Annotated in this window: 189 protein-coding genes and 7 tRNA genes (2 of these 196 cut by a window edge); 89 read left to right on the plus strand and 107 right to left on the minus strand. The window is 61.2% G+C overall.

Features of this window, described 5'->3' with window-relative positions:
- Window positions 1–184, minus strand: partial view of an SsrA-binding protein SmpB gene (gene smpB / locus Q0974_RS12295; RefSeq protein WP_299327981.1) — the 5' portion only. 299 nt of this gene lie to the left of the window's left edge; the window shows 184 of its 483 coding nt (coding positions 1–184); its start codon is at window positions 182–184; its stop codon lies beyond the left edge, outside the window.
- A gap of 4 nt (window positions 185–188) precedes the next feature.
- Window positions 189–1,070: a 4-hydroxy-tetrahydrodipicolinate synthase gene (gene dapA / locus Q0974_RS12300; protein ID WP_299327983.1), complete on the minus strand. Its 882-nt coding sequence runs from the start codon at window positions 1,068–1,070 to the stop codon at window positions 189–191.
- Between the two features lie 101 nt (window positions 1,071–1,171).
- Between dapA and Q0974_RS12305 the strand changes: the two genes are divergently transcribed.
- On the plus strand, window positions 1,172–3,178 hold the full coding sequence (locus Q0974_RS12305) for a lytic transglycosylase domain-containing protein (RefSeq protein ID WP_299327985.1): 2,007 nt from the start codon (window positions 1,172–1,174) through the stop codon (window positions 3,176–3,178).
- Window positions 3,178–3,663, plus strand: coding sequence for a transcription elongation factor GreB (gene greB, locus Q0974_RS12310; protein ID WP_299327987.1), 486 nt, complete (start codon window positions 3,178–3,180; stop codon window positions 3,661–3,663). The genes Q0974_RS12305 and greB overlap by 1 nt, the downstream gene beginning before the upstream one ends.
- Here greB and Q0974_RS12315 read toward each other — a convergent pair.
- The 4 genes from Q0974_RS12315 to aspS all read right to left on the minus strand — a co-directional run bounded on the left by Q0974_RS12315 (window position 3,660) and on the right by aspS (window position 7,944).
- Window positions 3,660–4,076 (minus strand): hypothetical protein, encoded by a 417-nt coding sequence (locus Q0974_RS12315; RefSeq protein WP_299327989.1) that lies wholly within the window; start codon window positions 4,074–4,076, stop codon window positions 3,660–3,662. The two genes, greB and Q0974_RS12315, sit on opposite strands and share 4 nt — an antisense overlap.
- A 61-nt stretch (window positions 4,077–4,137) precedes the next feature.
- Window positions 4,138–4,923 (minus strand): polyphosphate kinase, encoded by a 786-nt coding sequence (locus tag Q0974_RS12320; RefSeq protein ID WP_299327991.1) that lies wholly within the window; start codon window positions 4,921–4,923, stop codon window positions 4,138–4,140.
- A 334-nt stretch (window positions 4,924–5,257) separates the two neighbouring features.
- Window positions 5,258–6,097 (minus strand): hypothetical protein, encoded by an 840-nt coding sequence (locus Q0974_RS12325; RefSeq protein WP_299327993.1) that lies wholly within the window; start codon window positions 6,095–6,097, stop codon window positions 5,258–5,260.
- A 59-nt stretch (window positions 6,098–6,156) separates the two neighbouring features.
- Entirely contained in the window at window positions 6,157–7,944 is a 1,788-nt protein-coding gene (gene aspS, locus Q0974_RS12330) for an aspartate--tRNA ligase (protein WP_299328532.1), read from the minus strand.
- Window positions 7,945–8,185: 241 nt separating this feature from the next.
- Between aspS and Q0974_RS12335 the strand changes: the two genes are divergently transcribed.
- From Q0974_RS12335 to Q0974_RS12345, 3 genes are all read left to right on the plus strand, one after another.
- A complete protein-coding gene (locus Q0974_RS12335) occupies window positions 8,186–8,683 on the plus strand; it encodes a hypothetical protein (RefSeq protein WP_299327995.1) in 498 nt (165 codons plus the stop codon).
- Between the two features lie 119 nt (window positions 8,684–8,802).
- Entirely contained in the window at window positions 8,803–9,990 is a 1,188-nt protein-coding gene (gene rnd, locus Q0974_RS12340; RefSeq protein ID WP_299327997.1) for a ribonuclease D, read from the plus strand.
- Window positions 9,983–10,273 (plus strand): I78 family peptidase inhibitor, encoded by a 291-nt coding sequence (locus Q0974_RS12345; protein ID WP_299327999.1) that lies wholly within the window; start codon window positions 9,983–9,985, stop codon window positions 10,271–10,273. The genes rnd and Q0974_RS12345 overlap by 8 nt, the downstream gene beginning before the upstream one ends.
- A 4-nt stretch (window positions 10,274–10,277) precedes the next feature.
- Here the strand turns inward: Q0974_RS12345 and Q0974_RS12350 are convergent, their stop codons facing one another.
- From Q0974_RS12350 to Q0974_RS12365, 4 genes are read right to left on the minus strand one after another with little or no spacing between them, the layout of a single operon-like run.
- A complete protein-coding gene (locus Q0974_RS12350) occupies window positions 10,278–11,786 on the minus strand; it encodes a Ppx/GppA family phosphatase (RefSeq protein WP_299328000.1) in 1,509 nt (502 codons plus the stop codon).
- 42 nt (window positions 11,787–11,828) lie between these two features.
- Window positions 11,829–14,000 (minus strand): RNA degradosome polyphosphate kinase, encoded by a 2,172-nt coding sequence (locus Q0974_RS12355; RefSeq protein WP_299328001.1) that lies wholly within the window; start codon window positions 13,998–14,000, stop codon window positions 11,829–11,831.
- 24 nt (window positions 14,001–14,024) lie between these two features.
- On the minus strand, window positions 14,025–14,630 hold the full coding sequence (locus Q0974_RS12360; protein ID WP_299328003.1) for a chromosomal replication initiator DnaA: 606 nt from the start codon (window positions 14,628–14,630) through the stop codon (window positions 14,025–14,027).
- The gene (locus Q0974_RS12365; RefSeq protein WP_299328005.1) at window positions 14,627–15,910 is read right to left on the minus strand and encodes a heavy-metal-associated domain-containing protein; all 1,284 of its coding nucleotides are present in this window, start codon (window positions 15,908–15,910) and stop codon (window positions 14,627–14,629) included. Before Q0974_RS12365 ends, Q0974_RS12360 begins: the two co-directional genes overlap by 4 nt.
- Before the next feature lie 62 nt (window positions 15,911–15,972).
- Here Q0974_RS12365 and purM point away from each other — a divergent pair, with 62 nt between their 5' ends.
- Genes purM through Q0974_RS12380 form a run of 3 tightly spaced genes read left to right on the plus strand, consistent with a single transcriptional unit; the run spans window position 15,973 to window position 18,375 of the window.
- Entirely contained in the window at window positions 15,973–17,061 is a 1,089-nt protein-coding gene (gene purM / locus Q0974_RS12370; RefSeq protein ID WP_299328007.1) for a phosphoribosylformylglycinamidine cyclo-ligase, read from the plus strand.
- Window positions 17,054–18,013: a phosphoribosylglycinamide formyltransferase gene (gene purN / locus Q0974_RS12375; protein ID WP_299328009.1), complete on the plus strand. Its 960-nt coding sequence runs from the start codon at window positions 17,054–17,056 to the stop codon at window positions 18,011–18,013. Before purM ends, purN begins: the two co-directional genes overlap by 8 nt.
- Before the next feature lie 5 nt (window positions 18,014–18,018).
- Window positions 18,019–18,375, plus strand: coding sequence for a hypothetical protein (locus Q0974_RS12380; protein WP_299328011.1), 357 nt, complete (start codon window positions 18,019–18,021; stop codon window positions 18,373–18,375).
- On the opposite strand, the gene ndk is transcribed toward Q0974_RS12380, so the two are convergent.
- From ndk to Q0974_RS12395, 3 genes are all read right to left on the minus strand, one after another.
- Entirely contained in the window at window positions 18,372–18,794 is a 423-nt protein-coding gene (ndk, locus tag Q0974_RS12385) for a nucleoside-diphosphate kinase (protein ID WP_299328013.1), read from the minus strand. The two genes, Q0974_RS12380 and ndk, sit on opposite strands and share 4 nt — an antisense overlap.
- Before the next feature lie 98 nt (window positions 18,795–18,892).
- A complete protein-coding gene (locus tag Q0974_RS12390; protein ID WP_299328015.1) occupies window positions 18,893–19,327 on the minus strand; it encodes a DNA polymerase III subunit chi in 435 nt (144 codons plus the stop codon).
- Between the two features lie 9 nt (window positions 19,328–19,336).
- A complete protein-coding gene (locus tag Q0974_RS12395) occupies window positions 19,337–20,803 on the minus strand; it encodes a leucyl aminopeptidase (protein ID WP_299328534.1) in 1,467 nt (488 codons plus the stop codon).
- Between the two features lie 150 nt (window positions 20,804–20,953).
- Here Q0974_RS12395 and lptD point away from each other — a divergent pair, with 150 nt between their 5' ends.
- The 4 genes from lptD to rsmA all read left to right on the plus strand — a co-directional run bounded on the left by lptD (window position 20,954) and on the right by rsmA (window position 26,526).
- On the plus strand, window positions 20,954–23,230 hold the full coding sequence (lptD, locus tag Q0974_RS12400; RefSeq protein WP_299328017.1) for an LPS assembly protein LptD: 2,277 nt from the start codon (window positions 20,954–20,956) through the stop codon (window positions 23,228–23,230).
- A gap of 110 nt (window positions 23,231–23,340) precedes the next feature.
- Complete coding sequence (locus tag Q0974_RS12405; RefSeq protein ID WP_299328019.1) at window positions 23,341–24,681, plus strand: peptidylprolyl isomerase; 1,341 nt, start codon at window positions 23,341–23,343, stop codon at window positions 24,679–24,681.
- Between the two features lie 13 nt (window positions 24,682–24,694).
- A complete protein-coding gene (pdxA, locus tag Q0974_RS12410) occupies window positions 24,695–25,699 on the plus strand; it encodes a 4-hydroxythreonine-4-phosphate dehydrogenase PdxA (RefSeq protein WP_299328021.1) in 1,005 nt (334 codons plus the stop codon).
- Window positions 25,696–26,526, plus strand: coding sequence for a 16S rRNA (adenine(1518)-N(6)/adenine(1519)-N(6))-dimethyltransferase RsmA (rsmA, locus tag Q0974_RS12415; protein ID WP_299328023.1), 831 nt, complete (start codon window positions 25,696–25,698; stop codon window positions 26,524–26,526). The genes pdxA and rsmA overlap by 4 nt, the downstream gene beginning before the upstream one ends.
- On the opposite strand, the gene Q0974_RS12420 is transcribed toward rsmA, so the two are convergent.
- The 4 genes from Q0974_RS12420 to Q0974_RS12435 all read right to left on the minus strand — a co-directional run bounded on the left by Q0974_RS12420 (window position 26,516) and on the right by Q0974_RS12435 (window position 31,170).
- The gene (locus Q0974_RS12420; RefSeq protein ID WP_299328025.1) at window positions 26,516–27,037 is read right to left on the minus strand and encodes a tetratricopeptide repeat protein; all 522 of its coding nucleotides are present in this window, start codon (window positions 27,035–27,037) and stop codon (window positions 26,516–26,518) included. The genes rsmA and Q0974_RS12420 overlap by 11 nt on opposite strands.
- 32 nt (window positions 27,038–27,069) lie before the next feature.
- Window positions 27,070–28,254 (minus strand): RsmB/NOP family class I SAM-dependent RNA methyltransferase, encoded by a 1,185-nt coding sequence (locus tag Q0974_RS12425; protein ID WP_299328027.1) that lies wholly within the window; start codon window positions 28,252–28,254, stop codon window positions 27,070–27,072.
- A gap of 3 nt (window positions 28,255–28,257) precedes the next feature.
- The gene (gene guaB, locus Q0974_RS12430; RefSeq protein ID WP_299328029.1) at window positions 28,258–29,712 is read right to left on the minus strand and encodes an IMP dehydrogenase; all 1,455 of its coding nucleotides are present in this window, start codon (window positions 29,710–29,712) and stop codon (window positions 28,258–28,260) included.
- A 63-nt stretch (window positions 29,713–29,775) separates the two neighbouring features.
- A complete protein-coding gene (locus Q0974_RS12435) occupies window positions 29,776–31,170 on the minus strand; it encodes a M28 family peptidase (RefSeq protein WP_299328031.1) in 1,395 nt (464 codons plus the stop codon).
- A 255-nt stretch (window positions 31,171–31,425) separates the two neighbouring features.
- Here Q0974_RS12435 and Q0974_RS12440 point away from each other — a divergent pair, with 255 nt between their 5' ends.
- The gene (locus tag Q0974_RS12440; protein ID WP_299328033.1) at window positions 31,426–32,388 is read left to right on the plus strand and encodes an SPFH domain-containing protein; all 963 of its coding nucleotides are present in this window, start codon (window positions 31,426–31,428) and stop codon (window positions 32,386–32,388) included.
- 18 nt (window positions 32,389–32,406) lie between these two features.
- The gene (locus tag Q0974_RS12445; RefSeq protein WP_299328035.1) at window positions 32,407–32,889 is read left to right on the plus strand and encodes an NfeD family protein; all 483 of its coding nucleotides are present in this window, start codon (window positions 32,407–32,409) and stop codon (window positions 32,887–32,889) included.
- 8 nt (window positions 32,890–32,897) lie between these two features.
- On the opposite strand, the gene Q0974_RS12450 is transcribed toward Q0974_RS12445, so the two are convergent.
- Both Q0974_RS12450 and Q0974_RS12455 read right to left on the minus strand, forming a co-directional pair.
- Complete coding sequence (locus Q0974_RS12450; protein ID WP_299328037.1) at window positions 32,898–33,218, minus strand: hypothetical protein; 321 nt, start codon at window positions 33,216–33,218, stop codon at window positions 32,898–32,900.
- Window positions 33,219–33,244: 26 nt separating this feature from the next.
- Window positions 33,245–34,846, minus strand: a complete 1,602-nt coding sequence (locus Q0974_RS12455; RefSeq protein ID WP_299328039.1) for a phosphoenolpyruvate carboxykinase — start codon at window positions 34,844–34,846, stop codon at window positions 33,245–33,247.
- Window positions 34,847–35,035: 189 nt separating this feature from the next.
- Between Q0974_RS12455 and Q0974_RS12460 the strand changes: the two genes are divergently transcribed.
- The 9 genes from Q0974_RS12460 to Q0974_RS12500 all read left to right on the plus strand — a co-directional run bounded on the left by Q0974_RS12460 (window position 35,036) and on the right by Q0974_RS12500 (window position 42,786).
- A complete protein-coding gene (locus Q0974_RS12460; RefSeq protein WP_299328041.1) occupies window positions 35,036–35,749 on the plus strand; it encodes a response regulator transcription factor in 714 nt (237 codons plus the stop codon).
- Window positions 35,749–37,299, plus strand: a complete 1,551-nt coding sequence (locus tag Q0974_RS12465; protein WP_299328043.1) for an ATP-binding protein — start codon at window positions 35,749–35,751, stop codon at window positions 37,297–37,299. The genes Q0974_RS12460 and Q0974_RS12465 overlap by 1 nt, the downstream gene beginning before the upstream one ends.
- The gene (gene rapZ, locus Q0974_RS12470) at window positions 37,296–38,240 is read left to right on the plus strand and encodes an RNase adapter RapZ (protein ID WP_299328045.1); all 945 of its coding nucleotides are present in this window, start codon (window positions 37,296–37,298) and stop codon (window positions 38,238–38,240) included. Before Q0974_RS12465 ends, rapZ begins: the two co-directional genes overlap by 4 nt.
- Window positions 38,241–38,645, plus strand: coding sequence for a PTS sugar transporter subunit IIA (locus Q0974_RS12475; protein ID WP_299328047.1), 405 nt, complete (start codon window positions 38,241–38,243; stop codon window positions 38,643–38,645).
- Window positions 38,642–38,914 (plus strand): HPr family phosphocarrier protein, encoded by a 273-nt coding sequence (locus Q0974_RS12480; RefSeq protein WP_299328048.1) that lies wholly within the window; start codon window positions 38,642–38,644, stop codon window positions 38,912–38,914. Before Q0974_RS12475 ends, Q0974_RS12480 begins: the two co-directional genes overlap by 4 nt.
- A 3-nt stretch (window positions 38,915–38,917) precedes the next feature.
- Window positions 38,918–39,718, plus strand: coding sequence for an RNA methyltransferase (locus tag Q0974_RS12485; RefSeq protein ID WP_299328537.1), 801 nt, complete (start codon window positions 38,918–38,920; stop codon window positions 39,716–39,718).
- A complete protein-coding gene (locus Q0974_RS12490; protein ID WP_299328050.1) occupies window positions 39,715–40,899 on the plus strand; it encodes a hypothetical protein in 1,185 nt (394 codons plus the stop codon). The genes Q0974_RS12485 and Q0974_RS12490 overlap by 4 nt, the downstream gene beginning before the upstream one ends.
- Window positions 40,896–42,278, plus strand: coding sequence for a cytochrome P450 (locus Q0974_RS12495; RefSeq protein ID WP_299328052.1), 1,383 nt, complete (start codon window positions 40,896–40,898; stop codon window positions 42,276–42,278). Before Q0974_RS12490 ends, Q0974_RS12495 begins: the two co-directional genes overlap by 4 nt.
- A gap of 97 nt (window positions 42,279–42,375) precedes the next feature.
- Window positions 42,376–42,786, plus strand: a complete 411-nt coding sequence (locus tag Q0974_RS12500; protein WP_299328054.1) for a hypothetical protein — start codon at window positions 42,376–42,378, stop codon at window positions 42,784–42,786.
- A gap of 3 nt (window positions 42,787–42,789) precedes the next feature.
- On the opposite strand, the gene rmuC is transcribed toward Q0974_RS12500, so the two are convergent.
- The 4 genes from rmuC to recR all read right to left on the minus strand — a co-directional run bounded on the left by rmuC (window position 42,790) and on the right by recR (window position 45,914).
- The gene (gene rmuC, locus Q0974_RS12505; RefSeq protein ID WP_299328056.1) at window positions 42,790–44,160 is read right to left on the minus strand and encodes a DNA recombination protein RmuC; all 1,371 of its coding nucleotides are present in this window, start codon (window positions 44,158–44,160) and stop codon (window positions 42,790–42,792) included.
- A 153-nt stretch (window positions 44,161–44,313) separates the two neighbouring features.
- Complete coding sequence (gene def, locus Q0974_RS12510) at window positions 44,314–44,844, minus strand: peptide deformylase (RefSeq protein WP_299328058.1); 531 nt, start codon at window positions 44,842–44,844, stop codon at window positions 44,314–44,316.
- 57 nt (window positions 44,845–44,901) lie between these two features.
- A complete protein-coding gene (locus Q0974_RS12515) occupies window positions 44,902–45,321 on the minus strand; it encodes a GNAT family N-acetyltransferase (RefSeq protein WP_299328060.1) in 420 nt (139 codons plus the stop codon).
- On the minus strand, window positions 45,318–45,914 hold the full coding sequence (recR, locus tag Q0974_RS12520) for a recombination mediator RecR (protein ID WP_299328062.1): 597 nt from the start codon (window positions 45,912–45,914) through the stop codon (window positions 45,318–45,320). The genes Q0974_RS12515 and recR overlap by 4 nt, the downstream gene beginning before the upstream one ends.
- 53 nt (window positions 45,915–45,967) lie before the next feature.
- Here recR and fmt point away from each other — a divergent pair, with 53 nt between their 5' ends.
- Together fmt and truA are read left to right on the plus strand one after the other, a co-directional pair.
- On the plus strand, window positions 45,968–46,873 hold the full coding sequence (gene fmt / locus Q0974_RS12525; protein WP_299328064.1) for a methionyl-tRNA formyltransferase: 906 nt from the start codon (window positions 45,968–45,970) through the stop codon (window positions 46,871–46,873).
- Entirely contained in the window at window positions 46,870–47,613 is a 744-nt protein-coding gene (gene truA / locus Q0974_RS12530; protein WP_299328066.1) for a tRNA pseudouridine(38-40) synthase TruA, read from the plus strand. The genes fmt and truA overlap by 4 nt, the downstream gene beginning before the upstream one ends.
- Before the next feature lie 154 nt (window positions 47,614–47,767).
- Here truA and Q0974_RS12535 read toward each other — a convergent pair whose 3' ends face one another.
- From Q0974_RS12535 to Q0974_RS12590, 12 genes are all read right to left on the minus strand, one after another.
- Window positions 47,768–49,666: an XrtA/PEP-CTERM system amidotransferase gene (locus Q0974_RS12535; RefSeq protein ID WP_299328068.1), complete on the minus strand. Its 1,899-nt coding sequence runs from the start codon at window positions 49,664–49,666 to the stop codon at window positions 47,768–47,770.
- Window positions 49,667–49,672: 6 nt separating this feature from the next.
- Complete coding sequence (xrtA, locus tag Q0974_RS12540) at window positions 49,673–51,190, minus strand: exosortase A (protein WP_299328070.1); 1,518 nt, start codon at window positions 51,188–51,190, stop codon at window positions 49,673–49,675.
- A 19-nt stretch (window positions 51,191–51,209) separates the two neighbouring features.
- Complete coding sequence (locus tag Q0974_RS12545) at window positions 51,210–52,451, minus strand: TIGR03087 family PEP-CTERM/XrtA system glycosyltransferase (protein WP_299328540.1); 1,242 nt, start codon at window positions 52,449–52,451, stop codon at window positions 51,210–51,212.
- A complete protein-coding gene (locus Q0974_RS12550) occupies window positions 52,448–53,503 on the minus strand; it encodes a FemAB family XrtA/PEP-CTERM system-associated protein (RefSeq protein WP_299328072.1) in 1,056 nt (351 codons plus the stop codon). Before Q0974_RS12550 ends, Q0974_RS12545 begins: the two co-directional genes overlap by 4 nt.
- A gap of 8 nt (window positions 53,504–53,511) precedes the next feature.
- Window positions 53,512–54,357 (minus strand): XrtA system polysaccharide deacetylase, encoded by an 846-nt coding sequence (locus Q0974_RS12555; RefSeq protein ID WP_299328073.1) that lies wholly within the window; start codon window positions 54,355–54,357, stop codon window positions 53,512–53,514.
- Window positions 54,358–54,383: 26 nt separating this feature from the next.
- A complete protein-coding gene (locus Q0974_RS12560; RefSeq protein WP_299328075.1) occupies window positions 54,384–55,598 on the minus strand; it encodes an XrtA/PEP-CTERM system-associated ATPase in 1,215 nt (404 codons plus the stop codon).
- 32 nt (window positions 55,599–55,630) lie between these two features.
- Window positions 55,631–57,262, minus strand: coding sequence for a hypothetical protein (locus Q0974_RS12565; protein WP_299328077.1), 1,632 nt, complete (start codon window positions 57,260–57,262; stop codon window positions 55,631–55,633).
- Window positions 57,263–57,264: 2 nt separating this feature from the next.
- Window positions 57,265–58,170, minus strand: a complete 906-nt coding sequence (locus tag Q0974_RS12570; RefSeq protein ID WP_299328079.1) for an exopolysaccharide biosynthesis protein — start codon at window positions 58,168–58,170, stop codon at window positions 57,265–57,267.
- Between the two features lie 11 nt (window positions 58,171–58,181).
- A complete protein-coding gene (locus Q0974_RS12575) occupies window positions 58,182–59,738 on the minus strand; it encodes an XrtA system polysaccharide chain length determinant (RefSeq protein WP_299328081.1) in 1,557 nt (518 codons plus the stop codon).
- A gap of 46 nt (window positions 59,739–59,784) precedes the next feature.
- On the minus strand, window positions 59,785–60,426 hold the full coding sequence (locus Q0974_RS12580) for an XrtA/PEP-CTERM system exopolysaccharide export protein (protein WP_299328083.1): 642 nt from the start codon (window positions 60,424–60,426) through the stop codon (window positions 59,785–59,787).
- A gap of 109 nt (window positions 60,427–60,535) precedes the next feature.
- On the minus strand, window positions 60,536–61,783 hold the full coding sequence (locus Q0974_RS12585) for a pyridoxal-dependent decarboxylase, exosortase A system-associated (RefSeq protein WP_299328543.1): 1,248 nt from the start codon (window positions 61,781–61,783) through the stop codon (window positions 60,536–60,538).
- Window positions 61,780–63,294, minus strand: a complete 1,515-nt coding sequence (locus Q0974_RS12590) for an acyl-CoA ligase (AMP-forming), exosortase A system-associated (protein ID WP_299328085.1) — start codon at window positions 63,292–63,294, stop codon at window positions 61,780–61,782. The genes Q0974_RS12585 and Q0974_RS12590 overlap by 4 nt, the downstream gene beginning before the upstream one ends.
- Before the next feature lie 59 nt (window positions 63,295–63,353).
- Between Q0974_RS12590 and Q0974_RS12595 the strand changes: the two genes are divergently transcribed.
- From Q0974_RS12595 to Q0974_RS12610, 4 genes are read left to right on the plus strand one after another with little or no spacing between them, the layout of a single operon-like run.
- Complete coding sequence (locus Q0974_RS12595; RefSeq protein WP_299328087.1) at window positions 63,354–64,358, plus strand: GNAT family N-acetyltransferase; 1,005 nt, start codon at window positions 63,354–63,356, stop codon at window positions 64,356–64,358.
- 32 nt (window positions 64,359–64,390) lie between these two features.
- Window positions 64,391–64,663 carry a phosphopantetheine-binding protein gene (locus tag Q0974_RS12600; RefSeq protein WP_299328089.1) on the plus strand — a complete coding sequence of 91 codons (273 nt, stop codon included), beginning with the start codon at window positions 64,391–64,393 and terminating at the stop codon, window positions 64,661–64,663.
- Complete coding sequence (locus Q0974_RS12605) at window positions 64,660–65,355, plus strand: hypothetical protein (protein ID WP_299328091.1); 696 nt, start codon at window positions 64,660–64,662, stop codon at window positions 65,353–65,355. Before Q0974_RS12600 ends, Q0974_RS12605 begins: the two co-directional genes overlap by 4 nt.
- A gap of 2 nt (window positions 65,356–65,357) precedes the next feature.
- A complete protein-coding gene (locus Q0974_RS12610) occupies window positions 65,358–66,173 on the plus strand; it encodes a hydrolase 1, exosortase A system-associated (protein WP_299328093.1) in 816 nt (271 codons plus the stop codon).
- Here the strand turns inward: Q0974_RS12610 and trxB are convergent.
- A complete protein-coding gene (trxB, locus tag Q0974_RS12615) occupies window positions 66,170–67,114 on the minus strand; it encodes a thioredoxin-disulfide reductase (RefSeq protein ID WP_299328095.1) in 945 nt (314 codons plus the stop codon). The genes Q0974_RS12610 and trxB overlap by 4 nt on opposite strands.
- A gap of 125 nt (window positions 67,115–67,239) precedes the next feature.
- Window positions 67,240–67,316, minus strand: a tRNA-Met gene (locus Q0974_RS12620).
- A gap of 147 nt (window positions 67,317–67,463) precedes the next feature.
- Here Q0974_RS12620 and Q0974_RS12625 point away from each other — a divergent pair.
- On the plus strand, window positions 67,464–67,877 hold the full coding sequence (locus Q0974_RS12625) for a DUF3775 domain-containing protein (RefSeq protein ID WP_299328097.1): 414 nt from the start codon (window positions 67,464–67,466) through the stop codon (window positions 67,875–67,877).
- A gap of 7 nt (window positions 67,878–67,884) precedes the next feature.
- On the opposite strand, the gene Q0974_RS12630 is transcribed toward Q0974_RS12625, so the two are convergent.
- The 3 genes from Q0974_RS12630 to Q0974_RS12640 are packed head-to-tail and all read right to left on the minus strand — an operon-like array spanning window position 67,885 to window position 70,893.
- Window positions 67,885–68,400 (minus strand): 2'-5' RNA ligase family protein, encoded by a 516-nt coding sequence (locus tag Q0974_RS12630; protein WP_299328099.1) that lies wholly within the window; start codon window positions 68,398–68,400, stop codon window positions 67,885–67,887.
- A 1-nt stretch (window position 68,401) separates the two neighbouring features.
- Window positions 68,402–68,977: an NTP transferase domain-containing protein gene (locus Q0974_RS12635; RefSeq protein ID WP_299328101.1), complete on the minus strand. Its 576-nt coding sequence runs from the start codon at window positions 68,975–68,977 to the stop codon at window positions 68,402–68,404.
- Between the two features lie 11 nt (window positions 68,978–68,988).
- The gene (locus Q0974_RS12640) at window positions 68,989–70,893 is read right to left on the minus strand and encodes a KUP/HAK/KT family potassium transporter (protein ID WP_299328103.1); all 1,905 of its coding nucleotides are present in this window, start codon (window positions 70,891–70,893) and stop codon (window positions 68,989–68,991) included.
- Between the two features lie 183 nt (window positions 70,894–71,076).
- Between Q0974_RS12640 and ald the strand changes: the two genes are divergently transcribed.
- The gene (ald, locus tag Q0974_RS12645; RefSeq protein WP_299328105.1) at window positions 71,077–72,171 is read left to right on the plus strand and encodes an alanine dehydrogenase; all 1,095 of its coding nucleotides are present in this window, start codon (window positions 71,077–71,079) and stop codon (window positions 72,169–72,171) included.
- On the opposite strand, the gene Q0974_RS12650 is transcribed toward ald, so the two are convergent.
- The 6 genes from Q0974_RS12650 to ccmC all read right to left on the minus strand — a co-directional run bounded on the left by Q0974_RS12650 (window position 72,168) and on the right by ccmC (window position 77,119).
- The gene (locus tag Q0974_RS12650; protein WP_299328107.1) at window positions 72,168–72,833 is read right to left on the minus strand and encodes a tetratricopeptide repeat protein; all 666 of its coding nucleotides are present in this window, start codon (window positions 72,831–72,833) and stop codon (window positions 72,168–72,170) included. The genes ald and Q0974_RS12650 overlap by 4 nt on opposite strands.
- The gene (locus Q0974_RS12655; RefSeq protein ID WP_299328109.1) at window positions 72,833–73,219 is read right to left on the minus strand and encodes a cytochrome c-type biogenesis protein; all 387 of its coding nucleotides are present in this window, start codon (window positions 73,217–73,219) and stop codon (window positions 72,833–72,835) included. The genes Q0974_RS12650 and Q0974_RS12655 overlap by 1 nt, the downstream gene beginning before the upstream one ends.
- A 113-nt stretch (window positions 73,220–73,332) precedes the next feature.
- Window positions 73,333–73,914 carry a DsbE family thiol:disulfide interchange protein gene (locus Q0974_RS12660; protein WP_299328111.1) on the minus strand — a complete coding sequence of 194 codons (582 nt, stop codon included), beginning with the start codon at window positions 73,912–73,914 and terminating at the stop codon, window positions 73,333–73,335.
- The gene (locus Q0974_RS12665) at window positions 73,911–75,836 is read right to left on the minus strand and encodes a heme lyase CcmF/NrfE family subunit (protein ID WP_299328113.1); all 1,926 of its coding nucleotides are present in this window, start codon (window positions 75,834–75,836) and stop codon (window positions 73,911–73,913) included. Before Q0974_RS12665 ends, Q0974_RS12660 begins: the two co-directional genes overlap by 4 nt.
- Window positions 75,833–76,264 (minus strand): cytochrome c maturation protein CcmE, encoded by a 432-nt coding sequence (gene ccmE / locus Q0974_RS12670; RefSeq protein ID WP_299328115.1) that lies wholly within the window; start codon window positions 76,262–76,264, stop codon window positions 75,833–75,835. The genes Q0974_RS12665 and ccmE overlap by 4 nt, the downstream gene beginning before the upstream one ends.
- A gap of 138 nt (window positions 76,265–76,402) precedes the next feature.
- Complete coding sequence (ccmC, locus tag Q0974_RS12675) at window positions 76,403–77,119, minus strand: heme ABC transporter permease CcmC (RefSeq protein ID WP_299328116.1); 717 nt, start codon at window positions 77,117–77,119, stop codon at window positions 76,403–76,405.
- A gap of 80 nt (window positions 77,120–77,199) precedes the next feature.
- Here ccmC and Q0974_RS12680 point away from each other — a divergent pair, with 80 nt between their 5' ends.
- Window positions 77,200–78,105: a DMT family transporter gene (locus tag Q0974_RS12680; RefSeq protein ID WP_299328118.1), complete on the plus strand. Its 906-nt coding sequence runs from the start codon at window positions 77,200–77,202 to the stop codon at window positions 78,103–78,105.
- On the opposite strand, the gene Q0974_RS12685 is transcribed toward Q0974_RS12680, so the two are convergent.
- From Q0974_RS12685 to Q0974_RS12730, 10 genes are all read right to left on the minus strand, one after another.
- Window positions 78,102–79,151: a Glu/Leu/Phe/Val dehydrogenase dimerization domain-containing protein gene (locus Q0974_RS12685; RefSeq protein ID WP_299328120.1), complete on the minus strand. Its 1,050-nt coding sequence runs from the start codon at window positions 79,149–79,151 to the stop codon at window positions 78,102–78,104. The genes Q0974_RS12680 and Q0974_RS12685 overlap by 4 nt on opposite strands.
- Window positions 79,152–79,183: 32 nt before the next feature.
- A tRNA-His gene (locus tag Q0974_RS12690) sits at window positions 79,184–79,260 on the minus strand.
- Window positions 79,261–79,463: 203 nt separating this feature from the next.
- Window positions 79,464–79,538 (minus strand) — tRNA-Val (locus tag Q0974_RS12695).
- A gap of 135 nt (window positions 79,539–79,673) precedes the next feature.
- Window positions 79,674–79,946: an HU family DNA-binding protein gene (locus Q0974_RS12700; protein WP_299328122.1), complete on the minus strand. Its 273-nt coding sequence runs from the start codon at window positions 79,944–79,946 to the stop codon at window positions 79,674–79,676.
- Window positions 79,947–80,105: 159 nt separating this feature from the next.
- A complete protein-coding gene (gene lon / locus Q0974_RS12705; protein ID WP_299328124.1) occupies window positions 80,106–82,514 on the minus strand; it encodes an endopeptidase La in 2,409 nt (802 codons plus the stop codon).
- Window positions 82,515–82,685: 171 nt separating this feature from the next.
- Window positions 82,686–83,957, minus strand: coding sequence for an ATP-dependent Clp protease ATP-binding subunit ClpX (clpX, locus tag Q0974_RS12710; RefSeq protein ID WP_299328126.1), 1,272 nt, complete (start codon window positions 83,955–83,957; stop codon window positions 82,686–82,688).
- Between the two features lie 108 nt (window positions 83,958–84,065).
- On the minus strand, window positions 84,066–84,692 hold the full coding sequence (locus Q0974_RS12715; RefSeq protein ID WP_299328128.1) for an ATP-dependent Clp protease proteolytic subunit: 627 nt from the start codon (window positions 84,690–84,692) through the stop codon (window positions 84,066–84,068).
- A 71-nt stretch (window positions 84,693–84,763) separates the two neighbouring features.
- Window positions 84,764–85,747, minus strand: a complete 984-nt coding sequence (locus Q0974_RS12720; protein ID WP_299328130.1) for a glycosyltransferase family 2 protein — start codon at window positions 85,745–85,747, stop codon at window positions 84,764–84,766.
- 90 nt (window positions 85,748–85,837) lie between these two features.
- Window positions 85,838–87,373, minus strand: a complete 1,536-nt coding sequence (gene tig, locus Q0974_RS12725; protein WP_299328132.1) for a trigger factor — start codon at window positions 87,371–87,373, stop codon at window positions 85,838–85,840.
- A 73-nt stretch (window positions 87,374–87,446) separates the two neighbouring features.
- Window positions 87,447–87,531, minus strand: a tRNA-Leu gene (locus Q0974_RS12730).
- A gap of 192 nt (window positions 87,532–87,723) precedes the next feature.
- Between Q0974_RS12730 and Q0974_RS12735 the strand changes: the two genes are divergently transcribed.
- The 8 genes from Q0974_RS12735 to Q0974_RS12770 all read left to right on the plus strand — a co-directional run bounded on the left by Q0974_RS12735 (window position 87,724) and on the right by Q0974_RS12770 (window position 94,134).
- A complete protein-coding gene (locus tag Q0974_RS12735) occupies window positions 87,724–88,101 on the plus strand; it encodes a hypothetical protein (protein ID WP_299328134.1) in 378 nt (125 codons plus the stop codon).
- Window positions 88,098–88,772, plus strand: coding sequence for an orotidine-5'-phosphate decarboxylase (gene pyrF, locus Q0974_RS12740; protein ID WP_299328135.1), 675 nt, complete (start codon window positions 88,098–88,100; stop codon window positions 88,770–88,772). Before Q0974_RS12735 ends, pyrF begins: the two co-directional genes overlap by 4 nt.
- A gap of 2 nt (window positions 88,773–88,774) precedes the next feature.
- A complete protein-coding gene (locus Q0974_RS12745) occupies window positions 88,775–89,419 on the plus strand; it encodes a phosphoribosylanthranilate isomerase (RefSeq protein WP_299328136.1) in 645 nt (214 codons plus the stop codon).
- Window positions 89,416–90,657, plus strand: a complete 1,242-nt coding sequence (gene trpB / locus Q0974_RS12750) for a tryptophan synthase subunit beta (protein ID WP_299328137.1) — start codon at window positions 89,416–89,418, stop codon at window positions 90,655–90,657. Before Q0974_RS12745 ends, trpB begins: the two co-directional genes overlap by 4 nt.
- Window positions 90,654–91,463, plus strand: a complete 810-nt coding sequence (trpA, locus tag Q0974_RS12755) for a tryptophan synthase subunit alpha (RefSeq protein ID WP_299328139.1) — start codon at window positions 90,654–90,656, stop codon at window positions 91,461–91,463. The genes trpB and trpA overlap by 4 nt, the downstream gene beginning before the upstream one ends.
- A gap of 10 nt (window positions 91,464–91,473) precedes the next feature.
- A complete protein-coding gene (gene accD / locus Q0974_RS12760) occupies window positions 91,474–92,328 on the plus strand; it encodes an acetyl-CoA carboxylase, carboxyltransferase subunit beta (protein WP_299328141.1) in 855 nt (284 codons plus the stop codon).
- Window positions 92,329–92,342: 14 nt separating this feature from the next.
- Complete coding sequence (locus tag Q0974_RS12765) at window positions 92,343–93,653, plus strand: folylpolyglutamate synthase/dihydrofolate synthase family protein (protein WP_299328143.1); 1,311 nt, start codon at window positions 92,343–92,345, stop codon at window positions 93,651–93,653.
- A gap of 64 nt (window positions 93,654–93,717) precedes the next feature.
- Window positions 93,718–94,134, plus strand: a complete 417-nt coding sequence (locus Q0974_RS12770) for a DUF6628 family protein (protein WP_299328145.1) — start codon at window positions 93,718–93,720, stop codon at window positions 94,132–94,134.
- On the opposite strand, the gene Q0974_RS12775 is transcribed toward Q0974_RS12770, so the two are convergent.
- Together Q0974_RS12775 and Q0974_RS12780 are read right to left on the minus strand one after the other, a co-directional pair.
- Window positions 94,127–95,482 (minus strand): MFS transporter, encoded by a 1,356-nt coding sequence (locus tag Q0974_RS12775; protein WP_299328147.1) that lies wholly within the window; start codon window positions 95,480–95,482, stop codon window positions 94,127–94,129. The two genes, Q0974_RS12770 and Q0974_RS12775, sit on opposite strands and share 8 nt — an antisense overlap.
- 97 nt (window positions 95,483–95,579) lie before the next feature.
- Window positions 95,580–96,353: a thioredoxin family protein gene (locus Q0974_RS12780; protein WP_299328150.1), complete on the minus strand. Its 774-nt coding sequence runs from the start codon at window positions 96,351–96,353 to the stop codon at window positions 95,580–95,582.
- An 80-nt stretch (window positions 96,354–96,433) separates the two neighbouring features.
- On the opposite strand from Q0974_RS12780, the gene Q0974_RS12785 reads away from it, so the two are divergent.
- The 3 genes from Q0974_RS12785 to Q0974_RS12795 all read left to right on the plus strand — a co-directional run bounded on the left by Q0974_RS12785 (window position 96,434) and on the right by Q0974_RS12795 (window position 97,989).
- A complete protein-coding gene (locus Q0974_RS12785; RefSeq protein ID WP_299328153.1) occupies window positions 96,434–97,174 on the plus strand; it encodes a pseudouridine synthase in 741 nt (246 codons plus the stop codon).
- Window positions 97,171–97,722, plus strand: coding sequence for a 16S rRNA (guanine(966)-N(2))-methyltransferase RsmD (gene rsmD, locus Q0974_RS12790; RefSeq protein WP_299328156.1), 552 nt, complete (start codon window positions 97,171–97,173; stop codon window positions 97,720–97,722). Before Q0974_RS12785 ends, rsmD begins: the two co-directional genes overlap by 4 nt.
- A 99-nt stretch (window positions 97,723–97,821) precedes the next feature.
- The gene (locus tag Q0974_RS12795; RefSeq protein ID WP_299328159.1) at window positions 97,822–97,989 is read left to right on the plus strand and encodes a hypothetical protein; all 168 of its coding nucleotides are present in this window, start codon (window positions 97,822–97,824) and stop codon (window positions 97,987–97,989) included.
- Window positions 97,990–98,001: 12 nt separating this feature from the next.
- Here Q0974_RS12795 and Q0974_RS12800 read toward each other — a convergent pair whose 3' ends face one another.
- Complete coding sequence (locus tag Q0974_RS12800; protein WP_299328161.1) at window positions 98,002–98,577, minus strand: hypothetical protein; 576 nt, start codon at window positions 98,575–98,577, stop codon at window positions 98,002–98,004.
- A gap of 112 nt (window positions 98,578–98,689) precedes the next feature.
- Here Q0974_RS12800 and Q0974_RS12805 point away from each other — a divergent pair, with 112 nt between their 5' ends.
- The 6 genes from Q0974_RS12805 (at window position 98,690) to Q0974_RS12830 (ending at window position 106,070) form a co-directional block, all read left to right on the plus strand.
- A complete protein-coding gene (locus Q0974_RS12805) occupies window positions 98,690–100,963 on the plus strand; it encodes an ATP-dependent helicase (RefSeq protein ID WP_299328164.1) in 2,274 nt (757 codons plus the stop codon).
- 95 nt (window positions 100,964–101,058) lie between these two features.
- A complete protein-coding gene (locus Q0974_RS12810) occupies window positions 101,059–102,177 on the plus strand; it encodes a hypothetical protein (RefSeq protein WP_299328166.1) in 1,119 nt (372 codons plus the stop codon).
- A 154-nt stretch (window positions 102,178–102,331) separates the two neighbouring features.
- Window positions 102,332–103,006, plus strand: a complete 675-nt coding sequence (locus Q0974_RS12815; RefSeq protein ID WP_299328169.1) for a L,D-transpeptidase family protein — start codon at window positions 102,332–102,334, stop codon at window positions 103,004–103,006.
- An 87-nt stretch (window positions 103,007–103,093) separates the two neighbouring features.
- The gene (locus tag Q0974_RS12820; RefSeq protein WP_299328172.1) at window positions 103,094–104,386 is read left to right on the plus strand and encodes an MFS transporter; all 1,293 of its coding nucleotides are present in this window, start codon (window positions 103,094–103,096) and stop codon (window positions 104,384–104,386) included.
- On the plus strand, window positions 104,383–105,303 hold the full coding sequence (gene cysK, locus Q0974_RS12825; protein WP_299328175.1) for a cysteine synthase A: 921 nt from the start codon (window positions 104,383–104,385) through the stop codon (window positions 105,301–105,303). Before Q0974_RS12820 ends, cysK begins: the two co-directional genes overlap by 4 nt.
- Before the next feature lie 17 nt (window positions 105,304–105,320).
- The gene (locus tag Q0974_RS12830) at window positions 105,321–106,070 is read left to right on the plus strand and encodes an NRDE family protein (protein WP_299328177.1); all 750 of its coding nucleotides are present in this window, start codon (window positions 105,321–105,323) and stop codon (window positions 106,068–106,070) included.
- A 1-nt stretch (window position 106,071) separates the two neighbouring features.
- On the opposite strand, the gene Q0974_RS12835 is transcribed toward Q0974_RS12830, so the two are convergent.
- The 4 genes from Q0974_RS12835 to hisI all read right to left on the minus strand — a co-directional run bounded on the left by Q0974_RS12835 (window position 106,072) and on the right by hisI (window position 109,609).
- Window positions 106,072–106,794 carry a hypothetical protein gene (locus tag Q0974_RS12835; RefSeq protein WP_299328179.1) on the minus strand — a complete coding sequence of 241 codons (723 nt, stop codon included), beginning with the start codon at window positions 106,792–106,794 and terminating at the stop codon, window positions 106,072–106,074.
- A 123-nt stretch (window positions 106,795–106,917) separates the two neighbouring features.
- Window positions 106,918–108,720, minus strand: coding sequence for an acyl-CoA dehydrogenase C-terminal domain-containing protein (locus Q0974_RS12840; protein WP_299328182.1), 1,803 nt, complete (start codon window positions 108,718–108,720; stop codon window positions 106,918–106,920).
- A 22-nt stretch (window positions 108,721–108,742) separates the two neighbouring features.
- Window positions 108,743–109,168 carry a MerR family DNA-binding transcriptional regulator gene (locus tag Q0974_RS12845; RefSeq protein WP_299328185.1) on the minus strand — a complete coding sequence of 142 codons (426 nt, stop codon included), beginning with the start codon at window positions 109,166–109,168 and terminating at the stop codon, window positions 108,743–108,745.
- Between the two features lie 84 nt (window positions 109,169–109,252).
- The gene (hisI, locus tag Q0974_RS12850) at window positions 109,253–109,609 is read right to left on the minus strand and encodes a phosphoribosyl-AMP cyclohydrolase (protein ID WP_299328188.1); all 357 of its coding nucleotides are present in this window, start codon (window positions 109,607–109,609) and stop codon (window positions 109,253–109,255) included.
- Between the two features lie 160 nt (window positions 109,610–109,769).
- Between hisI and purF the strand changes: the two genes are divergently transcribed.
- The 3 genes from purF to Q0974_RS12865 all read left to right on the plus strand — a co-directional run bounded on the left by purF (window position 109,770) and on the right by Q0974_RS12865 (window position 113,646).
- A complete protein-coding gene (gene purF / locus Q0974_RS12855; RefSeq protein ID WP_299328546.1) occupies window positions 109,770–111,233 on the plus strand; it encodes an amidophosphoribosyltransferase in 1,464 nt (487 codons plus the stop codon).
- A gap of 31 nt (window positions 111,234–111,264) precedes the next feature.
- Window positions 111,265–111,990 (plus strand): SDR family NAD(P)-dependent oxidoreductase, encoded by a 726-nt coding sequence (locus Q0974_RS12860; RefSeq protein ID WP_299328190.1) that lies wholly within the window; start codon window positions 111,265–111,267, stop codon window positions 111,988–111,990.
- A 66-nt stretch (window positions 111,991–112,056) separates the two neighbouring features.
- Window positions 112,057–113,646: an AbgT family transporter gene (locus tag Q0974_RS12865; RefSeq protein WP_299328193.1), complete on the plus strand. Its 1,590-nt coding sequence runs from the start codon at window positions 112,057–112,059 to the stop codon at window positions 113,644–113,646.
- Window positions 113,647–113,937: 291 nt separating this feature from the next.
- On the opposite strand, the gene Q0974_RS12870 is transcribed toward Q0974_RS12865, so the two are convergent.
- The gene (locus Q0974_RS12870; RefSeq protein WP_299328195.1) at window positions 113,938–114,705 is read right to left on the minus strand and encodes a hypothetical protein; all 768 of its coding nucleotides are present in this window, start codon (window positions 114,703–114,705) and stop codon (window positions 113,938–113,940) included.
- A gap of 189 nt (window positions 114,706–114,894) precedes the next feature.
- Here Q0974_RS12870 and Q0974_RS12875 point away from each other — a divergent pair, with 189 nt between their 5' ends.
- On the plus strand, window positions 114,895–115,536 hold the full coding sequence (locus Q0974_RS12875) for a hypothetical protein (protein ID WP_299328198.1): 642 nt from the start codon (window positions 114,895–114,897) through the stop codon (window positions 115,534–115,536).
- Window positions 115,537–115,574: 38 nt separating this feature from the next.
- Here the strand turns inward: Q0974_RS12875 and Q0974_RS12880 are convergent, their stop codons facing one another.
- The 7 genes from Q0974_RS12880 to Q0974_RS12910 form a co-directional block, all read right to left on the minus strand.
- Window positions 115,575–116,774 carry a serine hydrolase gene (locus tag Q0974_RS12880; RefSeq protein WP_299328201.1) on the minus strand — a complete coding sequence of 400 codons (1,200 nt, stop codon included), beginning with the start codon at window positions 116,772–116,774 and terminating at the stop codon, window positions 115,575–115,577.
- 1 nt (window position 116,775) lies between these two features.
- A complete protein-coding gene (locus Q0974_RS12885; RefSeq protein ID WP_299328204.1) occupies window positions 116,776–118,053 on the minus strand; it encodes a cyclopropane-fatty-acyl-phospholipid synthase family protein in 1,278 nt (425 codons plus the stop codon).
- A gap of 71 nt (window positions 118,054–118,124) precedes the next feature.
- Complete coding sequence (locus Q0974_RS12890; RefSeq protein ID WP_299328207.1) at window positions 118,125–119,516, minus strand: deoxyribodipyrimidine photo-lyase; 1,392 nt, start codon at window positions 119,514–119,516, stop codon at window positions 118,125–118,127.
- A complete protein-coding gene (locus Q0974_RS12895) occupies window positions 119,513–120,463 on the minus strand; it encodes a metal-dependent hydrolase (RefSeq protein ID WP_299328210.1) in 951 nt (316 codons plus the stop codon). Before Q0974_RS12895 ends, Q0974_RS12890 begins: the two co-directional genes overlap by 4 nt.
- 31 nt (window positions 120,464–120,494) lie before the next feature.
- Window positions 120,495–121,535 carry a 2-oxoacid:ferredoxin oxidoreductase subunit beta gene (locus Q0974_RS12900; protein ID WP_299328212.1) on the minus strand — a complete coding sequence of 347 codons (1,041 nt, stop codon included), beginning with the start codon at window positions 121,533–121,535 and terminating at the stop codon, window positions 120,495–120,497.
- 86 nt (window positions 121,536–121,621) lie between these two features.
- Entirely contained in the window at window positions 121,622–123,496 is a 1,875-nt protein-coding gene (locus Q0974_RS12905) for a 2-oxoacid:acceptor oxidoreductase subunit alpha (protein WP_299328215.1), read from the minus strand.
- A gap of 80 nt (window positions 123,497–123,576) precedes the next feature.
- Window positions 123,577–124,482, minus strand: a complete 906-nt coding sequence (locus tag Q0974_RS12910) for a histone deacetylase (RefSeq protein ID WP_299328219.1) — start codon at window positions 124,480–124,482, stop codon at window positions 123,577–123,579.
- Window positions 124,483–124,519: 37 nt separating this feature from the next.
- Between Q0974_RS12910 and Q0974_RS12915 the strand changes: the two genes are divergently transcribed.
- Genes Q0974_RS12915 through Q0974_RS12925 form a run of 3 tightly spaced genes read left to right on the plus strand, consistent with a single transcriptional unit; the run spans window position 124,520 to window position 127,359 of the window.
- Window positions 124,520–125,896, plus strand: coding sequence for an MATE family efflux transporter (locus Q0974_RS12915; protein WP_299328222.1), 1,377 nt, complete (start codon window positions 124,520–124,522; stop codon window positions 125,894–125,896).
- 3 nt (window positions 125,897–125,899) lie between these two features.
- Window positions 125,900–126,886: an alpha/beta hydrolase gene (locus Q0974_RS12920; RefSeq protein ID WP_299328225.1), complete on the plus strand. Its 987-nt coding sequence runs from the start codon at window positions 125,900–125,902 to the stop codon at window positions 126,884–126,886.
- Window positions 126,883–127,359, plus strand: a complete 477-nt coding sequence (locus Q0974_RS12925; RefSeq protein WP_299328228.1) for an RNA pyrophosphohydrolase — start codon at window positions 126,883–126,885, stop codon at window positions 127,357–127,359. The genes Q0974_RS12920 and Q0974_RS12925 overlap by 4 nt, the downstream gene beginning before the upstream one ends.
- Window positions 127,360–127,398: 39 nt before the next feature.
- Here Q0974_RS12925 and Q0974_RS12930 read toward each other — a convergent pair whose 3' ends face one another.
- Complete coding sequence (locus Q0974_RS12930; protein WP_299328232.1) at window positions 127,399–129,495, minus strand: malate synthase G; 2,097 nt, start codon at window positions 129,493–129,495, stop codon at window positions 127,399–127,401.
- Between the two features lie 71 nt (window positions 129,496–129,566).
- On the opposite strand from Q0974_RS12930, the gene Q0974_RS12935 reads away from it, so the two are divergent.
- The 4 genes from Q0974_RS12935 to Q0974_RS12950 all read left to right on the plus strand — a co-directional run bounded on the left by Q0974_RS12935 (window position 129,567) and on the right by Q0974_RS12950 (window position 132,384).
- Entirely contained in the window at window positions 129,567–129,725 is a 159-nt protein-coding gene (locus tag Q0974_RS12935; RefSeq protein ID WP_299328235.1) for a hypothetical protein, read from the plus strand.
- Window positions 129,722–130,738, plus strand: coding sequence for an arginine N-succinyltransferase (locus Q0974_RS12940; RefSeq protein WP_299328238.1), 1,017 nt, complete (start codon window positions 129,722–129,724; stop codon window positions 130,736–130,738). Before Q0974_RS12935 ends, Q0974_RS12940 begins: the two co-directional genes overlap by 4 nt.
- Before the next feature lie 14 nt (window positions 130,739–130,752).
- Entirely contained in the window at window positions 130,753–132,030 is a 1,278-nt protein-coding gene (locus Q0974_RS12945; RefSeq protein ID WP_299328240.1) for an N-succinylarginine dihydrolase, read from the plus strand.
- Between the two features lie 93 nt (window positions 132,031–132,123).
- Window positions 132,124–132,384: a hypothetical protein gene (locus Q0974_RS12950; RefSeq protein WP_299328243.1), complete on the plus strand. Its 261-nt coding sequence runs from the start codon at window positions 132,124–132,126 to the stop codon at window positions 132,382–132,384.
- Between the two features lie 133 nt (window positions 132,385–132,517).
- Here the strand turns inward: Q0974_RS12950 and Q0974_RS12955 are convergent.
- Window positions 132,518–132,594 (minus strand) — tRNA-Arg (locus Q0974_RS12955).
- An 81-nt stretch (window positions 132,595–132,675) separates the two neighbouring features.
- Here Q0974_RS12955 and Q0974_RS12960 point away from each other — a divergent pair.
- The gene (locus Q0974_RS12960; RefSeq protein WP_299328246.1) at window positions 132,676–133,179 is read left to right on the plus strand and encodes a hypothetical protein; all 504 of its coding nucleotides are present in this window, start codon (window positions 132,676–132,678) and stop codon (window positions 133,177–133,179) included.
- Window position 133,180: 1 nt separating this feature from the next.
- On the opposite strand, the gene Q0974_RS12965 is transcribed toward Q0974_RS12960, so the two are convergent.
- From Q0974_RS12965 to Q0974_RS13025, 13 genes are all read right to left on the minus strand, one after another.
- Entirely contained in the window at window positions 133,181–133,732 is a 552-nt protein-coding gene (locus Q0974_RS12965) for a gamma carbonic anhydrase family protein (RefSeq protein WP_299328248.1), read from the minus strand.
- Window positions 133,729–134,304 (minus strand): GNAT family N-acetyltransferase, encoded by a 576-nt coding sequence (locus Q0974_RS12970; RefSeq protein ID WP_299328251.1) that lies wholly within the window; start codon window positions 134,302–134,304, stop codon window positions 133,729–133,731. The genes Q0974_RS12965 and Q0974_RS12970 overlap by 4 nt, the downstream gene beginning before the upstream one ends.
- A complete protein-coding gene (locus Q0974_RS12975; RefSeq protein ID WP_299328254.1) occupies window positions 134,301–134,846 on the minus strand; it encodes a GNAT family N-acetyltransferase in 546 nt (181 codons plus the stop codon). The genes Q0974_RS12970 and Q0974_RS12975 overlap by 4 nt, the downstream gene beginning before the upstream one ends.
- Window positions 134,843–135,838 carry a porphobilinogen synthase gene (hemB, locus tag Q0974_RS12980; protein WP_299328256.1) on the minus strand — a complete coding sequence of 332 codons (996 nt, stop codon included), beginning with the start codon at window positions 135,836–135,838 and terminating at the stop codon, window positions 134,843–134,845. Before hemB ends, Q0974_RS12975 begins: the two co-directional genes overlap by 4 nt.
- Window positions 135,839–136,096: 258 nt before the next feature.
- The gene (locus tag Q0974_RS12985; RefSeq protein WP_299328258.1) at window positions 136,097–136,456 is read right to left on the minus strand and encodes a VOC family protein; all 360 of its coding nucleotides are present in this window, start codon (window positions 136,454–136,456) and stop codon (window positions 136,097–136,099) included.
- Between the two features lie 8 nt (window positions 136,457–136,464).
- Entirely contained in the window at window positions 136,465–139,125 is a 2,661-nt protein-coding gene (locus tag Q0974_RS12990; protein WP_299328260.1) for a valine--tRNA ligase, read from the minus strand.
- Window positions 139,126–139,190: 65 nt separating this feature from the next.
- Complete coding sequence (locus tag Q0974_RS12995) at window positions 139,191–139,613, minus strand: response regulator (protein ID WP_299328262.1); 423 nt, start codon at window positions 139,611–139,613, stop codon at window positions 139,191–139,193.
- A gap of 215 nt (window positions 139,614–139,828) precedes the next feature.
- Window positions 139,829–140,218: a response regulator gene (locus Q0974_RS13000; RefSeq protein WP_299328265.1), complete on the minus strand. Its 390-nt coding sequence runs from the start codon at window positions 140,216–140,218 to the stop codon at window positions 139,829–139,831.
- A gap of 40 nt (window positions 140,219–140,258) precedes the next feature.
- Window positions 140,259–140,942, minus strand: coding sequence for an enoyl-CoA hydratase/isomerase family protein (locus Q0974_RS13005; protein WP_299328268.1), 684 nt, complete (start codon window positions 140,940–140,942; stop codon window positions 140,259–140,261).
- Window positions 140,939–143,005, minus strand: coding sequence for a S9 family peptidase (locus tag Q0974_RS13010; protein ID WP_299328270.1), 2,067 nt, complete (start codon window positions 143,003–143,005; stop codon window positions 140,939–140,941). Before Q0974_RS13010 ends, Q0974_RS13005 begins: the two co-directional genes overlap by 4 nt.
- A 70-nt stretch (window positions 143,006–143,075) precedes the next feature.
- Window positions 143,076–143,537 (minus strand): DUF2497 domain-containing protein, encoded by a 462-nt coding sequence (locus Q0974_RS13015; protein ID WP_299328273.1) that lies wholly within the window; start codon window positions 143,535–143,537, stop codon window positions 143,076–143,078.
- A gap of 14 nt (window positions 143,538–143,551) precedes the next feature.
- Window positions 143,552–145,024, minus strand: coding sequence for a TolC family outer membrane protein (locus Q0974_RS13020; protein ID WP_366943603.1), 1,473 nt, complete (start codon window positions 145,022–145,024; stop codon window positions 143,552–143,554).
- A gap of 1 nt (window position 145,025) precedes the next feature.
- Window positions 145,026–145,676: a protein-L-isoaspartate O-methyltransferase gene (locus tag Q0974_RS13025; RefSeq protein ID WP_299328276.1), complete on the minus strand. Its 651-nt coding sequence runs from the start codon at window positions 145,674–145,676 to the stop codon at window positions 145,026–145,028.
- Between the two features lie 197 nt (window positions 145,677–145,873).
- On the opposite strand from Q0974_RS13025, the gene Q0974_RS13030 reads away from it, so the two are divergent.
- Window positions 145,874–145,947 (plus strand) — tRNA-Cys (locus tag Q0974_RS13030).
- Window positions 145,948–145,973: 26 nt separating this feature from the next.
- On the opposite strand, the gene Q0974_RS13035 is transcribed toward Q0974_RS13030, so the two are convergent.
- Window positions 145,974–146,756, minus strand: a complete 783-nt coding sequence (locus Q0974_RS13035; protein ID WP_299328279.1) for a DUF1295 domain-containing protein — start codon at window positions 146,754–146,756, stop codon at window positions 145,974–145,976.
- A gap of 134 nt (window positions 146,757–146,890) precedes the next feature.
- Between Q0974_RS13035 and Q0974_RS13040 the strand changes: the two genes are divergently transcribed.
- The 3 genes from Q0974_RS13040 to Q0974_RS13050 are packed head-to-tail and all read left to right on the plus strand — an operon-like array spanning window position 146,891 to window position 151,523.
- Window positions 146,891–148,345 (plus strand): carotenoid oxygenase family protein, encoded by a 1,455-nt coding sequence (locus Q0974_RS13040; RefSeq protein ID WP_299328282.1) that lies wholly within the window; start codon window positions 146,891–146,893, stop codon window positions 148,343–148,345.
- 10 nt (window positions 148,346–148,355) lie between these two features.
- The gene (locus Q0974_RS13045) at window positions 148,356–149,597 is read left to right on the plus strand and encodes an acetyl-CoA acetyltransferase (RefSeq protein WP_299328285.1); all 1,242 of its coding nucleotides are present in this window, start codon (window positions 148,356–148,358) and stop codon (window positions 149,595–149,597) included.
- A gap of 45 nt (window positions 149,598–149,642) precedes the next feature.
- Window positions 149,643–151,523: an ABC-F family ATP-binding cassette domain-containing protein gene (locus tag Q0974_RS13050; protein ID WP_299328288.1), complete on the plus strand. Its 1,881-nt coding sequence runs from the start codon at window positions 149,643–149,645 to the stop codon at window positions 151,521–151,523.
- On the opposite strand, the gene Q0974_RS13055 is transcribed toward Q0974_RS13050, so the two are convergent.
- The 10 genes from Q0974_RS13055 to Q0974_RS13100 form a co-directional block, all read right to left on the minus strand.
- Window positions 151,520–152,524, minus strand: a complete 1,005-nt coding sequence (locus tag Q0974_RS13055; protein ID WP_299328291.1) for a histone deacetylase family protein — start codon at window positions 152,522–152,524, stop codon at window positions 151,520–151,522. The two genes, Q0974_RS13050 and Q0974_RS13055, sit on opposite strands and share 4 nt — an antisense overlap.
- Window positions 152,521–153,525 (minus strand): DUF2891 domain-containing protein, encoded by a 1,005-nt coding sequence (locus Q0974_RS13060; protein ID WP_299328294.1) that lies wholly within the window; start codon window positions 153,523–153,525, stop codon window positions 152,521–152,523. Before Q0974_RS13060 ends, Q0974_RS13055 begins: the two co-directional genes overlap by 4 nt.
- Complete coding sequence (locus Q0974_RS13065; protein WP_299328552.1) at window positions 153,516–154,478, minus strand: DUF979 domain-containing protein; 963 nt, start codon at window positions 154,476–154,478, stop codon at window positions 153,516–153,518. Before Q0974_RS13065 ends, Q0974_RS13060 begins: the two co-directional genes overlap by 10 nt.
- Window positions 154,475–155,161, minus strand: a complete 687-nt coding sequence (locus Q0974_RS13070; RefSeq protein WP_299328297.1) for a DUF969 domain-containing protein — start codon at window positions 155,159–155,161, stop codon at window positions 154,475–154,477. The genes Q0974_RS13065 and Q0974_RS13070 overlap by 4 nt, the downstream gene beginning before the upstream one ends.
- A 96-nt stretch (window positions 155,162–155,257) precedes the next feature.
- Window positions 155,258–158,815: a hydantoinase B/oxoprolinase family protein gene (locus Q0974_RS13075; protein ID WP_299328300.1), complete on the minus strand. Its 3,558-nt coding sequence runs from the start codon at window positions 158,813–158,815 to the stop codon at window positions 155,258–155,260.
- The gene (locus Q0974_RS13080) at window positions 158,808–159,515 is read right to left on the minus strand and encodes a hypothetical protein (protein ID WP_299328303.1); all 708 of its coding nucleotides are present in this window, start codon (window positions 159,513–159,515) and stop codon (window positions 158,808–158,810) included. The genes Q0974_RS13075 and Q0974_RS13080 overlap by 8 nt, the downstream gene beginning before the upstream one ends.
- A gap of 53 nt (window positions 159,516–159,568) precedes the next feature.
- A complete protein-coding gene (locus Q0974_RS13085; protein ID WP_299328305.1) occupies window positions 159,569–161,758 on the minus strand; it encodes a glycosyltransferase in 2,190 nt (729 codons plus the stop codon).
- Window positions 161,710–162,528 (minus strand): hypothetical protein, encoded by an 819-nt coding sequence (locus tag Q0974_RS13090; protein WP_299328307.1) that lies wholly within the window; start codon window positions 162,526–162,528, stop codon window positions 161,710–161,712. Before Q0974_RS13090 ends, Q0974_RS13085 begins: the two co-directional genes overlap by 49 nt.
- Window positions 162,525–163,664 carry a glycosyltransferase gene (locus Q0974_RS13095; protein ID WP_299328310.1) on the minus strand — a complete coding sequence of 380 codons (1,140 nt, stop codon included), beginning with the start codon at window positions 163,662–163,664 and terminating at the stop codon, window positions 162,525–162,527. Before Q0974_RS13095 ends, Q0974_RS13090 begins: the two co-directional genes overlap by 4 nt.
- Before the next feature lie 39 nt (window positions 163,665–163,703).
- Entirely contained in the window at window positions 163,704–164,642 is a 939-nt protein-coding gene (locus tag Q0974_RS13100) for an NAD-dependent epimerase/dehydratase family protein (RefSeq protein WP_299328312.1), read from the minus strand.
- A 220-nt stretch (window positions 164,643–164,862) separates the two neighbouring features.
- On the opposite strand from Q0974_RS13100, the gene Q0974_RS13105 reads away from it, so the two are divergent.
- The 17 genes from Q0974_RS13105 (at window position 164,863) to Q0974_RS13185 (ending at window position 202,533) form a co-directional block, all read left to right on the plus strand.
- Window positions 164,863–165,828, plus strand: coding sequence for a methyltransferase domain-containing protein (locus Q0974_RS13105; protein ID WP_299328315.1), 966 nt, complete (start codon window positions 164,863–164,865; stop codon window positions 165,826–165,828).
- Window positions 165,829–165,872: 44 nt separating this feature from the next.
- On the plus strand, window positions 165,873–168,458 hold the full coding sequence (locus Q0974_RS13110) for a glycosyltransferase family 4 protein (RefSeq protein ID WP_299328318.1): 2,586 nt from the start codon (window positions 165,873–165,875) through the stop codon (window positions 168,456–168,458).
- A 132-nt stretch (window positions 168,459–168,590) separates the two neighbouring features.
- Window positions 168,591–171,668, plus strand: a complete 3,078-nt coding sequence (locus Q0974_RS13115; RefSeq protein ID WP_299328321.1) for a CHAT domain-containing protein — start codon at window positions 168,591–168,593, stop codon at window positions 171,666–171,668.
- A 26-nt stretch (window positions 171,669–171,694) separates the two neighbouring features.
- Window positions 171,695–173,731 carry a CHASE2 domain-containing protein gene (locus Q0974_RS13120; RefSeq protein ID WP_299328323.1) on the plus strand — a complete coding sequence of 679 codons (2,037 nt, stop codon included), beginning with the start codon at window positions 171,695–171,697 and terminating at the stop codon, window positions 173,729–173,731.
- A complete protein-coding gene (locus tag Q0974_RS13125; RefSeq protein WP_299328326.1) occupies window positions 173,712–174,440 on the plus strand; it encodes a hypothetical protein in 729 nt (242 codons plus the stop codon). The genes Q0974_RS13120 and Q0974_RS13125 overlap by 20 nt, the downstream gene beginning before the upstream one ends.
- A 67-nt stretch (window positions 174,441–174,507) precedes the next feature.
- Window positions 174,508–176,259, plus strand: coding sequence for a ShlB/FhaC/HecB family hemolysin secretion/activation protein (locus tag Q0974_RS13130; RefSeq protein ID WP_299328329.1), 1,752 nt, complete (start codon window positions 174,508–174,510; stop codon window positions 176,257–176,259).
- 54 nt (window positions 176,260–176,313) lie between these two features.
- Window positions 176,314–186,429 carry a hypothetical protein gene (locus Q0974_RS13135; RefSeq protein ID WP_299328332.1) on the plus strand — a complete coding sequence of 3,372 codons (10,116 nt, stop codon included), beginning with the start codon at window positions 176,314–176,316 and terminating at the stop codon, window positions 186,427–186,429.
- Window positions 186,430–186,757: 328 nt separating this feature from the next.
- Window positions 186,758–188,224: a cysteine--tRNA ligase gene (gene cysS / locus Q0974_RS13140; RefSeq protein ID WP_299328335.1), complete on the plus strand. Its 1,467-nt coding sequence runs from the start codon at window positions 186,758–186,760 to the stop codon at window positions 188,222–188,224.
- Window positions 188,221–189,162: a D-2-hydroxyacid dehydrogenase gene (locus Q0974_RS13145; protein ID WP_299328338.1), complete on the plus strand. Its 942-nt coding sequence runs from the start codon at window positions 188,221–188,223 to the stop codon at window positions 189,160–189,162. The genes cysS and Q0974_RS13145 overlap by 4 nt, the downstream gene beginning before the upstream one ends.
- A gap of 164 nt (window positions 189,163–189,326) precedes the next feature.
- Window positions 189,327–190,976, plus strand: coding sequence for an acetolactate synthase large subunit (locus Q0974_RS13150; RefSeq protein ID WP_299328341.1), 1,650 nt, complete (start codon window positions 189,327–189,329; stop codon window positions 190,974–190,976).
- Window positions 190,977–191,069: 93 nt separating this feature from the next.
- Window positions 191,070–191,426, plus strand: a complete 357-nt coding sequence (locus Q0974_RS13155) for a hypothetical protein (protein WP_299328344.1) — start codon at window positions 191,070–191,072, stop codon at window positions 191,424–191,426.
- Complete coding sequence (locus Q0974_RS13160; RefSeq protein WP_299328347.1) at window positions 191,405–192,241, plus strand: hypothetical protein; 837 nt, start codon at window positions 191,405–191,407, stop codon at window positions 192,239–192,241. Before Q0974_RS13155 ends, Q0974_RS13160 begins: the two co-directional genes overlap by 22 nt.
- A gap of 16 nt (window positions 192,242–192,257) precedes the next feature.
- Complete coding sequence (locus Q0974_RS13165; protein ID WP_299328350.1) at window positions 192,258–192,479, plus strand: hypothetical protein; 222 nt, start codon at window positions 192,258–192,260, stop codon at window positions 192,477–192,479.
- 327 nt (window positions 192,480–192,806) lie between these two features.
- A complete protein-coding gene (locus Q0974_RS13170; RefSeq protein ID WP_299328353.1) occupies window positions 192,807–194,195 on the plus strand; it encodes a multiheme c-type cytochrome in 1,389 nt (462 codons plus the stop codon).
- A gap of 17 nt (window positions 194,196–194,212) precedes the next feature.
- A complete protein-coding gene (locus Q0974_RS13175; protein WP_299328555.1) occupies window positions 194,213–196,189 on the plus strand; it encodes a heme-binding protein in 1,977 nt (658 codons plus the stop codon).
- 240 nt (window positions 196,190–196,429) lie between these two features.
- Window positions 196,430–198,238, plus strand: coding sequence for a hypothetical protein (locus tag Q0974_RS13180; protein ID WP_299328356.1), 1,809 nt, complete (start codon window positions 196,430–196,432; stop codon window positions 198,236–198,238).
- The gene (locus tag Q0974_RS13185) at window positions 198,238–202,533 is read left to right on the plus strand and encodes a hypothetical protein (protein WP_299328358.1); all 4,296 of its coding nucleotides are present in this window, start codon (window positions 198,238–198,240) and stop codon (window positions 202,531–202,533) included. The genes Q0974_RS13180 and Q0974_RS13185 overlap by 1 nt, the downstream gene beginning before the upstream one ends.
- Window positions 202,534–202,663: 130 nt before the next feature.
- Here the strand turns inward: Q0974_RS13185 and Q0974_RS13190 are convergent, their stop codons facing one another.
- The 4 genes from Q0974_RS13190 to Q0974_RS13205 are packed head-to-tail and all read right to left on the minus strand — an operon-like array spanning window position 202,664 to window position 208,772.
- On the minus strand, window positions 202,664–203,527 hold the full coding sequence (locus Q0974_RS13190) for a phosphodiesterase (RefSeq protein ID WP_299328360.1): 864 nt from the start codon (window positions 203,525–203,527) through the stop codon (window positions 202,664–202,666).
- A 58-nt stretch (window positions 203,528–203,585) separates the two neighbouring features.
- The gene (locus tag Q0974_RS13195; protein WP_299328362.1) at window positions 203,586–205,421 is read right to left on the minus strand and encodes a cytochrome c3 family protein; all 1,836 of its coding nucleotides are present in this window, start codon (window positions 205,419–205,421) and stop codon (window positions 203,586–203,588) included.
- Window positions 205,422–205,428: 7 nt separating this feature from the next.
- Complete coding sequence (locus tag Q0974_RS13200; RefSeq protein ID WP_299328365.1) at window positions 205,429–206,325, minus strand: hypothetical protein; 897 nt, start codon at window positions 206,323–206,325, stop codon at window positions 205,429–205,431.
- Between the two features lie 2 nt (window positions 206,326–206,327).
- Window positions 206,328–208,772 (minus strand): cyclic nucleotide-binding domain-containing protein, encoded by a 2,445-nt coding sequence (locus tag Q0974_RS13205; RefSeq protein WP_299328367.1) that lies wholly within the window; start codon window positions 208,770–208,772, stop codon window positions 206,328–206,330.
- Between the two features lie 144 nt (window positions 208,773–208,916).
- On the opposite strand from Q0974_RS13205, the gene Q0974_RS13210 reads away from it, so the two are divergent.
- Window positions 208,917–209,888, plus strand: a complete 972-nt coding sequence (locus Q0974_RS13210) for a tetratricopeptide repeat protein (protein ID WP_299328370.1) — start codon at window positions 208,917–208,919, stop codon at window positions 209,886–209,888.
- Here Q0974_RS13210 and Q0974_RS13215 read toward each other — a convergent pair.
- Window positions 209,885–210,490: a TetR/AcrR family transcriptional regulator gene (locus Q0974_RS13215; RefSeq protein ID WP_299328373.1), complete on the minus strand. Its 606-nt coding sequence runs from the start codon at window positions 210,488–210,490 to the stop codon at window positions 209,885–209,887. The two genes, Q0974_RS13210 and Q0974_RS13215, sit on opposite strands and share 4 nt — an antisense overlap.
- A gap of 72 nt (window positions 210,491–210,562) precedes the next feature.
- Here Q0974_RS13215 and Q0974_RS13220 point away from each other — a divergent pair, with 72 nt between their 5' ends.
- The 3 genes from Q0974_RS13220 (at window position 210,563) to Q0974_RS13230 (ending at window position 214,106) form a co-directional block, all read left to right on the plus strand.
- A complete protein-coding gene (locus Q0974_RS13220; protein WP_299328376.1) occupies window positions 210,563–211,999 on the plus strand; it encodes a carotenoid oxygenase family protein in 1,437 nt (478 codons plus the stop codon).
- Between the two features lie 30 nt (window positions 212,000–212,029).
- A complete protein-coding gene (locus Q0974_RS13225) occupies window positions 212,030–212,476 on the plus strand; it encodes a hypothetical protein (RefSeq protein ID WP_299328379.1) in 447 nt (148 codons plus the stop codon).
- 250 nt (window positions 212,477–212,726) lie between these two features.
- A complete protein-coding gene (locus tag Q0974_RS13230) occupies window positions 212,727–214,106 on the plus strand; it encodes a class II 3-deoxy-7-phosphoheptulonate synthase (protein ID WP_299328382.1) in 1,380 nt (459 codons plus the stop codon).
- A 1-nt stretch (window position 214,107) separates the two neighbouring features.
- Here the strand turns inward: Q0974_RS13230 and Q0974_RS13235 are convergent, their stop codons facing one another.
- Window positions 214,108–214,977 (minus strand): restriction endonuclease, encoded by an 870-nt coding sequence (locus tag Q0974_RS13235; protein WP_299328385.1) that lies wholly within the window; start codon window positions 214,975–214,977, stop codon window positions 214,108–214,110.
- A gap of 817 nt (window positions 214,978–215,794) precedes the next feature.
- On the opposite strand from Q0974_RS13235, the gene Q0974_RS13240 reads away from it, so the two are divergent.
- Entirely contained in the window at window positions 215,795–216,049 is a 255-nt protein-coding gene (locus Q0974_RS13240) for a hypothetical protein (RefSeq protein WP_299328388.1), read from the plus strand.
- 180 nt (window positions 216,050–216,229) lie between these two features.
- Here the strand turns inward: Q0974_RS13240 and Q0974_RS13245 are convergent, their stop codons facing one another.
- Window positions 216,230–218,032, minus strand: a complete 1,803-nt coding sequence (locus tag Q0974_RS13245; RefSeq protein WP_299328390.1) for an NAD(P)/FAD-dependent oxidoreductase — start codon at window positions 218,030–218,032, stop codon at window positions 216,230–216,232.
- A 153-nt stretch (window positions 218,033–218,185) separates the two neighbouring features.
- Here Q0974_RS13245 and Q0974_RS13250 point away from each other — a divergent pair, with 153 nt between their 5' ends.
- Complete coding sequence (locus Q0974_RS13250; RefSeq protein WP_299328392.1) at window positions 218,186–219,802, plus strand: AMP-binding protein; 1,617 nt, start codon at window positions 218,186–218,188, stop codon at window positions 219,800–219,802.
- Between the two features lie 13 nt (window positions 219,803–219,815).
- Here Q0974_RS13250 and Q0974_RS13255 read toward each other — a convergent pair whose 3' ends face one another.
- Window positions 219,816–220,493 carry a DsbA family oxidoreductase gene (locus Q0974_RS13255; protein ID WP_299328395.1) on the minus strand — a complete coding sequence of 226 codons (678 nt, stop codon included), beginning with the start codon at window positions 220,491–220,493 and terminating at the stop codon, window positions 219,816–219,818.
- A 124-nt stretch (window positions 220,494–220,617) separates the two neighbouring features.
- On the opposite strand from Q0974_RS13255, the gene Q0974_RS13260 reads away from it, so the two are divergent.
- Window positions 220,618–220,692, plus strand: a tRNA-Glu gene (locus Q0974_RS13260).
- A 281-nt stretch (window positions 220,693–220,973) separates the two neighbouring features.
- Here the strand turns inward: Q0974_RS13260 and Q0974_RS13265 are convergent.
- Both Q0974_RS13265 and Q0974_RS13270 read right to left on the minus strand, forming a co-directional pair.
- Window positions 220,974–230,561 (minus strand): calcium-binding protein, encoded by a 9,588-nt coding sequence (locus tag Q0974_RS13265; protein ID WP_299328397.1) that lies wholly within the window; start codon window positions 230,559–230,561, stop codon window positions 220,974–220,976.
- 3 nt (window positions 230,562–230,564) lie between these two features.
- Window positions 230,565–230,686, minus strand: partial view of a hypothetical protein gene (locus tag Q0974_RS13270; RefSeq protein WP_299328400.1) — the 3' end only. The gene runs 523 nt beyond the window's last position; the window shows 122 of its 645 coding nt (coding positions 524–645); its start codon lies beyond the right edge, outside the window; its stop codon occupies window positions 230,565–230,567.

The following is a 230,686-nucleotide window of genomic DNA, read 5'->3' on the forward strand; positions in this document are numbered from 1 at the left end:
CGTCCTGAACATCCGCATAGCTTTCGGCGATGGTGCCCTCGCCGAACCGCAGCGATTTCACCTCTGTTCCGGTAAGTGCGATTCCCGCCTCAAACTTCTCGTCGATCGCATAGTCGTACCGCGCGCGCCGGTTCTCGGCGACGGTCTTCACTTTGTCGAAGGTGGCGGTTTGCGGGCGGGCCATGGAATCAGTCTTCTACCACTCCGGCATGACGGAGGGCTGAATCGACGGCCGCTTGCGCGGCTTCGGACGGCCATGTCATCGGCAGCCGCAGTTCGCCGGGAAATCCGGATCGCACTTTGGTCAGGGCGTACTTGGCCGGACCGGGCGATGCGTCGGCGAACATGGCGTCGTGCAGCGGATAGAGCCGGTCATTGAGCGCCAGCGCCTCTTTGGCATCGCGGCGGGCCCAGGCGGCCTGGAACTCCGCGCAAAGCCGCGGCGCGACATTGGCTGTCACCGAAATGCATCCCACGCCGCCCATCGCCAGATAGCCGAGCGTCAGATAGTCGTTGCCCGAAAGCTGGCAGAAATCTTCGCCGCACGCCGCACGCTGTGCGCTGACTCGATCCATATCGGCGGTCGCGTCCTTAACGCCGATTATCGATGGGAACTTGCGCAGCCGCTGCATCGTGTCGACGGCGATGTCCGAAACGGTGCGGCCCGGCACGTTATACAGCACGATCGGTAGATCGCAGGCCGAGACGATCGCCTCGAAATGCCGGTAGATGCCTTCCTGGTTGGGCTTATTGTAATAGGGCGGCACCACGAGACCGGCCGTGGCGCCCAGTTCCTGGGCCTTCGTGATATTCTTGATCGCCGATTGCGTGTCGTTCGATCCGCAGCCAGCGATGACCGGCACGCGTCCGGCCGCCTGATCGACGCACACGCGCACGACTTCGAAATGTTCGTCGAACGCCAGAGTGGCCGCTTCGCCGGTCGTTCCGCAGGGAACCAGTGCGCTGCTGCCTTCTTCGATCTGCCAGTCTATGAAACTTCTATAAGCCGTTTCGTCGAACGATCCGTCGCGAAACGGTGTCACCAGAGCCGGAATCGACCCGCTGAACATATATTTCTCCTTCACCTCCACATGTTTGCACGGCATATCGGCTGCAAATCACCGGGGTTCATTCACCGCCAGATAAGGATTGTGCGCGCACGATGTCCAGCATGATAAAAAAGACCGTTGCAATCATGGCGCTAGGCGCCGCTTCGCTGATCGGCGCTGCCACCGCATCCGCGCAATCGCTGACCTCCGAACAACGCGCCTGGTATGCGAGCCGGCTCGGAGTCTCGGGCGCCGGGTCCGTCGGATCGGTACCGCAAGCCCATCCGATCGGTGAGGCGATCCTGCGCTGGAACCGGCTGCAGCAGAGCGACGCCCTGCCCTTCAACGATTATGCGAGCTTCCTCGTATCCTATCCGGGCTGGCCGAGCGAGATGCGTATGCGGCGCATTGCCGAGAACCAGATCCCGGCGACAGGCACCTCGCCCCGCTCTCTCGTCGCCTTTTTCGAACGGTTCGAGCCGGTGACCGCCTCGGGCGCGCTGCGCTACGCCGAGGCCTTGGCATCGCTGGGTCGCAATGATGAAGCGACGCGTTATGCGCGGGAAGCCTGGCTGCTCGGTTCGTTCAACCGAGCCTCTGCAGCTGCCGATGAGGGCGTCGTCCTGTCGCGCTTCGCTGGCGCGCTTTCGGCCGAAGATCACGATCAGCGTTTCGATTATCTGCTGTGGCAGGACGATGTTTCGGCGGCGGGGCGTGTGCTATCGCTGACCTCGGCTTCGCGGCGTGACGCGCATTCGGCGCGTTTGCGGCTGGCGACGGGCGCGGGTGCGGAGGCTGGGCAATCGGCGCTCGGCGATGCGGGCTATGTCGCCGAACGCGCGATGTGGCTGCGCAACAATGGCCGGTCGCTCGAAGCGCGCCGCCTGCTCGCCAACCGGCCGACCCTGCAATACCGGCCGACCGATGCCGAAGAATGGTATGAAGTGTTGCTCCTCAACGCCCGGGCAGCGGCGAACGACCGGCAATGGTCGACGGCCTATGCCATTGCGAGCAAGGTCGACGATGCATTTGCGCCGGGCACCGATATCAGCGGCGAATCGCTGGGTGTCCGCGACGACTATACGAGCCTGACATGGCTCGCGGGCACGACCGCGCTGTGGCAGCAGAACCGGCCGGCCGAAGCGATCGGTATGTTCGAACGCTATGGCCGCGCCGCGCGGACGCCGCAGACACGCACCAAGGGGCTCTATTGGGCCGGTCGGGCCGCCGAAGCAGCGGGTCAGCGCGATCGCGCAACGTCGCTCTATGAGGAAGCCGCCGTCTATTACGATTATTTCTACGGACAGCTCGCGACCGAGCGGCTGGGCCGCGAATTGCGGATACCCGTCTCGGCGCAGGACTATGCCGCATTGGCACGCCAGAGCCGTTTCGCCGACAGCCAGCTTGTCGCTGCGATCCGGATGCTCGGCGAACTCGGCGCCTGGAATACGCAAAGCCGGTTCTTGCGGGAGCTCGCGCAGCAGGTCGAATCCGATGCCGATCATCATTTCGCCGCGCAACTGTCGAACCAGATCGGCCGCCAGGACCTGGCCGTGATGACGCATCGCAGCGCCCGGGTGAACGGTTTCGATGCGAGCGCCTATGGCTATCCAACCGTGCCGATGCCGGCGAGCGCCCGGCGCTTCTTTACGCCCGTCCATGCGATCGCGCGGCAGGAAAGCCAGTTCGATCCGCGCGCGGTCAGCCATGCGGGCGCGCGGGGCCTGATGCAGTTCATGCCGGGCACGGCACGCGAAGTGTCGCGCTGGATCGGGCGCAGCTACAACCGCTCGGCGCTGACGCGCGATACCCAATATTCGATCCTGCTCGGCCGGGCCTATTATGAGCATCTGCTCGAGCGTTGGGGCAATCATGTGCTGGCCGCGGCGAGCTATAATGCGGGGCCCGGCAACGCCAATCGCTGGATCCGCGCCAATGGCGATCCGCGTCTTTCGAGCGTCGATATCGTGCGCTGGATCGAGGAAATCCCGATCTTTGAGACGAAGAATTATGTCCAGCGTGTCCTCGAAAACGCCGTGATGTACGATCTGCTGCACCCGGACCGCGCCTTCATGCCGCGCACCAATATGCCGCTCTCGCGCTATCTGGGTAAATCGACGCCGGGCTGATGGCCGATCGGGTCAACTACATCACCCCGGATGGATATGCGGCTCTGAAGGCGGAATATGAGACGCTGTTCCGCGAGGAACGCCCAGCCCTGGTCGAGACGATCAGCTGGGCGGCGGGCAATGGCGATCGCAGCGAGAATGGCGATTACATCTACGGCCGCAAGAAACTGCGCGAGATTGACCGGCGGCTGAACTTTCTGTCGCGTCGGATGAAGGCGGCACAGATCGTCGATCCGGCCGAGCAGCCCGATAAGGATCGCATCTATTTCGGCGCTACAGTGACCATGGTGGACGAAGAGGATCGTGAGCGCATCGTCACGCTCGTCGGTGAAGACGAGGCCGAAGCGTCGGCCGGGCGCATCAGCTGGATTTCGCCGCTCGCCAATGCGCTCAAGCGCGCGGCCGTCGGGGATTGCCGGACCGTCCGCTTACCGGCCGGCCCCAAAGACTATGAGATCGTCGATATCCGCTATCCGGAGGCCTAGTAGCGCCGCGTTCCGTAGCGATTGCGCGTATGAACGAGCGCGGTGCGGATTTCCGCGTCGGTCAGGCGATAGTTACGGTCCGTATCGGCCCAGCGCCGGAAGAAGATATTGGCGCTTTCCGCCTCCGCATTGCCGATCTCGCCATTCGGACCCAGCGCATAATGATCGATCACGAATTGCTGCCCTTCGCGCGTGCCGGAGAGCCAGGGATCGAGATTATCCGCGCCGCTCCCGCGAAACGGATTGGGCAGCCGCTCGGCATAGCGATGCTGGCCGTGATAGCCGTTTCCGCCCCGATAATCGTTGGCATAATAGCCCGAGCCATAGCCGCGGTCATAATAGCCGTCATGGGCGCAACCCGCCGTCAGGGCTGCCGTTCCGGCCGTCACCGCCAATATCCGCAAGAGCTTCATCGCCTATTCTCCTCTGCTCCGATATCGCACAGGAAAAGCGGGCTTCGCAAATTTCGTTAATCTAGTCTTTGGGCGCTGTCCCCAAATGGGACGCCGCAAGGTCGGCGATCTTCGGATCGGCCTCGGGCGGCTCCATCGAGACCTGTTCTTCCAGCCGGTCCGCGATATGGCGCATCGCCGCGATGCGGGCGGATTTCTTGTTGTTGCCGTCGATGACGGTCCAGGGCGCCCAGCGCGTATCGGTGCGCGCGAACATGTCATCGATAGCGGCCAGATATTCGTTGCGCATCGCACGGTTCCGGAAATCGTCTTCGGTCAGCTTCCAGCGCTTCCAGGGGTTATTGAGCCGTTTTCGGAAACGTTCGTCCTGTTCTTCCTGCGTCACATGCATGAAGAGCTTGATGATCGGCGTGCCGCTGTCCTTTTGCTGCGCTTCGAACTCGTTGATTTCGTCATAGCCGCGCCGCCATTCGGTTTCCGAACAATAGCCCTCGACGCGCTCCACGAGCACGCGGCCATACCAGGTGCGGTCAAAAATATTGATCTCGCGGTTGCCCGGCAGCTTGTTCCAGAAACGCCAGAGAAAGTGCCGCGCCTTGGCTTCGGGAGTCGGCGCACCGATCGGCCAAACCTCGAAAAAGCGCGGGTCCCACCGGCCCGTAAGCCGCCGGATCGTACCGCCCTTGCCGGACGCGTCCCAGCCTTCGATGGCGATAACAGCGCGCTTGCCATTGGCGATATAGGCGGCCTGGATTTGGGCGAGCTCTTCCTGCAGCTTCGCCAGCGTCTCGTCATAGTCGCCGTCGAATTTGGCGCCTTTTTCGTACTCGGAAAGATCAATGCTCATGACGGCTCCCTCAGGCCGTAACCCCAGCCTTCGCTGGAATGACGGTTTCTTTCAGCGTGCCATTTGATTGCCCGCAATAAAAGCTACAATTCGTTCCGGATTCTGCATTGGCATAAAATGGGTCAAGTTCGGGTAAATAGGCGTCGCGGGCATTGGCGAGACAGGTGGCTATGGCGTGAAATCGGCCCTGCTTCGCCTGCTATTCTGCGATGCGAGCAAGATCGCTACTGACTGCGCGATGCGTTCGACGCACAGATAGGGGTCGCCCCGATTCAACAGGCAAAGACGCCAAACTCTGGCTTCGGTTCAAAAACCGCGTTCCAGCCGAGAGCCTCTAGGCACAAAAGAAAATCGAAACAGATCTAGGCGATCTCGATCGATTTCTTTGAATCGTCACAGGAATCTGACTGCTTCTGAAACGGGTTGCGATCAGTGCGGCAAACTCATTTTCATTCGCGTCACCTCTATCCGACCGAATTGCATCGTAAGGACGCGATATATTTGTGCCAGAAAGCCGCCGTTCAGTTTGCGCGTCGATTGATCTAATAGAAAAACTGCCGACGCGATAGGCTCCGACGATCTCATCATTCAGCGACTGCAGTATTCGACCAGCATTTTCGGCGACCCTTCTATTTCTATCAGAATTATCGCCTGTGCACCAAAAAATCTGAAAAGATTTTGCAGGGGTCGAAAGCCTTCGAGCGAGTTCTTCTTGCATAACTTCAATAGCTGCGCGTTCCGCGATATTGTTCGCTTCAGATTCAACATCTGGATCGTCAGTTTCTTCTTCGATCATTGACGAAAGCGCACGTTTTATTTTGGGATCTTGGATACTGGAGATGAGTGGCAACAGAGTCCGTTGCTGTCGAGTATCCTCGTCGACGATGCTCTCGAAGACTAACTTGGTGATCTCGACTCCATAGTCTTGTTGTAGTCGCTCACGATCCAAGTTCAATCGCGCGCTCTCGGCGGCCTGCTGCGCCGCTGCGGATGCCTGTTCGGCTTCTTGGCGAGCTCGCTCTGCTGTTTGATTTCCTAGAAATGCAAAGATGGCCGCAAGTCCGGACACAATAATCGACGCGGGCATGAACCAGCGATCTGTAAAGCGCTGCAAGAATGATTTCTTCTCTGCCGACTTAAATTTGCAAAATGCTTCCTCGTTTTCTTCACTCATAATTGCGCCCCACCAATCAAAGTGACAACGTCGTATAAGAGCGGAGGAAAGTCTACAGCCTATTCCTTCGGCGGCTCTACAATCCTGATGTTAAGCTCGCGTAGTTGGCGCTGGTTAACGTCAGACGGCGCGCCCATCATCAAATCTTCGGCCTTCTGGTTCATCGGGAACAGCACTACCTCCCGCAGATTGGGCTCGCCGGCGAGCAGCATCACGATGCGGTCGATGCCTGGCGCAGACCCGCCATGCGGCGGCGCGCCATATTTGAAGGCGTTGATCATACCCGAGAAATTCTCGTCGACATCGGCCTTTGTGTAGCCCGCGATCTCGAACGCCTTATACATGATGTCCGGCCGGTGGTTCCGGATCGCGCCGGAGCTCAGCTCTACGCCGTTGCAGACGATGTCATATTGCCAGGCCAGGATATCCAGCGGGTCCTGCGTTTCCAGCGCCTCCATCTCGCCTTGCGGCATCGAGAACGGATTGTGGCTGAAATCGATCTTCTGCTGTTCCTCGTCAAACTCGTACATCGGGAAATCGACGATCCAGCAGAATTTGAAGACGCTTTCGTCGATCAGGCCGAGTTCTTCGCCGAGCTTGGTTCGCGCCCCGCCGGCTAACCTGACGGCATCCGCTTCCTTGCCGGCTGCGAAGAAGACGCTATCCGCGTCGCCAAGACGCAGCTCTTCGAGCAGCTTGGCGGTTTTCTCTTCGCCATGATTGTTGGCGATCGGGCCCGACGGCGCGCCTTCCTTGCGGTTGATATAGCCGAGTCCTGCGAAACCTTCGCTGCGCGCCCATTCGTTCATACTGTCGAACCAGCGCCGGCCCTTGTCGCCGGTGTTCGGCGCCGGGATCGCCCGGACCACGCCGCCCGAGCCGACGATATTGGCGAACAGGCCGAAATCGGAGCCTTCGAAATGCGAGGACACATCGCAGATTTCGAGTGTGTTTCTGAGGTCCGGCTTGTCCGAGCCATATTTGAGCATCGCTTCGGCATAGGGAATGCGCACGAAATCCGGATCGACGGTCCGCCCCTTCCCGTCCCAATCGGCGAATTCCTCAAACACGCCGCGCAGTACCGGTTCGATGGCCTGAAACACATCTTCCTGCGTGACGAAGCTCATCTCGAAATCGAGCTGGTAGAATTCGCCCGGCGACCGGTCGGCACGCGCGTCCTCGTCGCGGAAACAGGGTGCGATCTGGAAATAGCGGTCGAAACCGGCGACCATGATCAGCTGTTTGAACATCTGCGGCGCCTGGGGCAGCGCGTAGAATTTGCCCGGATGAATGCGGCTCGGCACCAGATAGTCGCGCGCGCCCTCAGGCGAAGACGCGGTGAGGATCGGCGTCTGGAACTCGGTGAAACCCTGCTCGATCATGCGTTTTCTGATGGACGCGATCACGTCGGAGCGCAGCAGGATATTCTTGTGCATGCTCTCCCGACGCAGGTCGAGATAGCGATATGTGAGGCGGATATCCTCGGGATAATCGGCTTCGCCCGCCACCGGCATCGGCAGTTCCTCGGCCGCTGATTGCACGTCCACCGCCTGTGCGCGGACCTCGATCTCGCCCGTATCGAGCTTCGGATTGATCAGATCGGCCGAACGCGCGACAACCTTGCCGGTCACGGTGATCACCGATTCCGAGCGCAGGCTTTCAAGCGTTGCAAAGGCCGGGCCATCGACTTCGGTGACGATCTGGGTGATCCCGAAATTGTCGCGCAGATCGACGAAAACGAGATCGCCATGATCGCGCTTGCGATGGACCCAGCCGGACAGGCGAACCTCTTCGCCGACATTGTGGCTGCGCAGTTCGGAACAATTATGGGTGCGGTAGCTGTGCATAGTCATGCGCGGCTCCATAGCGGAATAGGCTAGGCGGGCAAGCCGCGATATGCGTGTACCGGCCCTGCTTTCGCAGGCAACAGGCTTGTCGGCGTATCGGGCAAGAAAATTTCCTCCGGGCCGGATTTCCCCTTATATTCTGCTGACTGGCCCTCGCTCCGGATGGACGAAGACCATCAAGCTGTGCGATACAATCTTCCGGGCGGCCGTTCCGGCCAATTTTCCAAATGGGAGGCAATTGATGAAGAAACTGACGATCGCACTTGTATCCGGCGCCGCGCTGGCGCTCGCGGCATGCGCGGGCGGCGAAGAGGCGGCCACTGACGATACCGAAGCGACCGAAGAAACCGAAGAGGCTGGCGAAGAGGAAGAGGCCACGGCCGCTGGAGCCTATGATCCGGCCAGCGCCGAGGGCATGGCCTATCGCGCGGCTGTCGAATGCAGTGCGACGATGATGGCATCGTCCGACCTGGTGGGTTCGCAGGGCATTTTTGCCGATACCGATGAGGAACGCGCCGAGATTCGCGCCGACGAAGACGATCGGGAGGCCCGGGCCGGCGTGATTATGGCGAGTGCGGTCGAAATGGGCGAAGCTCTGGGCCTGAGTGCGGCCGATGTCGAAGCCGAAATCACCGAACATCAGGGCACGTTCGTACAAGGCCGCGAAGATGGCTCGATGGAGGAATTCACCGCACGTGTCGCTAGCGATGCGGATGCATGCGAAGCCGAACTCGGCTAAGGCGGACCGAAAGCTCTCGCGACAGATACAAAGCCTGAACAGCGGCGGGCCGGCAATTTCCACATAATAGTCGGCTCGCCGCTAGGTTCATGCGCGCTCGCCGCCTATAGTCCGCCGCCATGCATATCCATCCGCTGATCGACGACAGCGATACTCTTTCCGAATTTTGCGACCGGCTCGCCCAGTCCGACTTCGTCGCTGTCGATACCGAATTCATGCGGGAAAACACCTATTGGCCGGACCTATGCCTTGTGCAGATCGGCAACGGGGACGAGGCCGCCGCGATCGATCCGAAGGCGGACGGGGTTAACCTTGCCCCCCTTCTCGATCTGCTCGTCGATAATGAGGATGTGCTCAAAGTCTTTCATGCGGGCGGGCAGGATGTGGAAATCGTATACAATCTGACGGGCAAGACGCCGCATCCGATCTTCGATACGCAGATCGCAGCGATGGCGCTCGGGCTCGGCGAACAAATCGGTTATGCCAATCTCGTCGATGCGATGCTCGGCAAGTCGCTCGACAAGGGCGCGCGCTTTACCGATTGGGCCCGCCGCCCGCTCGACAAGCGCCAGCTCGACTATGCGGTCGGCGATGTCACCCATCTCGCCGAGATTTTTCCCAAGATGCTCGACCGGTTGCGTAAGACGGGGCGCGGCGCTTGGATCAACGCCGAGATGGAGAAGCTCGCCGATCCCGCCAATTACGCTAATCTACCCGAAGAAAGCTGGAAACGGGTGCGCATCCAGAGCCGCAAGGCCGAAGTGCTGGGACGGCTGAAGGCGATCGCCGCCTGGCGCGAAATCGAGGCGCAGGACAAGGATCTGCCGCGCGGCCGCCTGTTGCGCGACGAAACGCTGGCCGATATCGCGCTCCATCCGCCGAAGAGTCAGAAGGCGCTGGCGAAAATTCGCGGCCTGCCGTCGAGCTGGGCCGGCAACGATATTGGCGGGCGGCTCATGGATGTCGTCGCCAATGCCGGGCCGCTGCCGGACGACGAGATGCCGCCGCGTCGGAACCGCAAGCCAGGGCTCGGCAAAGAAGGCGCGCTCGTCGCCGATCTGCTCAAATTACTGCTGAAAATCCGGTCGCGTGAGATTGGTGTCGCGGCGCGGCTCGTCGCCAAGGCGGACGAGCTGGAGCAACTGGCCGCGGGTGAACGTGAAGACCTGCCGATCCTGACGGGCTGGCGCTATGAGGAATTTGGCCGCGATGCGCTCGATCTCGTCGAGGGCCGGGTGGCGTTCGCCGTGCGCGACGGCAGACTCAAGGTGACGCACACGAAAGAAGAGGAGACGGCCGATGCATAAGGCGATTGCGAGTGTGGCTGCGCTTGGCCTGACGGCGGCATGCGCGACAACGTCTGACACGCCGCCCATGGCGGGCGGTGGCGACTGCAATGCCGCTCCGGCGCAGGCACTGATCGGCGAGACAGTTACGCAGGCGCTTGGCGCCAATGCGATGCAAGTCACCGGAGCCGAACTCCTGCGCTGGATACCGCCGAACAGCGCGGTGACGATGGATTACCGGCCGAACCGCCTGAATATTTCCTATGACGAGAATTCGGTCATTACGGATATCAACTGCGGCTAAGCCGCTAGATTAGCCGCATCTCCGGCTCTTTCCCGAACGCGTCGGCCAGTTGCCGGTGGCGCTTGGCGACCGGTTGGCTGTAAAGCTCCGCATCGCGCTTATCGAGTGCCAGGATCAGCCGGTTTGCTTCGACTCCGACATTGCTGAGCTCCAACGGCTCCGCGACGCCACCGCTCAAACGCTGTCCGAAGCGCATGGCGAGACCCCAGCGCGCGGCTTGTTCGAGCTCTTTAGTGCTGCACAGATTGACCAGCTCCTCAACCACGCCGACGCCGCCACCGAAATTGGTGAACAGCGCTTGCGCCATCTTGCCGCGGCCATTGCTCTCGATGCCGACCCAATTACCGTGCAGCGCCATTTCGAGGCCGCGTTCGGCGCGGAATTCGGGATGCGCGCGCCACCCGGTATCGGCGAGCAGACAGGCCGCCAGTCTGATCCGCTTGTCGGTATCCGATTCGTCGGTGAAGAGCGGCGCGATCCAGCGGTTGAGCAGATCGCCATGCTCGGGAAAGCGGCCCTGGCGTTCGCCCTCTTCGCGCGTCGCGGCGATCAGCGGGTCGATGGCACGGGTTTCCGCATCGAGCCGTTCGTAGAGCAGGCCCTCGCGCAGGCCATAGGCCGACACGACCAGCTCGCCGAGACCGATCTGCTTCACGAGTTGTGACAGGATCGCTGCGCCATCGGGCAGATGCGGAATGCGCTGCGAGGCCATGGACGGCACGCAGTTGAGCTTCGATTTGTCGATCCGCGCAAGCAGGCGGACGAGCTTCGCCGCGCGTTCGGGTCGCATCGTATAATGATGTACGATGGGCAGCGGAAACTTGGTCCGCTGCATATCCACCCGCGCGAGCGCCCGCCACGAGCCGCCGACCAGGTAGAGCGGCTGACCTTCGCATTTCGCGGTCCAGTCCGCCGATTTCAGCGCCTTGGCGATCGCGCGTTTGAGTGCGCCTTTCTTGCCCGAACTCCGCAACTCGGCGATGCGCAGCACGCCGAGCGGAAAGGATGCGCATTCCTTCACCGCGCCGTCCGCGACACGCGCCAGCTCCAGGCTGCCGCCACCGAGATCACCAACCAGCCCTTCTGCGCCCGGAATCGCCGACAAAACGCCCATCGCCGCAAGCTTTGCCTCGTCCTCGCCCGAGAGCAGGCGCACCTGAATACCGATATCACCGAGCTGCGCGATCAACTCACCGCCATTGCTCGCCTCGCGTACTGCGGCTGTCGCGACCGCGCGCATATCGGTGACGTTCATGGCGGTAGCCAGCGAACGGAAGCGCCGCAAAATGTCCATCGCATCGCCGATCGCGTCCGGCTGCAGCGCGCCATTCTCGTCCCGGCGCGCGCCCAGCCCGACCATCACCTTTTCGTTGAACAGGAAGGCGGGAAGCCGGCCCTGCCCATCGAACACGACGAGGCGGATCGAGTTCGAGCCGATATCGATGACCGCCGTGCGGCCGTCTTTCTCGACGGTCGGCTCTTCCTCCGTTCGGAACATGGACAGCACGGACATCGGCCGGAACCTTAGGCGCGCGCCTTGGCGCTGAAAACTGCGTTATCCACGCCGTTTGACGTGGAGCTTTTTCGGCATGGAACCCTGTTCGCTCAGCGCCGCGCCGCGGCCCGACAGCGACGGGTTGGTCATGAAATAGCGATGCAGGTTGAACGGCCGTCCTTCGGGTTTGATCCGGTCATAGGTGCCGTCGGCGTTGAGCTGCCAGCTTTGTTCATTGTCGATGAGATTGGCGACCATCACCTGATCGAGAATCTGCGCGTGCACGGTCGGGTTTTCGATGGGCATCATATATTCGACGCGGCGGTCGAAATTGCGCGGCATCCAGTCCGCAGAGCTGATCAGCACATGCGCGTTCTTGTTCGGTAGCGCCGCGCCATTGCCGAAACAGGCGATACGGCTATGCTCGAGAAACCGACCGATGACAGAGCGCACGCGGATATTGTCCGACATGCCCGGCACCCCGGGCTTCAGACAGCATATACCGCGTATGATCAGGTCGATTTCGACCCCGGCATTGCTCGCCTCGTAGAGTTTTTCGATGATCGCCGGGTCGACGAGTGAATTCATTTTTGCCCAGACCGCGCCTTCCTTGCCAGCGCGTTCGTTTGCGATTTCCGCGTCGATCAGCTTCATCAGGTCGTTCCGCATATCGCGCGGCGACATGGAAATCAGTTCGAGCCCCTCGGGTTGCACATAGCCGGTGATATAATTGAACAACTGCGCGGCATCGCGCCCGGCGCGCGGATCGGCGGTGAAGAAGCTGAGATCGGTGTAAATCTTGGCCGTAACCGGGTGATAATTGCCCGTGCCGAAATGACAGTAGGTGCGATAGCCATCCTCTTCCTTGCGCACGACCATCGTGACCTTGGCGTGCGTCTTCCACTCGATGAAACCGTAGACGACCTGCACGCCAGCGCGTTCGAGTGCGTTGGCCCAAAGAAGATTCTGCTCTTCGTCGAACCGCGCCTTGAGTTCGACAACAGCGGTCACGGATTTACCGGCTTCGGCGGCATCGATCAGCGCGCGGATGACGGCGGACTGTTTGCCGGCGCGATAGAGCGTCTGCTTGATCGCGACGACATCCGGGTCCTCGGCCGCCTGTTTAAGCAGCGCGACGACGACATCGAACGTCTCATAGGGGTGGTGGACGACGATATCCTTGGTCTTGATCGCCGCAAAACAGTCGCCGCCATGTTCGCGAATCCGCTCGGGAAAGCGTGGGCTGAACGGCGGGAATTTGAGGTCCGGTCGATCTTCCTCGACCAGCTGTTCGAGATCGGAGACGCCGAGAAAGCCGCTCGATTCCACCACCATGGCGTCGTCGCCACCCATCTCGCGGCGGATCAATTCCTCCATATCGTCGGGTATGTCTGCTTCGAGCTTGAGGCGGATCACCCTGCCCCGCCGCCGTCGTTTGATTGCGCTGCGGAAATAGCGGACGAGATCTTCGGCCTCTTCCTCGACCTCGATATCGCTGTCGCGGATTATACGGAAAGCGCCCTGCCCGACCAGATCATATCCGGGAAAGAGGAGATCGATGAAGCGCCGGATGATCGTTTCCATGGCGATGTAGCGCGCCATCTCGCCGGGCAGGCGCACGAAACGCGGCAGCGTCGTCGGCACCATCACCAGTTCGCGGATCGGCGCGCCGTCGCTCTTGCGCTGTAAATCGAAGACGAGGCTGAACCCCTTGTTCGGAATGAAGGGAAAGGGATGGGCCGGATCGAGCGCCTGAGGGGTCAAAACGGGGAAGATATGGTTCTGGAAATGCTCCGACAGCCAGTCCCCGACTTCGCCCGATATTTCATCGTCCGACAGCACGAAAATCTCAGCATCGGCGAGCGCGGCGCGCAATTCGGTCCAGACGGCCTGTTGTTCGTCCATCAGGGCATTGGCGCGCTCGGCGACGGCCGCAAGCTGCTGGCTCGGCGTCATGCCGTCGTCCGAGCGCATTTCGACGCCCTGCAGCTGCTGGCCCTTCAGACCGGCCACGCGAACCATGAAGAATTCGTCGAGATTATTACCCGAGATCGACAGGAACCGTAGGCGTTCCAGCAAGGGATGCGCCGCATTGCGGGCCTCTTCGAGCACGCGCTCGTTAAAGCCCAGCCAGCTCAGTTCGCGGTTGAAATAGCGGTCTTCCGTCCCCGGTTCGGCTTCGGTTTCGCGCGAGAAATCCTCGGTGATATGATCGGGATTATAATCGTCCATGACACGCTTTTAGCGGGTTTAGTGTTACGCGTCGATGAAACCCAATTCCTGCATGGCGGCGCGCGCTATATCCCGCGTGATGCGCCCGCGCCGCTCGAACACCATCCGGTCGAGCGTTTCGATGATCTGGAACAGCGCATAATGGCTGCGATCCATGCGTTTGAGCAGATAGTCGATCGCGGTATCCGGCATGGCAAGGCCGCGCTCGCCAAAATGCTGATGCAGGCGATTGGCGATCAGCGCATCGCTCGGTTCGGCGATCCGCACCTTGGGACTGGCGGCGATGCGCGTTCTGAGGTCAGGCAGCGCGATTTCCCAGCGCGGGGGCGGCTCGTCCGCGATAATTAGCAAGGGCCGGTGCTCGGCTTGCGCCGCATTCCAGGCGTGGAACAGCGCTTCTTCTTCGGAGAGATCGGCATCGTCGATTACGCTGCCGCCGCTTTTGCGCGCGAAAATCCGGCCCAGCGTCGAACGCCCGGATTTGCGCGGGCCGGTCAGCAGACTCGTCTGGACCGGCCAGAGCGACCAATTGTCGAGGTGCTTGACTGCCTCGGTGTTGCTCTCGTCAACGATGAACGCGTCATCCCGGCCTGACTCGGGCCAGTCGAGCGGCAGCGCAATCTGGCTCATTCGCCGTCGGGCGGCGTCGCACCATTGGAGCCGCCGCCCCTGCTGATGCGCAGCGTTCCCGCGCCGCGCTGAACCTGGAAACCGCGCGCCGACAGCGCCGAGGCAAGCGTATCGAGATCGCCGATATAATCGACTTCCATCAGCGATACCCCACCGATGGCGAGGCTCGAAGTCGTCGCACCGCGTACACCCGGCGTGCCACGCACCGCGGATTCGCTGGAGCGAACCGCATTGGCGTCGGGCGTCACGACCTGGATCGTATAGCGGCCCGTGGCGGTCGCCTGTTCGGTATTCACTTCGGGTGCGGACGGACGGGTTTGGGCTGCAGCGACGCTACCTTCCAGTTCGTCGAGCGCCTCTTCCAGCGCCTCTTCGTCGAGACCGAATTCGAAGTTCAGCGACGGATCAGGCCGCAAACGGCCGTCTTCGAGCGCCCGCGTATAGGCGGCATCGATCCGGCGGACGCCTTCGTCGAGCAGCTGTTCAAGGCTGCGCGCGCTGGTGACGCGCAACGAGAATTCGGCGAGCTTGCGCCGGTCCGGCCCGTGATAGGCGACGAAACGCCCGACGACAGGGCCGCCCGGATAGGCATAATGGAGATGCACGACGGGCACGACGACATCGGCCGCTCCATAGGAATCGAGCAGGAACCGCCACCAGCCGCGTCCCGGCCGTCCGGTCTGGCCAACGGTCAGCAGCAAGGGCGTCGGGCCGGTGCCGCTCGCCCGCACATAATCGATCGGGCTGTCGCCGGACCGGAAACGCAGCCAGGCCCGCTGCCACGGCGTGCGTTCCTCGAAACTCATCGGCGTGTTGCCGACCCATTGCACGGGCAGCACCAGCATCGGCGGCGAGCGCCGGATGACGCCGGAGACGCCGAGATAGCGGCTGACACGCGCGCGATCGAACATGACGCCGACCCGGCCGACATAGCGGGTCGGGCCGATCTGCTCTTCCTCGACGATAATGCCGGTCACGACCGCGCTGAGAGACGAATCGCTGAGATTGGGTGCCTGCGCCGCAGAACCGCCATTGACCCGCGCATAGAGCATCCGCCAGCCCTCGCGCTGGGCCTGTTCCCAGGCATTGCGGCGCGCATCCTCCGCATTTTCGCCGGTGGCGTTTACGAAGATGCCGGTGACCTCATAGTTCGCGGCGCTGTCCAGGCCGAAATCGCGTGAATTCTGCTGTTCCTGCTGCGCGAGTACGATCCCCGTCGCGCCCGCGCTCACGAAGAGCAGAGCCAGAAGCGCTTTGAAGTGACGGGTTACGAACTGCATTGTGGGCCTTTTGGCGACTTGGCCGTGGAAATCCAAGAGCGATGTGGCTAGTCGCTATAAAGATGGACGCCAAGCAAAAATCGACCGAATCTTACAGCTATGAAAAGGCGGGAGTCTCGATCGCCGCCGGCAACGCGCTCGTAAAGGCGATTGCCCCGCTCGCACGGGCGACGGCACGGCCGGGCGCGGAGGCCGATCTGGGCGGTTTTGGCGGATTTTTCGATCCGAAGGCGGCCGGCTATTCCGATCCGCTGCTGGTGGCTGCCAATGACGGCGTCGGCACCAAGGTGAAACTCGCCATCGATTATGATCGGCACGACAGGATCGGGATCGATCTCGTTGCGATGTGCGTCAACGATCTGATCGTCCAAGGCGCCGAGCCGCTCTTTTTCTTGGACTATTTCGCCACCGGGAAGCTCGACAATGGCGTTGCCGAGCGCGTTGTCGCGGGCATCGCCGAGGGCTGTAAACACGCCGGCTGCGCACTGATCGGCGGAGAGACGGCGGAAATGCCGGGCATGTATGCCGATGGCGATTACGATCTGGCAGGTTTTTGCGTCGGCGCGGTTGAGCGCGGCGAGGCGCTGACGGGCGATGGGATCGCAGCAGGCGATGCGATTCTCGGCCTTGCTTCGTCCGGCGTACATTCAAACGGGTTTTCGCTCGTGCGCAGGCTGGCGGCGGACAAGAGCTGGGCGATGGAGGCCCCTGCCCCGTTCGACTCCGACCGGCTGCTCGTCGATACGCTGATCGAACCTACACGCATTTATGTGAAAGCGCTGCTGCCGCTCGTGCGATCCGGCGCGATTAAGGCGATGGCGCACATTACCGGCGGCGGACTGCTCGAAAATATCCCGCGCGTGCTGAGTGAAGGACAGCATGCGCAGGTGGATGCAGGCAGTTGGGAGCGGCCCGGGCTGATGGCCTTCCTTCAGAGCGAGGGCAATATCGAACCCGACGAGATGGCCCGCACCTTCAATTGCGGGATCGGCATGGCGCTGATCGTCGAGGATTTGCGCGCCGATGATGTCTCTGCGGCGCTGGCCGAGGCTGGCGAAAAGGTACATCGCATCGGCCATATCGAGGCTGGCGTGCGCGGCTGCACCGTATCCGGGCTGGACGGCAGCTGGAGCGCCACGCATAATGGCTGATCGGGCGCGCGTCGCCGTCCTGATTTCGGGACGCGGGACGAACATGGCGGCGCTGCTCTACGCCGCGAAACAGGACGATTGTCCCTATGAGATCGTGCTCGCCGCCGCCAACGATCCTGAAGCGCGTGGGCTCGCGCTTGCATCTGCGGAGGGCATTCCGACATTCGCGCAGAGCCATAAAGGCATGGACCGTTCGGAATTTGATGCGATTCTGGACCGCGAAATCCGCGCGGCGGGCGCCGACTATATCGTCCTTGCCGGCTATATGCGGATCCTCTCCGAGGCGTTCGTCAACAATTGGCAGGGACGAATGCTCAATGTTCATCCGTCGCTCCTTCCCAAATATCCGGGCCTCGACACGCATGAGCGGGCCATCGCAGCGGGCGATACGGTATCGGGCTGTACCGTCCACCTTGTGACGCCGGTCCTCGACGATGGGCCGATCCTCGGCCAGACCGAAGTCGCAATCCTGCCCGGCGATACGCCGGAGAAACTGGCGACGCGTATCCGCCTTGCCGAGCATCAACTCTATCCGAAGGTGCTTGCGGAGCTGGTCAGCCGCGAGCGCGATCCGGACTGGATCGTCGCCAAGGTCGGCGAACTCGCGATGGCATTGCCCGAAGTCGCCGCGAAAACATCGCATGGCGCGCCGGGCTGGCGGGTCGCCACGACGAAATCGGGCAAATTCTTCGCCTATGTCTCGATCCGCCATCATGGCGAAGATGCGATATCACTGCTGGTGAAGACGAGCGGCCCCGATGAACAGGCGGCTTTGATCGAGGCCGAGCCGGATATATACTATAAACCTGCCTATTACGGCCCGTCAGGCTGGATCGCGATCCGCCTCGACCGCCCCGACGTCGAGTGGGATCATATCGCGGACTGGCTGCGCAAAAGCTGGAGCTTCGTCGCGCCGAAGAAGCTTCAGGGGATGGCGGAGTTTCTAGTGTGAGCAGAGTGCAAGCGCTTTTCGGGCTGACCGCCGCAGCTCTTCTGCTCTCGATGTCTGCCTGTGCACAGGATCGCATGAGCCTGATTGATCAGATCGAGCGAAAGATAGTGCTACCCGAAACAGGCATGGCACTAGCAGATTTCAATCGCACCTATGGCTTCCAACTAGAAGCGTCGACAGATGCGAACCCTGATCGTGTGTATGGATATTTCGTTGCCACTAGACCAGGACGCGGCACCGCCTCGTGGTCAGATGAGCCTGTCAGCCAATACATAATGGATGGCGGTTGTAGCGTGATTCACGTCGAGTACCGGATTTCGCAGCAAGAAGTAACTCGCGTCTGGTGTAACGGCGTAGCCTAACCGACTATCTCGTCATCGCTGAAGAAAAACGCGATTTCGATAGCCGCGTTTTCATCGCTGTCCGAGCCGTGGACGCTGTTCGCTTCGATCGACTCGGCGAAGGTCTTGCGGATCGTGCCCTCATCGGCATCGGCCGGATTGGTCGCGCCCATGATCTTGCGGTTGCGTACAACCGCGTCTTCGCCCTCGAGCACCTGAACGACGACCGGGCCGGACGTCATGAACTCGACGAGCTCGCCGAAAAAGGGGCGTTCCTTATGCACCGCATAAAAACCTTCGGCCTGTTCGCGGGACATGTGGATGCGCTTCGAGGCGACGACGCGCAGTCCGGTCTCTTCGAGCATCTTGGTGACCGCGCCAGTCAGATTGCGGCGCGTGGCGTCGGGTTTGATGATGGAAAAGGTGCGTGTAACGGCCATGACGGCTGAACTCCGATAGATATGGGGAAATTTGCGGTTCGCTTAGTGCGATGTGCGGCAGTGCGCAAGAGGCAGGCGCCTTGCCCTGCTGCCGAGTTTCAAGGCCCCTGCCGCCACCGCCCGCCATCCTGTTTCCAGTAGCGCGGTTCGACATCGTCCCGGGCGGACAGGTTACGCCATGCCGTTCGCGCATCGTTGAGCCGATCCGCATCGAACAGGTAGAAGACGCGCTCTGCTTCCAGCGCCGCATCGCGCCATATGCCATCGGCGAGCATTGTGAAGCGTGCGCCGTTCTTCGGTTCAACATCCTCGGTCAGCAGGATCGGTTGTATCTCTGGCCGGTCGTCCGGGCCGCCATGCGCGAGAAAGGATGCCGGATCGCGCGTCCACAGGGCCTCGTCGAGCACATCGCGTATCTGCGCGTCTTCCGCGACAATCAGCAAGCGCTCACCGCTTTCGAGCACTTTCGCCGCGAGCTGTGGAGCGACCGTATCGATCGGCGTGCCGGCCAATTGGTAGAAATCGACCTGCACGCCGGACGCTTATCCTTCGTGATTGTCGGCGATGAAGCGGTCGAGCAGGCGCACGCCATAGCCGGTCGCGCCCTTGTCCCACAGCTTGGATGCAGACTTGATCCAGACCGTACCGGCAATGTCGAGATGCGCCCATTTGACGCCATCCTGTACGAACCGGTGGAGGAACTGCGCGGCCGTAATCGATCCGGCTTCGCGGGGCCCGACATTCTTGATGTCGGCAATCGGCGAATCGATCAGCTTGTCATAGGCCTTGCCGATCGGCATCCGCCACACAGCGTCACCGCTCGTCTTGCCTGCCGCGAGCAACTGGTCGGCCAGCCCGTCATCGTTGGAGAAGCAGCCGGCATGTTCATGGCCGAGCGCGATGATCATCGCGCCGGTCAATGTCGCGAGGTCTACCAGCACCTCAGGCGCATATTTTTGTTGCACCCAGTGCATGGCGTCGCACAGCACCAGCCGCCCTTCGGCGTCGGTATTGAGCACTTCGACCGTCTGACCGTCCATCGTCGTGACGATATCGCTCGGCCGCTGCGCGTTGCTGCCCGGCATATTCTCGACGAGCCCGCACACGCCGACGACATGCGCCTTGGCCTTGCGCCCCGCAAGCGCGCGCATCGCGCCGGCAACCGCCGCCGCGCCGCCCATGTCGAACTTCATATCCTCCATGCCGGGGCCAGGCTTCAGCGAGATGCCACCGGTGTCGAAAGTGACGCCCTTGCCAACGAACGCGACGGGCTTTTCCTGCGCGCCATCCGTGCCGTCCCAGCGCATCACGAGTAATTTGGGTTCGGCCGCCGAGCCCTGCGCAACCCCCAGCAACGCGCCCATGCCGAGCTCGGTCATCTCGTCCTTGTCGAGAACTTCGATCTCGACGCCGAGTTCGGCTAGCGGGCGGCAGCGTTCCACGAAGCCTTGCGGATGGATCACATTGGGCGGTTCGGTGACGAGTTCTCGGGCTAGCGCGATGCCGGCATAGATCGCTTGGAAACGCTCCCAGCCCGCAGCCTCGTCCTCGGCGATGACGGTAATGTCCGTGACGCTCGGTTTGTTCTTTTCCGGCGTCTTGGTGTGATAGCTGTCGAGCCGCCAGCTGCGCTGCAGCGCGCCGAAGGCCATGTTCGAGCCGGCATCGTCGACATCCGATCCGCTGGCATCGAAGATGAGCGTCGTTTCGCCGGAGGTCAGCAGTTTCGCGACAGCCGCGCCGCCAGCCTTTTGCAGCGATTCGGCATCCGGCTGCTTGCCGATGCCGACCAGAAGGATGCGGCGCGTGCCCGCATGCGTATCCGCAAAAATCTCGACGATCGCGCCGAGGTCTCCTTCGAAACGACTCGCTTCCGCCGCGCGCTTGAGAGCGGCGGCCGCGTCTTCGGGCAGCGCCTTGGTGACTGCATCGGGCGAATCGCCCTTGCGTATCGGCAAGATCAAGGCGGATGTGTCGTCTGGAACGGACGCAGCGAATGAAACGGGAATGGAAATGGCTATTCTCCTGCCGCAGGGAACGGTGTGATGATCATGTCTCCCGATAGACGAGCCGTCCGGCTCTGGCAAAGGCGATTGCAGCATCGGGCGCGGGGTGCGATAGGCGCGTCCGAAGTGCCGTTATTGTGCCGGTGATAGATTTTGACGCGTAGCTCCTTTCTCAGTCTGACCGCGATGCCGGCATTCGCGATTCTGGCTGTCTATCCCGCACAGGCGCAGACCGGGACCGACGATCCGTTCCGGAACGTGATACCGAGCGTGGAATTCACCGATACAGAGCTGCCGCCCCTCGCCTCGCCGCAAAATCCCGAAGAGATCGCGTTCAGCGCCCAGACGGTCGAATATGACGGTGAGAATGATATCGTCATCGCGACGGGCGATGTGCGGATGGTGCGGGCCGGGGCGCGGCTGCGCGCCGATCGCGTATCGTGGAACCGGCGCACCGGCGCCGTCGAAGCCAGCGGCAATGTCGCCATTCGCACGCCGCAGGCTGATACCGCCTATGCGGACGCCGCGACGCTGACGGATACGTTGCGGGATGGCATGGTCGAGAATCTGCTTATCGTACTGGAAAATGGCGGGCGATTGGCGGCGCGGAGCGGATCGCGGGCGGATAATGTATCGACCCTCGAAGGCGCGGCGTACACGCCCTATCCGGCGATCGACTATGACGGAAATCCGCGCGATCCAAGCTGGCGGATTACTGCGGCGCGGATTGTCCACGATCCCGAAACCAATCGCATCCGCTACAGCAATGCGCGGTTCGAGCTGTTTGGTGTGACGGTGATGGCGCTGCCAGCCTTTTCGCATCCCGACGGCTCATCCGGTGGCACGAGCGGCTTTCTTGTCCCGGACCTGCGGCTGAGCCGGGTTAACGGGCTCGAGATCGGAATCCCCTATTATCTGCAGATCGCACCCAATCGAGACCTCACGATCACCCCGCGCATTTATAGCGAAGTCCTGCCCTCTATTTCCGCCAACTATCGGAACCTCGCGGCCGAGGGGGCATTTCAGATCGGCGGCATGATCACCTATGGCACGCGCCGGGATATCAATCCGAATGGCGGTCTCACTCCGGTCGGCGATGAGGATGTGCGCGGTTATATCGAGGCGAATGGCCGGTTTCAGTTTACGCCCTATTGGAGCGTCAGCGGTTCGGGGCGACTGACAACCGACGACACATTTCTGCGCCGCTACGACATTTCGCGGGACGACCGGTTGCGGTCGACCATTTCGGCCGAGCGTGTCGGGATGGACAGCTATTTCTCGATAACGGGCTGGGCCGTGCAAGATTTGCGCGTGACCTCGGACGCAGGCCAGCAGCCATTTGTGATCCCCGTGATCGATTATCGGCTGCGGATGAACGAAGACGTACTCGGCGGCACGATCAAGCTGCAAGCCAACACACTCGGCATAGTCCGCACAGACGGACAGGACACCCAGCGTGCCTTTGCCAGCGCCGAGTGGAATCTGAGTCGAATCACGACGATGGGCCAGCAGGTGACGCTGACCGCTCTGGTGCGCGGTGATGTCTATCATTCCGATGAGAATGCCGACACGATCACGGGCCTCTATCGCGGCGAAGAAGGCTGGCAGTTCCGCGGAATCAGTGCGCTGGCCGCCGATATTGCATGGCCGTTTGTTGGCGAGGTTTTTGGCGGCGTGCAGCGGATCACGCCACGAATCCAGTTCGTAGTGACACCACCGTTGTCCAATCTCGAAGTACCAAACGAGGATTCCCGGTCGATCGAACTTGAAGTGGCGAATGTGTTCTCGCTCAATCGTTTTCCCGGCTACGACCGGTTCGAGGATGGCGCGCGCGTCACCTATGGCGGCGAATATGCGCTCGATCTGCCGCGATTCGCGCTCCGGACGAGCCTCGCGCAAAGCTATCGGCTCAATCGCGAGACGACGCTCTTTCCGAACGGAACGGGCCTTGCAGAACGCTTCTCGGACATCGTCGGCCGGACGGAAGTTCGCTATGGGCGCTTTCTCGCCCTCACTCACCGCTTCCGGCTCGACAAGGACAATCTCGAGCTGCGCCGCAACGAGATCGATTTTACCATCGGTTCACGCACGACTTATGCGCAGGTCGGCTATCTGAGGCTCAACCGCGATATCACCTTCAACGTGGAGGATTTGCGCGACCGGGAGGAATTGCGGACGTCCGCGCGCATCGCGATCGGCAACTACTGGTCCATATTTGGGTCGGCGGTGGTCGATCTGACGAGCCGCGAGGAAGACCCGATATCGCAATCGGACGGTTTCGAGCCAGTGCGCACGCGGCTCGGCTTCGGTTATGAAGATGAAGGCCTTGAGTTCGGCTTTACATGGCGGCGCGATTATGACGATACGGGCGATGCAAGGCGCGGCAATACATTCCTGGTGCGCTTTGCGTTAACGAATTTGGGCCGCTAAGCTGTCGTTCAGGAAGCATCATACTACATAGGCGGGAAAATCACGCTGGTCGTGTACCGTGACACAGATGGGATTCTTTATCAGTCATGTTTGAAAAGAGTGTAAGGCGCATGCGCCGGACAATCGGGATATTGGCAGCCGTCGGATTGGCGTCCGTCTCCGCGTGGCCGGCTATGGCGCAATCCAACAATCCGCTGACCAACACGGCCGAGCAACTCGGCCTGCCGGAGAGCTTTACCGTATTCGGCGAACGCGATCCTAACGTCCGGACGCCGACCGCCATCGTTAATGGCGAGATCGTTACGCGAACGGACGTCGATCACCGCGTCAATCTGTTCATCGCGGCGAACAGTTCGGTGCAGATCAGCGATGAAGAACGAATGCAGTTGCGGATGCAGATCGTCCGCAATCTGATTGATGAGACGCTGCAGATTCAAGAAGCGCGCGCCAATGATATTCTCGTTCCGTCCAGCGATATCGACGCGACCTTCGCGCAGGTCGCCCAGCGCTCTGGTGCGAGTCCGGAAGAGTTTTCGGAGTTTTTGCGGTCGCAAGGCAGTTCGGCGCGAACGATGAAGCGGCAGATTCAGGGAGAACTGGCGTGGCAACGCGTGCTCCGGCGATATGTTAATCCGTTCGTGGCGGTCAGCGACGCGGAGGTCGAAGCGATAATCGATACTCTGGAGCAAAATCGCGGTCAGACCGAATATCGCGTCGCCGAAATCTACCTCCCGGCCCGACCGGATAATCAGGCGGAAATTCTCTCTGGTGCGCAGCGTATCCTCCAACAGATCAGCGCTGGCGGTTCGTTCCAGGCCTATGCGCGGCAATTCTCGCAGGCGTCCACCGCGGCGGTCGGCGGCGATCTTGGCTGGGTCCGGCCGGCGCAGCTTCCGGCGGAACTTGCCGCGGTCGTGACGCAGATGCCGGTCGGTGGCATCAGCCAGCCGATTCCGTTGCCCGGCGGGTTTTCGATTGTCGCGCTGATCGATCAACGCCAGGTTCTTGTGAGCAATCCGCGCGATGCGATGCTCAGCCTTTCGCAGATCACGCTCACCTTCCCGCCCGGAACGATGCGCGACGTTGCTGAACCGCAGGTCGAGGCGCTGGCAAGCGCGACTCAGGCGGGCGGCGGCTGCGGTGTTGCAGGCGACATCGCCCAGCGCCTGGGCGGTGAGCTTGTACAGAATGACGGTGTGCGTCTCGGCGATCTGCCCGACGTTCTGCAGCAGAGCATGGCCAATCTTCAGGTCGGCCAGGCGACCAGCCCCTTCGGTTCGCTGCAGGAAGGCGTGCGCGTTCTCATCCTGTGCGGCCGCGACGATCCGCCCGCTGTGGCGGAACCGGACGCGGACATGCTCATGGCGCGCCTCGAGGAGGAGCGCGGCAATCGGCAGGCCCGGCGCTATTTGCGCGACCTTCGGCGCGACGCGGTCATCGAATATCGCTGAGCCGTCCCCTGACATGAGACCGATTGCTGTATCCCTCGGCGATCCGGCCGGCATCGGACCCGAAATCACGGGCAAGGCATGGGACGAGCGCAAAAGGCACGACCTCGCGCCCTTCTTCGCGGTGGGCGATCCCAATGCGCTGGCTGCTGTCTGGAACGGGCCGGTCAAACGGATCGAATCGCCGGACGAAGCGCGCCCCGTATTCGACAGTGCGCTGCCTCTCCTGACGGTGGACAATGGCGAGCGGACGCGACCCGGCCATCCGACTGCCGAGAGCGCCCGCTGCGCGCTGGACTCGCTGGAAACGGCTGTGGGACTGGCCCGCTCGGGCGCGGCGCGGGCCGTCGTGACCGGGCCGGTTTCGAAGAACCAGCTCTACGAGATCGGATTTTCGCATGCCGGGCAGACGGAGTTTGTCGCCGAGCGCTGCGGGGTCTCGCGTGAGAATGCGGCGATGATGCTGGCCGGCCCGAGTCTCAAAGTCGTGCCGATAACAACCCATATTCCGTTGCGCGACGTGCCCGGGATCGTCTCGGTCGAGCTGATCGTCACCAAGGCACGGGCCGCAGCGCGCGGCATGGTGCGCAATTTCGGCATCGAGAAGCCACGCCTCGCCTTTGCGGGACTCAATCCGCATGCAGGGGAGTTTGGCGCCTTGGGCCGCGAGGAAATCGACGTGATGGAACCCGCTCTGGCGCAGTTGCGCGAAGAGGGTTTCGACGTACAAGGTCCGCTGGCCGCTGATACGATGTTCCACGCGGCTGCGCGCGAGAAATATGATGTCGCCCTATGCCTCTATCATGATCAGGCGCTGATTCCGCTGAAAACGCTGCATTTCGACGAAGGTGTCAATCTCACGCTGGGTCTTCCCATCGTGCGCACATCGCCCGATCACGGGACGGCATTCGAGATTGCCGGGCAAAACAAGGCCAATCCCGGGGCGACGATTGCCGCAATCGGCCTCGCCGCTTTCTGCGCGGAGCAGCGCATCCGCTATGAAGGCAGCATCGCTGCGTGACCGCGCTCCCGCCGCTGCGCGATGTGATCGCCCGGCATGGATTGCGCGCGAACAAGGCTCTGGGACAGAATTTCCTGCTCGATACGCAATTGCTGGCGCGCATCGCCGCAATACCGGGCGATGTTGACGGTCAGCGCGTTTACGAAGTCGGCCCCGGCCCCGGCGGACTGACGCGCGCGCTGCTCGAAGCCGGCGCGGAGGTCGTGGCCATCGAACGCGATGATCGTTGCCTCACGGCGCTTGACGAGCTCTCGTCGAGTTTTCCGGGCTGCCTGACCGTGGTTTCGGATGACGCGATGGCGGTCAAAGAAGCGGACATCGGCGTCAAGGATGCGCATATTGTCGCCAATCTGCCGTATAATATCGGCACGGCGCTGCTTGTGCGCTGGCTCACGCTCGACTCATGGCCGCCATGGTGGCGGTCGCTGACGCTGATGTTCCAGGAAGAGGTGGCGCGCCGGATCGTCGCCAAGCCGGGCGAAAGCGCCTATGGCCGCCTATCGGTGCTGGCGCAGTGGCGCTCGACCGCCAAAATCGCCCTGAAAGTGCATCGGTCCGCTTTCGTGCCGCCACCCAAGGTCATGTCGGCCGTCGTCCATATTCGACCGGATGATGCACCGGAGGGCGTCAGTGCCGACACGATTGGCGCGCTGACGCAAGCCGCCTTCGGCCAGCGGCGCAAGATGTTGCGGCAAAGCCTGAAGAGCTCGCCAAATGCGGTTCAGGCGCTCGAAGATCTCGGAATCGATGGAACGCGACGGGCCGAAACGCTCTCCGTCGAAGACTATATCGGCCTGGCTCGTGCGCTAGACGTCACTAGGGCCTGACTTCTTCCTCTGTCTCAGGAACCGGAACGCTGTTTTCCTGCGCCGCCATTTGGGCGGCAGGCGGGCCCGCTTCGATAGCGGCCGCTAGAGTCGTCGCCTCAGCGCATTCCGTCTGGCAGAGCGCCTCGATGCGGGTTAGATTGCGCTGAGCGCGTTCCACCGCGCCGCGGCGGACCAGCACCTGGCCCTGCCCTTCCAGCGCAGCAAGATCGTTCGGATCAATCGTCAGCGCTTCGCGATAATAGCGAATAGCCAAGCCCGGTAGCTCCCTGGCCTCGGCGATTTCGGCGAGTGCGATAAAGCCGTCCCGGTTGCGCGGATCGACGGCCAGTGCGGTCTCAACGAGATCCGCCGCGCGCTCGTTGTCGCCCTCGGCAAGCGCCGCCCGCCCCGCTTCCACCAGTGCAACAGACTGCGGATCGATATCATCGTCGCTGCGTTGCCCATGCACTGTGCTTGAAACCGTGGCGAGCGTCAGCGACAGGGCAATGGCGAGCGGGGAAAAGCGCATGATAAGCTCCGTAACAGTTTCCTTGCGATCTTCTAGCATGACCGTTGCAGTCTTGCGAAGAAAAACCCGTCCGTTCCGTGGCGGGCCGGTGTCAGTACGAGGCCAGCTTGCGATTCGGCGCCTTTGCGACTAGCAGGCGGCACCTTGCTGAAATCCGAACGGGATTGCAGAAAATGCGCGATTTGCCCGTCTCCCTCTTCGGCCAGCAACGAACAGACCGCATAAACCAGAAAACCGCCGGGTTTTACAAGGGGCGCGGCCGTTTCGAGCAAATGGCGCTGCGTGTCGGCGAACCGCTGAATGGCGGCTTCGGTCAATCGCCAGCGCGCTTCCGGATTGCGCCGCCACGTACCGGTGCCGCTGCACGGCGCATCGACCAGCACGATATCGGCCTGATCCGCGAGATCGGCCAGCGCCTCACTCTCCCGACCGGGATTGAGGAAGCGCGTCTCGATCGTGCCTATGCCGGACCGTTGCGCGCGCGGCTCGAGGCGTGAGAGCCGCTTGCGGTCTGTGTCGCAGGCTATCAATCGCCCCTTGCCCGCCATGCGATCGTAAAGTGCAAGCGTTTTGCCGCCCGCGCCGGCGCACAGATCGACCACGGTCATGCCCGGCCGGGCATCGCAGCAATCGACGATATACTGGCTGCCTTCGTCCTGGATATCGACAAGGCCGTCGCGCCACAGCGCATGCTGTTCGACCGGAAAGCCTTGCGGCAGCCGTACGGCGGTATCGCTCAAGCTGCCCGCTTCGGCATCGTCGAGGGCGGCCATAACGGTATCGCGGTCGATCTTTTCCAGGTTGACCCGAATATCGAGCGGCGCACGGCCCGACAGGCTTGCGATATCCGCATCGTCGATAGCATCCGCAAATCGTGCGCGTAGCCACTCGGGAAGTCCGGATTGCAAAGCACCAACCTCGTTTTCGGCGATGGGCGGCGGTCCGTAGCGCGATCCATCGAAGGCGTCCTGCAACTCCGGTCGATCCTGCGTCAGCCCGACCATAGCGGCACGGCCATCATGCGGCGGCGTTCCGTAGCGCCGGATAGCGGCATATACCAATTCACGCACCGCGCGCCGGTCCTTCGATCCGGCATAGCGCCGTTCGGCGAAATAGCGCTTGATCAGCGTATCGGCTGCCGGTCCGCTGGATTGTGCGGCCGCGATGATTTCGTCGAGCAGTTCGATGGCCGCCTGAACGCGCGCGGCGGGCGTCATGGCCTAGCGCGTCGGATAGTTGGGCGCTTCGCGCGTAATCGACACGTCATGGACATGGCTTTCGCGCAGGCCCGCATTGGTAATCCGGATGAAGGATGCGCGCTGCAACGCCTCGATCGTCGGCGATCCGGTATAGCCCATTGCCGCCTTAACTCCGCCGACAAGCTGGTGGATCACATCCTTGGCCGGACCCTTGAACGGCACCTGCCCCTCGATGCCCTCAGGTACAAGCTTGAGCTGCTCAGTGACGTCCTGCTGAAAATAGCGGTCGGCCGATCCGCGCGCCATCGCGCCGACCGATCCCATGCCGCGATAGCTTTTGTAGGAGCGCCCTTGGTAGAGGAACGTCTCGCCCGGTGCTTCCGCTGTTCCGGCCAGTAGCGATCCGACCATCACCGTTGAGGCCCCAGCCGCCAGCGCCTTGGCGACGTCGCCGGATGTGCGCAGGCCGCCATCGGCGATAACCGGGACGTTGGACTTGGCCGCTTCCGCCGAGGATTCCATCACGGCCGTCAGCTGCGGCACGCCGACACCGGCGACGACCCGCGTTGTGCAGATCGAGCCCGGGCCGATACCTACCTTGATGCCGTCCGCGCCCGCATCGATCAGCGCGCGCGCCCCTTCGGCCGTCGCGACATTTCCCGCGACCACCTGCACGGAATTTGAAAGCTTTTTCACCCGCTCGACCGCCTCGCCGACCGAGCGGTTATGGCCGTGGGCGGTATCGATGATGATGAGATCGCATTCCGCATCGATCAGCGCCTCGGTGCGCTCGAAACCGGCATCGCCGACCGTGGTTGCGCCCGCGACCCGCAACCGACCCGACGCGTCCTTTGTGGCATGCGGATAGGTGACCGCCTTTTCGATATCCTTGACGGTGATCAGTCCGACGCAGCGATAATCGTCATCGACGACGATCAGTTTCTCGATACGCCGCTTGTGAAGCAGTCGGCGCGCCTCGTCCTGGGTAACCCCCTGCCCAACCGTCGCCAGATTGTCTTTCGTCATCAGTTCCGAAACCGGCTGATCGGGATTCTCGGCGAAGCGCACGTCACGGTTGGTGAGAATGCCGACCAGCTTTCCGCTGCTCTCGGTGATCGGAATGCCGGAAATCCGGTTGCGCTCCATCAGTTCCAGCGCTTCGGCGAGGGTCTGGTCCGGCGCCATGGTGATCGGATTGACGACCATGCCGCTCTCGAAGCGCTTGACCGCGCGGACCGCGCCCGCCTGTTCTTCAATCGAAAGATTGCGGTGCAGCACTCCGATGCCGCCAAGCTGCGCCATTACGATCGCCATATCGGCTTCAGTGACGGTATCCATGGCAGCGGAGAGGATCGGAATATTGAGGTTTATTTCGCGGGTCAGGCGGGTCCGTGTGTCGGCGGCGCTGGGCAATATTTCGGATTCTGCCGGGCGCAAAAGGACATCGTCAAATGTGAGTCCTTCGTTGATTTCCATGACCGCGTTCACCTTGCTCGAGATTCGCTGTCGCGCGTCTATAGGCAGGAAGTGCGCAAGACGCTAGCGCTGAGGCGTCGGATAACGCGCCGGATCGGCAAACGCCCGGCCGAGCGCGATATGCAGCAGCAGATCGTCCAAGGCCCCGCCAAGTTCCATGCCCTCGATCTCGTCGTCCGGGCTATGGTACACGCCACGCAGGAAGCCGTTCAGCAGTTCGGGGTCGGCGAAAGAACCGCCTACGGCAAGCGCCGGAACGCCATTGGCAAGAAAGGCCCAGCTGTCGAGACGACGCACATAAGCGTCCAACTCTGCGCCGGTATAGTTATCACGTCCTTGTTCCCGTGCGATGCCGTCGATCAATGCGTCGAGCGGGGTCAGTCCGCGGCCGATAATGCCGACGGGCATTCCGCGTGGAGCGATTGCAATCGAATCGAGATTGAACAGCGCGATAATCTGTTCAAGCGGCCGCGGCGGCGCTTCGACAAAAGCAAAGGCCCCCAGCAGACCGCTTTCCTCCGCCGTCGTGGTGACGAACATGATGTCGCGTTCGGGGCGCGGTCCGGCTGCGAGTGCGCGGGCCGTTTCGATCAAAGCGGCTATTCCACTCGCATTATCGATTGCGCCATTACAGATTCGGTCCTCCGCACCTTCCGGGCGGCAAATACCGAAATGATCGTGATGCGCGGTGAACATCACTGTGTCGTCGGTATCACCCGTACCCGGGAGCAGCGCGACGACATTGATACCATCATAGCGATCGAAGAGTGTTTCGGTCCGAACGTTGAGCTCGACCGGCAAAGCCATGGGCTGAAAATCGTCAGCTGCAGCCATCTCGAAGAGTCGTTCAACCGGATAGCCGGCTTCGCCAAATAGCAGATCGGTGGTTTCAGCCGACACGATTCCCTCGACATCGGCCCGGTGCGATTGCGCGCGATAGGTTTGGCGGAATCGCATGCTTGCGAGCGACGCGTCCCAGGGTGTGCCGCGCTCGGCGATCCCGATGATCGCCGCTGCGCCGCGATCGCGGAAAAATGCCAGGCTTCTACGGAAAGATGGAGCGGTTTCACCTGTTCCACGATCGCCGCGCAACAGCAAAACCGCCTGCCCGTCAAACCGACTATCGGCGAACGCATCGCCATCATCAGCCAAAATGCCGAGCGCGTGACCCACGAAAATCACCGGAAGCGTGTTTAGGTCCACCGTTTCGCGACTGCCGAAGGCAATTACTTCCGCGCTGGCACTGCGTTCACCGCCGGCATGGGTGACTCGCAATTCCGAGCGACCATCGAAGCGCGATACGAGGGCGACGGGCTGGAAATAATGGCCATTGTAACCGGGCATCAACCCGGCGGCCGACAATTCAGTGGCGATATAGCTCACGGCGAGCGCTTCGCCCGCTGTTCCAGGCTCGCGGCCCTCGAATTCGTCGCTCGCGAGGATCTCGATATGCCGCATCAAATCCGCTTCGGTGAGCGTTTGTGCTGTGGCTGGGCTAAGGAAAAAGAAGGCTGCGAAAACAGCCAGAAAGCGGACTAACATACTCGACCCATGGCAGCTGCCCGGGTCATGGACAAGGCCTTGCCAGCCTGCGTTCGATAAACGGCTATACCGCTCCATCAACGGCAGATGTTTCTTCGATTATAGCTTGGCAGTGCGTCCGATTGCGCCCAATATGCGCGCAACAGGCAAATATTTGGCAGGAGCGGCGGCATGGAAGGCTTTTTCGGTGTAGTGATGGTCCTCACCTTGCTCGTGATCGTGTTCGTGATCATGGGCATCAAGATCGTCCGGCAGGGCTATAATTATACGATTGAATATTTCGGACGGTTTACGACCGTCGCGACCCCCGGTTTCAACTTTTTCACGCCGTTTCTCTATCGTGTGGGCCGCAAGGTGAACATGATGGAGCAGGTACTCGACATTCCGGGCCAAGAGATCATCACCAAGGATAATGCGATGATCTCGACCGACGGAGTCGTGTTTTTCCAGGTGCTCGATGCCGCAAAAGCGGCTTATGAAGTGTCGGACCTCTACAATGCGATCCTGAATCTCGTAACGACGAACCTGCGCACCGTTATGGGGTCAATGGATCTCGACGAAACCCTGTCGAAGCGCGACGAGATCAACGCGCGGCTACTCTCGGTCGTCGACGATGCGACGACGCCTTGGGGTGTGAAAATCACCCGCGTCGAGGTCAAGGATATCCGACCGCCGCACGATATCGTCGACGCGATGGCGCGGCAGATGAAAGCGGAACGCGAAAAGCGCGCGACGATCCTCGAAGCCGAAGGCGAGAAAACCGCGGAAATCCTACGCTCCGAAGGCGAAAAGCAGGCGAATATCCTCGAGGCTGAGGGCCGTCGCGAGGCTGCGTTCCGGGATGCTGAGGCGCGCGAACGCGAAGCCGAAGCAGAGGCCAAGGCGACCGAGATGGTGTCGAATGCGATCGCGGGCGGCAATGCCCAGGCGATCAACTATTTCATCGCGCAGGATTATGTGAAAACGGTCGAGGCGTTCGCCAAATCGCCCAACGCCAAGACAATCCTCTTCCCGGTTGAGGCGACGCAGCTCATCGGCACGCTGGGCGGTATCGGCGAGCTCGCCAAGGAAGCGCTCGGCGATAGTGAATCGACGACCGTTGTTCCCGGGCGCCCGCCGCGGACCGGCCGATAGGATCAGGAGACGCGCACGATGAATATCGGCGGTACCGAGATCAGCGGGGATATGCTGTGGGTCATCCTGGGGGTGATTCTGTTGATATCCGAGATGATCGCGCCCGGCGTTTATCTGATGTTTCTCGGTGGAGCGGCCATTCTCACCGGCCTGCTGAGCTTTGCCCTGCCCCTGCCTTTCGTCGTGCAATTGCTGATTTTCGCACTGAGCTCGGTCGCGTCCGTCTATGTCGCGAAGCGCTGGTTCGACGTATATCCGATCCTGTCGAGCGCCCCGCTCCTTAACGCCCGCATCGCGCAGATGATCGGGCAAACGGTAGAGGTTATCGAGCCGATCGAAGGTGGGTCGGGCCGGGTCAAGGTTGGCGACAGCGTGTGGTCCGCAACCGGTCCCGATGCCGAGATCGGTGCGCGGATGAAGATTGTCGGCGCTGAGGGTAACCGCTTGGCTGTCGAGCCTCTCGACGCGCTTCCGGCGAGCGATGACGCATCGGCGGCTTAGCGCTGAAATCAACTCCGGTTAAACAGCCCCTTGGCGATGTCGGTGATATCATTGAGCGGATTGCCGTCACCGTCCCGGTCGATCATCCCTGAGAAACTGGACAGCGAGCCTTCACCGCCGATTTGCTCGACAATCTGACTGAGCACATTGCTATCCATGCCGGTCTGTTCGGCCGCAAGCTCGACCGTATCGCCGTCTTGCTCATGCGTGATGCCTAGCGCAGCGATTGCGCGCTCGGCCATAGCGGGGTCGATGCCGACCCGTTCGGCGAGGTTGCCGATATCGTCCGGTGCGCCGCCGATACTCTGCAGGATGGAATTGATATTCATCGCTTTTCTCCTCTTGGCCCTGGGGGTCAGGCCGCTGTTGGCGCCGCCTCGCGCACGCCTTTGTCCACATGCTCTTCGAACTGGCTGAAATTGTCGATGAAAAGGCCGACCAGCTTGGCCGCCATGTCGTCATAAGCCTCGGTGTCGCTCCAGGTTGCGCGCGGATCGAGGATCGCATCGTCGACACCGGGCACCGAAATCGGCACGTCGAAACCGAAATTCGGGTCAGCACGGAATTCCACACTGTTGAGGCTGCCATCGAGCGCCGCGTTCAAGAGCGCCCGGGTTGCTTTGATCGGCATACGGTGGCCGACGCCATATTTGCCGCCGGTCCAACCCGTGTTCACGAGCCAGCATTTTACGCCGCCTTTGGCGATCCGTTCTTTCAGCAAATTGCCATAGACGCTCGGGTGGCGCGGCATGAAGGGTGCGCCGAAACATGTCGAGAATGTCGCTTCCGGCTCGGTCACGCCGATTTCGGTGCCGGCGACCTTGGCCGTGTAGCCGGACAGGAAGTGATACATGGCCTGATCGGGCGTGAGGCGCGCGATCGGCGGAAGTACGCCAAACGCGTCCGCCGTCAGCATGATGACATTTTTGGGTACCGGGCCGAGATTTTCTTCCGAGCTGTTCGGGATGAAATCGATCGGATAGGCGCCGCGGCTATTCTCGGCGAGGTTGTTATCGTCGAAATCGAGCTCGCGCGTTTCCGGGTCCATCACGACATTTTCGAGAACCGTGCCGAAGCGGCGCGTCGTCGCGTATATCTCAGGCTCGGCCTCTTCGGAAAGCCGGATCATCTTGGCGTAGCAGCCGCCCTCGAAGTTGAAGACCGCCGTATCGGACCAGCCATGCTCGTCATCGCCGATCAGCGTGCGGCTCGCATCAGCTGAGAGCGTGGTCTTGCCGGTACCAGATAGACCGAAGAAAATCGCCGTATCGCCCTCGGGGCCGATATTGGCCGAACAGTGCATCGGCATGACACCGTCGACGGGCAGACGGTAATTCAGGATACCGAACACAGACTTCTTCATTTCGCCCGCATATTTCGTGCCGCCAATCAGGATCAGCTTTTCCGACAGATTGACCGCAACGACCGTTTCGGAGCGCGTGCCGTGCCGCTCGGGATCGGCCTGGAAGTTCGGCAAATCGATGATCGTATATTCGGGTTTGAAGCCCGGCAGTTCCTCCGCTTCGGGACGGCAGAGCAGAGTCCGGATGAAGAGATTATGCCATGCCAGCTCGTTGATCACGCGGACGCGTACACGATGATCGGGCTGCGATCCGCCATAAAGATCCTGCACGAACAGCGTGTCTTTTTTCGCAACTTCGGCGAGGAAATCCTCTTTCAGCGCGGCAAAGTGCTCGGGCGCCATTGGCACATTCACTTTGCCCCACCAGACCGTGTCCTCAGTCTCATCGTCCCGCACGATGAACTTGTCATTGGCCGAACGGCCGGTGTGCTTGCCCGTTTCGACCACCAGCGGGCCATGTTTTGCGAGCCGGCCTTCGCCGCGCCGAACCGAAGTTTCGATCAGCGGCGACGTCGTCAGGTTCCAATGCAGTTCGGCGCTGCCGGTATCGATTCCCTGCTGGGACAAATCGAAAGCGGGGGTACGAGCGGACAAGTCATATCTCCTAAGAAAACGGGGAGGACGCCGCAGCCTCTGGATGCGCCTTCGTCTCTCGCCACAGCCCTAAGCAGTTGATGACAGAAAAATCAACGCGGCAGCGCGCATTATCGGGTAAAACCGCCCATTGCCGCGACGTTCGGACATGGCTAGTCAGGCGCGTAACCCTTAGGAACCGGTGAGTGAATGACTGCCACAATCGCGCTTGTTGACGATGACAAGAATATTTTGACGTCGGTATCGATTGCCCTGCAGTCGGAGGGCTTCACCACCCGCATCTATTCAGACGGAGAAACGGCGCTCAAGGCGTTGATCGAAAATCCGCCCGATCTTGCTGTTCTCGATATCAAAATGCCGCAGATGGACGGTATGGAGCTGTTGCGCCGGCTGCGCGAGAAAAGCGCGATTCCGGTTATCTTCCTGACGTCAAAGGACGATGAGCTCGACGAGGCGCTGGGCCTCGCCATGGGCGCGGACGATTATATCTCCAAGCCCTTCTCCCAGCGGCTGCTGATCGCACGCATTCGCGCTATCTTGCGGCGCAGCGAGTTATCGTCCCGGACCGCTGAGGAGGATGGCGAGAATGAAGCGATGCCGGAGCGGATCGTGCGCGGACGGCTCGAAATGGATCCGGCGCGCCACCGGGTGACCTGGGCCGGCGAGAATGTGACCTTGACCGTGACCGAGTTCATGATCCTCGAATCGCTGGCCCAACGCCCGGGCATCGTGAAATCGCGCGACCAGCTAATGGACGCCGCCTATACTGACGATGTCTATGTCGACGATCGGACGATTGACAGCCATATCAAACGCTTGCGGCGGAAATTCCGGCAGGTCGATGGCGCGTTCGACGCGATCGAGACACTATATGGGGTCGGCTATCGCTTCGCCGAGGAATAGTGGCAGCCAACACCGATCTTGATCTGAAATGGTCCGCCCGCTGGTCGTTGACCAGCCGGATATTGGCCGTCAACATCTTCGCAATCGCGCTTCTCGCCGGCAGCTTTTTCTGGCTGGACAATTACCGGGTACGGTTGCTCGACGAACGGACCCGGCAAACCGAAACCCAGGCTGAGCTCATCGCCAATGTCATCGACCGGGAAGGCCCGGAGGATCGTGCGGACGTAATCGCGGATATTGGCGCGAGCAGCGGACATCGCATCCGCATCTACGATGCCGGAGGCGCGCTTGCGCTGGATAGCTGGGCCGTATCCGAACCCACCTATGTCAATCGCGATCCGGCCACTGAATCCTGGCGGCGGAACGTCGCGCGCTGGATGGATCAGGGGATCGAGACGGTGGTGAACGCCGACCCCCTCCCCGACTTTGCCGAACCCGAAATCGATCGATTGTCGGCATGGTCTTTCGCCAGCGGGATCGCCGATGCCGAAGGGCCGGTGACGCAACTCGCACTGGCACCGGACCGCACGCCCATGGTTTCGGTTGCGGTACCGCTCAACGGCGAGGAGGGCGTGGTCCTCGTAACGGCCAACGCCCGGGATATCCGCAGCGATGTGCGCGCCGAACGGTTGCGTCTCGGCATCATCTTCCTGGCGGTCGCGCTGGTGTCCGTTCTCCTCTCGCTGTTCCTCGCCCGGACTATCGTTCGGCCCCTGCGGCGGCTGTCCATGGCCGCGCGGCGGGTGCGCCTCGGCCGCGCGCGCGAGGTCGTTCTCCCCAGATTGCCGGCCCGGCGCGACGAGATCGGCCTTTTGGCGCGCACGCTTTCCGATATGAGCCAGGCTCTGCGTCAGCGCATCGATGCGACAGAAGCGCTCGCGGCAGATGTCGCACACGAGCTCAAAAACCCACTCGCGTCTTTAGGATCCGCGGTTGATAGCCTCAGAAAGGTCGAGGATCCGGAACTGCAGCGGCAATTGCTCGATGTGGTGCAAGACGATGTCCGCCGGCTCGATCGGCTTGTGACAGACATATCGCAGGCATCGCGTATCGACGCCGAACTCTCCCGGGCGAGTTTCGAGAAGGTCGACATCGGCGATCTTGTGGGCTCCATCGTGGCATCGCGCGATGAGCGCGGATCGAATGATGGTGTGCGCATCGCGTTTGGGCGGCCCCGCAGCGGCAGCGCTATCGTCATGGGAGATGGACCTCAACTCGCGAGAGTGATGGAAAATCTGCTCGACAATGCCGTGTCCTTCTCGCCGGAAAACGGGACGGTCCGCATCGCCGCGACAACCGATGGCGAGAGGGTTTTTATCAATGTGGAGGACGAAGGTCCGGGAATTCCGGAAGATCAGCATGAGGAGATATTCCGCCGATTCCACAGTGTGCGCCCCGCTCAGGAAGAATTCGGCAAACATTCGGGTCTCGGGCTCGCTATCGCACGCGCGATCGTGGAGGGGCATGACGGGCTTATTCAGGCGCAAAATCGCGACGATTCGGCAAGCGGTGCGCGCTTTACTATAATGCTGCCCATGGCGCAGGCATGAGCGAAACAGTATCTCCAGAGCGGCGGATTCTGCTGGTGACCGGCATGTCCGGTGCAGGCAAATCGACGGCGCTGCGCACATTGGAGGATATGGGCTGGGAAACGGTCGACAATCTCCCGCTCAGCCTGTTCGAGAAGCTGTTCGAGCCGGCCGGGCCGCTCGATCCGGCGAAAGCAGACCGGTCGATCGCGATCGGCATCGACAGCCGGACGCGCGGGTTCGACGCGAATGCGATCGTCGAACGGATCAAACATCTGAAGGAAGAGCGCTCCCTCGATATCGAAACCCTGTTCCTCGATTGCACCGATAGCGAGCTCGAGCGGCGCTTCTCGGAGACCCGCCGGCGCCATCCATTGGCCCTGGACCGCCCGGCCGCCCATGGTATCGCGCTCGAACGGGATTTGATGACGCCGCTGCGCCGCTGGGCAGCGCATCTCGTCGATACGACCGATAGCGCGGTCAATGAACTCCAGAAAGATATCCGCAGCCGGTTCGGCTCGGCCGAAAACGACGAACTTGTCATAACGGTGGTGTCTTTTGGCTTCGCCCGTGGAATTCTCCGCAATGCCGACCTGCTGTTCGACATGCGCTTTCTGCGCAATCCGCACTGGGACGATACTCTGCGCGCGCAAACGGGTCTCGATGCAGCCGTTGGCGACTATATCGCGAAGGACGAGGCCTATGACGAAGCGCTGCACCGGATAGAGGAACTCGCCATTCTGCTTTTGCCCAGATATCAGGCCGAGGGGAAATCCTATGTCACGATCGGATTTGGCTGTACCGGCGGCCGGCACCGGTCGGTCCATGTCGCCGAACGGGTCGGGGAACGGTTGCGCGAGGCGGGATTTTCCCCCACGGTCTCCCACCGCGATTTGGCCTTCCCCTCGCTCGATTCCGTCGAACGGGTGGCCGCCGGTGAAAATGGCACTGTAGGTGAGTGAATGATCGGGCTCGTTCTAGTTACGCATGGTAATCTTGCGCGCGAATTCGTGGTCGCGATGGAGCATGTGGTGGGCACGCAGGAACTGATCGAAGCGATTTGCATCGGTCCCGATGACGATATGGAGGAGCGCCGCGCCGATATCGCCGAGGCGGTCGGCAAGGTGGATGGCGGCAACGGCGTGATTGTCCTCACCGATCTGTTCGGCGGCACGCCCTCTAACCTCTCCATATCGCTGATGCGGCCTGAAGAGGTGGAAGTGATCGCCGGGATGAACCTTCCGATGCTGATACGCCTCGCCAGCGCGCGCCAGTCGATGAGCGTTACCGATGCCATCGCTGCAGCCCGCGAGGCAGGTAAGAAATATATTTCCGTCGCGTCCGAAATATTGGGGCAAGCCGCTTGAGCCGGGTCGAACGGACGGTCACGATTGCCAATCAGCGCGGCCTGCACGCCCGGGCGAGCAGCAAATTTGTGACGCTGGTGAGCGAACTCGACACCGATGTTCAGGTCTCGCGCGATGGCCAGACAGTGGCCGGTTCCTCGATCCTCGATCTGATGATGCTCGGTGCGGCGATGGGCGATAGAATTACGATCGCGGCGGAGGGAGACGGCGCGGAAATCGCGGTCGATCAGTTGGCGGCGCTTGTCGAGTCCAAGTTCGGGGAGGACTGATCCCTGCCACGCGAGATTACCGCATTTTCCAATCCGCTGATCAAGCGGGCGCGGTCGTTGCGCGACAAGAAGCACCGGCGTAGCGAAGGCCTTTTTCTGGCCGAAGGGCTGCGGATTTTGAGCGAGGCTGAGGAAAGCGGCCGGTTGCCAGTCCAGATATTTTTCGCTGAAGAGTCGCGTGCGCATCCGCGCGTGCAGGCGCTTATGAGTGCGACCGAGAGCGCTGGCGGAGAGGCAATTGTGACGACGCGTGCGATCCTGTCCAAGCTCTCCGGCAAGGATAATCCGCAGTCCGTCGTCGGGGTCTATCGCGAACTCGCAACGGACTTGTCCGCAATTGATCGCACGATCGCGCCAATCTGGCTTGTCGCCCAGGCGCTGCGGGACCCGGGCAATCTGGGAACAATGCTGCGAACCGGCGATGCCGTCGGCGCGGGCGGGCTGATCCTGATCGACGAGTGCGCCGATCCGTTTTCGGTTGAGGCCGTGCGCGCCTCGATGGGCGCGCTGTTCACCCAGAAAATAGCGACGGCGCGCTGGGATGAGTTTATCGCTTGGTTGCGCGGTGGAGACGGGATGCTCGTCGGCACGAGCCTCGATACCGAGCTCGACTATCAGACGCCGGACTATGTGCCACCGACCTTCATCCTCACGGGCAATGAGTCGGCGGGATTGCCGGCAGATTATGCGGCCGCCTGCGATCTGCTCGTGAAGATGCCGATGCGGGGCAAGTCGGACAGTCTCAATGCGGCGGTCGCCACGGCCGTGATGGCCTATGAAGTCCTGAACCAGTTTCGCCGATGAACGAGGTTCGCCGCCGTCTTGTCCTGTATCTCAGCGGTTTCGACCCGCGCGGCGTGCGCTACTATCACCAGCTCTATCGCGCCGAGGCTGAGAAGCAGGCTGCCGTGTCTGGCTATAACATCGAGGTCGGCAAGAGAAAGCGGATCGCCGACCATCTGATCCGTTGGGATGTGCAGTCAAAGATCGGCGGACACAGGACAGACACCGAATATCTCTACTGCGAATGGGACGATATCGTTCGACAGTTCTGGGTCAAAGAACCCGCAAAGCTCGCATGGGTGACGCTCACCGCATCATGGCGGGCCTTGCGGTCGGGCGTTTTCGCGAAGACCTTTCAGTGGAGCTGGCCGGCCGGCGTTACAGCGACGATGCCCGCGCTTGCCATCCTGCTTCTCCTGCTGTTCGGTCTCGGACTGAGCGTTGCGGGCTATTTCGCAATTGGGATTGTCGGCCTGATCGGCGGGCTGGCCATCGGGTTCGGATTGCTCTGGCTCGCTTACCGCCTCGAACAGAAGTTCAACCTGACTTGGGTTGGCCGGATACTGAGCTTCCATGAGCGAGAAGAGCAGAGCCGAACGCATGCGCTCGACCGCCGCCGTGACGAATTTGGCGCGCTACTCCAAGAGCGGCTCCAGCAGGGCGGTGTCGATGAGATTCTCGTGGTCGGCCACAGCTACGGTGCGGCGCTAGCGATCGCCATCGTCGCGCGCGCGCTCCACGATATGCCGGAAGAAACCCCGAACCTGTCCCTGCTGACGCTCGGCCAGACCATTATGTGGTTGGCGTGGCTCCCCGAAGCGCAGGTGATGCGGGACGAAATCGCGGCCGTGGCGGAAAGCGATTCCGTGGACTGGCTCGATATCTCCGCGCCGCCCGACGGCGCCTGCTTCGCGCTCGTTGATCCCCATACGGCCATCGGCGACCGCAATACCGAGCGCGCCAATCCCAAGCTGCTTAACGCGAAATTTCACGAAATCATGCCTGCGGCCGAGTTCGACAAAAGTTCGCGTAACTGGATGCGGCTCCATTTCCAATACATCATGGCGGCCGCGAAGCCCGCCGACTACGACTATTTCGCGATCACCGCGGGCCCGCAAACGCTCGCCGAACGCTTCGCGCATCGGCCCTCGGTGCGAGACTTCACACGGCTGCGGCGCGGGCGCATGAAGGCGGTCCGATGAGCGCATTCGTCCCGCCCAAACCTGCCGGCAACCCGAAAAAACTCGGGCCGATTACGCGTTTTATCAAGAGCTTCCACTCCTCGACCGCGCCGCTCTACGCGAACAGCTATTCGATGAAGCTCGGCGAGGTGCGCCTGCCGCGCCGAACCATGTATTTCGTCAATCAGCCCGATCTCGTGCAGAATATCCTGCTCGGCGATGTCGACCGCTACCCCAAGTCCGACCTGATGGCGACGATGCTCGAACTGCTGCTTGGCGAAAGTATATTCGTGTCGAATGGCGATCTTTGGAAACAGCAGCGCCGTATGATGGACCCGGCCTTCGAAGCGACACGGATCAAGGCGATCTTTCCGCTGATGCGCGAAGCGGTCGACGCGATGGCCGAGCGCTTCACAGCCGGTGTGGCTGGCCCGGACACGCAGATAGACCTCGAGATGACGCATGTCACCGCCGACGTCATCTTCCGCACCATCTATTCGCGACCCTTCACGCGCGAAGAGGCAGAGATCATCTTCGAGAATTTCGAGCGGTTCCAGCATCTCGCTTGGCAACATGGCGTCTGGACGCTGGCCGGGGTGCCGCAATGGCTGTCGCTCGGAAAACTGCGCGCACGGCGTTCGGCAGCCACCATCCGCGAGCTGCTGCACGCGCCTGTCCGTAAGCGTCTTGCAGCGATCGAACGCGGCGAGGACGTTCCGGATCGCGATATGCTGGCGAGCTTCATCCGCGCCGAAGACCCCGAAACCGGCAAGCGCTTCGACGAGCGCGAACTGGTCGATCAGATCGGCATCATGTTCCTCGCGGGGCACGAAACCTCCGCCTCGGGGCTGGCCTGGGCGCTCTATCTGATTGCGCAATGCCCTGACGTGCAGGAACGGTTGCAGGCAGAGGCCGACGCAGTGTTTGCCGACGGCCCGCTGGAATTCGAAAAGATGCGCCGCCTGCCCTTCACGCGCGACGTGTTTCGCGAAACGCTGCGCCTCTATCCGCCGGTCGCCTTCATCCCGCGCGATGCGACCGAAGAGCAGGAGATGCGCGGCAAGCACATACTGCCCGGCGCAATCCTGTTCGTGTCGCCGCTGCTCGAACATCGCCATACCGAACATTGGGACGATCCCGATACTTTCGATCCCGATCGGTTCAGCCGCGCGGAAACACGGGAATCTGAGCAAAAGGCCTATTTTCCGTTCTCGAAGGGGCCGCGCGTGTGCCTCGGCGCTGCCTTTGCGCTGCAGGAGGCGGTGATCGTGCTGGCAACGATCATGCGGGACTGGACGGTGACGCCGGTGGATGGCCATGTGCCGAAGCCCATTGCGCGGCTGACCCTGCGCTCGGAAAATGGTATCAGGCTCAATCTCGAACGACGGAGAAAGGATTAGCGATGCGCATTTTCGCATTGGCGCTGCTGCTGTCGCTGGCGGCTTGCGCGACGACCTATGCAGGCGGCGAGCCCGTCTATGAAGACACGGTATATTGATGGCCTGGCGCGCACTGATACCCGCCATCGCGCTCGTAGCGATCCCGCTTTCCGCCTGCGAAGAGCCCGCCGAAACCGGCGCTGCGGAAACGCCGGAGATCGCCGCTGAAGAGGCGAGGTCAGAAGCGGAGCCGATCTTCACCGGCGTCGGGCAGGAGCCGGGCTGGTTCCTGCGCATCTATGACGACGTCATCGTCTATGAAGCCGACTATGGCGAACGGCGCGTGACGGCCCGGACGCCGGAGATGGAGGAATTCGACGGCGGGCGGCGTTACGAGAATGATTCCATCCTTGTCGAAATACTCGATGAGCCCTGCACGGACGCGATGAGCGGCGCCCCCTACCCCGCCATCGTCACGATCACCGAGCGCGGCAGCCCGCCCGTCCAGGGCTGCGGCGGGGATACCTGAGGTTTATTCGGCCGCGTCAGGGGTGTCCTCACCAAGATCGTCCTTCAGTTTTGTCAAAGGCCTAATCTGAGTCTCTACATGCGACGGCGGCTCAATTGACTTTCCACCTGTATCGACCTGAAGATCCTCAAAGCGCTTTGCTTGAGTGAGCACTTGGCTCTCCAAGCTGCCAACCATATCGTTGTACGCGCTACTCGCGAGATTTATGTTTCGGCCAAGTTTTGTAACGTGTCCACCCATCGTCCTTAGGCGCCGATAAAGCTCCTTGCCTACTTCGCCAATTTCCTCGGCACGCTCTGCTAAGGCTTCCTGCCGCCACATGCCGGCCATCACCTTAGCTAACGCCAACATATTGATCGTCGATGCAATTATCACCCCGTTTTCAAAGGCGTTTCTAATCAACTCTGGCGCCCTTTCAGCCGCAGCTGATAGGAAATGCTCCCCCGGGACAAACATGATAACAAACTCGGGTGAAAGCTTGAACTGACGCCAATACCCCTTGCGTCCCAGATCATTGGCGTAGGCCTTCATTGCATCGGCATGTTGCTGTAGAAGCTTTGCGCGACGGCTTTCGTCTTCTTCATCGTAGGCTTGTTCGAACGCGACAAGAGGACATTTTACGTCGACAATAATGCATCGGTCACCGGGAAGGTTTATGATGCAATCTGGTCGAAGTTGTTTCTCCCCATCTTTGACGGTTGTTTGCAGTTCAAAGTCGATATTTTCCGCGAGGCCAGCCGACATCAAAATGGTTCTAAGCTGTTCCTCGCCCCAACGACCTCTAGCTTTGGGGCTCGAACCCATCACGTTTGCGAGACGCTGCGTTTCGCGTCGAACGATCTCATTACCTTGAGTGAGATCAGACACAGCTTTGCTCAGCTCTCGATAACTGCCTTCCCTTTCTTTCTCGATCCGGGAAAGATTCTCCTCATAGCGCTTTAAGGTTGTTTCGACGGGTTTCAGCAAAGATTCGATCTTCTTTTTGTTGTCGTCCCCAACTCTCACAAGGTGTTCATTTGCTCCCGAAAGGAACTTCTTTTGAGCATGATCTAGAAGCTCGCTACCAATTTTGCTGAATTGTGCAGAAAGAAGCTCCTTTGTTTCTAGAAGCGATTTTTTTTGTTGCTCAAAATTCGCATCTCGTTCTTGCCGTGCGGCGTTCAACGCGGCCAACTCCTGCCGAGCTTCGCTTAGATCGAGGGTCAGTTCTTCGACTTTTCTTTGACCTTCTTGATCGGTCCGTTCGGCAACGCTGCGTAAATGTTCATTTTCTTCGCGTAGAGGCACCGCCGCTCGTGCATTAGCAAGCCAACCGAGCACTGCACCGACGACTAGGGCTATGAGCACGAAGGCGATAACAGAAGTCGGTTCCATGGCTTTCCACTATGTAGAACGAAGCATGAATCTAGCCGTCCAACGCATAGCGCACAAGCGCAAGTCGAACTCGGTACAGGAATTGACGCGGTAAGCCCTAGCTATGATCAGGTTCGACTTTTCCCAACTCCGCCGACAGATTTCACGGCGAAGTCAAGCCGCTTTCAGCCGCCGTGCCTTTTCCAGCTTTTTGAGCACCATGTTGCGCTTCATGCGGGAGAGATGGTCAATAAAAACGATACCTTCGAGATGGTCCATCTCATGCTGGAGGCAGGTCGCGAGCAGCCCGTCGAGCCGTTCTTCATGCTGTTCGCCATTTTCGTCGAGCCAGCGGGCGGTCACGCTGTCCGGCCGCTCGATATCGGCGAACTGGTCGGGCACCGACAGGCAGCCTTCCTCATAGGTCCGCAGTTCCTCGGACGGGTCGATCAGTTCGGGATTGATGAAAACGCGCGGGTCCTTGATCGGATTACCCTCTTCGTCTTCCTCTTCCTGCAGATCGATAACGAGAATGCGCTTGGGCACGCCGACCTGGATCGCCGCGAGGCCGATGCCCGGCGCGTCGTACATGGTTTCGAACATGTCCGCGATCAGCTTTCGCGTCTCGTCCGTCACCGCGTCCACGGGTGTGGAAACGGTTTTCAGACGCGGGTCCGGAACTTCGACGATCGGTAGAATAGCCATGGGGAGGAAATAAAACCCAAAGCCCGCGCTTTCAAGGGACCCGGCTTCGCCGGCTCTTCACGGTTTCCAGCGATAATAAGCGCGGCCGCTCTCTATCCGGTCAAGAGACCAGCCCTCGCGCTCGTAGAAGCGGCGCGCGCCGCGATTGTCCACATTGGTTCGCAGTGCCATGCCGGATGGAAGGCGCGTCTTGGCGAATTCGAGCAGCGAAACGCCGATACCTGCGCCTTGGTGACTGGGTAGTACGAAGATTTGAGACAATATGGCCGATTCAATATCTAGCGCGAGAAACGCGACGATCGTCGACTCTTCCCTAACGATGAAGATCTCCCAGCCTTCATCCACGAGCCGTTCGGAAAGGTGCGAAACGGTTACGCCTTCGCCATGCTCTGCACCGGTCGAAAGCCAGCTGTCGTACCAGAGCTGCGCGACTTCGCGAAAATCGGCGGGCGCAATCGGTTCGGGGTTGACCGTCAAGCGACGGGCCGCCGCGCCCTGAGCGCCTGCGCCAGCGTTCCCTCGTCCAGATAATCCAGTTCGCCACCGACCGGCAGGCCATGGGCGAGTTGAGTGATGCGGACCGGGTGAGATTCGAGGCGCTCGGCGAGGTAGTGCGCCGTCGTCTGGCCTTCGAGCGTCGCGTTCATTGCCAGTACGACCTCGTCGATCTCGCCACCGGAGACGCGCGCGATCAGTTTGTCGATATGCAGGTCTTCGGGCCGCACGCCGTCCAGCGCGGAAAGCCGTCCGCCCAGCACATGGAACCGCCCCGGAAATAGGCGAGAGCGATCGAGCGCCCAGAGGTCCGCGACTTCCTCGACCACGCAGAGCGAGCGTGTATCGCGCTTCGTGTCCGTGCAGATGCCGCACGGGTCGCTGGTATCGACATTGCCGCAGATGCTGCACGTGGCGAGCTTGTCCGCGACCGTCTCCAGCGCGCGCAGCAAGGGCGTCAGCGAGGCCTCGCGTTTCTTGAGCAAATGAAGCACCGCGCGGCGCGCAGAGCGTGGCCCCAGCCCGGGAAGCCGGGCGAGCGCATTGGTCAGCTGTTCGATCTCCGCGGATGCCATGCGATGCAGTTAGGGGGTTGCACTCCCCTTTGCCAAGCGGTTGAAGCATCGGCATGCGGATCATTTTCATGGGCACACCGGATTTCGCGGTGTCGGCATTGCGCGCGCTGGCGAAAGCTGGGCACGATATCGTTGCGGTATACAGCCAGCCCCCGCGCCCGGCGGGACGGGGCAAGAAGCCGCGCAAATCTGCGGTACATCAGGCGGCAGAGGAACTGGGCCTTGAGGTACGGACGCCCGCCAGCCTTAGGCCCGACGAGGAAAAGGCGGTCTTTGCTGCGCTCAACGCTGATGTCGCGGTCGTTGCCGCTTATGGCCTGATCCTCAACCAGACGATTTTGGACGCGCCGAAACATGGCTGTCTTAATATCCACGCATCGCTCCTGCCCCGCTGGCGGGGTGCGGCGCCGGTGCAGCGTGCGATCCTCGCCGGCGATCCGGCGACCGGGATAACGATTATGCAGATGGAGCGCGGCCTCGATACCGGGCCGATGCTGACGCACACGGCGACGCTTATCAAAGGCAAGACGGCCGGTGAATTGACGGCGGAACTGGCAGACATCGGCGCGTCGCTGATCTGCGATACGCTGGATGCGCTCGATAGGGTGGAGCCGGAAGCGCAGGACGATAGCGAAGCCACCTATGCGGAGAAGGTCAGCAAGGCCGAGGCACGGCTAGACTTTTCGCAGCCTGCCGAGCAGGTCGAACGCGCGATCCGGGCCTTCAATCCGATGCCCGGCGCATTTTTCGAGCATGACGGCGAGCGCTTCAAGGTTCTGTCCGCGGATATCGTCGAGGGATCCGGCAATCCTGGAATGGTGCTCGATAACGCGCTCACCATCGCCTGCGCCACCGCGGCGATCCGCCCGACCCGTATCCAGCGGGCTGGCAAAGGCGCGATGGATGCCGCCGACCTACTGCGCGGCTATCCGATCCCGGCCGGTACGACACTCACATGACCCGGTTTCGGCTCACGATCGAATATGACGGCACGCCCTATATGGGCTGGCAGAGGCAGCCGCATGGGCCGAGCGTCCAACAGGCGATCGAGGAAGCCTGTCAGGCGATTACCGGCGAGGACGTACTCGTCTATGGCGCCGGTCGGACGGACTCCGGCGTGCATGCGCTGGCCATGGCCGCTCATGTCGATATCGAAAAGGATATCGATGCGTTTCGACTTGGCGAGGCGATCAACGCGAAACTGCGTGGCGAAGCGATTGCGATCCTCGATTGCTTGGAAGTCGGCGACGAATGGCATGCGCGGTTCGATTGTATCGGCCGCCGCTACCTGTACCGCATCGTTAATCGCCGCGCACCGCTAGCGCTGGAACAGGGCCGCGCGTGGCGTATTCCGCAGCCGCTGGACGCAGCGCAGATGGATACCGCAGCGCAGCTGCTAGTCGGCAAGCATGATTTCACGACATTTCGCTCAGCCCATTGTCAGTCGGAGAGCCCGGTTAAGACGCTGTCCGCGCTCAATGTCGAACGCGATGGCGAGATCGTGACCGTCATCGCTGCGGCCCGCTCCTTTTTGCACCATCAGGTCCGTTCCATGGTCGGCTGCCTGGCGCTGGTCGGTATGGGGCGCTGGTCGGCCGACGATCTGAAAGATGCGCTGGAGGCGGCGGACCGCAACCGGCTCGGCCTCAACGCGCCGCCGGACGGGCTATACTTCGTCGGCGCCGATTACGCCGACTAAATGATAACTGTTTCTTACCGGAGCGCTATCGTCATTGCGAGGAGGCGAAGTCGACGAAGCAATCCAGAGCCGCTGGCGCTATCGCTTGCCGCTCTGGATTGCCGCGCTCCCTATGGTCGCTCGCAATGACGTTTCGGTGCTAGTCGGATGCGCTTTACCGCCCGATCCCGAACACGCGGCGCAGCGACCGATCGAGCATCATCAGCTGCCAGATCGTCCGGCCATGTTCCTCCTTGCTGCTGCGATGCGCGGTCACGATCCGTTTGATCGCCTGCCGGTCAAACCATTCGGTTTCTGCCAGCGTCGTGCTGCTGATCAGAGCATCCGCCTCGTTCGCCAGTGCGCCACGGAACCAGGCACTGATCGGCGTCACAAAGCCCATTTTCTGGCGGTAGAGAATATCCTCGGGCAGATAGCGCCGCATCGCCTGTTTGAGCAGCCATTTGCCGGTGCCGCCGCGCACGCGCTGTTTAAGCGGCAGCGTCGCTGCAAACTCGACAAGGCGGTGATCGAGCAGCGGTTCGCGCGCCTCTAGGCTGACGGCCATGCTCATCCGGTCTACTTTTGTGAGAATATCGCCCGGCAGCCAGATTTTGAGGTCGGCATATTGTGCCGCCGCCAGCCCGTCTTCGGCGGGTGCGTTCTCTATGGTGCGCACATAGCGGTCTTCCGCGCGGTGACCTTGAAGCGCTGAACGCAGCTTTTCGCTGTAGAGCGCCCAGCGCAGCGCCGGGCCGGTAACACCGACAGAGGCCGCATAGGCTTCGCCGCTCGACATGCCGAGCCCCTGAAAAGTCGATTTGGCGCGCAGGAAACGCGGCGCCCAGTCGAGCTTGGGATAGGCGGAACCCAACCCACCGAATATGGGCCGCCGGATGGCGTGCGGCAGGAGTTTCCGGGCCCGCTCTTCCCCTGCGTGAAAGACATGACGGCGATAACCGGCGAAAATCTCGTCCGCCCCGTCGCCGGATAGCGCGACCGTCACCTTCTCCCGGGCAAGCTCGCAGACCCGATAGGTGGGGATCGCGCTCGCATCGGCAAACGGTTCGTCGAACGCGTGGACGAGCGCATCGATCAGCGCGAAATCGTCCGCGGCTACTGTGCGCTTGCGGTGATTCATCGCAAAGCGCGCGGCGACCCGGTCCGCATAATCGGTTTCGTCGTAGTCCGCTTCATCGAAACCTATCGAACAGGTTTCGACAGCCGCTCGGCTCTGCTCCGCCATCAGTGCGACGACGGACGAGCTATCGACTCCGCCCGAGAGAAATGCGCCGAGCGGCACATCGGCTATCAACCGGCTGCCGACCGCTTCTGTCATATGCGCGACGAGCTCGTCTTGGGCCGCTTCCGCCTTCCGACGTTGCGGTGCGAACTCGACATCCCAATAGCGGCGTGGCTCCGCGAGCGGCAGCCCGCGCCGCGTCATCAGATAATGGCCGGCGGCGAGCTTTTTGACGCCGGCGACCATGCAGGTATCGTCGGGGACATAGCCCAGCGCCATGAAATCCTCGACGGCCGTCTCGCTCGGACGCTTGCGGAGCAGCGGATGCGCCAAGAGCCCTTTCAGCTCGGATGCGAAGATCAGGCTGCCGTCCGATACTTCGGCATAGTAGAGCGGCTTGATGCCCAGCCTGTCGCGGCCGAGAAACAGCGTCTTCGCTTCCTCATCATAGAGCGCAAAGGCGAACATGCCCTGGAACCGCTCGATGCAGAGCGGACCCCATCGCCGCCAGGCATGCAGGATGACTTCGGTATCGCAATTGGTCCGGAATTCATGGCCCAGCGCCAGCAGATCGGCGCGCAGCTCGCGATAATTGTATATCATCCCGTTGAAGACGGTGACGAGTTTATTGTCAGGCGTCGCCATGGGCTGCGCGCCGTCTTCAAGGTCGATGACCGCTAGACGTCGATGCCCGAAACCAACGCCCTGTGCCGTCCAGACGCCAGCATCGTCCGGCCCGCGATGCGCCATGCTGTCGGCCATCGCCCGCACGCGCGCTTCATCGACCGGCTTGGCCGTCTCCAGGTGAAAAATGCCTGCAATCCCGCACATGGCGGCTCAGTCGGCCAAGCGAACCGCCCGGTCAACCAGGCTTTCCACCCCGCCCGCATCGGCGAGGAATGCGTGCATGACGGCACGCGCGTCATCGCCCTCTGCCGAAACGGTGACGCCGATGGCGCGCTGGTCGCCGCCGAATAGCCGCGCCCGCATCGTCTCAAGCTTGGCCTGCCGGGTTCCCGATATCCACTCGCCGCCTATCCAGCTATACTCGAATATGATCCGCGAGACGGGCCCCGGCGCAACGATCCGATAGGCGCTGGCCGATTCCGGGGCCGGCAGGTCCTCGATCCGCGACCATTCGCTCTCGGGCGGCAACCCGCCCTGGCCGCGTCCGACAACATCGCGACCGCCGCTCTGGTTCGCGAAATAGCCGATGGCGATATCGACGATCTGGCCCTCAGCGTTCCGGTACCGGCCTTCGACTATCCGGTCAGCGCCCAAATAAGTGGCTTGCCATGGATAGCGCATGGCCGCGTCCGTACGTTCCCACCCTTCGACTGCGGGCAAGCGCATGGCTGGCGCATCGGTGCCGGTAGCGGCGGTTGCGGTGAGCCAGAGCATCGGCGCCGCCGCAATGCCCAGCACAAGAGCAGCAATGCCCGCAATTGTGGCATTGCTCTTTACCGGTGCACTGTCGGTTCCAATGTCAGCGGGATCGAAGGCTGGATCGTCCAGCTCCCGATCGAAGAATTTCCAGCCAATCGCGAATACGACCGCGATCACGAATGCAAAAAAGAACCAGCCATAAACGACATGGTCGGCGCTCTCGGCGAACTCGATGCCATAGATTCGCGCAAGATAGATGGTCCCGAACGCCCGGATACCGTTGGCAACGATCGGCACGGCAAGGCAGAGCGCCATGAACGCCACCCGCTTCTGCCATGTGCGGAAACAGAGATTGGCCGCCAGCGCACCGAGTGCCGCCATCGCTATCAGAAATTTCACGCCCGAACAGGCTTCGGCCACTTCGAAATAGCCGAAGGGCGTGGTGATAAAGACGCCCTCGATATGGGCGGGAATGCCGAAAAGGCCGAGCAGCATCATGCTCAGATCGGCGGTAATTGCCTGTAGTGCCGGTACGAATTCCTGTCCGAACGGTACGAGAAACAGCGCATAACCGAGCGGAAACAGCAGGCCCCTCGTCACGGCCCGTCCGAGGATGGCAATCACGCTGCCCTGGAGCATAACGACGACACCAAGATGGCGGCCGACGCCGATGCTGCCCGCCTCGGCCACCAGCCATCCCGCCGCGCCGATTGCGACGACGGCTAGGCCGGGCGTCCAAATAGATGGCTGGAGCTGCGCCAGTTCCGCGCGGCGCTGCCAGACCAGCCAACCAATGATCGGCAGGATCAGAAAACAGTGGTTGAAGGTTTCGCTGGTCCACCAGATCGTTGCCATGCTGGCGATATCGGCGCGGAACAGGATGCCGAGCGCCGCAAACACGGCGGCGAGCACGGCAAGGTGCACGCGCCATGCGCCGGCGACAGCCTTCGGCATAGCAGGGGTGGTCATGGCTTGGCTTGCAGTCATCTCAGCTCACCATCACCGGCGCCGGGCGATCTTGCGGCGTATGCTCCATGCCAATCAACGGCCCGATCGGTGCGAGCGTTTCCTTCCAGACATAGCGATCCAGCATATGGCTGCGTGCCGAATCACCGACGCGATCGGCGCGTACCGGATCGTTCAGCAGTTCCAGCACCAGACCCGCTTCCTCAGCCTGGCTTTCCGCGACTATAAGATGTTCGCCGGGTTTTGCGTCGATACCCTCGAATGCCGCGGGTGAGGCAACGACTGGCCGCGCCATCGCCATGGCTTCAAGCACCTTGTTCTGGATCCCACGTGCGATCCGGAGCGGCGCGCCGATGACATCCGCGGCGGCGAGCCAGCTGCGGATATCGGGAACACCGCCTGTCACGATAATGCCATCGCGCTGGGCAAGGCGCGTCACTTCCGGCGTCGGATTGCGGCCGACAATCGCGAAATGCGCGTTCGGTCTCTCCTCGCGGATCAACGGGAAGGCGTCATCGGCAAAACTCTGCACAGCCTCGATATTCGGGCGATAGTCCATCTGTCCCGTAAAGACGATCAGGCTTCCGGAAGGCGTTTCGACGGGCTCGAAATCGGCCGCCGGATCGAAAAATGCGCAATCGATCCCGTTTTCGAGCGGCAGAACGCGATTATCGGCGAGCCCAACGCCGTCCTGAAACAAGGCAGCCTCGGTTGCGCTGACGAACAGACTATGATCAGCGCGCTGGGCGATAGAGTGTTCGAATGCCGAAAGCAGCCGTGCCTCGCGGGCATGCATCATGCGCATCACGCCGGTCGAATTTTCGGCATAGGCGGCGAATTTCGCTGAATCGACATCGCAGAAGTCGACGACGAACCGGGTATCCGCCGGAAGCTCCGGCACGAACTGCGCCATCTGCCCGGAAAATACGAAGACGGCGTCGATCGATTGCGTTGCCAGTGTATCGCTCACGAAGTGGCGAATGCCCGCGCTATCGAACATGGTCAGCGAGACCGGCTTGCCCGTCATCAACGCCTGCGCCGCGCCCACGGGTGTCGAAACGGTGCGCTTTTCGATGTGCAGCGAACCAAGCATCGGTCGCAATGCTTCCGCATGGCCCATATCTTCGTCATCATCGGCGAATGTGGCGAGATGTACGGTCCCCAGCGTGCAGAGATGCTTCAGGATGTTGAAGGACCGGATCTTGTCGCCGCGGTTCGGGGGATAGGGAATGCGGTGGGCGAGGAACAGAATGTCGCCCATCAGCCCAGCCCCCTGGCGATCCACGGGCCGATCCGGTTGGCGATCGGCAGCGGCAGCTTCTGCCAGAGCGAGACCTGCAGACGATATTTCGGGCTGTTAGGATTCATCTCGCGCGCTTCGGCGCCGTCGGCCACCCGGCCGGCATATGTCAGCGGTTCGGGCGTGAAACCCCAATTTTTCTTGTGGTTATAAGGCCCTGTCTTGACCTTCGAGCGCCCGAAATCGAACCGCGTGCAGCCGCGCTGCCGCGCATGGTCTATCAGTGCATAATAGAGCACATCGTTGGCGCGCAGGTGCCGCGCCTCGAAGACGCCGCCGCCCCAAAAGGGCATGACTGTGCCTTCGAAATAGAAGCTCAGGACCGACGATATCGCTTTGTCCTTGTGGCGCACGGTCAGAATGTCGGCTCCGTCGCCGAAATGGTCGAGCATGGCGTCGAACAGGCCGCGTGGGAAAACCGGCGTGCCGAGATTGCGCACGCTCGTCGCATAGACCGCATAATGGTCGGCGCGGTCGCGTTCGGCAGTGCCCGATACGATCTCGAGATCGTTTTTGAGGCCCTTGCGAATTTCGGCGCGCAACTTGCGCGGCACGGCCTTGAGATCGGCCTCCTTGTCCTCAGCAAGAGGCTTTTCGAAGCCGACATAGACGCCCTCGCGCTTCGCCCAGCCCTTGGGCAAGGCACCGCCGCGCAATTCGACTTCGGGACAGCTCAGCCGTTCGGCCATCTGCCAAGCCGCATCCGCCAAGGCATTGGCGTTGTTCGGATTAGAGACCAGCGCACCGCCGCCCACGGCGAAACCGCTAGAGACCAGCGCGCGGCCGAACAGCGGTGAGTGCATTTCGGTAAGCGGTAAGATGCCGCGCAACGTGCCCGCTCGCTCGCCGAGCAGCATATGGGCTTTCTGCCCGCATCCCTGCTCCACGGCCTTCAGCCATTTCGGCAGGTGAAAGGGCGTTCCGCCCTCCGTTTCCCGGACATAGGATTCGATGCGCGCGCATTCGGCCGGATCGTTCAGATCGGCGGTGCGCACGCTCAGTTTGTGGAGGGACATCGGCGCGTTCATTGGATCGTTGCCCTCTGCGTTTCAGCCACGCGATCGACACGTCCCCATTGGAAGTCGCCAAGCAGCTTTTCGAGCTTGCCTTCCATTGCGGAAAGCCGGCTGTAATGGCGCACTTTCGAGCGCAGCGGCGCATTTTCGACGCGCGGCTGATCGGGGTCGATCTCCCAAGGATGAAAATAGAAGACCGCCGGCCGCTTATCCTCTCCGTTCACCTGGCCGATCGCCCAATGCGAAAAACGATAGGGCAGAAGCCGGAAGAATCCGCCGCCGCCCGCCGCGATCGTCCGTCCGCCGAAGCGCGCGGTCGTCACCGGTAATTCCATGAGTTCCGAGTCCGCAAGCGGGGCGAAGGCGAAGCGCGGCGCTTCGGGCCAGCCATAATGGTCGTGCACGACCGGCGCGACGCTGGACGAGTAGCTATACCCTTCGTCAGCGAGAATTTCGTGCGCCCAAGGCGTGCGCGCATCGATGGAAAAGCTTGGCGCGCGATACCCGCTCACCGTCTGCCCCGCGGCATCTTCGAGCGCAGCGCGGGCTTGTTTCAGATCGTCGCGGAATTGCTCCGGTTGCATGGTGAAGACGCGACGATGATCCCAACCATGGCTTGCAATCTCGTGGCCCGCATCGGCAATCCGCCGGATCAGCGCGGGATAGCGTTCTGCGACCCAGCCCAGCGTGAAGAAGGTGCCCTTGACCCCTGCCCGCTCGAAAAGTTCGAGCACAGCGTCGCTGTTCCGCTCAACGCGATGCGGCAGCGCGTCCCAGTCATCGCGCGCGATAACGGTCTCGAACGCGCCGACCTGGAACCAGTCCTCGATATCGACCGAAAGCGCATTCAACATTGTGCGCCATTTCCTCCTCGCGCGGGTTACGCCGCGTCGCCGCTGACGACGCCGAAGCTGCGTTGGTCCTCGTCTTCCTCGACCCATTGGATCAGCAGCGTCAAGACCCGGCGCAGCGCCGCTTCCTGTTCCTCGACGCGCGCTTCGAGAGCGGCGATGCGCGCATCGCTATCGCTATCCTGCGTTGCCGGTTCGACTTCTTCCAACTCTTCCTGCTCCGAGACCGGTTCTACCGGCAGCTCGGCGATTGCCGTAGGCATGCGATCCTCGGTGGCGGTTTTTTCACGCGGCTTAATAGCAGCAAGCGAGGCATAGACATCGGGTTCCGCTTCCGGTTCGTCCTCTTCCTCGGCCGCATCTTCGAAAACCGGGCTTGCCGCCGGTTCCGGTTCTTTCTTCGCGACAGGCGCATCCTGTGTTTGCAGAGCCTGGTCTTCGGCCAGATCGGCAAGGACGGCATTAACAGCAGAAGCGTCGATGACTTCAAGGTCTTCAACAGCGCCGAACAGCATGATGCGCGCCATCAGCGTGTTGAGGCGGCGCGGCACGCCATCGGTGGCCGCATAGAGCGCCGCATGAGCATCCGGCGTGAACTGCGGATTGCCCTCCCAGCCCGCAATGGCGAGCCGGTGCACGATATAGGGCTCGATCTCGCTCTCATGCATCGGATCGAGATGGTGGGTGGCGATCACGCGCTGGCGCAGCTGCTCCAGATTGGGCGCCTTGCGGACCCGATCGCGAAATTCGGGCTGGCCGAGCAGGAATATCTGCAACAGCGCCCGGCCGGCCGACTGGAAGTTGGAGAGCATGCGCAGCTCTTCGAGCGCCGATACCGAAAGATTCTGCGCTTCGTCGACGATCAGCAGCGTGCGCTTGCCTTCCCGCGCCTGGCCATGGAGGAATCGCTCGATCTGATCGAGCAGTTCGGCCTTCTCAAAGCCGTGCGCGTTGAGCCCGAGCTGTTGCGCGACGAGCCGTAGCATGTCGTCGCCCTCGACCTGGGTCGAAACGACCTGCACCGCGGTCAGCCGCGACGTATCGATGCTGGCCATCAGATGGCCGACCAAAGTGGTCTTGCCCGCGCCGATATCGCCGGTGATAACGATAAAGCCCTCGCCCTGCGCCAGACCATAGCCGAGATAGGCCATCGCCTTTTTGTGCGTCTCGCTCTCGAACCAGAAACGCGGATCCGGAGTCAGCTGGAACGGGTTTCCGGTCAGGCCATAATGTTCGCTATACATATCTTTTCCTTCGCACGCTTTCGCGTATCTCCCTAAAACCCGTACCGGACGCCGAAGAGCAGGGTACCGAGCCAGTCGGTCTCCTCGCCTTCCACGTCGTTGGCGAATACACCGGCGGTCGCTTGCGCGCTCAGCCCGCGATAGAGGCCGACGCTGTAGGTGGCCGAACCACCCGTGCTGAACACATCGCTCTCGCCCGGAATGCCGCTGTCGAACCATGTGGCGTAGAGATTGCCGTCGATGCTCGAATTCGGCGACAGCGTGCGTCCGAGGCTCGCCTGCAGCGAGAAGGCTTCGTCGGTTACGCGGTCCAGCGAGAAATTGGCGGCCGTGGTCGGCGTTAGATAGCGGCGGTTCTGATAACCGGCGCCAACGCCATAGCTCCACGGCCCGCGTCCGCCGGTCCAGACGATGCTGCCGCCGCGGCTGCGGAAATTGGCCGCGTTGAGCGACGCGAAGCCAGTGTCGAAACAGCCGCCGGCATTATCGTTTTCGCCGAATGCGCAGCCGTTGAACTGGCCGAAGCCGTTACGGCCCACGGTAAAGCTGGTTGGCAGGCCCGCAAGCGTGTTGGTCGTCCCGCGGCCGAAGCTACTGATTTCGTTGTAGACATTGGCCTGCAGCGTGCTCGACGAGCTCGCCTGATAGGTCAGATAGCCATAATAGATGGTCGTATCGTAGCGATGGCCGACGCGCGCGGAGAGTTCGAAGCGCGGATTGGGCCGCCACAAGATGCCACCGTCATAGATGAAGCCGTCGACATCATAGGCGAGCAGCCGCGGCGAATTGGGATCGCTCTGAAAGCGGCCATTGCCGTCAAGGATGGGGTTTCCGGTCGCGTCGACGAGCACGTCGCGCTGGCTGATCTCGATATCCTCGTAGCCGACACCGCCGACCAGGGCGAGCGTTGGCGTCACCGGGATCGTGACGTCGACCCGGCCATAATAGGCTTCATAGCGCTGATCGAGTTGGCTCGCATCTTCGCGCTCGTAACCGCCCGAAACGATCCATCCGAACGGCAGCGTTTCACCGGGCGCCATGCCGATATTGGCGGTCGCCAGATGGTAGGTGCTGTGATCGACATAATCGACCGGTGCCTGGTTCGGGTCGGTGTTCGCCGCGAAATTGTCTTCGACATGCGTGTAGCCGATCCGATAGGCCGCGCCGATATCGAGCGGGCCCGCGCGGGTCGACAGGGTCGGGCCGCCGAACACCGAATAGATCTGCGTGCTGTTGTCATTGTCGCCGGTCAGTGAGCCGAGGCCGTCGCCGCCGATTTCGGTACGCGCGCGCGCCGCCAGCGCACCGGCTTCGAGGCTCAGGCCGCGCGTGACATTGGCGCGGGCGCGAACAACACCGCTATGGACGTCATCGTCCGCGATGGAATCGTCCCAGCCGATCCGGCGCTCGTAGCGATAGCTCGCGCCGATTTCGATGCGGCGCGATACGACCACGGCGTCCACGCCTGCCGCGATCGTCGTATAGGTTACGACGTCATCGTTGAACGGATCATTGCCGTCGAGATCGAAGTCCAGGATCTGCTGAACTTCGACATAAGGCGAGATGTCGGAGCGGGCATGGGCCTGCGACGCCAGGCCGAGCATCACAACCGTGACGCCAGCGATGGCGGCGTGGGTGAACCGGCGGTGGGCTGAGATACGCATGACTATTCCCCGTATCCGTAGTAACTGCTGAAACGCTTGCCGTTTGGCGTGAAGGTGGCGTTGTTGAGCAGCAGCTGGATGTGGTCGCAGCCGCTCAACAGGCCGAGGCCCTCGCGCAACTCTTCTTCGGTCGTCGTATCGGCCTTGACGACCATCACCGTCTGCCCCGCATGCATGGCCAGCACAGATGCGGGCGACGCCGACAGCGCCGGCGGCGAATCGAAGATCGCGACGCGGGTCGGGCTCTTGGCGAGCAGCTTGCGGAACACATCGGCGCTGCGCGGCGCCGCCAGCAATTCGGTGGCGTCATCCGTGCGCTTGCCGGGGCGCAGCAGCGACAGATTGGGAATATCGGTGTGCACAAGGCAAGATTCGATATCGACGGTCGGATCTTCGACCGCGTCCATGAGGCCGGGGCCGTCGCCAACGCCCATGAGCGCGGCGATCTGCGGATTGTTGAGATCGCCATCGGCGAGCACGACATCGAGATCGGTTTCGCGGGCCATGGAGAGCGCCAGATTGACCGAACAGAAGGTCTTTCCCTCGTCCGGTTTCGCCGAACAGACGAGGATCATCCGGCCGTTCTCAATAGTTACACCGCCCTCGCCCGCCGCGCGCAGCAATAGCTGGCGTTTGACGATACGGAATTCCTCGGCCAGCGCGCCGGGGCGCTGGTCAGGCAAGGCAAAGCCGCCTTCGGCGAGCGCGACACGGTCGATAGCGACGGTTTCGCCGCCGATCTGTGGCCGTATCGGCACCGTTGCGACGTCATTGGCTGGCGCATGTTGTGCCGGTGCTTCCGCCGGATATTCGGTTTCGGCTTCGCGCAAAGCTTTGGCGAAGTCGAACTTCTCCGAAGCGCGTTCGAGCAAGGAGCCGGAGGACCGTATGGAGCTATGCTTGTTCATTATTCTGCCCCTTATGCCGCCATGCCGCGCTGGATGAATTCGACGACCATCAGTAGCCCCAGCACGCCCACGAGCGCGATCGACGCCGCGGCAAACTTGCGGAAGCTCTGCCGGCGGACCTCAGCTTCGGCGGGCCTGACAAATTCGCTGATCGCGCCAAGCACCGGCAGACCGGTGCCGTTTCCGAGGCGCCGGGCGGTCGGATAGGTCGTCGTCAGCTGGGCTTGCGCAAACGCCGCGCCGAGCCCCATCGCAATCGCGGCAATGAGAACGAGGATCAGCAACAACGGGCGGTTCGGGGCCGCCGGCGCGCCCGGCATGCTGGGCGGATCGACGACACGGAAAGTATTGCTGTCTGTTTCGGTGACCACGTCGCCGCGCAGGCGGACGCGCTCGCGATCGGCAACGAGCTGGTTATATTGGGTCTGCAGCGCCAGATAATCGCGGTCGAGCTGCTGCTGTTCGGCCAGCGACCCCGGATTGGTCCGGCGCTGGCTCTCGATCGCCTCGAGCCCGGCGCGGATCTGGTCGCGGCGCGCGGTCAGCGCGGCAACCTGCGCCTGCCGGTCGGCCAACATCGAACTGAGCGATGTATAGAGCGGGTTAGACGCCGTGGCGCCGCCGCCGGAGCGGCTGCCGCCGCCCTCTCCGCGCGCCGCGGCGCGTGCCCGAGCAATCTGCGATTCCAGTGCGATGACGTCAGGGTGCTGGTCGGTCCAGCCCCGGCCACGCGCATCGGCCAGCTGCGCCTGCAATGCATTCAGACGCGCTGTCGCCGGGCCGGCTACGGAAGGCCCGCCGCCGAAACCCGGAACCCGGGTCGTCGGAGACGTTGCGTTCATCTGCGCCTGTATCGTCGAGAGCGAGCTTTGCGCGGCGGCGAGATCGTTTTCGATATCGCGTAGCTCGGACCGCGCCTGATCCATGCGCTGGGTGATCGTGCCGGTGCCGGGCAGAACACCGCTGAACTCGCGTTCGAAATTCGCGCGGCGCTCTTCGAGCTGCTGCAGCCGTTCCTCGCGCTCGGCGATCTGACGATCGAGAAATTCCACCGACTGCGTCGCTTCGGCGCGCGAACCGGCGAGATTTTCCTCGACGAACACGTCGATCAGCCGCTGGTTGATCTGCTGCGCAAGACTCGGCGAGCCCCAGCTAGCGCTGATCTCGAACATATTGCCGGGCCGGCCGAAACTGTTCGGGTCCTGCTGCGCGGCGACGACCACATTGGCGCGTAGCTGGCCGGCCAGGCTGCGAACCTGTTCATCGGTCGTCGCTTGCTGTGCCAGATCGGTCTGGCGAACCACCTGTTCGAGATTGGCCGTGGAGGCCAAAGTCTGGCGGATACGCTCGATATTCGCGCGTTGATCGCGCTCGGAAACACCGATCTCGCTGGTCAGAACGCTATCCTGCTGCACATAGATGCGCGCCTGCGAGGTGTAGCTGTTCGGGATCAGGGCGACCACGAGCCAGCCCAGCACCGCGACGCCCCAGGCGACGCCCAGCGCGAGCCAGCGGCGTTGCCAAATCGCGTGCAGCGCGATCCTGATTTCTTCGTAAATTCCGTTCATGCCGTGGTCGTCGCCTTTGTCGAATGAGTGGCCGGGGCGCGTTCGATCAGAACATGCTTTCGGGGATGATGATCACGTCGCCCGGTTGCAGGTCGACATTGGCGCTGGTGTCTCCGCGCCGGAGCAGGCTCGAGATGCGCAGGTCATATTCCTGCTGCTCGCCGGTGATCCGGTCGTGCCGGACGAGGCGTGCGCGATTGCCGGCAGCAAACTCTGAAAGCCCGCCGACGGCGATCATGGCGTCAAGCAGAGTCATGTTAGCGCGGTACGGGATCGATGCCGGCTCTGCAGTCGCGCCGATGACCCGAATGCGCTGGGCATAGGTGCCGGAGAACTCGTTGACGATCACGGAGACACGCGGCTCGGTGATATATTGGGAGAGCATCACCGAGATATCGTCGGCGAGCATGGCCGGCGTCTTGCCGACGGCCACCATGTCTTCGATCAGGGGCGTCGTGATACGGCCGTCCGGACGAACCTGAACCTCGGCACCAAGCTCTGGATTGCGCCAGACGAACACGGTCAGCTGATCGAGCGGCCCGATCACATATTGTTCACCGGGTCCCTGACTGTTGCTGACAAAGGTCGCCGGCGGCAGTTGCTGGCCGGAACCGCCCGCGCAACCGGACAGTGCGGCGAGCGAAACACCCAGGAAAAAGGCCGCTTTCGAGGAATTGATGCGCATCATTAAGCCCTTCTTTTCGGGGCCGATGACGTCACTCCCTGCAATACGCGCGAGGGATTCCGGCCCTTTCTCTCGTGCGTCATGCACCGGAAAGGGTTAAATTGGTGTTGAGCTAAATGGTTATTTTTCCGCCGTTAACCACGATTTCCGCGGCAATCGGGTGGCTGAGGAAGTTAACCGGGCTGGCGCTTAAACCATAAGCGCCGGACGCGAAAACCGCGACATAGTCGCCGATTTCGGCCTGCGGGATGGCGATATCGGCCGCCAGCTTGTCGAGCGGCGTGCAAAGCGGGCCGACAATCGTCGCGCTCTCGACCGTTTCCGCGCCCATGCGGGACCCGATCGCCACCGGATAGTTGCGCTTCATGACCATGCCGAAATTGCCGGAAGCCGCGAGATGGTGATGCATCCCGCCATCCGTCACGAGGAACAGCTGACCCTTGCTCACCTTGCGGTCGAGAATTCGCGCGACATAAACGCCCGCTTCGCCGATCAGCCAGCGGCCGAGTTCGATGATGAAACGCGTGTCGCGCAGGACTTCGTCGCGCGCGTCGAGCGCCGTGGAAAGCTGCTCGCCAATGGCTTCAACATCGAGCGGCGTGTCATTGGCCGTATAAGGAATACCGAAGCCACCACCGAGATTGACGCTTTTCGGCGCTTCTCCAATGGCCTGAGCCAGTTCAGCCGCCAGCGCCAGGCTCGCCTTCTGGCTCTCGGCGATGGCATCCGCATCGAGCGACTGTGAGCCCGAATAGATGTGAAAACCTCGCCAATCCGCGCCGGACGCGATGATTTCAGTGACCAGCGCCGGCACCCGTTCCTGGTCCACGCCGAACGGCTTCGCGCCGCCACCCATGCTCATCCCAGAGCCTTTCAGCTCGAAATCGGGGTTCACGCGCACTGCAAGCCGCGGAGTAATGCCCAGTTTCTCGCCGATTTTCAGGGCGCGGGCGCACTCGCTCTCCGATTCCAGATTGAGCGTTGCGCCGAGCGAAATGGCGAGTTCGAGCTCCGCATCGCGTTTGCCCGGGCCGGCAAAGCTCACATGCCCCATATCGGCCCCGCAATCGCGCACCCGCTCCAACTCGCCCGCCGAGGCCATGTCGAGACCATCCGTCAGCGTCATAAAATGTTTGATAACAGCAGGATGCGGGTTTGCTTTTACGGCAAAATGCAAATGTACCGCCTCGGGCATCGCAGCACGGAAGCGCTCGACCTGACGCGAGGCGATTTGTAGGTCATAGGCATAGAAAGGCGTTCGCCCCGCCGCTTCGGCAAGCGCACGCACGCCGACACCGCCGATCGTGAGTTCGCCTTTCTGCGCGGCGAAGGCGGTGGGAATCGGTCCGATCGGTTTCATACGCCCCATTTCCGTTCTATTTCAGTGCGATCGAGCTTACCGTTAGGATTTCGTGGTAAGTTGTCCTGCCAGATGATATCCTGTGGCTGCATGAAATTGGGGAGTTCCGTCTTCAGATAGCGTTTCAGCGCCTCGTCGGCCGGACCGCCCTCCCCGCGCACGACGAGCCGGATTGCCTGGCCCAGTCGCGCGTCCGATACGCCAAAAGCGCAGGCTTCCGCGGTTTCGCCGCTTTCGATTGCCGCATCCTCGACCTCGCTCGGCGATATGCGATTGCCCGCGCTCTTGATCATGGCGTCATCGCGCCCGACAAAGCGCAAATAGCCCTCGGCATCGCGGATTACGGTGTCTCCCGACCATACGGCCATGCCGCCATAATCTGAGAAATCGGGCGCAGGTTTGAAACGTTGCGCTGTTCTTTCAGGATCTTGCCAATAGCCGAGGGCTACCAACGGCCCCGCATGAACCAGTTCGCCGGGCGCGTCCGGCGCGCATTCGGAGCCATCCGGCGCGACCACCATGATCTCGGCAAAGGGTATGGCGGTACCGATGCTTTCCGGCATGGCGTCGATCAATTCTGGCGGCAAGGTGGTGGATCGGAAGGCTTCGGTGAGCCCATACATGGAATGCAGCACGGCGTCAGGAAAGGTTTGGCGCAACGCCCTGACCAGCGGCACGGGCATCTTGCCGCCACTATTCGTCAGAACCCTAAGTTTTCCGGCATTTTCCGGCGGCCATTCGATCTCCGTGAGCTGCACCCAGAGCGGCGGGACGCCGGCCAGGATTGTGACGTCATGACGCCCGACCGCCTTCGTGACGTCACGCGCCATCAGATAGTCGAACGGCACGACCGATGCGCCGGCATACCAGCTCGAAAGCAGCTGATTCTGGCCATAATCGAAGCTGAACGGGAGCACGCATAGAGTGCGGTCACTTGGGCGAACACCGAGATAATGCGCGACGCTGACGGCACCCAGCCACATATTGGCATGGCTGAGCATCACGCCCTTGGGACGGCCCGTGGAGCCCGATGTATAGAGAATGGCGGCAAGACTGTCCGGATCGCCGTCCGATGGCGGCATGATGGGGCCGTCGAGCGCCGGTTCTCCCTCTTCCACCGCCCGGCAATCACCCGGAATATCGTCCGATTTCAGCGATCCGAGGCGCGATTTGCCGCCGATCAGCAGCTTTGCGCCGCTATCGGCGACAATATGGGCGACCTGCGCGCGTTTTAGCAGCGGATTGACCGGAACATGGACAAGCCCCGCCCGCGCCGTCGCCAGCGGCATCAGACAGGCGAGCCGGGTCTTGTTCAACCATGACGCCACGCGGTCGCCGGGCTCCAGCGCCTGCGCCGAAAGCCATGCTGCCAGTGCCCCAACGGCCTGCTCCAACCCTGCAAAATCGAGCGCGCCCTGCTTGTCGATCATTGCGACATCGCCGGACGTCCCGCATGACGGCAAGTGATCGAGCGGGCGCGGCTCAGGATCGGGACTTAAGGCTTTCGTCATGGCTTCCAGCTAGATGGTGGCGTCACGCGCCGCTTCGCGGCTGTCACCGGGATAGCGTCATGACCGTTAACGTAAAGCTATTCGATAGCCTGGCCGATGCGGCGGCGGATGCCGGCGACGCCTTGGCGCGCGCGCATCAATCGAAACTGTACGACCGGATGAGCTGGTTCGAGATGACGTTGCGGCATTGCGGGAGCGCCGATGCGCAACCGCTTGTCGCCCGTGCGCGCTGCGATACGGCGGCGGCTTGGCTGTTTCTTTGGAAGACCGGCGCGCGCGATGCTGAGGCGCTGGCAAGCTGGTACACACTCGAATATGACGCCGTGCGCACAAGCGAGGACGAGCGACTGCTTGCCGCCATCGCCGAACAGCTGAAAGGGTTTGCCACGATATCGCTGGAGCCGATCGCCGACCCCACTCCGATCTCACGAGCCTTTGAGAAAGCGGGTTGGCGGGTCTCCAAGAGCGTGGCGACCGAGAACTGGCAGCTTTCCGGACCATCCGATTTCGAGAGCTTCTGGAAGGCGCGGCCCGGAAAACTGCGCAGCACGGTGAAGCGCAAGGGCAAAAAGGCCGATCTCGACATCGTTATCCACCGCACTTTCGATGAGCAGGCCTGGGACGATTACCGCCAGGTCTATGCCGAAAGCTGGAAGCCCGAAGAAGGGTCTTGGAGCTTCATGCGCGAATTCGCGGAGACGGAAGGCGAAGCTGGCACGTTGCGGCTTGGCATTGCCTATCGGGAGGGCGTGCCCGTGGCCGCGCAATTCTGGCATGTGGAGAATGACCAGGCGACGATTTACAAACTGGCCTATTCGGAGAGCGCCAAGTCCTTTTCGCCGGGCTCGATCCTGAGCCACGCGATGTTCCAGCACGTTATCGAACAGGATGCGCCCGATATCATCGATTATGGCACGGGTAACCAAGGCTATAAGGCGGACTGGATGGATGGCGCGCGGCCGCTCTACAGGCTCGACATGCTCAACCCTGGTCGGCCCGCAGCCTGGCCATCCTTGGCGCGCACCGTGCTCTCGGGCCTTGTCCGCCGCGCTTCGAGCGACTAGGCGGGCGCAACCATTGTGCAGGGGAGTAAGTGATGGCAACCGAAGCCGCCGATAAGGTCGAGGAAACGCTGCGCGCGGCGCTTGTCGACGTTCTCGGTCTCGACGCGTCCGAGGTCGCGGGCTTTGACGGGGATACGGAGCTGTTCGGCGCGATCCCCGAACTTGATTCCATGGCAGTCGCTGGCCTGCTCACCGAAATCGAGGATCGTCTCGACATCTGGATCGAGGATGACGAGTTCGAGGCCGAAATGCTCGAAACCTTCGGTAATCTCCTCGCCTTCGCCAAGGAAAAGGCGCTGCAGTGACGCCCCTTGCCCCGCGATTCTCGCGATACGAATCGCAGGGCGCCGAGCATCCGATGATGAGTTTCGGACCCGAGGGTGGGCCTCGGCTCCTCATCATCCCGCCGCTGTTCGAAGAACTGAACCGCACCCGCAAGCTGCTGTCCGATCTAATGCGGACACTCGCCGGTTCCGATGTTGCCACCCATCTGCCGGATTTGCCCGGGACCGGCGAGAGCGAAACACTGCTCTCCGATGTCAGCTGGAGCGATTGGCGTCATGCCGTTCGCGATGCGGCCCAAGAGGCCGACGCAACCGCGATACTGGCAGTGCGGGGCGGATGCCTGTTGGACGATACCGTGCAGGGCATACGGCACATCCGATTCTCACCTGTGGCGGGAAAACGCCTGATCCGCGATCTCATTCGCGCGCGCAGCCTCACCGATCCCGATTTCGATGGCGACGCGCAAAAATCGGTATTCGACGAAGGGTCAACCAATCTCGGCGGCTATCCGATCGCCGCGGATATGGCCCGCGCCGTTCGCGACGCAGAACTGAAGAGCGCGGACGATACCATCACCATCCGCCTCGAGAGTGAGCATGGTGATGCCGACGTTACGATCGAAGGGACTCCGCTCTGGCGGCGCGCCGAACCTAGCGGTTCTCCCGAACTAGCTACGCGTCTGGCCGATGCAATTGCTGACAGGATACGCTGATCGTGCGCGCCCAACTCACTTTCGATTGCGACGGCGAAATTTTGGCGGCTTCGTTTGATCCGGCGAATGGCCGGACGGGCGTCATCATCGTCACCGGCGGCGGGCAAACGCGTTTCGGCGCGCATCGGGGCTTTGCACAGCTTGCCGCAGCCTTGGCCGAAGCCGGATATCCGGTCATGCGCTATGACCGGCGCGGGGTCAGCGACAGTTCGGGGGACGATCCGGGGTTTGAGGCCAGTGCGCCCGATCTTGCAGCGGCGGTCGCGGCCTTCCGCGAGAAGGTACCGGCGCTCGATCATATCGTCGGTTTCGGTCTGTGCGATGGCGCCACGACGCTTTGCCTCTACCATCGCCAATGCGGTGTGGACGCCATGATCCTCGCCAATCCCTGGGTTGTCGAGGCGGGCGCGAACGAGCCCCCGCCCGCCGCGATCAAGAGCCATTATCGCGATCAGCTGTTGAGCCTTTCGGGCTGGAAGCGCGCGCTGACCGGCGGCATCGACTATCGCAAGGCGGTGAGCGGTGTTTTGAAGATCGCCAAACCGCGGCAGACGGCGGGTAGTTTGGGCGAACGGGTCGCGAAAGCTTTGTCCGAGTCGTCCACGCCAGCCCATATCGTGCTGGCCAAGGACGACGCGACCGCGATCGCCTTCGACGATGAATGGCGCAAAGGAGCTTTGGCGGGACTGACCGGGGAGAGCCGGTTCACGACCGATACGATCGATACCGATGCGCACAGCTTCGCGCGCGACGGCGATTTCGAACAGCTGCTGGAGAGCTGCCTCGCCACGCTTCGCCGGTTCGAGACAGCGAACTAGGCGGTTTCGAGTTCCGCTTCGAATTCGTTTTCGGCGAGGAACTTCTCGGCATCGAGCGCTGCCATGCAGCCCGTCCCGGCAGCCGTCACCGCTTGACGGTAAATCTTGTCCATCACGTCGCCACAGGCGAAGACGCCGGGCACGCTGGTACGCGTACTGCCGGTCTCGACTTTGATATAGTTATCCTCATCCAGCTCGAGATGGCCCTTGAACAGCGCCGTCGCCGGGTCGTGGCCGATCGCGATAAAGCCGCCCTCCGCAGGAATCTGGGAAATTTCGCCGGTTTTGGTGTCTTTGAGATCGATGGCGATCAGGCCTTCCGGATCACCGTCACCCACAAACTTATCCACAACCTTATCCCAAAGCACGGTGATATTGGGATGGGCAAAGAGGCGGTCCTGCAGAACTTTCTCCGCGCGCAGCTCGTCGCGGCGGTGGATCAGGGTAACATCATCGCTGTGATTGGTCAGATAGAGCGCCTCTTCGACGGCCGTATTGCCGCCGCCGACGACCGCGATCTTCTTGCCGCGAAAGAAGAAACCGTCGCAGGTTGCGCAGGCCGAAAGGCCCTTGCCGCGCAGTCGGTCTTCGCTCTCGATGCCGAGCCAGCGCGCTTGTGCGCCCGTCGCGATCACCAGGACATCGCCGACATATTCATCGCCGCCATCGCCTCTCATCCGGAACGGCCGCTTGGACAGGTCGACCTCGACGATACTGTCCCACATCATGCGCGCGCCGCAATTTTCCGCCTGTTGCTGCATTTGCTCCATCAGCCAGGGGCCCTGGATGATGTCGGCGAATCCTGGATAGTTCTCGACCTCAGTGGTGGTCGTTAGCTGTCCGCCGGGCTCGAGGCCCTGGACGACGATCGGCTCCATCCCCGCCCGCGCCGCATAGATCGCGGCGGACAGGCCGGCAGGCCCGGATCCGAGGATAAGCATTTTGGTGCGATGCGTTTCTGCCATGGCTATTCCCACTCGATGTGCAGCTCTGAGATAGGTGCCCTGCCCGGCCCCGCGCAAGCGCGCAACAGGCTGGCATTGCTTGGGCGGGGAAAAGAGAAATTTGGTAGCGGAGGAGGGATTTGAACCCCCGACACATGGATTATGATTCCACTGCTCTAACCAACTGAGCTACTCCGCCCCGGTGCGCCAAGGCGAGCGCTGCACATGCGCGCCCGGGGCCTATAGGCACCGTGCCGAACAGGGTCAACCGATTCGATAGTGTCACGGAACTCGGATAGGATATGATGGGTTTGGAGAGCAAAGGCTGCCCGCAGGAGATACGCGAATGGAACTCGAAACACCGCTGGACATGATTTGCCGGATCATCGTCCGCGCGCGCGAATGGGATGCGCAAGTCCCCTCGAACGAACCCGATGAAGTGGATGAGGACGGCCCGATATCGACCGACGATGAATACGATGTGATGATCGACGAAAAGAATGATTCGGTCGAAGAAGAGATAGAGGCTGCGATCAACGATCTAGCCGAGGATCAACAGGCCGAATTGCTCGCGCTCGCATGGGTTGGAAACGGCACCTATGACGCGACCGATTGGGAGGAAGCGCTTGAGGAAGCGGGCGATCCGGATAGCGATCCGGTTACCGAACAGCTGATGGATATGCCGATGCTGGCCGCCTATCTGGAGGCCGGGCTGGAAGCGTTCGATCTGAGCTGCGACGGTATCGGTCAGATCGACTGATCCGGCGCTAGCGCGCGAACATGTGGCGTGAGAGAGACTCCCAAGGGCCGCCGCGATAATACCAGCAGGCGATTCCCGATATATCTACGGGCCGCGGTCTGAAATCCGCCGACAACTCGGCAAGCAGGCGCTTCGCTTCGGCGGGTTCGACCTTGTTCTGGATCGTGACATGCGGCCGCCAGCCTTGCTGGTCCTGCGGCGTCAACAAGCCTGAAAACGCATCGGCCAGGCCGTTTCGAATAACCGCGAGATCGGGAGAGTCGATCCGGAAGGCGACGCCGCGGCCGAGCGACATGATGCCACTTAAGCGCGCTTTGGGCTGCGGAGCGTCACGCGTTTCCGCATCGAGCCGATGCTTGAGCTCCCCCGCGATGCTAGGCGGCAGATGATGGAACAGGGTGAGATGCGCGTCGATCACATTGCGCTCCGGCGGAAAATGCTGCCGGCGCAGGCCGTTGAAAAAGGCGAAATCGGCATCGCCGAACAGGGCGGAGACGATAATCGGGGCGGCGGTCTCGTTCATATCAGCACCTCCTGCGCGGGATGGCGCGCCGATCGCCCGGTCGATCGATATCCGCGATCACGCCGGGACCGCCTTCGATCATATGCACCTCCTCTGCCATAAACGGCGCTTCTCCAGCGTCGAGCCGATTTCGGACCGTCTGCGTATCTTGGATCAACACAGGATGGCCGGGTCCGCCGCGATGCCCGGCCCGGATCGCCAAAGCGTTGGGTTTGGTGTGGGCGGCGAGCCTGCCCGTTATTCCTGCTGGGATATGCGGTAGATCGCCCAGAAAGACGAAGCTCTCGCGTTCCGCATCGCGGAGCGCCTGCAATCCGCGCAACAGGCTGGCACGCCGTGTGCGGCCACTATGCAGCGCTACGGCGACGCCGAGACGATCGCTCCTGAATCGACCTAACGCAGCATGTATGAGTCTATCATCGCGGGAAATGACGACGATTACCCTGCCAACAGGCGCCGCGAGGGCGCTTTCGATAGCCCAATGCACCAAGGGTTTGCCGCGATAGATGGTGAGCAGCTTGTTGGCTGCGCCGAAACGCCGGGACTGGCCAGCCGCGAGGACAATCGCCGCACGCATTACAACCGTTTCTAGATTTCGACCTGACTGCCGAGTTCGATCACCCGGTTGGTGGGCAGACGGAAAAACTGCATGGCGGTTTCGGCATTGCGCAGCATCCATGCAAACAGCTTCTCGCGCCACGGCGCCATTTGCGGATTTTCCGAACTCAGTAATGTCTGCCGGGCGAGGAAGAAGCTGGTTTCGATCATGCGGAACGCTGGGCCACAGGTCGTCACCTTTTCCAGCGCCACGGGCACGTTTGGATCCTGCATAAAGCCATAACGCAGAATGATGCGATAGAAGCCAGCGCCGAGATCTTCATATTTCACGCGATCTTCCTCGCTGACATGCGGCCGGTCGAGGATCGATACGGTGAGCAGAACGATCCGCTCGTGCAGTATCTTGTTATGTTTGAGATTGTGCAGCAGCGCATGCGGCACGCCCTCTGGCGATGTCGTCATGAAGACTGCCGTACCCGGCACGCGCGTCGCCTCTCCGGCGGCGGATTTGACGAATACCTGAACCGGCATGGCGGTTTCGCGCATCTGCGCGATCAGCAAAGACCGGCCCTTTGCCCAGCTTGTAAGCAGGATGAAAGCCACGCCACTGATCGCCAGGGGCACCCATCCGCCATCGGCGAATTTCGTAAGAGCGGACGCAAAGAATAGCAGGTCCACGAAGAAGAAGAGGCCGACAAGAAGGCCGGCCAGCAGCTTGTTCCACTTCCAGAAGGTGAAAAGCAGCACGGCCAGCAGACAGGTATCGAGCAGCATCACGCCGGTGACGGCGATTCCGTAAGCAGCCGTAAGGTTCGAAACCGTTCCGAACGTGAGCACCAGCATGACCACGACGATCATCAACGCCCAATTGACCACGGGGATATAGATCTGACCGACCGTGGCTGTGTCCCGGTGATTGATCCGCAAGCGCGGCATGAAACCGAGTTGGATGGCTTGCTGAGTGACCGAGAATGCGCTCGCAATCACCGCTTGGCATGCGATAGTCGCGGCAAGGATCGCGATGATCAAAAGCGGCAGTTGGAACCAGCCCGGTGCAAGTAAGAAAAACGGGTTGGCCATGATCGCTTCGCCGTCACGCAGCACCAGCGCCCCCTGCCCCAGATAGCTGAGCATCAGCGCAGGCAGGACGAAAACCAGCCAGGACAGGCCGATCGGCTTGCGGCCGAAATGACCCATATTCGAGTAGAGCGCTTCAGCGCCCGTAACCGCGAGCACCACCGCGCCGAGCGCGAGAAAGGCCTTGAGCGGCTCCGCCATAAAGAATTGTGCGGCGAAATGCGGGCTGAGCGCCCACAGGACTTCCGGACTTTGGACGATGCTGAGGATGCCCAGCACCGAGATCACGAGGAAATAGAGCAGCATGATCGGGCCAAAAAAGACGCCGATCCTGGAGAGGCCGGGGCGCTGCATCAGAAACAGAAATATCAGGATGAACACAGCCAGCGGCACGATCCATCCATTCAGCGACGGGTTGACGACCGCCAATCCCTCGACCGCGCCCAGCATCGACACGGCCGGCATGATCATCGCCTCGCCATAGAATAGCGCGGTAGCGAGAATGCCGAGCATAACGAGACCGGCGCTCCACATCCTGCCGGCATTCTTGCCACCCATGAGCGCCAGCAACGCAAGACTGCCGCCCTCCCCCCGGTTATCGGCGCGCATGAAGATTGTGAGATATTTGACTGTGACGACCAGTATCATGGCCCAGAATATCAGGCTGAGTACGCCGTAGAGGTGCAGCGTGTTCAGCGCGAGCGGATGATGACCGGCAAAGGCTTCGCGGAAAGCGTACATCGGGCTGGTGCCGGTGTCGCCGAATACGATGGCGATGGCGCCGAGCGCGAGCTTCGCGACAGCCCCATCGCGTGTAGGCGGACCGGAAACGGCCTGAGCGGTGCGTGAATCACTCATTTCGGACGAATGCGGACCCCCGATATGCGTAAGGCGAATGCTGCATCAGCCGCCGCTATCCGGCCTTTCCTGCGCGGTGCGGCAAAGCGGGCGACCTATCACGAGATCGGCCGGTTCGCAATGGGAGGACAAGCGTGAAACGGGCCGCTATAGGCCGGTCATTATCAATCTCAGGAGGCGTCGATGCGCGTCGGAATCCCCAAGGAAATCAAAAACCACGAATACCGGGTCGGCCTCACGCCGGATTCGGTATTCGATGTCGTCCAAGCCGGTCACGAGGTCGTCGTCGAAACCCAGGCCGGTTGCGGTATCGATTTCGGCGATGATGACTATCGCGCGGTCGGCGCGACTATCGTCGATACGGCGGCGGAAGTCTTCGCCGCGGCCGACATGATCGTTAAGGTCAAAGAGCCGCAAGCGCAGGAGGTTGCCATGCTGGAACCGCGGCATATCCTGTTCACCTATCTCCATCTCGCGGCGGACAAGCCACAGACAGAAGGCCTGATGAAATCGGGCGCCACCTGTATTGCCTATGAAACGGTGACCTCACCCAATCGCTCGCTTCCGCTGCTTAAACCGATGAGCGAGGTGGCCGGGCGGATGTCGATTCAGGCCGGTGCGCATTATCTGGAGAAGGAACAAGGCGGACGCGGCATATTGCTCGGCGGCGTGCCAGGCGTTGCGCCGGCCACGGTGACTATTATCGGCGGCGGCGTGGCGGGCCTCAACGCGGCGCAAATGGCCGTCGGCCTGCGTGCGGATGTCACGATCTACGATATCAGCAACGACCGTCTGGCCGAGCTTTCGACGCATTTCGGCGCGTCGATCAAGACCGGCTATGCCTCGAAGGCCGCGATTGCGGCGGCGGTTCAGGAGGCGCATCTCGTCGTCGGCGCGGTACTCGTCCCGGGCGGTGCGGCGCCAAAGCTGATCACCCGAGACATGCTGAAGACGATGAAACGCGGTTCGGTAATCGTCGATATCGCTATCGACCAGGGCGGCTGTTTCGAAACGTCGCGCGCAACCACGCATGATGAGCCCGTTTATGAGGAAGAGGGTATCATTCATTATTGCGTGGCGAACATGCCCGGCGCAGTCGCCCGGACTTCCACCTTCGCGCTCAACAATGCGACGCTACCCTATGTGATCCAACTTGCGAACAAGGGGCCGGCACAGGCGATGGCGGACGATCCGCACCTTGCCGCTGGTCTCAACGTGTCGGAGGGAAAGATCCGTTACGAGGCCGTCGCCGAAGCACTCGACCTGCCGTTTAACTAGGATTCGCTCTCCGCTTCCTGCGGGGGCGCTTCCGGTAGTTCTACTGAGCGCCCCTGCGACCGCGCGATGCTGGCAAGCCGGCTTTCGAGGTCCGCGCGATAGGGCGCTTCGGGCGCGCTGCGCTCGAGCAAGGCGCGCCATGTCGCCTCAGCGTCGTCGAGTTGTCCCGCCTGAGCTAGCGCCAAGCCGAGGAAGAAAGGCGGGCCGGGATGGTCGGGCGCGAGCTGCGCTGCGCGTTCAAAGGCCAGCTGGGCCGCCGGGTTCATCTGCCCCTCGCCATGCAATAGCAGCGCGTTGCCCAAGGCCACCCAGAGGTCGGGATTGTCCGGATCGTTATCGAGGCCGTTCTGAATGGCATGCGCGGCGTTCATATGGTTGCCGACCCTGTTCAGGGCCTCGGCGAATTCGATCCAGCGCTCCGACGATGCGTCGCGATTGTCGAGAAACGCTTCGTTGACGTCGGTGCTCCCCTCGGGCGGCCGATCGCGCCGGTCTTCGGTCGGGCGCCCTTCCAGAATCGGACTACCTTGCCAGGCATAGCCCGCCAGCCCGATCAGCAGCGCCGCGCCCAGCCATTCGAGTTTGCGCCCCCGAAACTCAGCCACACGCCAGAGCCAGAAAATAACCAGTGCGATCAGTCCGACCGCCGCGAACCAGCCCATCAGCTTTCCTTGCGCCGCCTGCGGAAGCGGCCGCGCGCCAGCCAGATACCGATGCCGAGCAGCAGGATCGGCAACAGCCAGAGCGGCCAGGTCACGCTGTCGATCGGCGGATCATAGGTGATCCAGCGGCCATAGCGGTCGACCAGCCAGTTGCGGATTTCATCCGGCTCCTCGCCTGCGGCGATCCGGCGACGGACGAGTGCGCGCATATCCATAGCCATTTCGGCATCGCTGTCGGCGATGGACTGGCCCTGGCAAACAAGGCAGCGCAGCGATTCCATCAATGCCGTGGCCTCCGCCTCCTGCTGCGGATCGGGCAACTGGCGGTTCGCCCACTCGGCCTCGGGTGTTCGCGATTGTGCGTGGAGGGGCGATGAGAAGACCACGAATGAACATATCAGTATTCCTGCGAAGGCAGGAATCCAGGGTGGCCGACGACGGCGCTTGCGGCCCTGGGCTCCTGCCTCCGCAGGAGCACTTTGACGTTCGATGACATCCCTCATTGCGCATTTTCCAGTGCGGCCAGGATTTCGGGCACATGTTCGGGCCGGATATCGCCGATATGCTGATGCACGATCACGCCGTCGCCATCCACGACGAAGGTTTCCGGAACGCCGGACGATCCGAGCGCCAATTGCGCTTCGCTCTGCATGTCCGCGCCGATCCGCTGATAGGGATCGCCCCAGCGCTGCAGGAAAGCATACACATCTTCCGGGCGATCGCGCACAGCGATCGCGTCGATCTGCACGCCGGCATCGCGCAACTGCATTAGCTGGGGCGCCTCTGCGATGCACGGCACGCACCAGCTGGCGAAGAAATTGAGCAGACGGGGTTCGCCCGTGGCGAGATCGGTGCTGCTGAGACCGGGTCGGCCGGGCAGCGAGGGCTCGAGCGAGAATTCCGGCATTGGTTCGCCAATCAGCTGCGATTCGATAGCGCGCTGCTGCGGCGAACTGTTGCCGAAATAGAGCGCATAGCCAAAGAAACCGAAAAAGACCGCCGCTACGATCAACGGCACCCAAAGCAGGAGCCGCCGCGATGGCGGCTTTTCTGGCGCGATGGTCGATGTATCGCCGGTCATGCCCATGCCTCGCGCTCCATGGCGCGCTTTTCCCTCCGCACGCGACCGATCAGCGACAACAGTCCGCCTAGCGCGATCAGCAGCGCACCGAACCAGATCAGCGTCACAAACGGTTTGTACCAGAGACGCAGTTGCGATCGTCCGTTTCCGTCGGTGCTGCCGAGCACGGTATAGAGCTGCCCGGTCCAGCCTGTGCGTATGGCGGCTTCATTGGTTTCGGTCTGAGGCGAGGAAAACATGCGCGATTGCGGTGCCAGCACGAACGGATCGCCATCGCCGCGTTGGACCGTCAGGCCGCCCTCTATGGCGGTCCAGTTCGGGCCCGCGACCGGGCGCGTTCCATCGAAGGTGACCGAATACGGCCCGACCTGATGCGTCTCGCCGGGCGCCGAAGCGACGAGCACTTCTTCGCTAAAGGCGCTTTCGAAGGCCATGCCCGCCATGCTGACGGCTATGCCGAGATGCGCGATCACCATGCCGTAGATAAACATGGGCGTGCGGCGCAGATTGCGTTTCCAGAGCGGCGCAATGCTGGCGGCCGCGACGCCCGCAGCCAGCATCAGGCCGAGCATTGGCAATATGCCGATCGGCGAAGCCAGGAATACGAGCGCCATCAGCGCGAGAGCCGTGATGAGCACGGGCAGCGATATGCGGTTCATGACGTTGCGCCAGCTATCGCGCCGCCAGCGCAGCAGCGGGCCGACGGCCATGGCGGCGACCAGCAGCAAGGCGAGCGGCCCGGCGGTTGCGTTGAAATAGGGCGGGCCGACGGAGAGTTGCTCCCCGGTCACGGCTTCAACGCCCAGCGGGTAAAGCGTGCCGATCAGCACGATGCCGAGTATCGCCGATAATAGGAGATTGTTGGCGACGAGCGCCCCTTCCCGACTCATAAATTCGAATTGCGCGCCCTCACGGACGGTACTCACCCGCGTTGCGTACAGCGCCAGCGCTCCACCGATATAGATGATCAGCAAGGCGAGAATGAAGCCACCGCGCTGCGGATCGACGGCGAAAGCATGGACGCTGGTGAGCACGCCCGATCTGACGAGGAACGTGCCCAGCATTGACATGGAAAAGGCGACGACGGCCAGCATGATCGTCCAGGCGCGCAACGCATCGCGCGTGGCGAGCACGGTGACTGAGTGCAGCAAGGCTGTCGCGGCGAGCCAAGGCATGAGCGAGGCATTCTCGACCGGATCCCAGAACCACCAGCCGCCCCAGCCCAGCTCATAATAGGCCCAATAGCTGCCGGCCGCGATGCCGATGGTCAGGAATATCCAGGAGGCGAGCACCCAGGGGCGCATCGCGCGCGCGAATGTCGGTCCGACATCGCGTGTCAGCAATGCGCCGACCGCGAAGGAGAAGGCAATCGAAAGGCCGACATAGCCGACGTAAAGCGTCGGGGGATGGAAGGCGAGGCCCGGGTCCTGCAATAGCGGGTTGAGCCCCCTGCCCTCTACGGCGGCCGGGCTGAGCCGCGCAAAGGGATTTGAGGCGAAGATCAAAAAGGCGTAAAACCCAAGGCCGATCGCGGCCTGTGCCGCCAGCGTTGCCGTCAGCGTCCGCTCCTTCAGCCGTTTTTCGAACATTGCGACAAGCGAACCGGAGAGCGCGAGAATCGCGACCCAGAGCAGCATCGAGCCTTCATGGTTGCCCCAGGTTCCCGAGAATTTGTATATCATCGGCTTGGCCGAGTGGCTGTTGGCCGCCACGAGTTCGACCGACAAATCTGTGCGCATGAACAGCCAGACCAGCATCGCGAACGAAAAAACGGTCAACAGGCCTTGAATGATCGCGACGGGCCGGATCGCGTTCACCGCACCCGTGCCATCGGAGCGCAACGCCATGATACCGAACACGAGCTGGAGACCGCACAACGCCGCGGCGAGCCAAAGGGCAGCAAGACCGGCTTCGGCGATCACTGGCGCGGATCTCCTACCAGTTCGACGTCCGCGAGTTCCGGCGGCATGTAATTCTCGTCATGCTTGGCGAGAATATGGTCGGCCATGAAAACGCCGTCCGCGTTCAAAGAGCCCTCAGCTACGACACCGGAATTTTCTGCAAACAAATCCGGCGTAATACCGGCATAGATAACGGGAACCTGGGCCTCGGCATCCTGGACGAGGAAGCGGATCGAAACGCCGTCCGGCAGTTCTTCGATAGAGCCTTGCGCAACCATACCACCAAGCCGAAAGGCTTGCCCTACAGGCACTGGTTCGGCGGCTATCTCTCCGGGCGTGCGGAACAGGGCTGCATTGTCCCGCAGCCCGTACAGTGCGAGGAATCCGGCCGCGGTGACCGCAACTATGGCGATAATGGCGAGTGTCAGGCGTTGATGTTTCGCCTTCATGAGCGCTTATCCTCCTGCAACGCATTCATCCGGGCTTCCGAAGAGCGCATTTGCGCGTAGCTCCAAAGCGTCAGCCCGGCTGTACCAACTATAGTGCACGCATAGGCGGCGATGATGAAAGGCCATGGTTCCATGATGCTATCCTTGCGCCAGTCTCCGCAGCCGCGCCTCGACCCGGATGCCCGCGATAATGGCGCGCATCCGGAATAGCACGATGGCCGCGAAAAGCAGCGTGAAGCCCAATGTCGAAATCGCCAGCGGCCAGAGCATGGAGCTGTCGATCGCCGATCCGCTCAACGTAATGCTCTGGGGTTGATGCAGCGAATTCCACCAGGTTACCGAATAATGGATGATCGGCAGGTTGATCGCGCCGATAACTCCGAAGATCGCAGCGACCCGGCTGATGCTCGCGCGTTCCTCGCTCGCCGATGCCAGCGCCATGAATCCGAAATAGAGGAAGAGCAGAACCAACATCGATGTCAGGCGTCCGTCCCAGACCCACCAGGTTCCCCAGGCCGGGCGGCCCCAGATCGAACCGGTTAGCAAACATAATGCCGTGAACAATGCGCCGGGCGCGGCGATGGCCCGGGCGGCAATACCCGCCAGTGGGTGACGCCAGACAAGCTGCATGATGCTTGCGACCAGGATGCCGCTCCACCCGGCCATGCCAAGCCAGGCTGTAGGCACATGGACATACATGATCCGGACGAGTTCGCCCTGGAGAAAGTCCGGCGGCGAATAGACAAGGCCTATCACGAATGCCGTTCCGACGAGCAGAAAGCCGCCCCAGAACAGCCAAGGCGTCAGCGGCCGTGCGATCGAGAGAAAGCGGGTTGGATTCGCGAAAACATGCATATTGGCCGTGTCTTAGCGTAGCTTCAGCCCCGGGAAAAGCATAAGACGACCGCCCGTAGAGAATCCGCACAGGAATCGACTTGACCGAATTTTCCCTTCCAGAACAACGGCCTGTGGCCGGTATCGTCTTGCGCATTCTCGCCGCGACGGTGTTCGCATTCATGGCGGCTATGGTGAAGATCGGCGCGGACTATGGGCTGCACCCGATCGAGATGATCTTCTGGCGGTTCGCCTTCGCCTTGCCGCCGTTATTTCTGTGGATCCTGTGGCGGCCGGGATTGCAGATCATCAAGACGCGCAGGCCTTTAGCGCATCTGTGGCGCGCCGTGATCGGCTTCGTCGCAATGGGATTCGGTTATTGGGCAATCACTTTGTTGCCGCTTGCCGAAGCCACGGCAATCAGCTTCGCAGCGCCGATCTTCGCGACTTTGCTATCGGCGGTTTTCTTGCTCGAAAGGGTGGGCTGGCATCGCTGGAGCGCAGTGCTGATCGGGTTTGCGGGCGTTCTGATCATTATGCAGCCGCATGATATGAGCCTGCCGCTCGACGGGTTGATCGTCGCGCTGATTTCCGCGTTCGGCGTGGCCTGCGTCATCATTACCATCCGGCAGATCAGCAAGACGGAGCGCGCGCTGACTACGGTCTTCTGGTTCACGCTGATATCGGCGGTCGGGACCGGCTGTATCGTACCCTTTTTCGGCGCCCAGCATGACTGGCAAGGCTGGGCCATCATGATCGCCATCGCGATATTGGGCGGCACCGCGCAATTGCTGCTCACCGGATCGTTGCGCGTCGCACCCGTCGTTGTCGTGGCGCCGTTCGATTACGTCCAACTGCTCTGGGCGGTGGCTTTGGGATGGCTGATCTGGTCCGACATGCCGTCGTTTGCGACCTGGTGCGGCGCGGCGATCATTATCGGCAGCGGGCTCTATACCCTCTATCGAGAGCGGATGCGGACTCGGCCTGCACGGCCGGTCATAGTCTAGGCGCGACCGATCAGGCGGCGGGCTATGCGATCGGCGACATCCGCCGCGGGCGCGCCGGTTTCTTCGCTTTCCTGCCACACCTGTTCGAGCCGTTCGGGTATCTGCGCGATGCGGGCCTTTACCTCCGCCTCGTCGCCCTGCCCGAGATATTCGAGACCGACATTGATGATGCCGCCGGCGTTGATCACATAATCCGGCGCGAAAAGAATGCCGCGATCGTAGATGCGCTGACCGTCAGCGGGCGTTGCAAGCTGATTGTTCGCACCGCCCGCGACGGCTGCGCATCGCAGTGCCGGGATGCTCTGTTCGTCGAGAATGGCGCCGAGCGCGTTGGGGCTGACGATATCGGCTTCGATCGACAGGATTTCGTCCGCTTCCACCGCTTCGCCGCCATATTGGGTCGCGAACGCCCGGGCGCGCTCGATGCTGACATCGGCCAAAGTAATGCGCGCGCCTTCTTCCGCGAGCAGCTTGGCGAGACCGCCCCCGACGCTGCCGACGCCCTGAATCGCGACATGGACATCCTTGATACTGTCGACGCCCAGCGCGCGTTTCGCGGCGGCCTTTACACCGAGAAACACGCCGAGCGCCGTATAGGGACCCGGATCGCCGCCCGCCGCGCCGCTTTCGACCGGCAGGCCGGACACATGGTCGGTTTCACCGCGGATCACGACCATGTCTTCATCCGTCATGCCGACATCTTCCGCCGTCACATAGCGGCCAGCCAGACCGTCTATCGCGCGCCCGAAGGCACGCAGCATCTCCGGCGATTTCCGCTTTGCCTGATCGGCAAGGATAACGGCCTTGCCGCCGCCCATCGGCAGTCCGGCCATCGCATTTTTGAAGCTCATGCCGCGCGACAGGCGCAGCGCATCGGTGATGGCGCGTGTCGTGTCTGCATAATGCCAGAATCGCACGCCGCCGGCCGCGGGGCCGAGATGCGTCGAATGCACCGCGATAATGGCGCTCAATCCGCTCTCGGCATCCCGGAACAGATGCACAGCTTCATGGTCGTCATAATCGGGAAGGTCCCAGGTCGCGGACATTCGGTATTCCTGCGTAGCCGGTGAGCGGAAAATGGGGCGATCGACGGGACTTGAACCCGCAACCTCCGGCATCACAAGCCGGCATTCTAACCAATTGAACTACGATCGCCATGAACGGCGCAAAGCCAGCAGCGCACATAGGGCCGCGAGTGCCCCAGCGTCAATGCTTTGTAATATAATTACGAGCGGATTTTTGAGCGCTGAAGAAGCCAACAGCAACTAGCCCGCCTTCGCCAAGGCTACGGCGCGCAGCCTTCGCTTTGCTCCACTAATCGGCTGGCTTGCCAGCCGAAGCTGTAAAGCAGCGAAGGCTGGTGGGCGCGGCTGGGATTGAACCAGCGACCCCTGCCGTGTGAAGGCAGTGCTCTCCCGCTGAGCTACGCGCCCGGCACCATCTCTCGCGTCATGTAATCGAAGTGCCCGGAAAGAAAAGAGGCGAGCGCCGAAAGCGCCCGCCCTTTTCCGTGGCCATTACGGCATAGCCACAAGCCGTCCGGTAAAACGCCGGACAAATTGATCCGTCTAGTTGACGGCGTCCTTCAGGCCTTTGCCAGCCTTGAACTTTGGCTGCGTCGATGCGGGAATCTGCATCGGCTCGCCCGTCCGCGGGTTACGGCCGGTCGACGCTTTGCGCTCGGTCGTCGAGAATGTTCCGAAGCCGACGAGGCGAACTTCGCCGCCACTGCTAAGCGCACTCGTGATCGTATCGAACACCGCTTCACAGGCTTTGCCCGCATCGGCTTTGCTCAAACCCGAAGCATCCGCGACGGAAGAAATCAGTTCTTGCTTGTTCATGCTCTCCGCACCCCTTGTATGTATCTTGTAGAATTATGACTCACGGCAATGCCGACCTGCGCATCTAAGTCCAATTGACCCTCTGCTGTAAAGCCTAAAAGCCAACAAAAACGGTAAAATTCCGTCGTTTCTGAGCTAAAACGACGTTTTTGTTGCGAATTAGTGACGTACCGTCGGTTCTCCATCGCCCGGGACTCCAGTGGCGATCTGCGGACTCGGATCGGTCGCGATCTCGTCTGCGTCGCTCCACTCGATCGGCGCGACCTGACTCGTGAGCGCGAGCCCGAGCACCTCATCGACATGGCCGACGGGGATTATTTCGAGACCGTCACGGATATTTTCCGGAATGTCCGCCAGATCCTTTTCATTCTCTTCGGGGATCAGCACCTTCTTGATGCCACCACGCAATGCCGCGAGCAGCTTTTCCTTCAAGCCGCCGATCGGCAGCACGCGACCGCGCAACGTCACTTCGCCGGTCATCGCGATTTCGCGGCTGACGGGAATGCCGGTCAGTGTCGAGATCATCGCCGTCACCATACCGATGCCGGCCGAAGGGCCATCTTTTGGCACGGCACCCTCGGGCAGGTGAACGTGAATATCCTTCTTACCGAACACGCTCGGCTTGATTCCGTAGCTCGGCGCGCGGGCCTTTACGAAGCTCATCGCGGCCTGGATCGATTCCTGCATAACCTCGCCAAGCTTGCCGGTCGTTTTTATCTGGCCCTTGCCGGGCACCGTGACCGCTTCGATCGTCAGCAGCTCACCGCCGACTTCGGTCCAGGCGAGACCCGTGACCGCGCCGACCTGATCTTCTTCCTCGCTGACGCCGAAGCGGAATTTCGTCACCCCTAGATAATCGGAGAGATTATCGGGCGTGATCGTGACCGATTCCGTATCGCCCTCGAGAATCTCGCGCAGCGCCTTGCGCGCCAGCTTGGCGATTTCGCGCTCAAGCGTCCGGACGCCGGCTTCGCGCGTATAGTTGCGGATCATCCCGCGCAGCGCATCGTCTTCGAGCGCGAATTCGCCTTCTTTGAGCCCATGCGCTTCGATCTGCTTCGGGAGCAGGTGGCGCTTGGCGATCTCCACCTTCTCATCTTCGGTGTAGCCAGCGAGTCGGATGATCTCCATCCGGTCGAGCAGCGGCTGCGGGAGGTTGAGCGAGTTTGCCGTGGTCACGAACATCACGTCCGAAAGGTCGAGATCGATCTCCAGATAATGGTCCTGGAATTTATCATTCTGCTCGGGGTCGAGAACCTCAAGCAGCGCTGATGCCGGATCACCCCGGAAATCCTGGCCAAGCTTGTCTATCTCATCAAGCAGGAACAGCGGATTCGATGTGCCCGCCTTTTTCAGATTGCTGGCAATTTTTCCCGGCAGTGAACCGATATAGGTGCGGCGATGGCCGCGGATTTCCGCCTCATCACGCACGCCGCCCAATGACTGGCGCACGAAATCGCGTCCCGTCGCACGGGCGATCGATTTGCCGAGCGAGGTCTTGCCGACACCGGGCGGGCCAACAAGGCACAGGATCGGGCCTTTGAGTTTGTTGGTGCGCGCCTGCACCGCGAGATATTCGACGATCCGGTCCTTCACCTTTTCCAGCGCATAGTGATCCTCGTCGAGGATCTTCTGCGCCTCGCCGATATCCTTTTTGAGCTTCGCCTTTTTGCCCCAAGGCAGGCCCAGCAGCGTGTCGAGATAGTTGCGGACGACCGTCGCCTCGGCCGACATCGGCGCCATGGCCTTGAGTTTTTTCAACTCGGCCTGCGCCTTGGTCCGCGCTTCCTTGGAAAGCTTCGTTTCCTTGATCTTCTTGGCAAGTTCGGCGAGCTCATCACCCTCCTCGCCCTCTTCGTTACCAAGCTCGCGCTGGATCGCTTTCATCTGTTCGTTAAGATAATATTCGCGCTGCGTCTTCTCCATCTGGCGCTTTACGCGGCTGCGAATCTTCTTCTCGACCTGCAGCACTCCGAGTTCGCCCTCCATGAAGGCAAAGGCCATTTCGAGGCGCTTCGACGGATCGCGTTCGACCAGCATCGTCTGCTTATCGGCAACCTTCGCGCCGATATTGGCGGCAACCGCGTCAGAAAGCTGTGACGCTTCCTCGATCTGGCCGAGTTGCACTGCCGTTTCCTCGGGGATCTTCTTGTTGAGCTTGGCGTAATTTTCGAACTGCTCGACGGTCGACCGCATCAGCGCCGTCACTTCGGGGCCCTCTGCAGACTTGTCGTCGATCAACGCGATATCGGCAATGAGATGCTCGTCGCGATAGTGAATATCTTCCAGCGACGCACGCTGCTGCCCCTCGACAAGCACGCGCACCGTTCCATCCGGCAGTTTCAACAGCTGGAGAACGGTCGCCGTGACACCGACATTGTAGAGCGCTTCGCGATCGGGATCATCTTCGGCCGGATCAAGCTGCGCGACGAGAAAAATCGTCTTGTCCGCCGCCATGGCACGTTCGAGCGATACGACCGATTTGTCACGGCCGACAAACAGCGGCACGATCATATGCGGGAAAACGACGATGTCGCGCAGGGGCAGAACAGGCAAAGATACGGTCATCAAAAACTCCAACCTCGGGCATATGCCCGGCTTCCCGATTATATGGTGTGCCGGGTTGGCGTATCAATGTCGCGGCGCAGCAAAGATGTGCATGACGGCCGGGTTATCGGCCAGTCGCGCCATTTAAGCCCTAATTCGATGTGAATCGCATCTCTGCGGACCGCAGTCCGGTCACGCCGCGTCGTCGGCGGCCTTTTCCTTGGCTTTAGCGAATACCCGCACCGGCTCTTTCCGGCCTTCGACGACATCCTTGTCGATCACGACTTCGCTGACATCTTCCAGCGTCGGCAAGTCGAACATCGAATCGAGCAATATGCCTTCGAGAATAGACCGGAGGCCGCGTGCGCCGGTTTTGCGCTCGATCGCCTTTTTGGCGATCGCGATCAGCGCATCGTCGGTGAATTCGAGCTTCACTTCTTCCATGTCGAAGAGCTTCGCATATTGCTTCACCAAAGCGTTTTTCGGTTCGCGCAGGATCTGAACCAGCGCGTCTTCGTCCAGATCGTCTAGCGTCGCGATGACCGGCAGACGGCCGACAAACTCGGGAATCAGCCCGTATTTCAGCAGGTCTTCTGGCTCAACATGGCGGAGCACTTCGCCGACGCGGCGCTCGTCCGGCGCCTCGACATGCGCGCCAAAGCCCATCGATTTGCCCTGCATCCTGTCGGAAATAACCTTTTCGAGCCCGGCGAATGCGCCGCCGCAGACGAAAAGGATGTTCGTCGTGTCGACCTGCAGGAATTCCTGCTGCGGATGCTTGCGGCCGCCCTGCGGCGGGACGCTGGCAGTCGTGCCTTCCATCAGCTTCAAGAGCGCCTGCTGAACACCTTCGCCCGATACGTCGCGGGTGATCGACGGATTGTCCGATTTGCGGGAAATCTTGTCGATTTCGTCGATATAGACGATCCCGCGTTGTGCGCGCTCGACATTATAATCGGACGCCTGAAGCAGCTTGAGGATAATATTTTCGACATCCTCGCCGACATAACCGGCTTCGGTCAGCGTTGTCGCATCGGCCATGGTGAAGGGCACATCGAGGATGCGCGCGAGCGTCTGCGCCAGCAGCGTCTTGCCGCAGCCGGTCGGGCCGACAAGCATGATATTCGATTTGGCGAGTTCGACATCACCGCCCGCCGCGCCATGGTTGAGGCGCTTGTAATGATTATGCACGGCGACCGAGAGAACGCGTTTAGCGCTGTCCTGCCCGATTACATAATCGTTGAGAACTTCGCAGATTTCGGCGGGTGTCGGCACGCCGCCTTCGCGCTTCGATGATATCGAGCCCTTGGTTTCCTCGCGAATGATATCGTTGCACAGCTCGACGCATTCGTCGCAGATGAACACGGTCGGTCCGGCAATCAGCTTGCGGACCTCATGCTGCGATTTTCCGCAGAAAGAGCAATAAAGCGTACTCTTCGAATCGCTGCCGCTCAGCTTCGTCATAATCAAATCCCTCCGGCTGCATCGCCGCAGCCGCCCATATCCTAGCGCGTCGTGATCCGCCTAGACAATGACTTATTACACAAGAAAATAGCTAATGGCTTAATCGCACTAGCTCTCGGACTTGGGATCGACCTCCGGACGCTTTTCGTAAACCTCGTCGACCAGGCCGAAAGCCTTGGCTTCGTTGGAGTCGAAAAACTTGTCCCGATCCATATTGTCCTCGATCTCGTCAATCGGCTTGCCGGTATATTTGGCGTACAGCTCGTTCATCTTTTCGCGCGTCTTGACGAGTTCGCGCGCATGGATCTCAACGTCCGCGGCCGTACCCTGCATGCCCGAAGATGGCTGATGAATCATGATCTTCGAGTTGGCGAGCGCGACCCTCATGCCCGGTTCGCCAGCGGCAAGCAGGAAGCTGCCCATGGACGCCGCAAAACCCACACAGACCGTGCCAACGCGCGGGCGGATATATTGCATGGTATCGTGGATCGCCATGCCCGCCGTCACCGACCCGCCCGGCGAGTTGATATACATGTAGATGTCTTTTTTCGGATTTTCCGATTCCAGGAAAAGAAGCTGCGCCGTGATCAGCGCGGCCATGCCGTCTTCGACGGGTCCGGTCAGGAAGATGATGCGGTCGCGCAAAAGGCGCGAGAAAATGTCAAAACTGCGCTCGCCGCGATTGGATTGCTCGATGACGATAGGAACGAGCGCGTTGTCGATGGGGTCGTGCATTGAAGGCCTTTCCGGGAGAATGTGCGTCGCCAACATTGCGACTTCTGACCCGGGCTTCAAGAGGCTTGGTGTTAACTTCCCGATTGCGGCGCGGAAAAGCCCAGATAGGCGAGCCTGCGCAGCTCCCGCCGGCCACGTACGACGGTATCGAGGATCAGGCCAGCAAACAGGTTGAGCGATGCAAGGATTATCAGTCCCGTAGACAGGATCGCCGTGGGCACGCGCGGCACAAGGCCGGTTTGCGCATAGGTGATCGCCAGCGGAACCGCGAGAATGATCGCCGCAAGCGCGAGAATGGCGGCAATCGCACCGAAGAACAGCACCGGCCGCTCCATGCGGAACAAGGTCGCCATTGTATTCAGAATCCGGAAGCCATCGCGATAGGTCGAAAGCTTGGACTCCGATCCCTCAGGCCGTGCGCTATATTCGGTCACTTCTTCCGCGACCGGCATTTTGAGCTCGAGCGCATGAACGCTGATCTCGGTTTCGATCTCGAAGCCCTGTGACAGAACCGGAAAGCTCTTTACGAAGCGCCGCGAGAAAACGCGATAACCGGAGAGAATATCGTTGAACGACCGGCCGAACAGGCGCGCAAGGATGCCGGTCAGCAGCGCATTACCCCAGCGGTGTCCGCTGCGATAGGCCGCCTCGACTTCGGTCTTGCGCGCGCCGACGACCATATCGAGCTGCTCTTCGACAAGCCGGCGCACGAGCCGGGGCGCGGCGGCCGCTTCATAGGTCGCATCGCCATCGGCCATAATATAGATATCGGCCTCGACGTCGGCGAACATGCGTCGGACGACATGGCCCTTGCCCTGCATTTTCTCGCTGCGAACAATGGCACCGGCTGCACCCGCGACCTCGGCGGTACGGTCCGAGCTGTTATTGTCGTAGACGTAGATTGGGGCCTGGGGCAGCGCTTCGCGGAAATCGGCGACCGTCTGCGCGATGGCGGCTTCTTCATTGTAACAGGGCAGGATGACCGCGATCGACGGCGATTCTGAAAGCGGCACCGCGATCTCGCGTTCCGCCACGAATTCCCTGATATGTTCCATTGCCTGTCCTTGGCTGTCCCGGTGTTGGAACAGCTTCTACCCAGGCAATGGTTAACAAGACGTTCGGAAACACGCGTTTCCGGCGGAAAATCAGCCTTCGGAGTTCGACGCTTTCTTGGCGGCAGGCTTTTTGGCCGCGGGCTTCTTCGCGGTAGCCTTCTTCGCAGGCGCTTTTTTGGCGCTTGCAGTCGCCTTCTTGGCGGCCGGCTTCTTCGCTGCCGTTTTTTTGGCCGGAGCCTTTTTGGCTGCGGTTTTACGCGCCGCAGGTTTCTTGACTTCCGGCTTGGGTGTTTCGTCTTCCTCGGCCTCGATCGCCTCTTCCAGCTCTTCGCGCGTTACGGTGCGATCCGTGATCTCCGCATTCTCGAAGAGATAGTCGACGACCTTGTCTTCGTAGAGCGGCGCGCGCAGCTGGGCGGCCGCCATCGGGTCCTGCTGGACGTACTGGATGAAGCGTTCGCGGTCTTCTGGACCGTACTGCTGGGACGCCTGAGCGATTAGCTGGCTCATCTCGCTCTGGTTGATCTCGACGCCGTTCTGTTTGCCGATCTCGGACAAGAGCAGGCCGAGGCGCACGCGGCGTTCGGCGATCGACCGATATTCGTCCTTCTCGTCTTCCATTTCCTTCCGCGCGGCCTCCGGATCCGGTTCATTCGCGGCTTCCTGTTCGAGCTGATTCCAAATCTGGTCAAATTCCGATTCGACCATGGTCGGCGGGACCGGAAAATCGTGATTGGCGGCGAGATTATCGAGCAGCTTGCGCTTCATGTGCGTGCGCGTCAGGCCGTTAAGCTCCTGCTCGACCTGGCCTTTCATGAGTTCGCGCAGCTTGTCGATGCCTTCAAGGCCGAGCGACTGGGCGAACTCATCATCGACTTTCGCTTCCTTAGGCTTGCGCACCTCACCGACGGTCACGTCGAAAACGGCGTCCTTACTCTTCAGATAATCGACATTGTAATCGTCCGGGAACGTGATTTTCACTTCCTTGGCATCATTGGCCTTCACGCCAACCAGCTGATCTTCGAAACCCGGAATGAGCTGGCCGGAACCGATGGTCACCGACATTTCCTCGCCCTTGCCGCCTTCGAACGGCTCGCCATCGACCTTGCCCTCGAAATCGATAACGACGAGATCGCCTTCTTTCGCCTTGTAGGTCTTGGCGGCAGTTTCGTAACTTTTCTGATTTTCGGCGAGGCTCTGGATCGCGGCGTCGACCGCCTTGTCGTCGGCCTCGACCGTCAGGCGTTCGAGCGAGATATCGTCGACCTTGATCTCCGGAATTTCCGGCAGAACTTCGACCTTCATCGAAATTTCGATATCCTTGCCGCGCTCCCAATCCGGATCGAGCTCGATCTCCGGCTGCATCGCCGGACGGATTTCCTGCTCGGCCATCGCTTCCTGCACGCCCGTCTGGATCGCCTTGTTCACGACATCCTGCTCGATCGCCTCGCCATGCATCTTGCGCACAAGATTCGCAGGCACCTTGCCGGGGCGGAAACCGGGCATGCGTACCTGCGGCGCGATTTCCTTGAGCTGCGCGTCCACCTGCTTTTCGATATCGGCGAACGGAATGGTCAGGGTGTAGGCGCGTTTCAGGCCTTCATTGAGCGTTTCAACGGTCTGCATGGTTCTAACAATCAAGCCTTGGTCAAAAAAAGGGAAATCCGTCTGGCGGTTTGCTGCGGGACGGTGGCAAGCCTGGTGCGGGCGAAGGGACTCGAACCCCCACATCTTTCGATACTTGGACCTAAACCAAGCGCGTCTACCAGTTCCGCCACGCCCGCTAGAGGACCGCCGGTCGGCGGCGTCTATAGCAATACCGCGCCGAAGGGCAAGCGGTGTTCACCACAGGTCGGCGCTATTCGGGCCTAATGGTATTCTGCATCGGCCGACCGGGGCGAAAAGCCCTGGCCCGCTGCTGGCAATTGCCCGCCGCGCGCCCTAATAAAGAGCGCAGAGCTTCAAACGGGATCGCAATGAGCTTTTTGAAAACCCTTTTCTGGATCGTGCTGTCGGCCGTGGTTGTGCTGTTTTCGATCAACAACTGGCTGCCGGTTACCGTCAATCTGTGGGGCGGGCTCGAGGCCGATGTAAAAATGCCGGTCCTCGTACTCTTCTTCTTTCTCGTCGGGTTTCTACCGACCTTTGCTTACTATCGCACCAAGGCATGGCGCTTGAGCAAGCGCGTCGACAGCCTGTCGCGCCAGCTCGCCGATGAACGCGGCATGCGGACCTTCCGCGCGCCGCAACGCCCCGGTGCGGAAGAACCGACTGCGGCGACAGACGAACCGCCGGCTAGTCCCGAGGGCGAGTTGCAGCTCGACACGCCATTGCCGAGCGAGAGCAAGTCATGAACTGCCCGATCTACATCGCGCTCGATACGCCGGATATGGACAAGGCGAAGGCGATCGCATCTGCCGTACGCAATCATATCGGGGGCATCAAGCTGGGCCTCGAATTCTTTGCCGCCAACGGGCCTGCGGGCCTGAAGGAGATGGCGGCGCTCGATCTACCCATCTTTCTCGACCTAAAGCTGCACGATATTCCCAATACGGTGGCCAAAGCGGTGCAAGCGCTGCGCCCGATCGAGCCCGCGGTGCTGACCGTGCATGCCGGCGGCGGCCGCGCGATGATGGAGGATGCCAAAGCCGCCGCGCCTATCGGTACGAAGGTCGTCGGCGTAACCGTGCTGACCAGCCTCGATGGAGAAGACCTGCATGACATGGGCGTTGCGGGCGATCCGCATGATCAAGTGATGCGCTTGACCGAACTGGCCAAACTATCCGGTCTCGACGGGGTGGTTTGTTCGGGCCGGGAAGTCGCGGCGGCCAAGGAAATCTGGCCGGACGGCTTTTTCGTGGTGCCGGGCGTGCGGCCTGCAAGCGGCAAGACCGCCGATCAGAAGCGCACCGTAACGCCGGCAGACGCCATGCATGCCGGCGCATCCATCATCGTCATCGGCCGACCCATCACGCAAGCGGACGAACCCGATCTCGCCGCCCGGGCGATAGAAGCAACGCTCTGACAATGGCCGATATCGATGTGAAGATATGCGGCCTGACCACGGCCGAAGCGATAGAGGCCGCCGCCCATGCCGGGGCGAGCCATGCAGGTTTCATGTTTTACGAACCGAGTCCCCGCAATATCCGGCCACGCGAGGCGCCCGCGCTCGCCAAGCATGTGCCCGCATCGATGAAACGCGTCGGCGTGTTCGTCGAACCGGACGATTCGCTTTTGGAACGCGCCATCCGGGCCGCCCGGCTCGATATCGTGCAGCTGCACGGCGACGAGCGGCCGGAACGGTTGAAATCGATCAAGGCGCGGCTCGATGTGGACATCTGGAAGGCTATTCCTGTCAGCACGGCCAGCGATCTTGAGCGGGCCCGGCGCTATCGCGAGGATGCCGATCTGATCCTGTTCGATGCGCGGACGCCCAAAACCTCCCGCCTTCCCGGCGGCATGGGCATCGCATTCGACTGGAAGCTGCTCAACAAATACAACCACAAAACCGACTGGGGTCTCTCCGGCGGACTTACACCGGACACCGTTGCCGAAGCGATCGCCATCACCAATGCGCCGCTGCTCGATGTATCGTCCGGCGTGGAAAGCGAGCGGGGCGTCAAAGACCCTGTAAAGATCGCGCAATTTATGGAAGCCGTGAAAGCCGCATGACCAACCACTCCCCTGCCCCGAACAGCTATCGCACCCAGCCCGACGAAAGCGGGCATTTCGGCGACTATGGTGGACGCTACGTCGCCGAAACGCTGATGCCGCTGATCCTCGATCTTGAGAAGGAATATCGCGCGGCCAAGCAGGACCCGGCATTCAAGGCGGAATTTGACGATCTGCTTGAACATTATGTCGGCCGCCCTTCCCCGCTCTACTATGCCGAGCGGCTGACCGAGTTGATGCGTCAGAACGCGGATGAGGGGATGGGCGCGGAAATCTGGTTCAAACGCGACGAGCTCAACCATACCGGCGCGCACAAGATCAATAATTGTATCGGGCAAATCCTGCTCGCCAAGCGCATGGGCAAGACCCGGATTATCGCGGAAACCGGGGCTGGTCAGCATGGCGTGGCGACGGCGACCGTTGCAGCACGCTTCGGCCTTCCCTGCGTCGTCTATATGGGCGCGCGGGATATGGAGCGGCAGCAGCCCAATGTATTCCGCATGAAATTGCTCGGCGCGGAGGTGATCGGTGTCGAAAGCGGTGCACGCACACTCAAGGATGCGATGAACGAGGCGTTGCGCGACTGGGTCGCGAATGTCGATGATACATTCTACATCATCGGCACGGCGGCCGGTCCGCATCCCTATCCGGAACTCGTCCGCGACTTTCAAAGCGTGATCGGCACCGAAGCACGCGCGCAGCTGATGGAGCGCACGGGCAAGCTGCCCGATCTGCTCGTCGCGGCGATTGGTGGCGGTTCCAATGCGCTCGGCCTCTTCCACCCGTTTCTCGATGACAAGATCGTCGAGATGATGGGCGTGGAAGCCGCCGGCACGGGCCTCGACAAGAAGCATGCGGCCAGCCTGACGGGCGGATCGCCCGGTATCCTGCACGGCAACAAGACCTATCTGCTGCAGGATGAAGACGGGCAGATTGCAGAAGCACACTCGATCAGCGCCGGCCTCGACTATCCGGGGATCGGCCCCGAACATAGCTGGCTTAAGGAAACCGAGCGCGTGATGTATACGAGCGTGACGGACGATGAGGCGCTCGATGCGTTTCAGCTGCTCTGCCGCGCGGAAGGTATCATCCCGGCGCTCGAACCGAGCCATGCGCTCGCCGTGACCATCGCCGAAGCACCGAAACGCAAGCGCGACGCGATCATCCTGATGAATCTTTGCGGCCGCGGCGACAAGGATATTTTTACGGTTGCCGAAGCGCTTGGAGTAGAGATGTGAGTGAGCGTCTCGGCGAGGCATTCACGAGTCTGCGTACGGATAATCGGGCTGCGCTTGTCGCGTTCATAACGGCCGGCGACCCAACCATCGATGACACTGGTGCCGTGCTAGACGCCCTTGTCGAGGGCGGGGCCGATATTATTGAGCTCGGCATGCCGTTCACCGATCCGATGGCCGACGGCCCGTCGATCCAGGAGGCCAATCTGCGCGCGCTCGGCAAGGGCACGACTACAGCCGATATCTTCGCGATCGCCGAGGGTTTCCGGTCGCGGCATGCGAACGTGCCGCTGGTCCTTATGGGCTATGCGAATCCGATGGTGCGGCGCGGGGCGCAATGGTTTGCGGATCAGTGCGCCGAAACGGGCGTCGACGGGGTGATTTGCGTCGACATTCCCGCGGAAGAGGATGGCGCGCTCGGCCCCGCGCTGCGCGATGCCGGCATAGACGTTATCCGGCTCGCGACTCCCACCACTGATGAAGCCCGCCTTCCCGCGGTTCTCGAAGGTGCGTCCGGTTTTCTCTACTATGTGTCGGTCGCCGGGATCACCGGCAAGCAGCAGGCGGCACAGGCCAGCATCGCCGCCGCCGTCTCCGCGCTCAAGGCGAAAACGGACCTTCCCGTCGCCGTCGGTTTCGGTGTTCGCACACCGGAACAGGCCGCCGATATTGCCCGTGTCGCCGATGGCGTTGTCGTCGGATCGGCGATCGTCGAACTGGTTGGGAAACATGGCGCGGATGCACCGCAACCGGTGCGCGACTATGTTAAGTCGCTGTCCGACGCTATACGGTCTGCGCGAAACAGTTAGGAAAGCGCCCATGAACTGGTTCAACAATGTCCGAAATCGCATTCCCTTCATCTCGAAGCGGACGACCGAGGATACGCTCTGGCATAAATGCCCGAATTGCCAGCAGATGATTTTCACCAAAGAATATGAGGAAAATCTGTCCGTCTGCCCGGAATGCGGTTTCCATGGCCGGATCGGGCCTTCGCAGCGCTTCCTTCAACTCTTCGATGATCATAGCTGGGAGGAGCTGCCCGCCCCGCGCGTCAAAGAAGATCCGCTGAAATTCCGCGATCAGAAACGTTATGTCGACCGGCTGAAAGCGGCTCGCAATGCGACCGGTGAAAGCGATGCCTTCGTCAATGCGCGCGGTACGATTAAGGGGCACAAAGCCGTGATCGGCGTGCAGGATTTCGCTTTCATGGGCGGATCGATGGGGCTCGCCGTCGGTGAAGCCTTTGTCCGTGGCGCGCGTGCGGCCGTCGAGGCACAGTGCCCCTATATCGTATTCACGGCCTCGGGCGGCGCGCGCATGCAGGAAGGCGCGCTATCGCTGATGCAGATGCCGAAGATGACAGTGGCCGTCGAGGAGCTGCGCGAAGCCGGCCTCCCCTATATCGTCGTGCTGACCGATCCGACTTCCGGCGGCGTGATGGCGAGCTATGCGATGCTTGGCGATGTGCAGATCGCCGAACCCAAAGCGCTGCTCGCCTTTACCGGGCGACGCGTGATCGAGAATACGATCCGCGAGAAACTACCCGATAATTTCCAGAGCGCCGAATACCTGCTCGATCATGGCGCGCTCGACATGATCGTCGCCCGCAAGGAGTTGCGCGATACGCTCGCCCAACTGATCGACTTTCTCCTGCCGGCCGAACAGGCGGCCTGACGACAGCCACCGCGATGCCCGATCATGCCCGTTCGGACGATCCGGCCGTCCAGAAACAGCTCGACCGGCTCGCGACGCTCTCGCCGGGCCGCGATACGCTGGGGCTGGAGCGGATAGCAGCGCTGCTCGACCGGCTCGGCAATCCGCAACGCGCTCTGCCCCCGGTTTTCCATGTCGCAGGCACCAATGGCAAAGGCTCGACCTGCGCTTTTCTGCGCGCTGCAATCGAAGCGGCCGGGTTGTCCGCGCATGTCTATACGAGCCCACATCTCGTACGGTTCAACGAGCGCATCCGCATTGCCGGAAAACTAGTCGAAGATGCCGTGCTGGCCGAGCTTCTCGAAATGGTGCTGGATCAGGCCGAGGGCATCGATCCGAGCTTTTTCGAGGCAACCACGGCCGCCGCGTTTCTCGCTTTCTCGCGCACTCCAGCGGATGCATCGATTATCGAAGTCGGCCTTGGCGGGCGGCTCGACGCGACGAATGTCATCGAACGGCCGCTCGTCTGCGGCATCGCGCATCTCGGCATCGATCATGAAGCGTTTTTGGGATCGGATATCGTCGGCATCGCGGCGGAAAAGGCCGGGATAGCGAAACGCGGCAGGCCACTGGTCACGCAAAGCTATCCCAATCCGGTGGGGCAATCGATCGCGCGGATCGCCGAGCAGAATGGCGCGGAATGGCTACCGCGCGGTCGCGATTGGCGCGGTGCACCCTATCGTGGGCAACTGCATTATCGCGATCATGAAACGGTGTTGCGTCTGCCGCTGCCGGCCCTGCCCGGGCCGCATCAGGCGGACAATGCGTTGCTCGCAATCGCCATGCTGCGCCACCAGCGCGCGCTCGATGTGCCTGAGGCCGCGTTGCGCGCCGCAATGGGCTGGGCCGACTGGCCCGCGCGGCTGCAGAAGCTGGAGCCCGGACCGCTAACCGACATACTGCCCCCGGAAACCGAGATATGGCTCGACGGCGGACACAATGTGCTCGCAGCAGGAGCGTTGGCAGCCCATTTCGCCGATCAAGAAGGCATTCGCCTCATCATGGGTATGCTGTCCAACAAGGATCCGGAAGGTTTCCTATCGGCGCTCCCGCAGGTCCGTTCCGCGACTTTCATACCAATCGACAATCACGCGCATCATCCGCCAGACAAGCTTGCGGAAATTGCGCGAAAACTCGGTGTAGCGGCGCACACGGCACCTACGATTTCTGCCGCGCTGGACGAGCTGGTTAGCGAAAACGTTCAGCCGGAACGCCCATTGGTGATTACAGGTTCGCTCTATCTGGCCGGCGATGTGCTGCGCCTCAACAATTCTCTGCCCGAATGATTTTATTGCGATTGACTTGCATTAGCATATAAACGATCAAGGCTTCCCAACGAAAAGGAAGCCTGTGCCCGATTCCACCAAATTCGATACGATGCTGCCCCATGTCGCGCCGACTTGCGGAGATGCGCGCACCCTGCTCTTCGCCATCCGCCGCATGGCGATCCACGGCATCGACGACGCCTTTGCCGTAAATGCCATGATAGCGGCCTATGGAATGCGCTACCGCAAGCCCCTCTTGCTGCTACGCACGATGCTAATCGATGTTGCCCGCAACGCGCGGGCCAACATCGTTGTTACGCCATGCTGCTCACCGCGCATGACCGCACATGAACACGCCCTGCTCTCGGCAATCGGAGATCCCGAAAACGCGGCGACGCATCTGTCTTCACTTATTGACGGCAGGGGCGTGCCGACAACGCGCGCTACCGTTGCCGCGCTCGGCGAAAGCCTAGCAGCTTTGGGGCAACCGCTGTCTATTTGAACGCGTGTTCAGACTTGTCTTCGGCCTCCGAACCCGCCGTGCCCAACGACCGATCGACGAGCCCGGAGCGAATCATCCACCAGAACAGGAATACGCCGGGAAAGGCGGCCGCCGTCGTCAGTAGGTAGAAATTCACATAACCCATCGCCTCGATCAGTGATCCCGCCGTCGTACCGGTCAAAAAGCGGCCGAGAATACTGGCAGCGGCTGATAATAAGGCGAACTGCGTCGCCGTGAAGCGTAGATTACAGAGCGCCGAGAGATAGGCGACGACCGCGACCCCGCCGATGCCACTCGCGAAATTTTCGAAACCGATCGCCGCAGCCATACCGATATTGCTGTGGCCCACCGCCGCCAGCGCTGCGAAGCTGAAATTCGATATGGCCATCAGGACTAGGCTGATCATCACCGACGTCTTCATCCCAAGGCGGGCGTACAGAATGCCGCCGACGAAAATGCCGACCAGCAGAGCCCAGAAACCAACGCCGATGTCGTAGATTGCGATCTCGTCATTAGTGAAGCCGAGGTCCTCAAACAATAGGCGGAACGTAAGATTGGCCAACGTATCGCCGATTTTATGCACAAGTACGAACAGCAGTACCACTAACGCGCCAGAACGCTGGAAAAACTCCGTGAGCGGACTCACATAGGCGACCACCGCCGCAATCGGACCGCGCAACGGCTGTGGTTCTTGGTGCCTTTCGGGTTCGCCCATGAATACACCGGTGAAGAAAGCGAACAACGCAAAGAAGGAACAAACGAAATAGGCGATCGTCCAGTCGGCGCGCGCTGCTACGACCAGAGCCAAAGCGCCGGCCGCAGCAGCCCCGATCCGCCAGCCATATTGGCTCATTCCGGAACCGACTCCGAGCTGGCGCGGCTCAAGCAGTTCGATACGATATCCGTCAATGACGATATCGAAGGTCGCGCCGGCAACGCCGACAAGTATGGCCGCAACCGCGACGCGCAGGATCGATTCATTCGGATCGAGACTGCCAAGATACATGATCGCCAGCATTACCAACACCGAGGTCAGCCACAGCCAGGAAACCCGTTGCCCGAAGCGGCCAATAATCGGCAGTTTCACTGCATCGATGATCGGCGCCCAAATCCATTTGAAATTATAGGCGAGAAAGGTCAGCGCGAAGGCGGTCACTGTCGATTTGTCGATCCCCGCCTGGGCCAGTCGCGTGGTCAGCGTCGCGGCTATCAATGCAAAAGGCGCGCCGGAGGAAATGCCCAGCGCCAGCGCCGCCAGAGGGGCCGCCTCGAAATAGGGTCTCACCCCGATTGGCAGATTGTCGCGCCATGTCCCGGTTGCAGCCACGGCTTGTTCGTTATCGGCCATACTTCTTTCCCGCCCTATTTGGGCGAGAAACTAGCGGCAAAAACCGTGAGGGATAGCCCTGTTATCCACGCATCGGCGCCGTTCGTCGATAAATCGGCTATCCGCCGAGATATTCCGCCGCGAGAATGGGGCCCGCAGCACCATCGCGCACAACGATCGCATGCCGGTCGCCTTGCGAAAGCAGCGCATTATCGCTGGCAATTATCGTGCTCAACGTCTCGCTGTTCATCGCACCAATGTCCTGCTCCGCAAGCACGACATTGGTGTAGCGCACCGAACGCCCACCATTCTCGCCACGCCCGATCGATACCGTCTCGCTGGCGTCGAGTGCTAGCAAACGGACCACCGCATCCCCCGAATGGGTTCCGGCAACGGTAACGCGATATCCGGACCGGTCGTCTCCGGTGATGTCTATGGATAGGAGTTGCTCGTCTGCACGCGCTTCCGCCACGGCCTCGGCAAGTTCTGCCCGCCGCGATCCGACGAGGCCGATACGCCCGTCGACCACCGCTTGCGGGGTGTAGGACCGGCCACCGCCCCGCTCGAGGCGCTGCGCGTAACGCCGCTGCAATTGCGTGTTTTCCTCACGCCCCAGCGTATCGCGCCAACCCAGCCTGTCCCAATAGGTCACCGGGCGGGTAATGACGACGAGATCGGGATCGTCGACGAGTTCCGCGACCAGCGCATCGGCCGGGGGACAGGACGAGCAACCCTGGCTCGTGAACAGTTCGATGGCGACAGGGCCACGCTCCGTGGCTGCCGATGCCAGCACGACGTCTTCCAGCTCCTCTGCCCGCTCTTCATGGGTTTCCATCGGCGCGCACGCGGCCAGGGAAAGCGCCGCAGCGGCTGTGGCAATAGTGGTGCGCAAGTGTCGCATAGCGGAATTCCATTTCGTCGTTTGCTTTCCCTTTGTTCGCAATTCCCGGAAAAAGGGTTACAGCAAGCCGCATGGCGGGGCCCGGGAAACAGCGCGAAGACCAGCGTATTGCCAAACTGCTGGCGCGCGCGGGCGTGGCATCGCGGCGCGAAGTCGAGCGGATGATCGCAGCCGGCCGGATCGCGATCGACGGCAAGACGCTGGATACGCCAGCCACGCTCGTCAAATCGCTGCACGGCGTCACCGTGGACGGGCAACAGGTTGGCCAGCCCATTCCGGCCAAGCTCTACTGCTTTCACAAGCCTGCCGGTGTCTTGACGACGGAGCGCGATCCGAAGGGCCGGCCGACAATCTATGACCGTTTGCCCAAAGGCCTGCCGCGCCTGATGCCGATCGGGCGGCTCGATCTGAACACAGAAGGCCTGTTACTGATGACCAATGATGGCGGACTCAAACGGCAGATGGAGCTGCCGGCGTCCGGCGTCGAACGTACATATCGCGCCCGCGCCTTTGGCCAAATCAGTCAGGAGCAGCTCGAAGGGTTGATCGATGGTATCACGATCGAGGGTGTCCGATATGGCTCGATTGACGCCAATCTCGAACGGCGCACCGGTCGCAACCAGTGGATCGAGATGAAGCTGGCCGAGGGAAAAAACCGCGAGGTACGGCGCGTGCTCGAGCATTTCGGGCTGAGGGTCAGCCGCCTGATCCGCACGGCCTATGGCCCCTTCTATCTTGGCGATATTCCGAAAGGCGGAGTCGAACAGGTGCGCCAGCACGATCTGGTAAAATTTCGCCAGTCTCTGCAATGAAGACGTCCGCGCCTCGTATCGTCGCCGGGAAATGGAAGGGGCAGCCGATCGAAACGCCGCAGACAGCTACCACCCGCCCAACATCGGCGCGCACGCGCGAAGCCCTTTTCTCGATGCTGCTGAGCCGGATTGGCAATTTCGAAGACCTGACAGTGGCCGATATTTTCGCCGGCTCGGGCGCGCTGGGTTTCGAAGCGCTTTCGCGCGGGGCCGCCACGTGCATCTTCGTCGAGAATAGCAGCGATGCATTACGCGCGATCCGTACCAACGCCGATAAATGGGGCGCTGATATCACATTGCTGGATCGTTCGTTCGGAGCGGTAACAGAAATCCCAGAAAGCGTGGACATCGCGTTTCTCGATCCACCCTATCTGAGCGGCGACGGCCAAAGGGCCCTCGCCCGGCTCGACAGGCTGGGCTGGTTCGCACCGCATACCTGGGCGGCGCTGGAGACGGCAGCGGAGGAGGAGGTGGCAGTCGAGGGCTGGACGGAGGATGCTACCCGCACCTATGGCAAGGCCAAACTGACGCTTTTGCGGCGGAATTGACGTTTATCGCACCCGAATGCGTAGCGCATCACTGACAGTTAATCTTGCTTCGGCAAAACCCTGCGCATCGGCGAAAAAACCGCCGCGAGGAGCAGGATAATGCACAAGCGCGAAGATCTGACGATGGACAATGAACGGCTCGCCCGCGCATTGGCGGCCGCTGCCGGTATCGAATGGTCGAGCCTTCCCGACTATCCGGGCTATGGCAAAAACCATTGGCGCGAAAAGGCCCGCAACTTCTTCAAGCTGGACAAGAAAGTCGCCTGAAGCGACACCCGGTCATTGAATGGAGTAGAAAAGCCATACGCCGGCGATCGTGTAGATTTGCGCGGCAATCATCAGCAGGTGTAGCCAGACGCGGCGGCTTAGTATCAGCACGATCGAAAAGCCGATCAGCACGATCAATGGGACATTCGCTTCGGCCCAGGTTGCCGAATCCAGTTCCAGTCTCGCTATCAGTTGCGAATTCTTGGCAATCACGAAGACCAGATAGACCATGTAGGTGATCCAGAAATGCTTGCGGTTCGCCATGTAGAATTCGCGTAGGTCTATGCCCTTGTCGGGGATGCTGTCCGGCAGAACCGCCGCCGACATCAGGAACAGCGCCAGCAGCGTTGCGACATCGAGCAGGAACCATCCGAACAGGACCTGCTCGACGTTCGAATAGTCGTGATACAGGCCCCACCAGAGATTGAGGATGTAGCAGAGCACGATCAGCGCGATGATCGGCGAGAGCCAGTCCCATTTGACCTTGCGGCCGGCCCGCAGCAGCCGGTGAAAACTCAACGCGATGTCGGCGACAGCTAGGCCGACCAGTATCGCCGCGAAGATGGTGATATATTCGCCGGTCGTCATACTTGCCCCAAACGTCCGTTACCTGTTTCTGCGTTTGCCCTTCATGCCGCCTGTTGGCAGATCATGAAAGACCCGCTTGCCGCCGCTCTTTGTGTTCCCTAACTGTTCACGGGTGACCGACCCCGCGATCCAGCAGCCTGAACCGCCCTATCTGCGCGCGCTCAACCCGCCGCAGCGTGAGGCGGTGCTGACGACCGAGGGACCGCTGCTGGTGCTGGCGGGCGCCGGCACCGGCAAGACGGCCTGCCTGACGGCGCGGCTCGCTCATCTGATCTGGACCCGCCAGGCCTGGCCATCCGAAATCCTCGCCGTCACCTTCACCAACAAGGCCGCGCGCGAGATGAAGGAGCGGGTCGCTCGGGCACTCGACCAGGATGTCGAGGGTATGCCCTGGCTCGGCACCTTTCACGCGATCGGCGCAAAAATGCTGCGTCGCCATGCCGAACTTGTCGGGCTGGAGAGCAATTACACGATCCTCGATACCGACGATCAACTGCGCTTGCTGAAGCAGCTGATTCAAGCGGCCGAGATCGATGAAAAACGCTGGCCGGCGCGGCTGCTCGGCGGCTTGATAGATCGCTGGAAGAATCGCGGCTGGGTGCCAGCCGATGTGACGCCGGACGAGAGCGAGGCATACGCCAATGGCAAGGGTCAGCAGCTCTACCAAGCCTATCAGGACAGGCTGAAAACGCTCAACGCCTGCGATTTCGGCGATCTGCTGCTCCATATGCTCGTGATCCTGAAAGAGCATCGCGATGTTCTGGAAATGTATCAGCAGCGGTTCAAATATATTCTCGTCGATGAGTATCAGGACACCAACAGCTCCCAATATCTCTGGCTCCGCTTGCTGGCGCAGGAACGCAAGAATATCTGCGTGGTCGGCGACGACGACCAGAGCATCTACAGCTGGCGCGGCGCGGAGGTCGCCAATATCCTGCGGTTCGAGCAGGATTTTCCGGGCGCCAAGATCGTCCGGCTCGAACAGAATTACCGCTCGACACAGCATATTCTGTCTGCGGCGGGTGGCGTGATCGCCCATAACAGCGGCCGGCTCGGCAAGGAGCTCCATACCGAGGCTGGCGATGGCGAGAAGGTGAAGGTCATCGGCGTCTGGGATGGGCCCGAAGAGGCCCGGCGCGTTGGCGAGGAGATCGAAGCGCATCAGTCCAAGGGCGGCAGTCTCGACGATGTCGCCATCCTCGTCCGCGCCCAGTTTCAGACGCGTGAGTTTGAGGATCGCTTCATCCAGATCGGCATGCCGTACAAGATCGTCGGTGGTTTCCGTTTCTATGAGCGTCAGGAGATTCGCGACGCCCTCGCCTATCTGCGCGTGATCGTACAGCCGGCGGATGATCTGGCTTTCGAGCGGATCGTCAATACGCCCAAACGCGGGTTAGGCGACAAGGCGGTCGGCATGATTCATGGCTATGCGCGGCGTGAGAATATTCCGCTCAGCCTTGCCGCTGCGCGAATTATCGATACGGACGAATTGACTCCCCGTGCCCGCAAGCCGCTCGGCGAACTGATGGGCAATTTTGCGCGCTGGCGCGATCTGGCCAACGATCTTCCGCATCCCGAGCTTGCCCGGCAGGTACTCGATGAATCCGGCTATACCGCCATGTGGCAGAATGATCGTTCGGCCGAGGCTGCGGGCCGGCTCGAAAATCTGACCGAACTGACACGCGCGATGGAAGAGTTCGAAAATCTCGGCTCCTTCCTCGAACATGTCAGCCTCGTCATGGACAATGACGCGGATCGCGAGTCCGAAAAGGTCACGATCATGACGATCCACGCCGCCAAGGGGCTGGAGTTCGACACGGTTTTCCTCGCGGGCTGGGAGGAAGGCGTGTTCCCCTCGCAACGCTCGCTCGAAGAGGGCGGAACCAAAAGCCTCGAAGAAGAACGCCGTCTCGCCTATGTCGCCATCACCCGCGCCCGACGGCTCTGCCATATCGTCCATGCGGCGAACCGGCGCATCTACGGGCAGTGGACGAGTTCGATCCCGTCCCGCTTCATCGGCGAGCTGCCGGAGGCGCACATCGAGGCCGAAACCAGCATGACGGGCGGGGAATCGCTGTGGCGCGCCAACTGGTCCGAACAGTCCGATCCCTTCTCGAACGTCGCGCGCGCCGGCAAGCGCGGCCCGGGCTGGCAACGCGCGGCAGCCGCGGGTGCGCTACCCAAGACCGGCAAGGTGATGGAGGCGAAGGCCAGCGCTGTTAGTTTCGGCGCGAAACCGCGCAGCGATGTCGCCATCGGCCAGCGCGTCTTTCACCAGAAATTCGGCTATGGCGCGGTCGAAGCGATCGAGGGCAACAAGCTCGAAATCGAGTTCGAGAAAGCCGGCCGCAAGCGGGTGCTCGACAGCTTCGTCGAACTGGCATGAATAGCGCTGACGTAATGATGGCAAGGTCTGGCATAGCAACATGACTTGCAGCGTTTACCGACCGATGTAGAGATGCCGGTGCAAGGGGATGTATTATGGCGGATACTGTATCGGAAGTGACCACTAGGCCCAATACTATAGGCTCGAATATCGAACTTATTCGAGAACTGCTTAAGGATCCAGTTTATGGGATCATGTTTCTCGTTATTCTGGTCGCTGAAGCTGCCCTATTTTACTGGTTGCTAATTTCAGAAACTGCTGCCGAGCGCATAATTGCGGGCGGCTTGATGATCGCACTCATCGTTGTCGTCTTGGTCGTTTATACAATCGAACGTGGCCGTTTCTATAGGCTTGAGCATCTTAAGCAGAGCTCGCCGGCTGCGCCGGAAAGCATGGTTCGCGATCCGGTCCAAGAAGAAGTCGCAAGCAAAAGTCAGGATGTCGTTATCGCTCCTGACGGCACATTTCTATACACCCAGCCACCAAAGGGCTGGACGGTCTCTGTATCGAATCTGAAAGATATGGTCACTGAAGCACTCGACAAGCAGAAGCTCGGCTCGCTGGTCCCCGATATTATGCCATATCGGACAGGCGGTGTCGTAACCTTCACCTCGAATGACAAGGCTGAGATTGAATATACGCCGGGAAAATCATCGCTCAATGAGAGGCCTGTTATCGCTGTGCTCGATGAGACCTATGCTGATCAGGTAAATATGTTCTCGGTCAGCAGATACGGCTCCATGATACATGACATATCTGCCGAACATATGTTCGTTAATCTGATGGCGGGGTATGCGACCGGCGGAGCAACGATCGACGAGATTGCGGACACGCCTCAGGGCGAAGGTGTTCGGCGCAGCCTGTCTGGCAAATGTTCCCTGATATTCAATAATGCAAAGATTAACGGCGCAGAAGTCGAAAAAGCAGTATTGGAAGCTCGGCTTTCAGTCGTTGTACACAAGAACTTCATCTATGTCATTCGAACAGCGCATCTCACGGGACTGCCGGATAGCGATGAGCGCAATACGGAAATCGAAAGGATCGTGGCGTCCTTCCAGGCTGCATCGTCGGCGAATACTGCCGATCGCGAGGAGAAAGATCGTAAGAAAGGCGATGTTGAATACGACCTAATTTTCAAAGATCTCTTGCCTAATGCGATACTTCAGAAAGCCAGCCGCAAGCGGGTGCTCGACAGCTTTGTCGAACTCGCCTGAGCATAATTGCGTCCCATAGAGGGACAGTAACCCAAATCGGTAACCCGCACTCGCGGAATCCCCGCCAATTCATGGTAAACAGGGGCTTCTTCGGCTTGCTTACCAAGCCGTTAAAATGGTTCAAGCATCGCAGAACAGGCGGGAGTTTGCCTTCATGGCATCGAAAACGACATTGGGACTGGGCTTCAGATTTGTCGCCGCCGCGGCGCTGATCGCTGGCGCGTCGCAACTGCTATCCGTCGGTTCGGAACCCGCAACGGCGGAAACCGAAGGCATCGTCGCGCAGATAGAGCTCCCACCCGCCGCGGAAGCGCCGGCGGATGATATGGTGACGCCCGCCTCGTTCACCGAAACCGATGAAGAACCGGGCTTTCGCATCACGCATCCACTGACTGTCGACGGTGAAATGCAATTCGGCGAATATGCGTGGAACGACGAGGGCGTGCCGGAGGGTGAGTTACGCATCATCGTCGATCTGCAGGCCGAGCGGCTCTTCGCCTATCGCGGCGGATACGAGATCGGCCGGGCCGTCATCCTCTACGGCCATGACGATACGCCGACCCCGACCGGACGGTTCACGATCACCGAAAAGAACCGCGATCATATCTCCAATCTCTATTTCGTGCCGATGCCCTTTATGATGCGGCTGACCAATGACGGGATCGCCATTCACGGCAGTCTCGTCGAGGAAGGCTTTGCCTCACGCGGTTGCGTCGGCATTCCGGACGATTTCGCGGAACTGCTGTTCAACGAGGCCGAAATCGGCACGCCCGTGCTGATCTCGCGCGGCTCGCCGATCGTGGACGGCAATCGCGTCGTCGGCATTTGAGACAGGTATCTCAGCCAAAGTCTTGCTATTCGCTCGCCAAGCGCTGATCGCTTGCCGATAACAGCTGGTTGAGCCTACAGCGCGGTAATGGCCGCCGCTCCGCACCCGTTCCAGATTCATAATTTCCGCGCCTATTGGACGTCCCGCCTGGCGATGACGCTGGGTCAGTATGCCATGATGCTGATCATCGGTTGGCAGGCCTATAACATCGCGCGCGATGGCGGGATGAGCGTCGGCGGCGCGGCCGGACAGCTTGCGATTATCGGGTTGCTGCAATTCGCTCCGCTGTTCCTGCTCACGCCATTCGCCGGGCTTGCAGCCGATCGTTTCGACCGGAAGACCGTGGCGCGGGTCACGATTGCGCTCCAGGCGCTATGCGCCGCCGTACTCGGATGGGCGACTTGGTCGGATGCGATCAGCCTGCCCATCCTGTTCGGAATCGCCGTGGCGCTCGGCATTGCGCGGGCCTTTGCCGGACCGGCGCTGAGCGCCCTTGCGCCTAATCTCGTGCCGAAATCGGTATTGCCCAACGCTATCGCCCTAAGCTCCATCGCCTGGCAAACAGGCATGATCGTCGGGCCGGCAATCGGCGGATATCTCTACGTCATCGATCCCGCCCTGCCCTATCTCGCGGTCTTCGGTTTGCTCAGCATCTCTCTCGTCGCGCTGACCACCATCGGCCATGTGCCCAAGCCCGAAATCACAGGCGCAAAGCGCCCCGTCGGGCAAGTGATCGACGGGCTGCGCTATGTCCGCCGCAACAAGATGGTACTTGGGGCGATCACGCTCGATCTGTTCGCTGTGTTCCTTGCGGGCGCAACGGCGCTGTTTCCGGTGTATGCGCGCGATATATTGGAGGTTGGCGCGACCGGCCTCAGCCAGTTGGCGGCAGCGCCCGCCGTTGGCGCAGCACTGACCGCGCTCTGGTTTTCCTTCCGGCCGCTCAAGAGCAATGTCGGTCCCAAGATGCTTTGGGCCGTCGGGGTTTTCGGGCTGGCAACGATCATATTCGGCTTCTCGACATCCATGCCACTATCGCTGGCCGCACTGTTCGTCGTCGGCGCGGCGGACATGTTCTCGGTCTATATCCGCCAGTCGCTGATCCAGCTCCACACGCCCGACGACAAGCGCGGCCGTGTATCCTCCGTATCACTGCTCACTATCTCGGCGTCCAACGAGTTCGGCGACGCGTTCAGCGGCGGTCTTGCCTGGATCGTCGGCCCGGTCGCGGCCGTCGTTTCGGGCGGTATCGGAGCCATTGCGACGGTGCTATTGTGGACAGCATGGTTTCCCGCATTACGTAAGACCAAGACATTCGATCCGCCGGACGATCTCGACGAAGAGCGCTCCGGGCAGACTTTGCAGGAGAAGACGACATGAAGGCCGCCAATACGCTCGAAACGATCGGCAACACCCCGCATATCCGCATGCAGCGCCTGTTCGGCGACGCGGAAGTCTGGATCAAATCGGAGCGCGCCAACCCGGGCGGATCGATCAAGGACAGGATCGCGCTCGCGATGGTGGAAGACGCCGAAGAATCGGGCGCGCTGAAGCCCGGCGGCAAGATCATCGAGCCAACGTCCGGCAATACCGGCATCGGCTTAGCCATGGTCGCGGCCGTCAAAGGCTATGAGCTAGTGCTTGTGATGCCTGAGAGCATGTCGATCGAGCGCCGCCGCCTCATGCTGTCCTTCGGCGCGAAGTTCGATCTGACGCCGAAAGAAAAGGGCATGAAAGGCGCGATCGAGCGTGCGCAGGAGCTTGTCGCAGCCGATGATACGGCCTGGATGCCGCAACAGTTCGACAACCCGGCCAATGTCGCCGTGCATGTAAATACGACGGCAGAGGAAATTCTCGCCGATTTCGCCGACAGCCCAGTCGATGTGCTGATCACCGGTGTAGGCACGGGCGGCCATCTCACTGGTTGCGCCGAAGTGCTGAAACAGCATTGGCCGGAGATGAAGGCCTATGCCGTGGAACCCGTAGGCTCCCCGGTCATCTCGGGTGGCCAGCCCGGCCCGCATCCGATCCAGGGTATCGGCGCGGGCTTCATTCCCGGTAATCTTCACACCGAAGCCATCGACGGCGCGATCCAGGTCGATCCGGAAGACGCCAAGGATATGGCCCGGCGTGCGGCCCGCGAGGAAGGCATGCTGATCGGCATCAGCTCGGGCGCGACGCTGCAGGCGATCAAGCAGAAGCTAGCCGAAATTGGCGACGGCGCGCGCATCCTCGGCTTCAACTATGACACCGGCGAGCGCTATCTCTCGGTTCCGGAATTCCTACCCGAGGAATAGAGGTAGAAACGTAGACAATGTGCGTTCTGGCCTTTGCCTGGGCGGCGCATCCGCGCTGGCAGCTGGTCCTGATCGGCAATCGTGACGAGCTGCACGCACGGCCTGCCACGCCACTCGCGCATTGGGAGGATCGGCCGGGAATCATCGCCGGGCGCGATCTCGAAGCGGGCGGAACGTGGCTGGGCGTGTCCCAGCAGCGTCGGCTCGCCGTCGTCACGAACGTCGCCAATCCTGACGGCCCGTTGCCAGACAAAGCATCACGCGGCGCACTGATCGCAGACCTGCTGACCGGCGCCGGCCGCTATGCGGACCCTGCCGAAAGCGATCTCGACGATTTCAACGCGTTTAATGCTATTGCGGTAGAAGGTGGCACGGCCCGACTTTTCAGCAACCGCCCTAGGCCGACGCGCCGAACACTCAAGCCCGGAATCTACGGGCTGTCCAACAGCCTGTACGCCGAAAACTGGCCGAAAACCGATCGGATCAAAGCCATGCTCGACGATTGGCTGAACTTCGACAGCGGTAACGAAACAGGCTTGCTCGATGCGCTCCGCGCCGACGATTCACCGCAAGTCGAACCCCGCCGCGCCCAGCAGAGCCCGATTTTCATCCGCAATCCCGTCTATGGCACGCGTTGCAGTACCGTCGTGATCATCGATAGCGACGGCAATGGCCGCATTTCAGAACGACGCTACGATCCGCAGGGTAAAGCGAGTGGTGTAACACGGATCGATTTCCGATGGCCTTCGTCGCCGCCTAGCCGATAACCTATCTTCTCTCTTCGCGCTGCATATCTGGCGGCAGCAGGTCTTCAGGCTCGCCGTCCTCATCGGGTCCGGCGGGCGGCGGTAGATCAGCGTCTTCGAAGCCGGGATCGCCCGGTGCGGGTTCGTCGAATCCCGGCTCGAATTCATCCTTCTCGCCTTCGAAAATATCGTCTTCCGGCTTTTCCATGTCCGGGTCGGTTCGCTGGGTCACGAGATCGGCGTCCGCGAGCCGATCGATCAGATCGTCGGCGCCGTTCATCCGGTAGATCGTACCACGGCCGTCCGGCGCCGGCTGCGCGATATACTCAAGGCTCGCATTCAGGCGGCGGCTATAGTTGAATGCCGGTTCCGTACCGCGCGGCAATTCGAGGATAAGCCGTCCCTCGCAGCGCGCCTGTTCGAGCCCCTCGTCGAAATCGAGGAGCCGGGGGTTTTCCATGCGCGCGACCGTGCCGCCTTCGAGCCGTGTAAGCAATTCGCCGTCATCGGAACTCGCCGTCCGCGCCCGCGCGAAGATGCGTTCGCGAATGGAGTCTGTCGTGGACTGGGATGAGCAGAGAATCTCGCCCGGCGTCATATCGGCGAGATCGTCGCTGCCACTGGATGCTTCCGGCATACCATCGTCGATTTCGCCCAGCCCGAGCTCCATCGTGCCCCAGTAACCAAGCGCCGCCGCGGCGACGACTCCTAATAGCCCAAGCACCCATTTCAGGCCTGTCGACACAGACTTGTTCTCCCCTCTGATCGCATTTCCTTAGAGCGATGCCGCAAAGAAGGTCCAGCCCGGCCGCGTTTCCGCGGGCCGGGCCAGACGTTCGTCATGCACAATTGGTCGTGTTTCGCTCCGTCAGGCGGCGACGAACATTTCCGGCTCGAGCGCCATCAGGCTGTCCGAACCGCCCTCGATCTTCGCACGAAGACCGGCCGCATCGGGCATGATCTTCTCGGCAAAGAAACGTGCGGTAACGAGCTTGGCTTCGTGGAACGCCGTGTCTTCCGCACCGGCTTCGATCGCGGCCGCGCTGGCCTTGGCCATGCGCAGCCACATCAGGCCGAGCGTCACGATACCCATCAGCTCCATATAGTTATAGGCTGCGGCACCCGCATTGTTGAGGTTGGCGAAGGCGTTCTGCATCAGCCACATCGTCGCGCCGCGCAGCTCGCCATTGGCCTTTTCGAGGCCGGTCGCGACTGCATTGACGGCTTCGTCTTCCTGCAGCTCGGCGACTTCCTCGCCGACCATCGCCAGAAATGCTTGGATCGCCCGGCCGCCATCCTTGGCGAGCTTGCGGCCGACCAGGTCCATTGCCTGGATGCCGTTGGTGCCTTCGTAGATCTGCGCAATCCGGGCATCGCGGACATATTGCTCCATGCCCCATTCGCGGATGTAGCCATGGCCGCCATAGACCTGCTGCGACTGGGTCGCGATCTTGTAGCCGAGATCGGTGACATAGCCCTTGATGACCGGCGTGAGCAGCGAAATCATGTCGTCCGCTTCCTGCCGCTCTTCCTCGGTCTGCGCCTTGTGCGCGAGATCGACCTGCAGGCCACCCCAAATGCACAGCGCGCGGCTCGCTTCGAGATAGGCTTTTGATTCCATTAGCATGCGCCGGACATCGGGGTGGACGAACAGCGTATCGGCCTTTTCTTCCGGCTCGGCCGGGCCGGTCAGCGCCCTGCCCTGGCGCCGGTCCTGCGCATAGGCGACTGCGTTCTGAAACGCGACTTCGCCAACAGCGAGACCCTGTGTGCCAACGCCGAGGCGGGCGGCATTCATCATAATAAACATGGCGGCGAGACCCTTATTCTCCTCGCCGACCATCCAGCCCGTCGCGCCGTCATAATTCATGACGCAAGTCGAGTTGCCGTGGATACCCATTTTCTCTTCGATCGAACCGCAGGTGACCGCGTTGCGCTCGCCGAGCGAGCCATCGTCGTTCACCAGGAACTTCGGCACGATGAAGAGCGAAATACCCTTCACGCTGTCCGGCGCATCCGGCGTTTTCGCCAGTACGAGGTGGATGATGTTCTCGGTCAGGTCATGCTCGCCCGAGGAAATGAAGATTTTTGTACCGGACACCTTGTAGCTTCCATCGGCCTGCGGCTCAGCCTTGGTGCGGATCAGGCCGAGATCGGTGCCGCAATGCGGTTCGGTCAGGTTCATGGTGCCACCCCATTCGCCCGACACCATCTTCGGCACGTATTTTTCCTTCTGCTCCTGCGAACCCTTGGCCATGATCGCCGCCGTCGCGCCCATGGTCAGGCCATTATACATGGCGAAGGCCATGTTCGCGCTGATCATATATTCCTCGATCGCCGTGCCGAGGACATGTGGCAGGCCCTGCCCGCCAAACTCCTCCGGCCCCGTGAGTGTCGTCCAACCGCCTTCGACAAGCTGGTTATACGCTTCCTTGAAGCCCTCCGGCGTCGTCACGGATCCGTCTTCGTGGCGCGTACAGCCCTGTTCGTCGCCGACCTGATTGAGCGGGAACAGCACTTCACTGCAGAATTTGCCGCCTTCGGTCAGAATGGCCTCGGCCATTTCCATCGTCGCATTTTCGAATCCCGGCAGGTTCGAATAGTTATCGAGTGAGGCAATGTGACTGAGCACATATTGGCTGTCGCGAACGGGCGCGGTGTAAGTGGGCATAGTAAAGTTCCTGTCTGGGACGTTATTCGTTTTCGCTTTCGACTTCGTCGAGCAGTTCGAGAAAACCTTCGAGCTCGGCAATCGACGAATCGATATCCTGGCGCTGGCCTTTCAGAGCCTCGATGCGCTCCCGGCATTTTTCGCGGGTAACGGCGCGCTGTTTCGTTCGCCCGTCGCCCAGATCGTAGAGATCGATCATCTCGCGCACATCGGCGAGACTGAACCCGACACGCTTGGCACGCAGGATCCAGGCCAATCGCGCCCGATCCCGTTTCGCATAAACGCGGGTCAGACCGTGCCGCTCTGGCGAAATCAGACCTTCATCTTCGTAGAAGCGCAATGCGCGCGGCGTGACGCGGAATTCTTCGGACAAGTCCGAGATCGAATAGGTTTCGCGGTTTTTTTCGTCAGGCGTATCGATGCCTGCTTGCGGAAGTGCCTTTGCCATAAGTCCCCTTAGCTAACGTTCACGTTAACGTCAAGCTGTGACGCTACGTCAAGCGTGTATGCTATTTCGGAATTGGCGGCTTTGCTAGTCGATCTTCAACAGGCGCTCGCCCTCGATGCGGCGATAAAAACAACTGGTCTCGCCGGTGTGACAGGCCGGTCCCGCGGGATCGGCGATCAACCAGATCGCGTCCTGATCGCAATCGATCCGCATCTCGACGACGCGCATAGCATTGCCGGACGTCTCGCCCTTCTTCCACAGCGATTGCCGACTGCGCGACCAGAAATGAGCAACCTTCGTTTCGATCGTCAGATCGAGCGCCTCTCGGTTCATGTGCGCGAGCATCAAGATGCCGCCACTGTGCCTGTCGGTGACGACGGCCGTCACAAGGCCATTGGCATCGAATTTGGGCGTCAGCTCGGTTGTGGTCTCGCAGTCCATATCCCCTGCTAGTGCGAGCGGACGGCGTCGATCAACTGTTCATTCGCCATGTCTGAGCGGTTATTTAATCGCAGCAAGCCAAATTTTATGACAAATGCGAGACAAACCGGATCGCGCGCCCTATATGCTCGCGGGTGACGACCATTGCGCCGGAGTCGCCATGCTGACCACCGACCCGTTCGACCTCGATGGAGACAAGCTGCGTGAGGAATGCGGCGTGTTCGGCATCTGGGGCGCCGATACGGCAGCCGCCGTTGTCGCGCTCGGCCTTCACGCGCTCCAGCATCGTGGGCAGGAAGCCGCCGGCATCACGAGTTATGACGGCAAATGGTTCCACAGCCATCGCGCGATCGGTCATGTTGCCGGCAACTTCGACGAAGATCGCATCATCCGGCAGCTGCCCGGCGACGCCGCATGCGGCCATGTGCGCTATTCGACCACCGGAGAAAGCGGGCTGCGCAACGTACAGCCACTCTATGCCGAGCTCTCATCCGGCGGTTTCGCCGTCGCGCATAATGGCAATATCTCCAACGCCTGGACGCTGCGCCAAGACCTCGTGAAGCACGGCTCGATCTTCCAGTCGACGTCCGACACGGAAACCATCATCCATCTCGTGGCGACATCGGCATTCAAGACGCTGCTCGACTGTTTCATTGACGCGCTCAAGCAACTCGAAGGCGCTTATTCGCTCGTCTGCATGACACCCGAGGGCATGATCGGCTGTCGCGATCCGCTCGGTATTCGCCCGCTGGTCATGGGCAAGCTGGGCGATGCGATCATCTTCGCATCCGAAAGCGTCGCCTTCGATGTCGTAGGCGCCGAGTTCATTCGCGAAGTCGAGCCGGGCGAGCTGATTGTGGTGAACGACACAGGCATCAAGACACACCGCCCGTTCACCCCTGTCGCCGCGCGGCCGTGCATATTCGAACATGTCTATTTCTCCCGGCCCGATTCGATCGTCGACGGCCAGTCGGTATATTCCGTGCGCAAACAGATTGGCGCTGAGCTAGCCATCGAAAGCCCGGTGGATGCCGATCTCGTCATTCCCGTGCCCGATTCCGGCACCCCGGCGGCAATCGGCTATGCGCAGCAAGCCGAAATCCCCTTCGAGCTCGGTATCATCCGCTCGCACTATGTCGGGCGGACCTTTATCCAGCCCGGCGACAAAGTCCGCCATCTCGGCGTGAAGCTGAAGCACAACGCCAATCGCGCGTTGATCGAAGGCCGCCGTGTCGTGCTTATCGACGATTCGATCGTGCGCGGCACGACGAGCACCAAGATCGTCGATATGATGCGCGAAGCTGGAGCCACCGAGGTTCATATGCGGATTGCGAGTCCGCCGACACGTAACAGCTGTTTCTATGGCGTGGATACACCGGAGCGCGAGAAGCTGTTGGCCGCCCAATATGATGTCGAGGGCATGCGCGATTATATCCGCGCCGACAGTCTCGCCTTCATCTCCATCGACGGCCTGTACCGCGCCGTCGGCGAGACGGGCCGCAACGACGAGCATCCGCAACGCTGCGACGCCTGTTTCACCGGCGAATATCCAACCACGCTCACCGATCGCGACGGCCATGAAAATGTCACACAGCTTCCCCTTCTCGCCGAGCGCGTAACCTGATGCACCGGCAGATACCGACAATCGGAAACAGATGACCCAATCTCTCGACGGCAAACTCGCTCTCGTTACGGGGGCAAGCCGCGGCATCGGCGCGGGGACGGCCAAAGCGCTTGCAGCCGAGGGCGCGCATGTGATTCTCGTCGCACGGACGGTCGGCGGTCTCGAAGAGGTCGAGGAGGCGATCCACGAAGCCGGCGGGAGCGCGACCATCGCCCCGCTCGATCTCGTAGATGGCGACAGCATCCAGCGGCTCTCGGCGGCCGTTAAAGAGCGCTGGGGCACGCTCGACATCCTCGTGCTGAACGCCGCGATCCTCGGATCGCTGACCCCGGTCGCGCAGATCGAGGCGAAGGAATTGCGCGACGTGATGACGCTCAATTTCATCGCCCAACAGGCGTTGATTGCCGCCTTCGATCCCATGCTCCGCAAGAGCGTAGCCGGCCGGCTGATTGCGGTCACGTCGAGCGTTGGCGCGGCGCCGCGCGCCTATTGGGGCAATTACGGTGCGTCCAAAGCCGCGCTCGATACGCTCGTCACGGCTTATGGCGAGGAGGTGCAGAATCTCTCGCCGGTCAAAGTCGCGATCATCGATCCCGGCGGGACGGCGACCGATATGCGCGCCCAGGCCTTTCCGGGCGAGGACCCGGCGACGCTCAAATCGCCGGACATGGTCGCCAGCGATATCGTCGGACTCGTCTCGGCTGATCTCGAGACCGGGCATCGGCACATAGTCCAGCCGCCCGCATCCCGATCATAAGCTTGTGTTCACACCGCACAGGCTCCAGTCATGGGGCTGAGACTGTGCAATTGACCGGAGACCCCCATGGCTGATGCCGAGCCGCAGGCCGCCGCACCGCGCCGCAACGCTTTCACGCGCTTTCTCGACGGGGTCGAATGGCTCGGCAATCTCCTCCCGCATCCGGTCACACTGTTCGCTATCCTGGCGGTGGGGATCGTCTTGCTGTCGGGCCTGTTCGGTTGGATGGGGCTCGCAGTCGTCGATCCGCGGCCCGCGGACGCGCCGGGTGTTGCCGAAGACGGGATGATCCGCGCGGTCAGTCTGCTCGATGGCGACGGCGTGCGGCGCATCTTCACCAATCTCGTTGGCAATTTCACGAGCTTCGCGCCGCTCGGCGTAGTGCTCGTCGCAATGATCGGCGTCGGGGTCGCGGAGAAGTCGGGCCTGCTGTCGGCCGCCGTGCGCGGCATGGTGCTCTCTGCCCCGCCCAAACTCGTCACCGTTGCAATCGTCTTTGCCGGTATCGTCTCGAACACCGCGTCGGAAGTCGGCTATGTCGTCCTGATCCCGCTGGCCGCGGCTATCTATTACGCGCTGGGCCGGCACCCGCTAGCCGGCATGGCCGCCGCCTTCGCCGGTGTTTCGGGCGGCTATAGCGCCAACCTGCTGATCGGCACGATCGACCCGCTGCTCGCCGGAATCACGCAGGAGGCCGCGCGCCTGATCGACCCCGACTATGTCGTGCTGGCGACGGCCAACTGGTATTTCATGGTCGCCTCGACCTTCCTCATCACGGCCATCGGCTCCTGGGTGTCCATCGCCATCGTCGAGCCCAAGCTCGGCAAATACGACCCCACCCATGCCGACAAGACGATCCTCGACGATCATATGATGGAGCCGCTCGAGCCGGTGGAAAAGAAAGGCCTGCGCTGGGCCGGAATCGCACTGCTCGGTGTGCTCGGCCTGATGGCGCTGACGCTGGTTCCGGATTGGGGCATATTGCGTAATCCGGAAACCGGGGACCGGATCAACTCGCCCTTCTTCCAAGGGTTCGTCGTCTGGATCCTCATCTTCTTTATCGCCATCGGCTATGCCTATGGCCGCGCCGCGGGCACGATGAAGACGGACCGCGATATTATCGACGCGATGGCCGCCGCCCTCTCCTCACTCGGCCTCTATATCGTGCTGGTGTTCTTCGCCGCCCAGTTCGTCGCATTTTTCGGATGGACGAATCTCGGCGCGATCACGGCGGTGACGGGCGCGCAATTCCTGCAAGACAGCGGCATGACCGGCCCCGCGCTGTTCTTTTTCTTCATCCTGATCTGCGCGATGATCAACCTGTCATTGGGCTCGGCCTCGGCGCAATGGGCGGTGACCGCGCCGATCTTCGTGCCGATGCTGATGCTGATCGGCTATTCGCCCGAAGCGATCCAGGCCGCCTACCGTATCGGCGATTCCACGACCAATATCATCACCCCGATGATGAGCTATTTCGGCCTGATCCTCGCCTGGGCGACGCGCTATGAGAAGAATCTTGGCGTCGGCACGCTGATCGCGATGATGCTCCCCTATACGATCTTCTTCATCATCGCCTGGTCGATATTCTTCTTCGTCTGGACCTTTGTGCTCGGCCTGCCGGTCGGGCCAGGATCGCCGACATATTACACGCCGTGAGCCCTCGCCTCCTTCTCCCCTTGTGGGCGTGTCAGGATGGATTGCCCCCGGCAATCCAAGAACATGCTGGGAGCATGTTCGACCTGACACGGGATAGTCAGCCTTGGCGAGGCACGAGCCTAGGCGTTCTTGGATGAGGGGTAAGCTGTTCTCTACCCGGAAAGCCTCGATTACGCGCGCTTCGCGTCGCTCTGCGACCCCTCACCCGGCCCTTCGGGCCACCCTCTCCCACAAGGGGAGAGGAACTGGCAATCCTATCCAAAGTTGACAAAGTAGGCACGCAGCCGCCGTTCAGGATTTCTTGTCTTCCGCCCCATCGCCGTCCGGGTTTTCCGCCGGTTCGGGCAGCTTGGCGCGCGTATCGTCTTCCTCTCCCGGCAGTCTCCGGCTCCATTCCTCCTCGCCCTCGGTGAGCCGGCGCAGAGACGGTTCGATCGCCTCGGGCTTTTCGATCCCGCGCTGGCGCATCCAGCCTTCCAACTCGGTGAGCGGCGCCCAGTTCAGCGGATCGCGCACCCGCAACATCCATTGTAGGTGGCGGTTGTCATATTTGTCCCGCCACCCGACGAATTCACCCTTGTAGTACACCTGCTCCTCGGTGCCGTTAACCGCCCGGTCGAACGCCGTCGTGGCGAGGATATTGGTGCAGGCGCGCAGGGCCTCGTCCCACGCCTTGCGAATATGCGCGTTATCCTCGCGATTGTAGAGATTATAGGCCGACTGGCGCGACATGCCGACGATCCGGCAGGCATCCTTGATGCTCGCCGTGGAGCGTAAGGCTTTGATGAATCTCTCGATCCGGTCCGGCGTCCAGCCATCGTGGCGAAAGCGCCGCGCCGGGGGCTTGAGCTCGCCCCATTTTTCAAGCTCGGCCTTCGAACAGTAATAATAGGACGAGATCGTACCGTCCTCGCGGCGCGGAATATCTTTCATCGGCCCATGATCGGGATGGGTTTCCGGCATCGGTTTGCCGCTGGGATAACGCGGCCAGTCCGGATCGTCCTCCGCGCCTTCGGGAACTATGGGGCGGTAATCGTCTGTGGGGTCTTTGTCCGTCATCCGACAGGGTAGGTCAGATGATTTCCTATTTTACAAGGGGATGGGATTAACGAACTTACCAACCAATACGCTCGATCGCACTACCAAAACGATTGCGTCGGTGTTTACCTCCAACGATCCGTTTTGGATGCGAAACGTGTTCCGAATCTTCGTCTGTCCTGCAATCCTGTGTAGCGGAGGGAACGCGCTATGAAGAAATTTTTGGGACTGGTTTGCGCATTAGCGGTGCTGCCGGGTTGTGCATGGACGCAACTCACATCCGATTCGTACCTCGATGCCAATGGACGGCAGGCTGGACAAGTTTTTGTCTGGAACTCTGAATATTCAGCGGCCGTAGGCAATCGAATCGGAACCTGCGCACAAGGTGCATTGACGATGTCGGCGCGCTCCTTTGCAGGTGCCTTGGAAGCTTCGCAAGAATTGGCAGCTCAAGGCCAACAGAGCGCGCGGGCTGCGGCTGAATTTGCAGAAAATGTTTCGGCTTTGAATGTTTCGAATACCCAGACGTCCTTCGCGAACATTTCCTATTTCTATGCGTGTCAGATTGTTCTGAACTCGCTGGCGTCAAATTCGCAGCAGCTTCAGCCAAACCAAATCGTCGAACTCTTCCGCCTTGCCGGGCTGGCTGCAATCGACGCAACTCATGCGGCAGCAAATCCGACATCAATTCATTCTCCGAGAGTTTCGCGAGCCATTCAGGTACTGATGGAGCGGGCTGCAGAAAGCGGTGATCCGATCGATACAGAAGAAGAGATAGAGGAAGTCCTCGAAAGCGTTGACAGTGATGAAGAAGTGGATGCCTTACTCGCAGACGAAGCGGAAACTCCGTAGCAACTGAAATCATTTGCTGGGCAATGCACCCAGGTTAATCACTCCCCTTCCCCATCGACCGCCGCCTGCACGGCGCGGTAGAAAGCATTGCGCCGCTCGCGGTACAGCGCATTGCTCGCGACCGGCCAGTTGCCGTTGCTGGCGATCACCAGATTGCGCGCGGGATCGATGAAGATGCCCTGGCCGAAAATGCCCTGGGCGGCGAAGCTGCCATCGTCGAAGGTCCACCATTGATAGCCATAACCGCGGCCCGGCGCGCCGATATCGGCCTGGCGGGTCGTCGCATCGGCGAACCAGCCTTCGGGGACGACGCGTTCCTCGCCGATCATCCCGTCCGCCAGCACGAAAAGGCCGAAGCGCGCATAATCGCGCACCGTCGCCGAGATGCAGCAGCCGGCGATCTCGTTGCCGCCCGCATTGACGATCCATTCGCCATCCTGCGCCATGCCGAACGGCGCCCAGATCTGCTGCGACAGATAGTCGGCGAGCGGCATGTCCGTGGCGTTGGCGACGAGCACACCGATCAGGTTGGTCTCGCCGGTATTATATTGCCAGCGCGTGCCCGGCTCCGCCTCGCTCGGCAGGTCGCGCATATAGGTCACCACCGGGTCGATGCCGGGTTCGGGCGTGACCTGGTTGAAGCGGGACACGTCCGAGTTGGGATCGGTATAGCTCTCGTCCCAGCGGACTCCCGAGGTCATGGTGAGCAGTTGCCGGACCGTCACGCCGTCATAGCCGCTGCCCGATAGTTCCGGGATATAGTCGGTGACGGCCGCGTCGAGCGATTCGATATGCCCGTCCACTATGGCCGCGCCGACCAGCGTCGAGGTCAGCGACTTGGCGACCGAGAAGCTCGTCCAGCGCGTATCGACGTCCGCGCCCATGCGATAGCGTTCGAAGCGAACCTGGCCGTTATGGACGATGACGATCCCCGCGGCGCGCTGATCTTCGAGATATTGCTCGACCGTCCAGGGCTCGCCCTCCACCTCGAACGCGATGGCGAGATCGGGCCCGCGCGGGATTTCGCGGAAAGTGTCGCCATTGGGGACCGTGCGGACCGGGGCGAGTTCTTCCATGCGTGGAAAGCCGAAATCGCGCTGCGGCTGCGTCCACATGAGGACGTTGGTGTCGGTGGGGATATTGCTTTCGGCTTCGGCTGCTTCCTGTGCATGTGCGGTCCCACCGAGCGTTATCGCCAGTGCTGCGCTGAGCCCCCTCGTCCATTTCGCAATCGTCATCCTAATCCCCCTTGATCAGCGTCACCTGCGCCACATCGATACCTCCGGCTCGGAAGCCGCCTTCGCAATACATGAAATAATAGCGCCAGAGACCGTGGAACCGCTCGTCAAAGCCGTCCGGCAAGCGTTTCTCGGCGACGGCGCGGTCATAATCCTCGCGCCAGCGCCGTAGCGTCTCGGCATAGTGGAGATTATAGCTCGTGCGGTCCGCCCAGCTAAGGCCCGCCTGCTTCGCGATCTCCGCAAAACGCTTTTCCTCGACCAGCATGCCGCCGGGGAAGATATAGGTCTGGATGAAATCGGCGCTCGCGGCATAGGCCTCGAAGCCCTCCTCCTCGATCGAAATCAGCTGGATCGCCGCCTTACCGCCCGGTTTCAGCCGGTCCGCGATGGCGTTCAAATAGGCCGGCCAATATTCCTGCCCGACGGCCTCGACCATCTCAACACTCGCCACGGCATCGAACGTGCCTTCGACATCGCGATAATCGACAAGCTCGATCCGCGCGCGGTCGGCCAGCCCCGCCTTGCGCATTCGATCTTCCGCAAAGGCCTTCTGCTCGGTCGAGAGGGTGATACCCGTGACGTCCGCGCTATATTCGCTGGCCGCGATCTCCATCAGCCCACCCCATCCGCAGCCGATTTCGAGCAGCTTTTCGCCGGGTTTCAGATCAAGTCGGTCGAGCAGCATGCGGACCTTGCGGCGCTGCGCCTCGGCGAGGGGTTCCTCGCGCGAGAGCGGATCGGTGAACACCGCACTCGAATAGCTCATCGTCTCGTCGAGCCAGGCGGCGTAGAAATCGTTGCCGAGGTCGTAATGTGCTTCGATATTTTTCCGCGCATTGGCACGATTATTCCGGCGCTGCGTATGGGCGAGCAGGTTACGCAGGCGCGCCGTGCCCTTGGCCCGTGCTGTATTGCCCAGCGTCTTGCGGTTGGCGACGAACAGCTCGAACAGTGTTTCGGGCGCCGGACTGATCCATTCGCCCTCGGCCCATCCGCGATACCAGCCTACCGAGCCCGACGTCATCAGTCGGATCAACGGCCGCCAGCTTTTGAGTTCGATTTCGGCCGCAGGCCCCGGCGCGTGGTCGCCGAGCACACGGCTCTTTCCGTCGGGTAGTTTTGCAGCGAGTTTGCCTGTCGCGAGCCCGGTATCGATCCGGTCGAGTATCTTGTGAAAGCCGGGCGCGAACAGGCGCATGAACCAAGACGCCCCGGTCGAAAAACCGCGATCCGCGCGCAGCAGATGTTCGCCGCGTGGTGACGGACTGCTCGCCATATCCCCTCCTGCGCGCGCTTATTGCCGAAAAGCGTAGCGGAGAGCAACGGTTTCGCGTGCCCTTTCTCTAATCAGGATTTCACCGTTTCATACGCATCCAGCGCGCGCTGGCGCGCCTCTTTGTGACCAATGATCTTCGCCGGATAGCCGTCCGGCTTGCAGCCATGTTCTTCGGGGTCGTGGATATAGGGATCGTCGAGATCGGCGAGTTCGGGCACCCAGCGCCGGATATAGTCGCCGGCGTCGAATTTTTCGGACTGGCTGAGCGGTGCCATAATCCGCACGAACATATTGGAATCGACGCCCGTGCCGGCGACCCATTGCCAGTTCGTGCTGTTCGATCCGTAATCGGCATCGACGAGTGTATCCCAGAACCAGCGTTCGCCCTTGCGCCAGTCGATCAGCAGATGCTTGATGAGAAAACTCGCCGCGATCATCCGAACCCGGTTGTGCATCCAGCCCGTCGCCCAAAGCTCGCGCATCCCGGCATCGACGATCGGATAGCCGGTTTCGCCCTTGCACCAGCGATCGAAGTCGTCGCGCACGGCCGAGGAGCGGAAGTCGCGCCAAGGAAAATCGGCGAACTGGTCGCGATAGCCTTCGCCGCCATATTTCGGGAATTGCAGGATGACGTTCTGCGCGTAGTCGCGCCAGATCAGTTCCTTCTGGAACGTCGTCACGTCGCGGCCCGGGCCGGACACGCGATGCCAAATATAGGTGGGCGAGACCTCGCCGAAATGGAGATGCGGCGAGAGGTGCGCCGTGCCCTCTATGCTCGGCAGGTTGCGGCGGTCGTCATAGCGCGTCGCCTTGTCGATAAAGGTGTCCACATTCGCCCGCGCCCCTTCCTCGCCGGGCGTCCAGACGTCGAAGCCTGTTGCCCAATTCGGATTGGTCGGGAGTAGCGCCCAATCGTCGAGATCGTCGCTCAATGGCCACTCGCCCGGCGCGTCGATTGTCTGCGGCGTACGGGACGGTTCGGCCGGCGGCATATGCTCGCGCAGCGCTTTCCAGAACGGCGTGTAGATCTTGTAGGGATCGCCCGAGCCGGTCGTCACAGAACCCGGCGGCATCAGATAGTTGCCATGATGCAGGCAGAGGTCGACGCCATCAGGCAACAGCTCTTTCAACTCGCGTTCCGCATTGCGCCACCAGGGCTCGTAGTGGCGCAGCGCGTGGATTTGGGTCGCTCCAGTCTTGGCCGCGATATCGGCGAGGATCGTCGCGCTTGTCCCACGCCGCAGGATCAGCCGCGAACCCTTGTCCCGGAGGCTCTTGTCCAGACTTTCCAGGGAATGGTGCAGCCACCAGCGCGAGGCCGCGCCCATCTTCCGATGTTTGGGTGTCTCATCGTCAAAAATATAAACCGGAATGACCGGGCCACGCGACGTGGCCTCGGCCAGCGCGGCCTGATCGGAAAGGCGCAGGTCCCTGCGGAACCAGACTATCGAGACATTGCTCATTCCGCCGGGGTTATATCGACCGTGAAGCGGTCTCCAATACCGTCGAAAGTGAACCTCTGGTCGCGCAGCAGTATGCGACCGTCGCGACGCTCGATAAAGGGCATGCGGGACCAGAACAGATAAGGCCGCACATCGGGATTCTCCGCTATGACGGCATCCCAATCGACCGTATCCATGCCATCGGGGCGCACATCATCGTTCAGCGTCACCATATCTTCGCCGCCAAACAGCGTGAAACGCCCGCTCCCTATTTCGCCCTGGCCACGCCACCGAATGTCCCGCACCCAGAAGGCGATCGGCACATTATTGGCGATAACCAGTTCGGCGGATTCGCCGCGCATATCCCGGATCTGCTCCGCAGCCAGCTGCTGGGCGCGATCCGAGATCAGCGCGTTGGCGCCGACATAGGCTATGACGATTGCAACGATGGCGATCAACGGCCGCCGGTAATCCGTCCGCCCCCTTCGTTCGCGCCGCAGCGAGAGCCAGAGCGCAATCCCGAGCGCGGCCCAGACCCAGACATCGATAATAAACAACGTATCGCCATAGAACCATTGGTCGGAAAAAGGCTCAAGGAAACGGACGCCATAACTGTTGAGATAATCGAGCATCGGATGGCTGATCGCCCCGATATAGGCGAGCGCGAGCAGCCAGCCTTTATGGATCGGTAGCCTTTTCTCCGGCCGCTTGCCCCGCCGTTCCTGCCATCGATCGAAGGCGATCATGACGCCGGTCAGCAGTATCGGCAGGATCAGTACGCCAAAAGGCCCGTGCGCAACGCCGCGCCGGAGCGCCAAACTCTGATACTCGCCAAACAGCGTCGCAAGGGCGTCGATGTCCGGTAAGTTGGCGGCGATGATCAGCGTCGCCATGCCGAGGCCGGTTTTCTTCTTGAGCCCGAGCTGACCGAGCACGGCACCCGTCAGGCCATGGGTCAGATTATCCATGCGCGCTTAGCGTCCCGGTCCGATACCGGTTCTAAAGCTCTGGCCCATCTTCTTCGACGGTCCAGGTCTGGCCATGTTCTATCAGCGCTTGCAAATCGGCAGGCTTGCCCGCCGAAACCTCTTCACGCTGTTTGGTGAGCACCTGATTGAAGGTCGGACGCGGATCGTCATAAACCGTGCCGAGCGCCATCGGATATTCGCCGAACGGCATTTCGACGAGCATATAGGCCAGCGCATGGTTGGTCTGGTCGTGCCGCAACACGCCGGCCGCCTGCCAATCGCCATCGACGACATCGACGACGATGGGCTTCAGATGCTCGGGATGTTCGCGGTCGAGCGCGAGGCCCTTGGTGCCGTTGGCAAAGAGCAGCGGCTCGCCATGTTCGAGCCAGATCTGCGTCTCCGCCGCCGTCTTCTTGTTCGTGAAATCGGCGAACACGTCTTCATTATAGACGATGCAGTTCTGGAAAATCTCGATAAAGGCCGTGCCCTTATGGTTATACGCCGCTTTGAACGTATTGCTGAGATTCTTGTTCACATCGATACCGCGAGCGACGAAACGCGCACCCGAGCCTAGCGCGAAGGCGCACGGATTAACCGGCCGGTCGACCGAACCAAACGGTGTCGACGGGCTGCTGGTGCCGGTCCGCGAGGTCGGCGAATATTGGCCCTTGGTCAGGCCGTAAATCTCGTTGTTGAACAGCAGGACCTGGCAATCGACGTTGCGGCGCAGCAGGTGGAGCATATGATTGCCGCCGATCGACAGCCCGTCACCATCTCCCGTCACCAGCCAGACATCGAGTTCTGGATTGGCGAGCTTAAGCCCTGTCGCAATCGTCGGCGCGCGGCCATGGATCGTGTGGAAGCCGTAGGTCTCCATATAATAGGGAAAGCGCGAGGAGCAGCCGATGCCGGATACGAACACCGTGTTGGCCGGGTCCGCGCCGAGATCCGGCATCGTGCGCTGCACGGCCTTGAGAATCGCATAATCGCCGCAGCCCGGACACCAGCGGACTTCCTGATCTGTCACCCAGTCTTTAAGGGTCGTCTTGACGGGGGTCATGTCGTTCATGGCAGCCTCCTCAGCTCCACAGGAAATAGATAATCGCGACGATCACGATGAGCATGCCGACCAGCGGCATGACGCTTTTGGGTTTCTCATCCATCGAGATGCTCCGTGATCGCGGCCTCGATTTCCGAAATGCGGAAAGGCTGGCCGGAGACTTTGTTCAGCGGTTTCGCATCGACGAGATACTGATCGCGCAGCACGGTTTTCAGCTGTCCCTTGTTCATCTCGGGCACAAGAATCTTGTCGAAGCCGCGCAGCAAATCGCCGAGATTGCGCGGCAGCGGCCAGATATGGCGCAAATGGATCTGCGCAACGCTCTGTCCCCTGTGACGCGCCCGGGTCACCGCCTGATGGATCGGTCCATAGGTCGAGCCCCATCCAACCACAGCGAGCGTTTCGCTGCCATCGCCAAGATCGATCTCCTGCTCCGGAATATCGTCCGCGACATTCAGGATTTTCTGCGCGCGGATATCGGTCATTTCCTGATGGTTTTCGGGCGAATAATCGATATTGCCGCTGTTCGAGGCTTTCTCGATGCCTCCGATCCGGTGCATCAGGCCCGGTGTGCCCGGTCTGACCCAGGGGCGGGCCAGCTTTTCGTCTCGGCTGTAGGGATTGAAATGTTCGCCTTCGGCCGGCACTTCTTCATAATGTTTGACAGGAAACGGCTTGAACGCGTTGACATCCGGCATTTTCCAGGGCTCGGCGGCATTGGCGATATAGCCGTCGGTGAGCAACATAACCGGCGTCATGAAGCGCGTGGCGATGCGACAGGCCTCGATCGCGCAATCGAATGCATCGGACGGCGAGCGCACGGCCAACACCGGCATCGGCGCGTCGCCGTTGCGGCCATAGACGGCCTGATACAGGTCCGACTGTTCGGTCTTGGTCGGCAGGCCCGTGGACGGCCCGCCACGCTGCGAATTGACGATCACCAGCGGCAGCTCGGTCATGATCGCCAAGCCCATCGCCTCGCCCTTGAGCGCGATACCCGGCCCGGACGATGACGTCACACCAAGCGATCCCGCGTAAGATGCGCCGATCGCGGCGCCTATCGCCGCGATTTCGTCTTCCGCCTGGAAGGTTGTGACGCCAAACTGTTTGAGCCGGGAGAGGTGGTGCAGGATCGCCGAGGCCGGCGTGATCGGATAACCACCGAAGAACATCGGTAGATCGGCCAGCTTCGCCCCCGCCAGCAGGCCCAAAGAAATCGCCTCGGCGCCGGTAACCGTGCGGTACAGACCCGGCTCCGCCGGCGCGGCGTCGACATGGCGTGGTTGAAACGCGTAACCCAATTCCGCCGTCTCGCCATAGGCATGACCGGCATTGAGCGCCGCGATATTCGCTTCGGCGATCTCCGGTTTTTTCGCGAATTTCGCGTTGAGCCAGTCGATAATCGGCTTGCGCTTGCGATCGAACATCCAGAGCGTGAGCCCAAGCGTCCACATATTCTTGCAGCGCAAAGCTTCCTTGTTGCCGAGGCCGAAGGGCTTCACCGCTTCCAGCGTCATCTCGGTCATGTCGAGCGACAGTAATTGCCATTTGGCGAGCGAACCGTCTTCGAGCGGATTTTCGATATAGCCGGCCTTGGAGAGATTGCGCTCGCCGAACGCACCGCTGTCGGCGATGATCAACCCGCCATTGCGCAAATCGTCGACATTGGTTTTCAATGCCGCCGGGTTCATCGCGACGAGCACATCCGGTTCGTCGCCCGCAGTGCGGATCGCGCGGCTCCCGAAATGAATCTGGAAGGCCGACACGCCGAACAGCGTACCCTGCGGCGCGCGGATTTCGGCCGGAAAATCCGGGAAGGTCGCCAGATCATTGCCCGCGAGCGCCGTTGAAAGCGTAAACTGCCCGCCGGTCAACTGCATACCGTCGCCGCTATCGCCGGCGAATCGGACGACGACCGATGCCGCGTCTTCGGGAGAATTGTCTTTAATAGTCTCTGCCGCGCTGGCCATTATCTCACCCAATATGTTCCATTAATTTGCACCTATGCACAGCTAGGCCGCCGAACAAAATAGAAAAACTCACAAGCCGGTCAGCCATGCTTTTGCGCTTCATGGGCCAGCGAGAGGATCGTCCGCGCGTGGCGCGCAGCGACCGTGCCATGATCGTCCCCATATCCGCCGCCCAATACGCTGGCGAGCGGCACGCCGCGCCGCCGCGCTTCGCGCATCACAAGCCGTTCGCGGGCTTCGAGTCCGGCGTCGCTGAGCGCCAGCCTCCCGAGCCGGTCGTCGCGATGCGGATCGACGCCGGCCTGATAGAGGATGATATCGGGCGCGAACTGATCAAGCGCAGCGCGGAGATTGCTTTCCAGCGTATCAAGATAGCCGGCATCCGCCAGCCCGTCGGGCAAGCCTATGTCGAGCGAAGAGCGCGCCTTGCGCACCGGGAAATTCTTTTCCGCATGCAGGGAAAGCGTGAACATTTCCGGCTGTCCGGCGAGCAAGACGGCCGTGCCGTCCCCCTGATGGACATCGCAGTCGAGCACCAGCACGCGCCGTGCCCGGCCTTCGGCCACGAGCCGGTTCGCCGCGACGGCGAGATCGTTGAGCACGCAATAACCGGCCCCGGTATCGGGCAGCGCATGATGGCTGCCCCCTGCCCCGTTCGCCGCAAAGCCGTGTTCCAGCGCCAGCAGCGCCGCGAGCCATGTGCCACCCTGCGCCAGCAAGGAACGTTCGCGGATATCAGGCGTTACTGCGAAACCGATCCGTCGTTCCTTCGCCTTCGGCACGGTTGCCATCATGACCTCATCGACATAGTCATGGTCATGTACGTCTTCGATCCACTCGCGCGGCATCGGATTCGGCGCATGGATCGTCATTGCGGACCCGCTCGTTTCGAGCGCCTCGCGGACCAGACCATATTTGTTGAAGCGAAATGCGCTGCCCCTGGGCGCCGGCGCGACATAGCTGGAATGATGGACGAAATGCAGCATCGCGCAAAGCATATAGGCGCTGCGGATGCGGGAGACTATGACCCAGCCAATGCCGCAGCGCCTTGCCTCGCACGATCCGCGCGCGATCTGGTCGATCGCGCTCCCCGCGATGGCGACCAATGTCGCGACCGCACTTATCGGAATCGCCGATATCTGGATCATCGGCCAGCTCGGCCAGGCGACGGCGCAAGGCGCGGTGGAGCTCGGCGCGCGGCTCGTCATCAGCTTGCTCGTCCTCTTCAATTTCCTGAAAACGGCGACTACCGGGCTGACCGCCCAGGCCGTCGGCCAGCAAAACGAAACGGAGAAGATCGCCGCCCTGCTGCGCGCCTCGGTAATCGCGCTGGCGATCGGCGCGTTGCTGCTACTCACCAAGCCCCTGATCGTGCCGCTCGGCCTCGATTTTCTCAAGGCCGGCCCGGATGTGTGCGCCGATGCGCAGCTTTACATCGATATCCGTTTTTGGGCCGCACCGGCCTGGCTGCTGAACGCGGCGCTGATCGGCTGGCTGATCGGGCTGCGCCGCATGCGGACAGTGCTGGCGATCGAGGTCGCGGCGAATGTCGTCAATGTAGGGCTCGGCGTGCTGTTCGTGCTCGTCTGGGATTGGGGCGTTGCCGGAATCGCCTATGCGAGCCTGATCGTCGAATCCGGAAAATGCGGGCTGCTCGTTCTCGCTATCCTGCCAAGCGCGAAACTCGCCGAGTTGAAGACGGCGGCGGGTCATACCGACTTGTGGGATACGAGCCGCATGGGCGCCCTGTTCCGTGTCAATCGCGACCTGTTCTTGCGAACGCTCCTGCTAACCATCGCCATCATGCTGGTGACGCGGCAAGGCGCGTTGCAGGGCACCGATATCCTCGCGGCCAATGCGATCCTCTTCCAGATGTTCATGCTGACGGCGCTGTTGCTCGATGGCTTCGAGAATGCCGCGCAAGTGCTGTGCGGCGAAACCATCGGCGCGAAGGATCGCGAGGGATTCGACCTGACCGTCCGCCGCATCATGCTGCGCGGGATCGGCACAGCGCTGATCCTGACGGGCGTCTTCGCCCTCGTCTCCGGCCCGATCGTCGCCAGCTTTTCGACCGATCCGCAGGTCGTCGCAACCGTGCTGCGTTACGATATCTGGCTTCTCGCCCTGCCGCTCGCCGGTGTTGCCTCCTTCGTCATGGACGGCGTGTTCGTCGGGGCGACATGGACGCGGGCGATGCTGGCGACGATGGCGGTCGCGTTTCTCGCTTATGGCCTGATGCTGTGGCTCACGGCGCCACTCGGTAATCACGGACTGTGGCTGAGTTTCACGGTATTTCTGATCATCCGCGCGGCCGGCCAGTTTGCGCTGACGCCGCGACTTGCCGCGCGCACCTTTGCGCCTATACATACGAGCAAAACGAACCCGCAATCCGGAGAGTGAATAATGTCCCAAGCGACGCCCTATGTCCGCCCCGATGTGCAGATGATGCTCGATCTTCTCTCCGCCCAGGAAGGCCCCAAGGCGCATGAGTCCGATCCGGCAACCGCGCGAGCGATGATGGACATGATCTTCACCATGGCCGAGCGGCCTTGCGGTGATCTTGCGGTAAAGCGGGACTTCGCGCTCCCCGGCCCGGCCGGCGATATTCCCGCACGGCTCTACGACACCCGTGAGAATCGCGAGCCCGGCCCGGTCGTCGTCTTCTTCCATGGCGGCGGTTTCGTGATCGGCAATATCGAAACGCATGACGGTCTATGCGGCGAAACCGCCTCGACGCTCGATCTGCCCGTCGTTTCGGTCGATTACCGGCTCGCCCCGGAAAACCCTTTCCCCGCCGCGCCCGAAGACTGCATCGCAGCAGCGCGCTGGATAGCAAGCAGCCCGACCGAACTGGGCTTGCAGGTGACTGGCCTTATCCCGTCGGGTGACAGCGCGGGTGGCAATCTCGCCGCCGTGACGTCACTGGCGCTGCGCGACGAACCGGCGGATGTGCCCGTCATCGCCCAATGGCTGATCTATCCCGCGACCGATATGAGCGCAGACGGCGGATCGATGCAGGATTTCGCCGAGGGTTTTCTTCTGGAATCCGCGACGATGGAATGGTTCGGCAACCATTATGCCGGCGACGAAACCGACTGGCGGCTCAATCCGGTGCTCAAGGATACCACTGGACTGCCGCCGACTGTGCTGGTCACGGCCGGGCTCGATCCGCTGCGCGATCAGGGCCGCGAATATGCGGGCAAGCTGATCGCGGGCGGCGTGCATACCGTTTATCGCGAGGCCGGCGGCAATATTCACGGTTTCGCGAACCTGCGGAAAATCATCCCCTCTGCACATGACGATGTCGTGGCCTGTCTCGAGGCGCTCAAGCTGATCCTGGCCGAAATCGAAGAAGACGCCGCGCCGGAACAGGCCGCCGCTGCCGAATGACCAAAAGCGCAGATTTGCCCTACCGGCCTTGCGCCGGCGTGATGCTGCTCAACCATAGCCGGCAGGTCTTTGTCGGCCAGCGGATGGATTCGAGCAGCGAGGCCTGGCAGATGCCGCAAGGCGGTATCGACAAGGACGAGGATGCGGAATCCGCAGCATTCCGCGAACTTGAGGAGGAAACGGGCATCGCCCCGGCCAAGACGTCACTGATCGCCCGGGCCTCGCGCGAGCTGCAATATGACTTGCCGGACGAACTGATCGGCAAGATCTGGAAGGGCAGATATCGCGGCCAGCGGCAAAGCTGGTTCCTCGCACGGTTCGAAGGCGCGGACAGCGACGTCAATATCGAGACCGACCATCAGGAATTCCGCGCCTGGAAATGGGCTGATCCATTGGAACTGCCAAGGATGATTGTGCCCTTCAAAAAGCGACTTTACAAACAGCTTCTCGCAGAATTTTCAGACTATCTCTGAGATTACGCCCGCGACGCTCCTCCCGCGGTCGGCGACGAATCAGTTGTCCTTCACTTTCCGTCGATAAGCGTGGAGCAGCGGCTCGGTATAGCCGCTCGGCTGTTCAGCGCCCCTGAAGACGAGATCGCGGGCTGCCTGATAGGCCGCGCCGTCTTTATTGTCGGCCATCGGCACATAGGCTGGATCGCTTGCATTCTGTGCATCGACCTTCGCCGCCATTCGTTCGAGCGCCGCATCGGCTTCCTCCGCGCTGCACACGCCATGGTGCAGCCAGTTGGCCATATGCTGCGAGCTGATGCGGAGCGTCGCGCGGTCTTCCATAAGGCCGACGTCATGAATGTCCGGCACCTTCGAACAGCCGACGCCCTGGTCGATCCAGCGCACGACATAACCGAGTATGCCCTGTGCATTATTGTCGAGCTCCTCACGGATTTCCTCCGGCGACCAGTTGGTGCCATCGGCCAGCGGAATGGTGAGGAGCTTTTCCAGCGCCGGAATCGGTTCGTCCGCCAGTTCTTTCTGCCGCGCGAAAACATCTACCCGATGGTAGTGAAGCGCATGCAGCGTCGCACCGGTCGGGCTTGGTACCCAGGCGCAGTTAGCGCCGCTTTGCGGATGGCCGATCTTGGCCTCCGTCATGTCCGCCATCAGATCGGGCGCAGGCCACATACCCTTGCCGATCTGCGCCTTGCCGGAAAAACCGGCCGCGAGCCCGATCCGCACATTGCGATCCTCATAGGCCTGCAGCCACTCCGCCTCCTTGATCGCCGCTTTGCGCATCATCGCGCCTGCCCGCATCGAGGTGTGAATCTCATCGCCCGTACGGTCGAGAAAACCGGTGTTGATGAAGACGATCCGGTCTTTGACGGCATGGATGCAGGCCGCGAGATTGGCCGATGTCCGCCGTTCCTCGTCCATCACGCCGACCTTGATCGTGTGGCGATCCAGCCCAAGCATATCTTCGATCGCATCGAACAGCCGGTTGGTGGACGCGCATTCTTCCGGCCCGTGCATCTTGGGTTTCACGATATAGACAGAACCCGCTCGGCTGTTTCGGTACTTCCCGAGACTCTTGAGGTCGTACATCGCGATCAGGCTGGTCATGATACCGTCGAGAATGCCCTCCGGCGCCTCTTCTCCATCCGGCAGCAGCACCGCCGGATTGGTCATCAGATGTCCGACATTGCGGACGAACAGCAGGCTGCGCCCGGGCAGCGAAAACGCCGCCCCGTCCATGCCCGTATAGTCGCGGTCGGCACTGAGCGCGCGCGTCATCGTCTTGCCACCCTTCTCGAAAGACGCTTCGAGATCACCGCGCATCAGGCCGAGCCAATGGCGATAGGCGAGCACCTTGTCCTCGGCATCGACGGCCGCGACCGAATCCTCGAGATCGACAATAGTCGTGAGCGCGGCCTCGACGATCACATCAGCGATTCCCGCCATGTCCGTCTTCCCGATGGGATGATCTCGGTCGATCACGACTTCGATGTGCAATCCATTGTGCCGGAACAGCATGGATTTGCCATTCCTGCCGATTAGCTGGCCGGGATCGGTCAGCTCAGGCGTTCCGCCTTCGAAATCTCTCCAGCTGCCATCGGCGAGCGGCAGGAATTCGTCGAGCAGATCGCGCGCGGCAGCGATCACCTGCGCGCCGCGCTCTTCGTCATAGCCGCCCGGTTTCGGGCTGCCCGGCAGCACGTCCGTACCATAGAGCGCGTCGTACAAGCTGCCCCAGCGCGCATTAGCGGCATTGAGCAGGAACCGATCGTTGAGGACCGGTACGACAAGCTGCGGACCCGCGATGCGCGCGACTTCGTCGTCGACATTTTCGGTGCCGATGCTGAATGTCTCGGGCTCCGGGACAAGATAGCCAATCTCGCTCAGAAACGCTTGATATTCGCCTTGGTCGATCGGCTGGCCCTTGCGCGCCTCGTGCCACGCGTCGATCTGCGACTGCAATTCTTCGCGCTTTGCGAGCAAGGCGCGGTTTTCCGGCGTGAAATCGCGATAGATGTCCGCCACGCCCTGCCAAAAAGCATCGGGCGCTATACCGAGACCGTCCAGCGCTTCGGTTTCGACGAATTCCGCAAGACTTGCAGCTACGCGCAGCCCCGCGCGATCGACATAATCAGACATGTGTACTCCCGGCTTACGGATGCGATCCGCGGGTTTCGATCATCAACATAGAGGGAGGAGAAGGACGCGCTATGCCGTACCCGAATTGGGGATGCAAGGCGGTGACGCAGGCCGCATCTCGGGCTAAGGCGGTCGCGATGATAGAGATCACGATTGCCGATAGCCTGCCGGAACGGGCGCAGCTTTCGGCACTCATTCTGATCCGGCTCACCGATGGGGGAAAATTATGAGTTTCGTTGTCCGCGCCGCGCGCCGCGACGATGTCGACCAGCTCTACGAAATGGCCAAACTGACCGGGGGCGGATTCACCAACCTGCCGCCCGATCGCGGCGCACTGAACGAAAAACTCGCCCGGTCCGAAGAGGCGTTCGCGAAAACCGAGGGCGAGTCCGCGAACGACCTGTTTCTGCTCGCGCTCGAAAACGTCAATACCGGCCATGTGCGCGGTACAGCGCAGATATTCGCGGCGGTCGGCAAACGCTGGCCCTTCTACAGCTATCGCATCACCACCTATACGCAGCGCAGCAAAGAGCTGGATCGCACTTTCAGTTCCAAAATCCTGTCGCTGACAACGGATTATGAAGGCGCGTCCGAAGTCGGCGGCCTGTTTCTCCATCCCAATGAGCGCGCGGGAGGCCTCGGCAAATTGCTCGCCCGCAGCCGCTATCTGTTCATCGCAGACCATCGCGAACGGTTCGGCGATAAGCTGGTCGCCGAACTGCGCGGCGTGATCGATGAAGCCGGCGGATCGGCATTCTGGGATGCGCTGGCCGGCAAGTTTTTCGGCATGTCTTTCCAAGAAGCCGACGAGTTCAACGCGCGCAACGGCAACCAGTTCATCGCAGACCTGATGCCGAAACACCCGATCTATCTGAACATGCTCCCGGAAAGCGCGCGCTCAGTCATCGGCAAGCCGCACCCGTCGGGCCGCGCCGCGATGCGGATGCTCGAAAGCGAGGGTTTCCGCTTTAATGACTATGTCGATATTTTCGACGGCGGGCCGACGATGGAAGCTGATATCGACAATGTGAAATCCGTATCGGAATCCCGGACAGGTACGATCGTCAATATCGAGGGGGAAGAGGGCAGCCGGTCGCTCGCTGCGACCGGGAAGCTCGAATCCTTCCGCTGCTGCTATGCGAATATCGGCATGCTCGGCGACGCGGAGGTCGAAATCGATTCGCAGGCAGCGGATATCCTGCAGGCCGAAACCGGCACCCCGGTCCGCTACGTCACCCGTTAAGAGGAGAGCGCGACATGTCTCTCGTCGAGATCAATTTTGACGGCATTGTCGGCCCGTCGCACAATTATACCGGGCTCAGCCTCGGCAACCTCGCCTCGGCGAAGAATGCCGGGAAAATCTCCCAGCCCCGCGCGGCTGCGCTGCAGGGCATCGAGAAGATGCGCGCTAATATCCGGCTTGGATTGGTGCAGGGTGCGTTTCTGCCGCAGCGGCGGCCGGACGAAGCGTGGCTGAAATCGCTTGGAACAGATACCGCGCATGCCGGTCCCGCCTTGCTCGCCAACGCCATGTCAGCCTCCTCGATGTGGACGGCCAACGCCGCGACTGTTTCACCTGCACCCGATACGGCGGATGGCCGCTGCCACCTGACGCCGGCCAATCTCGTGACCATGCCCCATCGCAGTCATGAATGGCCGGAAACGCTGGCGCAGCTCCGCCTGGCGTTTGCGGATGCTGCCCACTTCGCCGTACATGATCCCGTCCCGCCGCCGTTTGGCGACGAGGGGGCGGCCAACTTCATGCGCCTCACCGCTGCGCATGGCGAACCGGGCATCGAGATATTCGTCTATGGCGAAAGCGGCGGCCCCTTCCCCGCCCGCCAACATGTCGAGGCGTCCAAAGCCGTCGCGCGCAAACATGGTCTCGATCCCGAACGCACGATATTTGTCGAACAATCGACCAGAGCCATCGCTGCCGGCGCATTCCACAATGACGTGGTGGCCGTCGCGAACGAAAATGTGCTCTTCTGCCACGAACAAGCATTTGCCGATCGCGACGGATTCTTCGCCGAACTGCAGGCGAAGATGCCCGATGTCGTTATCGTGGAGGTGCCGGCAAGCAAGGTATCGCTCGATGAGGCTATCAAAACCTATCTATTCAACGCGCAGCTCGTCACCCTGCCCGAGGATGGCTCTTCGGCAGAGTTCAGGACAGGCATGGCGTTGATCCTGCCGACGGAATCGCGGGACAGCGAAACGGTCTGGCCATGGCTCGAAAAAATGGTCGCGGGTAACGGACCGATCCGTAAACTCATCCCCGTAGACGTCCGCCAGTCGATGGCTAATGGCGGCGGGCCGGCTTGTCTGCGCCTGCGCGTGCTGGCCGATCCGGCAACGATCGATACCCGCTTCCTGATGGACGAGGCGAAGCTCGATACGATCCGCGATGTCGTCGCGACCGGCTGGCCCGAGAGCATCGATGCGGACCATCTCGACGATGCCGATCTCCATCTCCGAATCGCGGCGGCACGAAGCGCGCTGTACGAAGCGCTCGATCTCACCGAACTGATCTGACCCCCTGTCGGATTAACTTACAGTTTACCATATCCGTCAACGCGCGAACCGCAGTTTTCCGCGATTGGCACGGGTTTTGCTTAACTATTATGCATGTGGCCGCGCATCGCTCGCCTGTTCGTCATCAAGACACGGTTCGAAGCCTATCTGATCATTTACGCACTGGCGGTCGGCGCAACGGCGCGCGCGCAACTCTATCTCATTCAATATAAGGGCCCGATGGGGATCGCCCTCGCGCTGTGTTGCACGGGTGCCGTTTTTCTCGGCGGCGCGAAGATACTGGACGCCACGCCCAAACGCCCGAGGCAGAAGCGATTGCGCAAGCTTACCGAAGACTGGCGGGACCGGCACTAGCGGCCAGCGCTGCAACGCCGTCATCAGCGAAGATGTCGGGCAGAAATTCCCGGTCGTGCCCAGCGTCGCACAACTTCATCATCGTAGCGCGAAAACACGCTAAGCGCAGCGGGCGTCTTTAGTGCGAGGTGTATGGCGCGCCCGGAAGGATTCGAACCTCCGACCCCCTGATTCGTAGTCAGGTACTCTATCCAGCTGAGCTACGGGCGCTTGGGAACGCGCCATGTAGGCGGACTGGCGCGGCGGCGCAACCCCGTTGCGGGCAAAAGCAGGTGCGCCTAGGAGGAGCGCATGATCCGTCGCGCCGCCATATGTGCCACGCCCCTGTTGCTGCTCGCTTGCGCAGGCCCGGAGGGCGAACCGCCTTCGCTTGCGACACGGTCGATCGAGGGCGTGCTCGACGAGCCGGTTCGCGGCATCGCGCCTGTTCGGTCCGCCGCCGATCCGGCGCTTGCGGCCGAGATCGATCGTCTTGTGAGCCAGGCTGGCGCTGGCGATCGCGACTTCGGTGCTGCCTACCCCGCTGCCGAGCGGGCCGTTGCTGCGGCAAGCGGTAGCTCGATGCAGAGCGAGACCTGGATCGAAGCGCAACTCGCGGTGTCCGCGCTGGACTCCGCGCGCGCAGAGACCATCGCGGCGCTCGGCGATCTCGATTCGATGCTGGCCGAGCAGACCGCAAGCGGCCGCCCCGCGGAAACCAACAGGCTCGTAGCCGCGCGCGAGCAGGTTGCGGCGCTCTACGAGTCCCAGAATGCGCGGTATGACGCCCTGAACCGGCGGCTCAGAACGCAGTAGCTCAGGATTCGGACACCGCCTCGGCATGCAGAGGCGCGAGCTGTGCATAGTGCATCGTGCCCAGATTGTTGATCGCCTGTTGCTGCTCGGTCAGGTCGCGCATCTTTTTCGCAGGACGTCCGCCCCACATCTCGCCGGCCTTGATGATTTTGCCCGGCGTCAGCATGCCGCCCGCCGCGATCATCCCGCCGCTTTCGATCTCGCAGCCGTCCATGACGATTGCCCCGAGGCCGACGAAACTCTTGTCGTGGAGTTTCGTGCCGTGGATCATCGCCATATGGCCGATGAGCACATCATCCCCGATTATGGTGGGCGTACCCGGATGCTCGGGCCCGTGATCGCCGTCGCAATGCACGACCGTGCCGTCCTGGATATTCGACCGCTCGCCAACTTCGATATAGTTGACGTCACCGCGCAGCACGCAATTGTACCAGATACTCGAACCCGCACCAATCCGCACATCGCCGATCAGCCGACAACCCGGCGCAACAAAGGCTGTCTCATGGATCTGCGGCGTCTTGCCGTTGAACGGGATTATGCTGACATCTTTCATGCTTCAAACTCCTTACGCCGCTCGCGCCATTCCTCGGCCGTTATCGTATAGATGATCTCGCGCATCGACTGCGGGCCCCAGTCCGTGCCGATATAATCGAGTTCGGGGCGATAGGTCATGCCAAGCCGCCCCATCAGTCCCCAAGACGGCGTGTTCTCTGGTATCGTCAGCGCGTGGATGCGTTCAAAGCCAAGCGTATCGAACCCAAAGCTCAGCGAAGCCGCGGCAGCCTCCTTTGCATAACCCCGCCCCCATATGTCTTTACGCAGCCGCCAACCGACCTCTGGCTCGCCGCATGTCGGCACGATCTCACGCTCGGTGATCAACAAACCGCAAAAGCCGAGCAACGCGCCATCGTCCTTGCGCTCCAGCGCCCAGAATGTGTGACCACACTGCTCCTGCCGACCCGTTAGCTTATCGATCATCGCGTCGCATTCGGCACGCGTCTGCACGCCATCAAGCCAGCGCATGACATCGGGGTTGGAGTTGATATGCGCATAGGCCGGTTCGCGATCCGTATCGCGCCAGTCGCGCAAGATCAGGCGGTCAGTTTCAATGATCGTATCAGTCATGCGGGCCGATCCACGACATAAACGACATGCGGCTTGAGGGGGCTGTCGTCGGCGATCCTCGGATGATCGAAATCGAGTTGCGGGCGATGCTCCATGCCGAGTTTGCGCATCAGGCTCCAGCTCGGTTCGTTGATCTCCGCGGTCATCGAAACGATGCGCGGGAAATCGCGATGCGCCCATACCCAGTCGAGACAGGCAGACGCTGCTTCAAACGCATAGCCCTTGCGCCAGCAATGGCGCGCCAATCGCCAACCGATCTCGATATCGCCCTCGATCGGACAGGCGAATTCGATCCGCGCCAGGCCGCAAAAGCCAAGGAATCGCTGGTCGTCCTTGCGTTCGACGGCCCATAGACCAAAGCCGTGGCGCTCGAGATGCTGCCCGATCCGCCAAACGAGCGCATCGCTCTCCGCGCGGCTCAATGTAGCCGGAAAATAGCGCATGACCTCCGGGTCGGCGTTCATCTCGGCAAAGGGCCAGCGGTCCTCGAACCGCCAGTTTCTGAGGATCAGTCTGTCTGTCTCAATCGCTGCGCCGCTCACGACCCGATCAGGCGCGCGGCATGGAGCGCATGATAGGTGAGCACGCCCGAACAGCCGGCCCGCTTGAACGCCAGCAGCGTTTCCAGCACCAACGCATCGCGATCCCCTGCCCCGGCGGCAGCGGCGGCTTCGATCATCGCATATTCGCCAGACACCTGGTAGGCGAAGACCGGTACTTCGAACCGCGCCTTCACGCGCCGCACGATATCGAGATAAGCGAGCCCGGGCTTCACCATCACGCTGTCGGCGCCCTCGGCAATGTCGAACGCCACTTCGCGCAGCGCCTCTTCGGCATTGGCCGGATCCATCTGATAGGTTTTCTTATCGCCTTTCAGCAGCCCGCCGCTGCCCACCGCATCGCGGAACGGCCCGTAAAAGGCGCTCGCATATTTCGCCGAATAGGCCATGATCTGCACATTGGTATGCGCATCGTCTTCGAGCGCTGCGCGGATCGCGCCGACCCGCCCATCCATCATGTCGGACGGCGCGATGATATCGGCCCCGGCGCGCGCCTGATTGAGCGCCTGTTCGACGAGCACGGATACCGTATCATCGTTGAGCACCCGCCCGCTCTCGCCGACCAGCCCGTCCTGGCCGTGCGACGTGTACGGATCGAGCGCGACGTCGGTGAGGATGCCGATATCCGAGCCACAGGCATCCTTGATCTCGCCGATCGCGCGGCACATCAGATTGTCAGGGTTAAGTGCCTCCGCGCCATCGTCCGAGCGGAGTTCGGGCTGGGTATTGGGGAAAAGCGCAACACAGGGAATACCGGCATCCGCCGCCTCACGTGCACGCTCCGCAATCTGCTCGACCGGCCAGCGCGATACGCCCGGCATCGTGCCGATGGGTTGTTCGTCATCGCCATCGGTCACGAAGAGCGGCCAGATGAGATCGGATGGATGCAGCCGGTTCTCCGCGACCATCGCGCGCGACCAGGCTGTGGCACGGGTGCGGCGCAGGCGCGTGGCAGGATAGGCGGCGTTTGTCATGCGGGAGGTTTAGCGGGGATTTTCAGGACGGGCTAGCGGTCATCCTTCTCTCCCCTTGCGGGAGAGAAAAACGGAGACTTGGCAACTTGTTGCCTTAGTCGCAGTAAGAGAGGGGTAACTGGCGAAGAGCCATGCGCATGCAGCCACGCTCGCTCCGCTCACTCTGCCCCCCTCTCCCTGACGACGCTACGCGCCGTCTTTCCCTCTCCCGCACGGGGAGAGGGATTGCTTCGCTACGCTCGCAATGACGAACAGAGTCTAGCCGTAGACAGCGATCTCCACCCGCAATCCGTCCGGGTCCCGGAAGAAGGCGGCGCGGTCGTCATCGAAATGCTGGATCTCGGGTACTTCGAACCCGGCCGCGCCCATTCCCGATCGCACCGCTTCGAGCGCCTGCATAGTGGGAGCCGTGAAACCGAGGTGATTGAGCCCCGGTCCGAAACGTTCATAGGCTCGGCTGTCGCGCCGCGCTTCGCGCAGATCGACCGCAAAGCCCTCTGCATTGGCCCAGACATGGTCGCGTTGCCTGGTGAAGCCGATCAGACCGAGCAGCCTATCGTACCAGCGGACGCTAGCCTCGATATCGCTGGCGAGGATGACGATGTGATCGAGCTGCACGGGCGCGCCTAGCCGAGCCGTTCCAGCGCCGCCTTGAGCCGCTCCACCTCAGCCATCTTCTCCGCATGATCGGTGCGCGCCTTCTCAACCGCCTCGGGCTTTGCCTTCTCAACGAATTGCGGGTTGGAGAGACGCTTGTCGAGCTTGCTGGCCTCCTTCTCCGCTGCCACAAGCGATTTGGTAAGGCGGGTCTTTTCGGCCGGCACGTCAATTACGCCCTCGAGAGGAATATGGAATTCGTTGTCATCTAACCAAAATTCCGCGGTAAGATCGGGCCGAGGTTCATCTTGATCGAAAATTCTTATCTTATCGATCCGCGCCATCCGACAAATGGTATCGCTAAAGCGATTGAGGCGGCGCTTGGCCAAATCCGCTGGACCGAAAGCTTGAAGGACAGGCCGATCCGAAGCAGGAATATTGAGTTCAGCACGCACTGATCGAATCATTTTCACGAGACGGATGACCCAGCGCACCTCAGCATTTGAGTCTCGGTATTCCTTCGCACGCTCCATCGGCCATCTGGCAGTGATCAGTGGATAGTGGTGCCGATCGCCCATCTTACTCCACAGCTCTTCGGTAACGAACGGCATGAACGGGTGAAGCATAACCAGTATTTGATCCAGAGCCCATCCTACAGTCGTCTTGGATTCACTATCAATTTGGCCTCTGCGGTCGTTGATCGAAACCGGCTTTGTTAGTTCGAGATACCAGTCGCAGAAGGTGTGCCATACGAACTGATACACCTCGCTAGCCGCTCGATCGAACCGAAGTTTCTCGAATGCCCTATCAACCGCCCTCACTGTTTTGGTCACTTCCGCAATAATCCAACGATTGATCGGCAGTTGAACCGAGGGCGCTTCGAGCGTCTCGCTCGCCCCGATCCCGTTCGCCTGGCAGAAACGCGCGGCGTTCCAGAGCTTCGTCGCGAAGTTGCGATAGCCTTCGACGCGCTTCTCATCCATCTTGATGTCGCGACCCTGGCTTTCCATCGCCGCCATGAAGAAACGCAGCGCATCCGCACCGTACGTATCGATCAGCCCAAGCGGATCGACGGTGTTGCCCTTGGACTTCGACATTTTCTGCCCATCCGCCGCGCGCACAAGGCCGTGCAGGTAGAGCGTATGCCAGGGCACTTCACCCATGAAATGCATGCCCTGCATCATCATCCGCGCATCCCAGAAAAACAGGATGTCGAAGCCCGAAATCAGCACGCTGTTCGGATAGTGGCGCTTGAGGTCGTCGGTCTCGTCCGGCCAGCCCAACGTCGCGAAAGGCCACAGGCCGGAGGAAAACCAGGTGTCGAGCACGTCACCGTCCTGCATCAAGGCGACATCTTCGCCCGCCATGGCCTGCGCTTCGGCTTCATCGGCGGCGACATAGACTTGGCCATCGTCACCATACCAAACCGGAATTCGGTGCCCCCACCAGAGCTGGCGGCTCACGCACCATGGTTGGATATTCTCCATCCAGTTAAAGAACGTCTTTTCCCAGCTTTTCGGGACGATCTTGATCGTGCCGTCGCGCACGGCCTTGATCGGACCCTGCGCCAATGTCTCGGCATCGACATACCATTGATCGGTCAGCCAGGGCTCGATCACGACATTCGAGCGGTCGCCATAGGGCGTGACGATCACGCGGTCCTCGACCTGTTCGAGCAGGCCCGCTTCATCGATCATTTCGACGACCCGCTTGCGCGCATCGAAGCGGTCCATGCCGACAAGCTCGTCGGGAATCAGCCCATCCGCCGTCTGGCAGACCGCCGCATTCGCATCGAGCATGTTGAGCATATCGGCGGGCGCTATCCCGGCGCGTTTGCCGACATCGAAATCGTTGAAATCGTGACCCGGCGTGATCTTCACCGCGCCAGACCCCAGTTCGGGATCGGCATGTTCGTCCGTGATGACCGGAACGAGCCGGCCGGTGATCGGCAGTTTCACCTTCTTGCCGACGACATCGGCATAGCGCTCATCGCTTGGATGGACGGCGACCGCCATATCGGCGAGCATCGTCTCGGGCCGCGTCGTCGCCACGGAGATCGCGCCCGATCCATCTTCGAGCGGATAGGAGAAGTGCCAGAAATGGCCGTTGATCTCGCTATTCTCGACCTCGAGATCGGAGATCGCGGTCTTGAGACCCGGATCCCAGTTTACGAGCCTTTTGTCGCGATAGATCAGTCCGTCATTGTAGAGATCGACGAACACCTTGGTGACCGCCTTGGTGAAGCCCTCGTCCATGGTGAAGCGCTCATTGGCCCAATCCATCGAACAGCCGAGGCGGCGGAGTTGCTGGGTGATCGTTCCACCGCTCTCTTCCTTCCACTCCCAGACTTTCTCGACGAACTGCTCGCGCGTGAAATCGGTGCGTTTCTGCTGTTTCTCGTTGAGCTGGCGCTCGACGACCATCTGCGTCGCGATACCGGCATGATCGGTGCCGACGACCCAGAGCGCATCCTTGCCGAGCAGCCGCTGATGCCGGATCAAGATATCCTGCAACGTATTGTCGAGCGCATGGCCGATATGGAGCTTGCCCGTCACATTGGGCGGCGGATTGACGATGGTGAAGGGCTCGGCCTCATCCCGCTCGGGGCGGAACAGGCCGTTCTCTTCCCAATGGGCATACCAGCGCGCTTCGATGGCGGCGGGATCGAATGTCTTGGGTAGCTCGCTCATGGCGATCAGCCGTTAGCAAGGCAGACTGCCCTGCGCCACAGGCTTTTCGCGGTTGAGACTCGGCGTCAGTCGCGCGCAAGCGCCGCCTGGATATGATCGTCCAGTTCCTCGATCAGGAACGGCTTCAGCACGACATCATATTTGCCGAGGCTATCGATCGTGATCTGATGATGCGGGAAGCCGCTGATGAGGATTGTCCGGAGCCCGGCCATTTCCTTTGCGAATTCGGCGATGTCCGCCCCGCCCAGTTCGCCCGGCATCACGATGTCCGAAACGACGATATCGATATCCGGATTAGTGGCTAGAGCATCAAGCGCCGCCGCCGCGCTCGATTTCGCGACGACGGTATAGCCCTTCGCTCGCAACAGGTCCTGCGTAACCTCGGCCACTTCGGGCTGGTCGTCGACGAGCAGAACCGTGGTCGGCTTATTTAGTTGGGCAACCACGTCCGGGCTGGCGATTTTCTTGAAGAATTTGGTTAGAGGCATGGCGGATAAACGAGGCTTAGCGCCTTCAGTTCCGCGCTTTCGGGGCGCAATTCTCGCTATTGGTTAATAGTGTTTCGAATATACTCGATAAGAGTCGCGGAATCGCTTACTTATCTTTTAGATTCAGAACTTTAGAACCGTCCCAAATGTTAAGGTATGACTTTACTGAAACGTTGAAGAATGGGGTTAGCGCCGCGTTTACCGACGCCTCAAGCCTATTCCCCGTCCAGCGCCGCGCGAATGCGTTGGCCCAGTTCGTCCATCCGGAAAGGTTTGAGGATCACGTCGAAACGCTCGAACTGATCCGTCGGAATCGCTTTGTCGGCATAGCCGGTCACCAGCACGGCCTTGAGACCCATTTCCTCCTGCACGCGCAGGGCGAGGTCCGCGCCGTTCAGCGTTCCGGGCATGACGATATCGGTAAGCAACAGATCGATATCGTCATGCTGTTCGAGTAGATCGAGCGCGCGCTGCGCATTTTCGGCGTGAATTACCGTATAGCCGAGCTCCTCGAGCATCGCCGAAGCCACCTCGGCGACATCCTCCTGATCTTCCACGAACAAGATGGTCTCTCCGCCTTTGACCGCGTCGCCTTTATCGCTCATTGCCGATCTTTCCGTCATCTTCGAACCAATTCACAGCGGACTAATTCGTTCCGCCACCGGCATAAACCGCATCGATATCGGCCCAGGCCTTGCGGCGCATATTGGCCTTCACTTCGTTAAATGCCGGTTGATCCGCCAATTCTTTCGCTCTTGTAACGGCAATTTCAACTGTCCTTTCGGGCAGGACGAGCTCATCGGCCAGTCCGGTTTCGAGAGATTCGGCCGCGCCCAAAAGCTGCGAACTGAACGCGAGCCGCCGGTGCCACACCGGATCGAGACCATATTCCATCGCGATTTGCGGGACTTGCGGAAAGGCCAGGCCCGCTTTCGCTTCCGGTAAGCCGATCTTGAGATCCGTATCGGCGATCACCGTCCAGTCGGCGGCGATGGCGATAATGCCGCCGGCACCGATCGCGTGACCCGTAACCGCGCAGACACAGGCGCAGGGCAACCGCATCAGCGCGGCGCAAAAATCGTTGATGCCCCAGAATAGCCGCCGCCGCATGGCTTTGTCGGCATCGGCCGCCTGTTTGATATCGACACCGGCCGTCAGCACGCCGTTTGCGCCTGTGAAGACGAGTCCGCCCTTGGGCGGATCGGCGGCGATGGATTGCAGCAGCTCCGCGCCTTCCTCCAGCGTTTCCGCGTTCAGCGCGTTCATCGGCGGCCTGTCGAGCGTGACGATCAGCGTCCCGTCACGCGTTTCCGAGTGGAAAACGCTCATTCCCCGCCGTCCGCTGTCTCGTCTGTCCAGCGTGCGACCCAGTCATAGACCGTGCGATGCCATTGGAGGCTGTTGCGCGGCCCGTTGATCCAGTGATTTTCGTCGGGGAAGATCAAAAGTTCCGATACGATGCCCTGCCGCTGAAGCGCGGTGAAAGCGGCCAGGCTCTGGCTATAGGGAATGCGGAAGTCCAGTTCGCCATGGATGACGAGCATCGGCGTTTCCCAATTCTCGACATGATGCACGGGATTCCAACGCTCATAGGCGTCTTCGCGATCATAATAGGGCCCGCCGAAATCCCATTCGGGGAACCAGAGCTCCTCGGTCGCATAATAGAATGGCCGCAAATCGAAGATACCGGCATGGTTGACGAGACAGTCGAACCGATCCGGCCAGTTGCCGGCGATCCAGTTCATCATATAGCCGCCATAAGAGGCGCCGAGCGCGCACACCCGTTCGCCGTCCATCCAGTCATTGGCCTCCAGCACGGCGTCGAGCCCGAGTTGCAGGTCGCGCAGCGGCTTGCCGCCCCAATCATTGTTGATGCTGTCGGTGAAGACCTGGCCATATCCCGTGCTGCCATGGAAATCCACCGTGACGACCGCATAGCCCTGGGACGCCATGGCGGCCGGGTTCCATCGGTATGACCAGCTATTGCTGAACGACCCCTGTGGACCGCCATGGACGAAATAGGCAACCGGCAGCCGTACGCCCTCCGCCACGCCGGCCGGACGGAATATCTGGCCGTAAACGGTTTCGCCATCCGACCCTTCGAAGGAGAACTCTTCCCGGCTCGGCATATCGACTGCGTCGAACGTCGCGCCGTTCACATTGGTCAGTTGCGCCATCGTGCCATCGGCATCGATCCGGTAGAGGTCGGACGGCGCGAGCGCGCTCGCCATCGCGACCAGCACCGAGCCATCGGCCTGCGGCAATATCGATCCGATGCTGCCCGCACCCGATACCCGCTCGATCCGGCCTTCGCTCAACATGTAGCGGAATAGCGCCGTGTCGAGATTGTCCTGCGCGGTCAGATAGATGGCCTGGAGGTCCGTCGACCAAGCAATACCGCCGATGCTGCGATCCCAGCTTTCGGTCAGCGCCCGCGTTTCACCGGTTATCAGATCGCGCAGATGCAGCACGCGGCGGTCGCTCTCGTAGCCTGGCCGCTCCATGGCGACATAGGCGAGGAAGCGCCCGTCCGGCGAGGGAGTGGGCAGATTGTCATAGGCAGCGTTTTCGCCGGTCAGCAGTTCGGGCGGGCCCGAGCCATCCGCCGGTGCGCGGTAAATATCGAGATCGGTGGAGAGCGCCTCCGCAGCACCGCCCTCGCGCAGGATGAAGAAGATCGACGCGCCGGAGGGGTGCCAGGCAATCTGTTCCGCGCCACCAAACGGTCGCGTCGGCGTGTGCCCGTTTAGCGGCCGGGAAACGACCGTCCCCTCACCCGTCGCAATGCCGTCCGCCAGTGCGAAGGTTGCGAGGCGCGATTGGGTACTGTCGTTCCAGCTGGCCCAGTGCCGGACCATTATTGCATCGTAAGAGCGGCCGCTGCCCTCATATTCCGCTTCTTCGTTATCGGCGCAACTGACCGCTTCGCAGCTCGCATCTTCGGCAAACCAGATCGCGATCCGTTCGCCGCCCGGGGCTATGCTATATCCGGCAATATCGGCCCCGACATCGGTGACCTGAACGGCCTCGCCCTCACCCATCGGAGCGCGCCAGACCTGGCTGGACCCGCTGCGGTCCGAAAGGAAATAGAGATGCGATCCGTCCGCCGAAAATGCCGGAGAACTTTCGTCGCTATCGGGCGCTGCACGCCAGCGCTCCGGGGCCGATCCGGGTTCGCGCAAATCAAGGAGCCAGAGATCGCCACTGCGCGAATCCGCTTCGAGATCGGTTTCCTGCATCGCGAAGGCCAGCATGCCGCCATCGGCGGTGACCGCACTCCCGCCCAATCGGTTAAGCTGGACCAGGTCTTCCGGCGTGAAATTCCGAGCGGTTGCGGGCGCACAAAGTGTAGCGAGCGACACAGCCGCGGCGAGTGATGCAATTTTTCTCATGATGCAGTGATAACGCAGGGTTCCGGCGGCGCAAGCACCGCACGCACACAGTCATGTTGAAAGATCGCGTTTATTCGCGGCCGGCGGCTATCCGCGCGATCTCGCGGGCCACCATCTCCTCGACGAGGCCGGGAAGATTTTCGTCGAGCCATTCCTTGAGCATGGGCCGCAGCATTTCGCGGACCAGCCCTTCCAAAGGATGCGCGTCCTCGGCATCGCTACCTTCCGCGCGTGGTTGGGCAATGGCGGTCAACGCGGCAAGCGCGGCATGGCTGGCGTCGATCGTTTCATCGGACGCTATGGGTTCTGCATCCTCGTCGATCGCAACCGGCTCGGCGGACTCCGCTTCGACGGTGTCAGTCAATTCCAGAACATCGTCGCTAACCGGCGGTTCGGACGTTTCGAGCACGGGCTTTTTCCGCCGCGACCGCACATCCGCTTCGGATGCCGCGCTATCGCCATCCTCTGCGATGATCTTTTTGATAGAAGCGAGTATCTCTTCCATCGTCGGTTCATGGTTAACGTCGCCCATGGGCGCGCCATGCCTCAATTTTCGGGATTTGTCATCCCGCGCTCGGGATTATCGACCGTGCGTGTCGATTGAGTCACAGGCCGCGGATCGTCGTTCCAGTCGAACCATTGATTGTCTACCCGGCGATAATTGACGTTCGGATCGTAGAGAACGCCACCGTCTAGGCCCAGATCTTGCGCTTCGGCCTGCCCCATCGCCGCGAGCAGGTTAAAACCCGCGACATAGGCGTTGCGCCGCGCGGTCACGAGATCGACCTGGCTGTTCAACAGTTCCTGTTCGGCGTTAAGAATGTCCAATATTGTCCTCAAACCCACGGAATTTTCCGCGCGGACGCCTTCGAGCGCGAGCTCATTGGCTTCAACGGCGGTTCCGGTCGCATCGATCACCTGCAACGCCGCCCGATAGCGCGAGAATGCCGCCCGGACATCGGCCACGACCGCGCGCTCAGTCGCGATCACCGTTTCCTCGGCCTGCTGCAGCCGTGCCTGCGACTGGCGGACCTGCGCAGCCGGACGGCCGCCTTGATAGATTGGCAACGTCGCGCGCAGACCGACGGTCGCAGTGGTTTCCTCCTGAAAGAACCGGGCGTTATCTTCTGGCGGAAGCGCCGGACTGCCCAGGGTATTGAGAAAATTCGTATAATTTCCGCGTGCGAAGGCTTCGAGGCGTGGCAGCCGCGTGCCACGTGCTGCGGCGATATCGCGCTCGGCGGCATCTGCATTGTGCTGCGCCGCTATAAGGTCCGGATTGTTCAAGACGGCAATGTCTTCAGCGGCATCGGGCGTCGCCGGAAGCTCTGGCAGAGGCGGCGGCGGTTCCAGTTCCTCCGGCCACTCGCCAACAAGCCGCAGATAATTTTCTTCGGCCGCCGCCAGCTCAGCCTCGGCGGAGTCCAGATTGGCGCGCGCCGTCGAGAGCCGTGCTTCGGCCTGCGCTACATCGGTGCGCGTCAGATCGCCAATTTCGAACCGATCACTTGTTGCCTGCAAATTGGTGTCGAGCACACGGACCTGATTGGCGTTGAGCTCCACGATATTCCGGTTGCTGATCACGTCGAGATAGGCGGCGACGACATTGGTAAAGAGATTAGCCTCGGTCGACCGCAGGTCGGCCTGCCCGGCTTCCACCCGATCCCGCGCCGCACGGATGCGATTGCGTACCGTGCCGCCCTGGAAGATTGGCAAGGTTGCATCCGCCTGAGCGCCGGTGGTCCGCGACGGTGCGGTGAAGCTGTTCGGCGATGTCCGCACATTCTCGTTATAGAAACCGCTTACGCTCACATTGGGCCGACCATCGGCGAGTGTGATCGGCACATTCTCGTCATTAGCCCGCTGGCCGGCGCGCGCGGCGTTTAGCGTCGGGTTCGTCTGATAGGCTTCGAGCAGCGCGCCGCGCAGCGTTTCTGCAGATGCCGGGCTTGTCGCCGCAAGAACCGCTGCTGCTGTCCCGGTCAGATAGATTTTCGCCTTGGCCATCATATGGTTCATCCTAAAATACGAAAGCCGCCGGACGTTCGAAGCCCGGAAGGGATGAGGATTGGGCATCGACAAAGGCTGTCGTTCCGAACGCCTCACCCTGTTTGCGCCCATAAACCAGTCGCACCACGCCATCTTCAAACATGCCGGAAACGAGCCGGCCGCCATCGGCGAGCTGTTCGATCAGCGCATCGGGCAGGTGCTCGATCGCGCCGTCGATGATAATCACATCATAAGGCGCGCTGGCGGTCCAGCCCTCAGCCAGCGATCCGTTCGCACTTTCGATATTCGGAATACGCGATAGCGCGTCGGCGCCATAGGCGATCAGCGTCTCATCTTCTTCAAGTGCCACGACCGACTTCGCGATACCGCCACACAGCGCCGCCGTGTAACCACCGGCCGCGCCGACGACGAGTATATGATCGTCCGGCGTGAGGGCGGCCTCGACGAGCAGCCGTCCGGTAGCCATGGGCAGGTTCATCCGCCGCCCATTGCCGAGCGGAACGAGCATTTCGGCATAAGCGAGCGCGGCCTTGTCCGCCGGCAAGAAATCTTCGCGCGGCACGGTCGCCATCGCGCGAACGACGCGCCTATCGTCGACCGCGTTCGGCCGCAACTGGCTTTCCACCATGGCCGAACGCATCGCTTCGAAATCGTGATTCATAGCAGGGAAGCCTTGCTGTTCTTCTTCTCGTTCCACGCCGCTGTCTTATATCAGCAATACAGTAACGTCAACGCCGCCTTCTATCGGCAATCGGAAGCGAGGCCAAGCGCGTTTGCCAACGGTTTCGACGAAAGTGCGGTTGCGCTTGACAGATTGCCCCGGCTTGCCCATTTGCCCGCCCTCGACAGTTGCCGCGGGGCCCGATGGCGGAGTGGTGACGCAGCGGATTGCAAATCCGTGTACGCCGGTTCGATTCCGGCTCGGGCCTCCAAGCTTCCACGGCGCAATTTTTGGAATTCACCGCTTCGGCGGCCAGGGAAAGAAGCCGCTCGTGCGGCGGATATAGTCTTCATATTCCGGCTTGGCGCGTTTGAGCCGCCGTTCGAGTAGCGCAGCGCCGCTCCATTTGACGAGCAGATAGGTCATCACGGCCGGGCCGATGAAGCTTGCGATGCCAAGCGTCGTCTCCGCCGCAATCAGATACAGCCCCCACCATACACAGGTGTCGCCGAAATAGTTGGGATGGCGGGTGTAGCGCCATAGGCCCTTGTCCATGACGCCGCCCTTCCCCTGCGCCTTGAAGCGCGCGAGTTGCCAGTCTCCTATCGTTTCAAACAGGATGCCGATAACAGCGAGGCCCGCGCCGAACCAACCGAGCAACCCGACCGAGGCGGGTTCCGAAGGGATCGAGCCGAGCTGGATCGGCAGCGAGACGATCAGCAGCAGAATTCCCTGCAGCATGAAGACCATGCGGAAGCTGAAACGGTGCGGGTGCGGCTCCGCCTTGCCGAGCATCGCAAGATAGCGCTTGTCTGGCCCCTCCTTGCGCCAGCGCCAGAAGAGATAGGCAGCGAGCCGCGTGCCCCAGACAGCCGCGATGCACAGGATCAGCAGCCGCCGTTCCTCTGATCCACCTTCGGTCATCAGATAGGTAACGACCGCAATGATAACGAAGCTGAACCCCCAGAAGCTGTCGATAAAGCTGACATCCTTGATCGCCACGCTGATCGCCCAGAGGAGCACGAGGATGGCAAGGATGACCGCCGCGTTGACGGCAAAGAGAGTGAAAAATGCGTCCATAGTATCGCGCCCCCGGCTTTGCGCCCGATATGCGGCGCGCGATGGCGCTTGGCCATAGCCTTCTCCCCAGCCTAGGCAGGGCGCCGCGCTTTGGGTATCGGTAGCGCACCGCCTATCGGAAGAGGATCGCCCGCATGGAAGTCAAAACCGTCAACCGCGTGGAACCGACGCTGGAGGATGACGGCCATCCCTATATCGGCGGCGCCTGGACGCCTGTTTTCGAGGAAGTCGATGCGCATGATCTCGATTGCGTCGGCGAGATTCCGACCGATATCTCGGGCGTCTATGTCCGCAATACCGAGAACCCGGTCCATCAGGCGATCGGCACCTATCACCCGTTCGACGGCGACGGGATGCTGCATGCGATCCATATCCGGGATGGCAAAGCGAGTTACCGCAACCGTTTCGTGCGCACCAAAGGCTTTCTCGCCGAACAGGAAGCCGGGCGGGCGCTCTGGGCAGGCATCGCGGCCAACCCCAAGCTCTCCGAACGGCCGGGCTGGGGCGCGCAGGGTTCGCTGAAAGACTCATCCTCTACGGACGTCGTCGTTCATGCCGGCAATGTCGTCTCCACCTTCTACCAGTGCGGCGAGCCCTATCTGCTCGATCCGGTCACGCTGGAGGACAAGGGCATTGCGGATTGGGGGCCGGACGAGGGTATTTCCGCCCATCCCAAGGTCGATCTGAAAACCGGTGAGCTGCTGTTTTTCAACTATTCGAAGAAGGCGCCCTACATGCGTTACGGCATCGTCGATAAGGATAATAAACTTACCCATTACGTGCCGATCCCCCTGCCCGGCCCGCGTCTGCCGCATGACATGGCCTTCACCGAGAATTACACGATCTTCAACGACCTGCCGCTCTTCTGGGACCCGGAACTGCTCGAGCGTGACCTACACGCGGCGCGCTTCTATCCCGAACTCGGCACGCGTTTCGCGATCATCCCGCGCTACGGGAGCGAGGAGGATATCCGCTGGTTCAAAGCCGACCCGACCTTCGTCCTCCACTGGATGAACGCCTATGAAGAGGGCGACGAGATCGTCCTCGAAGGCTATTTCCAGGAAGACCCGCAGCCCAAGCCGCTGAAAGATGTGCCGCAACAATGGGCGCAGATGATGGCCTATCTCGACGAGCATTCAATGAAGCCGAAGCTCCACCGCTGGCGCTTCAACCTGAAGACGGGCGAAACGCAGGAAGAGCATCTCGACGAGCGCATCCTCGAATTCGGCTGCTTCAACCGCAATTTCCAGGGCAAGAAGACGCGCTACCTCTACAGCACCACGGCGAAGCCCGGCTGGTTCGTCTTCACCGGTATCGTGAAGCATGATTTCGAGACCGGCGTATCGGTCGAACTGCAATTCCCGGATGGCGAATATCTGAGCGAACCCTGTTTCGTGCCGCGCATCGGATCGACCGAAGAGGATGACGGCTATCTGATCACCTTCACCATCGACACCAACAATGACCGCTCCGAATGCGTGTTGCTCGATGCGCGCGATATCGAGGCGGGTCCGGTTTGCCGGATCGCCCTGCCCCACCGGATCAGCAGCGGCACGCACGCGATCTGGGCCAACAGCGACGAACTATAGGCGAAACCATATGAGCGCACCCGTTTTCATTCTAGGCGGCTACCAAACCGATTTCGCCCGCAACTGGCATCGCGAAGGCGAAGATATTTTTGGCCTGTTCAGGGCGACGCTCGAAGGCGGACTTGCCGATACCGGCCTCGAACCCGAAGAGATCGAGTCCGCTCATGTCGGCAATTTCACGGCCGAGCTGTTCTGCAATCAGGGGCAGCTCGGCGGTTTCTTCGCGGCCGTCGACGATCGATTTTCCGGCATGCCCGCGCAGCGCCACGAGGCCGCCTGCGCTTCGGGCAGTATGGCGATCCTCTCCGCCATGGCCGAGATCGAGGCCGGGCGCTACGACTGCGTCTGCGTGCTCGGGATCGAGATGATGCGCAACGTCCCCGGCGACACGGCCGCGCAATATATCGGCGGCCCGGCGATGTTCTCCGGCAAGGAATGCGAGGATGTGAAATATCCCTGGCCGCACATGTTTTCCGAACTGGGCGACGAATATGCGCGCCGCTTCGGGCTGCAACAGGCGCATCTGGCCGAGATCGCGCGCACCAATTTCGCCAATGGCCGCCGCAACCCCAATTCGCAGACCCGCAAATGGACCTTCGGCAATGCGAGTTTCGAGGAGGATGACGAGGCCAATCCGGTGATCGACGGCCGCATCCGGCGGCAGGATTGCGGGCAGATCACCGATGGCGGTGCTGTCATTTTCCTCGCCGGCGAGGCGAAGGCGCGCGATTATGCTGCGCAACATGGCAAGTCGCTCGAAGACCTCGCGCGTATCGACGGCTGGGGCCACCGCACCGCGCATATCGGCTATCAGCCCAAGATCGAGGCGAGCAAGGCCGAAGACTATGTCTTCCCGCATGTTCGCAAGGCGGTGTCCGATGCCCTCGACCGGGCTGGCATTGGCTCGGCGAAGGATCTGGACACCATCGAGGTCCATGATTGCTTCACGACTACCGAATATATGGCCATCGACCATCTTGGCCTGACCGCGCCGGGCGAAAGCTGGAAGATCATCGAAAATGGCGGGATCGCCATCGACGGCGCGCACCCGATCAACCCGAGCGGCGGCCTGATCGGCTCCGGCCACCCCGTCGGCGCGACCGGCGTCCGCATGATGCTCGACTGCGCGAAACAGGTGGCCGGCGGTGCTGACGATTATCAGGTCGAGGGCGCGCAAAAGGCCGGGATGCTCAATATCGGCGGCAGCACGACGACCGTGGCGAGTTTCGTGGTGGGTGGCGGCAGCGCCTGATCGCCACTGGCACTGTCGTTCGCATCGGTTATAGGCAGCGACCCGATGATCAATTTCAGCAACCTCAAGGTGCGCCTCGGCGGCACGGTGATACTCGACGGCGCGACGGCGGCGCTGCCGCCGGGCGCCAAAGTTGGGCTGATCGGGCGGAACGGCGCGGGCAAATCGACGCTGATGCGGACACTGACCGGGCAGATCGAGGCCGATGACGGCGCCATCGACATGCCGAAGGACATGCGGATCGGCTATCTGGCGCAGGAGGCGCCGGCCGGAACGCAATCGCCGCTCGATACGGTGCTTGCCGCGAACAGCGAGCGTACCGCGCTGCTCGCCGAAGCCGAAACGGCAACCGATCCGCAGCGGATCAGCGATATTCACGAACGCCTCAATGCAATGGACGCCCATGCCGAGCCCGCCCGTGCCGCGCGCATCCTGAGCGGCCTCGGCTTCGACGAAGAGATGCAGGCGCAGCCGCTCGACAGTTTTTCGGGCGGGTGGAAGATGCGGGTGGCGCTCGCCGCCCTGCTCTTCACCGCGCCCGACATGCTGACGCTCGACGAACCGTCGAACCATCTCGATCTCGAAGCGACGCTCTGGCTCGAAAACTTCCTGCGCGACTATCGCGGGACGATGCTCGTTATCAGCCATGAGCGGGACCTGCTTAACAATGTCGTCGATCATATCCTGCATCTGAAGGGCGGGAAGACGAAGCTCTATCCGGGCGGCTATGACGCGTTCGAAAAGCAGGCGGCCGAACAGGCTGCGCAGGCGGCATCGGTCCGCGCCAAACAGATTGCGGAGCGCGAGAAGCTGCAGGCGTTCGTCGATCGCTGGCGGGCTAAGGCGCATTCGGCGAAGCAGGCGCAAAGCCGGATGAAGGCGCTGGCCCGCATGGCACCGGTCGAAGCCGCGGTCGAGGACCCGACGCTCGTGTTCGGCTTTCCCAGCCCCGGGGAAATGAAACCGCCGATGATCGTGCTCGACGAGGCGGCGGTGGGTTACGAGGAGAATAATCCAGTCCTCTCCCGCGTGTCGCTGCGCATCGATCCCGAAGACCGGCTCGCCTTTCTCGGCCGCAACGGCAATGGCAAGACCACCCTCGCCCGTCTACTCGCCGGGCAGCTCGATCCGATGGACGGCGATATCGCGATCCACGGCAAGACGCGGGTCGGCTATTTCACCCAGTATCAGGTCGAAGAGCTGGACGGCGACGATACGCCGCTCGACCATATGGCCCGCGCGATGCCCGATTCGAAGCCGGGTGCCGTACGTGGTCAGCTCGGGCGGTTCGGCTTTTCGGGCGACAAGGCGACCATCGAGGTCCGCAAGCTGTCGGGCGGTGAACGTGCGCGGCTAGCGCTCGCACTTATCACCCGCGATGCGCCGCATCTGCTGATCCTCGACGAACCGACCAACCATCTGGATGTCGATGCGCGCGAGGCGCTGGTGCAGGCACTCACCGACTATTCCGGTGCGGTTGTGATCGTCAGCCATGACCGGCATATGCTGGAGCTGACCGCCGACCGGCTGATCCTGATCGATAACGGCACCGCGCAAGAGTTCGACGGGTCGATCGACGATTATACCGATCTGGTGCTCGGCAAGGATGAACCGCCACCCGAGGCAAAGCCGGGTGCGCGCAAGAGCGCCAAACAGGCGCGCCGGGAAGCGGCCGAAGCGCGTAAGCAAACGCAGGCGTTGCGGAAGACGGCCCGCGATGCGGAGGCATGGATCGCAAAACTGGAAAAGCAGCGCTCCGCCATCGACCAAGCGATGTTCGCACCAGAGGAAGCGAAGGGCGAACTTGCCACGGCGACAATGACGGAATTGATGATGCAGCGCGCGAAAATCGAAGATCAGATTGCCGAATTGGAGGAAAGCTGGACCGAAGCGTCCGAAGCGCTCGAAGCTGCCACCGGCGGCTAGAACCCCGAGAGAAATTCCCCGACAATCGCCCCGAGCTGGCCGACCGCATAACCGCCTTCCATCACGATAAGCGTCGGCTGCGCTAGTTCGGCGACCTGGCGGCCAATCGCTGCATAGTCCGAGGTCTCGAGCGCAAAGGAGGATATCGGGTCACCTGCGAATGTGTCGGCCCCGAAAGACACGACCAGCAGTTCGGCACCCCAATCGCTGATTGCCGATAGCGCTTTCGCCAATGTTTTCCGATACAGCACAGCCTCCGCGCCGCGCGCCAGTGGCAGGTTGAGCGTCACGCCCTCTCCTGCCCCTGCTCCGGTCTCTTCGGCGAACCCCCAATAATAGGGATAGTCGGTCGCGGGATCGGCATGGATAGACGCGAAGAACACATCGCTGCGATCGTAAAATATGTCCTGCGTCCCGTTGCCGTGGTGATAATCGATATCGAGGATCGCGACACGGTCGGCTCGTGCTCGCGCCGCCTGCGCCGCAATCGCCGCGTTGTTGAGATAGCAATAGCCGCCCATATAATCGGCGCCGGCATGATGGCCGGGCGGGCGGCAAAGCGCGAAGGCGGATCGCGCTTCGCCCTTCAGGACCGGCTGCAAACCGGAAAGCGCGGTCTGCGCCGACCAATAGGCGCTTTCCCATGTGTCGGCCGTGATCGGCGTCGCGGCGTCGAAGCTGTGTGCGCCTATCTTCGCATCTATGCGGATGTGTGAATTGGCGCGGCGGCGGATAATCGGAAAGGCATAGCCGATCGCATCGCCCTCCCGCCCCGCATCCCGCCACTCGTCATAGGCGCTGCGCAAAAAACCGAGATAGGCGCGGTCGTGAACGACGGCGATTGGGTCGAGGCCGAAATCTTCGGGCTGCGCCATCACGTCAAACGCCTTCGCGATCTGGCGGGCGCGATCCGGGCTTTCCTGATAGGCGGTCCACGCCCCGTTATTGAGTTCGCGCTCCGGGGCATGCGCGAGTTGCCGGTCGTCAAAGATCGTGATCATGAGCCTGTGTCTGCGCCCGCGAGCAGCGCCAGCACCGCGAAACTCGCCAGCCAATGCTCGCCCATATAATCGCCCTCAACATGCGGCAGCGCGACATCGAGATGACGCTCAGCGGTCTGTGCAGCGCGTTCCGCTAGCGCATCCGGCAACGCATCGGCGATGCCCCGCCAGCACCAAGCCCGCGCAAGGTTGAAACCGTCGAGATGCGCGATCTTGCCGTCGCTGCGATCGGTCGGAACCGCAGGGGTAAACAAGCTGGCCGGCTCGCCGATGTCGAGCCGCGGCAGGAAGTTCGCAAACCATTCCGCGAAATCCGCCTTGCCCAACACTATCCGCATGAGCAGCGCTTCGATCATCGCCGAGGAGAGAAACTCGTCCCCGCCCGGCTCCCAAGCCTGACAGTCGCGATCCATGCCGTAATAGAAACCTGCGCGTTCGCGGATCAGGCTGAGCAGGTCCGCATCATGCGTCTCGGCCCAGCCATGGGCCAGCACTAGCGCGAAGGCAGTGTTGTAATGCGTGCCGGTGCGGATCGGATAGCCCTGTTTGGGCAGGAACAGCATGAACCGCTCGGCAAATGCGCGCGCCAGCGGCTCGAGATTGGCTCCCCAGTCCCCGTCTTCATGCCGCGCCGCCTCTCCGTGCAAGGCCAACAGCCATGCCCAGCCATAGGGCCGCTCGAATCCGCCCGAATATTCGCGGTCGAGATAGGCGAGTTCGGCGCCGATCTTCTCTTCGGTCAGCATCCGGTCCGCCAGTGCCTCGACATCCCGCGCGAAAGACGCATCGGGATAGAGCCGGCGCAGTGTGAGCAGCATCCAATAGCCATGGACGCAACTGTGCCAGTCGAAACTACCGTAGAAGATCGGATGCAGCGCCTTGGGCTCGCGCGCATCCTCCAGCCCGTTCATCACATGATCGAGCTTGTGGGGATATTGCTGCGTGACATGACCGAGCGCGATGCGCGCGAATTTCTCGGCGAGTTCTTGGGTCAACTCCATAGCAGGAACGCTCCAATATAGATGATCGCGACATTGCAGAACCAGAGCGGAATGGCTGTCCCGATCTGCTGGCGGATAACGCCGTTCTGGTCTTTCAGCTCGAGCAGCGCGGCGGGCACAATGTTGAAGTTCGCCGCCATCGGCGTCATCAGCGTGCCGCAGAAACCGGCCAGCATGCCGACTGCGCCGATGACGGCCGGATCGCCGCCATAATCCTCGACCAGCAACGGAATGCCGATCGCCGCCGCCATCACGGGAAAGGCGGCGAAGGCGTTGCCCATGATCATCGTGAAGATCGCCATGCCGAGGCAAAAGACGATCACCCCGATCAGGATATTGTTCTCCGGGATCAGCGTCCCGGCGACCCCGCCGATGACATCGCCAACGCCCGCCAGCGCGAACACGGCGCCGAGCGCAGCGAGCATCTGCGGCAGGATCGCCGCCCAGCCTATGGAATCGAGGAGGCGGCGCCCCTCCTCCGCCGGAGCCAGCAGCGGCGGTTTCAACCAGATCATTGCCGCGACCAATGCGAAGACTACGCCGATGCCGAACAGGATCAGCGTCTCGCGGCGCTCCTCGAACAGCCCGGTCTCGAACAGCGGCGTGTAGTTGTAGAGCAGCGTCCCGGCGACCGCCGTGACCGGCACGATTAGCGCAGGCAGGAACAACCTGTTGCCGATCAGTTTCGAGAAATCGACGCGCTGTGCGACCGTCGTTGTTTCGGGATCGCTGCGCCCGAGTCCGCCAACGCCGGCAATCCCGACCATCGCCAGCACCAACAGGCCATTGGCAAAATCGGAAAGGTGGCTACCGAGCAGGAAACTCGCGGCGAGCAAACCCCAAAAGGCGGCATTGCCGAGACGCTTGCCGTTCGACCGGTCGAGCAAGCTCAGCACCGCCCATAGCGCGAAGAATGATCCGGCGAGGATGTAAAGCCATTCATAGGTGATCATCGCGGCCACCTGCGCTTCTCCAGTCCCAACCGCCTGTCGAAGGCGAGGATGCGGCTGCCATGGATGAAGAAAGCGCAAATCGCGGTCGGGATGGCCCAGACCGACAATTGCAATGGCGTCAGCGGATAGCCGGCGCTCTCGAACACGCCCTGGATCAGCAGGATCGAAGCGATGGCGAAAAAGATATCCTCGCCGAAAAACAGCCCGACATTGTCGGTCGCCGCCGACATGGCCTTGACCTTCTCGCGCTCGTCTTCGGGCAAATCGCCATGCGATTTTTCCGCTGCGGCCTCGGCCATCGGCGCGACGAGCGGGCGGACGGCCTGGGGATGGCCACCGACATCCTTCATCCCGATCGCCGCCGTGACCTGACGGAAGAGCAAATAGATGACGAGCAGCTTGCCCATTGTCGCGCCGCGCACGCTTTCAATCACCGCGCGGGCACGGTGTTGCAGCCCATAGCGCTCGAGCAGTCCGATCACCGGCAGGATGATCCAGGTGACCGAGATATAGCGATTATCGTTGAATGCCTTACCGAGCGCCTCGATCACCGCAACGAAATCGAGCCCGCCGAACAGGCCGGTGACTATGGCCGCAACCACAACCACCAGCAGCGGATTGAAGCGCAGCGCGAAGCCGACAACGACGATAAGGATGCCGGCCAGAACGAGATAGTCAGTCATCCAATACTCCGTCATTCCCGCGCAGGCGGGAATCCAGTCCCGAACCATCAGCGAAAGAACTGGATTCCCGCCTGCGCGGGAATGACGTGAACCTGTTCAACTCTGTTCCTCCCCGAAACCGCCACCGCCAGGGGTCTCGACGACATAGACATCCCCCGGCTCCAGCGCGCTCGACGCCGTTGCGGGCAGCTCATCTTCACTGCCATCCGTCCGCATGACATAGTTGCGTCCCGGCGCCGCATCCGCTCCGCCCTCGATGCCCCGAGGCGGGATGCGGCGGCGATTGGCGAGTATGTTCGCCTGCATCGCTTCGAGAAAGCGCACGCGGCGCACTGTGCCGTCGCCGCCCCGGTGCCGTCCTGCCCCACCCGAACCATGCCGGATCGCAAAGCTTTCGAGCAACACCGGCAGACGGGTCTCCAAAATCTCCGGATCGGTCAGCCGGCTGTTCGTCATATGCGTCTGCACGGCGCTGGTGCCGTCATGATCGGGCCCGGCCCCCGACCCGCCGGCGATGGTTTCGTAATATTGGTGCCGCTCATTACCGAAGGTGAAATTGTTCATCGTGCCCGCCGACGGCGCGAGGCGGCCCGTCGCCGCGAACAGCGCATCCGTGACGACCTGGCTCGTTTCGACATTGCCCGCGACGACAGCCGCCGGATATTGCGGGTTGAGCATCGAGCCCCCGGGTACGATCAGCTCGATCGGCCGCAGACACCCGTCATTCATCGGGATCGTGTCGTCGATCAGCGTGCGCACGACATAGAGGGTCGCAGCGCGGGTGATCGAATAGGGTGCGTTGAAATTGTCTGGCTGCTGGTCGCTCGTGCCGGTGAAATCGATGATCGCGGACCGGGCTTCGCGGTCGACGGTGATTGCGACGGACACCTGCGCTCCATTGTCCATCGCATAGTTGAACGCCCCGTCGTCGAGCTTCTCGATCAGGCCGCGGACCGCCTCCTCGGCATTGGCGAGGACGTGATGCATGTAAGCCGCCACGACATCGCGGCCATAGTCCGCCGCGATCCGCACCAACTCCTCCGCACCGCGTGTACAAGCGGCGAGCTGCGCTTTGAGATCGGAAATGTTGCGGTCGGAATTGCGCGCCGGATGGTCGCCCGCGCCGAGGATCGCACGCATCTCGGCTTCTAGAAAGCGCCCTTCATCGACCATCAGCACATTGTCGAGCAGCACCCCTTCGTCCTCGATAGAGCGGCTGTCCGAGGGCATCGAGCCCGGTGCGATCCCGCCAATATCGGCGTGATGGCCACGCGCCGCGACAAAGGCCGCGGGTGCGTCGTCCCCCGGATGGAAGACCGGCACGATAACGGTAATGTCGGGCAGATGCGTGCCGCCGCGATAGGGTGCGTTGAGGACATAGGCGTCGCCCAGGCGGATGCCACGCCCGTCCGCACCTCCCCCTCGCGCCTCTATGATGGTGCGAATGCTGTCACCCATCGAGCCGAGATGGACGGGGATATGCGGGGCATTGGCGATCAGCGCGCCGGTAGGGTCGAACAGCGCGCAGGAGAAATCGAGACGCTCCTTGATGTTCACCGAACTTGCCGTGCTCTGCAGCACGACTCCCATCTCCTCCGCGATCGCCATGAACAAGTTGTTGAAGATTTCGAGCATGACCGGATCGACATCCGTGCCGATCGCATGATGCTCTGCGCGCGGCACGGCGCGGGTCAGGATTAGACTGCCATGCGTATCGGCTTTAGCCTGCCAGCCCGGCTCGACATAGGTGGTCGCCGTTTCCTCGACGATCATGGCTGGGCCGGTAATCGCTTGACCCTCAGCTATGGCAGAGCGCGCCACGATATCTCCAGATGATCTGGATTGCGCCTGTTCGCCAGGCATCGCGCTGGCCTCGGAAAAGCCCCGCTCGGAACGCCCGACTGCTTCGGCGATCAGCGTCTCGACGATCACCTCAGCCTCTTCGTCGACATAACCGAAACGCGCCTTGTGTAGCGAATCGAAAGCCGCCCGCATTGCCTCCGGCGTATCGCGCGCAACTTCGAGCGCGCTGTCGCTGCCGGAATAGCGCAGCGCGACACGGCACTCGCTCTCTATCGCTGGGGGATCGACGCCCTGGTCCCGGACTGCCGCTTTGGCCTCTTCGGCGAGCGCCGCGATTTCAGCGCCGAAATCCGTGCCAAGCGCCTTGCCGAACGTCACCTCTCGCAGCACCGTTACATCGGCGAGACCTATTCCGTATGCGGACAGCACGCCGGCAAGCGGATGGATTTGAATCCGGTCGATCCCGAGCGCATCGGCGACAAGGCAGGCATGCTGCCCCCCGGCCCCGCCGAAACAGGCGAGCGTATAGCGGGTCACGTCATGGCCGCGCGCGATCGAGATTTTCTTGATCGCGTTCGCCATATTGTCGACCGCGATGCGCAGGAACCCCTCGGCGATCTCTTCGGCCGCCATGCGCGTGCCGGTTGCCAACGCGATATCCCCAGCCATTTCCTCAAGCTTCTCCGCAGTGATATCCACATCGATGGGCTGATCGCCTTTGGACCCGAAGACATGCGGGAAGTGATCGGGATCGATCTTGCCGAGCGCGACGTTGCAGTCGGTCACTGTCAGCGGCCCGCCGCGGCGGTAACAGGCGGGCCCGGGCACTGCGCCCGCACTGTCCGGCCCCACCCGGAACCGGCTGCCGTCGAAATGGCAGATCGAGCCGCCGCCCGCGGCCACCGTATGGATTTGCAGCATAGGCGCGCGGATACGCACGCCTGCGACGACGGTTTCGAGCGTGCGCTCATACAGTCCCGCATAATGCGAGACATCGGTCGATGTCCCGCCCATATCGAAACCGATAATCCGCTCAAAACCGGCTTGCGCGGCCGTTTTCGCCATGCCGACAATACCGCCGGCCGGGCCCGATAGGATCGCGTCCTTCCCCCGAAACGCCTGTGCATCGGCGAGGCCGCCATTGGATTGCATGAATTGCAATCGGACCTCGTTCCCAATTCCATCCACAACCTTGTCCACATAGCGGCGCAGCACCGGTGAGAGATAGGCGTCAACGACCGTCGTATCGCCACGCCCGACCAGCTTGATCAGCGGCGCAACCTCATGGCTGACCGAAATCTGTGTAAACCCGATATCGCGCGCGATTGCCGCAAGCCGCTCCTCATGGTCCGTATGTCGCCAACCATGCATGAGCAGGATCGCAACAGCGCGAAAACCGTCGGCATGGGCCGCCTCGAACGCCGCCCGCGCGGCATCCGCGTCTAGCGGGGTTTCGACCGTACCGTCGACCCGCACCCGCTCGTCTATCTCGATCACCCGCTCGTAGAGCTGGCTCGGCAGCTTGATATGTCGCGCGAAAATCTCTGGCCGCGCCTGATAGCCGATCCTCAGCGCATCGCCGAAGCCGCGCGTCACAGCCAGCACCACCCGTTCGCCCTTGCGTTCGAGGAGCGCATTGGTGGCGACGGTCGTGCCCATTTTCACGCTGGCGATCGGCCCAGCGCCATGGCGCGCCTGCAGCCGCTCGATCGCGGCGACAGCCGCATCGTCATACTGTTCGGGATTGTCGGAGAGCAGCTTTTCGACATGCAGCACACCGTCCGGCGCGATTGCGACCACATCGGTGAATGTCCCGCCGCGATCGATCGCAAAGCGCCAGCGTCTAGCCATCGAACATCGCATCGAATTGCTCAAAACCTGCAGCGTTCGCGGCATCGCGCAGCGCCTCGAGATTGGGCACGGCTTGCGTCAGATCGTCCGGTGTTGCCTTCGCGAAGATGATTTCGGGCGCACGTTGCGGCACCACTTCGAGCCAATCGAGCAAATCGGAAAAGACCTGTTCCGGGCCCTCGCTTATCTGTTCATATTCGATGTCGAGGATCGGACAGTCAGGGGCAAAGCGCATCAGTTCCTCGTCCGACGACACCATCCCGCGCAGCACTTCGACAAAACGTTTCGGATCGAGCGCTACGGGCGGCAATGGACGCTCCTTGGCGGGAACGCCCCAGCGGCGCCTTCCCGATTGTTTTTCGCTGAGATCGGCATAGAGTTTGCCGCGCAGCTGCGAGACCGCTGCCTTCACAAGATTGGCTCGGCGCTGGCGAACAAGGCGTACGCCATGTTCGGAAAACTGCCGTGCCAGCGCCGCTTTGTCGGCAATAAGCCGCACCGAATATTTTGCGATGATCAATCGTTCTTCAGCGTCACGGCGCCGGTAAAATTTCTTGAACAGATCAATTTGCTGCTCGGCATTCATGCCGCGCTTGAAGGGTTCGTTGACAGCACGCGTTTCGGAGGAAGGAAAGGCCGTGCGGATCATCGACAGCAGCAAATTGCTGCCGACTCGCCCCCAGGGCATCATTATAGCCAATCGGACAGGTTCGCTGCCGTCCGAGCCGGGTGATGCTTTGTCGGAAAGAATTTTCAACGCGTGTAATCCTCCGCAAGTTCGCGGAAAAATCTCTCCGCCGAAAACTTGGTCTTTGCATGTTTTGCCGCCGCTTCGGCCATCCGCGCAAGGCGATCAGTATCTGCAAGCAACTCGCGGCTGACCTGCGCTATTTCGCGGCAATCGTCCGGAGCCACAAGCAGCCCAGATATATCGGGCTGTATGGTTTCGCCGGCGCCACCGACATCGAAAGTCACCACCGGCACCTTCATCATTTGCGCTTCTATCAACACATTCGGCAAGCCCTCGCTTTCCGAAGTCAGCCAGAACACATCCATCGCTGCAAGATAGTCGGCCACATTGTCGACTTGGCCCGGCATATGCAGCCGTCGCTCCAGCCCTGCATTGGCGAAGTGCCGAGCGACATCGGCGCGCAGCGGGCCATCGCCCACCATCAGGAACTGCGTTTGCGGAGCTTTTGCGGCGAGTGCAATCGCCGCTTCCGCCCATAGCAGCGGCTGTTTGACCGGCGAAAAGCGCATGACCGTGCCGATGATCGAGGCCTCCGGGTTGATGCCAGCAGCTGTTCGCGCTGCCGCTTTATCCTTGGTCGCACCGGGCCACTCAAAACCGTTATACAGTGTCCGGAACCGCTGGTCGGCCTTGACTTGCCACCATTGCGCGTAGGCAGTGGCGGCGGCGTTGGCGCAAAACAGAATGTTGATTTCCGGCCGTTCGAGCAGCCTCCGATAGACACGAGGATAGGAGGCAATCGGCTCCGCCCGGCCCGAACAGGGCACAGCCGGCATATGATGGAAATGCACGAATATCTTTGGCGTGCCGGCGGCCAGACCCGCATAGGCGGCAAGCAAACCTGTCAGATCGTTCCAGGCATGGATGACGCGGGGTCGGCTATCCCGGATATACGCGTAGAGCTTTTGGGCCCGGACATCCCAGCTTGGCGGTAGTAATGCGCATGGCAAATCCGCGCCGCCATCCGGCCCGAGTAAAACGATATCGCCGGCGCTGACGCCCGCCTCCTCCGCATAAAAGGCGGACGACGCGCCATCGGCATAGTTGAGAAGCGCAAGGTCAACATGATCAAAATCGTCGCTATCGCTGAAGTGCCGATAGGCCCGCGCCATCATCCGCTCCATCCCGCCACATGCAAGCGTGTTACCGACCATTAGCAAGCGGTTGTCCGTCGCATAATGTTGCACATCGTCCAGTCCACTTTCGAACAACCAGTCGAACGCCAGCTCGGCGGGTTCGGCGAGTGCTGGCATGACCTCACTGCGATTACGCGCATAATCCAGCAACGTCGCGCGACCCGGCACCGGTATGGTGAAATCCGCCGTCGACAGAATGTTGCTATCATCAAGCCAGCGCCCGCGTTCAGCGGCCAAGCTCGCGAGACGGCGACGGATAGCTCCGCGCGCCTTCGCGTGCCGCGTTTGCGTCAAGGCTTGCCGAAAAATGAGCCGCGCAAAACCCGGATAGCCAAGCGCTCTTGCGAGGCGTGCATCCGCAATCGCCCGATCGTGCTGCGGCAAATGCTGCGCAGCAAATAGGTGCATGGCACTATCGAATAGCGGGTCTCCGGTCCCGACACCGAGCTTGTGCATGCCCACAATCGCCCAATGTAAATGGGCCGGGGACGCCTCCCGATCGACGAGTTCAGACGTATAGTCACGCAAACCGGCGATATCCTTCCGGTCTCGAAACGTCTCGACTGCGGCCTGCGTCTTCTTCGCGGACGAGGCGAAAAGCCTGCTGAACGGCGACGATCGACCGGCTGGTTGCTCGGCTTCGATCCGAAGGCCCTCGGGAACCAGATCGCCCATCGGATGGTCAGAGCGGAAGGCAGCAACATCTCGAGCCATGTCACCATCATAATTGTCCAGCGATCCAGTGGCCGCCGATCTGGAATTTTCTTGGGCCAGCGAAACTAAAAAATCCGGCACGGGATCGAGCTGCGCCAGCATATGATCGGCCAAACCGCGATGACCGAGATGAAGCGCTGCTTCTGCGACACAGGCCGCCGCGAGTCGATCATGATCATCCGCGCGGAAAATATCGCGCCACACAGCAATGACATCGCGCCAAAAACCGTGCTGGCTCGCAGCGATCGCCGCGACGAGCGGACCATCGGGCGGTAGCGGAAAGCGGCGCACGGCTATCTGCCGAACAGGCGCGCGAACCGCGCCCGCCAGCGCCCCGGCCATCCCGCCGCGCGATGCAGCCGGTCGATCTCCTGCCGGCTGCGCTCGGCCTGGCGCGCCAGATCGCGTTCATGCCGCGCCGCGAGCGCCTGTTCGCGCTCTGCCCGCACACGCTTCTCGCTTTGCAGCCGGTCGATTTCCGCCCATGCCGCCGCCGTCCGAGCGCGCCACAGCGCCGCTTCGTTCTCCGCCTCGGTCAGCACCGGAACTTCATTTGCGTTCAAATAGACGCCACCGGCGATCAGCCTAGTTTCGACGGAATCGCCTGCTGCGATGAAGTCGGCAATGGTCGTTTTCAGCACCGAAACGTCAGCATATGTCTCACCAGCCAGTGCATCACGCAGCAGTTGCGCCGGTATCCAGCACCTTTCCGGCAAGTCCGCCGCCAATTGCGTATCGAAGGGGCCGATGGCGAGCAGGTCAGTCTGCACTATCTTGCTGTCTGCATTTTCGAGTCGCTCGCACAGCAGACCGAGCGTTGGCCCGAAATCCTCGATCGCATGGAAGGCGAATTGCAGATGACGCGCCGTTTCCCGGCCAAGTGCGGTCGAAAGGACGTCCGATAGTGTTGCGGGATTGCGCGCATCAACGAGCTGCACATCCTCGTCCGGCTCAAGAATGTCACGCATCGCTTCATGGATGTCGTCGTCGAGACAGAATATCGCGACCGGCAATGCCCCGCACTCCCATTCAGACGGGTCTTCCGCGTTTCGAATGGCGGTCAGCGCGGTGTTGTCCGCGAACCAGTAGCGCCGGGCGATTGAACCGCTCATGCGCCCTCTCCGAGCAAAGCGCGGTGATAGAGCGCGCTGTTCCGAGCGGCATCGAAATGCGTGGCGGCGAAAGCAAGAGCCTGCTCACGGCGCGCCGCAAAGGCAGCCGAATCGTCATGCCAGTCGATTATCGTGTCGGCGATTGCGCGCGGATCATAATCGATCAGTGCAACGCCGTCCGCCGCGCCGAAATCCTCCGCGAAGAGCGCGCGGGACAATATGGCCGGCAACCCGCTCGTCATCGCCTCCATCACGACCTGCGGAAATCCCTCGGATCGCGCGGGCAGCAGCAGCGCATGGTGATCGCGATAGAGATTGGGAAGCGCGGCATAATCGTGAAAACCGAGGTAGCGGCGATTGCCCACCTCGCGTTCCGCAAAATCGCCAGCGATGGTGAACGTGACGTCAGGCCGCTTATCCGCGAGCAGGTCCGCCGCCGCTTCGATCAGATCGATGCCCTTCTCCGCGCTATTCCGGCCAACGAAGAGGACTTTCTCGCAGCGGTCCGGATCGCCCTCGGACGGCGAAAAATGCCCGCGATCCACGCCCCGCCGGCAGATGTCTATCTTGTCCGGATTGCTCGCAATCTCGGCAATACGCGCTCTTTCCGTCCCGCCCATCACGATCACCGTACGCGCGACTTCGATTGCATAGCGTTCCTGCGCAGCGAGATTGGCGAGAAATGCCGTGCCCTGCATCGGCCTTCCGGCCGCCTCATGTACGGCTGTCTGCGTCGCGATATCGTTGCCGGCTATGCGATAGACATAGTCGCAACCCGCATGATGGGCGGCTCTGGCAAGCGCGAAATTATGGCCGATCATTCGCCCGTTGAGCGTACTGACGATATCCGGCGCATGTTCGGCAACCGCTGCCGCATAGTCCTCTGCGAGCACCGCCGCCGCATTCTGGCCTGCATCGTCCGCGGTATCCAGCTTGGCGAAAGATACGCCATAGTCGGCCGTAAGCCTCTGCCGATGCGGATCGCTTTCGGGTGGCAGATCGCGCATCAGCACCGTGATCGCGGCGCGCTCGCGCAGATCGCCCAACAGGCTCGGATATTTATAGCTGCCCCGGATTTCCCAATCACGCGCATCATGCGCAACCCAGGACGGTTCGAAAAAGGCGATATGCGTCACGATGGCTCGACTGTGCGGAAAAGCGGCGGCGGAAACAAGTTAGAGCGAGAGGCGGTCGCGATTGTCGACAAACCAGCGCCACGTTTCCTCCAGCCCGTCCTGAAGGTCAATCCGGGCAGCATAACCCAGCGTATCGCGCGCATGTCCGATATCGCACCAGGTATGGACGATCTCGCCGGTTCGGAACGGCTGATGCTCGACAGCAATATCCTGCCGGCTGATGTCGCGCAGCATGTCGATGATCGCGTTGAGCGGTGTCCCGATACCGGTTCCGAGCTGAATGGGGCCGGTCGCGTCGGATTGCAGCGCCGCGATGATCCCATCAGCCAGATCGCGCGCATGCACATAATCTCGGGTTTGACTGCCATCGCCATAAACCTTCAGCGTTTCGCCGCGCAGTATCTGCTTGATAAAGAGCGCGATAACGCTGCCCTTGTGCCAGGATCGGGGGCCGTACACATTGGAAAAGCGCAGCGATGTTGCCTTGATCCCGTAGCTCGCGACATAGGCCGAACAATAGCCTTCGACCGCCAGTTTCGATGCGCCGTAGGGCGATAATGGCGCGGGCACCATCGCTTCGTGAACCGGCGGTTCGGCCTCGCCGATGATTGCCCCACCGGTAGATGCGTTGACGATCTTGTTTACACCCAGACGCCGCATCGCTTCTAGGACAACGAGACTGCCGCCGACATTCACATCGAAATTGAACTTCGGCTCGGAAATGCTTGGAATAACCCGCGTATCTGCCGCGAGATGTACGACCGCATCAACGCCTTCGAGCACGTTTTCGACCGTTTCCGGATCGCGGATATCGCCCGATACAAATGTGACGTCACAATCGGCAATCGCTTCTCGCGATCCGAGCACCTCATTGTCGAGCACAACCACATCGTACCCGCCCAACTCCGCAAGCCGAGCGATCAGGTTGCTGCCGACAAAACCCGCACCGCCGGTGATCGCGACACGCATATTGGTCATAGAGATATTTCTCCACTTCTCGTCGGTTGTGATTTAGGCAATCATTGTTTTTGCCGGTAGCGGCAGATAGGCCAGCGACTTGGCAAAAGCCATCGCGTTATTCCGTCATCGCCAGAGGAACGGGTTCATGCTCTCCAAGGCCAAGTCTCTCCTCAAAATCGGCGCGCCACCACCCGTAAAAGATACATCACCAAAACCGGATTTTTCCGAACCAGATTTTTTGGAAGAATTTTGCGCATTGCTCGACAACGGAAAACCAGAACAGGCACTCGACTTTTTCCTGTCGCAGGCAGGCGCGCTGGCGGACTCAAATATTCACCGCCGCGTGAAGCTCAATCATTTTCGGTACGCCGCGCGCATTCTTGAACATCAAACCCGTGGCAAACATGGCATCGAGAAGCTGACGCGGAAGCTCCGATCGATCAACGAGAACCTTAAAGGCATCGAAATCCCGCAAGGCGCCTTTCTGGATTTCGGGTGCGGCGGGCATGATCCGCTGGGACTCGCGACCGCGCACTATCTCAACGGTTTCGACCGGGCGATCGCCTGCGATCTCTTTCCCATACATGTTCCGGCCTATTCCGCCTTCTCGATGTACGAGATATTGGCCAACATGCGCGGCTTCCCGCACAACTATCTGCGGCCGGATGGAGACCTCGCAGAGTTCAGGCGGCGCCTGATAGAGTTGGACCTACAGCCATTTATCGACCGGGATTTCGAAGCCGGGCTAGCGGCGCTTACAGGGAAGGTGGTCTATCGGCTCGACGATATCGTGAATCTGGATGTCGAAGACGAGGAACTCGCTCTCGCGGTCTCTTTTGCCGTCCTCGAACATGTCATGGATCATGAGCAGGTCTATGATTGGTTGTTCCGCAAGACCAAGCCCGGGGGTATCCAGTTTCACTTTGTCGATCTGGTGGATCATCGGTCCTATGGCGGTGGCGTCGAATTCGACCCGTGGAGTTTCCTCACCGAGGAAATCGGACCACCCAATGTCAACAGATTACGGGCTTCCGAGCATCGTACTGCACTCGAGAATGTAGGTTTCGAAGTCCTAGTGGATCGGCGCAAGGCAGGGACGATACCGTTGGAAACGAAGGAAAAGCTGATCCCGCCCTGGTCCGAAATGTCCGAAGCGGAAATTGGCGCGACCAAGATTTCGCTCGTTCTGCGCAAGCCGGTATGACATTGCCATTCAGCCGCATCGCAGACTAGGCAGCTCGCATGCAAATGGACCATTTTGGAGTTCGGGCCTTTCCATCGCTCGACGCCTATCAGAGCGATGCGCCGGGCAAGTTGCGCGTTCTGATCGCGACCGAGGAAATCGTCGGGCCGGTGCGCAATGGCGGGATCGCATCGACCTATTATCATCTGGCGCGCGGGCTGGCCGCGGAGGGGCATGACGTCACGGTCTGCTATCTGAAGGGCCAGGAAGTGGAGAATGAAACGGCCGACCATTGGGTCACGTTCTACGCCCAATATGGCATCGCCTTCGTGCCCCTGCCCGATCTCGGTGAACCGCTGGCGGGTGCGAGCGCGAAATGGCAGGCGCGCTGGCTCTCCTTCTACCGCTGGCTGCGCGATAGTGAGCGGTTCGACGTGGTGCACAGCTCCGAATGGCGCGGCGGCGTCTTTTATGCGTTGCAGGCGAAGCGGATGGGCCTCGCCTTCCAAGACACCCTCTTCGTCACCAAGACATCCTCGCCCTATATCTGGAACCGCCATTATCAGATGCAGCCGATCGACAATGTCGACCTGCTGATTGCGAGCTTCGCCGAGCAGAAATGCGTCGAATGGGCGGATATGGTAGTCGGCGGCAGCGCACATCTCCTCAGCTTCATGGATCATATCGGCTATCGCCTGCCCGAGGGGCGCACCTATGTGCAGCCCAACATAATCGATTTCTCCGAAGTACAGGTCGAGGACCAGCGGCCAGAACGCGATTTCGGCTACACGGTCGAGACCCGCGAGCTCGTCTTTTTCGGGCGTCTCGAACCGCGCAAGGGGCTGGACCTGTTCGTCCTCGCACTCGACATGCTGGTTGCGCAAGGCGTCGAGATCGACCGCGTGACCTTTCTCGGTAAACCGGGCGAACCGCTGGCCAACCAGCAAGGCATGCAGCCGCTCGATTTCATCAAGGAGCACGCGCAGCACTGGCCGTTTCCGGCCGATATCGTCACCGATCTCAATCAGCCCGAAGCGCTGAGCCTTATGTGTTCGCGCGATATGATCGCGGCGATGCCCTCGCTGATCGAGAATTCGACGATGGCCGTTTACGAGGCGCTTGTGCACAAAATTCCGTTCGTGGCCACCGCGGTCGGCGGCACGCCCGAACTGATCGACCCTGTAGATCATGATGCCACGCTTGTGCCGCCCGATATCGAAGCCCTCGCGCTGCGATTGAAAGGCGCGCTGGAAGACGGGCAGGTCGTCGCACGTCCGGCTTTCGACAATGATGCCAATCTTGAAACCTGGTACGGTTTTCATCGCCATGTCGCCGCCAAAGGCGCCGCATCGCTCGCCCCCGCCATCGCGGCCCCGAGCAAGCGCGAGACCATCGCGCTCGTCATCCATGCGGCCAATGTCGAAGCGCTCGACCAAGCTATAGAGCAGGCACTTGATACGCAGGACACCGACTCTGTCCTGATCTATTCGGCAGCTGTAGTCCCTGAATCCGTCAGACAGGAACTGGTCGAGCTCAAGGCCGATTTCATTACGATCAACGAAGCAATCGGTGCATCTGCAGGCGCATGCTTCAATAATGCGCTACAGATATCGCAGGATGACATCCTGGTGATGCAGTCGGCAGACGCCGTGCTCGGCAAATCCGGCTTCGAGGACGCACTGCGCACGGCTTGCGCGGCCGCACCAGACTCGCTGTTCACCAGTGTCTTCGAGTTCACGGCCGATACCGAGCGCGGCGAGCCCGACACAATTTTCGCGCCGCTCGGCGCCGATCCGGCGAGCCAGGCGCTCACCGGCGCTGCCTATGGCGTCGAACTGATCGCCGGCCGCCGCTCGACTTTCCTCAAATGGGGAGAGTTCGAAACCTATCGTGTACCAAAAGGCACGATCCAAGAATATGTGACCCGCGGGGCGCTGACAGGCCACGATTTCCTCGTCCTGCCCGAGATAGTGTTCGATCATCGTGGGGATTTTTCCGATATCACCGAACAGAGCGGCAATAGCGCCTATCTGGCGCAAAAAGCGCTGGTCGATGCGGGATCACTGGCCACCAAAAAACTCTTGCTGCACAAACCCGAAGCCGCGCGCGCGCCGGGCAATGCCGGGCGCATCATTCTCGGCCAAGCCCATCGCGAAGACGGCGAGACTGCCTGGCTGACCAATGCCGAGAAGATGGGTCGCGTGTCCGATCCACCGCCCAATCGTCATCATGTGCTACTCGGTTTCGATCGCGAAGCGGCGCGGCTGGATTTCGCCATTTTGCATGAGGGCACGCTTACGATCCGCGCGAACGGCGTTCCAATATGCGAAGACGGGGCATTCGGGCAGCGCGGCGCGTTTACGCGCGACAGCGTGGAACTGCTGGCGCTGCTCGAGGATAGCGATCGCCTGCGTCTCAGGATCGAATTCGTCCGGAACGGGCATGAACGGTTCGCCTCGATACTCGCGCAGCGGATCGAAGAGGGTATCTATTTCCTCAGCGCGCGCAGCCCGATCTTCTGGAACGGCGACTTCGAAGAGATGCTGGCTCTGATTGGCGGTAAACGCGAAACGCCGCCCCTGCCCCCGCTGCGTCGTCTGCCCGAATCGCGTCCATCTCTGGTCGCGCGCTTGCGCCGAACCGGCCGCTAGTCTCGCTGCAGCCGGGCGGTGTGACGCTGGATTCGCGGTGCGGTGTCGCTATAGGTGTGATCGGTCGCATAATTTGCCCGGCTGAATAGGCGCTAAGACCGACAGCCAGCATGATGAAGTGCGGAGGGAAATATGCGTTGGTCAGGCCTTTGGGGCAGTCTTTGGGCGGTCGCCGCGATCACGGCGCCGGCTCAGCTTCATGCCCAGGAACTGAGGCCCAGTCTCGAGGATAGTTTCCGGCTGGGGTCGGGAACCGGCCTGTTGTGCCGCGTCCAGTCCCGCCTTACCGACCCCTCACTCGCGACGATGTTCGACCGCGCCTATGCGATCGTCTGCAGAGATGCCACCGAACCCGTCGGCCATATCTATGCGCTGCGCACGAGCACCGACCCTGTGGCGCGCCTTGCCCAGTTGCGCGCACAGCGCGTCGCTTGCGAATCCGGCGAAACCTCTGACAGTCTCGAAACGATCGGCACCGCGCGGCGGCAGGATTGCACGCTGGCGAACGTGCCGGTCGGCTATACCGTCTATCGGCACGATGGCAGCGACACCGTCTATATCGCGGAAGGCCTGGCCGGCTATGATTCCGCGCTGCGGCTCGGCCTCAGAAGCATCGTCGCGGATCAGATCCTCCCCGGCACGCTGACCATCGCGACCACGGGGATGGGCGACGCCGCCGCCTTTGCGCGGGTGCAGGCCGGTACGCTCGATTCCGACCAGGCGCTCGCCGAAGGCTATCGGCGCAACAATAGCGGCGACTATGCCGAAGCGGCCGAATTTTTCGAAACGCTGTTGCGGCGCAATGCCGAAGAGGGCGGACCGGAAGCAGCCGAACGCGCCGGCGAATATCTGATCAATCAGGCGCTGCAGCAATCCAATCTCGGTGCGTTCGAAACTGCCGATGCGACCTATGCGCGGGCACTCGCGATCCCGAGCGCCAGCCCCACCCAGCTGCGCCTGCGCCGCAATTTCCAGGTTCTCCATCTGTTGAACCAGCAGCGGTCCGAAGAGGCGCTGGCGATCCTCGATCAGGGTCTTAGCGCCTTGATGACGCCGGCGGACGACGGCACCGCCGCAACGATCAGCGAATCAACATCGCAGCAAATCAACAGCGGTTCGGAATTCGCGCGCCAGCTCGGCGGCGAGGAAAGCGAACGGCTGACCGTTGCCGAACGCACGATCATTCTGGATGCGCAGGCCCAGCAACTGCGCGGCTCCATCATGCGGATGCGCGGCGACTTTGCGACCGCTACCCAAGCGCTCACCAGTTCGCTGGACGCTGTCGCCTCGGTGCGCGATGGCCGGGTGCGATCCACGGCCCGGTTGCGCGCCCAGGCGCTGACCGAACTTGCGAGCATTGCAGAAGCGCAGGGCAATATGGGGTCCGCCGAAGCGCGGCTACGCCAGGCGCTTGACCTGCTGGATGCCCAATATCCGCTGGCCATTGCGACAAGCGCGGCCAAGGCGCGGCTCGCCGCTTTTCTCGCGCGCAACGGACAGACCGAAACGGCGCTCGCACTATTCGCCGAGGTGGTAGCCGAAAGCCGCGATCGTGCGACACCGCGCACGAGCCTCGAAAACCAGTTGGCGCCCTATTTCGCGCTTTTGCTGGATCGTATGGACTCCGATCCGTCCTCCGTGGTGAATTTCTTTCTCGCCAGCGAAACTTTGGTCCGGCCCGGCGTCGCCAACACCCAGGCCGTGCTCGCGCGCGAGCTGAGCAACGGCAATGACGAAGCCGCCCGCCTCTTCCGGCAATCCGTCACGCTGACACGTGCCATCGAAAGCGCGCGCATCGAGCTCGGCCGCCTCCGCGCCGCCGAAGACCCCGATGAGGGCGCCGATCTCCGCATCGCCGCGCTGGAAACGGAGCTTGAGGAGCTGACCGCGGAACAGGCGGCAACCCAGGCCGCGCTCTCCAGCTTTCCGCGCTATCAGGCGGTTTCGACCGAAGCGATGAGCCTCGCGGACCTGCAGGCGGCGCTGGAGCCCGGTGAGGCCTATCTCAAGCTCAACGAAGTTGCGGGGCAAGTATATGCCGTCTTCGCGACGCGGGAATCGGCGACGGCCTATCGCGCCGGTATCGATGCCGACACGCTGGACCAGCGCGTGACTGGATTGCGCGAGACGATATCCACCGTCGAGGATGGCGTCCGCCTCACCTATCCGTTCGATGTCCGGCTCGCCTATCAGCTTTTCGTCGATCTGGTCGGGCCGGTGTCCGACCGCGTGGCGGGCGTCGACCATCTGATCTTCGAACCGGATGGCGCGATGCTGCGGCTGCCGCTCAATCTGCTCATCGCGGACGAGGCCGGTGTCGCGGCTTATGAACAACGCGTCGATGAGCTGGGCGACGATCCGTTCGATTTCTCGGGCATCGCCTGGTTCGGGCGTGACCGGGCGATCAGCACGGCGCTCTCCGCGCGCGGGTTCCGCGATGTGCGCAACCTGCCGCCATCGGGCGCGTCGCGGCAATATCTGGGCATGGGCGAGAATGCCGCGCCGACCGCCCGTCTGCAGCGCGCGAGTTTCAGCAGCGGCCCGATCGATCCGCGCTGCGGCTGGCCGCTGGCGCTCTGGCGTGCGCCGATCTCGGCCAATGAATTGTTCAGCGCCAGACAGCTGATCGGCCCCGGCCAGTCCACGCTTCTGACAGGGCAGGATTTCACCGATACCGCGATCATTGAGCGCGCCGATCTCAGCGATTTCCGGATTCTGCATTTCGCCACGCACGGTCTCGTCACGCAGCCGCGCGCCGATTGCCCGCCCCGCCCCTCGCTCGTGACCTCGTTCGGCAGCAGCGAGGAATCGGACGGGCTGCTCGAATTCGGCGAGATTTTCGATCTCAAGCTCGACGCCGATCTCGTTATCCTCTCCGCCTGTGATACGGCCAGCGCGGCCGGTTCGACCGTTACCGAAGCGGCAGGCGTCACCGGCGGCACGTCTGCGCTCGACGGCCTTGTCCGCGCCTTTGTCGGCGCAGGCAGCCGGACCGTTATCGCCAGCCATTGGCCCGCACCCGACGATTTCGCGGCCACCGAGCGGCTGATCACGGGCCTGTTCGAAGCCCAGCAGGGCACGTCGGTCGGCTCGGCCATGCTCGCCGCGCAACGCGAACTGATGGACGAACCATCGACCTCGCATCCCTATTATTGGTCGGGCTTCGCGATCGTCGGCGATGGCGCGCAGGATGTGGTCAGCGCCGAATGAGCCGATTTGGGGGATAATCGCGGTTCATGGCTGACACCGATACACCTGCCGCCAATGGCCTGCCCGACCGGGACTCGCTGATCGAACGCTGGCGGCGTGCGCGGCGCGAGATCGGGCCGACCCGGTTCATTTCGACGGTAATCCTGCTGCTTATTGCGCTTTTCGTGGCGCGCTACAGCTGGGTGATGCCCTTTACCGACGAGATCGAACGCGTCCTGTTCGATGTCCGCGCGAGCTACGCCATGGAGCAGGTCGAGGAGGACGAGCGCATCCTGATCGTCGTTTATGACGAGGACACGCTGATCGATACCGGCGTCCGTTCACCGCTCGACCGGGAAATTCTCGCCCAGGCGCTCGCCAATATCGATGCGATGAACCCCGAGGCCGTCGCCATCGATATCATCATCGATCAGGCGACACCCAATGATGCGCTGCTCGTCGACACGCTGCGCGCGATGACGAACCGGACCTATGTTCCGGTGGTCACACCCGAGCATAGCCCACAGCTTGAACTCCAGCCGCGTCAGATCGATTTTCTTGCCGATTTCGTCGAGCAAACCGATACCGATGCCGTCGACACGACCAGCGTGGTTCTGACGGCCGATGAGGACAATGTCGCGCGCAGCTGGCCAATTCAGCCCGACGATCTGCCGCCGGTGATCGCCAACGCGCTCGCGCCGGGCTACGACGTTTATCGCGATCATCGCGGCAGTATCGCCTATCGCATCCCGCTCTATGAGGGCGGCGCTGTGTTCACGCAGCTACCGATCGGCTTCTTCGCGGACCCCGAAATGGCGCCGGCCTTCGCTGAGTTCGTCACCGGCCGTTATGTGCTCATCGGCACCGCCCTCAACGATCGGGACCAGTTCGAAACGCCGCTCTCGCGATTGAGCAATGGCGCGACGATTCCGGGCGTCGAAGTCCATGCCCATATGCTGGCCCAGATGCTGGATGGCGTCATGTTCAAGCCAATTCCGCCATGGATATTGTGGCTAACGGCACTGATCGTGATCCTCTGCGCCGCGCTGACGAGCCTTTTGGATCTCCGCTTGTGGAAACTGGCGCTGCTGACCCTGATCCAGGCGGCCTTCATTCTGGTGATACCGTTCACGCTGCACCGCAATGGGATCGACACCCAGATGCTGCCGGTTTTCGGCTGGATCGCGGGCTGGATCATCGCCTTTATGACGGTCGGCGCGGCGGCCCGGTCGGTCGGAGCTGAAAAGCGCGAATATGTGCAGGGCGCGCTCAACAAATATCTGCCGTCCGATGTTGCGACGCAGATCATGGACGACCCCGAACGGCTGACGCTGCGCGGCGAAAAGCGGGCGATCTACGCCGTTTTCACCGATCTCGAGGGCTTCACCAAGCTTAGCCACGCGATCGAACCGGAAATGGTCGCGAGGCTGCTCAACAATTATCTCGACAAGATGAGCGAGATCGTTCTCGACTATGGCGGGACCATCGACAAGTTCGTCGGCGATGCCGTCGTCGCCTTTTGGGGCGCGCCGATCGCCCGGTCCGACGATGCCGACCGCGCCGCGCAATGCGCCATCGCCATGTGGCGGTTCGGCGAGGAATTCCGCCACAATGCGCCCGACGGCGTACCGCCGATCGGCCGGACGCGGGTCGGCCTGCATTATGGCGAGGCGATCGTTGGTAATTTTGGTGGCGAGGAGCGTATCCAATATACCGCACTCGGCGACGCCATGAACACGGCGGCGCGACTCGAAAGCGCGAACAAGCAGACCGATACGGTAATGTTGGCCAGTTATGAGGCGGTGGAGCGCGTTACAAAGGCGGATTTCCGCTGTTTGGGCCGTGTCACGCTGTCGGGACGGGCCACCCCCGTCAAAATCTATGAACCTGTGCTTGAAATCACCGCAGGTTCAGCCGCGTTGGTCGATAAGCTTTTCCGGGAATATGAAGAAGGAGATGAACAGGCCCGCGAAAAAATTGCCGAGTTGGCGGCCGAAAACCCCGACGACGCGGCATTGCAAAATTTCGCAAATCGCCTGATCACGACCGAACCAGGAGGGACTTATGTTCTACAAGGCAAGTAAATCGGCGTTTTACGCGGTGGCGGGCGTTGCGCTCGCCGCGATGAGCGGGACCGCGATGGCGGACGTTCTGGTAACACAATCGAGCGGTGCAATCGGGCGGGAACTGCCGCGCGGCACCCGGCTGGCGGATGACCGGATCATTACATTGCGGGCCGGCGATCGCGTCACCGTGCTCACGAGCAACGGCACGCGGCGCTTTGCGAGCCCCGGCCGCTATCGCGTTGGTGGAACCCAACAGGTCGCCTCGCGCGGCGTCAGAACGAACGGACGGCGCGGCGTAGCCATGACGGGGGCCAGCCGGACCTTCACGCCCATTGGCGCGGCAAGCCGCACCGAGTGGCAGGTCGATATCGATCAGCCGGGAACCTTCTGCATTGCCGATGGCCGGCCGATCTCGCTCTGGCGGTCCAACGCCTCCCATGCGGCGGCGCTCATCATTACGCGGGCCAGCAACGGCCAGAGCATGACGGTCACGCTGCCGGAAGGCGATTTCTCGGAAACCTGGCCGGACGGCATGGCGATGCAGAGTGGAATTTATACAATACAGATCACCGGCGATCCTGTTCAACGGGAAATCGAATTTGTGACGATCGAAGGCGATCTGAACGATCAGGTGGTTCTTGGCGCGGCGCTGCTGGAAAATGAGTGCAACGTCCAGCTCGAGGCGATGACCGCCAACTATCAGACGATCAGTCCGGACGGCGACTGATCGATTGCCGGCGGGGTCGCCCGGCGGACAGGGAGAGTAGAACGATAGCGCGTCAGGGGTAGACTGCATGTCGAAACGAATATTGGGGTTATGCGTGTTGACCGGTGTCGCGGCCGTGTCGCCCCAAACAGTCCATGCCCAGATCAACCCCGCGCCGACGCGCGAGGAAATCCAGCCCGACGAGCTTTCTCCGCTTCAGGACGAGCGGCCGCAAAGCCTCGCCGTCGAAGGCGGTATCGAACGCGCACCCTGCCCGCTCGCCCAACCGCAATTCGCCAATATTCGCTTCCGGCTGACCAATGCGACCTTCGCCAATCTGCGCGGATTGCCGGAAAGCGCATTGCGGCCGGCCTTCGCCGAATTTGTCGGGCAGGACGTGCCCATAGCCATCGTCTGCGAAATCCGGGACCGGGCGGCCTCAATCCTGCGTTCGGCCGGTTATCTCGCAGCCGTGCAGGTGCCCCCGCAGCAGATCGGCGATGACGGCATCGTCCGGTTCGATGTGCTGATGGCGCAGATGTCGCGCATTCAGGTGCGCGGCGATGCCGGGAATTCCGAAGGGCTGATCGCCTCCTATCTCGAACCGCTGACCGATATGGAGGTTTTCAACCAGCGCGAGGCCGAGCGCAGCCTGTTATTGGCGCGCAACCTGCCCGGCTTCGATACCCGGCTCACGCTGCGCCCCGCCGAGGGCATGCCGGGCCAGGTCATCGGCGATGTACGCGTCGAACGCACGCCCTTCGTGCTCGAAGCCAATGTCCAGAATTACGCTTCGAAATCGACCGGCCGTTGGGGCGGCCAGATCCGCGCGCAGATCAACGATATCACGGGTCTGGGCGACAGCACGTCGCTGGCGATATTCTCGAGCGCCGATTTCGACGAACAGTTCGTGCTGAACGCCGCGCACAGCTTCGCGATCGGCGGCGACGGGCTGCGGTTCGGGGCGCAGTTCACCTATGCCTGGAACGACCCGACGATCGGCGGCACGAGCCCGTTCGATACCGAAACGCTCGTCGCCGGCTTCAACCTCAGCTATCCGTTCATTCTCGATCAGGGCACGAGCCTGACGGGTTCGGCCGGTTTCGACTTTATCGAGCAGGACATCGAGTTTAGCGGCGCGCCACTAAATCGCGACAAGCTGCGTGTGGCCTATGCGGGCCTCTCGCTATTCACGACCGACAGAGACAGTATCGAAGGGCGCGGCGGCTATAGCGCCGCCGAACCGCGCTGGCGCGCCGGCATCTCGGGCGAAATCCGGCAAGGCTTCGATATTTTCGATGCGAGCGAACCCGGATTGCCGCCCGTCATCGCGGTGCCGCAAGCGCGCGCAGCGGGCGAAGCGGATGCTTTCGTCTTCCGTCTGAATGGCCTCGCCGAGTTTCGTCCGGTGCCCAATCTTGCATTCGTGTTCGAGCCGCGCCTCCAATGGACGAGCGATCCGCTGCTCTCCTATGAGGAATTTTCAGCCGGCAACTATACGATCGGCCGGGGCTATGACCCCGGCTCGATAATCGGCGATCGCGGTTTCGGCTTCCGCTACGAGATCCGCTACGGCACCGCCCTGCCCCGGACACTCGAAAGCTGGGCCGTGCAACCCTATGGCTTTTTCGACGCGGCATGGGTGGATAACGAGGATCCGCCGGCATTGGGCGGCGGCAGCGACGAACTGTTTTCGACCGGCGTGGGCGTCCGCGCCAATTGGGGCGACCGGGCGCGGCTCGACGCGACATTCGCGATCCCGCTGCGCCGCACCGACTTCCAGACGAGCACGCCGGATCCCAGGCTGCTGCTGTCCCTGCTCGTGCGGTTCGCGCGGTAGAATGATGCAATGGGGCGACGCGAAACGAGCGGGATGCTAGAGGATGAGATGAGGATGACCGACACGAGACCAGCCAGAGGCCGCATCCGCCGCTCCGCCAAATTCCGCTATGGCTGCGCGACGGCCGCCCTGATCAGCGCGGCCGGGATCGCTGCCCCAGCCCATGCCCAGATGCCGCCGCGCGGTTCGATGATCGTCGAAAACGCGCCGCATATGCGGCCGGGCATGATCGTCGAGAATATCCCGCATGCGCCCCGGCCGCCGATGATTGTCGAAAATATTCCGCACAGGCCGCAAGCGCCGACTATGGTGGAAAATATTCCTCATGCACCGCCCGCGACGATGATCGTCGAGAATATTCCGCATGTTCCGCCCGGCGGCATGATCGTGGAAAATATCCCGCACACCCCGCCCACCGATCTGGGCCTCGAGAATATCCGGATCAGCACGCCGGCACTCGTGCCCGGCCTCAATCAGCCGCAGATGCTGCCCGCAAACACGCGCGTCCAAGCCACGCCTGTTTTTCCGAATGCCGATGGCAGTTTCAATAGTTCCGCCGCGCTGGACAATGTGTTCCTGTTCGATTCCGAGGCCATAATCGACTGGACTCTTTTCGACACGGCCGGAACGGGCGATATCGAGTTTCTGCCCCAGGGGCGCCTGCTACGATACGATAACGCAGACGATTATGTGGTCCTGAACCGTATAATACCCAACGATCTCAGTCGCCGTATCGTTTTCAACGGGACGGTAGAAAGCCGAGTGAACGGCGTAAGAGGCGGCGAAGTCTGGTTCTATAACCCCGGCGGCATCGTGGTGAGTTCGCTGGCCACCTTCAATGTCGGCAGCCTGTTGCTGACCACGAGCGATATCGACACCAGCGGTGGGCTCGATGCCTCTGCCGGCATCTCCTTTACCGGGGTGAGCAATCCGAATTCGGAAATTGTCATCGAGTCTGGCGCTCAGATCAACGCCATCACAGAGGGCAGCTATGTCGCGATGGTCGCACCGCGCGTCGAACAGCGCGGAACGGTCACGGCCAATGGTTCGGTCGCCTATGTCGCGGCCGAAGAGGCGGTGCTGACGATCAATAACGGCTTGTTCGACATCGCCGTCACTGTGGGTACCGAGGACGGCAGCGATACGCCGACCGACTTCAACGACGATAACGGCATCGTCCATACAGGCACGACGACCGGCCCGGCCTCGGCCCCGGTCGAAGATCCCGTCTCCGGCGCGATCACCAACCCAGACGCCCAAGCCATCTATATGGTCGCGGTCCCCAAGAATGACGCGATTACGATGCTGGTGTCGGGCAGTATGGGCTATGACCCGGCCGCCGATGCGCGCTTCGTCAACGGCAATGTGGTCCTCAGCGCCGGCTATAACGTCTCCGTCGGGGGCAGCACATCGACGCCTAGGCCCTTCGTTTCCCAAACTCCGGTTAACGATATCTGGGCGAGCGTGCGTTTGGGCGACCAGGTCGCGGTTGCAGCGGACACGACGTTCACCGCGGACACAACGATTGCCGCCAGCGCGCAGCTCATCGCGCAGGCGCGCGGTTCCGAAACGCTGACGACCGATCTCGACTATGACCTCAATCTTAGCGCCGGTGCGCTGTTGGGCAGCGGCAACCAAGGCGTGGTGTTCGGCAATTTTCTGGGCGGCACAGTCAATATCGGCGGCGACGTCAACCTTTCGACGCCATCGGATGTCGGCAATAATTTCATCGACATTTCCGTCGACTCTGGCGGCACGGTGTCGATTGGCGGCGATCTCACGGCGACCGTCAGCACGATCGGCCAGGACACATTCACCCCCGGCGATCCTGGCGAGGATATCGATGGCAGCAGTATCTCGATCAACATTACCCAGGGCGGCACGCTCGACGTAGCGGGATCCGTATTCCTCAACGCGAATGCGCAATCCGGAAACGGCGATGGTGGGCGGGGCCTTGTGACCGGCGGTGCGGTCACGATCAACGTTTCCGGTTCCGACGGCGTGGGGGGAAGTTCGACTTTCTCGGTCGGCGATTCACTGTCGATAAATGCCGTGTCCAATGGGATCGTCGATTTCTTCAATGAGAGCCAGGCCCGCATCGCGGTATCGGATAGCAGCGTCATCGATGTCACCAACAACATCACCGTCGATGTCGGGTCGATCGACGGCGGGCCAAATTCGACCAATTATGGTGGCCGGTTCGACCTGACCGCGGACAATGGTTCGATCAGCTTCGACGATATTTCCGTCTTCGCGATCAGCGAGCCTGCTGGGGGGCCAAGCGGCCCGAGTGGCGATGGCAGCGTCCGCGAAGGTGGCTTTATCGACGTCACCGCCACGAATGGTGGATCGATCAGCGGGAATAGCGGCAGCTTTAACGCAAGTGCAGCCTCGACCAATGTCGGCGGTACATCGGCATTTGGCGGCGAAATAACGCTCACGGCCGATGGCGGCACCATCGATTTCGCAAACTTCCTGTCGGTCAGCGCCAACGGCCTCGGCAATGGCGATCTCGACCCGGCCGCCGGCTTCTTCGACAGCGGCGGATTTGGCGGGACGATCACGATAACCGTCGATGGCGCGGCCGGTGTCATGAACCTGGGCGATGTCTTTTTCAGCAGCGACGGACGCGTCGATGTCGGCATTGAAGGCGATCCGTTCGTGGGCGACGGAGCCAGCGGCCGCGGCGGCAGTATTACGTTCGACCTGCTTGGCGGCACTTTCACAGCCGATAGTCTGAATGTCAGCGCCGACGGCGAAGGCGGCCGCGGCGGCGGTCTGTCTGGCGGCGCTCCACCCACAACCTTGGTGACGCCCGCACCACTGGTATCCGCCACCGCGGCGCCACTAATCCCGGGCGGTATCAGCGCACCCTTTATGACCGGCGTTTCGGCCGGCGATGGCGGCGACGGCACGGGCGGCAATGTCACCATGAACCTCGATGGCGGCAGTGCCACCCTCACCAATTTCAGTGTGACGGCCAACGGCTCTGGTGGCAGCGGCGCTTTCGGCGATATCGCCACAGGCACATTCGGCGGCAGCGGCGGAAACGGAATCGGTGGCAGCGCGACGTTCAACGCGATTTCAGGATCGCTGACAGTCACCAACACTCTGACGGTATCGGCCACCGGTAACAGCCTGTTCGGCGGCGGCGAAGGCGGTAGCGCTTTGGGTAACTCCGCCGGCGATGGCGGGAACGGCCTTGGCGGCTCTGCCACATTCAACCTCGATGGCGCTGCGACGATTGATGCCACCGATGTGATCGTTTCGACCGAAGGGTTCGGCGGCTCGGGCGGCAACGCATTTCTGACCTTCGACATCCTGGGTGTAGAAATACCCGGTGGTACGCCCGGGCAAGGCGGCAACGGCACCGGCGGTGACGCCGTGTTCAACAACACGGCCGGCACGCTGACTTTCGCGACCCTGACTGTCTCCGCAGACGGGTCGGGCGGCGGCGGAGGTTCCAACTTCGGCCTGACCATAGGCGATGCGCGCGAAAACGGCGCCGATGGCGGCGACGGAACGGGCGGAACCGCGACGATCAACCTCAATCAGAACGATCTGACCGACCCCGTCTACATCGTCTCGGCAAACGGGACCGGCGGCGCGGGCGGCAGCGGCATCGATGGCGGAACCGGCGGCGATGCGACAGGCGGCAGTGCGGCGATCAATATCAACGATGTGCAGGTTTCGCTCGACGACCCGACGATCGTCGCCAACGCCCTTGGCGGTGCGGGCGGCAGTCCCGATGCGGTCGGGGGCGCTGGCGGTGATGGCGGTGCGGCGACCGGCGGCACAGCAACGCTCCAGGTCAGCGGTGCAGGTGGCAGTATCGATCTGGCGTCAATTCAGCTCGAAGCCAATGCTACGGGCGGAGCGGGTATCGGTGGCTATGGTACGTTCGGCGGCGGCATACCGGGCGGCAATGGCGGAAGCGGCGGCGATGCGAATGGCGGCACGGTCGAAATCATCGCACGGACCGGGGGCACGATTACGCTGGCGCCGGCCCTTTTCACCATGACCAGTACGGGCACCGGCGGCGATGGCGGAAGCGGTGGATATAGCTATGACAGCGGCGGCGGCGATGGCGGCGGTGGCGGCGATGCCATTGGCGGCACCGCACGGATACTGGCGCAAGGCGGAACCGTGTCGGGCAACAACCTTACTATCACAACAGCGGGACTGGCTGGCGATGGCGGCGCCGGTGGCACTTACGGTGCATTCGGACCCAGCGGCGCCGATGGTTCTGGCGGAAACGGAACAGGCGGCATCGGTGTCATCGAGGTACAGGAAGGCAGCCCGGGCATAGTGACCCTGGCCAATGTGTCGATCATCGCCAATGGCACAGGCGGCGGCGGCCCGGTCGCGGGTGCCGGCGCTGGCGGGCGGATCGAGATTACCGACAGTTCGACCGACCCCGCGGGCCTGATCACCCTCGACAGCTTGACCGTGGACGCCTTCGATACAACCGTAGCCACGCCGCCTATCGGTTCGGCGTCCGCACTCCTCGGCGGCTTCTTCGTCAGCGGCAATAGCGGTGTTGTCAGCATTCTCGGTGACCTAACGGTCAATGTTTCCGGCAATATCGAATATGCGTTCGATGGCGACGGGCAGATGACCGTCGGCGGCAACGCAACGCTGAACAGCAACCAGAATATCCTGGTCGACCACACGAACAACACGACGCCGGTCAATTCGATCGATGTGGGCGGCGATTTTACTGCTACTGCACAGCTCGATTTCATCAGCTCCGCAGGCGCGATCATCAACGCTGGCCCCGGAATAAGCATTCGCGCCGAGCAGAATGCGTCGGCAAACGATCTCCGCGCCGTCACCAATATTCTGCTCTCCGCGCTCCAGGACGCGACGCTGAACGATGCTACCGTCAGCGGACCACCGATCACGGCTCCCATCACGTTCGGAACTCAGATTCTTTCAGGCGTGGAAATCCGCGCCGGTTACGATCCCGTTTTGACGAGCGGCTCCTACAATCCGAATTTCAACGCGGTCGTGACTGGCACTGTGACATCAACCGGCTTTGTCGACATATTCGCCGGCGGCAGCGCAATATTCCAGACCGGCGCCAATGTGATGTCGGACAATGGCATAGAGGTGTCGACCGGCGATGATATCATCGTCAATACAGGCGCAATAATCGAGGCCGGGGTGAACCCGGCTGATGCGCCGGATTTGCTTTTACCCTTTTTCACCGAAAACAACCTTGTGCTCGACGCTGGGGATCTTGTTACCCTCCTGTCCGGCCCGCCGCTGACGCCAATCGCATCGATCGTGAATGCAGGCGATATAAACGCCAATGCTTTTGCCGTCGCTTTAACCGCCGACGCTATCGATGGCACGGATGGGACGATCGCCGGCGGTTCTATACGCGCCGACATCAACAATGCCCCTTCCAATGCGGCGATCGCGGCGATCGGCCAGTCGGACGATGCCGGCCTGCTCAGCGCTCCTTGTCTTGAAGGCAATATGTGCCTTGGCGCCATCTCTGCTGACAATCGGGTCGAAATCGGTCAGTTTGGCGTCCCTGTAGCCCTCGTGCTCGAAGGCGGATCGGTATCGGCGAACGATATCCTGATCACGACGCGGACGGGCATAATCATCGGCACCGGCGGCATCGCCTCCAGCTTTACCGCCGCCAATCAAGTGCGGATCGAAAGCCAGGAAGGCGATATCGATCTGCGCGATACGACGATTTCGAGCGATACGCTGCAGATTTTCGCGACAAGCGGCAGCCTGTTGGGCACCGGCAATCTCGTCAGCGTCAATGATGTTGGCGTCACCGTCGGGGCCGACCTAGTCGCCGCCAGCATCGACGCGGGCGGACAACTGACGACGGCGGCCGATATCGGCGGCGCGAACGAGACATTCTACAGCGTCCCCGGCAGTATCGATGTCGGTAGCTATGCGCAGGGCGACGCGATCGCTGTCAATATCGATGCCGGTGCCAATATCAGCTTCGGCACTATTTCGGTGCCATCAAACCAGAACATCACGCTGACTGCGGCAGGCGGCGGAACGGGCGATGTCTTCCTGGGATCGGCCACCGGCGCATTGAACATAGCTTTGACGGGCGACAATGTCGGTTTCGGCGATCTCACGGCCGCAATCGACGTTAGTTTGCAGGCCAATAACGGCGCAGCAACCGGCGGCGGCATCACAACGGGCCGCGATATCACCATATCCGCCACCGACATCGCGGTCGGGGATCTGAATGCCGGGATAAACATCGATCTCGACGCTGCGCAGGCGATCCGCTTCGCCGATGGCACCGCCGTGAGCACATTCACGGCCGATGCAGGCACGTCGATCGACTTTGCCGATATGATCGGCCGCGATATCCAGTTCACCGCTGGCGCCGCGATCACGGGCATAAGCGCCATCTCACCCAATGTAACAGGCGGTATCTTCGATCGCGTGGTCCTGTCTGCGGGCGGAGATGTTGCCGTGGGCACGGTCAGGGCGATCGACATCGTGAATGTGACAGGCGCCATGATCACGATCGGCACGCTCGACACCTCTTCCGGAACCGTCACCGCCACTGGCGCGGTCGATATCGGCACGGTGCTCGGCCGCACACATGATATCGAAGGCAGTTCCGTAGCGCTCGGCATGATCGATATCAGCCCGTTCAATGCGATAACCGTAAACGCGACAGCCGGGACCATCACATCCGGCAATATCACGGCGGGCAACGCCGCCTTCACAGCGACCGGCGATGTCGATCTCGCCGATGCTGTCGTGACGAGCGATTTCGACGTGACGGCCGGCGGTGCCATCACCTTCGGCAATATCACAGCCCGCGACACGCAATTTATCGCCACAGGCTCGATCACGGGCATGGACGTGATTTCGCCGACCAGCACCGGCGGCATATTCGATCGTATCGTCCTCGATGCCGGCGGCGATGTGACCGTGGGCAACCTGTCCGCGATCGACATCGTCGATGTCGACGGCGCGGCGATCACAATCGGCACGCTCGACACCTCTTCCGGAACGGTTACGGCCACCGGCGCGGTAGATATCGGCTCGGTGCTCGGCCGCACACATGATATCGAAGGCAGTTCCGTCGCGCTCGGCATGATCGATATCAGCCCATTCAATGCGATAACCGTAAACGCGACGGCTGGTACCATCACATCCGGCAATATCACGGCGGGCAACGCCACTTTCACCGCGACTGGCAACGTCGATCTGGCCGATGCGGTCGTGACGAGCCTGTTCGACGTGACGGCCGGCGGGGCCATCACCTTCGGCAATATCACGGCCCGCGATACGCAATTTACGGCCGCGGGCGCGATTACCGGCATGGACGTAGTTTCGCCGACCAGCACCGGCGGCATATTCGATCGGATCGTCCTCAATGCCGGCGGCAATGTGACCGTGGGCAATCTGACCGCAATCGACATTGTCGATGTCGACGGAGCCGCGATCACAATCGGCATTCTCGAAACCAATAACGGCAATGTGCTCGGGACCGGCGCGGTGGATACCGGCGCCCTGCTCGGCCGTACGCACATAGTCCAGGGCACCTCCGTCGCGCTCGGCCTGATCGACGTCAACCCGGCCAACGCGGTCGCTGTAACGGCGACGACTGGCGATATTGTTTCAGGCGATGTCGCGGCCGGCAACGCGACTTTCAACGCCGCCGGCAATGTCACATTCGGCGATGCCCTCATCACCAGCCTTTTGGATGTGAATGCCGGCGGCGATATCGCCTTCGGCGCGGTCACGGCACGCGATACGCAGTTTATGGCTGGCGGTGCGATCAACGGAACGAGCATTCTCTCGCCGACGAGTACGGGCGGCATATTCGACCGTATCGTTTTGAACGCCGGTGGCGATATCGACGTGGATACGCTCGAGGCGATCGATATCGTCGATGTCGACGGGGCCAATGTCACGATCGGCACCATAGACTCAAATTCCGCCAACGTTCTCGCAACCGGCGCCGCGAATATCGGAACGATCCTTGGCTTTACGCACCAGATTTCGGGCCAGTCGGTGCGGCTGGACAGCGGATCGATCAGCGGCACTCTGACCGTCGCCGCTACGGCCGGTGACATAACGGGAAGCGGTGCGATCACAGTCGGCCGATCGGCCGATTATGAGGCAACGGGCAGTATCGGCTTCGGCAGCCTGAGCGCCGCTAGTATCGATATGAACGCCGGCGACGGCATCGCAGGTGGCGATCTTGACGCGACGAGCACGATCGATCTTGCGAGCGGACTGGGCGGCTTTAGCGGCGACCAGCTGGGCGCCGGCGGCGCGATTACGATCGTGACGAACGGCGACATCGCCTTCTCCGATGCTGTTGCTGGCGCGAACATCCGCCTGACCAGCACGAGCGGTGGTGATATTTTGGCCGACACGATCGACAGCGCAACGAACGTGATCCTGCGCACTGCCGGTTCGGTGGGTGTAAACGACATAATCGCGCAAAAAACCGGCCAAGGTCTCGTCCGCATCGATGCCGAGAGCGGCATCACGATCGGCAGTCTAACCGGCAATGATAGCGAAATCACATCGACCAACGGCGCAATCCGCGTCGAGACCGATATCGATCTCACCAACCGGCTGTTCGCCTTCGGCGAGAGCGTCTTCCTGCGGTCGCTGAACGATCTGTCGGTGCGCGCGGAAGCCAGCGCCGGATCGATCGATATCGAGACGACCGCGGGCCTCGACGTGGACGGCGCCCTGGCGACCGGCGACATCCGGCTGGTCTCGACCGGCGGTTCGGTCAACGTCAACGCAACGGTCGCCGCGCCCTCCAGCGCGCCGATCGCTTTCGCATCGGTCGCGCCGCAGACCATCACGAGCACGGCAGGCGATATCACCATTTCCGCGGCAGGCGATGCGTTCGTCAATGCGGATACGGTCGCCGCGGGCACGCTCTTCCTCGATGCTGGCGGCCTGCTGGGCATCAATGCGCTGGCGTCTGGCCTTGTGGTTTCGACTTCGAGCAGCGATCTCGATATCGCTTCGACCGGGCAGCTCGGTGAGTCGGACTTCACCCAGAATATCGAAATCTTCAGCACATCGGCTACTGGCACGGTGCTCGGCGGGACGGGTACCGCCGGTGTGTTCAGCCTCGATGCGGATGAATTCACCCGGATCTTCTCGGGCGGCGATCTCAGCATCTTCTCCTTCATCGCCGCGACGGGCGGGCCGTCGCTAATCATCGAAGACCTGTCGCTCGACGTCGCCAGCGGCGCGGGCGGCAGTCAGGACGGGATCATCGGGACTGGCGGCACTCTCTCCATCGCGACAGAGGGCGATATGCGCGTGAACGGCGCCTTCGCCCTGAACGGCGCGACGAACGGGAACACGGTGTCCCTCAATGCCGATCAGAATATCCGCGTCGACGCGGTCAGTGGCAATATCGCGCTGCGGGACGCCAATGGCGGGCTTGCAGGGCAACTCTCGCTCGCCGCCGGAACGATCACGGCAGCGACAGACGCGGCCGTCGCCGATATTGCTGGCGCGAGCGTCTTCGATATCGACGCCCGGCTTGCGAATAATGACGGCATCGTACGCGACGACGGCTTCTTCCAGGCCGGCGCCATCGCCTTCTCGATCTTCGATGGTCTCTACATCCAGAACAGCGCATCCGGCACAGACTTCGACGATCGGCGCGGCTTCCTGGTCGGCGATGGCGGGCTGTCCATCGCGGGCGGCGCAACCGGTATCCCGTCAGCCATCGTGATCAACGGCATCCAGCAGTTGAGCACCGGCACGACGATCACGGGCATCGATATGATCGCCCAGACCGTTATCACCGGCCCCTTCGATACTGCTTCGACGATCAATGGGTGCGTAATCACCGACCCGGTAAACTGCACGGGCGCACCTCCGCCCGCTCCGCCACCTCCGCCACCTCCGCCGCCGCCTGCTCCGCCTCCTCCTCCGGGGCCGCCACCTCCGCCTCCGCCACCGAGCGTCCCGGACGAGCCGCTCGAGCCCGTCCAGGGACTCATCGAAGAGGAGATCGAAGAGGAAGAAACCGAAAATGCGGGCGAGCCTGTCGCGCCGCTGATCGAAACGGTTGATATCATTCCGAACCGCGAGGGGCCGGTAATCGACGATCCCGTCACCGGATCGGGCAACGAAGACCTATGGATCAGAAACCCCGGCGAGGCCGGGTTCGAGGATTAGGGCCTGTACTCACACATGAGGCGGCTTCGGTTTGAAGCGAAATGGCTCAGTGCAAGGAGGAAAGGCACAGGAATATGTCAATATTTCAAGACTTTCGGACGCAGCAATGAGCCATTTCGGTCAAATCCCGCAGGGACGACCAAATGGCTTCCATCTCGAACCAAAAGCCGCTTGCAAAGGCAATAAGCTTTCGCGGCGCGCCTTTCGGCCCGATATGTTCGCCATTTGGACGCCGCAGCCGCCTCATGTGTGAGTACAGGCCCTAACGCGGCGGACTCTGTCGCGAAACGATTGACCTGACTGCCTCAGGTCGGCATCGCTGGCCGCCATGACCGATAGTCCGCTGACCCTTTTTAACAGCCTGACCCGGCAACCCGAAGAGTTCCGGCCGATCAATGCGGGCGAGGCGCGCGTCTATACCTGCGGGCCGACCGTCTACAATTACCAGCATATCGGCAATATGCGGGCCTATGTGTTCGCCGATACGCTCGGGCGCGTGTTGAGCTGGAAAGGCTATGACCTCACCCATATCATCAACATCACCGATGTCGGCCATCTGACGTCTGACGCGGACGCTGGCGACGACAAGATGGAGAAGGCGGCGAGCGAAAGCGGCAGATCCGCCTGGGACATCGCGAAATATTATACCGATGCTTATTGGCGCGATATCGAGCGATTGAACATCCGCCAGCCCGCCAAATGGTCCATCGCGACCGAGCATGTCGAGCAGATGATCGATTTCGCGAAAAGCATCGCCGACAAGCATTGCTACGAGCTCGACAGCGGCCTCTATTTCGATACCTCGACCGTGCCGGATTACGGCCGCCTCGCCCGCGCGGCCACCGACGAAGGCGAGAGCCGGATCGATCCCGTCGAAGGCAAGCGACAGCAGACGGACTTCGCGATCTGGCGCAAGACGCCGGAGGGCGAGACGCGGCAGATGGAATGGGAGTCGCCCTGGGGCCGCGGCGCGCCGGGCTGGCATCTCGAATGCTCGGTGATGAGCAAAATGTATCTGGGCGAAACCTTCGACATCCATACCGGCGGAATCGACCATCGCGAGATCCACCACCCGAACGAAATCGCCCAGAATCAGGCGCATAGCTGCTCGGCCGATACCGGCGCGAACATCTGGATGCACAATAATTTCCTCGTCGATCGCGCCAAAGACGGAAAATCTTCCAAGATGAGCAAGTCGGCAGGCGAATTCCTGACGCTGCAGGTGCTGGTCGACAAAGGCGTCCACCCCCTCGCCTATCGCCTCATGTGCCTCCAGGCCCATTATCGGAGCGAGCTCGAGTTTACGTTCGAGAATCTGCTGGCGGTGTTGACGCGGTTGAAGCGGATCGTGATGGTCAAGGAACAGCTCAACGACGACGCGCACGGCCATTCGCCAGAAAACCGCAACGAAATTCCATCTGAGGTTCAGGCGTTCATCGATCACTTCGACGAGGCGATTTCGGACGATCTCAATACGCCCAAAGCGCTTACCGTTATCGATGAGCTGGCCGATCAGAAGCAGATCTGGGCCGGTCACCGATTGATGGGCCTGTTCGAAATAGACAAAGTGCTTGGCCTTGGCCTGAACGGTCTCGCTCGGTCATCGCTGCGCATCCGCCCTGCTTCGGCCGAAATCACCGAAGGCGAAATCGAGCACCAACTCGACCTGCGCGCCGAAGCCAAACTCAACAAGAATTTCCCAGCCGCCGACGCGATCCGCAACGAACTTGTCGCCAAGGGCGTCGAGATTATGGACGGCGATCCGCTGCGCTGGGAGTGGAGGATAGAGCCATGACCAAAGCCGCCATCGCCTCGCTGATCCGCCCGCTCGTCGAGCCGCATATCGACGGGCTCGACGTCACCTGGTTCGAAAGCGGCGACCAGGCGATGGAGATCGCCGACAGCGTCGAGATCGGCTGGTTCGACATGTATGACAAGCCGAAGATGGCGGAGATCATCACGGCCGCCACGAAACTCAAATGGCTCAATTCGATTTACGCCGGGATCGATCATTTCCCGGTCGACGCCTTGCGCGAGCGCGGCACAATCGTCACCAACGGCACGGGCATCAACGCGATACCGATCGCCGAATATGTCGTGATGGGCATGCTCGCTGCGGCGAAACGCGTCGATAAGCTGCTTGAATCGCAAACGAATAGCGCGTGGCTCAGCGGCCCACCGGGCAATGCCGAGCTGTTCGAAAGCAAGGTCCTGATTATCGGCTATGGCGCGATCGGCCAGCAGGTCGCGAAAACGCTGTCGGGCTTCAACGCCGACATCACCGCCGTCAGGCGCACGCCGGTCGAGGATGACAGCATTATCGGCCCGGAAGAGTGGCGGCCCCGGCTCGGCGAGTTCGATTGGGTGATCGTCGCCGCCCCGGCGACAGACGAGACCCAGCATATGATCGGCGCGGACGAGCTCGCGGCGATGAAGGACAGCGCGTGGCTTGTAAATGTGGCACGCGGCTCGCTCGTCGATCAGGTGGCGCTGATTGCGGCGTTGGAATCGAAATCAATCGGCGGTGCCTTTCTCGATACCGTGACGCCCGAACCCCTGCCCTCCGACGATCCGCTGTGGAAAGCGCCCAATATCTTCATCACCTCGCACATGTCCGGCAATGCCACGACGCGCATGTTCGAGCGCGCGGCCATGCGCTTTGTCGAAAACCTCAAACGCTACCGTGCGGGCGAAGACATGATCTCGGTCGTGAACCTCGATCTCGGCTATTGAAGACATGTGCTCCAGCGCAGGCAGGAGCCTAGGGCGGCAAGGACAAACGCTATTGCCCTGGGCTCCTGCCTGCGCAGGAGCACTACAATAGTGACGTACGACCCTACCACGTGTAACCTTCTCGTCTGCCTGCCGAACTCAGTTGCTGAGAGGGGATGAGCAAGATGACCAAGGCGTCCGATCTATTCATTCAGTGTCTGGAAGAGGAAGGCGTCGAATATGTGTTCGGCGTGCCGGGCGAGGAAAATCTCGATTTTCTCGAAAGCCTCTCGCATTCCAAAATCAAACTGATTCTGACCCGCCACGAACAGGGCGCGGGTTTCATGGCCGCCACCTATGGACGGCATACGGGCAAGGTCGGCGTCTGCCTCGCAACGCTTGGCCCCGGCGCGACCAACTTCGTGACCGCGGCGGCTTACGCCAATCTCGGCGGGATGCCGATCCTGATGATCACCGGGCAGAAACCGATCAAGTCGTCCAAACAGGGCCGGTTCCAGATTCTCGACGTCGTCGACATGATGGGGCCGATCACCAAATTTACGCATCAACTGGCGTCAGGGGACAATATCCCCTCGCGCGTCCGCGAGGCCTTCCGCATCGCGACGACCGAAAAGCCGGGCGCGACGCATCTCGAATTTCCCGAGGACATCGCCGAGGAAGAGAGCGACAAAACGCCGATCCCACCGAGCCTCAGCCGGCGGCCGATCGCCGAGGACAAGGCGATCCGCGCGGCGCGGCAGAAGCTTGAGGCGGCGAAATCGCCGATCCTCGTCATCGGCGGCGGCGCCAACCGCACCATGACCTGCCGGACCTTGACCCAGTTCGTCGAGAAGACCGGCATACCCTTCGTCACCACCCAGCTCGGCAAGGGCGTCATCGACGAAACGAGCGACAAATATCTGGGCACCGCCGCGCTGTCGGCCGGCGATTTCGTGCATCGAGCGATCGAAGCGGCCGATCTGATCGTCAATATCGGCCATGATGTGATCGAAAAGCCGCCCTTCTTCATGCAGCGCGGCGGGGCCGAGGTCATCCATGTCAGCTGCATCCCGGCCGAGGTCGATCCCGTCTATTTCCCGCAGATCGAGGTGATCGGCGATATCGCCAACGCGATCTGGCAGATCAAGGAGGATATCCTCCCCCAGGGTCACTGGGATTTCGATGCGATGTTCAAGGCGCGCGCCGCCGAAGAAGAACATACGGCCAGCCTCGATGACGATATGCGCTTCCCCATCTATCCGCCGCATCTCGTGAAAGCAGTACGCGAGGCTATGCCGGCGGACGGAATCATCGCGCTCGACAATGGCGTCTACAAGATATGGTTCGCGCGCAACTATCCGGCGCGCCAGCAGAATACGGTATTACTCGACAATGCGCTCGCATCGATGGGCGCGGGCCTGCCCTCGGCCATGGGCTCAGCGATGGTCTATCCGGACCGCAAGATACTCGCGGTCTGCGGCGATGGGGGTTTCATGATGAACAGTCAGGAGATGGAGACCGCCGTCAGGCTCGGCCTCAATCTCACGGTGTTGATCCTGCGTGACGACGCCTATGGCATGATTCGCTGGAAACAGGCCAATATGGGCTTTGCGGATTACGGCCTTACCTTCGGTAATCCCGACTTCGTCCAATATGCCGAAAGCTATGGCGCGCGCGGCCATCGCGTCGAAAGCGCCGCGCATCTGAAAGAGCTGCTCGACACCTGTCTCGGCAGCGAGGGCGTCCATCTGATCGACTGCCCGGTCGACTATTCAGATAACGATCGAATCCTCAATCACGAGATCAAGGAAATAAGCGCGGAGCTCACGCTCTGATCTCTGTCGAGAACGGATCAGTCTCCGCCTGACCTCCCGCTGCCGCATGGTAAGCAATCCATTGTGGAACAGCGCGGGGGGAGGATCGGCTTGTTGCCCAGCATCGGTCTATTGCGATTGCCGGCCCTGCTGGTCCTGCTGGGGCTTGCCGGCTGCTACTCAGTCGATCTCTCGGACGGCAATGGCGCGCAAAGCCGGACATTCTTTGGTTTCACACGCGTAACTCTGCCCGAACGGCAGGGCGAACTGCAAGCCGTCGAAATCGAAAATCTGGGTATCGCGGTTGGACCGGGCCTGCGGATCGGCTGGCTACACGACCGCACAATCACGGCCGATCCCGCCGACTGTCAATTGCTGATCATCGTCGATGGGCAGGCCGAAATCGAACATGCGCGGTCCATATTAGCAACAATGGAGGGAGTGGAACCATGTTTGGTCGATCTATCGTAAAATGCGCGATCGTCGGGGTCGCAGCTGTGGCGCTAACCGGCTGCTACCAGATGACCCGGCACTCGAACACGATGGTGTTCGGCACGAATACGGTCGGCGGACTAGACATCGGGACCGATGCAACGAATGTGCCTGGCATCACGGTTGGATATAATCGTCAGGAATTGGTTATAATGCCACTGGTTGCCAATATTGGAGACAATGGTGAATATCAGACCCCCTGCAATGTGGGTTCTGTACCGGATTCCTCTAATCCCCGCGGCCATCCATGCTTGCTAGTCAGCAATAACGGCAATTCAGTAGATACCTATTCGGTGCTTGCAAGCTTTGGCGCAGAATTCAGCGCTACTGCCAACAATCCGACCGCAAGCGGCGGATTGGCCCAATTCTTCGCTACCGGTAGCGCGGCGCAAATTCTTGCCCTTCGTGGCGGACCGGCACTCGTAGCAGTAGGCGAGGCAGCAGAAAGACAGACACGAACCAACGTAAATGGGGCGATACAACAGCTTTTCTCGAACCCGGAAGTGCAAACGGAATATGAGCGAAGAATCCGGCAAGCCGAGAATAACCGCAATGCGCTTGTCGCATTCCTCGCCAACGGCAGTGAGAACGAATATCTTGAGAGAATAAGGTTGGTGGAGTCTAAGCTCGAAGACAGAGATAATCCTCGAATCTCGGCAGACCCTGAATGCCGTAACGGCTACGAATCTTGTATGGCCTATCTCAATAGCGACATCGGACTGCGCTTCACTTTTAGTGGCACGGGCTCGGAATTTGCGCAGGCGGTCGATAGCGCAGAAGAAGAGTCCAGATGAATAGGGAGCCAGAATTATGGGCAGGATAATCGGCAAGGTATATGACGATAAAGAGACAGCAGCGGCAGTCGCACTTGCATATGAAGAGGGCGATGTTCTGGAAGCACGGGTAGTAGGCCCGGTACGACATGCGGTCATAGTCGGCACTGGCGCGCAAATGGATTGGGAGAATGACGAAGGGAAGGACTATTATTTCGTGTTTGCGACAGACGCGGAAATAGCCGACCCGCCAGACTAGGGCGGATTCATGTGACGTTCGGTTTTCACAAAGACCTTCCTTAGACCAATTCGAAACCGCAAAGGTTATATAGCGCACCAGATGTTCGATGTTGCACGATGCTGTTTTGCTAACGCGGAGTTGCATGGAAGCATGCAGCATCGGCAAAGCCTGCAATATCAAGTCGCATAAAGCTGCGAGCAACCATCTTTCTCGCTATTTTCTGGTGCCGTAGCGCTTGCCAGTAAGCGCTGAAAAGAACATAGTTTCTCCCAAGGGACGGGTCGCGGATAGCGTGCAGGCATAGGGACATACCGTCTGGCCAAGCACCAAACCTTGGGGAGGGTTATGGCGCGGAGAGCGAATTGGGTGATCGGGATTGCGGCCCTCGCGGCTACAGCTGGTTTCTCGTTCGGTATCGGGCAGTCCGACGACGCCACCGCAGCCCAAACCACATCCAACACCCATGTCGGCGTCGCGACCTGCGGTGGCACGACCTGCCACGGACGCCAGGAAGCCGATGGCGCGGTCGTCAGGCAGGACGAAATCTTGCGCTGGCAGGACCCGGCCAGCGCGACGGGCGCGCACAGCCGCGCCTATGCCGTGCTCACCAATCCGCGCTCGCAGCGCATCGCCAACGAACTCGGCATCGGCAACCCCGCGAGCGCAGCGATGTGCCTCGGCTGCCATAGCGATTATGTGCCGCCAGCCCGGCGCGGTCCGCGCTTTCAGCTTTCCGACGGCGTAAGCTGCGAAAGCTGTCACGGCGGCGCTGGCGGTGGCGACACGGGATGGCTGGCCAGCCATTATGCGGTCGGCAATAGCCATGCGGCGAATGTCCGGCGCGGCCTCTATCCACTCGACAATCCCCGCGCCCGCGCCTCGCTCTGCCTGAACTGTCATTTCGGCAGCACGGCGGAAGGCCAGTTCGTCAATCACCGGATCATGGCGGCGGGCCATCCGCGGCTCGTCTTCGAGCTCGACCTCTTCTCGACGCTGCAGCAGCATCATGACGAGGATGGCGATTATGCACTGCGGAAGGGCCGCACCAACCATGTCCGCATGTGGGCCGTGGGCCAGGCGACGGCGCTCGAACGCTCACTGACGCTGTTTCAAAATCAACGCCTCGGCACCGAAGGCATGTTCCCCGAATTCTATTTCTTCGATTGCCATACCTGCCATCGGCGGATTTACGACGATCCGAATGCACGGCCGACCGGCATTACCAATCCGTCCCGCCCGATCCCCAACGGTTTTCCCAGCTATCAGGACGAGAATATGATCATGCTGGCGGCGGCCGCGCGGGTGGTTGCGCCGAACCTCGCCACACGCTTCGATCGGGACAGCCGCGCCTTTCATGGCGCACTGGCCGACGGACGCAGCGCGGCGATGACGGCGGCGTCCCGGCTGCGCGACAGCGCGCGCCAGCTCGGCAACGCCTTCGCGTCAGCAAGCTTCAACCGCCAGCAAACATTCGCGATCATCAACACCGTCTCGTCCGACGCGATCCGGCCGCGCTTCACCGATTATGAGGGCAGCGTGCAGGCGGTGATGGCGACCGATACGCTGCTCAACGCGATGGTCAGCCAGGGGATGGTCTCCGAAGCCTCGGTCACCGGCATCCGTGCCGATATCAACGCCGCCTATGCCGCGGTGCGCGAGCCCAATGCCTATCGCCCGCTCGAATTCCGCCAGGCGCTCGGCCGCGCATCGGCGGCGATCGGACGGTTGCGGTGAGACGCAAAGCGCGATTGATGGCCGCGCTGGCCGCTAGCGCGCTCGTCCTCGCCTCATGTGGTGGCGGGGGTGGAGGCGGTGGCGGAACGCCCGGCAATACGCAAGGCAATCCCGCGCCGCCACCTCCGCCGCCACCGCCGCCGGCCGTTATCCAATATCCAGTGCCCGCGCAGGAATCGCTCTCCGCCGCCGATGTCCGGCAGGTCATCTCGCAAGCCGCCGGCGAGGCCACCGCGCGCGGCCTGCCCGTCGCCATCGCCGTGGTCGACCGGGTCGGCAATGTGCTCGCCGTCTATGCAATGGACGGGGCCGATCTGTCGCTGAGCGTCCCCTCCCCGTCCGGCCCCGATTTCGATCTGCAGGGCACGGTGTTGCCCGCGCCCGCCGCCGCCGCCGGCGCGATCGCCAAGGCGATCACCGGCGCTTACCTCTCCTCGGCCGGCAACGCTTTTTCCACGCGCACGGCGAGCGAGATCGTGCAGGAGCATTTCCCGCCCGCGCCGGGCGTCACCAACGGCCTTGAGAGCGGGCCGCTCTATGGCGTGCAATTCAGCTCTCTGCCCTGCTCCGACCTTGTCCAGCGCTTCACCGGCGCGATGGGTCCGGGTGCGCTAGTCGGGCCGAAGCGTTCGCCATTGGGTCTGTCGGCCGATCCGGGCGGCTTCCCGCTCTATCGCAACGGCGTGGTGATCGGCGGCGTCGGCGTGATGGGCGACGGCGTCTACGGCTTCGATCCGGACCGGCGCGACAATGACAATAGCGACGAGGAAGCGATTGGACTTGCCGCGACCAACGGCTTCGAACCGCCCGCCTCGATCCGCGCCAACCGCATCCCGGTCGATGGCACAACGCTCAAATATTCGGATGCCGATACCGACGATTTCGCGAGCAACCCGGATGCGCCGCCGGCCTTCGCCGCGATTGCCGGTTCGCTGGTTAGCGTGGCCGGCTATTATGATTCAGCCGGGGGAGTTCTTGCGGGGACGGCATATGGGACGGAAGCATCGGGCGTGCGCGCCTCGACCGCCGCCGATTTCTCGATCCGCGATGCTTTCGTGCTGTCCGATGGCACGGGCGCGAACCGCTTTCCGATCCGCGCGGCGACGGACGGGGCGGATGTGACATCGCCACTCACCGCCGCCGAGGTCACCGCGATCCTCGAAGAGGCCTTTATCGTGATGCGCCGCGCCCGCGCGCAAATCAGGCGCCCGCTCGACAGCCGGGCGGAAGTGACCATCTCGGTCGTCGATACGCATGGCGAGGTCCTCGGCATCGTCCGTTCGCCCGACGCGCCGATCTTCGGCACGGATGTGTCGCTGCAGAAAGCGCGCACCGCGACTTTCTTTTCCGGCGCGAACGCCGCGACGCTGCTGCTTGGCAATCCAAGCGCGGACGTGAACGGGTTCGTCCCGGCGGTGCGCGATTTTCTCAGCGATCCCAATGCACTGACCGGCGCTTTCGCTTTCTCCGACCGCGCCGGCGGCAATCTGTCCCGTCCCTATTTCCCGGATGGGGAGGTCGGTCGGCCCAACGGCCCGCTCTCTCGCCCGATCGACAGCTTCAACCCGTTCTCGACGGGCCTGCAATCGGCGCTGATCCTCGACAACGTCCTCACCCATATCGGCTTCATCTTCGGCATGAACCCGGACACACCGCCGCGCTGCACCGCCACGCCCGATGTCGCGCCCGGCCAGAACCCGCTCGAAAACGGCATCCAGATATTTCCCGGCTCCGTCCCCATCTATCGCGGCAATGCGCTGGTCGGCGGGATCGGCATTTCGGGCGACGGCATCGACCAGGACGACATGATCGCCTTTCTCGGCACGCATAACGCCTCGGTCCGGGTCGGCGGGATCAACAATGCCGCACCCGATATCCGCGCCGACCGGATCGTCGTGCGCGTCGGCGGCAACGATGTGCGGCTGCGCTATGTCAATTGCCCGTTCGCGCCATTCCTCGATACGGATGAGAACAATGTCTGTCAGGGGCTGTGACGGATGAGCGGTGGCGCATCCTTGATCGCGATCGCACTGGCGAGCGGAACGACGCAGTATGCACCTATAGAGCCCTCCCCCTTGATGGGGGAGGGTTTGGGTGGGGGTGATCTCTCAGTCTGGAACTCCGACAGCCACGGACGCGCAAGCGGAAACTTCACCCCACCCCCAACCCCTCCCCATCAAGGGGAGGGGAGTAATGTCGTCGCACTGGCCCTTGCCGATCCGCCACGCAGTCAGATGCCGCGTCGCGTACCAGGCGAACCCGAGCCCGGTCTCAACGAAATCCAGATCGAAGACGATATGGCCCCCGGCGATGCGGACGAGACGCTGATCGAGGACCGCCGCCGGCCCGGCGTGCCGCAAAGCAATCTGCCTGACCCAGTGACGCAGGAGAATGTGGGCGCGGTCCGTGCCCCGCAGCCCCAGGCCTTTCCCGGCGACCAATTCCCGATCCCGGATCGCTGGCGGCTCGTCGAGAGTATCGGCGTCAACGAGAATCTGCTCGATCCCTATAATCAGAACACGCTGAAAGGCGACCGGCCGATCCCGCTCGGCGAGCTACCCGACTGGCTGCCGATCAATGGCGACGACTGGTTTTTCATCGTCAACGCAATCTCCGACACCGTGATCGAGCCACGCAGCTTCCCGACGCCGGTCGGCGTACAGACGACGACCGAGCCGGACAGCCTCGACGTGTTCGGCCGCGCCGACAGCCTCGTCCTCGCCCAGACCTTCATCACGGGCTTCGCGCTCTTGAAAGGATCGACGGCCTACAAGCCGCCGGACGTCGAATATCGCGTCACGCTCGCAACCCAGTTCAACTATGTCGATGTCAATGAGCGGCGCATCCTGTTCGTCGAGCCGAGCCGGCCCAGCCATCGTTTCGACTGGTTCACCGGTGTGCAGGAACTATTCTTCGACTATCACTTCCGCAATACGTCGCGCCGCTACGATTTCGATTCCATCCGCATCGGCGTCCAGCCCTTCAACGCCGATTTCCGAGGTTTTCTGTTTCAGGACAATCAGCTCGGCGTGCGGCTGTTCGGCACGCGCGACAATAACCGGCTCCAATATAACTTCGCGGCCTTTATGCGGCTGGAAAAGGACACGAATTCGGGCCTCAACGATCTCTTCGCAACGCCGCGCAGCGATTTCGTGTTCCACGCCAATCTCTACCGGCAGGACCTGCCCGTACCCGGCCTCACCAGCCAGTTCAGCCTGACCTACAATATGAACCGCGAACGGACCGATATCGAGATCGACGATAACGGCTTCCCGGTGCGCCCGGCACTGCTTGGATCGCTGAACGGGCGCAACTACGACGTCGTCTATCTCGGCTATAATGCCGATGGCCGCATCGGGCGGTTCAACCTGTCGGCCAGCGCCTATCTCGCGCTCGGCGAGGATCGGAACAGCATCTTTACCGACGAACCGGCGGATATCTTCGCCTATTTCGGCGCGGCAGAACTTAGCTACGATGTCGACTGGATGCGCTTTCGCCTGTCCGGTCTCTACGCCTCGGGCGACGGCGATCCCTATGACAATAGCGAGCGCGGCTTCGATGCGATTTTCGAAAACCCGATCTTCGCCGGCGCGGACACAAGCTACTGGATCCGCCAAGTAATCCCCTTTGCAGGCGGCGGACGTGCCGTCGGCGTGAATGGCCGCAACGGCATCCTCAATTCGCTGCGCAGCTCCAAGGAGCAGGGCCAGTCCAATTTCAACAATCCGGGTACGATCCTCGTCGGCGTCGGCGCGGATTTCGATATCACGCCGGAAATCCGCCTTTCGGCCAACGCCAACCATCTCTGGTTCGAGGATACGGACAGCCTGCAGGCGCTGCGCAACGAGGGCAGTATTCCGAGTTCGATCGGTTATGACCTGTCGGCGGCGGCGATCTGGCGACCCTCGGCGATCCAGAATGTCGTCTTCCGCTTGTCCGGCGCGGTGTTCGAAGCGAGCGACGGCTTTTCCGACCTGTTCGCGCAGGACCGGCGCTCGGGCACTTACTATTCCGTCCTCTTCAACGCGATACTGACCTACTGATGGCGAGCTGGCTCACCCTCCCCCGCCTCGCGATGCTCATCGCCGCGATCGGTATCGTCTTCGCGATCGCCTCCAGCCCCGGCGGTGCGGCCGGTGGCGAGACGGCGGTCGAACGGGATTATGCCGCCGCCGGCGTGCTCGCCGACCCGGCGCCGCGCAATCAGAGCCAAGAAGAGGCGGACGCCAAGAGCGCGGGCTGCATCACCTGCCATACCGCGACCGACGAGATGACCATGCACGCCACGCCGGCCGTCAGGCTGGGCTGCACTGACTGCCATGGTGGCAACGCCGATGTCGCACTGACCGATCCGGACCTGCATTATGAGCATCCCGACTATCTCGCGATCCAGTATCGCGCGCACGTCCTGCCGCTCTATCCGGAAAGCTGGTATTGGCCCGGCAGCGCCAACACGCATCGCTCCTACACGCTGCTCAACCGTGAGAGCCCCGAATATGTCCGCTTCGTCAATCCGTCCGACTATCGGGTCGTGCGCGAGGCCTGCGGCGCCTGCCATATCGAGGTAATCGAGGCGGCCGAGCGCTCGTTGATGGCGACAGGCGCGATGCTCTGGGGCGGCGCGTCCTACAATAACGGTATCCTGCCCTATAAGGTCTATATTGTCGGCGAAGCCTATACGCGCGATGGCGAGCCCGCGCAGATCGTCTCGCCCGGCAATCCGCATGGCACGGTAACGCCCGAACAGGCTGCGCGCGGGGCGCTGCCCAATCTCGTGCCACTGCCGACCTGGCATGTCGTGCCGCCCGGCGACATTTTTCGCGTATTCGAACGCGCAGGCCGCAACATCGCTTCGCAGTTCCCGGAAATCGGCATTCCGAATATCGGCGGCAATATCCAGCGTCTCGAGGAACCGGGCCGGCCGGACCTGCGCCAGTCCAACCGCGGACCCGGCACGGGCCTGCGCGTTTCGATCCCCGTGCTCAACATCCACAAGACCCGCCTCAACGACCCCTTCACCTGGTTCATGGGCACGAACGACCAGCCCGGCGATTACAGACACTCAGGCTGCGCGTCCTGCCATGTCGTCTATGCCAATGACCGCGAACCGCGCCACTCGCTGACCTGGGCGCAATATGGCCGCGACGGACAGACCGCGACCGTCGATCCGACGATCAACCGGCTGCGCCAGAGCCAGTACCGCCCGGATCAGGTGCATGAAGAGGGGGAGGTCAATGACGACACGCATGAAGTCGATGTAACGATGGCGCCCGGCCAGTGCGGCGCAGCCTTCGATATGATCGCCGAACGGTTGCAGCAGCAGGGCATCCGCGGCTCTGGCGGGCAAAGAGACGACGTCGGCCACGGAGAGGGCGAATATGTTGGCGTGGGCGGTCCGGACGAAGCGGACACCGGCCCCGTGCCCTTTGCCGAGCGCGAGCGCGGCCATCCGGTGCGCCACGCCTTCACCCGATCGATCCCGACGGCGCAGTGCATGAATTGCCACATGCACCAGCCCAATATGTTCCTGAACAGCTATCTCGGCTACACGATGTGGGACTATGAAAGCGACGCGCCGCTGATGTGGCCGCGCGAACAGGTCTATCGCACCGCCGAGCAGATGTTCGCGATCCTCGACCGCAATCCGGAGATGGCGGCGATCCGGGGGTGCTGGGGCGATATCGATTTCCTGCGCAACGTCACCGACCTCATCAACCCGCAGGCGCGCGATACGCAGTTCGCCGATTATCACGGCCATGGCTGGAATTTCCGCGCAATCTTCCGCCGAGACCGGGACGGCAATTTCCTCGATGCGGACGGCAATATCCTCGATCCCGACGACCCCGAGCTGTTCCGGCGCGAGGGCGAAGGGCAATTCGTCGATGTCGGTACCAATCCCGGGCGCGCCGTCCATATGATGGATATCCATGCCGAGATCGGCATGCAGTGCGCGGACTGTCACTTTGCGCAGGACAGCCATGGCAACGGGCTGATCTATGGCGAGGTCGCAAGCGCGGTCGAGATCGGCTGCGTCGATTGTCATGGCACGGCGGACGACTATCCGACGCTGCGTACCTCCGGTCCGGCAGCGCCGCCGGCAGGCAATAACCTTCTCCTGATGCGCAACCCGGACGGACAGCGGCGTTTTGAATGGATGCGGGATTATTCGGGACGCCGAATCCTCGTCCAGCGCTCGATTATCGATCCCGATCTCGAATGGGAGGTGAGCCTTGTCCGCGACACGGTCGACCGCTCGCATCCCGATTTCAATGAGATGTCGGCGCGATCTAAACTGATGGGCCGGAGCGGTGCGGAAACCGGCGTGTTCGAGTTCGGCCCCGGCATCGCCGAAGAGGATCGCGCGCATCGCGACGAGGAGATGGCCTGCTTCACCTGCCATCTCTCCTGGACGACATCGTGCGGCGGCTGCCACCTGCCGATCGAGGCCAATGCGCTGACCTCGAGCCACCATTATGACGGCCTGCAATCCCGGAATTATGCGACATACAACCCGCAAGTCGCGCGCGACCAGATGTTCCAGCTCGGCCGGCATCAGGACACACGCGGCAACATCATCGCACCCGTGCGCTCAAGCTCCGCGCTGGTACTGAGCTCGACGAACATCAATCGCGAACGCATCTATGTCCAACAGCCGCCTATCGCGTCCTCCGGCTATTCGAGTCAGGCTTTCGCACCGCACTTCCCGCATACCGTGCGCCGCACCGAAACGAAGCAATGCACCGACTGCCACCTCTCAGCCGCCAACGACAACAACGCGATCATGGCGCAACTCCTCCTGCAGGGCACGAATTTCGTCAACTTTGTCGGCCTCAACGCCTGGGTCGGCAACGAACAGGGTTTCCAGGCCGTGCGCGTCACCGAATGGGAAGAGCCGCAGGCCGTGTTCGGTTCCTATCTGCACCGCTACGCCTTCCCCGACTATTGGCGGCGGCATGTCGAAGATAATAGCCGCGAGCTGATCGAATATCGCCGCGGGCGCATCTTCGACGACGAACTATCGGGCGAAACCCGCGCCATGGAAGAAATCGAACATATCACACAGCGGACCAACGATGCGGCCCGCTGTCTCCAGCTGCGCGGCGAATACATGTTCGTCGCCGAGGGCCGCGGCGGCTTCCAGGTTTATGATGTCGCCAGCGTCGCCAATAAAGGCTTCTCGGAACGGATCGTGACCGCGCCCTTCTCGCCGCTCGGCCATGACACGCGGGTCGATACGACCAATGCGACCTGCATGGCGCTGCCGACCAACCAGAATATTTCGCCCGACCGTCAAGTGGCGATGTCCAACATGATTCCCGGCGAGAGTGAGGAGGAACGGGAGAACCGGCCGACATACACCTGCGAAAACGCGCCAAGCGAAACGCTGATCTGGATCAATCAGGAACAGTGCTTCCACCCGATCTATAACTATGCCGTCGTCACGGACAGCGTCGAAGGGCTGATCCTCGTCAATGTCAACACGATGGCCGATGGCGAGTTGCGCAACAATTTCCTGCGCCGCGCCGAGTTTACTGATGGCAGCGATGCCTGGAACGAGAATGGCGTGCTGAACGGCGCGCGCCATATCGTGCTCGGCGGGCATTATGCCTATATCGCGGCGGATGCAGGTATGGTCGTGATCGACCTCGACGATCCGCTCGCGCCCCGCCATGTTGCAACCATCCCGCTGACCGATGCGCGGGCCTCCGCCCTGCAGTTCCGCTATCTTTGGGTAACGACGGCCGAGGGCGTGCAGGTCATCGATGTGACAGACTTCGAGAACCCCCGGCTGATCCCGAACGCCACCTTCCCGCTCGCCGATGCGCGCCGCCTCTATATCGCGCGCACCTACGCCTATGTCGCGGCCGGGCGGGACGGGCTGGTGATTCTGAATGTCGAAAATCCCGAAGCGCCGGTCGAACATGCCCGCTTCGCCCGCGAAGGCACGACGCCCGACACCAATGACGTGATCGTCGGTACGACCAACGCTTCGCTCTTCGCCTATATCGCGGACGGGGTGAACGGAATGCAGGTGCTGCAGCTGACCAGCCCGTCGAGCCAGCCCAATTTCTACGGCTTCTCGCCCGCGCCCGTGCCCGAACTCATCGCCTGGATGCGGACATCCTCACCCGCGCTCGCGCTCTCCAAAGGCCTGGATCGCGACCGGGGCGTCGACGAGACGGGCGGCCAGATGGCGATTTTCGGCCGGCTCGGTTCACGGCCCTTCACTCGGAGCGAGATGGAGCGGCTATTCCTGAACAGCCGCCGCGAACCCTATCGCGTGACCGATCAGGTGGACATGGACCATTGGGTCGCGAGCGCCTTCGCACGAAGATAGTGTGAAACCATACACTCCGCTTGGGCTGAGCCTGTCGAAGCCCTGCCCTTCTCTCCGTTGCCAAAAGTAAAAACGACCCTTCGACAAGCTCAGGGTAAGCGGAAAGTTGACTAAGCTTCGTTCGGGATCGCTACCCCCGGTCGCTCGCATGCTCGTCGAGCAGATAGCGGACCAGCGGCTGCATCGTCTCGTCATAGCGGGCGAGTTGCACATGATCGTCGGTGTTGCTCAGATGCGAAACCAGGCAGCGCCCGTTCCAGAAATGCAGCGCGAAGGCCGGTGGGTCGGCGACGATCATCGCGCGATTGTCGGGCTTGCCGGGATCGATCGGCCGCAGGTCCAGCGCCACTTGCGGCGCGGTCGACGGCGTAACGATCAGCGGATGCCCTGCCCAGCCTGTCGAGATGGGGCGGTGTATATGGCCGGCGATCATACCGACAATATTGGTCGCGGGTTCGAGCGTTTCGCGCAAGCGGGCGATCCACTCGGCTTCGGGTTCGCTCGTCATCCAGGGTATGCCGGTTTCGATCGGTGGATGATGCAGCACGATCATGACCGGCTTGTCCGGTTCCTCGGCCAGCCTTTCGCTAAGCCAGGCGGCGCGCCGTTCGCAAAAGGCCCCGCCATGGCGGCCCGGTTCGAGCGTATCGAGCACGATGATACGGACCGGCCAGCGATCCTCATCGATCACATATTGGACGAAGCCGTCGGCCTTGGGCACTTCGGGGAAGAGTTTCGCAAAACCGTCGCGATCGTCATGATTGCCCATGCACGGCCAGACCGGAAAGGGGCAGCGGCCAAAGGCAGATTTCAGGCGGCGATAGCTGTCTGTATCGCCCTTGTCGGTCAGATCGCCGGTCGCGAGCAGAAGGTCGGGCTGCGGCTCCATCTTGCAAAGGCGCTCGAGCACCTGATCGAGCCGTCGCCGGTTGAATTCGGCCGGGTCGTCGGGGTCGAAACCAAGATGGATATCGGTAATCTGCGCAATCAGCATGAAGTTGGGCAACCCGTTTCTACCATGCAATATTCCCCCTTTTTCGGCCCGGTCCGGCTCAACGATCCCCGCGCGGATTGATCGTCAAACTCCCATAATCGCGGACGCTGCGCGGCCGCTGTCCACGATTGTTACGCGCACGGACGAGATATGGTGCCGCATCGTCCGCATGATAGCTGTGACACATAGCACAGGTCGAGACGATTTCGTCCCCGCTCGCCGTGCCCCCCGCATGGCATTCGCGGCATGTCGCGATTCCGGGCAGCAGCACATCGCTCGCTTCCTCGGATGTATCGGCTTCATGGCAGGTGCTGCAGTCCTCCGTCTCATGCGCGCCATGATCGAACCATCCGCTATGCATGTAGCGCGCTATCTGGCGCACCGGCATGATATCAAAGGATAGCGATGCGCGGATCGGCGGCCGCTCGACCTCATGGCAATCGAAACAGGCGCCGTCGCGCGAGAAGACCGCGCGGATCGCATCATCGGCCCGGGCAAAGCGGGTGCGCGCGGCGAACTGATACCGCCCCACCGTCCGCGCCCGGCTGTCCTCGCCCGGACGCCGCCGTTCCATACCGGACAGGTCGATGGGCCGACGCGGCGCCGTATTGCGGTAGAAAGCGCGGATATCGGCGATCACCATTTCCGGTTCGCCATGGCGCAATGTGCGGATTGTGCCGCCGATCAGATCGAAGGCGAGGCTGTGACACATCTGGCAATTGGCTTCCATACTGATCGGCTCGAAGCGTGTGCGATCCGGCGTCGGCACATGGCAGTCCGCGCAAGCGAGCGCCTCGCCGAAGCCATAATCCGCGCTCAGCCGCTGGGCCATCCGCGCCACGCCATTGGTTTCGGACAGATGCAGCTCGTGCGGAAATTTGAGGCCCGTATTCTCTTCCGGATTATCCTCGATGCTGACGCGGCGATAGCGCGCCATGCCGGTGTCATCGGCCGGCCGCGTCATGATGCGCGGCCGGAACTCCGGATGATCGTCGCCGAAATCATGGGCGTTGAAAATCTCGGTCTCGGTCAGCCGCGTATCGAGATCGGTATGGCAATCCGCGCAGAATTGCTGCGGCGCGGCCGCCATTTCGCCAGCCCCTTCATGTTCCAGATGGCAGGAGGCGCAACTTCTTTCGGGCCGGTTGAAGGTCGTCGCGACGGCCCGGAGAAACGCGCGGCCCGCGCCGAGTTCGGGCTCGGATTGCGCCATTATGTCCGCATCCGCATGGTCCGGAATATCCGTATGGCATTCGAGGCATGCGCTATCGCGAACCGAGACGAACGCCTCGACATGGCAGGCCTGGCAATCATTCGCGAGATTGGCATGCGCATCGGACATCGATCCGCTGATCCACAGCGTATCGCCATGGAAAATATCCGCGCGCTCTTCGACGCCCTTGTTCGAAACATAGGAATAGATTGGCCAGGCGAGGCAGGAAATGAGAATCAGCGCGACAAACGCCCAGGCGCTGACCCGTTTGCCGGGCACTGTACGGCCCAATGAGAAGAGGCGGCGCGTGCTGACCGGCTCCGGGCCTTCCTCGCGGTCCACGGTGATGACGATCCGGCCCTCTTCCTCGCCGGCGCCCATCGCGACGTCGAGCCGGTGCGGGCCGATCCGGATCGATCCGCCGCGCATGGCGTTGATATCGGCGCGCGCCGTCGACCGGCCGTTGACGACGAGTGGTAGGTTCTTCTCGCCCGAAACGGAGAGCAGATTGCGGCCGAGATCGCGGATCGTCGCATGGTGCAGCGTGACGCCGAGATCGGTGAGGACGATATCGCTGTCGGCGCTGCGGCCGATCTTCAGCTCGCTCTTGTCGACCGCGCTGGACCGGACGATCTCCCGGCCTCCCGAGGTGCGCGAACGATATCTGACGACAAAGCTCATCGCGCCCCTACCAGTAGAAGAATACGCTGATGATATGCGCGGAGAGCGCGGCGAGCAGCGCAAAAGTCACCGGCACATGGATGTAGAGCCAGATCTGCAGCAGCGCCTTGATTCTCAGATGCTGCCGGATGCGCGACAGGGCGGCCTGTTTGCGGGCCAGCAGCGCCTCGAGACGGTCATATAATTTGTCTTCCGGATCGTCGACAGGCTGCGGCCGCGCCCGGAACTCGGCCAATGCGCGGGCCGTCGCGCCGCCCCGATAGCGGCGGCCGAGCCGTTGCCGAATGCCCCCGTCGAAAGCGGTTTCATCGAGCGCCGCCTGCACGGTCGCAGCCGGGCCGGCATCGAGCGGCTGCGCGGCGTCGAAAAGCTGGCGATCGATATCCATTAGCGTTTCGAGCATCTGGACTTCGGTGGTCTCGTCGCGATTGTCGCTCAGCCGCCGTGGCAACAGGCCATAGGCCGTGATCCCGAATATACCGGTGACGATCACGATCATCATCAATACCCAGGCCAGCGTGTGCACGTTCCATCCGAGCTGGAATCCCGTGTGCAGCGTGCCGATCACCATCAGCGACAGGCCGAGATAGACATGGGCCGATGTCCAGGCCTTGAGCGACCAGCGCCCCGGCGTCATCGCGCGCTTGCGTACGCCCAGCATCGTCAGCCAGAGGATCAGCAGAACACCGACCGTGCCCAGCGTATAGCCGAGCCAGCTCCCGCCATTGTGGCGCGGTTCGACATCGATCAGCAGATAGGCGGCGATCAGCGTGATCGAGATGCCGAGCGCCATCTTGCCCCAATAGCCGCCGCGATAGCCGAGAAAGCCTTCATGTTTTGTCGGCAGGGACCGGCGACCGACGCCGGTGTCGCTCGCTCCGAGATCGGCCCCGCGCGACGCCATGCTCAGATCTGCTCCGTTTCGAGCCGGGATACCGACAGAAATTCTTCCGGCGCGACGCGGATCGCCGCGCCCGTCGGGCAGGCTCGGACACACGCCGCCCCACCCTCGATCCCGGCGCACATATCGCATTTGATCGCGACCTTGGGCGTGTCTTCTGAGACCCTATCGTCGATCCAGTCGCGGTCGGGTTCGCCCGGGCCGGGGCCCGTGCCAAAGAACAGCCAGCTCAACAGCGACGGTTTGGGCGGCGGGACCTTCTCCATCCGGATCACGTCATAGGGGCAGTTGCGCGGGCAATTCCCGCAACCGATACAGGTGTCGTCGATATAGACCTCGCCATCGTCCCCGCGATGGATCGCATTGGGCGGGCAATCGGCCATGCAATGCGGATGTTCGCAATGACGGCAACTGGTCGGCACATGGATATGCGCATAGGTGCGCCCCGCCTCGCGATTGAGCCGCGAAAGCCCGTCATGGCTGTCCGCGCAAGCCTTTTCGCAATTGTCGCAGCCGATGCAGAGATTCTCGTCGATCAGCAGTACGTCCGTGGCTTCGCCGATCCCGTTCTCGACGAGGAAGGAAGCGACCGAGCTATACATGTCGACGACGGTCGAGAAACTGTCCTTCTTCGCCTCGACGAAATTGTTGATATTCTCGCGCTCTTCCATCTCGCGGCGCGCATTGGCGAGAAGTTCGGGCTTGCTGTGCAGCAGCTCGCGAAAGGCGCGTCCATCGATGCGGATGACCTCGGATTTGATCGCCGCGCGGACCGTCGCCGTGCGCAGTGCTTCGTCGAGCAGCGCCATCTCTCCGACATAGGAACCGGCCGGTAGATAGGAGAGGAAGACCGGTTTGCGCCCGATCGATTTTTCGACGACCATCGAGCCCGAACGGATGACGAAGATGTCAAGGCCGTCATCGCCTTCCTCGATAATCGCCTCACCCGCCTTGACCTGCATGATCTCGGCGGTCCGCATGACATCGACCAGATCTTCCGATTTGAGGCCGGACCCGAACATCTGCAGTAACTGCCGTTCGGTCGAAATATAGGTGATCGCCCGCTTGGCCGCCGGCACGGTCGCCATGAGCTTCAGGATCGCCATGCGCGGAATTTCGACGGCGATTACATCCTCGCCCGCCCGGATCGTCGCGCCGCGCCGCCGGCCCGAGACGAGCCCGACCTCGCCAAAGATGCTGCCCTGTTCAATCTCCTGCGTCAGCGATCTGTCGGCGTCGCTGAGCTCGACCAACACATGGCCCTCGGCAATCCCGAAGATCGAGGAGCCCGGCTCGCTCTTTTCGAAGATCGTCGCGCCGCGGCGGTAATGATGAACCTCGGAATCGAGCATGAATTCCCGCATCTGCAGCGGCGAAAGATCGCGGAGGATGGACACGCGTTCGCGCAGGAAATCGAGCCAGTGATCGACCGTTCTGCTACCCGGCAGTCCTTTGAACTTGGCCTCGAGCAGCGGTTCGTCCGCCGGTTTCAGATCGGTATTGCCGTTGATGAACTCGACGACGTCATAGCCCTGGTTCATGCAATGCTTGATCAGCGGATAGCCGGCGAGCGCGCCGATCACGAAAATGCCCTTCTTCGTGGATTCGAACGCTGGCGAGAGCTTCGGAAAGGCCTCGCGATCCTCGCTCGCAAATTCGACGCCGCACGCCTCCACAAACTTGCGCGGCGGGGCCGAGCCGACCCGCGCGATCACCCGATCGCACCGGATTTTCGTCTGCCCGTCGCGCGTATCGAGCAGAATTTCGCCCGCGCGGAGCTCTGCCGGCGAGGTTTCCGTCATGATCGTAATGCGCCCCTGCTCCGCGGCCTGGGTGAGGAGTTTCACGTTGGCATCCTTGGCGCGCGCGAACTCGGCCGAGCGGTTGAGGATCGTCACCACATTGCCCTGTTCGGCATCGGCGGCGAGGCCGAGTGCATTCTCGATCCCCGCATCGCCCGATCCGATGACAGTGATATGCTCGTCGACATATTCGCCGGGATCGTCGAGCTGATACTGGACATGCGGCAAGTCCCCGCCCGGAACCCGCAATATGTTGGGATTGCCCTGCGTACCGATCGCCAGCACGACATTTTCCGCCTGGATCGTTTCACCATCGGCCAGCAGGATCCGGAAATTGCCGGCCTCCCCCTCGATCGCCGTGACGTCCGCGTTCAGGCGCACATTCACACCCTGCGCCGCCGCCTGCTCGTCCCAGGTACCGAGCACCTCCTCGCGCTTGCCGGCGTCGAAATCCATGTCCGAGCGCAGCACGAGCTGGCTCGGCGTCGCCATCACATGCTTGCCCTTCTGATATTTGTAGATGGTGTCCGAGAGGTGATCGGTTTTTTCGAGCAGAATATGCGGGATATCGAGTTGGGCGGCGCGCCCGGCGGCGCTCAGTCCGGCTGGTCCCGAGCCTATGATCGCGATCCGATAGGCGTCCGCCACTTAGCCTCCCTGCCCTCCGGCCAGTCTGCCAGGCAGCGAGGCTTGCCCTGCGTCCGCCTGTTCGTCTGTGCGCCCGATCACCACTCTATCATCTTTCGGGGGACAAGCTAGATAGTAGGGGCAAATTTATGGAAGGCGTAAACAATGGCTGAATCGCAGAAAACAGGCGATGAAACGGCGGGCAACGCGGCCCGCTACGCGCTGATCGCGGCAGCGGCGATCGCGACATTTTCGATCGGCTATGCAATCGCGCGCGGCGATGAACAGGGCGCGGCGGAATCCGGCGCGCCGCAGGGCACGGTGCAGGCGGAATCGATGGGCGACAGCGAGCTGGCCCAGGCGATCCCCGACCTCGAGGCGCGCGTCGAACAGCGGCCGGACGACGAACAGGGCTGGGCGCTGCTCGGCCTCTCCTATTTCCAGGCCGGCCGCTATGCCGATGCCGCGCAAGCCTATGGTCGCGCCAGCGAGCTGAACCCGACACTCGCCCGCTATCATTCGGCACGCGGCGAAGCGCTGGCTTTGGCCGCCGAGACCGGCTTTCCGACCGATGCGCGAGCGGCCTTCGCCCGGGCGCTCGAACTTGATCCCGCCGATCCGCGGGCCCGCTATTTCGAAGGCGTACGCAAGGATATCGATGGCGATCATGCGGGCGCGATCGACGACTGGATCGCGCTTTTGCGCGATACGCCGACCGATGCGCCCTGGGAAGCCGATCTCAGGCGGCTGATCGCGCAGGTATCGGACGAACACGGCATCGATGTCAGCGGCCGCGTCCCGCCGCCCGGTACAGTCGCGCAAAGCAATGTGCCCGAAGCGGCCACGCGCGCTATTCCCGGGCCGAGCGACGCGGAAATGCGCGCCGCGAGCCAGCTTCCGCAGGGCCAGCAGGACATGATGATCGAGGATATGGTCGAAGGCCTCGATCAGCGGCTTTCGCGCAATCCCAACGACGCCAATGGCTGGATCATGCTGATGCGCTCGCGCATGCAATTGGGACAGACGGCGCAAGCCGGGCAGGCTTGGCGCCGCGCGCGCGAAGCGTTTGCGGGCAATTCGGCGCAGCTTGAACGGATCAACGCCTCGGCACGGGCGCTTAGAGTGCCCGGCGCCTAGCTCTTAACGTCCCAATTTCCGAACTTGTCGACCACAGCGTCGATCAGCGCGGCCTCGTTCGGCACTCTGCCAGCGAGCACAAGCTGCGCTAGACCATGGACGAGCGCCAGTGACTGGATCGTCGCGACTTCGCGGTCCCGGTCGCTCGCATCCGGCGGCAGCAGTGCCGCGATATTGTCCTTGAGCAACCGCCCGGCGCGATCGTCGCCGACGACCTCGCCTTCCGCGCATCTGCCGGACAGATGCATATAGCTCGTCATCAGCCGGAACAACGCCGGATGGGCGAGCGCGAAATGCACATAGGCCTGGCCGATGGCACGGAAACTCGCATCACGCTTCCGGTGCTGCGCTGCCGCCGCCTCCTGCGCATCGGCGAGCTTTTCGAACCCCGCATCGACGAGCGCCGCCATGAGCGCATCCTTGTCCGGGAAATGCCGGTAGACGGCCGTGGCGCTAACGCCGGTCTCGCGCGCCACTTCGCGCAGGCCGATTGCGCCCCCCGCCTTGGTTTCGAGCAGCTTGAGGCCCGTAGCGATCAGCGCGCTACGCAGGTCGCCATGATGATAGGCTTGCTTCTTCGATCGGGTCGCCGTCTTTTCCATGTTGACACTGTTACCATCGCTCAGTTAACACTGTCAACATACCGATTCGCCCCTATCGAGGAAATCCCAGCCATGGCCAGCGTCATCGAAAAAACCATCCGCAAAACCGTCACCACCGGCATTATCGGCATGTCCAAGGTCAACGCCGCGCTCAAAACGCGCAGCGACGATCATCCCTATCTGACCGGCATTCACACGCCGATGACCAAGGAACTGACGCTGACCGAACTCTCCGTCGATGGCGAAATTCCAACCGATCTCGACGGCCGCTATCTGCGCATCGGACCCAACCCGGTCACGCCGCCCAAGCCCGCCACCTATCACTGGTTTATCGGCGACGGCATGGCGCACGGGTTGCGGATCAAGAACGGCAAGGCAGAATGGTATCGCAATCGCTGGATCCGCTCCGCCGAGGTCAGCGAAGCGCTGGGCGAGCCACCGGTCCCCTGCCCCGACAATCGCGAACCGGGCACCGCCAATACCAATATCATCGGGCAAAACGGCCGCACCTGGGCGATCGTGGAAGCCGGAAATTCTCCGGTCGAGCTGAACGAGGAGCTCGAGACGCTCGCGATCAATCCGTTCGACGAGACGCTCAAAGGCCCCTTCTCCGCCCATCCGCATCTCGATCCCGATACCGGCGAGATGCACTCGATCTGCTACAAGGCCGATGTTCAGGATACAGTCTGGCACACGGTCCTTGGCCCGGACGGCCGGGTAATCCGCGAGGAGCCGATTGCGGTCGAGCATGGCCCAAGCATTCACGATTGCGCGATCACGAAAAACTACGTGATCGTCATGGACCTCCCCGTCACCTTCTCGATGAAGACGCTGATCGCAGGCCACCCCTTCCCCTATCGCTGGAACCCGGATCACAAGGCGCGGATCGGCCTGATGCCACGTACCGGCACGAACGCCGATATCGTCTGGCACGATATCGAGCCTTGCTACGTCTTCCATCCGGCCAATGCCTATGAGCGCGAGGATGGTTCCGTCGTCATGGACGTCGTCGCCCATAATCACATGTTCACCGACGGCCATGACGGCCCGGACGGCTCGAAGAGTGCGTTCGAACGCTGGACCATCGATGCCAAGGGCGGCCCCGTCCAGCGCACGGTTATCGACGCGTCGAACCAAGAATTCCCGCGCTTCGACGAGCGGCTGACCGGCAAGCCCTATCGCTATGCCTATTGCATGGCGGCCGAGGGCAGCAACGAAACGCCGGGCCTCATCAACGATACGCGGCTCTACAAATATGACGTGGAGACCGGCGAACGGCAGGTCCACGAGTTCGGGCCGAAGCGGCACCCGGGCGAATTCGTCTTCGTGCCGCGCGGAGAGGGCGAGGAAAACGGATATCTGGTCGGCCTGGTCGTCGATATGAATGACGAGAGCACCGATTTCGTGATCCTCGATGCGGCAAACTTCACCGCCGATCCGGTCGCGACGATCCACCTGCCGCACCGCATCCCGCCGGGCTTCCACGGCAACTGGGTCGACGCCACCTAAACCGTCTCACCGAAACGGAGAGCACAGCAGATGACGCGCCTGCCAATCCTGATCTACGCCCTGATTGCGCTGAGCAGCCTTATTCTGGGCGCGCTCTACATCTTCTCGCCAACCTTCATGCCCTATCATGGCGTCGCGGTTGGCGCGGAATGGAGCGAGGTTCCGCCCGAATATCGGGTCCTGATCGGCGCGTTGCTCGATGTCGCGGGCGGCGGCTGGGTCGCGCTGACATTGGCGCTCTTCGCCCTGATCGCCTTTCCAATCCGCCGCGGCGAGCGCTGGGCGCGCTACACGGCGCCGCTGCTGGTGCTCGCCTTCAACATCCCGACATTATGGGCGACGCTCAACGTCTTCTGGTACAGCCCGGCAACACCGCCCTGGTATGGCGTTGCCGGTACGTGCGCGGCCGCACTGCTCGCGCTGGCCATCGACCAGCCGTGGCGGGAAGCTGAGACGCCTTTCGCGGCGACCGATTGAAACGAAAGGCAAGACCTAATTCCCCTCCCCTTGATGGCGAGGGGTTAGGGGTGGGGTGATGTCGCCTCATGCGCTGCGCTCAACAGACAGATCACCCCCACCCAACCTTCCCCCATCAAGGGGGAGGGCTTATGCGGTGTTGCGATTTCGCAAAGCCTGGATTTCGACCCGACAAACAAAACCCCGTTGCAATCCCTTGTGCAGTGCCGCATGATTCTATTCACAGGACTGAACACAAGCGATTGAGCCAATGACGAAGCCATGGACACCCGATAGCTGGAGGGATGCGACCGGCATCCAGATGCCCGCCTATGACGATGCGGCGGCGCTCGCATCCGTCGAAAATACGCTCGCCGATTATCCGCCGCTGATCTTTGCCGGCGAGGCGAAGCAGCTGCGCACGGACCTCTCGGAAGTGGCCGAGGGCAAGGCGTTCCTGCTGCAGGGCGGCGATTGCGCGGAGAGCTTCGCCGAGTTCAACCCGACCAATATCCGCGACACGTTCCGCGTGATCCTGCAGATGGCGGTCGTCCTGACTTACGCCTCGAAAGTGCCGGTCGTGAAGGTCGGGCGCATGGCCGGGCAGTTCGCCAAGCCGCGCTCCTCGGACGTCGAGGAGCAGGACGGCGTCACCCTGCCCTCCTATCGCGGCGATATCGTCAACGATATCGGTTTCGACGAAGCGGCGCGCGTGCCCGATCCGCAGCGCATGATCCGCGCCTATTCTCAGGCTTCGGCGACGCTCAACCTGCTGCGCGCCTATGCGTCGGGCGGCTATGCGAACCTGCATCAGGTCCATAGCTGGACGCTCGATTTCATGGGCAAGAGCCCCTGGGCGCAGAAGTTCGAGGAGCTGGCCGGCCGCATCGGCGATGCGCTGCAGTTCATGGACGCCTGCGGCATCGACGCCGACCGGGTGCCACAGCTCAATGGCACGCAATTCTATGTGAGCCACGAGGCGCTGTTGCTGCCCTATGAGGAAGCGCTGACCCGGCAGGACAGCGCCACCGGCGACTGGTACGATACCTCGGCCCATTTCGTCTGGATCGGCGACCGCACGCGCTTCGAGGATAGCGCCCATGTCGAATTTTTCCGCGGTATCGCCAATCCGATCGGCATAAAATGCGGGCCCAGCCTCGATCCGGATGATCTGCTCACGCTGCTCGACACGCTCGATCCCGAGCGCTCGCCGGGCCGCATCACGCTGATCAGCCGCTTCGGCCATGACAAGGTCGAAGAGGGCCTTGCTCCGCTCGTCCGCAAGGTGAAGGCCGAGGGCCATCCGGTGATCTGGTCCTGCGATCCGATGCACGGCAATACGATCAAGGCGGCCACGGGCTACAAGACGCGGCCCTTCGACCGCATCCTCGACGAAGTCCGCGGCTTCTTCGCCGTCCACCGGGCCGAGGGCACCTATGGCGGCGGCATCCATTGCGAGATGACCGGGCAGGACGTCACCGAATGCACGGGCGGCGCGATCGACGTCACCGAGCAGGACCTCTCCGACCGCTACCACACCCATTGCGACCCGCGCCTGAATGCGGGCCAGAGCATCGAACTGGCGTTCCTGCTGGCGGAAATGCTGAACGAAGAGAATGGACGGCGGGAGAAGGAGGCCGAGGCGGCTTAGGCTATAGATCGTCGAAGAAGTCTTGGAGGATCTCCACCTCTTCGATGATAACCTGCCGGACTGTTACCCCAAGTTGCAGGTCCTTTAGCAACTCGCACAGTAGCTCTCCGTCAATCAGGTCAATTGCCGGAGCTCCATCTCGCGTAGCTTCCTGCCTCGCGTCAGGTGTAAATGAACCAGTCGTGATGATTAGCCCTTTGTCAGCGCGTCCCTGCATCGCTCCGCGAAAATCACGGACCGCGGGGGCGCCGACTGAACCCTTGTACCGCTTGCATTGAAAGCGAACATGGAACGATAGGAGGTTGAGGCGCAAAACGCCCTGCCCGTCAATTCCACCGTCGCCCGACCGGCCAGTAACCTCCACTCTCGTAAACCCATTTTCGCGCAACATTCTCTGGCTGAGACGCTCGAACGCGGCAGGGTCAATCGATTGTAGCTTTGACAGAAGCTTCTCAGACCATTCGGGCTCGGAACTTGAGGTGTTTGGATCATGATCGCTGTCGAGTGAAAGCTCCTCTTGTTCCTTTTTCTTCTGCCAGTCTCGACGGGCTGCCTCAGCAACGAGTTCTCGCACCTGCTGATCATCCAATTGCGCAGCACGTCGACCTTCTTCGGTCAGCACCCAAACACCCCGCTTAGGATTGGCGAGAAATCCAGGATACTTCAAATAGCTACGCGCCCAAGACATCCTGTCCGGGATCATCAACGCTCCGCTCTTTTCGTAGGTTGCAGACAGCTGTCGCTCGCTTAGATTAAATGCTGCGATTAAGCCTGTTTCTATTTCCTCGATAGTTGCCGACCCTCCCTTCTGATCTAGCAAACTTAACGTTGGCAAGAAAAAGTCGTCGTACTTCGGTAGATCATCCGCCATCACATAATCCTCAAAGTTTCCTATCGGCATTCCTCTGCGATATCTGCGGCAAGTTTAGATCAATCTCAACTCAAACCAATAATCAAAAACTATCTCTGTTTGCTCTCAGATCGCATGTGCCCGTAACCGGGCCGGCCTGATCACTTCGGAAGTGATCGCCGATCCGATTTCCCTGTCCTACACACCCTCTGCCCTGCTATTCTCCGCCCCGCTCTTTGAACGCGTCGATCTCGTGCGACTGATCGCATAGCCGAACTCGCGCCCGCGCCGCTGGCCCCGCTGTGCGTCTACTTTGTCAACTTTGGATAGGATTGCCGGGCGGACCCCTGCCGTGTGTCAACCAGTGTCAACCGGGCGGGAACTTTAGAAGCCTCCCCGGTACGCGCGCCGGGTTGGATTGCCCCCCCCCGCAATCCAAGTCCGGTCCGGGGGACTGGACGACCCGAAACGGGTGGCGGCCTGCAGGGCTGTCGAACGCGTCGTCGCACCGCCCCAACCGCCTCAAATATATCGGGAAATTGCGGCGGCGCCAACGCGTCGGCACCTGCGTCACTAACGGCATATTCACCATAAATCTCAATGCTCCTTTGACGCGCCGCCTCCATACTTTCGAAAGATGTTGGAGTATTGGGTGACCATCGTGCGCATGTAATCGACATGCACACGCAGGAACTTGGACGAGGGCAGAGCCAGTCTGCCCGTTTTGGCGAGACACTATGTGACGTACGAAAATCCAGATTCTCGCGAATTCAATCATCGCAACTCGATGCGGCAAGAGAGATCGGAAAGACGTGCCGCAAGACGATGGCCCATTCTGATGGAAGTGCCGGTTTCTTTGGGTGGTAAGGAAATGGGCGAATCGCGAACTCTGGATATTTCCGAGATCAGTTTTGCCGGCTCCGCATATGCACGGTTCCAGATTGGGCAGACGATCTTCGTGGAGATCGACGGAATTGGCATTGTTCCGGCGAAGATCGTCCGAACCGCCGGCAGTCGCTTCGCCGCACGCTTCTTCGAGCCCATCGACCTCAAACTCATCGGCCTGCTGGCAGGAACACCGGAGTTCTCTTAGCGGAAAACTGCATGCCGACCGCCAAAGACTGACGCCGGACGACTGCACTAATCCCATCATTGCGACCCCGGCTCTTATAAGCCGGGAAAGCAATCCGGAACCGCACGATACATTTTCCAGCTCTGGGTTGCCGCGCTGCCTTACGGCTCCTCGCAATGAAACTGATATCAATCGGCGGGTTTACCGAAACTCAACGCCCTCGAATTCACCGCTGTTCAGCCATCCGTCCAGATAGGCGAAATAGGCCTGCGCGCCGTGCGGATAGCCGACGAAATATCTGGATTCGTCGGTCGGCTGGCCCTCATTATTGTAATAGCCGGGCGTGCATTCAGTCGAGCCGATGACCATGCCGGGGCCGGTCATCAGCAGTGCGACCCATTGGTCCTGCGCCTCTTTCGTGACTTCGACCTCTTTCGCGCCGCTCTTCAACGCATGTGCGATCATGATCGCGATGGCGCGGGCGCATTCGACGAGATTGTGCGGATAGTTTGAAATCAGATGCGCGCCTTGGGCCGACTGGACGAGGAACAGGTTTGGAAAGCCATGGACGTGAATGCCATGTTTCGAGCGCATCCCCTCCTCCCAGGCCTCGGTCAGCGTCAGCCCGTCGCGCCCTACCGGATGGAAACCCATCTGCCGCTCCAGCGTCGTGCCGACCTCGAAACCCGTCGCATAGATGATGCAATCGACTTCATATTCTTCGCCCGCGACGACCACGCCCTTTTCAGTGATCCGCGCGGCACCCTGCCCGTCGGTATCGATGAGATGCGTGTTGGGGTTGTTGAAGGATTGCAGATATTCGTCATGAAAGCAGGGGCGCTTGCAGAGCTGGCGGTACCAAGCCTTGAGTTTCGCAGCCGTCTCACCATCGCCGACGACCTCGTCCGTGCGCGCACGGATTTCGGTCATTTTCTGCAGGTCCGCATCTTCCCAGGCGGCCAACATGTTCTCGACCGTCAGCTGGTCGGGCGGCAAATCCTTGATCCGCTCACGGAAGCGGCGGGTGAGGTCGGTCCAGCCATCCTGCACCAGGTCCTCGTTGGCATAGCCGAGGCCCTGATTGGCAGTGAAATTGTCGAGCCAGCGCTTTTGCCAGCCTTCGGTCGCGATCTCCTCGAACCAGTCCGGATCGATCGGTTCGTTATTGCGGATATCGATCGACGAAGGCGTGCGCTGGATAACGAACACTTCCTTCGCGGCGCGCGAAAGATGCGGAACGATCTGCACGGCAGTCGCGCCGGTACCGATGATCGCGACGCGCTTGTCGGCCAGCCCCTCCAGCAAGGTGCCGTCTGGGTCGCCACCGGTATAGTCATAATCCCAGCGGCTCGTGTGGAAGCTGTGGCCTTTGAAGCTATCGATACCGGGGATACCCGGCAGCTTCGGAACGTGGAGCGGTCCCGTGCCCAGCCCGACAAAATCGGCCGTGAAATTATCGCCGCGATCGGTGGTGATGCGCCAGCGGGACTGTTCGGCTTCCCAGACCATGGACTCCACCTTCGTGTGGAAGACGGCCTTGTCGTACAGATCGTAATGCTCGCCGATCCGCCGGCAATGATCGAGGATTTCCGGCGCGTGGACGTACTTCTCCGATGGCATATGCCCGGTCTCTTCAAGCAGCGGCATATAGACCATCGCCGCCGTATCGCATTGCGCGCCCGGGTAGCGGTTCCAGTACCAGGTGCCGCCGAAATCGCCGCCCTTTTCGAGGATGCGGATATCTTCGATGCCCGCTTCCTTGAGCCGCGCGCCCGATACCAGCCCCGAAAAGCCGCCGCCAACAAAGGCATAGGTGACGTGATCGGTCAGCGGCTCGCGCGCGGTGCGTTCGCTATACGGGTCTTCGGCATAATGGGCGAGCTGGCCCTTGAGCTCGAGATATTGCTCATTGCCGTCTTCGCGCAACCGCTTGTCGCGTTCTTCGGCATATCTCGCGAGGATCGCGGCTTTTTGGTCTTGATCGATCGTCGCAGTGCTGGCCATGGCTTTCCTCTGACGTAAACGGAAATCGGACACCGCATCTTGTGCGTATCGCGACGCATCAGGTCAACCGGCCAGCCTCGCGCAATCGCACCGACAGTCTCGACAATCGGGCGAATATGTTTAGCGTTCCGTAGCGGAACAAAGGGGTAAAGAATGTATACAGTCGAACTGACGGAATCGCTGTTTACGGCGCAGACGGACACGCCGTTTCGCGCGACGACGATCGCGGAAATGCTGCGCGAGCAGGCAGAGGAACGCGGCGACAAACTGGCGCTGCGCGAGCTGCTCGAAGATGGCAGTATCGACCGGGAATGGAGCTACGCGGAACTGCTGGCCGATAGCGAGAAGCTGGCCCGGGCGCTGGCTGCGCGGCATGATCGCGGCGCGCGCATTGCCATCATGGCGAACAATCTGCCGGAATGGATATTGATGGAATGCGCCTCGGCGATAGCGGGCCTTACGCTTGTGACCGTCAACCCCGCCTTCAATGCCCGCGAGCTGCGCTATGTGCTCGAGCAATCGGCGTCGCAAGCCGTCTATTATGTAGCCGCCGTGCGGGGCAATCCGTTAGGGCCGATCGTCGAGACGGCCTGCGAGGGCCTGGCGGCGATCGCGCATAAAATCCTGCTAACGGACCATGACGCGCTGTTCACTGGCCATGAGAGCGGCGAAACGCGCGCGACCGAGCCGGACGATGTCGTCCAGATTCAATATACGTCCGGCACGACCGGCTTTCCAAAGGGCGCGCTGCTGCATCAGAAAGGTTTGATCCAGAATGCAGCCGACATATTCCGCCGTACCAAGGCGTCGGCCGACGACAGTCTGGTGCTGATGGTGCCGCTGTTCCACACCGCCGGTTGCGCGATATCCGTGCTCGGCTCGCTGACGCACGGCATGACGATCCTGCTCGCACCGGGTTACGATCCGCAGATGATCGCGCGCGTTATTGAGCGCGAACGCCCGACGATGACGGGCGGTGTGCCGACGATGCTGTTCGGTCTTGTCGAAGAAGCGGAGAAGACCGGGCGCGACCTCAGCTCGATCAAGGGCGTCACCTGTGGCGGCGCGATGGTGGCCCCCGAACTCTCCCGCCGCGTGCGCGAAACGATCGGCGCCACGATCCAGATCATCTACGGCCAGACCGAGGCATCGCCCGGCATAACAATGGCTGGCATAGACGATGCCGAAGAGGATTTGACTCAGACGATCGGCCAGTCCCTCCCGCATATGGATGTCGCCATCCTAGAGGCGGGCGGCAGCCGCGTCTGCGATATCGGCGAGCAGGGCGAGATCTGCGTGCGCGGCTACAACGTCATGACCGGCTATAACGACAACCCGGAAGCCACGGCCGAAACCATCGATGCTAACGGCTGGCTGCGCACCGGCGATCTCGGCACGATGGACGCACGCGGCTATCTGAAGATCACGGGCCGGGTGAAGGAGATGATCATCCGCGGCGGCGAAAATCTGTTTCCGGCCGAAATCGAGAATGCGATGCTCGAACATCCGGCGCTGGCCGAAGTCGCCGTGGTGGGCGTGCCCGACGAGAAATGGGGCGAACTCGTCGCCTGTTTCATGCGTGCCGGGGATGGTGAGAAACCGGATGCCGACGATCTCAAGACTTTCGTGCGCGAGCGGCTGGCGCCGCACAAGACGCCGTCATTCTGGATTTGGGTCGACGAGTGGCCGATGACGGGCTCGGGCAAAATCCAGAAATTCGCCATGGCCGAAGCATTCGAACGCGGCGAATATGATGCGCTGACCGCGTAAGCGAAATGCGCACCTAAACGGCTTCCGCCGCCGCCTCGCTTTTCGCGACTTCGCCCGCGATATGGCGGAAGGCCTTTTCGAAGACTTCCGGCGGCTGGCCGCCATTGATTACATATTCGCCATTGACGATGATCGTCGGGACCGACTGGATGCCGCGCCCGCGCTGATGGGATTGGGACTGGCGGACATGGCCCGCATAGTCCTTCCCGGCCAGTATCTCGCGCGCCTGCACGCCATCGAGCCCGACGGACTCCGCGATTTCCGCCAGCGTCTCATGATCGCCCATATTCTTGCCGTCGGTAAAATAGGCCGTGAACAACGCATGTTTAAGCGCGCGCTGCTTACCCTCCTCCATCGCCCATTCGAGCAACCGGTGCGCATCGAACGTATTATAGATGCGAAAACCCTCGCCCGCGTTCATCGTGAACCCGGCTTCTTCAGCACGTGCCTGGATCTCGCCACCGCGCCGCTTCGCCTCGTCCGGCGATATCCGGTATTTGGTCGCGAAATAATCGGCTCGGTCCATGCCTTCAGGCGGCATGTCCGGATTGAGTTCGAACGGCTCGAACCGGATATAGGGCTCTATCTCTTCGCCGATCGCGGCCAGCGCCGTCTCCATGTTGCGCAGCCCTACGACGCACCAAGGACAAGAGATATCGGAAACGAAATCGATCTTGAGTTGCGTTGCCATGACGGACTCCTGAGAATGGATCGGACGCGCTCGGGGACTCGCGGAGGAACATCCATATCATAGTTGGAGTTGACCTCCCAACGCGCTGTCCCTAAGTGAGCCGCCCCGCAAGCACGCTTGCCATGGCCCCTTCGTCTAGCGGTTAGGACGCGGCCCTCTCACGGCTGAAACACGGGTTCGAGTCCCGTAGGGGTCACCAGCTTTTTCTCCCTCCTTCAGACTGTCGAAACGGGCAGAGCGTCGAACCCGTGTCCTTTTTCTCGACGGATGGGCGGGCCCATCCTTCAGGGTTCGAGTCCCGTAGGACTCACCAAATATTTAGAGCTCCTCTGCCCCTGACCGGGCGAACTGGCGCGACTAGAAAACTACGTCTGCTCTAGGGCTTTGAACGGCGGCCCACCGCGCATCAATTACGATGTCAGATCGAAGCACCCTTAGAGCGTCGTGCAGTACACTAAGATATCGACAGATCTGTTGCGTCTAAACAAATGTCTCTTGGAAACTTATGGCCGCCTCGCCTGCGTCGAAAGCCATATCCAGCGCGAAGTCAGGACCCGATTCCGCACCCTGATCTTCAAACGCCTGCTTGCCCACACTCCCAAAATCTTGAATATCGTCGTCCGCGAGTACGGGCATATCAAAATCTGTCGGAGCGCGGCCTATTGGGCGCTCATAACTCAAGATCATAGCCGATCGATCAACGCTGAACGTTATCTCGTTCGCGCTATCTTCGCTAAGCTCCCGAAGGTAAATCGCGTCCGCACCCTCAGAAGAATTTGCGATTCCTGCCACAGGAGCGATCTCTGTCATTTCCGCGCTATCCAAAGCGGGCGCCTCAGGCAACACTGTAGCAGTCATGACGCTATCGTTGCCTTCAAACGATACTATTTGCAGAGATTGCGGTGTCTCCGCCGGCCAGAAAAGATCGTCATAGCCATCAAGATATATGAGGCCGGAGTCAGTCTGGCGAACGACAAACATGTCATCCGCTGAAGTCGCAGATTGATCAAACGAAGGCAGAGACATCATCGCCGCGGACTGTCCGCTTTGCCCCGACACGATCAGCTCGATATCCGCCTTGGAATAAGAGGCTTCGCCGGCTTCCGAGAAGCTGATCTCTTCGATCGACCAATCGCCACTTCCGGTCCAGAATTGCCACAGGACTTCTATCTCGCTGGCGTCAGGCAGTGTGATGATGAGGCTGTCGCCGCTCTGCGAGAAAGTAAGATCGTTTCGGAAGATACCGGAGCCCATCTGGATCACGTCGTAACCGGCGCTTTCCGACTCCTCGATCACATCTTCTCCGTCGCCAAGATTGAACAGATATGTATCGGCGCCATCGCCACCCTCCATCCGGTCATTCCCGGCTTCACCGGCAAGCGTATCGTCGCCAACATCGCCTTGCAGCAAATCATCACCGGCGGCTGCGTAGATAATATTGTTCTCCTCGCCGCCGACCAGCGTATCAGCCCCTGCTGTCGGTTTGAGGGTCGCTTGTTCAATATCGAATTTCGACATCGCGGTTTCGCCCGCTTCGGCAAACGTTATCTGGTCAATCGCCCAGTCACCGCTTCCGATCCAGATTTGCCACATCAGCGTGATTTTATCGCCATTCGGCAGAGCAATATCGACATCGTCGCCATTACGCGTAATGTCCAAATCAGACTTGAGAATCCCGGCACCGAAATGAAGCGTGTCGAAATCGACATCCGCAGTTTCCTCGATCACATCCTGACCGTCGCCGGTATTGAATATGTAGGTATCTGCCCCGACCCCACCTTCCAACTGGTCGTTTCCAAGGCCACCCGTGAGCTGATCGTCACCGCCCAAAGCCATAATCGTATCATTTCCGGCCAGCCCGTTGAGCGTATCATTTCCTTCCGTGCCATCGATTTGATCGTCACCCGTGGTGGCATATGGGACGGCCATATTTTGCAGGTCGGACGGTGTCCAAATCGTACCGTCGTCGAAAACGACCTGTTCGATTTGGTCATGTTTCGAACCATCGAGTGTGTTCCAGATCGTAATTGCATCGTTCGATCCGGCAAAGGTTAGGATCACCGCATCGCTGCCGGACGGACCATGCATTACTGTCGTCACTGTTGGGTCATAACCGTGGATCAGAAGGCGATCTGTGTCATGATTTCCGTTGTCGTCAATCAACATACTTCCGTCGCCGGCATTGAAGACGTACGTGTCAGAACCATCTGAGCCGTGGAGCGTATCATCACCCAAACCGCCCGTGATCGTATCGTTGCCGTTACCGCCTGTGACCGTATCGTCGCCAGCACCGCCGATGATTATATCATCGCCATTGCCTGCGGTAATTGTGTCGTTACCGGCACCACCGTCGATCAGATCGACAGCGTGAGAACCTTTGATCGTATCATCGCCTGACGTCTGCTGGCCGAGTACGTAGGCGGCTGCCAGCTGCGTCTCATCCCACACCGTGCCGTCGGCAAAGCGCACCTCTTCGATGCCCGCATCACTCCACCACTGGTTCTCGAGCTTGATCGAACCTGCCGTTCCGTTGAAGCTGATCAGCACATCATCGAAATCACTCATCGAGGCGAAAAGCAGATCTCCCGGCGCGATCCCAGCGCCCAGTTCCAGCACATTGTCTCTACTGCCGCGATAGTCGTAGACGATGTCGTCGCCATCGCCGAGATTGTAGATATAGGTATCTGAATCACGGGCGCCTTCCAGCTGATCATCACCAAGGCCGCCGGTGATTACGTCATCGCCATAGCCGGTATAAATAGTATCATTGCCGGCACCGCCATCGACGATATCGGCAGCGTTAGACGCTTTGATCGTATCATCGCCTGAGGTCTGCTGGCCGAGCACATATTCGGCGGCAAGAGTGGCTTCGTCCCAGATGGTGCCGTCGTCGAACCGTACCTCTTCGATGCCCGCATCGCCCCACCACTGGTTCTCGAGCTTGATCGAACCTGCCGTTCCGTTGAAGCTGATCAGCACATCGTCGAAATCGCTCATCGAGGCGAAAAGCAGATCTCCCGGCGCAATGCCTTCGCCGAAGACAAGCGCGTTGGTGCGCGTACCGTAATAGTCGTGAACAACGTCATCGCCGTCGCCGAGATAGTAAAAATATGTGTCTGCACCTTTGCCGCCATTAAGCTGATCGTCACCCGGGCCGCCGGTGATTATGTCATCGCCGTCTTTCGCATTGACGGTATCGTTACCGCCATGAGCGTTGATGATCTCGTCCAGGGCGGTGCCCGTAAGTGTCTCGCCGGCGGCCGTTCCCTCGATCGATGGCAATAGGCTCAGGAGATGATCGTCATTCCAGATCGTGCCATCGGCGAATTCGACGGTTTCAATTTTCCAGCTGCGATGGCCGGTAAGCTGACCGGTCAACGTGACGGAACCCGTGCCTCCCGAGATTTCGAGGATCATGTCCGTCGGTGTCGTGGTAGAGCGCGTTACGGTTATGTCCGATGGGGCGATACCTGCCCCGAAAATCAGTTCGTCGTTACCATTGCTCCAATAATACCGGTAGTCAGAGATGACGTCATGGCCATCGCCTGAGTTATAGATATAGGTATCGTTGTCCTCGCCGCCCTCGAGCAAGTCGTCGCCTGTACCGCCCTCGAGGATATCGGCACCACTATGACCAATAAGATTGTCGTTTCCAGCGCCGCCGATCAGCAGATCATCGAATGTTGTTCCGGAAATTAAATCATCGCCGGCGGTAGTTTCGGCTGCCGTCATCATGACCGCCAAGTCTGTCGAGTCCCAAATCGTGCCGTCAGCGAACTCGACATAATCCAACGTCCATTCGCGACCGCCGAATATCTGATTTTTCAGGGTTACCGAGCTCTCACCCCCGTTGACGGACAGTAGCATGTCTTCGGCACCTGGCTCGGGACGGGAAACTACGACATCGGATGGATCGATACCGGCACCGAACAGCAATGTGTCGCCGCTGCTCCCCCAATAATAGGCAAAGTCGGCAATGGTGTCGTGGCCATCGCCAATATTGTGAACGAAAACGTCGCCGCCGCGCCCACCGTCCAAAATGTCGTTGCCTAAGCCTCCCTCCAGCGTATCGCTCGTGTAGAAACCGAGAAGATTGTCATCGCCATCTGTCGATTGCAGCAATGCGATTTGTATATCGGTCTTCGTCTTCGCAGTGCCATCTGCAAAGGTGAAGTTTTCGACATCCCACCATGTCGTCGTGCTCGTGTTATTAATCGTCGACCATTCTTTCGGTATGATGATCTTGTCCTGGGTGCCGGCGATGGAAATCTGCAGCTCGTTGCCGTCGCGCGCGAATATCAAATCCTCCCAGGCGATATTCTCGCCGAACTGGACCGTGTCGTTCTCCGAATAGTTGGCGTTATCGACATCCTCATAGATGGTGTCGACGCCGTCACCGATGTTGAAGACATAGGTATCGGCGCCGTCCTCTCCCCACAGCTCGTCATCGCCGTAACCGCCTTCGATAATGTCCGCCGTTCCATAACCGACAATCACATCGTCGCCTGCAGTTCCCTTCATGAACATCTGACGAAGGTCGGTATCCGTAAGGGTCGTTTCGGTGGCTTCAGCGAATGTGATCTGATCGACAGATTTATCGGTCGTGCCGAAAGAGAATTGAGAGACTAGAGTCACTCTATCGCCGCCAGAATGCGTGATGACGAGATCTGTTCCCGACCGTTCGAAAGTAAGGTCGTCGAAGAAGATGCCAGTGCCAAAATGCAGCGTATCGAAATGCGGATTCAGAACGTAGCTCTCGCCCTCGATGATAACATCGTCGCCGTCTCCGAGATTGAAAAGATAGGTATCCGATCCATCGGCACCCACGAGCGTATCGTTGCCGGGCCCTCCGTGAAGCGTATCGTTGAATATCGAGCCCTTCAGATAATCGTCGCCAGCGCCTCCGGTTGTGAGCACGTCCACAATGTCCTGATAGCTCATGCTGTCGACGACGGCGCTTGAGGAATCGAGAAACTCGATCGTTTCGATCGCGCGCCACACTTCCCAATTATGTTGCGTGAATTGCCCCTCAACCGTTATCGACCCGCCTACACCGCCATCGATGAGTATCACCAGATCATTGTCTTCGCGTTGGAAACTAAGATCCGAACGCGTTACGGTATCATCGAATACGATTTTGTCATTGCCTCCCGCGTCGTTATGGACCGGCTCGCGGATGACGTCATTGCCGTCGCCATAGCTGAATTCGTAGGTGTCACTGGCCTTGCCAGCGTCGAGTATGTCGTCGCCTGGGCCGCCATTCAGAACCTCAGACCCCGCCGTTCCAACAAGATGGTCATCGCCGGGCGTGCTCTGAAGCAGGATTGTCAAGACATCCGATTTCGTGAGCTCCGATCCGTCCTCGAAGCGGAAAACCTCGATGTCACGCCAAGTGAACCAGTTGTTATATGACCACTGTCCCGCAATGGTCAGGCTATCTCCAGTAGCGACGCCAGAACCGTCGAGAAGGTTTATAATCAGATCATTGCTGTTGCGTGCGAAATCGAGATTCGCCAACGCAATCCCCGCGCCGAATTCAACTGCATCATAGTCGCCATAGAGGACATTGCTTACGCTTTCCTCTATCCGATCATTACCGGCGCCAAAGCCGAATTCGTAGACATCTCCGCTATTGCCGCCTCTCACAATGTCATCGCCGGCGCTCGCGCCAAACCGATCGGAAAGCGCAAAGCCCTCGGCTACATCGTTGCCGCTTGTCGTGTTCTCCGCAATTACACGTTGGTTCAATTCATCCGCGGTCAGTGTAGTGCGGCCGCCACTACCGTCATCATACTCAAGTTGCTCGATCCGACTTTTGCCAAAGGCTCCGAAAACGCCGGTCTGTATGAACGAATTCTGCGATTGGAGAGTAATGGTGGATGCGATGTCGTGGGGATCATTCGGGTCATCGATAGTAATGATCAAATCGGTCCCCGATGCAGAAAAGCTCAGGAAATCCTCAGTGATGCCAGTTCCCAAGGATACAGTATCGGGCGTACTGTCGACTGAGACAAAGCCGACCCCGAGCAAACTGTTGCTGTTGTCGTGGATGATGTCGTTGCCATCGCCGAACTCGTAGACATAACGGTCGCCAGTTCCGCGACCCGACATGTAATCGTCGCCCTTCCCGCCGGTCAGCGTATCGGCGGTCAGATCCCCCCACAGACTGTCATCGCCATCCGTGCCGGTCGTAACGTCTACCAAAATGTCCTGCCAGCTTAGGCGAGTGCCGTCGGCGAACTCGAACCATTCGACGCGATCCATCCATTGCGCACCGAGCACGCCGGTTTGGAAGCTCGAAAACTGATTCAAGACGGTTAGGGTCTCGCCCGTGGACTCCAATGTAATGGTAAGGTGCGGATCGACAGAAAGCCGCGAAAAAACAACGTCCGCCGGATCAATATCAGGTGCGAACACGACTGTGTCGGCGCCATGCTCTAGCGATAATCCACCCAAACCAACGTCGACATCGATATAGCTGGATTGTTCGTCAATACTGTCATTGCCGAAACCGGAACCCCAGAAATATGTGTCGGCACCATCGCGCCCGATCATCAGATCATCGCCCGCGCTGGCATAGAATAGATCGTCATCGCCAAAGCCAGTCGTAACGTCATTTCCGTCCGTTGTTTCGGCTTCGATGATCTTTTGCTGAATATCCTTTGACGAGTAGCTGTCGCCATAATGGCGGAAAGCGAAGAGCTCGATCCGGCTATTGGGTGACCAGATATGATTATAGCCCAACGATCCATACGAGAACTGGCCATCGACCAGGATGGAATCGCCCGATGAACCGATAGTGATCAGCAAGTCGCTCGAATTGCCCGGCGCCCGTGAAAAAGTAATGTCGTCCGGTGCAATGCCATCGCCGAATATCAGCATGTCGGCAGCGCTGAGCAGTGGATTGCTTTGATTGTCGATAATCGTATCGCTGCCGTCTCCAGCGTCGAAAACGTAGAGATCGCCGTCGTCCCCGCCCTTCAAAGTGTCGTTGCCAGCGCGTCCCTGGAAGACATCCGTATGCATGGTGCCTTCCATGACATCGTTGCCAGCGGTACCCTCGCCGACCGCGATGGCGATATCCGGCAGCTCCATGAGACCGCCATCGGCGAACTGGATTTCTTCGATACCGCGATTGTCGCTCAGCACGACGTCTGCGGCGAGCGGTACGACATCGGCAAACTGCCCCAGCACCGTCACGGTATCGCCGGTTGCCGTAACCGTGATGACAAGATCATCGCCTATGCGCTCGGCTGAGACCCCGTCCTTGTTGACATCGATGAAGCGAATGCGATCGCCGCTGACGCCGCCTTCCACATCGTCGATAATCACATCGCCGAAACCGCTCTTGAGCAAATACACATCCTGCCCGCTTCCGCCGTCAACGGTGTCGCCATCGCCGATGTCGGAGAAAATCGTGCCTCCGCCATTCTGCGTCAGCGTTTCAGCCGCAGCGGTGCCGATCGTCAGATTATCGATGCCCAGAGCCGGCGCGAGTTCCGCCAATGTGAGTGGCGAGCCGCTATCGATAATCGCCGTTTCGAGCTGCGCTGCGGCGAAATCATCACGGACCAGATTATTATCGAATCGCCGCGCACCATCATGCAGGGCACGCAAGAGCTCGCCCCATTCATCCCACTCAGCCAGAGCTGTCGCCGGCGTGCTCGAAAGTCCGCTCAGGATGGCGGAATAAGTGTCCGCGAGGCCGCCGGCACCATCGATCAGGATGAGATCGCGGCCTTCGTCATAATTGAGGCCGGAAAATTGCGAGAGACCGCTCGCCTGCACCACGAGACTGAGCGTCAAACTCTCCAGCGTATCGGCCCAGAGCGTTTCAAGCTCATCAACATTATCGGTTAGCACATCGCCGGTCTGCGGATCGCGCGGCGCGATCTCCTGACCCGCGAATTCTTCGAGAAAGGCGAGCTTGCGCGCATCGAAGCCGCCGCTGCCGATCGGGTCGGCGGTTACGCCGTCAACATCCGCCCATGCATAGAGGATCGCCTCCGCATCCGCCTTGAGGACCGAAAGATCGGTCGTCGTCAGCGCATCGAACGCCTGTACCTGTGCGAGCAGCCCGGCATCTTCGCTCATCGCGATACGCAGGTCGGCGACGGTTCCGAACCCGCGCAATTCGGGTAGCGCCGCGGCGGCTGACGAAACCGTCGTCGCGCCCAGATACTCGGTCGAGACCTGACTGATATCGAGCACGACATCGCCCGCATTGATCGTAGTGCCGTCGGTCAGTGTCACCGCGCCCTCGGCGGTAATCAGATTGCCGCCGATCTCGCCTGTCTCAGGTGTCGAGGTTGTCAGCGAAATCGAGGCGATATTGAGCGCGGCCAGCGAAAACAATTCGCCCGCATCGGTCTCACCATCGCCATCGAGATCGCGCCAGACCTGCAGCTGCGAGAACACCGCATCGTTCGCGTCGATCACGCCGTCCGCGTTGCCGTCATGCGTCGCAAGCTCGGCAAACCCCGTCTGCGTCTCGTCCCCGAAAAACTCCGTGGAGTCGTCAACGATGCCGTTGGAATTGGCGTCGAGCACGAGGAAGCCATCATCGGGCCGCACCCAGCCCGACTGCTCGGCAAAACCATCCCCGTCGAACTCGAAATAGACGGCAGAGTTGGCAAGCGTCGTCAGCTCATACCCATCGCCGTCGAGATCGAGGACGATGGGGTCCCAACCCTGGAATCCAACGCCGAAGCCGGCTTTCAAAGCGAGGTTGATGAACTGAAGTAGGTCCTGCTTGTTTGAATCTTCTTCTGCGCTTGCTCTGCCGCCTCTCGAAGCCTCGAAGGCCACAACTCCAGCGCTCGCTGCACCGCTGTCCAGATCGAGACTGTAATTCTCAATCTTCGCAACACCGCCCAAACCGTAACCAATATTGATACCGAGACTGCCATCTTCGTAGCTTTTGAAGCTGGCGAATTTCATTGTTACGCTATCAACGAAGAACGCAGCAGCACTTAATATGCTTGAACCGATAACCGGAAAGGCGGTCATCAATGTGGAAAAGGGCGCCCAATAGGCCGTGTTGCCTTCCATCCACCATTGCTTGGTGCCACCGACTATCGGAATGCCCGCCATGAAGATCTGATCATCGGATGAGCCGTCCGTAACGATGGCATTAGAGCCAATATGGAAGAAGTCCTTACCGCTACCGCCGGCCATTAACGTCGCAAAACCACCAGCCACTAGAACGTCGTCGCCAGCACCACCGTCCAACTGATTGACATCAAAGATACTAAAGAAGTCGTCGCCTTCGCCGGCAAATAGCCAGTCGTCACCCTCGCCACCTTTCAGATGATCCCAGCCACCACCGCCATTAAGGACGTCGTTGCCAGCGCCTCCTTCTATGTAATCGGCACCACCGTGACCCAGCAGAATATCGTCGCCGCCTTCGCCGTAAATATAGTCAGCGCTGGCTGTTCCTCCATAATTATTTGAAGAACTTCCTCCAATAATTAGAGATTTTCCAATAACACCTTCGTCTAAAAGATCAATATTACCCGAATCAAAACCAAATCCGGTTATATTATTGTAATACGGCCCCCTGTCTATTATAGCATTTTCGATTTCTTCGCCATTTGTATAATCTCTACCGGGCGTTAATACGTTCAAATTTTTTTCATAAGCTTGATAAGTTGCTTGTTCCGGGATACCAAGCTCGGCATACCAAGTATTAACATTGTTTATGTTTGCTCCGGCCAAGTCAGAAAAAGAGTCGTAGTCCGCATTGGTCGTAATTGCATGCCCAATCTCGTGCGCTAGGCCAGAGCGGAAATCATCACGAACTGCTTGTCCAGTTTTCGATATGTAGTAATTATCGGAAAAGTAATCTATGTCTATGAATATGTTTCCCGAGTTTAGCTGGTGTACTTCAGCAGTATCCTGGGCAAAAGTGATTGTAATATTTGATGTAGGATTGTTATTTAACCAACTATTTAAAGCTGCTTCGAGAAGTGTAGAGTTTTCGTATAAATATCTAAACTCGATATGAACATCGTTTGGATTAGAGAAACCAATGACATTGATCCTGTGTATTATACTGTCATAAGACATTTCTCATCTCTCTTCTGATAAATCGAATATGGACATTCTCACCTTGCTATCGTGAGATTCTGGAGTAGCCCGCAGATCGGCTATCATGATGTCGCCTGATGCTTGGTCATGCCAGATTTCTCGGC

The sequence above is a fragment of the Parasphingopyxis sp. genome, from assembly GCF_028279465.1.
Lineage (GTDB): Bacteria > Pseudomonadota > Alphaproteobacteria > Sphingomonadales > Sphingomonadaceae > Parasphingopyxis.

Coding starts and splice junctions, on each gene's coding strand:
- dapA (WP_299327983.1), bottom strand. CDS start 1,070: ATGTTCAGCGGGTCGATTCCGGCTCTGGTGACACCGTTTCGCGACGGA.
- Q0974_RS12305 (WP_299327985.1), top strand. CDS start 1,172: ATGATAAAAAAGACCGTTGCAATCATGGCGCTAGGCGCCGCTTCGCTG.
- greB (WP_299327987.1), top strand. CDS start 3,178: ATGGCCGATCGGGTCAACTACATCACCCCGGATGGATATGCGGCTCTG.
- Q0974_RS12315 (WP_299327989.1), bottom strand. CDS start 4,076: ATGAAGCTCTTGCGGATATTGGCGGTGACGGCCGGAACGGCAGCCCTG.
- Q0974_RS12320 (WP_299327991.1), bottom strand. CDS start 4,923: ATGAGCATTGATCTTTCCGAGTACGAAAAAGGCGCCAAATTCGACGGC.
- Q0974_RS12325 (WP_299327993.1), bottom strand. CDS start 6,097: ATGAGTGAAGAAAACGAGGAAGCATTTTGCAAATTTAAGTCGGCAGAG.
- aspS (WP_299328532.1), bottom strand. CDS start 7,944: ATGCACAGCTACCGCACCCATAATTGTTCCGAACTGCGCAGCCACAAT.
- Q0974_RS12335 (WP_299327995.1), top strand. CDS start 8,186: ATGAAGAAACTGACGATCGCACTTGTATCCGGCGCCGCGCTGGCGCTC.
- rnd (WP_299327997.1), top strand. CDS start 8,803: ATGCATATCCATCCGCTGATCGACGACAGCGATACTCTTTCCGAATTT.
- Q0974_RS12345 (WP_299327999.1), top strand. CDS start 9,983: ATGCATAAGGCGATTGCGAGTGTGGCTGCGCTTGGCCTGACGGCGGCA.
- Q0974_RS12350 (WP_299328000.1), bottom strand. CDS start 11,786: ATGTCCGTGCTGTCCATGTTCCGAACGGAGGAAGAGCCGACCGTCGAG.
- Q0974_RS12355 (WP_299328001.1), bottom strand. CDS start 14,000: ATGGACGATTATAATCCCGATCATATCACCGAGGATTTCTCGCGCGAA.
- Q0974_RS12360 (WP_299328003.1), bottom strand. CDS start 14,630: ATGAGCCAGATTGCGCTGCCGCTCGACTGGCCCGAGTCAGGCCGGGAT.
- Q0974_RS12365 (WP_299328005.1), bottom strand. CDS start 15,910: ATGCAGTTCGTAACCCGTCACTTCAAAGCGCTTCTGGCTCTGCTCTTC.
- purM (WP_299328007.1), top strand. CDS start 15,973: ATGGACGCCAAGCAAAAATCGACCGAATCTTACAGCTATGAAAAGGCG.
- purN (WP_299328009.1), top strand. CDS start 17,054: ATGGCTGATCGGGCGCGCGTCGCCGTCCTGATTTCGGGACGCGGGACG.
- ndk (WP_299328013.1), bottom strand. CDS start 18,794: ATGGCCGTTACACGCACCTTTTCCATCATCAAACCCGACGCCACGCGC.
- Q0974_RS12405 (WP_299328019.1), top strand. CDS start 23,341: ATGCGCCGGACAATCGGGATATTGGCAGCCGTCGGATTGGCGTCCGTC.
- pdxA (WP_299328021.1), top strand. CDS start 24,695: ATGAGACCGATTGCTGTATCCCTCGGCGATCCGGCCGGCATCGGACCC.
- Q0974_RS12420 (WP_299328025.1), bottom strand. CDS start 27,037: ATGCGCTTTTCCCCGCTCGCCATTGCCCTGTCGCTGACGCTCGCCACG.
- Q0974_RS12425 (WP_299328027.1), bottom strand. CDS start 28,254: ATGACGCCCGCCGCGCGCGTTCAGGCGGCCATCGAACTGCTCGACGAA.
- guaB (WP_299328029.1), bottom strand. CDS start 29,712: ATGGAAATCAACGAAGGACTCACATTTGACGATGTCCTTTTGCGCCCG.
- Q0974_RS12435 (WP_299328031.1), bottom strand. CDS start 31,170: ATGCGGCATATCGAGATCCTCGCGAGCGACGAATTCGAGGGCCGCGAG.
- Q0974_RS12440 (WP_299328033.1), top strand. CDS start 31,426: ATGGAAGGCTTTTTCGGTGTAGTGATGGTCCTCACCTTGCTCGTGATC.
- Q0974_RS12445 (WP_299328035.1), top strand. CDS start 32,407: ATGAATATCGGCGGTACCGAGATCAGCGGGGATATGCTGTGGGTCATC.
- Q0974_RS12450 (WP_299328037.1), bottom strand. CDS start 33,218: ATGAATATCAATTCCATCCTGCAGAGTATCGGCGGCGCACCGGACGAT.
- Q0974_RS12460 (WP_299328041.1), top strand. CDS start 35,036: ATGACTGCCACAATCGCGCTTGTTGACGATGACAAGAATATTTTGACG.
- rapZ (WP_299328045.1), top strand. CDS start 37,296: ATGAGCGAAACAGTATCTCCAGAGCGGCGGATTCTGCTGGTGACCGGC.
- Q0974_RS12475 (WP_299328047.1), top strand. CDS start 38,241: ATGATCGGGCTCGTTCTAGTTACGCATGGTAATCTTGCGCGCGAATTC.
- Q0974_RS12490 (WP_299328050.1), top strand. CDS start 39,715: ATGAACGAGGTTCGCCGCCGTCTTGTCCTGTATCTCAGCGGTTTCGAC.
- Q0974_RS12495 (WP_299328052.1), top strand. CDS start 40,896: ATGAGCGCATTCGTCCCGCCCAAACCTGCCGGCAACCCGAAAAAACTC.
- Q0974_RS12500 (WP_299328054.1), top strand. CDS start 42,376: ATGGCCTGGCGCGCACTGATACCCGCCATCGCGCTCGTAGCGATCCCG.
- rmuC (WP_299328056.1), bottom strand. CDS start 44,160: ATGGAACCGACTTCTGTTATCGCCTTCGTGCTCATAGCCCTAGTCGTC.
- def (WP_299328058.1), bottom strand. CDS start 44,844: ATGGCTATTCTACCGATCGTCGAAGTTCCGGACCCGCGTCTGAAAACC.
- recR (WP_299328062.1), bottom strand. CDS start 45,914: ATGGCATCCGCGGAGATCGAACAGCTGACCAATGCGCTCGCCCGGCTT.
- fmt (WP_299328064.1), top strand. CDS start 45,968: ATGCGGATCATTTTCATGGGCACACCGGATTTCGCGGTGTCGGCATTG.
- truA (WP_299328066.1), top strand. CDS start 46,870: ATGACCCGGTTTCGGCTCACGATCGAATATGACGGCACGCCCTATATG.
- Q0974_RS12535 (WP_299328068.1), bottom strand. CDS start 49,666: ATGTGCGGGATTGCAGGCATTTTTCACCTGGAGACGGCCAAGCCGGTC.
- xrtA (WP_299328070.1), bottom strand. CDS start 51,190: ATGACCACCCCTGCTATGCCGAAGGCTGTCGCCGGCGCATGGCGCGTG.
- Q0974_RS12550 (WP_299328072.1), bottom strand. CDS start 53,503: ATGTCCCTCCACAAACTGAGCGTGCGCACCGCCGATCTGAACGATCCG.
- Q0974_RS12555 (WP_299328073.1), bottom strand. CDS start 54,357: ATGTTGAATGCGCTTTCGGTCGATATCGAGGACTGGTTCCAGGTCGGC.
- Q0974_RS12560 (WP_299328075.1), bottom strand. CDS start 55,598: ATGTATAGCGAACATTATGGCCTGACCGGAAACCCGTTCCAGCTGACT.
- Q0974_RS12565 (WP_299328077.1), bottom strand. CDS start 57,262: ATGCGTATCTCAGCCCACCGCCGGTTCACCCACGCCGCCATCGCTGGC.
- Q0974_RS12570 (WP_299328079.1), bottom strand. CDS start 58,170: ATGAACAAGCATAGCTCCATACGGTCCTCCGGCTCCTTGCTCGAACGC.
- Q0974_RS12575 (WP_299328081.1), bottom strand. CDS start 59,738: ATGAACGGAATTTACGAAGAAATCAGGATCGCGCTGCACGCGATTTGG.
- Q0974_RS12580 (WP_299328083.1), bottom strand. CDS start 60,426: ATGATGCGCATCAATTCCTCGAAAGCGGCCTTTTTCCTGGGTGTTTCG.
- Q0974_RS12585 (WP_299328543.1), bottom strand. CDS start 61,783: ATGAAACCGATCGGACCGATTCCCACCGCCTTCGCCGCGCAGAAAGGC.
- Q0974_RS12590 (WP_299328085.1), bottom strand. CDS start 63,294: ATGACGAAAGCCTTAAGTCCCGATCCTGAGCCGCGCCCGCTCGATCAC.
- Q0974_RS12595 (WP_299328087.1), top strand. CDS start 63,354: ATGACCGTTAACGTAAAGCTATTCGATAGCCTGGCCGATGCGGCGGCG.
- Q0974_RS12600 (WP_299328089.1), top strand. CDS start 64,391: ATGGCAACCGAAGCCGCCGATAAGGTCGAGGAAACGCTGCGCGCGGCG.
- trxB (WP_299328095.1), bottom strand. CDS start 67,114: ATGCTTATCCTCGGATCCGGGCCTGCCGGCCTGTCCGCCGCGATCTAT.
- Q0974_RS12625 (WP_299328097.1), top strand. CDS start 67,464: ATGGAACTCGAAACACCGCTGGACATGATTTGCCGGATCATCGTCCGC.
- Q0974_RS12630 (WP_299328099.1), bottom strand. CDS start 68,400: ATGAACGAGACCGCCGCCCCGATTATCGTCTCCGCCCTGTTCGGCGAT.
- Q0974_RS12635 (WP_299328101.1), bottom strand. CDS start 68,977: ATGCGTGCGGCGATTGTCCTCGCGGCTGGCCAGTCCCGGCGTTTCGGC.
- Q0974_RS12640 (WP_299328103.1), bottom strand. CDS start 70,893: ATGAGTGATTCACGCACCGCTCAGGCCGTTTCCGGTCCGCCTACACGC.
- ald (WP_299328105.1), top strand. CDS start 71,077: ATGCGCGTCGGAATCCCCAAGGAAATCAAAAACCACGAATACCGGGTC.
- Q0974_RS12650 (WP_299328107.1), bottom strand. CDS start 72,833: ATGGGCTGGTTCGCGGCGGTCGGACTGATCGCACTGGTTATTTTCTGG.
- Q0974_RS12660 (WP_299328111.1), bottom strand. CDS start 73,914: ATGACCGGCGATACATCGACCATCGCGCCAGAAAAGCCGCCATCGCGG.
- ccmE (WP_299328115.1), bottom strand. CDS start 76,264: ATGAAGGCGAAACATCAACGCCTGACACTCGCCATTATCGCCATAGTT.
- ccmC (WP_299328116.1), bottom strand. CDS start 77,119: ATGCATGTTTTCGCGAATCCAACCCGCTTTCTCTCGATCGCACGGCCG.
- Q0974_RS12685 (WP_299328120.1), bottom strand. CDS start 79,151: ATGTCCGCGACCTGGGACCTTCCCGATTATGACGACCATGAAGCTGTG.
- Q0974_RS12700 (WP_299328122.1), bottom strand. CDS start 79,946: ATGAACAAGCAAGAACTGATTTCTTCCGTCGCGGATGCTTCGGGTTTG.
- lon (WP_299328124.1), bottom strand. CDS start 82,514: ATGACCGTATCTTTGCCTGTTCTGCCCCTGCGCGACATCGTCGTTTTC.
- clpX (WP_299328126.1), bottom strand. CDS start 83,957: ATGACGAAGCTGAGCGGCAGCGATTCGAAGAGTACGCTTTATTGCTCT.
- Q0974_RS12715 (WP_299328128.1), bottom strand. CDS start 84,692: ATGCACGACCCCATCGACAACGCGCTCGTTCCTATCGTCATCGAGCAA.
- Q0974_RS12720 (WP_299328130.1), bottom strand. CDS start 85,747: ATGGAACATATCAGGGAATTCGTGGCGGAACGCGAGATCGCGGTGCCG.
- tig (WP_299328132.1), bottom strand. CDS start 87,373: ATGCAGACCGTTGAAACGCTCAATGAAGGCCTGAAACGCGCCTACACC.
- Q0974_RS12735 (WP_299328134.1), top strand. CDS start 87,724: ATGAGCTTTTTGAAAACCCTTTTCTGGATCGTGCTGTCGGCCGTGGTT.
- pyrF (WP_299328135.1), top strand. CDS start 88,098: ATGAACTGCCCGATCTACATCGCGCTCGATACGCCGGATATGGACAAG.
- Q0974_RS12745 (WP_299328136.1), top strand. CDS start 88,775: ATGGCCGATATCGATGTGAAGATATGCGGCCTGACCACGGCCGAAGCG.
- trpB (WP_299328137.1), top strand. CDS start 89,416: ATGACCAACCACTCCCCTGCCCCGAACAGCTATCGCACCCAGCCCGAC.
- accD (WP_299328141.1), top strand. CDS start 91,474: ATGAACTGGTTCAACAATGTCCGAAATCGCATTCCCTTCATCTCGAAG.
- Q0974_RS12765 (WP_299328143.1), top strand. CDS start 92,343: ATGCCCGATCATGCCCGTTCGGACGATCCGGCCGTCCAGAAACAGCTC.
- Q0974_RS12775 (WP_299328147.1), bottom strand. CDS start 95,482: ATGGCCGATAACGAACAAGCCGTGGCTGCAACCGGGACATGGCGCGAC.
- Q0974_RS12785 (WP_299328153.1), top strand. CDS start 96,434: ATGGCGGGGCCCGGGAAACAGCGCGAAGACCAGCGTATTGCCAAACTG.
- rsmD (WP_299328156.1), top strand. CDS start 97,171: ATGAAGACGTCCGCGCCTCGTATCGTCGCCGGGAAATGGAAGGGGCAG.
- Q0974_RS12795 (WP_299328159.1), top strand. CDS start 97,822: ATGCACAAGCGCGAAGATCTGACGATGGACAATGAACGGCTCGCCCGC.
- Q0974_RS12800 (WP_299328161.1), bottom strand. CDS start 98,577: ATGACGACCGGCGAATATATCACCATCTTCGCGGCGATACTGGTCGGC.
- Q0974_RS12810 (WP_299328166.1), top strand. CDS start 101,059: ATGGCGGATACTGTATCGGAAGTGACCACTAGGCCCAATACTATAGGC.
- Q0974_RS12815 (WP_299328169.1), top strand. CDS start 102,332: ATGGCATCGAAAACGACATTGGGACTGGGCTTCAGATTTGTCGCCGCC.
- Q0974_RS12820 (WP_299328172.1), top strand. CDS start 103,094: ATGGCCGCCGCTCCGCACCCGTTCCAGATTCATAATTTCCGCGCCTAT.
- cysK (WP_299328175.1), top strand. CDS start 104,383: ATGAAGGCCGCCAATACGCTCGAAACGATCGGCAACACCCCGCATATC.
- Q0974_RS12830 (WP_299328177.1), top strand. CDS start 105,321: ATGTGCGTTCTGGCCTTTGCCTGGGCGGCGCATCCGCGCTGGCAGCTG.
- Q0974_RS12840 (WP_299328182.1), bottom strand. CDS start 108,720: ATGCCCACTTACACCGCGCCCGTTCGCGACAGCCAATATGTGCTCAGT.
- Q0974_RS12845 (WP_299328185.1), bottom strand. CDS start 109,168: ATGGCAAAGGCACTTCCGCAAGCAGGCATCGATACGCCTGACGAAAAA.
- hisI (WP_299328188.1), bottom strand. CDS start 109,609: ATGGACTGCGAGACCACAACCGAGCTGACGCCCAAATTCGATGCCAAT.
- purF (WP_299328546.1), top strand. CDS start 109,770: ATGCTGACCACCGACCCGTTCGACCTCGATGGAGACAAGCTGCGTGAG.
- Q0974_RS12860 (WP_299328190.1), top strand. CDS start 111,265: ATGACCCAATCTCTCGACGGCAAACTCGCTCTCGTTACGGGGGCAAGC.
- Q0974_RS12865 (WP_299328193.1), top strand. CDS start 112,057: ATGGCTGATGCCGAGCCGCAGGCCGCCGCACCGCGCCGCAACGCTTTC.
- Q0974_RS12870 (WP_299328195.1), bottom strand. CDS start 114,705: ATGACGGACAAAGACCCCACAGACGATTACCGCCCCATAGTTCCCGAA.
- Q0974_RS12875 (WP_299328198.1), top strand. CDS start 114,895: ATGAAGAAATTTTTGGGACTGGTTTGCGCATTAGCGGTGCTGCCGGGT.
- Q0974_RS12880 (WP_299328201.1), bottom strand. CDS start 116,774: ATGACGATTGCGAAATGGACGAGGGGGCTCAGCGCAGCACTGGCGATA.
- Q0974_RS12885 (WP_299328204.1), bottom strand. CDS start 118,053: ATGGCGAGCAGTCCGTCACCACGCGGCGAACATCTGCTGCGCGCGGAT.
- Q0974_RS12890 (WP_299328207.1), bottom strand. CDS start 119,516: ATGAGCAATGTCTCGATAGTCTGGTTCCGCAGGGACCTGCGCCTTTCC.
- Q0974_RS12895 (WP_299328210.1), bottom strand. CDS start 120,463: ATGGATAATCTGACCCATGGCCTGACGGGTGCCGTGCTCGGTCAGCTC.
- Q0974_RS12900 (WP_299328212.1), bottom strand. CDS start 121,535: ATGAACGACATGACCCCCGTCAAGACGACCCTTAAAGACTGGGTGACA.
- Q0974_RS12905 (WP_299328215.1), bottom strand. CDS start 123,496: ATGGCCAGCGCGGCAGAGACTATTAAAGACAATTCTCCCGAAGACGCG.
- Q0974_RS12910 (WP_299328219.1), bottom strand. CDS start 124,482: ATGCTGCATTTCGTCCATCATTCCAGCTATGTCGCGCCGGCGCCCAGG.
- Q0974_RS12915 (WP_299328222.1), top strand. CDS start 124,520: ATGACCCAGCCAATGCCGCAGCGCCTTGCCTCGCACGATCCGCGCGCG.
- Q0974_RS12920 (WP_299328225.1), top strand. CDS start 125,900: ATGTCCCAAGCGACGCCCTATGTCCGCCCCGATGTGCAGATGATGCTC.
- Q0974_RS12925 (WP_299328228.1), top strand. CDS start 126,883: ATGACCAAAAGCGCAGATTTGCCCTACCGGCCTTGCGCCGGCGTGATG.
- Q0974_RS12930 (WP_299328232.1), bottom strand. CDS start 129,495: ATGTCTGATTATGTCGATCGCGCGGGGCTGCGCGTAGCTGCAAGTCTT.
- Q0974_RS12935 (WP_299328235.1), top strand. CDS start 129,567: ATGCCGTACCCGAATTGGGGATGCAAGGCGGTGACGCAGGCCGCATCT.
- Q0974_RS12940 (WP_299328238.1), top strand. CDS start 129,722: ATGAGTTTCGTTGTCCGCGCCGCGCGCCGCGACGATGTCGACCAGCTC.
- Q0974_RS12945 (WP_299328240.1), top strand. CDS start 130,753: ATGTCTCTCGTCGAGATCAATTTTGACGGCATTGTCGGCCCGTCGCAC.
- Q0974_RS12950 (WP_299328243.1), top strand. CDS start 132,124: ATGTGGCCGCGCATCGCTCGCCTGTTCGTCATCAAGACACGGTTCGAA.
- Q0974_RS12960 (WP_299328246.1), top strand. CDS start 132,676: ATGATCCGTCGCGCCGCCATATGTGCCACGCCCCTGTTGCTGCTCGCT.
- Q0974_RS12965 (WP_299328248.1), bottom strand. CDS start 133,732: ATGAAAGATGTCAGCATAATCCCGTTCAACGGCAAGACGCCGCAGATC.
- Q0974_RS12970 (WP_299328251.1), bottom strand. CDS start 134,304: ATGACTGATACGATCATTGAAACTGACCGCCTGATCTTGCGCGACTGG.
- hemB (WP_299328256.1), bottom strand. CDS start 135,838: ATGACAAACGCCGCCTATCCTGCCACGCGCCTGCGCCGCACCCGTGCC.
- Q0974_RS12990 (WP_299328260.1), bottom strand. CDS start 139,125: ATGAGCGAGCTACCCAAGACATTCGATCCCGCCGCCATCGAAGCGCGC.
- Q0974_RS12995 (WP_299328262.1), bottom strand. CDS start 139,613: ATGCCTCTAACCAAATTCTTCAAGAAAATCGCCAGCCCGGACGTGGTT.
- Q0974_RS13000 (WP_299328265.1), bottom strand. CDS start 140,218: ATGAGCGATAAAGGCGACGCGGTCAAAGGCGGAGAGACCATCTTGTTC.
- Q0974_RS13005 (WP_299328268.1), bottom strand. CDS start 140,942: ATGAGCGTTTTCCACTCGGAAACGCGTGACGGGACGCTGATCGTCACG.
- Q0974_RS13010 (WP_299328270.1), bottom strand. CDS start 143,005: ATGAGAAAAATTGCATCACTCGCCGCGGCTGTGTCGCTCGCTACACTT.
- Q0974_RS13015 (WP_299328273.1), bottom strand. CDS start 143,537: ATGGGCGACGTTAACCATGAACCGACGATGGAAGAGATACTCGCTTCT.
- Q0974_RS13020 (WP_366943603.1), bottom strand. CDS start 145,024: ATGAACCATATGATGGCCAAGGCGAAAATCTATCTGACCGGGACAGCA.
- Q0974_RS13025 (WP_299328276.1), bottom strand. CDS start 145,676: ATGAATCACGATTTCGAAGCGATGCGTTCGGCCATGGTGGAAAGCCAG.
- Q0974_RS13035 (WP_299328279.1), bottom strand. CDS start 146,756: ATGGACGCATTTTTCACTCTCTTTGCCGTCAACGCGGCGGTCATCCTT.
- Q0974_RS13040 (WP_299328282.1), top strand. CDS start 146,891: ATGGAAGTCAAAACCGTCAACCGCGTGGAACCGACGCTGGAGGATGAC.
- Q0974_RS13045 (WP_299328285.1), top strand. CDS start 148,356: ATGAGCGCACCCGTTTTCATTCTAGGCGGCTACCAAACCGATTTCGCC.
- Q0974_RS13050 (WP_299328288.1), top strand. CDS start 149,643: ATGATCAATTTCAGCAACCTCAAGGTGCGCCTCGGCGGCACGGTGATA.
- Q0974_RS13055 (WP_299328291.1), bottom strand. CDS start 152,524: ATGATCACGATCTTTGACGACCGGCAACTCGCGCATGCCCCGGAGCGC.
- Q0974_RS13060 (WP_299328294.1), bottom strand. CDS start 153,525: ATGGAGTTGACCCAAGAACTCGCCGAGAAATTCGCGCGCATCGCGCTC.
- Q0974_RS13065 (WP_299328552.1), bottom strand. CDS start 154,478: ATGATCACCTATGAATGGCTTTACATCCTCGCCGGATCATTCTTCGCG.
- Q0974_RS13070 (WP_299328297.1), bottom strand. CDS start 155,161: ATGACTGACTATCTCGTTCTGGCCGGCATCCTTATCGTCGTTGTCGGC.
- Q0974_RS13075 (WP_299328300.1), bottom strand. CDS start 158,815: ATGGCTAGACGCTGGCGCTTTGCGATCGATCGCGGCGGGACATTCACC.
- Q0974_RS13085 (WP_299328305.1), bottom strand. CDS start 161,758: ATGGCCGGGGCGCTGGCGGGCGCGGTTCGCGCGCCTGTTCGGCAGATA.
- Q0974_RS13090 (WP_299328307.1), bottom strand. CDS start 162,528: ATGAGCGGTTCAATCGCCCGGCGCTACTGGTTCGCGGACAACACCGCG.
- Q0974_RS13100 (WP_299328312.1), bottom strand. CDS start 164,642: ATGACCAATATGCGTGTCGCGATCACCGGCGGTGCGGGTTTTGTCGGC.
- Q0974_RS13110 (WP_299328318.1), top strand. CDS start 165,873: ATGGACCATTTTGGAGTTCGGGCCTTTCCATCGCTCGACGCCTATCAG.
- Q0974_RS13115 (WP_299328321.1), top strand. CDS start 168,591: ATGCGTTGGTCAGGCCTTTGGGGCAGTCTTTGGGCGGTCGCCGCGATC.
- Q0974_RS13120 (WP_299328323.1), top strand. CDS start 171,695: ATGGCTGACACCGATACACCTGCCGCCAATGGCCTGCCCGACCGGGAC.
- Q0974_RS13125 (WP_299328326.1), top strand. CDS start 173,712: ATGTTCTACAAGGCAAGTAAATCGGCGTTTTACGCGGTGGCGGGCGTT.
- Q0974_RS13130 (WP_299328329.1), top strand. CDS start 174,508: ATGTCGAAACGAATATTGGGGTTATGCGTGTTGACCGGTGTCGCGGCC.
- Q0974_RS13135 (WP_299328332.1), top strand. CDS start 176,314: ATGACCGACACGAGACCAGCCAGAGGCCGCATCCGCCGCTCCGCCAAA.
- cysS (WP_299328335.1), top strand. CDS start 186,758: ATGACCGATAGTCCGCTGACCCTTTTTAACAGCCTGACCCGGCAACCC.
- Q0974_RS13145 (WP_299328338.1), top strand. CDS start 188,221: ATGACCAAAGCCGCCATCGCCTCGCTGATCCGCCCGCTCGTCGAGCCG.
- Q0974_RS13150 (WP_299328341.1), top strand. CDS start 189,327: ATGACCAAGGCGTCCGATCTATTCATTCAGTGTCTGGAAGAGGAAGGC.
- Q0974_RS13160 (WP_299328347.1), top strand. CDS start 191,405: ATGTTTGGTCGATCTATCGTAAAATGCGCGATCGTCGGGGTCGCAGCT.
- Q0974_RS13165 (WP_299328350.1), top strand. CDS start 192,258: ATGGGCAGGATAATCGGCAAGGTATATGACGATAAAGAGACAGCAGCG.
- Q0974_RS13170 (WP_299328353.1), top strand. CDS start 192,807: ATGGCGCGGAGAGCGAATTGGGTGATCGGGATTGCGGCCCTCGCGGCT.
- Q0974_RS13175 (WP_299328555.1), top strand. CDS start 194,213: ATGGCCGCGCTGGCCGCTAGCGCGCTCGTCCTCGCCTCATGTGGTGGC.
- Q0974_RS13180 (WP_299328356.1), top strand. CDS start 196,430: ATGCCGCGTCGCGTACCAGGCGAACCCGAGCCCGGTCTCAACGAAATC.
- Q0974_RS13185 (WP_299328358.1), top strand. CDS start 198,238: ATGGCGAGCTGGCTCACCCTCCCCCGCCTCGCGATGCTCATCGCCGCG.
- Q0974_RS13190 (WP_299328360.1), bottom strand. CDS start 203,527: ATGCTGATTGCGCAGATTACCGATATCCATCTTGGTTTCGACCCCGAC.
- Q0974_RS13195 (WP_299328362.1), bottom strand. CDS start 205,421: ATGAGCTTTGTCGTCAGATATCGTTCGCGCACCTCGGGAGGCCGGGAG.
- Q0974_RS13200 (WP_299328365.1), bottom strand. CDS start 206,325: ATGGCGTCGCGCGGGGCCGATCTCGGAGCGAGCGACACCGGCGTCGGT.
- Q0974_RS13210 (WP_299328370.1), top strand. CDS start 208,917: ATGGCTGAATCGCAGAAAACAGGCGATGAAACGGCGGGCAACGCGGCC.
- Q0974_RS13215 (WP_299328373.1), bottom strand. CDS start 210,490: ATGGAAAAGACGGCGACCCGATCGAAGAAGCAAGCCTATCATCATGGC.
- Q0974_RS13220 (WP_299328376.1), top strand. CDS start 210,563: ATGGCCAGCGTCATCGAAAAAACCATCCGCAAAACCGTCACCACCGGC.
- Q0974_RS13225 (WP_299328379.1), top strand. CDS start 212,030: ATGACGCGCCTGCCAATCCTGATCTACGCCCTGATTGCGCTGAGCAGC.
- Q0974_RS13230 (WP_299328382.1), top strand. CDS start 212,727: ATGACGAAGCCATGGACACCCGATAGCTGGAGGGATGCGACCGGCATC.
- Q0974_RS13235 (WP_299328385.1), bottom strand. CDS start 214,977: ATGGCGGATGATCTACCGAAGTACGACGACTTTTTCTTGCCAACGTTA.
- Q0974_RS13240 (WP_299328388.1), top strand. CDS start 215,795: ATGGAAGTGCCGGTTTCTTTGGGTGGTAAGGAAATGGGCGAATCGCGA.
- Q0974_RS13245 (WP_299328390.1), bottom strand. CDS start 218,032: ATGGCCAGCACTGCGACGATCGATCAAGACCAAAAAGCCGCGATCCTC.
- Q0974_RS13250 (WP_299328392.1), top strand. CDS start 218,186: ATGTATACAGTCGAACTGACGGAATCGCTGTTTACGGCGCAGACGGAC.
- Q0974_RS13255 (WP_299328395.1), bottom strand. CDS start 220,493: ATGGCAACGCAACTCAAGATCGATTTCGTTTCCGATATCTCTTGTCCT.
- Q0974_RS13265 (WP_299328397.1), bottom strand. CDS start 230,561: ATGTCTTATGACAGTATAATACACAGGATCAATGTCATTGGTTTCTCT.